Origin of the sequence: Paenibacillus sp. CECT 9249 (assembly GCF_918697855.1) — a bacterium.
Taxonomy (GTDB): Bacteria; Bacillota; Bacilli; order Paenibacillales; family Paenibacillaceae; genus MSJ-34.
In genome coordinates this window covers 115,343-346,028 of sequence record NZ_CAKKLI010000002.1, presented here as the reverse complement: position 1 = coordinate 346,028, position 230,686 = coordinate 115,343, and the positions used below count along the sequence as shown (strand labels likewise).

General features: G+C 52.9%; 183 protein-coding genes, 1 pseudogene and 2 riboswitches (1 of these 186 only partly in view). Of the genes and pseudogenes, 136 read left to right on the top strand and 48 right to left on the bottom strand.

Translation table 11 applies throughout. The features are described 5' to 3' along the window. The 9 genes from LQ229_RS03410 to LQ229_RS03370 all read left to right on the top strand — a co-directional run. A protein-coding gene (locus LQ229_RS03410) for an AAA family ATPase (protein WP_230190969.1) crosses the window boundary here: on the top strand, positions 1-2,739 show its 3' portion. It extends 2,202 nt beyond the left edge of the window; 2,739 of the gene's 4,941 nt are visible here — the last part of the coding sequence; the start codon falls outside the window, past its left edge; the stop codon is at positions 2,737-2,739. Positions 2,740-2,809: 70 nt separating this feature from the next. Then, positions 2,810-4,618 carry an RNA polymerase sigma factor gene (locus tag LQ229_RS03405; protein ID WP_230190968.1) on the top strand — a complete coding sequence of 603 codons (1,809 nt, stop codon included), beginning with the start codon at positions 2,810-2,812 and terminating at the stop codon, positions 4,616-4,618. Between the two features lie 333 nt (positions 4,619-4,951). Then, positions 4,952-6,706, top strand: a complete 1,755-nt coding sequence (locus LQ229_RS03400) for an ABC transporter ATP-binding protein (protein ID WP_230190967.1) — start codon at positions 4,952-4,954, stop codon at positions 6,704-6,706. 23 nt (positions 6,707-6,729) lie between these two features. Continuing rightward, positions 6,730-7,404 (top strand): response regulator transcription factor, encoded by a 675-nt coding sequence (locus LQ229_RS03395; RefSeq protein WP_230190966.1) that lies wholly within the window; start codon positions 6,730-6,732, stop codon positions 7,402-7,404. After that, positions 7,401-8,432, top strand: a complete 1,032-nt coding sequence (locus LQ229_RS03390) for a HAMP domain-containing sensor histidine kinase (protein ID WP_230190965.1) — start codon at positions 7,401-7,403, stop codon at positions 8,430-8,432. The genes LQ229_RS03395 and LQ229_RS03390 overlap by 4 nt, the downstream gene beginning before the upstream one ends. Positions 8,433-8,541: 109 nt before the next feature. Further along, positions 8,542-9,159 carry a C40 family peptidase gene (locus tag LQ229_RS03385; RefSeq protein WP_230190964.1) on the top strand — a complete coding sequence of 206 codons (618 nt, stop codon included), beginning with the start codon at positions 8,542-8,544 and terminating at the stop codon, positions 9,157-9,159. Between the two features lie 178 nt (positions 9,160-9,337). Continuing rightward, a complete protein-coding gene (gene hrpB, locus LQ229_RS03380; protein ID WP_230190963.1) occupies positions 9,338-11,860 on the top strand; it encodes an ATP-dependent helicase HrpB in 2,523 nt (840 codons plus the stop codon). A gap of 789 nt (positions 11,861-12,649) precedes the next feature. After that, the gene (locus LQ229_RS03375) at positions 12,650-14,185 is read left to right on the top strand and encodes a BCCT family transporter (RefSeq protein ID WP_230190986.1); all 1,536 of its coding nucleotides are present in this window, start codon (positions 12,650-12,652) and stop codon (positions 14,183-14,185) included. Between the two features lie 798 nt (positions 14,186-14,983). Further along, entirely contained in the window at positions 14,984-16,198 is a 1,215-nt protein-coding gene (locus LQ229_RS03370) for a glycosyltransferase (RefSeq protein WP_230190962.1), read from the top strand. Positions 16,199-16,259: 61 nt separating this feature from the next. Here LQ229_RS03370 and LQ229_RS03365 read toward each other — a convergent pair whose 3' ends face one another. Both LQ229_RS03365 and LQ229_RS03360 read right to left on the bottom strand, forming a co-directional pair. Further along, positions 16,260-17,243: a YpdA family putative bacillithiol disulfide reductase gene (locus LQ229_RS03365; RefSeq protein WP_216537745.1), complete on the bottom strand. Its 984-nt coding sequence runs from the start codon at positions 17,241-17,243 to the stop codon at positions 16,260-16,262. Between the two features lie 17 nt (positions 17,244-17,260). Then, a complete protein-coding gene (locus LQ229_RS03360) occupies positions 17,261-18,601 on the bottom strand; it encodes a TrkH family potassium uptake protein (protein ID WP_230190961.1) in 1,341 nt (446 codons plus the stop codon). 482 nt (positions 18,602-19,083) lie between these two features. On the opposite strand from LQ229_RS03360, the gene LQ229_RS03355 reads away from it, so the two are divergent. Continuing rightward, a complete protein-coding gene (locus LQ229_RS03355; protein WP_230190960.1) occupies positions 19,084-20,412 on the top strand; it encodes an FAD-dependent oxidoreductase in 1,329 nt (442 codons plus the stop codon). 85 nt (positions 20,413-20,497) lie between these two features. On the opposite strand, the gene LQ229_RS03350 is transcribed toward LQ229_RS03355, so the two are convergent. From LQ229_RS03350 to LQ229_RS03340, 3 genes are all read right to left on the bottom strand, one after another. After that, positions 20,498-21,442 (bottom strand): alpha/beta hydrolase, encoded by a 945-nt coding sequence (locus tag LQ229_RS03350; RefSeq protein WP_230190959.1) that lies wholly within the window; start codon positions 21,440-21,442, stop codon positions 20,498-20,500. A gap of 86 nt (positions 21,443-21,528) precedes the next feature. Further along, positions 21,529-22,362 (bottom strand): patatin-like phospholipase family protein, encoded by an 834-nt coding sequence (locus LQ229_RS03345; protein ID WP_230190958.1) that lies wholly within the window; start codon positions 22,360-22,362, stop codon positions 21,529-21,531. A gap of 127 nt (positions 22,363-22,489) precedes the next feature. Beyond that, positions 22,490-23,113, bottom strand: a complete 624-nt coding sequence (locus LQ229_RS03340) for a DUF3298 and DUF4163 domain-containing protein (RefSeq protein ID WP_230190957.1) — start codon at positions 23,111-23,113, stop codon at positions 22,490-22,492. Positions 23,114-23,393: 280 nt separating this feature from the next. On the opposite strand from LQ229_RS03340, the gene LQ229_RS03335 reads away from it, so the two are divergent. Next, positions 23,394-24,311: a DMT family transporter gene (locus tag LQ229_RS03335; RefSeq protein ID WP_230190956.1), complete on the top strand. Its 918-nt coding sequence runs from the start codon at positions 23,394-23,396 to the stop codon at positions 24,309-24,311. 753 nt (positions 24,312-25,064) lie between these two features. Here the strand turns inward: LQ229_RS03335 and LQ229_RS03330 are convergent. Then, positions 25,065-26,054: an acryloyl-CoA reductase gene (locus LQ229_RS03330; protein ID WP_230190955.1), complete on the bottom strand. Its 990-nt coding sequence runs from the start codon at positions 26,052-26,054 to the stop codon at positions 25,065-25,067. 482 nt (positions 26,055-26,536) lie between these two features. Continuing rightward, a riboswitch (cobalamin riboswitch) is annotated at positions 26,537-26,726 on the top strand. Between the two features lie 133 nt (positions 26,727-26,859). Between LQ229_RS03330 and metE the strand changes: the two genes are divergently transcribed. Continuing rightward, positions 26,860-29,166 (top strand): 5-methyltetrahydropteroyltriglutamate--homocysteine S-methyltransferase, encoded by a 2,307-nt coding sequence (gene metE / locus LQ229_RS03325; protein ID WP_290370011.1) that lies wholly within the window; start codon positions 26,860-26,862, stop codon positions 29,164-29,166. A 36-nt stretch (positions 29,167-29,202) separates the two neighbouring features. Then, positions 29,203-29,382, top strand: a complete 180-nt coding sequence (locus LQ229_RS03320; protein WP_216537737.1) for a hypothetical protein — start codon at positions 29,203-29,205, stop codon at positions 29,380-29,382. A 46-nt stretch (positions 29,383-29,428) separates the two neighbouring features. On the opposite strand, the gene LQ229_RS03315 is transcribed toward LQ229_RS03320, so the two are convergent. The 4 genes from LQ229_RS03315 to LQ229_RS03300 form a co-directional block, all read right to left on the bottom strand. After that, positions 29,429-30,166 (bottom strand): exonuclease domain-containing protein, encoded by a 738-nt coding sequence (locus tag LQ229_RS03315; protein ID WP_216537736.1) that lies wholly within the window; start codon positions 30,164-30,166, stop codon positions 29,429-29,431. Continuing rightward, a complete protein-coding gene (locus tag LQ229_RS03310) occupies positions 30,163-31,254 on the bottom strand; it encodes a DUF294 nucleotidyltransferase-like domain-containing protein (RefSeq protein WP_230190954.1) in 1,092 nt (363 codons plus the stop codon). Before LQ229_RS03310 ends, LQ229_RS03315 begins: the two co-directional genes overlap by 4 nt. A gap of 13 nt (positions 31,255-31,267) precedes the next feature. Then, positions 31,268-32,641 carry an ammonium transporter gene (locus LQ229_RS03305; RefSeq protein WP_216537734.1) on the bottom strand — a complete coding sequence of 458 codons (1,374 nt, stop codon included), beginning with the start codon at positions 32,639-32,641 and terminating at the stop codon, positions 31,268-31,270. A 216-nt stretch (positions 32,642-32,857) separates the two neighbouring features. Then, entirely contained in the window at positions 32,858-33,754 is an 897-nt protein-coding gene (locus LQ229_RS03300) for a TetR/AcrR family transcriptional regulator (RefSeq protein WP_216537733.1), read from the bottom strand. A 377-nt stretch (positions 33,755-34,131) separates the two neighbouring features. Between LQ229_RS03300 and LQ229_RS03295 the strand changes: the two genes are divergently transcribed. Both LQ229_RS03295 and LQ229_RS03290 read left to right on the top strand, forming a co-directional pair. Beyond that, positions 34,132-35,253, top strand: a complete 1,122-nt coding sequence (locus tag LQ229_RS03295; protein WP_230190953.1) for a glycosyltransferase — start codon at positions 34,132-34,134, stop codon at positions 35,251-35,253. Positions 35,254-35,347: 94 nt separating this feature from the next. Next, on the top strand, positions 35,348-36,454 hold the full coding sequence (locus LQ229_RS03290) for a VanZ family protein (RefSeq protein ID WP_230190952.1): 1,107 nt from the start codon (positions 35,348-35,350) through the stop codon (positions 36,452-36,454). A gap of 720 nt (positions 36,455-37,174) precedes the next feature. Here LQ229_RS03290 and LQ229_RS03285 read toward each other — a convergent pair. Then, positions 37,175-38,512, bottom strand: coding sequence for a D-alanyl-D-alanine carboxypeptidase family protein (locus tag LQ229_RS03285; protein WP_216537730.1), 1,338 nt, complete (start codon positions 38,510-38,512; stop codon positions 37,175-37,177). 201 nt (positions 38,513-38,713) lie between these two features. Between LQ229_RS03285 and LQ229_RS03280 the strand changes: the two genes are divergently transcribed. The 7 genes from LQ229_RS03280 (at position 38,714) to LQ229_RS03250 (ending at position 47,373) form a co-directional block, all read left to right on the top strand. After that, positions 38,714-39,454 carry a (Fe-S)-binding protein gene (locus tag LQ229_RS03280; RefSeq protein WP_230190951.1) on the top strand — a complete coding sequence of 247 codons (741 nt, stop codon included), beginning with the start codon at positions 38,714-38,716 and terminating at the stop codon, positions 39,452-39,454. Further along, positions 39,441-40,928: a LutB/LldF family L-lactate oxidation iron-sulfur protein gene (locus tag LQ229_RS03275; protein WP_230190950.1), complete on the top strand. Its 1,488-nt coding sequence runs from the start codon at positions 39,441-39,443 to the stop codon at positions 40,926-40,928. Before LQ229_RS03280 ends, LQ229_RS03275 begins: the two co-directional genes overlap by 14 nt. After that, positions 40,925-41,638, top strand: coding sequence for a lactate utilization protein C (locus LQ229_RS03270; RefSeq protein WP_230190949.1), 714 nt, complete (start codon positions 40,925-40,927; stop codon positions 41,636-41,638). Before LQ229_RS03275 ends, LQ229_RS03270 begins: the two co-directional genes overlap by 4 nt. Before the next feature lie 103 nt (positions 41,639-41,741). Continuing rightward, complete coding sequence (locus LQ229_RS03265) at positions 41,742-43,811, top strand: bifunctional aldolase/short-chain dehydrogenase (RefSeq protein WP_230190948.1); 2,070 nt, start codon at positions 41,742-41,744, stop codon at positions 43,809-43,811. 58 nt (positions 43,812-43,869) lie between these two features. After that, complete coding sequence (rhaI, locus tag LQ229_RS03260; RefSeq protein ID WP_230190947.1) at positions 43,870-45,090, top strand: L-rhamnose isomerase; 1,221 nt, start codon at positions 43,870-43,872, stop codon at positions 45,088-45,090. Further along, on the top strand, positions 45,087-46,568 hold the full coding sequence (locus LQ229_RS03255) for a rhamnulokinase family protein (protein WP_230190946.1): 1,482 nt from the start codon (positions 45,087-45,089) through the stop codon (positions 46,566-46,568). The genes rhaI and LQ229_RS03255 overlap by 4 nt, the downstream gene beginning before the upstream one ends. A 46-nt stretch (positions 46,569-46,614) precedes the next feature. Continuing rightward, complete coding sequence (locus LQ229_RS03250; protein ID WP_216537723.1) at positions 46,615-47,373, top strand: DeoR/GlpR family DNA-binding transcription regulator; 759 nt, start codon at positions 46,615-46,617, stop codon at positions 47,371-47,373. 48 nt (positions 47,374-47,421) lie between these two features. Here the strand turns inward: LQ229_RS03250 and LQ229_RS03245 are convergent, their stop codons facing one another. Next, complete coding sequence (locus tag LQ229_RS03245; RefSeq protein ID WP_230190945.1) at positions 47,422-48,825, bottom strand: extracellular solute-binding protein; 1,404 nt, start codon at positions 48,823-48,825, stop codon at positions 47,422-47,424. Positions 48,826-50,225: 1,400 nt separating this feature from the next. Between LQ229_RS03245 and LQ229_RS03240 the strand changes: the two genes are divergently transcribed. The 14 genes from LQ229_RS03240 (at position 50,226) to LQ229_RS03175 (ending at position 71,248) form a co-directional block, all read left to right on the top strand. Further along, the gene (locus LQ229_RS03240; RefSeq protein ID WP_216537721.1) at positions 50,226-51,431 is read left to right on the top strand and encodes an alpha amylase family protein; all 1,206 of its coding nucleotides are present in this window, start codon (positions 50,226-50,228) and stop codon (positions 51,429-51,431) included. Positions 51,432-51,828: 397 nt separating this feature from the next. Beyond that, entirely contained in the window at positions 51,829-56,469 is a 4,641-nt protein-coding gene (locus LQ229_RS03235; RefSeq protein ID WP_230190944.1) for an S-layer homology domain-containing protein, read from the top strand. A 32-nt stretch (positions 56,470-56,501) separates the two neighbouring features. Beyond that, on the top strand, positions 56,502-57,809 hold the full coding sequence (locus LQ229_RS03230; RefSeq protein ID WP_216537719.1) for a sugar ABC transporter substrate-binding protein: 1,308 nt from the start codon (positions 56,502-56,504) through the stop codon (positions 57,807-57,809). A gap of 82 nt (positions 57,810-57,891) precedes the next feature. Beyond that, a complete protein-coding gene (locus LQ229_RS03225; RefSeq protein ID WP_230190943.1) occupies positions 57,892-58,797 on the top strand; it encodes a sugar ABC transporter permease in 906 nt (301 codons plus the stop codon). Further along, positions 58,790-59,674 carry a carbohydrate ABC transporter permease gene (locus tag LQ229_RS03220; RefSeq protein ID WP_230190942.1) on the top strand — a complete coding sequence of 295 codons (885 nt, stop codon included), beginning with the start codon at positions 58,790-58,792 and terminating at the stop codon, positions 59,672-59,674. Before LQ229_RS03225 ends, LQ229_RS03220 begins: the two co-directional genes overlap by 8 nt. A gap of 19 nt (positions 59,675-59,693) precedes the next feature. After that, positions 59,694-60,515 carry an MBL fold metallo-hydrolase gene (locus LQ229_RS03215; protein WP_216537718.1) on the top strand — a complete coding sequence of 274 codons (822 nt, stop codon included), beginning with the start codon at positions 59,694-59,696 and terminating at the stop codon, positions 60,513-60,515. Positions 60,516-60,654: 139 nt separating this feature from the next. Continuing rightward, entirely contained in the window at positions 60,655-61,497 is an 843-nt protein-coding gene (locus tag LQ229_RS03210; RefSeq protein ID WP_216537795.1) for a MurR/RpiR family transcriptional regulator, read from the top strand. A gap of 884 nt (positions 61,498-62,381) precedes the next feature. Next, entirely contained in the window at positions 62,382-63,629 is a 1,248-nt protein-coding gene (locus tag LQ229_RS03205) for a sugar ABC transporter substrate-binding protein (RefSeq protein WP_230190941.1), read from the top strand. 59 nt (positions 63,630-63,688) lie between these two features. Beyond that, positions 63,689-64,588 carry a sugar ABC transporter permease gene (locus LQ229_RS03200; RefSeq protein ID WP_216537375.1) on the top strand — a complete coding sequence of 300 codons (900 nt, stop codon included), beginning with the start codon at positions 63,689-63,691 and terminating at the stop codon, positions 64,586-64,588. 57 nt (positions 64,589-64,645) lie between these two features. After that, entirely contained in the window at positions 64,646-65,476 is an 831-nt protein-coding gene (locus LQ229_RS03195) for a carbohydrate ABC transporter permease (RefSeq protein ID WP_230190940.1), read from the top strand. A gap of 53 nt (positions 65,477-65,529) precedes the next feature. Continuing rightward, positions 65,530-67,206 (top strand): protein O-GlcNAcase, encoded by a 1,677-nt coding sequence (locus tag LQ229_RS03190; RefSeq protein ID WP_230190983.1) that lies wholly within the window; start codon positions 65,530-65,532, stop codon positions 67,204-67,206. Positions 67,207-67,219: 13 nt separating this feature from the next. Further along, positions 67,220-68,773, top strand: a complete 1,554-nt coding sequence (locus LQ229_RS03185) for a DUF4127 family protein (RefSeq protein ID WP_216537378.1) — start codon at positions 67,220-67,222, stop codon at positions 68,771-68,773. 97 nt (positions 68,774-68,870) lie between these two features. Next, positions 68,871-69,572 carry an N-acetylmannosamine-6-phosphate 2-epimerase gene (locus LQ229_RS03180; protein WP_216537379.1) on the top strand — a complete coding sequence of 234 codons (702 nt, stop codon included), beginning with the start codon at positions 68,871-68,873 and terminating at the stop codon, positions 69,570-69,572. Positions 69,573-69,652: 80 nt separating this feature from the next. Next, a complete protein-coding gene (locus LQ229_RS03175) occupies positions 69,653-71,248 on the top strand; it encodes an FAD-dependent oxidoreductase (RefSeq protein WP_230190939.1) in 1,596 nt (531 codons plus the stop codon). A 43-nt stretch (positions 71,249-71,291) separates the two neighbouring features. On the opposite strand, the gene LQ229_RS03170 is transcribed toward LQ229_RS03175, so the two are convergent. The 3 genes from LQ229_RS03170 to LQ229_RS03160 form a co-directional block, all read right to left on the bottom strand. Next, positions 71,292-71,999: a queuosine precursor transporter gene (locus tag LQ229_RS03170; RefSeq protein ID WP_216537381.1), complete on the bottom strand. Its 708-nt coding sequence runs from the start codon at positions 71,997-71,999 to the stop codon at positions 71,292-71,294. 153 nt (positions 72,000-72,152) lie between these two features. Continuing rightward, positions 72,153-73,538 (bottom strand): HAMP domain-containing sensor histidine kinase, encoded by a 1,386-nt coding sequence (locus LQ229_RS03165; protein ID WP_230190938.1) that lies wholly within the window; start codon positions 73,536-73,538, stop codon positions 72,153-72,155. Further along, positions 73,535-74,251 carry a response regulator transcription factor gene (locus LQ229_RS03160; RefSeq protein ID WP_230190937.1) on the bottom strand — a complete coding sequence of 239 codons (717 nt, stop codon included), beginning with the start codon at positions 74,249-74,251 and terminating at the stop codon, positions 73,535-73,537. The genes LQ229_RS03165 and LQ229_RS03160 overlap by 4 nt, the downstream gene beginning before the upstream one ends. Positions 74,252-74,586: 335 nt before the next feature. Here LQ229_RS03160 and LQ229_RS03155 point away from each other — a divergent pair, with 335 nt between their 5' ends. From LQ229_RS03155 to LQ229_RS03145, 3 genes are all read left to right on the top strand, one after another. Further along, entirely contained in the window at positions 74,587-76,056 is a 1,470-nt protein-coding gene (locus LQ229_RS03155; protein ID WP_230190936.1) for an extracellular solute-binding protein, read from the top strand. A 156-nt stretch (positions 76,057-76,212) separates the two neighbouring features. Next, complete coding sequence (locus tag LQ229_RS03150) at positions 76,213-77,490, top strand: hypothetical protein (protein WP_216537385.1); 1,278 nt, start codon at positions 76,213-76,215, stop codon at positions 77,488-77,490. Between the two features lie 159 nt (positions 77,491-77,649). Continuing rightward, positions 77,650-77,916 carry a sulfatase/phosphatase domain-containing protein gene (locus LQ229_RS03145; RefSeq protein ID WP_216537386.1) on the top strand — a complete coding sequence of 89 codons (267 nt, stop codon included), beginning with the start codon at positions 77,650-77,652 and terminating at the stop codon, positions 77,914-77,916. A gap of 684 nt (positions 77,917-78,600) precedes the next feature. Here the strand turns inward: LQ229_RS03145 and LQ229_RS27080 are convergent. Together LQ229_RS27080 and LQ229_RS03140 are read right to left on the bottom strand one after the other, a co-directional pair. Next, positions 78,601-78,732 (bottom strand): hypothetical protein, encoded by a 132-nt coding sequence (locus LQ229_RS27080; RefSeq protein WP_290370010.1) that lies wholly within the window; start codon positions 78,730-78,732, stop codon positions 78,601-78,603. 115 nt (positions 78,733-78,847) lie between these two features. Beyond that, the gene (locus tag LQ229_RS03140) at positions 78,848-79,768 is read right to left on the bottom strand and encodes a polysaccharide deacetylase family protein (protein ID WP_230190935.1); all 921 of its coding nucleotides are present in this window, start codon (positions 79,766-79,768) and stop codon (positions 78,848-78,850) included. A 248-nt stretch (positions 79,769-80,016) separates the two neighbouring features. Between LQ229_RS03140 and LQ229_RS03135 the strand changes: the two genes are divergently transcribed. The 9 genes from LQ229_RS03135 to LQ229_RS03095 all read left to right on the top strand — a co-directional run bounded on the left by LQ229_RS03135 (position 80,017) and on the right by LQ229_RS03095 (position 91,399). After that, positions 80,017-80,940, top strand: a complete 924-nt coding sequence (locus LQ229_RS03135) for an ABC transporter permease subunit (RefSeq protein WP_230190982.1) — start codon at positions 80,017-80,019, stop codon at positions 80,938-80,940. 13 nt (positions 80,941-80,953) lie between these two features. Continuing rightward, entirely contained in the window at positions 80,954-81,835 is an 882-nt protein-coding gene (locus LQ229_RS03130) for a carbohydrate ABC transporter permease (protein ID WP_216537389.1), read from the top strand. A gap of 111 nt (positions 81,836-81,946) precedes the next feature. Beyond that, entirely contained in the window at positions 81,947-83,536 is a 1,590-nt protein-coding gene (locus LQ229_RS03125; protein WP_216537390.1) for an extracellular solute-binding protein, read from the top strand. Between the two features lie 33 nt (positions 83,537-83,569). Next, on the top strand, positions 83,570-84,610 hold the full coding sequence (locus LQ229_RS03120) for a response regulator (protein WP_230190934.1): 1,041 nt from the start codon (positions 83,570-83,572) through the stop codon (positions 84,608-84,610). Next, positions 84,610-86,475: a histidine kinase gene (locus LQ229_RS03115; protein ID WP_230190933.1), complete on the top strand. Its 1,866-nt coding sequence runs from the start codon at positions 84,610-84,612 to the stop codon at positions 86,473-86,475. Before LQ229_RS03120 ends, LQ229_RS03115 begins: the two co-directional genes overlap by 1 nt. After that, positions 86,462-87,232, top strand: a complete 771-nt coding sequence (locus LQ229_RS03110) for a glucose 1-dehydrogenase (protein ID WP_216537393.1) — start codon at positions 86,462-86,464, stop codon at positions 87,230-87,232. The genes LQ229_RS03115 and LQ229_RS03110 overlap by 14 nt, the downstream gene beginning before the upstream one ends. Positions 87,233-87,258: 26 nt before the next feature. Continuing rightward, entirely contained in the window at positions 87,259-89,562 is a 2,304-nt protein-coding gene (locus tag LQ229_RS03105) for a DUF4962 domain-containing protein (RefSeq protein WP_230190932.1), read from the top strand. Between the two features lie 196 nt (positions 89,563-89,758). After that, positions 89,759-90,727 carry a sugar kinase gene (locus LQ229_RS03100; RefSeq protein WP_230190931.1) on the top strand — a complete coding sequence of 323 codons (969 nt, stop codon included), beginning with the start codon at positions 89,759-89,761 and terminating at the stop codon, positions 90,725-90,727. 9 nt (positions 90,728-90,736) lie between these two features. Continuing rightward, entirely contained in the window at positions 90,737-91,399 is a 663-nt protein-coding gene (locus LQ229_RS03095) for a bifunctional 2-keto-4-hydroxyglutarate aldolase/2-keto-3-deoxy-6-phosphogluconate aldolase (protein WP_216537396.1), read from the top strand. Positions 91,400-91,854: 455 nt separating this feature from the next. Here the strand turns inward: LQ229_RS03095 and LQ229_RS03090 are convergent, their stop codons facing one another. Together LQ229_RS03090 and LQ229_RS03085 are read right to left on the bottom strand one after the other, a co-directional pair. Next, on the bottom strand, positions 91,855-92,541 hold the full coding sequence (locus LQ229_RS03090) for a metal-dependent hydrolase (RefSeq protein WP_230190930.1): 687 nt from the start codon (positions 92,539-92,541) through the stop codon (positions 91,855-91,857). Positions 92,542-92,604: 63 nt separating this feature from the next. After that, entirely contained in the window at positions 92,605-93,492 is an 888-nt protein-coding gene (locus LQ229_RS03085; RefSeq protein WP_216537398.1) for an AraC family transcriptional regulator, read from the bottom strand. 141 nt (positions 93,493-93,633) lie between these two features. Between LQ229_RS03085 and LQ229_RS03080 the strand changes: the two genes are divergently transcribed. The 3 genes from LQ229_RS03080 to glpK all read left to right on the top strand — a co-directional run bounded on the left by LQ229_RS03080 (position 93,634) and on the right by glpK (position 97,574). Next, the gene (locus LQ229_RS03080) at positions 93,634-95,169 is read left to right on the top strand and encodes a sulfatase-like hydrolase/transferase (RefSeq protein WP_216537399.1); all 1,536 of its coding nucleotides are present in this window, start codon (positions 93,634-93,636) and stop codon (positions 95,167-95,169) included. 136 nt (positions 95,170-95,305) lie between these two features. After that, entirely contained in the window at positions 95,306-96,070 is a 765-nt protein-coding gene (gene fadH, locus LQ229_RS03075; protein ID WP_216537400.1) for a 2,4-dienoyl-CoA reductase, read from the top strand. Positions 96,071-96,080: 10 nt separating this feature from the next. Further along, on the top strand, positions 96,081-97,574 hold the full coding sequence (gene glpK / locus LQ229_RS03070; RefSeq protein ID WP_216537401.1) for a glycerol kinase GlpK: 1,494 nt from the start codon (positions 96,081-96,083) through the stop codon (positions 97,572-97,574). Positions 97,575-97,840: 266 nt separating this feature from the next. On the opposite strand, the gene LQ229_RS03065 is transcribed toward glpK, so the two are convergent. After that, positions 97,841-100,222, bottom strand: coding sequence for an Ig-like domain-containing protein (locus LQ229_RS03065; protein ID WP_230190929.1), 2,382 nt, complete (start codon positions 100,220-100,222; stop codon positions 97,841-97,843). Between the two features lie 163 nt (positions 100,223-100,385). On the opposite strand from LQ229_RS03065, the gene LQ229_RS03060 reads away from it, so the two are divergent. Then, complete coding sequence (locus tag LQ229_RS03060) at positions 100,386-102,047, top strand: glutamine--tRNA ligase/YqeY domain fusion protein (RefSeq protein WP_230190928.1); 1,662 nt, start codon at positions 100,386-100,388, stop codon at positions 102,045-102,047. A 997-nt stretch (positions 102,048-103,044) separates the two neighbouring features. Further along, complete coding sequence (locus tag LQ229_RS03055; RefSeq protein ID WP_216537405.1) at positions 103,045-103,431, top strand: FlxA-like family protein; 387 nt, start codon at positions 103,045-103,047, stop codon at positions 103,429-103,431. 86 nt (positions 103,432-103,517) lie between these two features. Here the strand turns inward: LQ229_RS03055 and LQ229_RS03050 are convergent, their stop codons facing one another. Together LQ229_RS03050 and LQ229_RS03045 are read right to left on the bottom strand one after the other, a co-directional pair. Continuing rightward, positions 103,518-105,194 carry a response regulator transcription factor gene (locus LQ229_RS03050; RefSeq protein ID WP_230190927.1) on the bottom strand — a complete coding sequence of 559 codons (1,677 nt, stop codon included), beginning with the start codon at positions 105,192-105,194 and terminating at the stop codon, positions 103,518-103,520. A gap of 13 nt (positions 105,195-105,207) precedes the next feature. Continuing rightward, positions 105,208-107,058 (bottom strand): histidine kinase, encoded by a 1,851-nt coding sequence (locus LQ229_RS03045; protein ID WP_230190926.1) that lies wholly within the window; start codon positions 107,056-107,058, stop codon positions 105,208-105,210. A gap of 235 nt (positions 107,059-107,293) precedes the next feature. Between LQ229_RS03045 and LQ229_RS03040 the strand changes: the two genes are divergently transcribed. The 7 genes from LQ229_RS03040 (at position 107,294) to LQ229_RS03010 (ending at position 115,530) form a co-directional block, all read left to right on the top strand. Beyond that, positions 107,294-108,232, top strand: a complete 939-nt coding sequence (locus tag LQ229_RS03040; protein WP_230190925.1) for an ABC transporter permease subunit — start codon at positions 107,294-107,296, stop codon at positions 108,230-108,232. A gap of 60 nt (positions 108,233-108,292) precedes the next feature. Next, a complete protein-coding gene (locus LQ229_RS03035) occupies positions 108,293-109,189 on the top strand; it encodes a carbohydrate ABC transporter permease (protein WP_230190981.1) in 897 nt (298 codons plus the stop codon). Between the two features lie 24 nt (positions 109,190-109,213). Then, positions 109,214-110,746: an ABC transporter substrate-binding protein gene (locus LQ229_RS03030; RefSeq protein ID WP_230190924.1), complete on the top strand. Its 1,533-nt coding sequence runs from the start codon at positions 109,214-109,216 to the stop codon at positions 110,744-110,746. Between the two features lie 93 nt (positions 110,747-110,839). Continuing rightward, on the top strand, positions 110,840-111,289 hold the full coding sequence (locus LQ229_RS03025) for a DUF3905 domain-containing protein (RefSeq protein ID WP_216537410.1): 450 nt from the start codon (positions 110,840-110,842) through the stop codon (positions 111,287-111,289). Positions 111,290-112,312: 1,023 nt separating this feature from the next. Then, positions 112,313-112,876: a DNA-3-methyladenine glycosylase I gene (locus LQ229_RS03020; RefSeq protein WP_230190923.1), complete on the top strand. Its 564-nt coding sequence runs from the start codon at positions 112,313-112,315 to the stop codon at positions 112,874-112,876. Between the two features lie 132 nt (positions 112,877-113,008). Continuing rightward, positions 113,009-114,196: an amino acid deaminase/aldolase gene (locus tag LQ229_RS03015; protein WP_230190922.1), complete on the top strand. Its 1,188-nt coding sequence runs from the start codon at positions 113,009-113,011 to the stop codon at positions 114,194-114,196. Further along, positions 114,184-115,530: a D-arabinono-1,4-lactone oxidase gene (locus tag LQ229_RS03010; protein ID WP_230190921.1), complete on the top strand. Its 1,347-nt coding sequence runs from the start codon at positions 114,184-114,186 to the stop codon at positions 115,528-115,530. The genes LQ229_RS03015 and LQ229_RS03010 overlap by 13 nt, the downstream gene beginning before the upstream one ends. 63 nt (positions 115,531-115,593) lie before the next feature. Here LQ229_RS03010 and ytxJ read toward each other — a convergent pair whose 3' ends face one another. The 4 genes from ytxJ to LQ229_RS02990 form a co-directional block, all read right to left on the bottom strand. Further along, complete coding sequence (gene ytxJ, locus LQ229_RS03005; protein ID WP_216537414.1) at positions 115,594-115,932, bottom strand: bacillithiol system redox-active protein YtxJ; 339 nt, start codon at positions 115,930-115,932, stop codon at positions 115,594-115,596. A gap of 105 nt (positions 115,933-116,037) precedes the next feature. Continuing rightward, on the bottom strand, positions 116,038-116,352 hold the full coding sequence (locus LQ229_RS03000) for a multidrug efflux SMR transporter (RefSeq protein ID WP_216537415.1): 315 nt from the start codon (positions 116,350-116,352) through the stop codon (positions 116,038-116,040). Next, positions 116,352-116,699 (bottom strand): multidrug efflux SMR transporter, encoded by a 348-nt coding sequence (locus LQ229_RS02995; protein WP_216537416.1) that lies wholly within the window; start codon positions 116,697-116,699, stop codon positions 116,352-116,354. The genes LQ229_RS03000 and LQ229_RS02995 overlap by 1 nt, the downstream gene beginning before the upstream one ends. Before the next feature lie 21 nt (positions 116,700-116,720). After that, the gene (locus tag LQ229_RS02990; protein WP_230190920.1) at positions 116,721-117,296 is read right to left on the bottom strand and encodes a TetR/AcrR family transcriptional regulator; all 576 of its coding nucleotides are present in this window, start codon (positions 117,294-117,296) and stop codon (positions 116,721-116,723) included. Between the two features lie 220 nt (positions 117,297-117,516). Here LQ229_RS02990 and cls point away from each other — a divergent pair, with 220 nt between their 5' ends. Continuing rightward, positions 117,517-118,977 carry a cardiolipin synthase gene (gene cls, locus LQ229_RS02985; RefSeq protein WP_230190978.1) on the top strand — a complete coding sequence of 487 codons (1,461 nt, stop codon included), beginning with the start codon at positions 117,517-117,519 and terminating at the stop codon, positions 118,975-118,977. 41 nt (positions 118,978-119,018) lie between these two features. Here the strand turns inward: cls and LQ229_RS02980 are convergent, their stop codons facing one another. The 3 genes from LQ229_RS02980 to istA all read right to left on the bottom strand — a co-directional run bounded on the left by LQ229_RS02980 (position 119,019) and on the right by istA (position 122,198). Then, the gene (locus tag LQ229_RS02980; RefSeq protein WP_230190919.1) at positions 119,019-119,855 is read right to left on the bottom strand and encodes an AraC family transcriptional regulator; all 837 of its coding nucleotides are present in this window, start codon (positions 119,853-119,855) and stop codon (positions 119,019-119,021) included. Between the two features lie 128 nt (positions 119,856-119,983). Beyond that, a complete protein-coding gene (istB, locus tag LQ229_RS02975; protein WP_216541451.1) occupies positions 119,984-120,709 on the bottom strand; it encodes an IS21-like element helper ATPase IstB in 726 nt (241 codons plus the stop codon). Between the two features lies 1 nt (position 120,710). Beyond that, positions 120,711-122,198 carry an IS21 family transposase gene (istA, locus tag LQ229_RS02970; protein WP_216541450.1) on the bottom strand — a complete coding sequence of 496 codons (1,488 nt, stop codon included), beginning with the start codon at positions 122,196-122,198 and terminating at the stop codon, positions 120,711-120,713. A gap of 439 nt (positions 122,199-122,637) precedes the next feature. Between istA and LQ229_RS02965 the strand changes: the two genes are divergently transcribed. Then, the gene (locus tag LQ229_RS02965; RefSeq protein ID WP_230190918.1) at positions 122,638-128,670 is read left to right on the top strand and encodes a glycosyl hydrolase family 8; all 6,033 of its coding nucleotides are present in this window, start codon (positions 122,638-122,640) and stop codon (positions 128,668-128,670) included. 537 nt (positions 128,671-129,207) lie between these two features. Here LQ229_RS02965 and LQ229_RS02960 read toward each other — a convergent pair. Then, positions 129,208-130,587: a DEAD/DEAH box helicase gene (locus LQ229_RS02960; protein WP_356709414.1), complete on the bottom strand. Its 1,380-nt coding sequence runs from the start codon at positions 130,585-130,587 to the stop codon at positions 129,208-129,210. A 198-nt stretch (positions 130,588-130,785) separates the two neighbouring features. Between LQ229_RS02960 and LQ229_RS02955 the strand changes: the two genes are divergently transcribed. The 4 genes from LQ229_RS02955 to LQ229_RS02940 all read left to right on the top strand — a co-directional run bounded on the left by LQ229_RS02955 (position 130,786) and on the right by LQ229_RS02940 (position 134,904). Next, positions 130,786-132,153, top strand: a complete 1,368-nt coding sequence (locus LQ229_RS02955; protein ID WP_230190917.1) for a sodium-dependent transporter — start codon at positions 130,786-130,788, stop codon at positions 132,151-132,153. Between the two features lie 3 nt (positions 132,154-132,156). Continuing rightward, positions 132,157-133,500, top strand: coding sequence for a sodium-dependent transporter (locus tag LQ229_RS02950; RefSeq protein ID WP_230190916.1), 1,344 nt, complete (start codon positions 132,157-132,159; stop codon positions 133,498-133,500). 157 nt (positions 133,501-133,657) lie between these two features. After that, positions 133,658-134,617 (top strand): hypothetical protein, encoded by a 960-nt coding sequence (locus LQ229_RS02945; protein ID WP_216537421.1) that lies wholly within the window; start codon positions 133,658-133,660, stop codon positions 134,615-134,617. A 107-nt stretch (positions 134,618-134,724) separates the two neighbouring features. Continuing rightward, positions 134,725-134,904 (top strand): helix-turn-helix domain-containing protein, encoded by a 180-nt coding sequence (locus LQ229_RS02940; RefSeq protein ID WP_290370012.1) that lies wholly within the window; start codon positions 134,725-134,727, stop codon positions 134,902-134,904. Between the two features lie 78 nt (positions 134,905-134,982). On the opposite strand, the gene LQ229_RS02935 is transcribed toward LQ229_RS02940, so the two are convergent. Then, entirely contained in the window at positions 134,983-135,723 is a 741-nt protein-coding gene (locus LQ229_RS02935) for a YheC/YheD family protein (RefSeq protein WP_230190977.1), read from the bottom strand. 209 nt (positions 135,724-135,932) lie between these two features. On the opposite strand from LQ229_RS02935, the gene LQ229_RS02930 reads away from it, so the two are divergent. From LQ229_RS02930 to LQ229_RS02915, 4 genes are all read left to right on the top strand, one after another. Then, positions 135,933-136,991, top strand: a complete 1,059-nt coding sequence (locus LQ229_RS02930; RefSeq protein WP_216537423.1) for an SIS domain-containing protein — start codon at positions 135,933-135,935, stop codon at positions 136,989-136,991. A gap of 23 nt (positions 136,992-137,014) precedes the next feature. Continuing rightward, a complete protein-coding gene (locus LQ229_RS02925) occupies positions 137,015-137,983 on the top strand; it encodes an ROK family protein (protein WP_216537424.1) in 969 nt (322 codons plus the stop codon). A 488-nt stretch (positions 137,984-138,471) separates the two neighbouring features. After that, positions 138,472-139,869: a HAMP domain-containing sensor histidine kinase gene (locus LQ229_RS02920; RefSeq protein WP_230190914.1), complete on the top strand. Its 1,398-nt coding sequence runs from the start codon at positions 138,472-138,474 to the stop codon at positions 139,867-139,869. Continuing rightward, positions 139,832-140,485 carry a response regulator transcription factor gene (locus LQ229_RS02915; RefSeq protein WP_216537426.1) on the top strand — a complete coding sequence of 218 codons (654 nt, stop codon included), beginning with the start codon at positions 139,832-139,834 and terminating at the stop codon, positions 140,483-140,485. Before LQ229_RS02920 ends, LQ229_RS02915 begins: the two co-directional genes overlap by 38 nt. A 6-nt stretch (positions 140,486-140,491) precedes the next feature. On the opposite strand, the gene LQ229_RS02910 is transcribed toward LQ229_RS02915, so the two are convergent. Then, entirely contained in the window at positions 140,492-141,394 is a 903-nt protein-coding gene (locus LQ229_RS02910) for an MBL fold metallo-hydrolase (protein ID WP_230190913.1), read from the bottom strand. Positions 141,395-141,572: 178 nt separating this feature from the next. On the opposite strand from LQ229_RS02910, the gene LQ229_RS02905 reads away from it, so the two are divergent. After that, entirely contained in the window at positions 141,573-143,846 is a 2,274-nt protein-coding gene (locus LQ229_RS02905; protein ID WP_230190912.1) for a YcdB/YcdC domain-containing protein, read from the top strand. A 37-nt stretch (positions 143,847-143,883) separates the two neighbouring features. Here LQ229_RS02905 and LQ229_RS02900 read toward each other — a convergent pair. The 3 genes and pseudogenes from LQ229_RS02900 to LQ229_RS02890 form a co-directional block, all read right to left on the bottom strand. Beyond that, a pseudogene (locus LQ229_RS02900) lies at positions 143,884-144,027 on the bottom strand (IS110 family transposase); the annotation flags it as partial. Positions 144,028-144,558: 531 nt separating this feature from the next. Then, the gene (locus LQ229_RS02895) at positions 144,559-145,029 is read right to left on the bottom strand and encodes a hypothetical protein (RefSeq protein WP_230190911.1); all 471 of its coding nucleotides are present in this window, start codon (positions 145,027-145,029) and stop codon (positions 144,559-144,561) included. Between the two features lie 153 nt (positions 145,030-145,182). Further along, the gene (locus LQ229_RS02890) at positions 145,183-145,935 is read right to left on the bottom strand and encodes a MerR family transcriptional regulator (RefSeq protein ID WP_230190976.1); all 753 of its coding nucleotides are present in this window, start codon (positions 145,933-145,935) and stop codon (positions 145,183-145,185) included. 318 nt (positions 145,936-146,253) lie between these two features. On the opposite strand from LQ229_RS02890, the gene LQ229_RS02885 reads away from it, so the two are divergent. Further along, positions 146,254-147,801, top strand: a complete 1,548-nt coding sequence (locus LQ229_RS02885) for a glycoside hydrolase family 76 protein (protein WP_230190910.1) — start codon at positions 146,254-146,256, stop codon at positions 147,799-147,801. 30 nt (positions 147,802-147,831) lie between these two features. Beyond that, positions 147,832-148,881, top strand: a complete 1,050-nt coding sequence (locus LQ229_RS02880) for a glycoside hydrolase family 76 protein (protein WP_230190909.1) — start codon at positions 147,832-147,834, stop codon at positions 148,879-148,881. 456 nt (positions 148,882-149,337) lie between these two features. Here the strand turns inward: LQ229_RS02880 and LQ229_RS02875 are convergent, their stop codons facing one another. Genes LQ229_RS02875 through LQ229_RS02865 form a run of 3 tightly spaced genes read right to left on the bottom strand, consistent with a single transcriptional unit; the run spans position 149,338 to position 153,157 of the window. After that, on the bottom strand, positions 149,338-150,351 hold the full coding sequence (locus LQ229_RS02875) for an ABC transporter substrate-binding protein (protein ID WP_230190908.1): 1,014 nt from the start codon (positions 150,349-150,351) through the stop codon (positions 149,338-149,340). Positions 150,352-150,379: 28 nt separating this feature from the next. Then, a complete protein-coding gene (locus LQ229_RS02870) occupies positions 150,380-151,447 on the bottom strand; it encodes an ABC transporter ATP-binding protein (RefSeq protein WP_230190907.1) in 1,068 nt (355 codons plus the stop codon). 51 nt (positions 151,448-151,498) lie between these two features. Beyond that, a complete protein-coding gene (locus LQ229_RS02865; RefSeq protein ID WP_216537432.1) occupies positions 151,499-153,157 on the bottom strand; it encodes an iron ABC transporter permease in 1,659 nt (552 codons plus the stop codon). A gap of 205 nt (positions 153,158-153,362) precedes the next feature. On the opposite strand from LQ229_RS02865, the gene LQ229_RS02860 reads away from it, so the two are divergent. Genes LQ229_RS02860 through LQ229_RS02850 form a run of 3 tightly spaced genes read left to right on the top strand, consistent with a single transcriptional unit; the run spans position 153,363 to position 157,011 of the window. Further along, positions 153,363-155,441 carry a BglG family transcription antiterminator gene (locus tag LQ229_RS02860; protein ID WP_230190906.1) on the top strand — a complete coding sequence of 693 codons (2,079 nt, stop codon included), beginning with the start codon at positions 153,363-153,365 and terminating at the stop codon, positions 155,439-155,441. Continuing rightward, entirely contained in the window at positions 155,438-155,746 is a 309-nt protein-coding gene (locus tag LQ229_RS02855; RefSeq protein WP_216537434.1) for a PTS sugar transporter subunit IIB, read from the top strand. Before LQ229_RS02860 ends, LQ229_RS02855 begins: the two co-directional genes overlap by 4 nt. After that, a complete protein-coding gene (locus LQ229_RS02850) occupies positions 155,743-157,011 on the top strand; it encodes a PTS ascorbate transporter subunit IIC (protein WP_216537435.1) in 1,269 nt (422 codons plus the stop codon). The genes LQ229_RS02855 and LQ229_RS02850 overlap by 4 nt, the downstream gene beginning before the upstream one ends. A gap of 61 nt (positions 157,012-157,072) precedes the next feature. On the opposite strand, the gene LQ229_RS02845 is transcribed toward LQ229_RS02850, so the two are convergent. Beyond that, entirely contained in the window at positions 157,073-158,158 is a 1,086-nt protein-coding gene (locus LQ229_RS02845) for an ABC transporter substrate-binding protein (protein ID WP_230190905.1), read from the bottom strand. A gap of 268 nt (positions 158,159-158,426) precedes the next feature. On the opposite strand from LQ229_RS02845, the gene LQ229_RS02840 reads away from it, so the two are divergent. The 10 genes from LQ229_RS02840 to prmC all read left to right on the top strand — a co-directional run bounded on the left by LQ229_RS02840 (position 158,427) and on the right by prmC (position 172,094). Beyond that, on the top strand, positions 158,427-160,190 hold the full coding sequence (locus LQ229_RS02840) for a sensor histidine kinase (RefSeq protein ID WP_216537436.1): 1,764 nt from the start codon (positions 158,427-158,429) through the stop codon (positions 160,188-160,190). Continuing rightward, positions 160,187-161,752: a response regulator gene (locus tag LQ229_RS02835; RefSeq protein ID WP_230190904.1), complete on the top strand. Its 1,566-nt coding sequence runs from the start codon at positions 160,187-160,189 to the stop codon at positions 161,750-161,752. Before LQ229_RS02840 ends, LQ229_RS02835 begins: the two co-directional genes overlap by 4 nt. A gap of 140 nt (positions 161,753-161,892) precedes the next feature. Further along, complete coding sequence (locus tag LQ229_RS02830) at positions 161,893-163,170, top strand: ABC transporter substrate-binding protein (RefSeq protein ID WP_230190903.1); 1,278 nt, start codon at positions 161,893-161,895, stop codon at positions 163,168-163,170. Positions 163,171-163,235: 65 nt separating this feature from the next. After that, entirely contained in the window at positions 163,236-164,129 is an 894-nt protein-coding gene (locus LQ229_RS02825) for a sugar ABC transporter permease (RefSeq protein ID WP_216537439.1), read from the top strand. After that, positions 164,126-164,959 (top strand): carbohydrate ABC transporter permease, encoded by an 834-nt coding sequence (locus LQ229_RS02820; RefSeq protein WP_356709398.1) that lies wholly within the window; start codon positions 164,126-164,128, stop codon positions 164,957-164,959. Before LQ229_RS02825 ends, LQ229_RS02820 begins: the two co-directional genes overlap by 4 nt. Positions 164,960-164,987: 28 nt before the next feature. Continuing rightward, on the top strand, positions 164,988-166,796 hold the full coding sequence (locus tag LQ229_RS02815) for a metallophosphoesterase (protein WP_216537440.1): 1,809 nt from the start codon (positions 164,988-164,990) through the stop codon (positions 166,794-166,796). A 364-nt stretch (positions 166,797-167,160) separates the two neighbouring features. Beyond that, a complete protein-coding gene (locus LQ229_RS02810) occupies positions 167,161-167,880 on the top strand; it encodes an MgtC/SapB family protein (RefSeq protein WP_216537441.1) in 720 nt (239 codons plus the stop codon). A gap of 1,022 nt (positions 167,881-168,902) precedes the next feature. Beyond that, entirely contained in the window at positions 168,903-170,003 is a 1,101-nt protein-coding gene (ychF, locus tag LQ229_RS02805) for a redox-regulated ATPase YchF (protein ID WP_230190902.1), read from the top strand. Positions 170,004-170,089: 86 nt separating this feature from the next. Beyond that, positions 170,090-171,157, top strand: a complete 1,068-nt coding sequence (gene prfA / locus LQ229_RS02800) for a peptide chain release factor 1 (protein ID WP_230190901.1) — start codon at positions 170,090-170,092, stop codon at positions 171,155-171,157. A gap of 52 nt (positions 171,158-171,209) precedes the next feature. Beyond that, the gene (prmC, locus tag LQ229_RS02795; RefSeq protein WP_230190900.1) at positions 171,210-172,094 is read left to right on the top strand and encodes a peptide chain release factor N(5)-glutamine methyltransferase; all 885 of its coding nucleotides are present in this window, start codon (positions 171,210-171,212) and stop codon (positions 172,092-172,094) included. A 160-nt stretch (positions 172,095-172,254) separates the two neighbouring features. Here prmC and LQ229_RS02790 read toward each other — a convergent pair whose 3' ends face one another. Beyond that, positions 172,255-173,190: a dihydroorotate dehydrogenase gene (locus tag LQ229_RS02790; protein ID WP_216537444.1), complete on the bottom strand. Its 936-nt coding sequence runs from the start codon at positions 173,188-173,190 to the stop codon at positions 172,255-172,257. Continuing rightward, positions 173,171-173,872, bottom strand: a complete 702-nt coding sequence (locus LQ229_RS02785; protein WP_216537445.1) for a dihydroorotate dehydrogenase electron transfer subunit — start codon at positions 173,870-173,872, stop codon at positions 173,171-173,173. Before LQ229_RS02785 ends, LQ229_RS02790 begins: the two co-directional genes overlap by 20 nt. A 259-nt stretch (positions 173,873-174,131) precedes the next feature. On the opposite strand from LQ229_RS02785, the gene LQ229_RS02780 reads away from it, so the two are divergent. The 22 genes from LQ229_RS02780 (at position 174,132) to LQ229_RS02680 (ending at position 192,976) form a co-directional block, all read left to right on the top strand. Continuing rightward, positions 174,132-174,653: a hemerythrin domain-containing protein gene (locus LQ229_RS02780; protein ID WP_230190899.1), complete on the top strand. Its 522-nt coding sequence runs from the start codon at positions 174,132-174,134 to the stop codon at positions 174,651-174,653. A 242-nt stretch (positions 174,654-174,895) separates the two neighbouring features. Beyond that, positions 174,896-175,624, top strand: a complete 729-nt coding sequence (gene spoIIR / locus LQ229_RS02775) for a stage II sporulation protein R (RefSeq protein WP_216537446.1) — start codon at positions 174,896-174,898, stop codon at positions 175,622-175,624. A gap of 217 nt (positions 175,625-175,841) precedes the next feature. After that, on the top strand, positions 175,842-177,047 hold the full coding sequence (locus tag LQ229_RS02770; protein ID WP_290370008.1) for an L-threonylcarbamoyladenylate synthase: 1,206 nt from the start codon (positions 175,842-175,844) through the stop codon (positions 177,045-177,047). 102 nt (positions 177,048-177,149) lie between these two features. Further along, positions 177,150-177,710, top strand: coding sequence for a manganese efflux pump (locus LQ229_RS02765; protein WP_216537448.1), 561 nt, complete (start codon positions 177,150-177,152; stop codon positions 177,708-177,710). A gap of 37 nt (positions 177,711-177,747) precedes the next feature. After that, the gene (locus LQ229_RS02760; protein ID WP_216537449.1) at positions 177,748-178,332 is read left to right on the top strand and encodes a low molecular weight protein arginine phosphatase; all 585 of its coding nucleotides are present in this window, start codon (positions 177,748-177,750) and stop codon (positions 178,330-178,332) included. A gap of 85 nt (positions 178,333-178,417) precedes the next feature. Then, positions 178,418-178,500: riboswitch (ZMP/ZTP riboswitch) on the top strand. A 169-nt stretch (positions 178,501-178,669) separates the two neighbouring features. Beyond that, on the top strand, positions 178,670-179,128 hold the full coding sequence (rpiB, locus tag LQ229_RS02755) for a ribose 5-phosphate isomerase B (RefSeq protein ID WP_230190898.1): 459 nt from the start codon (positions 178,670-178,672) through the stop codon (positions 179,126-179,128). 36 nt (positions 179,129-179,164) lie between these two features. Further along, positions 179,165-179,734: a TIGR01440 family protein gene (locus LQ229_RS02750; protein ID WP_230190897.1), complete on the top strand. Its 570-nt coding sequence runs from the start codon at positions 179,165-179,167 to the stop codon at positions 179,732-179,734. Between the two features lie 366 nt (positions 179,735-180,100). Continuing rightward, entirely contained in the window at positions 180,101-181,351 is a 1,251-nt protein-coding gene (glyA, locus tag LQ229_RS02745; RefSeq protein ID WP_216537452.1) for a serine hydroxymethyltransferase, read from the top strand. 733 nt (positions 181,352-182,084) lie between these two features. Next, a complete protein-coding gene (upp, locus tag LQ229_RS02740; protein WP_216537453.1) occupies positions 182,085-182,714 on the top strand; it encodes a uracil phosphoribosyltransferase in 630 nt (209 codons plus the stop codon). A gap of 108 nt (positions 182,715-182,822) precedes the next feature. Continuing rightward, entirely contained in the window at positions 182,823-183,977 is a 1,155-nt protein-coding gene (gene wecB, locus LQ229_RS02735; RefSeq protein ID WP_216537454.1) for a UDP-N-acetylglucosamine 2-epimerase (non-hydrolyzing), read from the top strand. Positions 183,978-184,164: 187 nt separating this feature from the next. Beyond that, positions 184,165-184,398, top strand: a complete 234-nt coding sequence (locus tag LQ229_RS02730) for an AtpZ/AtpI family protein (RefSeq protein WP_216537455.1) — start codon at positions 184,165-184,167, stop codon at positions 184,396-184,398. Continuing rightward, positions 184,391-184,759: an ATP synthase subunit I gene (locus LQ229_RS02725; RefSeq protein WP_216537456.1), complete on the top strand. Its 369-nt coding sequence runs from the start codon at positions 184,391-184,393 to the stop codon at positions 184,757-184,759. Before LQ229_RS02730 ends, LQ229_RS02725 begins: the two co-directional genes overlap by 8 nt. Before the next feature lie 28 nt (positions 184,760-184,787). Further along, on the top strand, positions 184,788-185,576 hold the full coding sequence (atpB, locus tag LQ229_RS02720) for a F0F1 ATP synthase subunit A (protein WP_230190974.1): 789 nt from the start codon (positions 184,788-184,790) through the stop codon (positions 185,574-185,576). A gap of 86 nt (positions 185,577-185,662) precedes the next feature. After that, positions 185,663-185,878: a F0F1 ATP synthase subunit C gene (gene atpE / locus LQ229_RS02715; protein ID WP_216537458.1), complete on the top strand. Its 216-nt coding sequence runs from the start codon at positions 185,663-185,665 to the stop codon at positions 185,876-185,878. Positions 185,879-186,027: 149 nt separating this feature from the next. Beyond that, a complete protein-coding gene (atpF, locus tag LQ229_RS02710; protein WP_216537459.1) occupies positions 186,028-186,513 on the top strand; it encodes a F0F1 ATP synthase subunit B in 486 nt (161 codons plus the stop codon). Beyond that, the gene (locus LQ229_RS02705; RefSeq protein WP_216537460.1) at positions 186,510-187,058 is read left to right on the top strand and encodes a F0F1 ATP synthase subunit delta; all 549 of its coding nucleotides are present in this window, start codon (positions 186,510-186,512) and stop codon (positions 187,056-187,058) included. Before atpF ends, LQ229_RS02705 begins: the two co-directional genes overlap by 4 nt. A 13-nt stretch (positions 187,059-187,071) precedes the next feature. Continuing rightward, on the top strand, positions 187,072-188,586 hold the full coding sequence (atpA, locus tag LQ229_RS02700; protein WP_216537461.1) for a F0F1 ATP synthase subunit alpha: 1,515 nt from the start codon (positions 187,072-187,074) through the stop codon (positions 188,584-188,586). Positions 188,587-188,716: 130 nt separating this feature from the next. Continuing rightward, entirely contained in the window at positions 188,717-189,592 is an 876-nt protein-coding gene (gene atpG / locus LQ229_RS02695) for an ATP synthase F1 subunit gamma (protein WP_216537462.1), read from the top strand. Positions 189,593-189,688: 96 nt separating this feature from the next. Further along, on the top strand, positions 189,689-191,095 hold the full coding sequence (atpD, locus tag LQ229_RS02690; RefSeq protein ID WP_216537463.1) for a F0F1 ATP synthase subunit beta: 1,407 nt from the start codon (positions 189,689-189,691) through the stop codon (positions 191,093-191,095). A gap of 64 nt (positions 191,096-191,159) precedes the next feature. Continuing rightward, positions 191,160-191,291 carry a hypothetical protein gene (locus tag LQ229_RS27075; protein WP_290370007.1) on the top strand — a complete coding sequence of 44 codons (132 nt, stop codon included), beginning with the start codon at positions 191,160-191,162 and terminating at the stop codon, positions 191,289-191,291. Positions 191,292-191,302: 11 nt separating this feature from the next. Then, positions 191,303-191,710, top strand: coding sequence for a F0F1 ATP synthase subunit epsilon (locus tag LQ229_RS02685; RefSeq protein WP_216537464.1), 408 nt, complete (start codon positions 191,303-191,305; stop codon positions 191,708-191,710). 366 nt (positions 191,711-192,076) lie between these two features. Continuing rightward, positions 192,077-192,976: a transposase gene (locus LQ229_RS02680; protein WP_230190896.1), complete on the top strand. Its 900-nt coding sequence runs from the start codon at positions 192,077-192,079 to the stop codon at positions 192,974-192,976. Between the two features lie 442 nt (positions 192,977-193,418). On the opposite strand, the gene LQ229_RS02675 is transcribed toward LQ229_RS02680, so the two are convergent. The 5 genes from LQ229_RS02675 to LQ229_RS02655 all read right to left on the bottom strand — a co-directional run bounded on the left by LQ229_RS02675 (position 193,419) and on the right by LQ229_RS02655 (position 199,220). Next, a complete protein-coding gene (locus tag LQ229_RS02675) occupies positions 193,419-194,879 on the bottom strand; it encodes a glycoside hydrolase family 32 protein (protein WP_230190895.1) in 1,461 nt (486 codons plus the stop codon). A 24-nt stretch (positions 194,880-194,903) separates the two neighbouring features. Beyond that, positions 194,904-195,746 (bottom strand): carbohydrate ABC transporter permease, encoded by an 843-nt coding sequence (locus LQ229_RS02670; protein WP_216536670.1) that lies wholly within the window; start codon positions 195,744-195,746, stop codon positions 194,904-194,906. Then, complete coding sequence (locus tag LQ229_RS02665; protein WP_230190894.1) at positions 195,746-196,630, bottom strand: sugar ABC transporter permease; 885 nt, start codon at positions 196,628-196,630, stop codon at positions 195,746-195,748. The genes LQ229_RS02670 and LQ229_RS02665 overlap by 1 nt, the downstream gene beginning before the upstream one ends. 92 nt (positions 196,631-196,722) lie before the next feature. Further along, positions 196,723-198,048, bottom strand: a complete 1,326-nt coding sequence (locus LQ229_RS02660; RefSeq protein ID WP_230190893.1) for an ABC transporter substrate-binding protein — start codon at positions 198,046-198,048, stop codon at positions 196,723-196,725. Between the two features lie 197 nt (positions 198,049-198,245). Beyond that, on the bottom strand, positions 198,246-199,220 hold the full coding sequence (locus LQ229_RS02655) for a LacI family DNA-binding transcriptional regulator (protein WP_230190892.1): 975 nt from the start codon (positions 199,218-199,220) through the stop codon (positions 198,246-198,248). A 260-nt stretch (positions 199,221-199,480) separates the two neighbouring features. Here LQ229_RS02655 and LQ229_RS02650 point away from each other — a divergent pair, with 260 nt between their 5' ends. The 11 genes from LQ229_RS02650 to LQ229_RS02600 are packed head-to-tail and all read left to right on the top strand — an operon-like array spanning position 199,481 to position 209,673. Continuing rightward, a complete protein-coding gene (locus LQ229_RS02650; RefSeq protein ID WP_216536674.1) occupies positions 199,481-199,849 on the top strand; it encodes an NADH-quinone oxidoreductase subunit A in 369 nt (122 codons plus the stop codon). Beyond that, positions 199,834-200,352 (top strand): NADH-quinone oxidoreductase subunit B, encoded by a 519-nt coding sequence (locus LQ229_RS02645; RefSeq protein WP_216536675.1) that lies wholly within the window; start codon positions 199,834-199,836, stop codon positions 200,350-200,352. Before LQ229_RS02650 ends, LQ229_RS02645 begins: the two co-directional genes overlap by 16 nt. Next, positions 200,349-201,194, top strand: a complete 846-nt coding sequence (locus tag LQ229_RS02640; RefSeq protein ID WP_230190891.1) for an NADH-quinone oxidoreductase subunit C — start codon at positions 200,349-200,351, stop codon at positions 201,192-201,194. Before LQ229_RS02645 ends, LQ229_RS02640 begins: the two co-directional genes overlap by 4 nt. A gap of 6 nt (positions 201,195-201,200) precedes the next feature. Then, a complete protein-coding gene (locus LQ229_RS02635) occupies positions 201,201-202,301 on the top strand; it encodes an NADH-quinone oxidoreductase subunit D (RefSeq protein ID WP_216536677.1) in 1,101 nt (366 codons plus the stop codon). Beyond that, on the top strand, positions 202,301-203,311 hold the full coding sequence (nuoH, locus tag LQ229_RS02630) for an NADH-quinone oxidoreductase subunit NuoH (RefSeq protein WP_216536678.1): 1,011 nt from the start codon (positions 202,301-202,303) through the stop codon (positions 203,309-203,311). Before LQ229_RS02635 ends, nuoH begins: the two co-directional genes overlap by 1 nt. Positions 203,312-203,326: 15 nt before the next feature. Next, positions 203,327-203,782 carry an NADH-quinone oxidoreductase subunit NuoI gene (nuoI, locus tag LQ229_RS02625; RefSeq protein WP_216536679.1) on the top strand — a complete coding sequence of 152 codons (456 nt, stop codon included), beginning with the start codon at positions 203,327-203,329 and terminating at the stop codon, positions 203,780-203,782. Further along, positions 203,775-204,293 carry an NADH-quinone oxidoreductase subunit J gene (locus LQ229_RS02620; protein ID WP_216536680.1) on the top strand — a complete coding sequence of 173 codons (519 nt, stop codon included), beginning with the start codon at positions 203,775-203,777 and terminating at the stop codon, positions 204,291-204,293. The genes nuoI and LQ229_RS02620 overlap by 8 nt, the downstream gene beginning before the upstream one ends. Before the next feature lies 1 nt (position 204,294). Then, positions 204,295-204,603 carry an NADH-quinone oxidoreductase subunit NuoK gene (gene nuoK / locus LQ229_RS02615; protein ID WP_290370006.1) on the top strand — a complete coding sequence of 103 codons (309 nt, stop codon included), beginning with the start codon at positions 204,295-204,297 and terminating at the stop codon, positions 204,601-204,603. Between the two features lie 12 nt (positions 204,604-204,615). After that, entirely contained in the window at positions 204,616-206,496 is a 1,881-nt protein-coding gene (gene nuoL / locus LQ229_RS02610; protein WP_230190890.1) for an NADH-quinone oxidoreductase subunit L, read from the top strand. Next, positions 206,497-208,113 carry an NADH-quinone oxidoreductase subunit M gene (locus tag LQ229_RS02605; protein ID WP_216536682.1) on the top strand — a complete coding sequence of 539 codons (1,617 nt, stop codon included), beginning with the start codon at positions 206,497-206,499 and terminating at the stop codon, positions 208,111-208,113. It begins immediately after the preceding gene. 3 nt (positions 208,114-208,116) lie between these two features. Then, a complete protein-coding gene (locus LQ229_RS02600) occupies positions 208,117-209,673 on the top strand; it encodes an NADH-quinone oxidoreductase subunit N (RefSeq protein ID WP_230190889.1) in 1,557 nt (518 codons plus the stop codon). Between the two features lie 240 nt (positions 209,674-209,913). Here the strand turns inward: LQ229_RS02600 and LQ229_RS02595 are convergent, their stop codons facing one another. Both LQ229_RS02595 and LQ229_RS02590 read right to left on the bottom strand, forming a co-directional pair. Beyond that, positions 209,914-210,225: a hypothetical protein gene (locus LQ229_RS02595; RefSeq protein ID WP_230190888.1), complete on the bottom strand. Its 312-nt coding sequence runs from the start codon at positions 210,223-210,225 to the stop codon at positions 209,914-209,916. A gap of 207 nt (positions 210,226-210,432) precedes the next feature. Beyond that, complete coding sequence (locus LQ229_RS02590; protein ID WP_230190887.1) at positions 210,433-210,933, bottom strand: hypothetical protein; 501 nt, start codon at positions 210,931-210,933, stop codon at positions 210,433-210,435. 163 nt (positions 210,934-211,096) lie between these two features. On the opposite strand from LQ229_RS02590, the gene LQ229_RS02585 reads away from it, so the two are divergent. From LQ229_RS02585 to LQ229_RS02505, 17 genes are all read left to right on the top strand, one after another. Next, positions 211,097-213,961: a S8 family serine peptidase gene (locus LQ229_RS02585; protein ID WP_230190886.1), complete on the top strand. Its 2,865-nt coding sequence runs from the start codon at positions 211,097-211,099 to the stop codon at positions 213,959-213,961. A 95-nt stretch (positions 213,962-214,056) separates the two neighbouring features. Beyond that, complete coding sequence (locus tag LQ229_RS02580; protein WP_216536686.1) at positions 214,057-214,305, top strand: DUF1146 family protein; 249 nt, start codon at positions 214,057-214,059, stop codon at positions 214,303-214,305. A gap of 260 nt (positions 214,306-214,565) precedes the next feature. Next, positions 214,566-215,906, top strand: coding sequence for a UDP-N-acetylglucosamine 1-carboxyvinyltransferase (gene murA, locus LQ229_RS02575; RefSeq protein ID WP_230190885.1), 1,341 nt, complete (start codon positions 214,566-214,568; stop codon positions 215,904-215,906). 145 nt (positions 215,907-216,051) lie between these two features. Next, on the top strand, positions 216,052-217,164 hold the full coding sequence (spoIID, locus tag LQ229_RS02570) for a stage II sporulation protein D (RefSeq protein ID WP_230190884.1): 1,113 nt from the start codon (positions 216,052-216,054) through the stop codon (positions 217,162-217,164). Positions 217,165-217,309: 145 nt separating this feature from the next. Then, the gene (locus LQ229_RS02565; protein ID WP_216536689.1) at positions 217,310-218,050 is read left to right on the top strand and encodes a M23 family metallopeptidase; all 741 of its coding nucleotides are present in this window, start codon (positions 217,310-217,312) and stop codon (positions 218,048-218,050) included. A 232-nt stretch (positions 218,051-218,282) separates the two neighbouring features. Beyond that, on the top strand, positions 218,283-218,570 hold the full coding sequence (gene spoIIID / locus LQ229_RS02560; RefSeq protein WP_216536690.1) for a sporulation transcriptional regulator SpoIIID: 288 nt from the start codon (positions 218,283-218,285) through the stop codon (positions 218,568-218,570). 156 nt (positions 218,571-218,726) lie between these two features. Next, positions 218,727-219,725, top strand: a complete 999-nt coding sequence (locus tag LQ229_RS02555) for a rod shape-determining protein (protein ID WP_216536691.1) — start codon at positions 218,727-218,729, stop codon at positions 219,723-219,725. 461 nt (positions 219,726-220,186) lie between these two features. Then, positions 220,187-221,071, top strand: coding sequence for a flagellar hook-basal body protein (locus LQ229_RS02550; RefSeq protein ID WP_216536692.1), 885 nt, complete (start codon positions 220,187-220,189; stop codon positions 221,069-221,071). A 53-nt stretch (positions 221,072-221,124) separates the two neighbouring features. After that, entirely contained in the window at positions 221,125-221,958 is an 834-nt protein-coding gene (locus tag LQ229_RS02545; protein ID WP_230190883.1) for a flagellar hook-basal body protein, read from the top strand. Positions 221,959-222,059: 101 nt separating this feature from the next. Beyond that, positions 222,060-222,275 carry a DNA-directed RNA polymerase subunit beta gene (locus tag LQ229_RS02540; protein ID WP_230190882.1) on the top strand — a complete coding sequence of 72 codons (216 nt, stop codon included), beginning with the start codon at positions 222,060-222,062 and terminating at the stop codon, positions 222,273-222,275. A gap of 80 nt (positions 222,276-222,355) precedes the next feature. Next, positions 222,356-222,895, top strand: coding sequence for a CDP-alcohol phosphatidyltransferase family protein (locus LQ229_RS02535; protein ID WP_216536694.1), 540 nt, complete (start codon positions 222,356-222,358; stop codon positions 222,893-222,895). 130 nt (positions 222,896-223,025) lie between these two features. Next, positions 223,026-223,457: a 3-hydroxyacyl-ACP dehydratase FabZ gene (gene fabZ / locus LQ229_RS02530; protein WP_216536695.1), complete on the top strand. Its 432-nt coding sequence runs from the start codon at positions 223,026-223,028 to the stop codon at positions 223,455-223,457. Positions 223,458-223,508: 51 nt separating this feature from the next. Beyond that, complete coding sequence (locus tag LQ229_RS02525; protein WP_230190881.1) at positions 223,509-225,224, top strand: phospho-sugar mutase; 1,716 nt, start codon at positions 223,509-223,511, stop codon at positions 225,222-225,224. A 105-nt stretch (positions 225,225-225,329) separates the two neighbouring features. After that, complete coding sequence (locus LQ229_RS02520) at positions 225,330-227,354, top strand: DUF5693 family protein (RefSeq protein ID WP_230190880.1); 2,025 nt, start codon at positions 225,330-225,332, stop codon at positions 227,352-227,354. Next, a complete protein-coding gene (csaB, locus tag LQ229_RS02515; RefSeq protein WP_230190879.1) occupies positions 227,321-228,511 on the top strand; it encodes a polysaccharide pyruvyl transferase CsaB in 1,191 nt (396 codons plus the stop codon). Before LQ229_RS02520 ends, csaB begins: the two co-directional genes overlap by 34 nt. A 105-nt stretch (positions 228,512-228,616) precedes the next feature. Further along, on the top strand, positions 228,617-229,315 hold the full coding sequence (locus LQ229_RS02510) for a WecB/TagA/CpsF family glycosyltransferase (RefSeq protein WP_216536806.1): 699 nt from the start codon (positions 228,617-228,619) through the stop codon (positions 229,313-229,315). A 117-nt stretch (positions 229,316-229,432) separates the two neighbouring features. Then, positions 229,433-230,563: an MraY family glycosyltransferase gene (locus LQ229_RS02505; protein ID WP_216536699.1), complete on the top strand. Its 1,131-nt coding sequence runs from the start codon at positions 229,433-229,435 to the stop codon at positions 230,561-230,563. Positions 230,564-230,686 lie beyond the last annotated feature (123 nt).

The window sequence follows — 230,686 nt, the reverse complement described above, 5'->3', positions numbered from 1 at the left end:
CCGGCTCTCCTGTTCGACCAGGCGAAGCATCTCAACTTAGGCGCTTCGCACATGAAGGATGATTGCGACAGGCTGCGACTTATGGAATTGAATCTCGCTGCGGGCCGCAAAGCGAAATCGTCGTCGGCCTACGACGCGGCCGTTGAATGGTTCCGCGCCGGGACCGAACGGGTGCGGGAAAAGGACTGGGCCGAACGGTTTGAGATCTGTTTCGCGCTTTATCTGGAACAGATGGAATGCGAATATTTATGCGGCGAATTTGGCCGGGCCGAGTATTTAGGAGAACAGTTGAACCGGCGTTCGCGCAATCCGCTGGACCGGGGCGCCATCTGCAAGGTGATCGCCACGCAACGCGTCAACCTCGGCCAATATGCGGAAGCGATATCCGCGGGGCTGCAAACGCTCAAGGAATTCGGCATTGTCGTCTCGCCCAAGCCGGCAAGATATGCGGTCGTCAAAGAAATGACGCTTGCAAGAATGCAGCTTGGCAAACGAATCGAGCGGCTGGCCGATTTGCCCGCGATGGAGAACGAGCATGTCAAGATGGCGATGGACATTATGTTCACGTTGGCCGCGCCGACGTTCTTTTCCAATAAAGAAGTATTTACCGTCATGATGTCCCGATCGGTTCGCTTATCGTTGGAGTACGGTTTATGCGCCGCCTCGTCCGCCGCATTCGCGGCATTCGGGCTGATGAACAGCTTTGGGCTGGGCGATTACAAGACCGGATACCGCTTGGGGGAAGCCGGCTTGGCATTGGCGGACAACGGGCGGATCGCTTCCATCCGCAGCAAAACGTACGTTATTTTCGGCTTGCTGACGCAATGGCTTGCTCATGTGAGCGAAGGGGAGGCGTATTTGGAGAAAGCGTTGCAATTCGGGCTTGAATCGGGCGATTACGTTTTCGCCAGCTACGCGATGGGTGCGCATGTCAATTCGCTGTATACGACGCAGAAATTAGAAGACTTGAACCGGAAAATTACGCATTATCTGCAAATTCTCGAAGAGACGAAAGATGAATTCGTTATCGATAACTTTCATTTGTTTCAACAATGGATTATGGCGTTGCAAGGGAAAACGGAACATTCGTTATCCTTCGATACGGCCGATTTTCGCGAATCGGAGTTTCTGAACCGGATGAAAGGCAAGCAATTCGCAGCCACCACGCTGTTCCAATACTATACATATCGGGTGCAGCTTCATTATTTATACGGAGATTATGCGAAAGCGCGGGAATTTGCGGAAGCCGCGAGGCCTTATTCGGCTTACGCGACGCATTTGCCGCATGTGGCGGAATGTTGTTACTATGAGGCGCTGGCCGTTGCGGCGCAATATGACGACGCCGGAACCTCCGACCGGAAAAGGATGATGCGGCGCTTAAAGCGAAACTGCAAGCAAATGCGCAAATGGGCCGAATTCGCCCCGGACAATCATATGCATCGATTGCGTTTGGCGGAGGCGGAAATGGCCCGGATTGCGGGCGACAGCCGTATGGCGATGCAATTGTATGAGCAGGCGATCCAAGCGGCGACGGCAAACGAATATGTCCCGGCCATCGCGGTCGCCTTGGAGAGAGCGGCTTGCTTCTACCGGGATGCCGGCGTGGAGCGAAGCGCCGCCATGTACGCTTCCGGCGCTTACGATGCCTATATGGCATGGGGGGCGAGCGTGAAGGCGAACCGAATGATCGGACAGTTCCCGGGCATAGGGCTCTTCGATGTTCCCGGAAATGCCGGGAAGTTCGGTCCGTCCGTCCCGCTGGCGGCAACCCCGGCAGATCATGAAGCGGCCGCGGGAAAAGCGCCGCCCGTCGCGGCTTCCGCTGTTGGAACGTCGCCGGTCGCAAGCTCAGTCGTCTATCGTTCGTCTCGCCCCGCGCTTCCGGAAGGCGAAACATTGGATTTGGCAACGATTGTGAAAGCTTCGCAGAGCGTGTCCGAAGCGATGGACCTGAGCGAGCTGCTGCATCGTTTCATGGCGTTGATTATCGAGAACGCGGGCGCCCAACGGGGGTATCTGGTCGTCGAAAACGGCGGACGGCTGGAAATCTCGGCGGCTTTGGACGTGAAGGAACAGTGCGGAACAGTCGCCGGGGACGTTTCCTTGGAAACGAACGGCGGGATTTCCGAAGCGATCGTACGCTACGTGTTCCGGACAGGCGAAGAGATTGTCCTTGCAAATGCCGTGCAAGAAGAAATGTTCGCGCATGAGGAAGCGATACTTCGTCACGCCACGCGTTCGATTCTATGCGTACCGGTTCCCGTACAAGGCGAGATTGGCGGCATTCTCTATTTGGCCAACGACGATATGGCAGGCGCATTTGCAGCCGCGCGCCGGGGAGTGCCGCATATGCTTGCCGTCCAAGCCGTTTACGTGACAAAACTGCTGCGGTCTTTCGGCGAGACGAGCATTGCCGTCGAATCGGCGAATCGGCCCGAAACATTAAACACAGCGTACACGGAACAGCGGGAACGGACGGACGGGGCGGAACGGGAGCCTTCAAGCCAAGAGCAAGCCCCGGCGATGACGGATCCGCTGACCGAGCGCGAACTCGACGTGCTAAACTTAATGGCCGCGGGATTATCGAATCAGGAGATTGCGGACCGGCTTGTCATCGCCGTCGGTACGGTCAAATATCATGTCAAAAATATTTTCGCCAAACTTCATGTCAAACGACGGACGATGGCGGTAGCCGAGGCGAAGAAATACAATTTGATTCAAGGAGAAACGCGGGATTAGCCTTTTTGTCAGAAAATCGATCCTTTCGCAGTCTATATAACAGGTCGATGCATTGCGGGGTGTGAAATCATTGGATGACAAATTGAGACAGAGGCTGGACTCGTTGGCGGACAAAGAACGGGAAATAAGGGTGCGGGAGGCGTCCGCTCCGGAAGACTTGTCCGAAGCGGACGACGGATATCTGGTGCGGCAAGCCCAGAGCGGAAACCGCCAAGCCTTCGGAGAGTTGGTGCGGCGTCATCGAAGCCGGATTTACGGTTACGCGCAGACGATCACGCATGAGCCCTTCATGGCGGAAGATATTGTGCAGGATGCGCTAACGAAAGCATTTCTGCATTTGGGGAGGCTGTCTTCGATCGATCGATTCCTGCCTTGGCTGCACCGGATCGTCCGCAATCAGGCGTACACGAAGCTGAGGAGCGGAGCGGCCGCGAAAGAGCGGGCGTTTACCGCGCTGCGGCTGCCGGCGTCCGAGGAGCCGGCCCGGGAAGAGGGTTGGCGGGATATGGATTTCGTTCTGCGCCGGTTGTCCCGCTCCCTTGCCGAGCGCAAGGCGCAGGAGACCGATCCCGAAGCGAGGCTGATGCGAAGCGAATTGCTGGAGACGATCATAGGAATGCTGCGTTGTCTGAACAAGCGGGAGAGACGCATATTCGAGGCACATTTCTTCGAACAGCTGTCGCCGCAGGAAATATCGAAGCTGTTCCAGCTTTCGTCCGCCAATGTGTATCAATTGATTTCCCGTTCTAGGAAAAAAGTCGTTCAGGAGAACATCCGGATTGTCGTTGACCAATACGTTCAGAATAGAAAGGAATTCGGTCAAATGAAAAAAACAATTCTACCGAAACACCGGACGCTCGCTGAAATGCAATCATGGCTTACGGCGCCGGAAGCGCTGTACGCCGCCGTCCAATATACGGATCGGGCTTGCTCGCTTCCGCTCGCGATGGGCTTGACGGGGCAAGCGTTCCGGATCGGCATTTTCCAGGACGATGTGCATATCGCGGGTCCGACGGCGTTCGATTTTGCCGGGCTGCTTACCTCGGGGCTGCGCAACCTCGGATTTGATTCGCGCTATGTATCCGGAATGAAGCCCACGATCGGACAAAACTCCAATCTTGCCGATCCGGCGGAAATGTCGGAGCAAGCGAGGGAACGCAGAAAGCTTCCCGACGCGTTGCCCGAGGCGCTGGAGCTCATTCATCGCTCCATTGACCGGGGCTATCCGGTCGTGGCTTGGGATTTGTTTATCCCCGAGTTCGGCGTGATCTACGGTTACGACGACGAGCAGCGCCGCCTGTTGGCCGTCGAATGCGCGCGGGAAGACGTTCTTCCTTACGAACATTTGGGACGCGGCATGTTGGAAGATCTGTTCGTGATCGCGATTGAAGGTCCGGTCGAGATCGACAAGCGGACCGCTCTCCGCAATGCTTTGCAAACGATTATGCGGCATTATGACGGCGAGGAGGAGCGGATCGACCGCTGCGTCACCGGTTTGGCCGCCTATGAGACGTGGCGGGAAGCCTGCCGCGGCGGACGAATCGAACCGAACGGCAATTCGTACAATATTAGCGTATTGCGGGATGCCCGCCGGTATGCGGCGGCGTTTCTGGAGGAAGCGAGCGCGGAATGGCTGGAGGGCGAAGCGGGCATGGACCGCATTCGCGAAGCAAGCCGCGAAGCGGCCGCGCTGTACCGCGAGATGAGCGTACCGCTCGACGAACTGCAGCGCATGTTCCCGTTCCCCGAAGGCGGCCGGCCGAACGATCCGGCGCAGGCGGAGCGCGCTGCACATTTGCTCCAATCGGTCGAATCGCTCGAACGGCAAGCGGTCGCTTTGCTCCGGCATATGTACGCCGAGCTCGACGGATCGTCTTAATCTCTCTCTAACAACATAACTCTCACCACTGCCGGGACGCTCTTAATGGGGCGTCCTTGTATTTTTCCCCGGGTTAGTTCATATTGAATTCATAATTGTATCGTATAGTCTTCCCATAGAGGAAGTTCAAAAAGTCCCCTTTTGATCACGAAGCATGTCTGAGAGCGGATTCGACATCGAATCTTGCGTTCACCCTCGAAGTCCGGTGCTCATGTAGGTTTTGCCTACACTCCGCTCCTCCTTCTTCGGGTTCTCGCAACCTTCTCGGTGCTGAAAAGTTTGCTTTTTGAACTTGTATCATAAAGAAAGATTCAGATGAGGAGTGGGAACCATATGAGCAAAGAAAAAACGCCGGGCGGTTGGCGCCCTTTTATCGATTTGATCAGACAAACGAATCCGTCCAAGCTCATGCTCGGCATCGCGATTTGCATGAGCGTGGCGGCAACGGTGGTCAGTTTGACGATCCCGCTGTTTACGAAAAATTTCGTCGACAGTTTCTCGCTCGCTTCCATCAGCGGGAGCCAAATCGCCATATTGGCCGTCGTCTTTGTCGCGCAAGCGATCACCGGAGGCGTGTCGGTATATTTGTTAAACCATGTCGGCCAGAAAGTCGTTGCCGGGCTCAGGGACCGGTTGTGGAGCAAGCTGCTCGTTCTGCCGGTTCCCTATTACGACGAGCATCAGACGGGTGAAACGATCAGCCGGATGACGAACGATACGGGCGTCGTCAAAGGGCTGATTACCGAGCATGTAACGGGTTTTTTCACCGGGATCATATCCGTGATCGGGTCGATTGCGATTTTGCTCGTGCTTGATTGGCGAATGACGCTGTTAATGCTCGTTGCCGTTCCGCTTGTCGCCGCCGTTCTCGTGCCGCTCGGGCGGCAAATGTTCAAGATTTCCAAAGGGCTGCAGGACGAGACGGCCCGATTCACGGTGATTTTGAATCAGGTGCTGTCGGAGATCCGCTTGGTCAAGTCCTCCAACGCCGAGCCGCTAGAGTATGAGAACGGGAAGAAGGGCATCGTGAATTTGTTCCAATTCGGGCTGAAGGAGGGAAAAGTGCAGGCGTTGATCTCGCCGTTAATGTCTTTCGTACTTATGGTGGTGCTTGTTGTCATTATCGGGTACGGCGGAGTGCGGGTTTCATCAGGCGCCTTGACGGCCGGCGACTTGGTTGCTTTCATCCTGTACCTTTTTCAAATCGTCATGCCGCTTGGCCAAATTACCGCTTTTTTCACTCAGCTTCAGAAGGCGAAAGGGGCTACCGAACGCATTATCGCGACGCTGGACGCGGATGAGGAAGACTTTGCCGCCGGACGGGAACTGCAAGACGCGGGCCTGCCGATATCGGTGGAACATGTTTCCTTCGCGTATCCGACAGGGGAAGAAGTGTTGAAGGATGTCAGCTTCTCGGTGCAGCCCGGCGAGGTTACCGCCATTGTCGGGCCGAGCGGCGGCGGGAAAACGACGCTGTTCTCGCTGCTCGAACGATATTACCGGCCGCAAAGCGGGGAGATCAAGCTCGGAGACGAACCGATCGATCGTTATACCCTCCGGTCTTGGCGCAGCCGTATCGGTTACGTTTCGCAAGAAAGCCCGCTGATTGCCGGAACGATCCGCGACAATATTTGTTACGGATTGGGCCGGGACGTTAGCGATGTGGAATTGAGACGCGCCGCTCAAATGGCGTACGCCGATCAATTCATCCAAGAATTCCCCGATGGATACGACACGGAAGTCGGGGAACGGGGCATGAAGCTGTCGGGCGGCCAACGGCAAAGAATCGGCATTGCGCGGGCGTTGTTGCGGGATCCGGAAATCCTTATGCTGGACGAGGCTACTTCCAGCCTGGACAGCAAATCGGAAATCGTCGTGCAGCAAGCGTTGCAAAATTTGATGAAAGGCCGGACGACGCTCGTTATCGCCCATCGCTTGTCGACCGTGGTGGAGGCGGATCAAATCTTGTTTGTGGAAAAAGGACGCATTACCGGCAGCGGAACGCATGACGAATTGCTGCAATCCCATGCCATGTACCGCGAATTTGCCGTGCAGCAGCTTCGCATTAAAGAAATGGGGGTAACGTAAGCGAAAGGAAGGTGGGCAAGGCGATGATCAAAATATTGATTGTAGACGACGATCCGCATATCCGGGAACTGGTCGGCTTGTTTTTGCGCAACGAAGGATTTGATGTCTACGAAGCTTCCGACGGGTTGGAGGCGCTCGAACTATTGGAGTCGGTGAAAGCCGATATGATCATACTCGATGTCATGATGCCGAATATGGACGGTTGGAAGCTTTGCGCGGAATTGAGAAAATCGTATGATCTCCCCGTGCTCATGTTGACGGCGAAAGGCCAGACGGCGGATAAGGTGAAAGGGTTCGAGCTCGGCACGGACGACTATCTCGTCAAGCCGTTCGAACCGGTCGAACTGGTCGTTCGAGTCAAGGCGTTGCTGAAACGGTACCGGATCGCGGTATCCCAGACGGTGCAAATCGGCGAGCTGACGTTGAACCGCAAGACGTTTGAAGTATCGGTCGGCGATCAAAGCATGACATTGCCCTTGAAAGAATTCGAACTGCTGTTTATGCTGGCCAGCTATTCGGGCAAGACGCTGTCGCGGGAGCAATTGATCGAACAAATATGGGGGTACGATTACGAAGGCGACGAGCGGACGGTCGACGTTCATATTAAACGGCTTCGCGAACGCTTTCCCGAAGAAGAGCATTCCTTCCGCATCGCTACCGTGCGCGGCCTGGGATATCGGCTGGAGACGCAGGCATGAAGCGTTTTGTTAAGCACCTTTTCGGTATTTTGGTGTTTCTTGCCGGTACGGGCGCCTGTTCGGCGCTCGCCTATTACTTGACCGCTTTGCTCTATTTCGGCATCGATAAAGAACCGCATGATCTGATCAAATATTTGATCAATTTTTTCCTGAGCTTTCTGCTCATATTCGGCTGTTTCTATATCATTGGAAAATTGGCGCGCGCCAAGCATGTCGATCAGTTCAAATTGCTCATTGATGCGATCAAAAAGATCGCCAAAGGCGATTTTAACGTCGATCTGAAGGAGGTCTCCAAAGACAAGGGACCTTGGACGGTGCTGGCCGACAGCATCAGCGATATGGCCGTTGAATTGAACCAAATGGAACAGATGAGGCAAGAATTCATTTCGAACGTATCCCATGAAATTCAGTCTCCGCTCACCTCGATCAGCGGCTTTACGAAAGTGCTGCGGCAGGAGCATCTCACACATGAGGAACGCATGCATTACCTTGGCATTATCGAGACGGAAAGCGTGAGGCTGTCCCGGCTCAGCGAAAATTTGCTCAAGCTGACCTCGCTGGAATCCGAACATCCTCCGTTCGACCCGAAGCCTTACCGCCTCGACAGGCAGCTGCGCGATATCGTATTGGCGTGCGAGCCGCAATGGTTGGAGAAGGGGATTGAGATGGAGATCGATTTGCAGGAAGCGAGCATCGTCGCCGACCGCGACTTAATGAGCCAAGTATGGATCAATTTGATTCACAACAGCATTAAATTTACGCCTAGCGGCGGTACGATCGCCATTGAAATGCTCCGCCAGGAAGATAAAACGCTTGTCCGCATTTCGGATACCGGGATCGGGATCGCGGAAGAGGACCAGTTGCATATGTTCGAGCGGTTCTACAAAGCCGACAAATCGCGCAATCGTTCGGAAGGGGGAAGCGGTCTAGGGCTGTCGATCGTCAAAAAGATCGTGGAAATGCATCGGGGCGATCTTTCCGTCCAAAGCGAGCTTGGCGCAGGCACGACCATTACCGTCTCCATATAAACAAGGGACAGGAAAACAGAAACAGGAAACTTTTTGCCGTTTTGGAAACAGAACGCTATATCATTCCCGTTACAAAATTGTCATAATGAGTTGGAAAGGGGATGGTATAGTGCGCAAATCCGTCATTTTGGCGACTAGTATCGCATGTATCGTATCTGCCGCTTTGATGATCGAATCTACCGGCAAAGCTTCCGCTCCTTCCTATGCTCCGGCCGAGGCGCAAACCGCGTCCGCGGCGGCACAGACTGTTGCGGCGGCTATGCCCGTCCCTGCCGTCGCGTCCGTTCAAACGGCGCAGGCGCAATGGGAGAAGACGGCGGATCGTATTATAGATATGGGCAAAACTTATTATGGCACACCGTATGTATTCGGAGCCGAGCGTTTTCAGGACAGCACGTTCGACTGCTCTTCTTTCGTACAATTTCTATACGATAAAGAAGGCATTTCCTTAGGATGGAATTCGCGAGAGCAAGCGGTGCAAGGAGAGACGATTCCGTTCGACCAAATGCGCAAAGGCGACTTGATGTATTTCTCCGATGAAGATTACCCGAACGAACAGGGGATCAATAAAGTGAGACATGTCGGAATCTATATGGGCGACGGCAAAATATTGCATACGTATGAGGAAGGAATCGGCGTCATCGTTAGCGATATTCACGGCGACAAGCTCGAAGGCGAATATTGGTACGAACATTTTCTATGGGCGAAACGGGTTATTCCCGAATGAATATAAAGAGTAGTTTGGTATAAAAATAGGGAACGGAAGTGTCATCCGATGATAGATGGCATTGCCGTTCCTTTTTCATTGGTCCGCGTTCCTTCCTCCTCTCGCGAGTTTGCTATAATAGATGGAAGGATAGACAGAGCCGTTTAGGAGGAACATATGTAATGGAGTTGATACGCCAATGGCCAGTTTGCCTATTGAATCGATATTGCCGGCGCTGAAGGAAAGTCTTCGCGCCCGCTCGAACGCAGTTGTTATTGCGTCTCCCGGCGCCGGGAAGACGACGCGGATTCCGCTCGCTCTTCTGGACGAACCGTGGCTGCAAGGCCGCCGGATCGTGATGCTGGAGCCCCGCCGTCTCGCCGCCCGTTCCGCCGCCCGTTATATGGCGCGTTCGTTAGGCGAAGATGTCGGGGAGACGGTAGGGTACCGCGTCCGAATGGACAGCCGCGTCGGGAAGTCGACACGCATCGAAGTGATCACCGAAGGCGTTCTTACCCGGCTGTTGCAGGCGGATCAAGCATTGGAAGAGGTGGGGATCGTCATCTTCGACGAATTCCATGAGCGCAGCCTGCATGCGGACTTGGGGCTGGCGCTATGCCTGCAATCGCAAGCCGTGCTGCGGGACGACTTGCGAATTCTCGTCATGTCGGCGACGTTGGAAGCGGAGCCCGTCTCCGCCTTATTGGGCGATGCGCCGGTATTGGTTAGCGAAGGCCGGAGCTTCCCGGTAGAGACGCGCTATTTGCCGCGGCGAGGCGAGGAGCGGATGGAGGATCGCGTTGCGCGAACGGTGCTGGACGCTCTCGCCGAACAGGAGGGCGATATACTGGCGTTCCTGCCGGGGGCGGGGGAAATTCGCAGAGTGGAATCGTGGCTTGCGGAGCGCATCCGCGATCCGCGCATCCGCATTTCGCCGCTCCACGGCAGCTTGCCGCAGGAAGGGCAAGACGCGGCGATCGCGCCTTGTCCGCCGGGCGAACGGAAAGTGGTGCTGGCGACGTCGATTGCCGAGACAAGCTTGACGGTCGAGGGGGTTCGCGTCGTGATCGACAGCGGACTCATGCGCGTGCCGCGCTTCTCTCCGCGCACCGCTATGACGCGGCTTGAGACCGTCAACGTGTCGCGGGCGTCGGCCGATCAGCGGCGCGGCCGCGCAGGCCGTTTGGGGCCGGGGATATGCTACCGGCTATGGACCGAGCAAGAAGAGCGCCGGTTGGAGGCGCGCAGCACGCCGGAACTGCTCGCGGCCGATCTTGCGCCGCTGACGCTGGAGCTTGCCGCGTGGGGCGTATCCGATCCGGCGGAGCTTAGCTGGCTCGACCCGGTGCCGGAGGCGGCTTATGCGCAAGCGCGCGATTTGCTGCGGCAGTTGGGAGCGCTCGGACCGGAAGGAAACGTCACGCCGCACGGCAGACGCATGGCGGAATTGGGCTTGCATCCCCGCCTGGCGCATATGCTGCTGCGGGCGGAGACTTTGCGGCTCGGCGGGCTGGCTTGCGAATTGGCGGCTTTACTGAGCGAGCGGGATATGTTCCGCGGCGCCGGCGCGGCGCCGGACGCGGATATCCGGCTGCGGATCGAGGCTTTGCGCAGCCAATCGGCGGGGAAGGCGGATACATATAGCTCCGGCGCCGGCGCAGGGAGGGCTTACTCGATCGATTGGGCCGCTTCGCGGCGCATCCTGTCCGAGGCGAACCATTGGAAGCGAATGCTGGGAATCGCGCCGGATGCCGGGGGAAGCGCAGACGCTTGCGGTTTGCTGCTTGCCTTCGCCTACCCTGATCGCATCGCCAAGCGCAGGGAGAATGGCCGCTATTTGCTCAGCAACGGGCGCGGCGCGGCCTTCGCCGAGCTTCAGCCGCTCGCAAGCGCGCCGTACCTGGTAGCGGCGGAGCTCGACGATCAAGGGGCGGAAAGCCGCATTTATCTGGCGGCGCCCGTGGCGGAGAGCGAGCTGGAACGGCATTTCGGCGTCCATATAATGGAAAGTTCCATCATCGCATGGGACCGGGAAGCGCAGGCGGTGCGCGCCCGAACGCGCAAACTTCTCGGCGCGCTGGTAATCAGGGAGGCCCCGCAGCCGGAACCGGATCCGGAAGGAACGTCGGCCGCCCTCATGCAAGGCATACGCGAGGAAGGATTGGCGATCCTTCCCTGGACGCGGGCGGCGCGGCAGATGCAAGCGCGTCTGCGATTCATGCACAAGCACGAACCCGGCTGGCCGGATGCTTCCGACGAAGCGCTGGCCGCCTCGCTGGAAGAGTGGTTAGCTCCATACGCGGGCGGAATGAGAAGCCGCGGCGATCTCCAGCGATTGAATCTCGTCTCGGCGCTGGAGGCGGCGCTCTCATGGGACAAGCGCCGGGAACTGGACGATTGCGCTCCTACGCATATTACCGTTCCCAGCGGCTCGCGCATCCCGATCGATTACAGCGACCCGGACGGCCCGGTATTGGCCGTCCGTTTGCAAGAAATGTTCGGGCTGACGGAAACGCCGCGGCTCGCGCGGGGCAAAGTGCCGCTCATACTGCATCTGCTCTCGCCGGCGCAGCGGCCGGTGCAGGTGACGCGCGATCTGGCCGGATTTTGGAGCAAAACTTACTTTGATGTGCGCAAAGATTTGAAGGGGCGATATCCGAAGCATTATTGGCCGGACGACCCGCTAAGCGCGCCGCCGACGAACCGCGTTCGCCCGCGGTAATTTGACGGCAGCGATCGCGGTAACCGTAAGAAACTACGGTAACCGTAAGAAACTACGGTAACGGTGAAAACCTACCACATAGGATGGTGCCGAATTTCTAAATCGCTGTCGAAGTTCAAATTTGTAACGGATCTCAGAGACCTTAATGTGGAAAATGACAGGCTATTCGGATTCTAACGGATGTGAGCGCACTTATTCCTTGTTTTTCTTGCGAGAAACAAGCAAAGGACCGCAATTAAGGTTTCTCAGTTCCGTTACATTTCAAAACGTCTCATTTTTGCGAAAATAGAGTCTCCTGCTTCACTAGCGTTGCACCGAATGTTTTACTGCGTTTCAAGCAGATGATTGCGATAGGGATGAACAAGGTTAACGGATTTTGGAGGCCTTATTTGATCCAATAACGCAATTTTGGCGGAGTTAGCGGATTTTGAGGGCTCTATTTTTGTCGAAACTTCACAAAACCAAGGATTCTCACCCGATCGCGACATGTTAACGGTTCGAAAATCCGTTAATCCCAATATTCGACTGGAATTCAAAAAATAAGACCTCGGAAATCCGTTATATTTCCATGGTACCGCGATCCCAGCCAGAAGATTTAATGCAACGTTTGCGCGGATTGTAGTAGATCGTTCGTCCGTGCTCCTGCTTCCGTTAACCGCGAAATTGGCGAGACGACCGCCGGAACGGTTTCTTCCAGCGGTTTTTTTTGTTGACTATAAACCGGGAAAAATGAAGAAGCTATAGGAAAGGAAGGCAAGTTTGAGAAATGCTGCACGGGAGTTGAACGATATGGTATTAGCCGTTTCGATCGTCGTTATATCGCTTTTTGTCATTTGGGGGTTGATCGCTCCCGCACATTTGGCTTCGTCGGCGGACCGGGCCTTATCTTTTTTGACGGTAAATTTCGGGTGGTTTTATTTGATTACGGCATTGATCGTGCTCGTGTTTTGCTTCTATTTGGCGTTCAGCAAATACGGGAAAATTCTCCTTGGCACGGATGACGACGAACCGGAGTACTCCAACTTATCGTGGTTCTCCATGCTGTTTAGCGCGGGAATGGGGATCGGACTCGTATTTTGGGGCGTGTCGGAGCCGGTCAGCCACTATATGAATCCGCCGAGCGGAGAGGGCTTCACGGTGGAAGCGGCGCGGCAGGCGATGAGATATTCCTTTTTTCATTGGGGCCTGCATCCTTGGGGCATTTACTCGCTCGTTTCGCTGGGACTTGCATACTTCACGTTCCGTAAAGGGTATAAAGGATTGATCAGTTGGACTTTCTATCCTTTGATCGGCGATCGGGTGAACGGCGCATTAGGCAAAGGGATTGACATTCTGGCTATTATCGCGACCGCATTCGGGGTGGCCACTTCGCTCGGCTTGGGCGTCATGCAAATCAACGGAGGGTTATCCTTCCTGTTCGGCCTGCCGAACAATATTACGGTACAATTAATCGTCATCGCCGTGTTGACGGCGCTGTTCATCACTTCCTCGGTAACCGGACTCGATAAAGGCATCCGGATTTTAAGCAATACCAATTTGGCGATCGCCGTTTGCCTGATGCTCTTCATTCTGTTTCTGGGACCGACCTCGTTTATTTTCGACACCTTTACCAGTACGCTCGGCCTGTATTTGCAAAATATTATTCAAATGAGCTTGCGCCTCACTCCTTTTACGCAAAGCTCGTGGACGGCCAGTTGGACGCTGTTCTACTGGGCATGGTGGATCGCTTGGTCCCCTTTCGTCGGATCGTTCATCGCCCGCGTGTCCCGGGGACGCACGATCAAGGAGTTTATATTGGGGACGCTGCTCGTCCCGAGCGGCTTCGGCTTTGTATGGTTTGCCGTCTTCGGTTCGACGGCGCTTCGCTTTGAAATGTTCGACCGCTATCCGATTGCGGAAACGGTCAAGCAAGATATGACGGCCGCTCTATTCGCCACCCTCGAATATTTGCCTCTCGGCACGATCTTGGCCGTGTTGGCGTTGGTGCTGATTATCGTTTTTTTCGTCACTTCCGCCGATTCGGCCACTTTCGTCCTTGGCATGATGTCGTCGGACGGCAATCCGGACCCTTCGATTAAGATTCGGGTTTCTTGGGGGATTATTCAAGCCTTGATTGCGGTTGTGCTGCTGCTGAGCGGCGGGCTCGAGGCGTTGCAGACCGCTTCCATCGTAACGGCGCTGCCCTTTGCCGTCATACTGCTGCTCATGACCTTCTCGATTGTCAAAGCGTTGCGGGAGGAGGAGCGGGAACACCGGCGAGCGGAACGGGCCAAGCGCAAGAAGCTCAATCTGCTGCTGGAGAAATTGCAGAACGAAGGCGGCTAGCTGCCGTCTTCGCGATCGTTTGGAGATACGCGCCCCTTATCGCATACTGACGGACATAGATCCCTTATTTCCTGATAAAGCCCCCTTTTGGGCATATTGGAGGACAGAGAATCCGTTATATGTGACAAATCGCCTGATTCAGGCCTGTTTCAGGGAAATAGAGGAACATGTGTCCGGCAATCGCAGCAAATGGCAAAATAAAGGAACGTAAGTCCGCCAATCTCCGAAAATACGCCCATTTGGCCAAAATAGCGAATCGTGTGTCCGTCCACCACTACAAATCAGGTCATTTACCCAACGAAACCGGCGACCGCCCTAGCGTCCACGATAATCAATCGCCGAATGTACCCTCATTTCATCCAACCAACCAAGAAATCTATTAGTTTCCCCCTTGTCCTACAAATAGTAAAAGGTTTATGATTAATCTTACAATATATTCCACGCTAATTTTGCGCGGGGCTGATTCTTTCTTCGCCGATGTTCATGAGAGCGGGCATGATCGCGGAAGGAGCTGCGGCAGTTTCTATCGTCAATTGAACTCTGCCCCAAGGAGAACTTTTTCCAATATAGCAACAAATCGCTTTATTCTTCGTCAAATTATTTGTATCATGTACTAATATCAGGTGCTAAACTTAAGGTGGAATGGTTCCTCGACCTTAGTCCAGTGAAAAAAACCTCTTCAAGTCGGTTTTGAAATAAAGTAAAACGTCCTACAATACTAATATAAAGACGAACAAGATCTGACCATAGATTCGGTATATATATAATTGGTTGATTGGAAAGAAAGGAGAGCGGCATATGAATATGTCGTTGCGGGGACAGAAAAAGAAAATACTCGTATTGTCCGGTCCGCTCGGTCATGGGCATATACAGACGGCAAAGTCGATTTTGGAAGCATCGCAATATTTGCGCGGAGAAGTGGAAGTGCATGTGATGGACTATATGGAACTGACTTCGCCGCATCTCTATCAGGTGGGAGCATTTTGTTACATGCAGTGCATCAAGACTTTCCCCGGCGTTTACGGTTACTTCTATCACAAAACGAGAAGGCAAAACGTCATCTCCAAAGCGATCAAGGCAGTGAGCGGCATGAGCCTGCGGGCTTTGGAGGATGCGGTATGGGAAGTCAATCCTTCGATCATCGTCAGCACGTTTCCGCCGGCCGCGGCCGCGGTATCGAAGCTGAAAGCGAGCGGCAGCGTCGATTGTCCGACCGTTACGGTCATTACCGACCATACGGATCATAGTTATTGGCTGAACCCGTATACGGACCGCTATCTGGTCAGTTCCGCCAAGGTCGCGCAAGCGCTGATGGCGCAAGGCGTCGGGAAGAGCCGGATCGAAGTGACGGGAATTCCGGTTAGACCGATCTTTTACAAGAAATACGATAAAATCGAACTGCGGAAAAAACACGGGCTGGACGTATCCAAGCTGACGGTATTGGTGATGGGCGGCGGCTGGGGCATGATTCATCCTTCCTTCGTACGCTTCCTGCAGCAGGAACAATGGAAAGATCGGGTCCAATTCGTCATCGTGTGCGGGCAAAACGAGAAATTGAGAGAAAAGCTGGAACGGATTGCCGAACAGTCGGAAGTGACGACGATCGTTCACGGATATGTGGAGCAAATTCACGAATGGATGGCATGCGCGGATTTAATGATTACGAAGCCCGGCGGCATTTCCACGACGGAGGCGACGATTCAACAGCTGCCTTTGCTGCTCTATAAAGCGCTCCCCGGTCAAGAAGAAGATAATGTTCACTACTTGGTCGAATCCGGGGTGGCCATCTATGCGCCGTCGGAAGATGAATTGAAAGAGAAGTTTACTTACTTGCTGAGCCATCCGGAGGTGCTCTCCGGGATGAAGAAAAGGGCGGAGGCGACGGAATTTCAACATTCCCCGTACAGCGCTTTGTCTGCCATATTGAATGTTTCCAATCAGACGGCGTCGATGGAGACAACGCGGAAAAGCTGGAAATCATGGTATCGAAGCAAAGCGAGAGAGAGCGTATAAATCAATGAACCGTAATCGTACTCCGATTGAGAGTTGCGATTACGGTTCTTTTTCATCCCGATTATACGGATTCATTGCGAGCCATAATGTGGGCGGCGATCGTCTTGCCGTGCATTCGGCCCGATTCGATAAATATTTCGTTCGCATTGCGGCCCGATGTAATGACACCGGCGACATACAAGCCCGGTACGTTCGTTTCCATCGTGTCCGGATTGAACAGCGGCTTCTCGCGGTCGTCGGCCAATTCGACTCCGGTTTCGATCAGCATTTTCCGGTCGGGGCGGAAACCGGTCAGCGCGAGGACGAAATCGTTGGCGATTGCCGTTTCTTGCCCGTCTGCGGATGCGGCCCAAACCGTATCTTCCTCGATCCGCGTCACGGTCGATTCGAACAGCATGCGGATAAGCCCTTTCTGAATCATGCTCTCGAAGATCGGCCGCACCCACGGTTTGATGCTTGGCGACAATTCCGCGCCGCGGTAAACGACGGTCACTTCGGCTCCGACGCGCAGCAGTTCCAGTGCCGCGTCCACCGCCGAATTATTGCCCCCGATAATCGTTACCTTCGAGCCGGCGTACGGATGCGCCTCGCGGAAATAATGCGTCGTTTTGCTTAGATCTTCGCCGGGAATCCCGAGCATATTCGGATGATCGAAATAACCGGTAGCGATCACGACATATCGGGCTTTATAGCGAGATTCTTTTCCGCTGCGGTGTTTCGTTTCCAGGTCAAATCCTTCTTCCGACTTGCGGAGCGACACGACTTCCTCGTAGGTGCGAATACGAAGATTGTAATGCTCCGCCGCTCTGCGGTAATAGACGAGAGCTTCATGGCGATACGGCTTCTCGTTCGGGGTCGCGAACGGCAGCTCGCCGATTTCGAGCAGCTCCGGCGTACTGAAGAATTGCAAATGCGTCGGATAGGAATAAATCGAATGAACGATACAGTTTTTTTCAATAATGAGCGGAGACAGGCCGATACGCTGCAGTTCGATGGCTGCCGACAAGCCGCACGGTCCCGCGCCGATGATAATTGCTTGTTCCATGGAAATCCCCCCCAATGTCAACCGATTATGATTTTGCCCTCCGGATGGCGGTACAATTCCTTCTCTTTCTTCGGGCCTAGCGCATAGGCCAACGTAAGCGGCCCGAGCCGTCCGACGAACATGGCGACGCATAGCACGATTTTGGCGAATGCCGACAGTTCGGGCGTAAGCCCCATCGACAAGCCGACCGTTCCAACGGCCGAGGCCGTCTCGAACAGAATCATCAGGAAAGAACGGTCCTCCGTCATCGATAATAGCATCGCGACCGCCACCACCATGAAAAGCGCGAATAAAATAATGGTCAACGCTTTGATAATTAAATCTTTCGCGATGCGGTTCCGGAACAGAACGACATCATCCCTTCCGCGCAGCATGGAGACGACGCCGGCTACCAGCAGCGCAAACGTCGTAATTTTAATGCCGCCTCCGGTCGAACCGGGCGCAGCGCCGATAAACATAAGGATGATCATAAAAAATTGCGTGCCTTGATGCAGATCCCCGATATTGACCGTACTCGTTCCGGAGGAGCGGGTCGAAACCGACTGGAAGAAAGACGCCAATATTTTACCGGGCAAATCCATCGTCCCGATTGTCTTGGCGTTCGCATATTCGAATGCGAAGAAAACGAGCGTTCCGACGCAGATTAATATTCCCGTCATCGATAATACGACTTTGGATTGCAAAGACAATTTCTTCCTTCTGGGACATTCGTAAAGATCAGCCAATACGATAAACCCGAGTCCGCCCGAAACGACTAATGTCATTGCGATAATATGGAAATAAGGGTCTGCGGCATATTTTTGAAAGCTTGTGAACTCGCCGAACAGATCGAACCCCCCGTTGTTGAACAAGGAAACGGCGTGAAAGATGCCGTAATAAACCGCTTTGCCAGGCGGCATATCGAACGCCCACCGAATCGAGAACAATACCGCGGCAATCGACTCAATCGTTAGCGCGAATATAATGACTCTGCGGATGAGGCGGACGATCCCCTCCATGCTGGTCGCTCGCATCGATTCCTGCAAAATGAGCCGTTCCCGCAGCGATATCCTCTTCTTCAACACCAACGCGAACAAGGTGGCCATTGTCATGAAGCCGAGCCCGCCGATTTGCACCAGGATCATAATGACGATTTGTCCGAATATGGAAAATGTGCTCCAAGTATCGACAACGACGAGCCCTGTCACGCAAGTGGCCGACGTAGAAGTGAATAGAGCGTCTATAAAGCTGAGCGGCTGGTCTCCCCTGGTCGAGATCGGCAGCATAAGCAGGAAGGCTCCGATCGTAATAATAGCGGCAAAGCCGAGGACTAAAATTTGGGGCGGGGATAACCGCAGCTCTTTACGATTCGTTCTCAATGGAAAATACACCTCTTCGCGTCAAGAAAAAAAGCACTGGAAAACCCAATGCGCATTTGGTTCGAGCATGTATCAAATTATAAGCTTTATTGGCAAAGGACACAAATCCTCATTTCTCCTCTTTTCTCAAAGAATATACCAAATTTGCGGATTATGATCAACTTCGCGGCGACTGCGCCTTTTTTCTCCGTTAGGGTAGTTTTTCCAGCTTAATAGAGTATTGCGATCCGAACGGAAATGGATTATAATGTGATCAACGATAACGGTCATTGTCAACGACATAAGTCACTTGAATAATGATTTTTTATTCGCCATAATAGTGAATTATTTCACAACCAATAGGTATTGTTTCTTCCGGTACGTCGGACCGTTCTCACAGGCTTGGTATGCGGGTCGTTGGATGTCGGATATCGGAAGTCGAAAGGGAAACAACTATTTTCACTTATAAAGTGAAAAAAATCACAAACTAAGGAGTGTTTCAGATGAAAGTAGCGGTTATCGGTTGTACGCATGCAGGGACGGCGGCGATTCTCAATACGGCCAAACTTTATCCGGAGGCGGAAATTACCGTCTACGAGCGGAACGACAACATTTCGTTTTTATCGTGCGGGATCGCGTTGTACGTGGGCGGAGTGGTGAAGGACGCGCAAGGCTTATTCTATTCCTCGCCCGATCAACTGGCCGAGCTTGGCGTCAAGACTAAGATGCGCCACGAGGTCGTTTCCGTCGATACGGCGAGCAAGACGCTTCGCGCGCGGAATTTGCAGACCGGCGAAGAGTTCGGCGATACGTTCGACAAGCTGATCGTGACGACCGGATCGTGGCCTATCGTTCCGAATATGGAAGGCATCGATTTGGGCGGCATTATGCTATGCAAAAATTACAATCATTCCAACGCCATCGTTGAGAAAGCGCAAGACGCGCAGCGCATTATCGTAATCGGGGCCGGGTATATCGGAATCGAGCTGGTGGAGGCGTTCCAAACGAACGGCAAGGAAGTGACGCTCATCGATACATGCGACCGCGTGTTAGCCAAATATTTGGATGCGGAGTTTACCGATCGGGTGGAGGCAACGCTCGCGGAACGTTCGATTCGGCTCGCATTGGGCGAGACGGTTACGAAATTCGAGGGCACACGCGGCAAAGTAACCAAAGTAGTTACCGATAAAGGCGAATATGCGGCAGATTTGGTTATTCTATGCATCGGATTTCGCCCGAATACCGAATTGTTGCGCGGTCAAGTGGAATTGCTGGACAACGGCGCGATCGTCGTCGACGAATATATGCGCACCAGCAACCCCGACGTCTTCGCGGCCGGAGACAACTGCGCGGTTATGTACAATCCGACCGGGAATCATATGTACATTCCGCTTGCAACCAACGCGGTGCGGATGGGTACGCTTGCGGCTCATAATTTAATGAGGCCTGTCCTGCGCTATATGGGAACTCAGGGTACGTCGGGCATTAAAATTTACGAGCAAAACATCGCTTCGACAGGTTTGACCGAGCATGCGGCTATTGGCATTGGCATGAATGTGAAATCTGTCACAATAATGGATCACGATCGTCCGGAGTTTATGCCTACCTTCGAGCCTGTGACGCTGAAAGTCGTGTTCGAAGAGGAAACCCGGCGCATTGTGGGAGCGCAATTGATGTCGAAGGCGGATTTGACGCAATCGGTCAATACCCTTTCGGTTTGCATTCAAAACCGGATGACGATCGACGAGCTCGCTTTTGTCGATTTCTTCTTCCAACCGCATTTCAACAAGCCGTGGAACATTCTGAATACGGCGGGACTGCAAGCCATTTAAATAAGCCGCTGCCATAAAAAAACAAACGCCGCTTCCGCAGATTGGAATGCCGATCTAGCCGCAGCGGCGTTATTGTCATGCATTGTTACGATGACGACGAATATTCCAACCGCTGATTCAGCCATTGGATAATGTCGCCCGTCACCTCGTCGCGAATCGTTTCGTTCAGCAGTTCGTGCCGTGCGCCGGGATACAGCTTCGATTGAACTTCCGTCAATTGCAAATCCCGATACATCGCAAGCAACTGCATAATGCCTTTGCCGTGATGACCGACCGGATCGTCTTCGCCGGAAATGACGAAAATCGGCAAATCCCTGGGAATCCGGCTCATCCGATCCGGGAGATGAATTTCTTGCAAGAGCCTGAAAAAATCGTAATAAAAGCCGATCGTGCATACCATGCCGCATTCGGGGTCGGCGATATAACGGTCGACCTCCGCCTCGTCTCTGCTCAGCCAATCGAGCGGGGTTCGGCTCGGCTTGAATTTGCGGTTGAAGCTGCCGAAAGCCATTGAATCGATCCATCGGCTGCGATGCCGGTCGCCGCGGACCCGCGTCAGCAAGCCTGCGGCCCAAATGCCGAAGGAAAGCTCGATGCCCCGTTTCCCGTCGCTGCCGGATAGAATGATGCCGTCGATGCTGTCCGGATATGTATACATATATTTCTGTCCCAGAAAAGAGCCCATGCTATGAGTGAACAAGAAGAGAGGCAAACCCGGGTGCTCCCGGCGAATATGCTCGTTAAGCTGGGCCATATTTTTGACCATCCATTCGAATCCGTCCTTGCCGACGTAACCCAATTCGTCCGGATGGCCTGCCGTTTTGCCGTGTCCGCGATGGTCGTTGGCGTACACGATATATCCTTCTTGCGTCAAAGCCTGGGCAAAGCGCTTATAGCGGCAGGCTTTTTCCGTCATGCCATGCGCAATTTGCACGATGCCCTTCGGCGGCGTTCCGTTGTCGGGAAGCCAACGATACACGTGAATGTTAACCTGCTGCGGGTCTGTCATGATGAATTGTCCTTCTTGCATCGCATTCCCCTCCTTGCGCCATACCTGTTTTCTCCATTATATGACGAAGGCGAATCGATGGAAAGATGCGCGAAGCGACGCGGCTTCTATTGGGACAATACGTTTTTGATCTCGTCCAGCTTTTCTTTAGCATGCCGGTAGCCTGCCGTAATACATTGCTGCACTTTGCGGAAATCGAACGAACTGACCGGGCCGACCATCGGAAACAGCGTTAGATCGGCATACGAATGTTCTTGCTGCATTTGATATTGCAAATTCAAGTTGATCGCATAATTAAAGATCGATAAGGCGGAAGTTAGCGGGTTTTTCTGCTTGACGAACGGGGTAACCGGATCCACGGAGATGACCCGCTCGGCTCCCATTGCGCGCACGACTTGAACGGGACAGTTCATCGTAACGCCCCCGTCGACCAGTACGTAGTCTTTCCATCGCATCGGTTGAAAAAGAACGGGAATGGAAATGCTTGCGCGCACCGCTTCGGCGATGCTGATCTCCGATTCCGTCGTATATCCGTCAATCGGTTGTTTCGCGAAAATAATCGGCCGGCCGCTGCTCAGATCGGTTGCAATAATGCCGCAAGGAATTTTCATCTCGGACAAAAAAGAACTTTCCGTCAGTTCCGCCACTAAATCGAATAATCTTTTACCCTTCAGCCATCCGTCGAGATAAGGCCGGTACAGCACAAGCTTCAGAAAAATCGATCTCCAATCAATGTCCAAATAACGCCTGTTCAACCGCGGGACAACTGCGAGCAGCTTATCGGTCGCCATTCCGTACGCATATAAGGCGGCTACAATGGAGCCGGAACTCGTCCCCGCGACATGAGTTATCTTGATGTCCGCTTCTTCCAAAGCTTGAATGACTCCGAGCGCGGTTGTTCCGGGTACGCCTCCGCCTGCCAAAGCCAATCCGGTTCGCATGGAATCACCTCCGAGGATGGGTTCGTTTGCCGCAATCGGGCGTAATCGCCCGGATGATGTTATTTTTATAAACGGATTATGTTTTTATCCTCGTTGCGTTATGGTAATTCATGAGCGGTAACGGCAACTATAGCGGGATAGAAGACAGCATTTTGCCAAGCGGACCTTCTTCGTTTACGATCGGCTCAATGGAATACACCGAAATCGGAAAATACGGAAAACCGTATACATAAGGCAACAATTCATACAATTGAAAATAAATGACCAGCGATTTATCGGCGATATAGAAATCTTGATCGGGCCGAATGGAGGTGAAAGGTTCCAGCGTCGGCAATTTGCGTGCTTGAATCTGCACGGCCACGATGTCGGAGAGAATCTTGACGTAATCGGCTCCCGGTTTAAATAAATCCTGCAAGCGATAGAGCCGACCTGTATTCGTGTCGAAGGTCAGGGACCGATTAATCGTGTTTCCGTGAGCTCCTCCGGAATAGGCATAGTTATACAGGGATAAGCTTAGAACGCCTCGCTCATTCGTCTTGATTTCATACGTGCCGGTTATTTCGGTCAACGGATTTTGCGGATATCCTTGCTGCCGATTCAATTCATGCACCGTTCTCGCGATTTCCGCATTTATCTTTTGTTGCGCGGCCGGATTGCGCAAGCCGGAGACGGCCGGATACAGAACGTCCAGTTTTGGCCTTTTCAACCGGTATGTGACGATCGTCGCCGGCAATGTTTGATTTTCGTTCATCGGATCACCGCCCACTGGTTTTGTTGCTTTAGCCTATTCAAACGAATGTCGGTTGTTGCCTTGTACCGAAGTGGGGAATTTTTAGCGATTGACAGTTTTTCGCGTTGTATACTATGATAAAGAAAGTGTAAATGGATATCGTTGTTGTACATCAAACTCCATTCCCGTTAACGGGAAGGAGTGGCGGAACTTTACAAAGCCGAATTAACGTATTGCTTTGGTTTCATTCGCCCCTTGTCTTCGGACAAGGGGTTTTTCATATGTTAGGGGGTCTTTAGAGATGAAAATGTTGAAGTACTCATTGCTTGTTTTCTTGGGCGCCTGCAGTTACGGAACGCTCTCGACGATAATGAAGGTAGGATTCGCCGACGGATTTACCGTGAACGAATTGCTTGGAGGCCAATTTTTCTTCGGCTTATTGATGCTGTTGATTCTCGTTCTGCTGTTTTCCCGGCGCAAAGTGAAGGCGCGCCAAGCGTTGCTGTTAATGGCGACAGGGTTAAGCCTCAGCACGACATCGGTATTTTACGGCGTGGCGGTGGAAGAGCTTCCGGCATCGATCGCGGTCGTGTTGCTGTTTCAATTTACGTGGATCGGCATCATCCTGGAGGCGATCGCCGATCGCAAGTTCCCGGGGATGACGAAACTGCTGTCCGTTGCCGTGCTGCTGGCGGGTACCGTATTCGCCAGCGGAATTCTCGAACCGGGCGGCGGAACGTTAACCGCCAAGGGTACCGTATTCGGCTTGCTGGCCGCCGTTTCCTTCGCCTTTTATATTTTTGCAAGCGGCAGAGTCGGCACGGATGTGCCTGTTTTGTCCAAAAGCCTGTTCATGGTGTCAGGAGCGATCGTCATGATTATAATCGTATTCTCGCCATCGTTCCTAACGAACGGCGCGATCGCGAACGGCTTATGGAAATACGCCATTCCGCTCGCACTGCTGGGCATTATTATCCCGGTCATCTTCTTCGCGATCGGTGTGCCCAAAGTCGGCTCAGGCCTAGGCACGATTCTCGGCGCGGCAGAGCTTCCGGCGGCAGCCGTTGCCGCTTCGCTCGTATTGAGAGAGGAAGTTACCGCCCTGCGCTGGATCGGAATCGCGATCATTATCGTGGGCATCGCACTGCCGCAATATTATGCTTTACGCAAGCCGAAGCGGCCGAAACCGTCCGCTCCGCAGATGACTCAGGCGGGATGATGAGCCAAAAAATAACGGATTTCGAAGGTTTTTTCGATCCGTTATTTTTTCGCCCTTTGTGGAAATCCCCCTTACTCAGAAACGGCTTGCTCTGTGGCAATCCCCTTCACTCAGAGCGATTTACCTTTTGTCAAAATCCCTATCGCTCAGAACGATTTACCTTCTGTCAAAATCCCCCTCGCTCAGAACGGAAGGCTGCCTTTTGTTATGAAGATGATAAAGAAACAATCGTCATCTAGGTCGACGTGCCCGGGACAAGCGGAGGGGAGGATTTGACCGCTCAGACATGTTTGCGAACCGGCTCTCTGAACGAAGGGGATATCGACAAAAGGAAAAAAATCAATCATACGAAAGGGCCAGGTCGTTGAATCTCCCATGGTAACGATAGGAACAAGAGTTACGGCCCAGCACCATCATTCAACCGTTCCACTCCCAACTTCGCGGACACAGGAGACGCTAATTGTGACAAACAGCCCTATTTGGGACAGTTTGCTGACATGCAATCCTTTATTTGCAGCAAAAGCGTAAAAATAAGCCCTCCGGCGAAGGAATAACGGAGCCAATGTCCGCCTAAACAGCGAATATGCAATTTTGACGCCAAATAAGGGCCGTACGGTTCGCATAGCAATGTCTCGATGAAACGCTAGCGCCTCAAAATGAGTTAACACCGCAAGAGGCATCGTTTTTTAGCGAAACCCGCCATTGTTCTACCTGCTGCCTATACCCGTAAAGAGCAAGTGCAACAAAACCCAGCTACAGCTTGACGATCGTCCGGCCCCGGACCTTCCCTTGCAAGATATCGTTCAGTATAGCCGGCAATTCGTCCAACGACGTTTCCCGGCCGATATCGGACAGCAGATGATCCGGCTTCAACTCGCCAGCCATGCGCTCCCATAGGTTCAACCGCTTCTCCATCGGACAATAGACGGAGTCGATGCCGAGCAAATTCACGCCGCGCAGAATAAACGGAAAGACGGTTGCGTTCCATTCGGTTCCGCCCGTTAGCCCGCTAACGGCGACCGACCCGCCGTACTTAACCGTACTGAGTATATAAGCAAGGCCTCGTCCCCCGACCGGATCGACCGCCCCGGCCCATCGCTGCGCGTCCAACGCGCGGATCTTCTCGGGGACAAGATCGCTGCGGTCTATAATTTCTTGCGCGCCCAGCTTGCGCAAATATTGATGTTCGGACGCCTTGCCCGTGCTGGCGGCGACCTCGTAACCCGATTTGGCGAGCATCGCCACCGCCATGCTCCCGACGCCTCCCGTCGCGCCGGTAACTAATACCGGACCTCCGTCGGGCGTCAGGCCGTTCTCCTCCAGCCGCTGAATGGACAGCGCCGCGGTAAAGCCGGCCGTTCCGTACGCCATCGCTTCTTTCATGCTTAGCCCTTGCGGAAGGGGCACGATCCAATCCGCGGGAACCCGCGCCACTTCGCTGAAACCTCCGTCATGCGACACGCCAAGGCCGTACCCGGTTGCGAGCACTTCGTCCCCGGCAGCATAGCGCGGATCGCTCGAATGCAACACGGTTCCGGCCAGATCGATGCCGGGTACGAGCGGATAATGCTTGGCGACATTGCCTCGCGGGCTGGCGGCGAGCCCGTCTTTGTAGTTGACGCTCGAATAGGCAACCCGTATCGTTACTTCGCCTTGCGGCAAATCATTCACCGACCGCTCCGCGACTGCCGCATGTAAGCCGTCCTCCGCTTGATGCACGACGAACGCGCGAAATTGATTCATCATTTATCATCCTTTCCAAGTGGGATAGGGCGGGATCAACCCGCCGACCGATTCGTTTGCAACTTAATGCTATTATAGACCGAATCTTGCCGTTTCCCAAATGATTTCATTCACAGTGAAAAGCTAACGGAACCAGCGGCCCTTATTTCATGGAAATGGGCGGCTTGCAAAATGTAACGGAACTCATGGACCTTATTTTGCGCCACGGACCTCTTTTTCGCCCGATTTTAGTGGAATAAGCGCACTGGCTTCCGTTAGAAATGAAAATGCGTTAAAAAACATAAAATAACGTCCGCAGCATCCGTTACAATTCGGAAGGCCGCATGTGGCCGACCGACCGTCGACATGCAGCCAAACACCGCGCGCCGGGAGCTGCGCGCGGTGCGAAGGTCCCCCGAAAGGCAAGAACGCCGCAACACTCCTAAAGCATACGAATTGCTCTTGACACATCCTATATATTGATATATAGTCGTCATACACAACAATATATTGTGGGGATAGGTGCCTTGAAGCGCGATTTCAAGGCTTAAAAGGGAAGTTCGGTGCAATGCCGACGCGGTCCCGCCACTGTAACAGAGGAGTCATTGCCAGGAAGCCACTGGATTCGTCCGGGAAGGCAGCAATGACGATGAGACTGGAGCCAGGAGACCTGCCTGTTCTGACAGCACTGTTTTGTACCTACGGGAGATAGGGAGGTGTTAACGACGTCAGTTGCGCAAACTGGGGTGTTTTTGCCTATGTTCATTTCCATTGGTAAAAACACCCTTTTTTATTTGGGATTGGAAAACAAGGAGACGGAGGAAAGATGAACATGACGGAATCGGTAAAAAACGTAAGAAACAGCAATCTCGGCTATCCGCGAATCGGGGCGAACAGGGAATGGAAAAAGGCGCTGGAGCGGTTTTGGTCGAATCAAATCGACGAAGATCAACTGACGCAAGAATTAAAGACGATCCGGCTCGCGCATTTGGCCAAACAGAAAGAGAAGGGGATCGAACTGATTCCGGTCGGAGACTTTACACTTTACGACCACATGCTCGATACGGCCGCGATGTTCGGACTCGTTCCCGAACGGTTTGAATACGAAGGGGGAGAAGTGTCGTTTGCGACTTATTTCGCCATGGCTAGAGGCAGCAAACAGGCGCCAGCTTGCGAAATGACCAAATGGTTCAATACGAACTACCATTACATTGTGCCTGAAATCGGCGAAGACGATCCGGTCTTGACGGTGAACCGCCCGCTTCAGGCTTATCTGGAGGCGAAGCGTGAGCTGCAAATCGAAGGGAAGCCGGTCTTGATCGGTCCCTATACGTTTGTGAAGCTTTCCAAAGGGTATGCGGCATCCGACTTCGAAAGCGTTCTGAACCGGTTCATCCCCGTATATGCCGTGTTGCTGCAGCAATTGGAGCAGGCGGGAGCGCAATGGGTGCAGATCGACGAGCCTTCTTTGGCGACTTCGGTATCCCGCGCGGAGATGAAGCTTGTTGCCGGCCTGTACGAACGGCTTGCGCAAGCAGCGCCAGGCTTGAACGTCATGCTGCAGACGTATTTCGACGCGGTTGACTTGTACAGCGAGTTGATCCGTTTGCCGGTTTGCGGCATCGGGCTCGATTTCGTGCATGGCGGGGAGGAGAATCTGAAGTCCTTGCAAGAATTCGGCTTCCCTGCGGATAAAGTGCTCGGCGCCGGAGTAATCAACGGCAGAAATATATGGCGATCGGATCTGCAAGACAAATTGGCGTTGCTGCAGACGATTGCCGCCATCGTTCCTTATGGCAGGCTCATTGTCCAACCTTCTTGCAGCTTGCTGCACGTTCCGGTCAGCGTTCGGCAGGAGGAGCGGTTGGATGAGACGTTGCGGGATGCGTTGGCTTTTGCGGACGAGAAGCTGGACGAATTGTCCGTGTTGAAGCAAGCCGTCAACGAAGGCGCCGAAAGCGTAACGGCCGCGTTGCAGAGCAGCCGGGCTGCGCTCGATCGCTTGGCTCAATCGCCTTGGCGCAAGGAGCGCCAAGACCTCACCGCTCGGCTCGCCGAGCAGCCAAGCAGCCGGCACTTGCCGTTCCACGAGCGCGAAGCGATTCAACGGGACAAATGGCAGCTTCCGCCATTGCCGACGACGACGATCGGAAGTTTCCCGCAGACGAAGGAAATTCGCCGGGCGCGGCAATTGTGGAGAAAGGGAGAATGGTCCGCCGAGCAATACGATCTTTTCATGAAAGAGCAAATTCGGGAGTGGATTCGCCTGCAGGAGGAGATCGGCCTGGACGTTCTCGTGCATGGGGAATTCGAGCGGACGGATATGGTCGAATTTTTCGGGGAGAAGCTTGCGGGATTCGCTTTTACGCAGAACGGATGGGTCCAATCTTACGGTTCCCGCTGCGTCAAGCCGCCTATTATATTCGGGGATGTGCGCTTCGTACGGCCGATGACGGTAGGCGAAACGCTGTTCGCCCAATCCTTGACGAACAAGCCGGTGAAAGGGATGCTGACCGGACCTGTGACGATATTGCAATGGTCTTTCGTCCGCGACGATATATCGAACCGCGAGGTCGCTTATCAGATCGCGCTCGCCTTGGGCAAGGAAATCAAGGCGCTCGAACAGGCGGGCATCGAGATGATCCAGGTGGACGAACCGGCGCTGCGCGAAGGATTGCCGCTTAAGAAAGAGCATTGGGACGAATACTTGACCTGGGCGGTGGAGTCGTTCCGGCTCGCAACCTCTAATGTGAAGGATACGACGCAAATTCATACGCATATGTGCTACTGCGAGTTCCACGACATTATCGACGCGATCAAAGCGCTCGACGCCGATGTCATCTCTATTGAAACGTCCCGCAGCCACGGCGAATTGGTCGCTTCCTTCGAGACGAATGTCTATGACAAAGGAATCGGTCTCGGGGTATACGACATCCATAGTCCGCGGGTTCCGGCGAAGGAAGAGATGGTGAGGATGATCGAGCGGGCGCTTCGGGTTCTTCCTGCCGGCCTGTTCTGGATTAACCCCGATTGCGGATTGAAGACGAGAGGGATCGAGGAAACGGTCGCTTCGTTGAAAGTGATGGTCGAAGCTACGGCCGAGATCAGATCCAGGCTGGAACAATACGCTTAACATTCCATATAAGAGAATGTCGGGGAGGGGCAACCAATGAGACCGGAAATCGTTCATTTTTTGCAACATGTTCATGACGAGAAATCGATGGCGTTTGTGCTGGGCAATATGAAGCGGGACGGATTGATGACCTTATTCGACTATTTAGCTTTAACGGAAGAAGAAACCGAAGCAAGATGGCATCATGCATACGACCGATTGTTGAACGGAAAATAAAGCTGCGAGTAAAGCGAAGGGACCCGCTTAGGCGAGTCCCTTCATTTTATTCTTGTCCCAGAAAAGCGTACAGTTCGCCTAGCGTCTTCACGTCTTGACGGCTGCGGACATCGTCCATCAACGCGAGCCATAACTTGGCCGTCATGAGCGAATCTTGCAGAGAGTGATGACGCCCGGCGTTGTCCAATCCGTAATAATGAAGCCAATCGTCCAACGTCGAGCCTTGGCGTTCGGGATACAGTTTGGAGGCAACGATCATCGTGTCGAGCACCCGATGCTGCGACATGACCCGGGACGTCTTCCATAGGGCGGCGTTAATAAAACGTTTGTCGTGGCCGCTGCCGTGCGCGATGAGCACCCGGTTTCGCACGAAATCGAGAAATTTGCCGAGCGCTTCGATCAGGCCGGGCGCTTGACTTGCCAACTCGTTCGTTATCGATGTCAATTGCTCGACATGCGGAGGAATGACTCGATTCGGATTCACCAAACTGTAAAATAGCTCGTTCTCGGCGCACCTATCGCCGTATAGCGCCACTGCACCGATCGAAATAATCTCGTCGCCTTGCTGCGGCGCAAAGCCCGTCGTCTCCAGATCGAAAACGACGGCCTGCAGTTCCGAAAGAGATACATGATCCATATTGTACCGCGCCTGGTCTTTCATAAGCGACCGGATATATGCAATCTGCTGCGCGCTTTCCAGATCGAAGATCGAGGCGAAGGCCGGGGTTAGCCCGCCTTTGCGGTACAGCTTCCATATTTCCGAGGCCGATCCCCACGTCCTCATGTCGATCCGGCTCCTTTTTCCCGACTTTTATACTCGGCAAGAACGCGCTGCTGCAGCCATTTCGCTTCATGCACGCATGTTCTGATGTGATGCCGCACTTCCTTGGACAGACGGTCGGCGGCGATAATGCCGCTCGATTGCCAGCAGCCTTCCGGCGTGTGCGCCTTTGACGTCATGTTTCTTAAATGCAGGCAAACGGCGAAGATTTCCCGGAGCTTCTCGGCCTCATGCCCGGCGAATACGCCGGCTTGATGCAATAGGCCGATTCGTTCCATCGTCGATGCGGCGGCCATTCCGTGCATCATGCTTAGAAAGCGGATGCCGTTAATAAACGGAATATAAATGGCGTATTTGATTTCGATTCCGCCCGCATTCTCGCCGTAAGGAACTTTGACGAGATTGCCGAACAGGCCGAGAACCGGCTGGTGCCGCATCGAATTGCGAAGCATGGCGGCGATAACCGGCTTATGATCTTTCAGCGTGTCGTGAAAACGCCGCATTGCCTTGCCGGCCAATTCCGTATGTCCCGCTATCGGGCGCATATCCGCGCAAATCAACAAGTAGCGCACATGTTCCCAAGCGGGATTCGCGAACCAAACCTGCCATTTATGAAGCAACTCCGATATCGGTAAGCTCCATTCCCGATTGCCGCAGACGACATGGCCGGGGCATGGCGGGTAACCGATCGATTGCAATGCAAACTGGATTTCCGTCCCTAACCTCCGGAAGTAGTCGGCGGCTTCCTCCTCCCGGCCCGGCTGCGGATCGTCGTACAGGATGCCGTTATCTTGATCGCTCGCATAGCATTGTTCCCCGCGTCCGCCGCTTCCGAACAGAACAAACGTATAAGCGCATGGAGCAATTCGTCCTTGAAGCTCCAACTCCGTCTCGGCGAGCCGAACCGCCCGGCTGATGAGACGATCTTGAATTTCGTTCCATTGCGCATGAAATGCATAACCTTCCGGCCCGTTGCGATTGACGCTTACCGTAAGCATGGCCGTTAGCGATTTTCTTAACTGGCTAAGCTGCTCAAGATCGGGAGCCGCATCGATAATTGGGTTAAGAAGTTGTAGCGGCGGCAATGGCATGACACCCCTCCTGCTACATGTTTTGCTGAGCATGTTTCATCTGTTCCGGGTATCCGTATTCGCCGTGCTCGCTCAAATCGAGGCCGACAATTTCTTGTTCCTCATGAACGCGAAGGCCGGATATGTTCTTGATTGCGAATAAAATAAGGAACGAAACGGCAAACGCAAAACCGCCGGCGGCAATGACGCCGTATATTTGCACCCATAGTTGGTCGAAGCTTCCCGTCGCGATCAAGCCGCCTTTGCCGACGCCGACCTTTTCCGCCAATTCGCTCGTTGCGAAAATACCGTTGGCCAGCGTCCCCCAAATTCCTGCCATCCCGTGGACGGATAAAGCGAAGATCGGATCGTCGATTCTCCATTTCTCGAACATTTTGGCGCTGAAGAAGACGATCGCGCCTGCGATAAGGCCGATCACGATCGCCGCCCAAGGATCGACAAACGCGCAAGACGCGGTGATCGCGACCAATCCGGCCAAAGTACCGTTTAACAGTGTGGGGATATCCGCTTTCCCGTTCCACATCCAACTGACGGCGAGTGCGGCAACGGCGCCGGCGCCGGTTGCAAGCTGGGTGTTCATTGCCACGAATCCGAAGAATCCGTCGCCGACGGAGAGTGTGCTTCCCGCATTAAACCCGAACCAGCCGACCCACAGAATGAGAACGCCCAAAGTCGTATATACTTGGTTATGCCCTTTGATCTCATTGGGCGAACCGTCTTTGTTGAATTTTCCGATACGAGGCCTTAATAAAATCGTGCCTGCGAGCGCGGCCATCGCTCCCGTCAAATGGACGACTGTCGAACCGGCGAAATCTTGTTTGCCGTGTTCCGCAAGCCAGCCCCCGCCCCAGATCCAATGCGCAATAACCGGGTAGACGATAGCTGTGAACAATACGGTAAAGATGAGATACACGGAAAGCTTCGCCCGCTCGGCAAATCCGCCCCATGCGATCGACAGGGAGATGGCCGCGAAGGCCAGTTGGAACGTAAAGAAAACGGTTGGCGGAAGTCCGTCCGCCGCTTGCGAGTTGAAGAAGAAGTCTCCCCAACCGATGAAGAGGTTGCCGCTTTCTCCGAAGATCAAGCCGTAACCGACGGCCCAGTATATCAAGCTGCAAAGCCCAACCGTGAAAATCGTTTTCCCTGCTACATGGCCCGCGTTCTTCATCCGCGTCGAGCCCGATTCAAGAAGAATGAATCCCCCTTGCATAAAAAGGACCAGAATCGCCGATATCATGACCCAAAGGGCATCCAGCCCGATGCTGACCGCTTGCACGCTCGTTTCTTCCGCCGCGGACGCGCGTCCCGAACCAATTGGAAACAACCCGATGAAACCGAGAGCCGTTCCGACGGCGAGTGCATGTTTTGCTAAAAATCGTTTTTTCATTCTCTTCATCTCCCTGTCAGACAATCTAACATTAAATTTATAATTTAGAGAGATTATAAAGGTGATTAAAACGAATTTCACTTAAAATGTTAGATAATTTGACAAAATTATGACGTAACAAGATGGGGTCAAACCTCTATAGTAGATGAAAAGAGAGCGGGAGGGACTGAGAAGTGCGGGGAAAAAAACCGGCCGCATCAACATGCGATGCAGCCGTCATTCCATATGATGCGCATAGATCGAATCGTTCAACTTGTTCGTGAGAGGCTCTAACTGCTTCAATTCCTTTAAATTGCCGAGCATGCCCCGCAATATCGCTTTGCGCGGTTTAAGCTCCATTAGTTCTTGTTCCAGAATATGCAGCGTTTGATACGCTAATTCAAATTGCTCCAGCTCAAGCGGCAAACTTTCCAAATTGTCTTTCATATACTTGACGATGACGAGCGGATGGGGTTTATCCGTTTTTTGCAAATATTGTTGATAAGCGTTCCATACGTTGGTCGAGACAAGCGGAGCCGGCGTCTCCCGCAGCAATCCGACCACGATGTAATCCATTTGCCGCACGATGAACCGGGCTGTCTTGGTTAGATCGAGAGGGATTTGTTCCTTATAGATAAGCCGCAGATAAGGCATCATCAAACCGTTTAAGAGGAGGGCGCAATCGGTTGCGTACGGTTTCAATTCTTCCCCGTATACGGCGCACAACGTTTTCTCCGCCCATTCCAGCGTCTCGAATTTGATTTCGCGCATGTAAGCATGAACCGCTTTGTTGGCGATATGGGATTTGTCTTGATCCTGCATCGCGTAGAAGTCGTGGAAATCGATAAATTGATGAAGCATCGCTTCCAATTGCGCGATAAATTTATCTTTTGCGCTAATGTGGGCGTCCCGTTCGATCAGAAGGATGCGTTCTTTGATTTGTTGAAAATAAAACTTGAAGATGCTGAGAAGCAGCTCATCTTTCGACCGGAAGTGCAAATACATGCTGCCCTTGGATATTCCGGTTATTTCCGCGATTTCCTGCATGGAAGTGAGATGAAAGCCTTTTGTCGAAAACAGTTTCGCGGCCGTCGTCAAAATTTGTTTTTTCTGATCCGTTATTTTATCGCTCAAACGCATTCACCCGCCTTTCAACGATTTGTCGATACACTGTCCGAATTGGTTGACAAAGATTATATAACAAACCGCCCTATAAGAAAAGATTTTTTGCCGGATTTACGGGGATTTTAGCCAAGCGCTCCGCTTTGTGAATAACCGTATTGCCGATTCCCCACACTATAACCGATCGCAACAATAAACCGCCAAACGCCCGGAAGCGGTAAAAGGCATAAAATTACCAGCCGTTCTTTACCGTAACAACTTGTATTGCAGTACCATCCGTTTTAGAATATTTTTGTAAGGATATTGCTGCTTTAAGCGCGTTCCTTTGTTTCATTCTAAGGGGGGGTCACTGATTTATGGACACTGACCTATATGGAAAGTGTAAAATTATGATTTTAACGGCGAGTTACGGAGAAGGGCACAATCAAGCCGCGGGCGCGTTGCGGCAACAATTCGTGCGACAAGGCGTCCGCTCGGTGCAGGTGTTGGATTTGCTTGCCGAAGCCCACCCTTTCTTAAATTCAGCCATCAAGTACGTATACTTGAAGAGCAGCATGCTGTCAACGACGGGACTGGATTATTACGGTTGGAGTTATTATGCGACAAGAAATATGACGTCGGAAAATCGTTTGATTAAGCCCGTTTTTTCGCTCGGGGCGAGGAAATTGAAGGAATTGATCTCGACGGAACGTCCCGACGCCATTATTAGCACGTTCCCGCATTTGGACGTATCGGAAATTTGCCGTTATGTCGGCGCGGTCGTGCCGACATTTACCGTTCTAACCGATTTCGCTTTGCATAACCGCTGGATTTTGTCCAAGAACGATAAGTTTTACGTTGCGACGGACGAATTGCGCGACAAGATGATCGAGCAGGGCATACCGGCCGATCAAGTGAAGACGAGCGGGATTCCGATCCGGCATTCTTTTTACGAAACGCAAAATATAGAAGAAATTAGACGAAAATACGATTTGAATCCGAATATGCGTACGACGCTTGTTCTGGCCGGGGCTTACGGCGTCATGCAGTTCACGGAACGGATCGTACGGAAGCTGGCAGCGATCCCGGGCAATCAAGTCGTTGTCGTTTGCGGGAAAAACGAACGGCTGAAAACCAATTTGACGGCTTCTCTTCAAGGAGAACCGCGGATAAAGCTGCTGGGCTATGTGGAAAATATGCATGAGTTAATGGCGGTCGCGGATTGCGCCGTAACGAAAGCGGGCGGAATCACGTTGTCGGAAGCGATCCAAATGAATATGCCTCCGCTTATTTTCAAGCCGTTCCCCGGCCAGGAAAGGGAGAATGCCAAATATTTGGCGGGGAAAGGAGCGGCCATCGTCTCCAACGATTTTGAACGGTTCACGTTGCAAGCGACGGCGCTGCTGTCCGATCCGGAACAAATGCGGCGAATGAAGCAGCGGCTTGCCGAATTGGCATCGGATCGCGCTTCCGAATGCATTGTGACCGACGTATTGCATACGATTCGCTCGAAGATGACGTTGCAGCACTAAGCGCGGGCAGGCGTTCAATCCATCAGGCGGTGACATCTTGGAAACGTATTTGATTCCGATAAGAACGGCATTTCTTTTCTTTCCCATCGTTGCAATGATGTTGTTAATCCCGTTTTTGATTTTTCAATACCGGAAATACGGTTATGTGAACTATATCAGATCATTTATTTTATATTCGCTTTTATTGTACGGAATGACCGCGTTTTTTCTTGTCGTGCTTCCGCTGCCGCAAACGTCCGATACGTGCCGGGCTTACGGCCCGGACGCTTCGTTTGCGCAACTGGTTCCGTTCGAGTTCGTCCGCGATTTTCTGCGGGAAACGAACGTTTCATGGGCCAGGCCTGACACGTACTTATCCGTTTTGAGGGAACGGGCCTTTCTGCAAGCGGCGTATAATTTTATTTTGCTGCTGCCTTTGGGCGTCTATTTGCGCTATTATTTCCGCCGGCAATGGATCTCGACCGTCCTCATTACGTTTGGCGTGTCGCTCTTCTTCGAAGTAACGCAGCGGACGGGAATTTACGGAATATATCCGTGCCCCTACCGAATATTCGACGTCGACGATCTCATGTTGAATACGGCCGGAGGCGCCGTCGGATATTGGGTCGCGCCGATGTTTACCTTTTTTATGCCCCGCTCGGACAAGCTGGATGCGCACGTGGATTTATCCGCAATGAAAGTCGGTTTGATCCGCCGATTTATCGCCTTTGGGGTCGATTGGTTTCTCATTGCGGCCGTGATGCGGCTGTTGGATCCGGCCTATCGCCGTTCTCCCGGCGTTAGATCGTACTTGTTGTGGAATTTCTACGATCATCCGGGCGGAATCGTGCTGGCCGTCTTGTTGTATTTTATCGTCCTTCCGTATGTCACGAAAGGGATGACGTTTGGCAAATGGCTGCTGCGCATCCGTCTGGTCGGCCGGAGCGCGCGCGTCGGCATCGGCGAGCTGGCTGTGCGATACGGGATCTTGTATTACGGGGTTGGCGGAATCTTCTACTTGCTGGCCGTCGGGTTCGATTACAACCGGGGGAACCCGATCGTATCCTTGATGTTTGCAGGATTGTCGTTTGTTCTGTTCTTCATCGCGGCGATTCATGCGGCGCTGCACTTTTTCGGGAAAGATAAAAGGCTGTTTTACGAAAAAATAAGCAAAACGGGCCATATTATCGAGCAGAAATCGGCGGCAGACGGCGATCGATAGAGGGAGAGTCCCGCAAACGCAGAGGCGTCGTTGCGGGACTTTTTGGCGATCCGCTGAGCTTCCGTCTCGTGAACACAACCTTGCAACGCTAATGTCGGAATGCGGACAGAGGAACCCTTATTTGGCAAAAATGCGCCCTTTTCGGCAAGCCGGAGGACAGAAGGATTACTGCGTTTCAAGCCGATGATTGCCGATAGGGATAAGCGAAAGTGAACGGACTTTGGAGGTCCTATTCTACCCAATAACGCTGTTTTGGCGAAGTTAGCGGATTTTGAGGGCTCTATTTTGTCGAAACTTCACAAAAATGAGGATTCTCAGGCCAATCGCGCCTTGTTAACGGTTCGAAAATCCGTTACCTTCAAAAAATCGACTTGATTTTGAGAAATAAGACCTTGGAAATCCGTTATATTTTCGTGGCACACATCCCGGAAGATGGTGATTGCAACGCTAATGTCGCAACCGCGGACAGAGGAACCCTTATTTGGAAAAAACGCGCCCTTTTCGGTAAGTTGGAGGACAGAGAAGCCGTTATCTGTGACAAATCGTCTTTTTTGGGCATGTTCTGGGGCGAATAACGGAACGTGTGTCCATCAATCACTGAAAAAACGCTCATTTAGCCAATTTAACGGATTCTGGGTCCGCCAAATCGCATGAAGACGCAGCTTTACGCATGAACCGTTTGCAACGCGGACAGGGGGGCCCTGGCGTTGCATTCGCTTTTCAAACAAACCCGAGCGAATGCGTCCATGAGAGCAGCCGTCCCAGCACGCCGCGCAGCGAACGCTCGAGCCAGGTGAGCGCCGGCACGTCTTCGGCGGCGACGAGGTCGATCGTTTGCGTCTGGCCGCGGTATGAGAACGTCGCAACCCCGATCCGGTCCCCTTTCGCTACCGGAGCCATTAAGGGCGCGTCTGCCGTTGCTTGAACTTCCAGATGATAGGAAGGTTCAGAGGCATAAAGATTGCCGATAAAGGCGGCATCCGATGCGGCTGCAATGCGAACTTCGCCTTTCTTGCCTAAACGAACGGGGAAATCGCGCATTTCCGTTACCCCGGCCCCCGCCTCCGCCAGCTTGACGACGCCGAATTGGCTGAACCCGTAGTCGAGCAGTTCCTTCGTCTTTTCAAATCTGAGCCGCATGGAATCGGTGCCCATCACGACGCTGACCAGGCGAATGCCGTCGCGCACGGCCGTCCCCGTAAAACAATGCCCCGCCGCCTGGATGTAGCCGGTCTTCAAGCCGTCCATCCCGCGATAGGCAAATTCAAGATGAGACAGATTCGCCGCCTCCCCGCCCGCCGCGCCGCCGATGGCGGAGCCGGACAGATAATCTTCAAGCATCCAGTTCGAATTCGTCAAAGGCTTCTCGTCCGTATCGCGCAGCTTCCAGTTGGTCATTCTCGTCGTTTCCAGCACTTCCGGATAATCCTGAATGAGGTGAAGCGCGAGCAGCGCCGTATCGCGTGCGGTCAGCATCGTTTCGCCTGCGAGCGTTAACGGAGCGTTGGCGCCAAGGTCGTAGCGCTGCAAGCCGGTGGCATTAATGAAATAAGCCGACTCGGACAATCCGAGCTCCTTCGCTTTCGCGTTCATCATATAGGCGAAATTTTCCTCCGAGCCTCCGACATGTTCCGCGAGCATGACGGCGGCGTCGTTGGCCGACGCCAGCATAAGCGCTTTGGCCAAATCCCGCACCGAATAACTCTCCCCTTCCCGAATATGCGCCTGCGAGCCGATCACATCCGCGGCATATTTGCTGGCGGTCACCATGTCGTCCCAACCGATCCATCCTTGCTTGATCGCGTCCAGCACGACGTAATACGTCATCATTTTGGCCATGCTGGCCGGCGGGCGCGGTTCGTCGGCTTGATACTCGTACAGCGTTTCGCCCGTCCCGGCGTCGAAGAGAATAGCGGCCTTTACCCCGTCCAACGCAAAGCTGGGGGCTTCCGCTGCGCGGGCCTGCGCGCCAAGGGAGAATGTCGGCAAGGTAAGAATGATTAAGATCAATAGACGAATCGGAAAAAGACGTGTTTTACTCCGTGAAGCCAACTTCATTGCATCCGTACACCCCTGACCGTGAATTGGACTTTATTTCACATGAAACCTCTATATATTTACTATACAGGAAAACGCTTAAAAAATGTATTCAAAAGAAAACAAACATGTGTTAGTATAAAATAAACATAAACAAAAGCAAAGGAATATTTTCAAACATTTTCAGATTGTTTCATTTTATTTGGGAGAAGAGGGTGTGCAATGCGGGTTTCCTTATTTATTACATGTTTGGCGGATCAGATGTACCCTCATGTCGGGGAGAGCGTCGTCCGCGTGCTGCACCGGTTCGGATGCGAGGTCGATTTTCCCGAAACGCAAACCTGCTGCGGCCAGCCGGCGTTTAACAGCGGCTATCAGAACGAGGCGCGGGAAGTGGCGCGCAATTTGATTCGCGCGTTCGAACATAGCGATTATGTCGTTTCCCCATCGGGCTCATGCACGGGGATGATTGCCCATTACTATCCGGACCTGTTTCGGCGAGAGCCGGAGTGGGCGGAGAAGGCGCGGCGGCTTGTAGAGAAGACGTATGAATTTACGCAATTTCTGGTTCATGTGCTTGGCGTGAAGGACGTAGGGGCGGAGTTCGGCCATAAAGTCACCTATCATCCGTCTTGCCACGCTTCGCGGCTGCTCGGCGTGAAGGAGGAACCGATAGAGCTGCTCGGGCGCGTGCGGGGGCTGGAACTGGCGGATCTCCCCCGCAAGGAAGATTGCTGCGGGTTCGGAGGTACGTTCGCGGTCAAGATGGCCGATATGTCGGAAGCGATGGTATGCGAGAAAGCGGCCAATATATGCGAAACGGGCGCGGAAGTGCTGGTCGGGACGGATATGGGCTGCCTAATGAATATAGAAGGACGGCTGAACAAAGAAGGGAAGCCGATCCGGGTCATGCATTTGGCCCAATTGCTGGAGGAAGGGATGGATCGCCATGGCAAACAATAACGCGGATCCGATCGGGACCGGTCTGAAGGAGCGAACCGAGCGGGCGTTGTCGGACGAGTTCCTGCGCAAGGCGGTCGCCTATACGACCGATAAATTGCGGAACGGCCGGATGAGTGCGAAAGAGGAGCTTGGCCAATGGGAAGTTTGGCGGGAACGGGGAAAGGCGATCCGGAAGCACACGATCGAGCATCTCGACTATTATTTGGGCCAATTCGCCGCGAATGTGGCGAAGGCGGGCGGACATGTTCACTTTTGCCAAACGGGAAACGAAGCGGTCCGCACCGTGCTGGATATCGCCGGCCGGCATGAAGCGAAGCTGATCGCCAAGGGGAAATCGATGGTCTCGGAAGAAATCCATCTGAACCATCGTCTGGAGGAGATCGGGATCGAAGCGGTTGAAACCGATCTCGGCGAATATATATTGCAGTTGGCCAAGGAAACGCCCTCCCACTTGATTATTCCGGCCATTCACAAAAACAAGCGGCAAATTGCCGACTTGTTCTCCGAGCACGCGGGAGAACGGTTGGAGCCGGAAACGAAGCAATTGGCCGCTTATGCGAAACGGAAGCTGAGGGATATATTTCTGAAGGCGGATATCGGGATGACCGGCTGCAATTTCGGCATCGCCGAATCGGGGACGGTAACGCTCGTCGAGAACGAAGGCAACGGGCGCATGGTGACGACGCTGCCGAAGGTGCATATCGTCGTTATGGGCATGGAACGGCTCGTTCCGACGTTCGAAGACGTGGAAGCGATGCTGAATTTGCTCGCCCGCAGCGCCAACGGGCAGAAGCTGACGGTGTACAATTCGTTTATTACCGGTCCGCGCCGGGAAGAAGACCTGGACGGTCCGGAGGAGCTGCATGTCATCGTGCTGGATAACGGGCGTTCCGCGCAGTTGGGGGAACCGTTGTACCAGGAAGTGCTGCATTGCATCCGCTGCGCCGCCTGCCTTAACGTGTGCCCGGTATACCGCCATGTCGGCGGGCATGCGTACGGCTCGGTGTACAGCGGGCCGATCGGCGCGGTGTTGACGCCGTTAATTCAGCAGGATATGGAGGAAGCGGGACAGCTCGCTTACGCCTCCAGCCTATGCGGGGCATGCTATGAAGCTTGTCCGGTCAAAATTCCGCTGCACGACATGCTCGTGCATTTGCGGCACGAACGGGTAAAGCGGAAGCTGACGCCGCTGGGCGAACGGCTCGCATTCAAGGGATTCCGCCGGATGTTCGGCAGCTCCAAGGCATACCGGGTGGCGACGCGTTCCGCCTATTGGCTGCAGCAGCCCTTTGTCCATAACGGGCAGATTCGGAAAGGGCCGGGGCCGCTTGCCGGCTGGACGCAGTCGCGCTATTTGCCGATGAAGCCGAAGCGCTCGTTCCGCGAGCGGTGGGCGGACCTGCAGCGGGAATTGCGGCAAACGCCGCAGACGGAAAACGGCGGGGGAAGTGCCGAAGGAGGCGAGGCGAAATGACGAGACAAGGGACGATTACGGGGCAAGAGGCGTTTCTGCGCAACATTGCGTCCCGGCTTGGCCGGGCGAAACCGGCGGATCGGGCGCCGGAACGGACGGAGATCGGCGTGCCCGATCATTATCGGCAGATCGAACGGAGCAGGCCGGAGCAGGTCGGGTTGTTCGTCGACCAATGGACCGCGCTCGGCGGCAGAGTATGGATTGTTCCAAGGGAGCAGGCGCAGACGGGAATCGAGGCGATACTGCGCGACTTAAAGGAGGAATTCGGGTGGCAACGGGCGATCCGTTTCGACGATGAGAAGCTGGATGCGCTGCGAATCGACGGCTGCTTGGCCGCGCAGCAGGTTCGAGTGATTCCCTGGAAGGCCGGCGAGACGCTCATTCAGGATGCGGAGCGATGCGACGTCGGCATCGTATGGGCCGATTATGCGATTGCCAATACGGGCACGCTGGCGGTGCTGGCCCGCGGAGGGAGGGGCAGATCGGTAAGCTTGCTGCCGGATTGCATGCTCGCCGTATTTCGCGCCGATCAGTTGGTGACGCGCATGGGTGAAATGTTCGCGGGCATTAGAGCCGGGCATCCGGGAATGGAAGATTTGCCGTCCTCGATCAATTTGATTACCGGGCCGAGCCGGAGCGCGGACATCGAGAACGATTTGACGATCGGCGTGCATGGGCCGGGCAAGGTGTTTGCCGTTATCATCGATTAGCAGTTTATCGAAACAAAAACAAATAAATATATTCAAAAATAAACAAAGATGATATAATGCGAAACAAACGGATAAATAACCACATTATTTGGAGGATGAAACGATGGTACACAGTTTATGGGAGAAGGAAAAAGCGCAAGGGCTGCCGCAAGGCTTGGAAGAGCTCGTATACCGCTCGAATCTCATCGGAACGGACCGCCGCGTATGCAACTGGGGAGGCGGCAATACGTCGATGAAGACGATCGAGAAAGATTTCCGCGGCCGCGACGTGGAAGTGATGTGGGTGAAGGGAAGCGGCTCGGACCTGGCTACGATGAAAGCGGGAAATTTTACCGGGCTTCGAATGGAAGACATTCGTCCGTTGATCGAACGCGAGGAAATGTCCGACGAGGATATGGTCGCTTACCTCGCGAATTGCATGATCGACAGCAAGCATCCGCGCGCCTCGATCGAGACGCTGCTGCACGCCTTCCTGCCGTTCAAGCACGTGGATCATACGCATCCGGACGCAATCATCAGCTTATGCTGCGCCGATAACGGGAAGGAAATCGCCAAGGAAATATACGGCGACCGTTTCGTATGGGTGCCGTACGTTCGCCCTGGCTTTGCTTTATCGAAAATGATCGCCGAAGGCGTGCGGAACAATCCGAAGGCCGAGCTTGTGCTGATGGAGAAACATGGATTGGTCGCTTGGGGCGACACGGCGGAGGCTTGCTATCTGAAGACGATCGCCATTATTAATGAAGCGGAGGCCTATATTGAAGCGCGCGTGAACGAAAGGGCGATGTTCGGCGGCGCGAAATACGCATCGCTTCCGGCGGAAGAGCGCCGGGCGGCGCTTGCGCAAGTGATGCCTATCATTCGCGGCGCGGTAAGCGACGGCAAGAAAATGATTCTAACCTACGACGATGCGGACGATGTTCTGGCTTTCGTCAATAGCCGGGATGCGCGCGAGTTGTCCCAAGTCGGCGCGGCTTGCCCGGATCATCTCGTTCATACGAAAATGGTGCCGCTCTATATTGACTGGAACCCGCAAGATGAAGATGCTGCCGCCCTGGCCGAGAAAATCAAAACGGGCATCGCGGATTTTAAAGAGGAGTATCAACAATATTTCGAACGCAACAAGCAGGAAGGGGATGTCATGTTCGAAGCGGCGCCGCGCGTCATCCTCATTCCGGGGATCGGCATGGTGAACACCGGCAAAAGCTGGGCGATGTCGCGAGTGAGCGGCGCGTTGTATCACCGGGCGATTGCCGTGATGCGCGGCGCGACGGCGCTCGGCAAGTTCGTGTCGCTAAGCGAGAACGAATCGTATAATGTAGAATACTGGCCGCTGGAGCTGTATAAATTGACGCTTGTGCCGGCGGAAGCGGAGTTTTCCCGTCAAGTCGCCTTCATTACCGGCGGAGCGGGCGGCATCGGCAGCGCCACGGCAAGACAGCTCGTCAAGGAAGGCGCGCATGTCGTGCTCGCGGACTTGAATTTGGAGGGAGCCGAGAACGTAGCGGCCGATATTAACGCACAGTATGGCGACAATCGGGCCATCGCCGTGAAGATGGACGTTACGAACGAAGAAATGGTCGTCGCGGCATTGAACGAAACGGCTTTGGCCTACGGCGGCGTCGACATTCTCGTGAATAACGCCGGACTGGCGACTTCCAGCCCGTTCGAGGAAACGTCGCTGAAGGAATGGAATTTGAACATGAACGTGCTCGGTACGGGATATTTCCTCGTGGCGCGCGAAGCGTTCAAGCAAATGAAGGCGCAAGCGATCGGCGGCAATATGGTGTTCATCGGGTCCAAGAACTCGATCTACGCCGGCAAGAACGCGAGCGCATACAGCGCCGCCAAAGCGCTTGAGGCTCATCTGGCGCGCTGCATCGCGGCCGAAGGAGGACCGATCGGCATTCGCGTCAATACGGTGCTGCCGGATGCGATTCTGCAAGGCTCGGCCATCTGGAATTCGAATTGGCGCAACGAACGAGCGGCCGCCTACGGGATCGAGCCGGATCAACTGGAGGAATATTATCGCAAGCGTACGACACTCCTCGTTAACGTATACCCGCAGGATATCGCCGAAGCGGTAGCCTTCTTCGCTTCCTCCAAATCGGCGAAGACGACAGGATGCATGCTGACGGTAGACGGCGGCGTTCCGGCCGCATTTACAAGATAGATTAGGTTCCAAGATTTACGGCTTTTCCATAAATGACGGGTTGGGAGGATGATGGGAAATGGCTGACCGCGATTATATTTTGTTTGAGGAACGGCAGAAGGATCGGGGGATCGATCTTGAAGTTGTGAAGGCGAAGCTCAAGGCGTTGAACGTGGAAACGCCGTCTTGGGGTTATGCGCATCAAGGAACCAGATTTAAAGTGTTTCAACCGGCCGGGGTGCCGCGCGACACGTACGAGAAGTTCGAAGACGCGGCGCAGGTTCACCGATTTACCGGCGTTTGTCCGAAGGTTGCGGTTCATATTCCGTGGGACAAAGTGGACGATTACGGGAAATTGAAGCGGCATGCCGCCGATTTGGGGATCGGCATCGGCGCGGTCAACCCGAATTTGTTCCAAGACGAAGAATATATGCTCGGCAGCGTCTGCCATTCCGATCCGAGAATCAGGCGCAAGGCGACAGATCATTTGCTGGAATGCGTCGAGATTGCAAGAACGGTCGGTTCCAAAGACTTGAGCTTGTGGATTGCGGACGGCACCAACTACCCGGGGCAAGCGGACATCCGCAAACGGAAGCGCTGGATGTACGAATGCTTGCAAGAGATGTACAACGCGCTCGACCCGGACATGCGCATGCTGATCGAATATAAATTTTACGAACCGGCATTTTACCATACCGATTTGGCCGACTGGGGCATGTCGTTCAACTTGGCGAACCGGTTGGGTCCGCAAGCGGAGGTGCTCGTCGATACGGGCCATCATCCGCAAGGAACGAATATCGAGCATATCGTCGCTTATTTGCTGGACGAGCGGAAGCTTGGCGGTTTCCACTTCAACAGCCGGAAGTACGGCGACGACGACCTGATTGTCGGTTCCGTCAATCCGTATGAGTTGTTCCTGATTTTCTATCAAATATTGGATGCGGCGGCGGACGCCGATGCCGGCGTACGGCGCAATGCGGCGGGGATCGCTTATATGATCGACCAAAGCCATAACATCGAGCCGAAAATACCGGCTATGATCCGGTCGGTTATGAATGTGCAAACGAATTATGCCAAGGCGCTTCTGATCGATTTGGACGAGGTAAGGAGAGCGCAGGAAGCGCAAGATGTGCTCGCAGCCGAGCATGCGGTTCGCCAAGCTTTCGAAATGGACGTCACGCCGCTCTTGCAAGTCGTTCGCGAAGAGATGGGCATACCGGCCGATCCGATGCAAGCTTACTTGCAAAGCGGCTATGCCGATCGCATTCGTGCGCGCGGCCAAGGCGGTGGGGGCTCGTGAGCGTCCTTGCCTTTGATTTGGGCGCGGGAAGCGGAAGGGCGCTGCTCGGCGAGATCGAGAGCGGGAACATTCGCGTCACGGAAGTGCATCGCTTCGCCAATGAACCGGTGCGGGTGGGAGGCCGCCTTCATTGGGACGTGCTGCGCTTGTTTCATGAGATCAAGCAAGGCATATTGAAAGCGAAGCATGCAGGACATCGTCCGCAAAGCATCGGCATCGATTCTTGGGCCGTCGATTTCGGGCTGTTGGACCGGAACGGCGAACTGCTCGGCAATCCGTATCACTACCGCGATCCCCACACGGACCATGTCATGGAGGAAGCGTACCGCATCATGCCTGCGGGCGAGATCTTCGCGCGAACGGGCATTCAATTGATGCAGTTCAATACGCTATTCCAGCTGTATGCGATGAAACGGGCCGATTCTGTCGCACTGGAACACGCGGCTGCGCTGCTGATGATTCCGGATTTGCTGCGCTATTTCTTAACGGGGGAGAAGGTTTCGGAGTTTACGAACGCCTCGACGACGCAAATGCTCGATCCGGGCGCAAAGTCGTGGGATAAGGACATGATGGGGCGGTTCGGCATTCCGACCGGGTTATTCGTTCCGATCGTAGAACCGGGCACGAAGGTCGGGAGATTGACAGCGGCTGTCAGCGAGGAACTGGGCGTCGGCAGAATACCGGTGATCGCCGTAGCGGAACACGATACGGCTTCCGCCGTGGCCGGGGTGCCGGCCGATCGGCAAGATTTCGCGTATTTAATATGCGGCACGTGGTCGTTGCTCGGAACGGAGCTTGAAGCGCCTGTCGTTCATGAACAAGCATACGCCTGGAATTTCACGAACGAAGGCGGAGTCGGCGGCACGTTTCGTTTGCTGAAAAATATGGCGGGCACTTGGCTGATCCAGGAATGCAGGCGAATATGGGCGGTGGAAGGCAAGCATTACGAGCATGGCGAGCTCGTCCGTTTGGCGGAAGAAGCGCCGCCTTTCCAGGCATGGATCGATCCGGACGACGCGATGTTCTTGAGTCCGCGGCATATGCCTGCCCAAATTCAGCATTATTGCCGTTCGACCGGCCAGGCGGTGCCGCAAACGGCAGGCGAAATGATGCGTACCGTGCTGGAAAGCCTGGCATTCCAATGCCGCTTCGTGCTTGAACGTACGCAGCGGTTAAGCGGCCGCGAATTCCCCGGCTTGCATATGGTCGGCGGTGGCATTCGCAACGAGCTGCTGGCGCAATTGACGGCGAATGCGATCGGCAAGCCGGTCTGGGCCGGTCCCGCCGAGGCGAGCGCGCTCGGCAATATGGCGGTGCAGTGGATCGCATTGGGGGAGATCGGCACTTTGGAAGAAGCGCGCGCGATGATTCGCGCCTCCTTTCCGCCCGTCGCGTATGAACCTGAGCGGAACGATGATTGGGAGCGCGCTTATCGCAAGTTTTTGCAGGTTGCGGAGGCTGGGAGGCAAGCGAACTAGTGCCGTGCCCGCCCGCTGTTCCGCAATGAATTATGAGGTGTAAACGATGCTTGCAGCAGAAAGACACGAGAAAATCGTTCGGGTCGTCCTTGAGCGAGGAAGCGCCAGAGTAGCCGAGTTAAGCCGCCTATGCGGGGTGACGGAGGAAACGATCCGCAGAGATTTGGACCGGCTGGAGGCAAGCGGGCGATTGCGCCGCAGCCATGGCGGGGCGGTCGGCGTCCAAACGCCGCCCGAAACGCCCTACTTCGAACGGGAAATGTTATCCGTAGAAGAGAAGCGCAACATAGCGAGATTGGCCTTGGAGTTTATCGAGCCGGGCGAACGCATTATATTGGATGCGAGTACGACCGCATGGCATATGGCTTCGATGATGCCGGACATTACGTTGACCGTGCTGACAAACTCGATCAACGTAGCCAAGGAACTGAGCGTGAAGGAGAAGATGGAAGTCATCTGCACCGGCGGCGTGCTGTCGCCGCTGTCGCTGTCTTTCGTAGGCCCGCTCGCCGAACGGTCGCTGGAGCGGTACTATGTGAACAAGGCCTTCTTGTCTTGCAAAGGGCTGCATCCGGAGAAGGGCGTCAGCGAATCGAACGAAGATCAGGCGCGCGTGAAAAGCAAGATGATCGAGCAGGCCGACGAGGTGTTCCTGCTGGCCGATTCGAGCAAAATCGGCGTGCAGGCGTTCACGCGCGTAGCGTCATGGGAGGCGATCCGCAAAGTCGTCACCGATGCCGAAGCCCCGGCCGATTTCGTCGCGCAGTTAAGCGGGTTAGGCATTGAAGTTATACAAATCGAATAATGGCTGTATCTAATAACGCCCCGGCTTATCTTCGGTCCAGGGGCGTTTTTATTTTCTTTGTTCCTGTTGCTCTTTTTCTGCTTGTTCCTGTTTCTTTCGGTATTCCTCTTCCACCTCTCTGCGCTTAAGATTCATTTCGTCCACCAGATGTTGTCCTTCCGTTTGAATCCGGCTCAACGCTTCTTCAACCGACTGCTCTCCGTTTAGCGCTTTATCCGATTCTTTCGTGACCAAATCCCGGAGCTCGGTATAGAGTTGAAAATCGAGATCGTCTCGCATCCATCCTTTGACGGACACGGGCTTCAAAGCGTAAAAAGGCGATAGGTCGTGGCCGTCTTTATCGATGTTAAAGGCAGTCCGCATCATTAACGCGTCCGTATTTACGATTCGCGAGCGCAGTTTGGCATACTCTTCTCCGTGTATATATTTGATAACTTCCCAGGCGGCCCGCTTATGCGGCGAATGAGCATAAATGCTGAACATCTCCGCAGGCCGGGCATGCGTCGTTTCGTCGGGATGCAGGGGATCGATCGGCGCCGTGACAACCCCCCAACGGAACGGTTTCCAATCTTTCAAGTCTTGTTGTACAAGGTGAAAGTCTACCAGCATACCATAGCTATGAAACGACATCGCGGCGCGGCCCATGATAAAATCGTGAGTCTCCCACTTCAAACCGGAAGAGCCGTCCGGTTTTACCGCTCCGGATTGAACCGCGCGCATGACTTTATCGTATAGATTCGTCCAGGAAGCGGTATCCATTAGAAGCTGCTTCACATCGGCGCTTACCATTTGCAGCCTTTCCGTTTCGCTGATCAACTCGAGCATGATCCATATTTTATCTTTGGAATAATAATTTCCTCGCGCAAATCCGTAGACGGGCTCCCCGCCATCGTTCGCAGGAAAACGCTGCGCCAATGTTAACACCTCGTCCCACGTCATCCCGTTTCGTGGCGGCTCAATCCCATATTTCTCGAATAAATCGATGTTGTAAAATAAGGCATGATTACGAAATTGGGGCGTTAATCCGCACAACGACCCGTCTCCTCTTGCTTTCAGCAGGTCAATCATGCCGGGATACATGCCGTTCAAATCGAATCCGTCTTGCCGGATGTACGGATCGAGCCTGTCGATCAGGTTATATTTCATTAGTAATGGCGTATCCCCCGCGATAATAAGGTCCGGCTGCTTCGCTTGGACCAACCGGATGTATTCCTTCTCGTATTGTTCCTGCAGTTCGATTTTGTACAGATCTCCTTCGCTAATCAGTTCAAATTCCAGATTAGGAAATTTGGACGCCAAATAGGATCCGTATTCGTAGTCGAAACTGCGCGGATTCCCGCCATACAACACAGTTAACTTCAAGGGCCGATTAGGGTCGAAAGGTTCGTCCTTCGCTGTGCAGGCAGCAAGTGTCAATATAATCGCAAGAGCGATCGCAACGATCTTTTTCATGGCAACCCCCTGTAAATCGTCTTCTCTTTTAATAACGTAATAATCAACCATAAATTCATTTATAAATGATCTTTTTCTATAACATGGAATATACCTGCTTGCATTCATCATGAAATTATGAGAAACCGATTGGAAGGGGGAATTTCCATTATGAAGGGGTGAAATCCGATTATTGGCTTCTGAGGAGAATTGGTTTTTCCTTTATTTTCCCCATATTACACTGGCGTTGCCTCGAAAAAGGCTGCAGATTCGAGTCATGGAGGTTGTCATGCGTGATTGGCCGGCAACTCGCCGTGACGGATACCGATTCCTGCAAAAAGAGTCAATATCTTAATTCACCAACGTTGATGTAACCGGCTTTATTGAGCATATCAAAGGGGATACCTCCCTATTTCGAAGGTGATCCGCGCGGACCTAGGCTTCTTAGTTTGGCGCTAACGAAACTAACAATCCTTATTAAGCTCAAAATGAAGACGTTCCCATTATAACGAAAGTACGCATCGCTATTCATTGAAAATCGTTCGTTCTACCGCCTTTTTCTCTTCATTAGCGTGTTTAAGATTCGTAAAACCGGTGCATCCGGAGCGAATAAGGAACGGTTATGAAAAACCCCGGAAATTCCAACTTCACAAGGACTTTCTGATTCCAAAGAAGGTAATTTCGTTCCTTATCGCGACTATTCGGCGAGACCAACCATGCCCCGGACACCTCTCGTGCAACCATTCGGACTCCCGCCTTTCATTGCTTCCCTTGTAACGCCAATGGCGTTGCATTAACTTTTCTCAGCAATAGTAGAATAGCTGCGTGGATTGCCGTGCTATTCCTTCACATTTATTCTACCGCCCTGCTCCTCAAATTCGCGGACATAGGATACGTTAATTGTGACAAACGGCCCGATTTCGGACCGTTCGCGGACAGACGATCCTTTATTCTCGGCAAAAGTGCAAAAACAAGCCCTCCGACGAACGGATAACGGAACCAATGTCCGCCTAAACAGCGAATAAGCGATTTGGACGCATAATAACGACCGTACGGTCCGGATAGCATTTGTCGATGTAACGCCATCACCCAAAACGAGCGGCACACGAGTTGAGTCCGCCGATTTCGTTTGAAATTTTATACACAAAGTCGCGATTTGTGACTTGTAAACCCGAAACACCAATCACCGCCGCTAAGCTGAACTGCATCCAATGGTTAGACACCATCTAACATACGAAGAAAGCGGCGACGCGAATCAGGTCTTTGTGCCGAAACCGAGGCTCTTCTTTAGATTTAAGGCAGTGTCCTATCTAAAAAAATATTTCCTCCAAAAATAAATATTATGATGGCTAAAACCTCCCGTAAAATGATATAGTTATATCGTAACCTAAAATCATGAACCAAAAGAGAGGGACCGAGCGATGAATCCAAAGATTGAGCAAGGCGCGAACATTTTATGGGTCGACTTCCTGGCAAATGGCCTGCGCCTGGCCGACCCGGAACAACAGCGAAAACTGGCGGACAACGCCAAGCGAGCGGGCATAACCCATATCGTCGTCGACGCGAAAATACCCTACGGTCACACGACCTTTCCAAGCCAATTCGGCTATCATGTCAGCCGTTGGTCCGACGGACGCTACGATATGTGGAAGGGACGCGACTTTCTGCGGGAAATGATCGATGCGCTGAAACCGGCCGGGCTGAAGGTGTTGGCGAACGTTGACGTTTTTGCCGAAGGGACGGCCGAATCGCGTGACGGGATCGCCTATGACCGAAAAGAGTGGCAGGTTATGTTTTACAATCCCGATATGTCGTCCGCCCCGGTGGCGGCGGAAAATGCTTCGGATGCGACGATTTTCGTCAATCCGATCCACCCGGAAGTAAAACGCCACGAATTATCGATTATCGAAGAAATTGCCAAGAACTACGAGCTGGACGGAATCGTGCTCGACCGTTGCCGCTATCCGAACATATACGGCGATTTCAGCGAGTTGAGCAGACAGCGGTTCGAACAGTATATCGGCCAGCAAGTAGAACAGTGGCCGCAGCATATTTTTACCGTACAGGAAAGTGCGGACGGAAAGAAACAGATCGAATTCGGACGTTGGTTCGGGAAATGGACGGAATGGCGTGCCTTAAACATTAAAAATTTCGTGAAAGAAGCCAAGCAGCTCGTGAAATCGCTGAAGCCCGAATTATTGTTCAGCATTTACGTCGGTTCGTGGTATCCTCTGTACTATAACGAAGGCGTCAACTGGGCCAGCGAAACGTATCGTTCCGACTTGCCATGGGTTTCGGAGGACTATCATCGCTCCGCCTATGCCGATGAACTCGATTTCCTCATGACAGGCTGCTACTATCCGGAAGTGCGGATCGAAGAAGCGGAACGAAACGGCCGTCCCGCCTCTTGGTACAGCGTCGAAGGGGCGATCGACATCAGTTTGCAAGCGGTTAACGGACAAATACCGGTCGTTGCGAGTCTTTACCTGAGGGATTATGCCGGCGATGCGGAACAGTTCAAAAAAGCCGTTCGCATGTGCAAAGAAAAATCTCATGGCGTCATGCTGTTCGATGTGGTTTATTTGGAAGAGTATCATTGGTGGGGAGAATGGGAATCCGTTCGATAGCCGAAGACCTTTGAGCAGTCATTTCCGATTCCCAAGCTGAAGACCTCCCGAGAGTGAGATATCGGGAGGTTTTTCTATCTACATTCCGTACCGCGGACAATTAGAGGAGTAATTTTCCGAAATTAATAAAAATAGTGGAAAAAATCATCTAAGCGTGATAAAGTAAAGAAAGCGTTATCAATGGAAGGATATATTTTCCAATACGCTGATTTGGAATCCGATATGGAGATTAAATCCTCCCTCAAGTCTTCAATAAAAGGAATATTCATTCACAATAATAATATTCTACTAAAAGGAGGTGATGCCAATGCTTGACGATAGCTTTACGGGCCTTAAGATCGGACGGTTGTCCGGACAATTGCGTGATGCAAAATAAAGACGGGGGTAACGTTCTAACATGAAAAAATTTGCAGCCATCATAATTTGTTTTGCGATGATGATCGTTCAGGCGATCTCCTTCCCGACAGCGAAGGCCAGCGGAAGCGAGCCGCCGGTAGGAACAAACGGGATTGTTACGGATCGAAACGCCGGAGAGGGGCCGGTTGCGGGAGGGGACGCGCCGGACAACGAGTCGGTTACGGAAGCGGTATATGAGGATGGGGAGACGGCCGTTGACGAGAGCAAGCTTTCCGGAGATCCCGCAGATGCGGACATTCCGACGGTTACGGCATCCAACGGACAATCTATTTCGATCAATGATGTAAACGCTGACATTTTGGAAGCCGACAAGCTTTTCCTATTTACGCGCGACTATCATGAGAAACAAGTTACAATACTGCCTTGGTGGGTGGCGGCGGTTGTCGACGTCGAAGACGGCAGCGGCAATTACCTTATCCGCACAATCGTATCCAAAGTCGACGGCAGTCCGGCAGAGGCGCTCGATATTCCCGTAAACGGCTTTATTCTGCTCGGCCACGGGGCGGCAGCGGCATTTATGAACGCGAATTTACGCGTAAACGACGAGATCGTCATGAGCGGAGTCGCGTTGCCCGAGCCGATTACAGGGTCGAAGATTCTGTTGGAAAACGGGACCGAGCATGCCATTGACGGGGTGAATCCGGCTGAGTCGCTCGATAACGGAATCGCCATTTACTCGCTTGAATACGGGAAAGCGACGCCTTCCTTTACGGCCGACACGGTCGAATATATCGTTGTCAACGACGTTGTTGTGTTCAAGAATACGCAAGGCGATAAAGGAACCCGCATTCCGACAACAGGGTATGTGCTTTCTTTGGCGGGCGGCGCGGCGGAAACGGTGGGCGATCTCAACGTAGGGGATTCCATCGCAACCGTCAATGTCGAGATTCTAACGCTGCCTTCCAATTACGTCGCGATTGACAGCGCGGCGGCGGGCAAAGTTTATCTCGGGATTACCAAGTTCAACTCCGAACGGGGCTCCGGCGACGTTGTGCTGTTCGATCCTACGTTTGGCGCATCGACGAAACGCAACGCCTGGGGTATGGAGTTCGCTTATGCAGACGGTATTGTGACTCAGGTAACGAATTTCAACGGCCAACCCAACGATACGCCTATTCCCGCCAACGGATATGTCGTGTCGATCCATCAAGGGCACCCGATTTACAATCAATTAAACGGAAAATTGGAAGCCGGCGACAAAGTGGAATTAGTGAGAGAGCAATTCACCTATCAAGCGAGCAAAGCAACGTATGACGCCTACAATCCGAAGGTAAAGGAAGATAATCCGGCAGGTTGGGACGAGGAGAACGACAAACCGTACGGCGGATTCCGCGGCGCCGACCAGTTGATTATTTACGATGAAGGATACGGCCGGGAGACGACGGGGACGAACGGTTACGGCAATGAAGTTGTCGTGAACGACAAAGGCTATGTCGTTAAAAACGGAGGCAATGACAGCGTTATTCCGCCCGGCGGCATGGTGTTGTCCGGACACGGCAAATACAACACCTGGCTTGTTCAGCATGCGGCCATCGGGTCGAAGGTGACGATTCGCCCGGAGAAAAAACAAGCGATCGTCATCTTAACGCCGGAGTCTTACCTGGAACGGGCCGAAATCGATATAGAAACCGTGAGCCAAAAAGCGGCTGCGGCAAAATTGCAGTTTTTGGACGTGCCTTACGAACGAATCGAGCGCGCCATCTCCGAAGCGCAAACCCTGCTGCGGCAAATTAAAGAAGCGGCTGCGGAAGAAGGGTTGGAGGGTGAGCGGGCGCGATTGGACGAACTGAACCGGTTGACGACCGAAGCCTATTACTTAACGTTCGAATCGCGCAAGGTCGATCATCGTGCGCTATGGCTCCGTCCGAAGGAGACCAATCTCCAACAGGTAATCGATCATTTGGACCGGATTCAAGCCGTGAACATTAACGCGATCTATTTGGAAACATGGTGGAACGGATACGCTTCCTTTGCCACCGAACATCCGCTTACGGCGATGAATCCGATCAACAAAGGGTTCGACGTCTTGGATGCCTACATAACGGAAGGGCATAAACGCGGCATTGAAATCCATGCGTGGGTGCATAACTTCTTTATATTACCGGGCGCGCCCGTATTGGAGAAGCATCCGGAATGGCTGATGTACACGCGGGAAATCAAACCGGGGGGAGAAGCGGTCATTCAACCGTCACCGGATCAAACGGGGCTTTCTCTGAATCCGGTCGATCCCGGGGCCAGACAATTTATTTCGGAAGTCTATCAAGAATTGCTAAGCAAATACGATATTGACGGGCTTCATCATGATTACGGACGTTATCCCGGTTCGCCGGCCGACTATTCCAAGGATTACGGCTATGAGGATTATACGCGGCAAGCGTTTAAACAAGAGCATGGCGTCGATCCCGCCGAGGTTTTCCCGGGCGACGAGAAATGGGATGCGTGGGTCCGCTTTCGAATCGATGCGATCAATTCCTTTATCGAACGCACGGTGCATGAAGCGAAAGCGTTGAAACCGGATATTACAATTACTGCGGCCGTATGGCCTAATTATCACGAAGCGCCGTACACGCATTATCAAGAAGTAGAGAATTGGCTTGACAACAATTTGCTCGATAACACGTTCCATATGTCGTATATGCCGGATTGGAGCGTTGTTGTCGACGATTTGGAAAAAACGCTGGACTTGGCTAAAAATAAAAGCTTCAGCACTTCGGCGGTAGGAACCTTTATCAACTTGACGCATACGGCCTTGATGGATCAGTTGGACCAAGTGAATCGACACGGTTCGGCCGGAACGGGAATTTTCGAGTTTGAATCGCTTTTCTACGGAGGCTACGGCGATATCGTCAAATTGGGGTCGCATCGCGAACCGGCGATCTCGCCGGATCATCGCAAGACCGAACCTGTATCGCTTATGTTTAAGGAATTGGCGCGTAAAACGGATGAAATCTATGTTCCTTACCAAGGCATGAGTCCGGAAGCCGCCAAATCTGTCGCCGATATTGCGAGCACCCTTGCGGCCGGGTTGAAGCAAACGAATGAAATGAAACTGGAGAACGCGATCGGCGCGAAATCCGGCGTGACCAAGATCCGCAGCCTGATCGCCGATAACCATGCGGTCCATGCCGAAGTGAAGAAACGCATCGAGCACGATTTGGACTTTATCGAGTATATGTTAGATGTATACGCTGCCAAAACAGGGCAGTCATTGGAACCGGTCGATCCCGGAACGCCGTCCGAGCCGAAGCCGGGCACGGGTTCAGGATCCGGAGGGTCGGTATCTTACGGAACGCCGACAACTTCGCCGTCGGCTCCCGCAGCCGGCTCTAAAGCGGAATATACCGTTTCCCATACGGACGGCGTGCTGATGAAAGACAGCGCGCTCACCGTATCCAGGACCGATGCGAACGGCAAGACGGAGACATCCTATCTGCTGCATGCCGATGCGCTGCGCGAAGGGCTGGATAAGCTCGACGGCGGGAACGGGAAGCGGATCGTAACGGAGTTGGACGATGAGGCCGACACGATCAGACTCGGCATTCCGCTGGCATCTTTCCTCGCGGGAGCGAACCGGAACAAAGAGGCGTTGATTTCGCTAAGGACGACGGATGCCGTATTTGAATTCCCGCTGGGCTTGAAGGGGATCGACGGCAAAGTCAAACAATGGGGCGAACAAGAGCAAGAGAAGGACGCGGCGCTTTATGTTGTCATCCATAAGAGCAAACAACGGCCCGCGGTGAACGGAGGCGGATTTGCGAGCGAAATCTATGAATTTGCGCTCGTTATTGAGAGCGACGGTGCGGAGATCGCCGCAATCGACGATCTGCGCGATCCGCTGATCGGGCATACGATCATTGTACATCGTCCGCTCGATACCGACACCGCGACAGCGGTTGCCGTCGATCCAAGCGGGAAACTTTCGTTCGTTCCATCGTTCCTGCGAGTGAAAGACGGGAAGACGATCGTCGAGATCATGCGCAATACGAGCGGCCGTTACGCTGTCATCCAAAGCGCCGAAACGTTCCCCGACACTGCGGGACACTGGGCGCAATCGGAAATCGAGCGGCTGGCTTCCAAACGGATCGTGCAAGGCGTTGACGACCGTTCCTTCGCCCCGAACGCCAAGGTGACGCGAGCGGAATTGGCCGCCCTTCTCGTCCGCGCGCTGGGCCTAACGGATGGGACGGGAGCGGCCGCGGCCAGCGGTGCGGACGCCGCTGGGCAACTGTCGGCGTACAGCGACGTGCAGCGGACGGACTGGTTTGCGGGAGCGGTTGACTCCGCCGCGAAAGCGGGAATCGTCAACGGCTTTGCGGACGGCTCTTTCCGGCCGGATGAAGTTGTCACCAGGGAGCAGATGGCGGCGATGATGGCAAGAGCGTTCGACTTCGCAGGGACATCGCCCGCTCGAGCGGCTTCGGCCAATCCGATTCCATTGGAAACATTCGCGGACAGCCAGGCGATTGCAGCCTGGGCTCAAGCTGCCGTTGCCGTGATGGTTGAGGCCGGCGTTTATCAGGGAAGGGATGACGGTACGATCGCGCCGCAATCGCACGTATCCCGTGGGGAAGCCGTCGTCGCTCTACAGCGATTCCTTCGAACCGTTCATTACATTAATTAATACCATTGAGAGTGAAAGAGGGGAGAAATGAAATGAGTAAAACATTGCGTATAACCGCTTTGCTGCTTGCCGTTTCGCTGATGCTTTCCATGCTTGCCGCCTGCGGCGGCTCCAAAACGAACGAAAATGGGCAGGAGGCCGAGAGCGGCCCGGTAGCGATCAATTTTTGGACGATTTCATTAAGCCCTACCTTCGACGATTACATCAAAGGCAGAATTAAAAAATTCGAAGACGCCAACCCCGGCATTACCGTAAACTGGACCGATCTCCCCTACGGCTCGATGGAGAATAAATTGCTTGCCTCGATCGCCGGGAATCAATCGCCGGATGTCGTCAATTTAAACACGGGCATGGCGCTCAAGTTAGCCGATAAGAACGCTCTGGTCGATTTGAAAAAGGAAGCCACCGAAGAGCAATTATCGATCTATTTCGAATCGCTGCTTCACTCGGCCAAAATCGGCGAAAGCATCTATGCTTTCCCGTGGTACTACGGCCTTGGCGTCTTATCGTTAAACAAGGAGATCTACGAGGCCGCCGGCCTGGATCCGAACAGGCCGCCCTCCACCTGGGAGGAGATGAAAGAACATGCCATTGTCATTAAAGAAAAGACAGGCAAATACGGCTTCGTACCTATTTATAATCCGCCGATCGATATGTTCTTGCGCGGGGTGCCGATTATTAACGAAGATAAAACCAAAATCGTCGTCAATACGCCCGAAGCGCTGGAATGGGCCAAGTGGAATAAAGATCTGTACGATCAAGGCATCGTGCCCAAAGAGAGCATAACGGCCGATGCGGGGTACGCGACCGACAAATATCAAGGCGGGCAAATCGCCTCCTTTGTGACCGGTTCGCAATTTTTGAATCGGATCAAGACCAATGCCAAGGATGTGTACGATAAAACGGTGGTCGCTCCCATCCCGACCGTTTCGGCGGACGGCAAAGTTCACGGCGGCTTAATGAATGTCGTCGTTCCGACGATGAGCAAGCATCATCAAGAAGCCATTCTGTTCGCTCATTTTATAACCAACGACGAGTCGCAATTGGAATTCGCCAAGATCGTCAACATTTTGCCTTCTACCAAGGAAGCGGCCAAAGATCCGTTCTTTACGGAGGGAGACAGCAACGAACCGGAGGACGTGGCGAGAAGAATTACCGCTACGCAAACCGATAAAGCCATCGACTTTACGCTTGGCGTCAATAAAGAAAGCGAAATCCTCGAATTCCTGTGGAAATATTGGAAGGAAATGCTCCTTGGAAAGTTAACGCCGGAGGAAATGCTGCAAAAAGCCGAAACGGATATGCAGGCCAAGTTGGATGAAGTGTTGGCCGAGGAATAGGTGAATCGAATCTTCGATAACGCGCAAAGGGTGAGCCTGTACTCACCCTTTGTCAACCAAAATAAGCAAGGGGTGATGCATTGTGGCGAAAGCTACAATTACGAATTTAAGAAAAAAACGCTTAATTTTTTCCTATGCCATGCTTGCCCCGGGGATCGTCGTGCTGCTTGTCTTTACCTTTTATCCGATCATTTACGGATTGCCGCTTGCGTTCACCAATTATTCCGTCATTGAAGACACGAAATGGGTTGGTGCGGCCAACTTCAACCGGATGTTTGGCGACCCGGATTTCTGGAAGGCCCTCACAAACTCGCTGCTCTATGTTATCTGTGTGCCCGTCATCCAGATTTTAGCCATACTCATGGCAGTGCTCGTCAATAACAAGCTGCGCGGGGTTCATTTCTTTCGCGTCGCTTACTTTATTCCGGTCGTAACTTCGATGGTTGCAGCGGCGATCGCCTGGAAATGGGTTTACGAGGAAAAAGGGGTTCTAAACTATATTTTGCAATCATTGGGCGTGATCCATGAACCCATTTCGTGGATGGCGCTGCCGAGCGTCGCCTTGTTCGCCGCCATGGGCGTTACCGTCTGGAAAGGGCTTGGCTACTATATGATGATCTATCTCGCCGGACTGCAATCGGTTCCTGCCGAATTGCAGGAAGCTGCGCGGATCGACGGCGCCAGTCGCTGGCGCGTCGTTTGGAGCATTACCATTCCGTTGTTGCAGCCGTTCATTTTGGTTTGTACCATTATGTCGGTCATGGGCGCCGTGCGCGTCTTTGACGAAATCTTCGTCATGTTCGGGCCGAAAGGAGACCCGGCCGGCGCGACATTGGTCACCGGAGTGTATACCTATAAACTCGCCTTTATCGACTTTAACTTCGGTTACGCGGCCGCAGTCGGTTTGATCGTTTCGCTGATTATTATGATTTTTACGATCCTGTCGTTCAGATTCAATCGAAAGGGAGGCATGTCGTACTATGAGTAATATGTCCCCGTCCTCCGCAGTTAGAGCGAACCGGATGCCGCGCCGCCGTCCGATCTCCGCGAGAAAAGCAATCGGTGCGTTCATTCTTTATATTTTAATGATCATTGCGGCGTTGATTTGCTTAGGGCCTTTCCTGTGGCTCTTGTCCACGTCCCTCAAAACGGGAGAAAACTTATACGCGTTTCCGCCTCAATTCATACCTAATCCGATTACATTCGAGAACTATATTAAAGTTTTCGATATTATGCCGCTCTGGAATTACATGTGGAATACGGTCGTGATGACCGCGGCGGGAGTCGGTTTGAACATCGCATTTTGCCTCATTACCGCCTATCCGCTTGCGCGCATGAGTTTCCGCGGACGCAATTTTATTTTTTATGCGATTATCAGCACCATGATCTTGCCTAACGCGGCGGGAATGATCGTCAACTTTCTAACCATCAACAAGCTGGGCTTGTACAATACGATGACGGGCGTTGTCCTTCCGTCGGCCATTAGCGTCTTTAATATTTTTTTGCTGCGTCAAGCGTTTATTACCATTCCGCGTGAAATGGAGGACTCGGCGCGAGTGGACGGAGCGGGCGAGTTCCGCATTTTTTGGAACATTATGATTCCGATGATTAAACCGACGATTTCCACCGTCCTCATTTTTGATTTTATGGCTTTTTGGAATTCGTTCCTATGGCCGATTATCGTGCTTGACGATCCGAAGAAGTACCCGCTTGCTCCCGCGCTTTCGTATTTGCAGGGCTCGCTTTCCTTTAATTTCGCTTATATCGCCGTCGGAACCATTATTTCCATCATTCCGATCATTGTCATTTTCTTGATTTTGCAAAAACAATTTATTAACGGAATGGTCGGCGCCGTCAAAGGGTAAGACAGGAGGAATTTTATTCATGAAAATTCATTTTCACGGAACGGCGGCCGCCGAGGGCTTTCCCGGCTTGTTTTGCCGCTGCGAACACTGTATGAAGGCCATTGAATTGGGCGGAAAAAACATCCGAACGCGCACTTCCGTCACGATTGACGATGTATTAAAAATCGATTTTCCGCCGGATACGTATTACCATGTTCTGCGCGACCGTTACCATTTGGCCCGGGTGGAAGACCTTTTTATTACCCACACGCACCACGATCATTTATATGCAGACGATATCCGAATGCGCATGCCTGTATTCGCCAGCGAACCCGCTCACCCGCTCAACATTTACGGCCACGATATGCCGATGCGGCTCTTGACCGAACATCTGGAGCGTAACGAAACCTGCTTTCGCTTTCAGCGCATCGTCCCGTTTGCGGCGGTAGAAGCGAAGACGGCGCGCGTGACGCCGCTTCCGGCCGATCACAATCCGATGGAGACTTGCCTTCTTCTCTATATCGAACGAAACGGCAAACGCATATTGTACGGCCACGATACCGGCTGGTTTCCCGACGAAACCTGGTCCTTCCTCCAAGGGCGGACCATCGACCTGGCGATTATGGACTGCACGAACGGACTCCTGCCTGAACGCCGCAATCATTTGAACATCGAGGCTGTCGTGGAGATCCAAGACATTTTCCGGCGCGAGGGCATATTTCATCCGGGGAGTCAAATGATCGCGACTCACTTTTCGCATAACATCGGCTTGATGCATGACGATTTAAGCAATATTTTCGAACCGCACGGGATTATTACAGCTTACGACGGCATGATCCATCATGTATCGGAACTCGCATAAGTCTTGTCCTTGCCTATTTCGCATGATATCGATAAAATAAAATAGAAGGAATCAACCTTCTAAATCATTTAAAAAGAAGATTACATTCTATCGATCGGGAGATGGAAAGGGGATTTTGCGCTTGTCGACCATACAAGGGATGGGGAAAACTTTACTGAACATACAAAGTCATCTGAACGGACTAACCAAAGCGGAACAAAAAGTGGCGCAATATATTTTGGATAACGCCTCCGACATTATTTATCACTCGGTAACCGAACTGGCGGAAAAAGCCGACGTCGGCGAAACGACGGTGCTGCGCTTATGCCGGAAGCTCAAATTTCAAGGATTTCAAGATTTCAAATTATCCTTGGCGCAAGATTTGGTGAAACCGATCGATCATTTGCATCAGGAAGTTACGGAAGAAGACGATTCTACCGCGTTGAATGAAAAAATTATCGCCAACCATATCCGCACTTTGGAGCAGACGAGAGAACTGGCCGTTTCGGAACAGTTAGGCAAGGCGATCGATGCGTTGCATCGGGCCCGATGCATTTGTTTTTTCGGCGTCGGTTCGTCCGGGCTGACGGCAATGCAGGCGGCGCACAGTTTCTCCCGAATAGGCAAGCAAAGCAGCGCCAAGACGGACACGCACTTTCAAGCGATGGAAGCGGCTCTGATGACCAAAGACGACGTGGCTGTCGGCATATCGATCTCCGGCAGCACCAAGGACACGATCGAAAACTTGACCCTGGCCAAAAAAGCGGGAGCCACCGTCGTCGCCATTACAAGCAACGCCCGTTCGCCGATCACGAAAGTGGCGGATATCGTCCTGTTAATGATCGCCAGGGAAAACCCGCTGCAAGGCAGCTCGCTTTCCGCCAAAATATCGCAGCTGGCCGTCATCGACATTTTGAATGTCGCCGTCTCGTTGCAAATGAAAGACGAAGCTTTGAAGTTTAGAGAAGTAACGGCCAAGGCCATTTCCGAGAAACTGTTCTAAATAAAATAGGTGAACTACGCACAGATTAACACTGCGTAGGGGGACTCCGCATAAACTAGCGCAAAATGGGAGTTTTCTTCTGCCAAAGAGCCTTTCGTAGGCTCTTTTTTTTGTGGAGAATGCGGGGTTAGCATCAAAGGTCCTTGCGGATGAATCGCTTTTCTTGAAGTCTTCCTAGATCATATTGGCGTAGTAACGAAGTCCGATATGACGTCGACGGAAAATCCTTCTCAACACACTGGTCCTTTACAGACGGAACCAGTCTCCTTTTCCAACTGCCGTTCGCCGTTCTTTTGGAGCTTTGGCGCTAACGAAACTGACAATCCTTATTTGGCTCAAAATAAGGGTCCTCTAACTATAACGAAACTACCAATCGTTATTCACCGAAAATCAGCGGCTTTCTCTCCTTTTTCCCCGGAATAACGTGTTTCAGTTTCGCTACACGCTGAGCAAGCCGATTTATTGGCCAATAGCGTTTCTGTGTTTCGTTAGCGCCCCCCCCACGCCCCGCGTCCGTTCCATCGCGCTCTCGCCGCGATCCCGCTCGGCTCAACGCACGGAGCTCGCCACCTCGGAAATATTGGATAAATCTTTCATTATGAAAAAAATAGTGGAGATTTTCTCCCGATCATGCTACAATGAACGTGCAAGAGAGAAAAGCGTTGCAGGCATAATTCATAACCGTTTTTTTCGCAGAAATCTTTACAGATGCTGCACAACGAATTACGACCCTTTTGTAAGCGCTTATCAAAGAGTCGACCTGCAAGATTTACGGCCATTTCTTCTCTCGGCTTGAGAACAAACAACACATTACAAACAAGAAAGGGTGCAGGGGCATGTATTTCAAAGGAAGACGAATGATTTCACTACTCTTGGCGTCAATCATGATGGTGGGTCTATTGGCGGCGTGCGGTTCGAATTCGTCGGGAAACGGAGGGGCCGCTCCGAACGGGGACGGAAAGAAGGCGGAACAAGTCACGGTAGAGTTTTGGACGATTTCGTTGCAGCCTACCTTTAACGATTATTTTCACAATTTGATCGCGGAGTACGAAGCGCAAAATCCGAACGTCAAGATTGATTGGAAGGATTATCCTTACGATGCCGTACTTAATAAATTGATGACGAATATCGCGGGCGGCGAAGCGCCGGACGTGGTGAACCTTAACACGGAATTGGCGAACCAGATGGGAACCAAAGACGCGCTGGTCGACTTTAATCAGGAGCTGACGCCGGAGCAGAAAGCGGCTTATTTCCCGGGCATCTACTCTTCGACGGAGATGGACGGCAAAGCGTTCGCGCTCCCGTGGTATACCGCTCTTCCGGTCTTATTCCTGAATAAAGACTTGGTGGAAAAAGCGGGGCTCGATCCGAACAATCCGCCCGCGACGAAAGAGGAATTAAACGAGTGGGGCCGCCAAATCAAAGAAAAAACCGGTTCCTACGGCTATATCTTCACGATGGAAGCGCGCACGCTATTGGAAGAAAACTTGCCGTTCCTGACCGAAGATTATAAAAAAGCCGCTTTTAATACGCCGGAGGTAGAAGAATACGTTAAAGAAAATTTGCAGTTGTTGCAAGACGGCGTGATTCCGAAGGATATCATCAACTACGACAAACAAGTGCAATACTTTGCAAGCGAACAAGTGGCCATGTCCTTGTCCAGTTCCCCGTTTATTAACAAAATCAAAACGGCGGCGCCGGACGTGTACGAGAAAATGGTCGCCGTCCCGAGTCCGGTCGGCAAAGCGGGCATCCGCTATTCCAACACGATGAACATCGTCGTGCCTGTAGCGACATCGCATAAGAAAGAAGCGGTCGACTTCGCCGTATTCGTTACCAATGCGGCCAATCAGCTTGAGTTCTCCAAGGTCGCCAATACGTTGCCTTCGACCGTGGAAAGCGCCAAAGATCCGTTCTTCTCGGAAAACGACGGATCCGTGGAAGGCGTAGCCAAGACCGTATCCGCGGTCAGCTTGGATAAAGCCGAAGATTTCTACCTCGGGATCGAAAGCGCAAACGATGTGAACCATGCCGTCACCAAGGCACTGGAGAACATCTACTTAAACGGCGCGGATGTGAAAAAAACATTGGCGGACGCGGAGAAAGAAGTCAATGGCATTTTGGGCAATTAATACGTCAGGTTGGGCAGGCTCGTCCTGCCCGATCTTATTAAAGGCGGTGGATTACATTCATGAATAAAACATCAATCTTTTCCAAGCTCGGCAAGTCCGAAGCTTCTATCGCTTGGTTTTTCATGGCGCCCGGTTTGATTTTGCTGGTCCTGTTCGTTTTTTGGCCGATTATTTACAGCGTCCCGCTGGCGCTAACGAATTACTCTGTCATTGGCAAAACCGATTTTGTCGGATTCGATAATTTCGTGAAAGCATTCCAGGATAAAAACTTTATCACGTCGCTGGTCAACTCGCTGCTATATGTGATCGTCGTACCGTTTATCCAGATTATCTCCATTCTTATGGCGATTTTGGTCAACAGCAATGTGAGAGGAATTAAATTGTTCCGTACCGCCTATTACATTCCCGTCGTCACTTCCATGGTCGCGGTAGCGCTCATTTGGGGATGGCTGCTGAACCAGAACGGAGTCGTGAACTACGTGCTGACGAGCGTAGGATTGATGCAAGAGCGCATTACCTGGTTGTCCGACAAACATACGGCGCTGTGGACGCTGATGTTCATCACGATGTGGAAGGGCCTCGGATACTATATGATGATTTATTTGGCCGGACTGCAATCCATTCCGAAGGATATGACGGAGGCCGCGATGATCGACGGCGCGAACCGGTGGCAATCGATCCGTAAAGTGACGATTCCGTTATTAAAACCGTATGTCTTTTTCTGCTCGCTCATTTCGTTAATGGCCGCGATTCGCGTCTTCGACGAAGTATTCGTCCTGACGCAAGGAGGACCGGGGACCGCCACCTTAACGTCCAGTCTATATATTTATCAGCAAGGTTTCCAAAAATTCAATTTCGGCTACTCTTCGGCACTCGGCTTGGTCGTCAGCGTGATTATTGGCGCGCTCAGCATCATCATCTTCAGATTCAACCGGAAAGGCGGTGTCAATCCATATTAATACGTGTTCAAAAAAGTTGGCGACTTTTTGAACAACCTCTATTAATGGATGAGTGATATGAAAAGAAAATCATTTAATTTCGCGAAATTAACGCTGCTGTACGGATGTTTGATTCTGTTCGCCATTTTTATGATGGGGCCGTTTCTATGGCTGTTTAGCGTATCGCTCATGCCCGGCAAGAACGTGTTCAGCTTTCCGCCGGCGATTTTCCCGACATTCGTCGATTTCGACAATTACGTTCAAGTATGGAAATACATGGACTTCCCTCAATATTTATGGAATACGCTCGTGATTGCCGTGATGGGCGTCGTCATGAACATCTTTTTCTCCTGCTTGACGGCCTATCCGCTCGCCGTATTCCGTTTTAAAGGCCGGGATCTGATCTTTACCTTATTGGTAGCGACGATGATTATCCCCGCAGCGGCCGGGATGGTCGTCAACTACTTGACGGTGAAGGCGCTCGGACTGATGGGCGGTTTTCTCGCGGTTGTGCTTCCTTCGGCGATTACCGTATTCAACGTATTTCTAATGAGGCAGGCGTTTATGGGCATGCCGCACGAATTGCGCGATTCCGGCAAAGTGGACGGCGCCAGCGAGTTCCGCATTTGGTTTCAATTGGCGTTGCCGATCGTCAAACCGGCGATTGCCGTCATCGGTTTATTGGAGTTTATGGGAATGTGGAACAACTTCCTCTGGCCGATGATCGTGCTGAACGATACGAAAAAATATCCGATCGCGTCTGCGCTCAGCTTTCTGAACGGCCAATTCGCTTACAACTTCGGTTGGATCGCCGCAGGAACCGTCATTTCGGTCGTGCCGATCATTATCGTGTTCCTGTTTACGCAGCGGTACTACATGGAAGGCATTTCCGGCGCGGTCAAAGGATAGGCGCGGGTTAAAGGATGAATAAGCTCGAGGACGGTCAGGAGGTTGCAAGCGTGATGAGAGATTTCCATTATTATTTTCGCGATTACTATCATTGCGGCGAGTATATAGAGGTTCAAGGCGACAAACTCATTTGCGAACTGTCGTCGAAATATGCCTTGAATCAGCAATTCGAAGGGGTCATTCATTCCGATCGGATCGAAATTGTCAGCAAACACAAAGAATTTGTAGAGCGGCGGTTCGGCTTGGGCAATATCAATCTCGATTTCGAATACGATCCCGAATTGGCGGAAGACGGTTACGTCCTCAAGGTGGAGAAGGAACGGATTCTCATCGCCGCCCGCAACAAACGGGGAATCCAGTATGCCGTCGACGCGCTGGACGTCATCGCCGAATCGCGCGGCGGAAGCATAAGGCTGCCGCTTGTCGCGATCCACGACGAACCTTCCTTTCGCATAAGAGGCATCATCGAAGGATTTTACGGCGAACCGTGGACCTTTGCGGATCGGCTCGATTCGATTGAATTTATGGCACGGCATCGCATGAATACGTTTCTGTACGCTCCGAAGGACGATAGATACCATCGGGAGCTTTGGCGAGAGCCGTATCCGGAGGCGGAATTTGCTAACATTCGCACTTTGAAGCAGCATTGCGACGAGCGGCATATCGACTTTTACTATTGCATCAGTCCCGGCAACGATATGAAATTCGCTTCCCCGGCGGACTTCGAATGTATTTTCCGCAAGCTGCGCGCGATGATGGATATCGGCGTCAAGCATTTTGCCGTACTAATGGACGATATCGATTACGTGCCGAAAGAAGAGAACGCGCATTTTCTGGAACGGCCCGGGTTGGCGCATGCTTATTTGGTGAACGAAATAAACCGATTTTTACAAGAGTCGCTGCCGCATTATCGTCTGGTGATGTGCCCGTCCGAATATTGGTCGTATTGGGACACCGAGTACAAAAAGGATATCCGGGAGACGATGGATGCGAGCGTACTGGTATTTTGGACGGGATATTTCGTGTTCGCCCCCGTCATCGACCGCAAGCATGCGAGCGACAACCGTCGTTTCTACGGGCATGATCTCATTCTATGGGACAACATTCCCGTTAACGACGCGGATCGCGGCCGCATCTTTATGGGACCGGTGCGCAACCGGTATTCGCGCTTGGCGCAGCACGGGCACGTCGGCTTTGTTTCCAATCCGATGAACCAGTGGGAATTGTCCAAAATTCCGCTGATCACCTTGTCGCACTACATGTGGAACAGCGAGCGATACGAGCCCGACGTTTCCTGGAACCTGGCCGTCAACGAGTTTGCGCCGGAACTTGTCGACGCCATGACGTTTTTCTGCGCGAACAACGATAACGGCAGACTCTGGTTCGGCCGGGACGAAGCGCTGGAGCGGGCGATCGAAACGAGGGATGTGGCGGTTGTGGACCGGCATTATCAACAATGGGCATCCGTCCTCGAGCAATTGCAAGCGTGGAACAATGAGAAATTTCTGGCGGAGGCAGGGCCGTGGTTGGAGCGGGCGCAGCACGATATAAGGCTGTGGCGGGCCATTCGAGAAGCGTTAGCGAGCGGAACGGAACAAGCGAAAGCCGCCGCGGCGGAACAAATCGCTCGAAGCAAAGAACAACAAACGCGGATTGGCAGCGATATCGCGCTGCGCGCGGCGGAACGGTGGGGACTGTGCCCGCAGCCGGAGCCGACGACCGAAGGATAGGGGATGATATAGCGTGAAAAAAATCATATACATTCCGTTGGACGAACGTCCGTGCAACTACGAATTTCCGGCGCTGCTTGCCGCGGGAACCGAGTATACCGTCGTACGTCCGGACTTGAGCATGATGGGACTCAAGAAACGCCCGGGAGACGTCGAGAAGCTGTGGGCGTGGTTATTCGAGCAGGCGCGCGATGCGGACGGGGCTATTGTGGCCTTGGACACATTGTTGTATGGCGGGATTATCCCTTCGCGGCTGCACGGGATGACGGCGGAACAATGCGATGAGCGGCTGGAGAACGTTCGCAAGCTGAAACGAATTAATCCGTCCATGCAACTGTTCGCGTTTCAACTTATTATGCGTTGCCCGCGGTATTCCAGCAGCGACGAAGAACCCGATTATTACGAAGATTGGGGCAAGGAAATTTTTAAACGGGGCTATATTCGCCATCGAATCGAGCTTGGCATCGCGACGGAGGAAGAACAACACGAACTGCGGCAGATCGAGGCGGTTTTGCCCGAAGACGTATGGCAGGATTATACCGAACGCCGCGCCGTCAACTTGGCTGCGAACAAGCGGGCGATCGAATTGGTGAAAGATCGTGCCGTTGATTTTATGGTCATTCCGCAGGACGATTCGGCTCCTTACGGCCTAACCGCGGTCGATCAGCAGGAGATCCGGGAACGCGTCAAGGAATGCCGGCAGCAATTATCCGTTTATATGTATCCGGGAGCCGACGAAGTGGGCTGCACGTTGCTTGCGCGCATGATCAATCATTTCGAGCGCCGCAAGCCGCGGGTGCACGTTCATTTTTCCAGCGTGCAGGGGCCGTTTGTTACGCCTTTATATGAAGACCGTGTGTTGTACGAATCGGTTAAATATCAAATTATGGCGGCCGGCGGGCTGATGACGCCTTCCTTCGCCGAAGCGGATATGGCGCTTTGCATCAACACGCCCGGCGAGAGCATGATGGAAGCCAATAACCAAGGTCAGCCTCATTTGGGATATCAAGTATATCGGAACATTGTCGAACTGGTCGAGATCGCCGACGATATCGTTCGTCGGCTTGGCAAGCCTTGCGTCATCGCGGATGTCGCCTATTCCAACGGAGCGGATCTGGAACTGCTGCAGTTGCTTCGCGATAAGAAACTGCTATTCGAACTGGCAGGCTACGCAGGCTGGAATACGAGCTCGAATACGCTCGGGACCTGCATCGCGCAAGGCATGATCTATGCGGTTTACGGCGATACGCCGCAGCACCGCGATTTTCTGTCGCTGCGATATGTCGAAGACGGCGGCTATTGCGCCTTTGTGCGCAGGGACGTATGCGATCGCGTATTGCCTGGTATGGGGTACGATTATTTCGCCGTCGACGGCCAGCGGGGACAAGTCGCCGAACGGGTTAAAGCGGAACTGAACCGTTTTATCGAAACCCGGTTGCGAGACGACGAGGACGAATACGAGATCGTTATAGACGATTGCTATATGCCTTGGAGCCGGATGTTCGAGGTCGGTTTGAAGACGCATGTGCGCAATAAAAAGAAAGGCAATGGGCAGGAGAAGAAATGAATAAGAGGAAGCATCTTTTCAGACATCAATGGTTTTGCGGGAATGAAATAAACGAAAAGTATGGGAATAAAACGTTAGCCGAAAGAGGTGAATATCTATGAACCAGCAGCCGCTGTTCGACCGCATTCGCAAAGGGTTGATCGTATCGTGTCAGGCACTTGAGAATGAGCCTCTCTACGGAGCGGAGACGATGGCCAAAATGGCGAAATCGGCCGCCGTCGGAGGCGCCGTCGCCATTCGCGCCAACGGTTCGCAGGATATCGCCGCCATCAAGAGCGTTACGAACTTGCCGATTATCGGTATCATCAAAAGAGATTATCAGGATAGCGACGTTTATATTACGCCAACGCTGGAAGAGATTCGGCAACTTATGGAAGTGGGGGTCGATCTGATTGCGCTGGATGCGACCCGGCGTCCCCGGCCGAACGGGGAGACGCTCGAATCGCTCATCGCTTATATGAAAGAACGGGGCCAGAAAGTGATGGCCGATATATCGACGTTGGAGGAAGGGCTCTATGCCGCTTCGCTGGGCGTGGACTGCGTCTCGACGACATTATCCGGCTATACGCCGTATTCGCCGCAGCAGCCCGATCCCGATTACGCCTTAGTCAAGGAGGCGGCCGAGCGATTAACGATTCCGGTCTTTGCGGAAGGGAAAATTCATACGCCGTCGCAAGCGGCGCAAATGCTCATGATCGGAGCCCATGCCGTCGTCGTCGGTTCTGCCATTACACGTCCCCAATTGATTACCGAAAGGTATGCGGCCGAAATCAGGAAAGCGATGAAACAATGGATTTGAAGACGTTGAACTTGTAAAAAAATAGATGCGGCGTTCGGCGGCGGCAGCAACGCCGAGACGCCGGTAAAGGAGCTTGCGACATGAAGAACGAACGATTGACGGACGTCGTCGTCCTCGGAGGCGGCCTGGGCGGATGTATGGCCGCATTGGCCGCAGCCAAAATGGGCGTGCGCGTGATCATGACGGAAGAGACGGATTGGCTGGGCGGCCAACTGACAAGCCAGGCGGTTCCGCCGGATGAACATCAATGGATCGAAAAATTCGGCTGCACGCAAACGTATCGCGAGTTTCGCAACCGAGTGCGTGCGTATTATAAACAAAACTACCCGATGACGGAGGAAGCGAGAAACAACGAGCTTCTTAATCCGGGCAACGGCTGGGTAAGCCGGCTATGCCATGAGCCGAAGGTGGCGTTGCGCGTAATCGAGGATATGTTGGCCCCTTACGTGAATAGCGGCCGTATCACGGTATTCTATCATTTCAGGCCGACTGCAGCCGCCGCGAACGGAGACCGGGTGGAAAGCGTCACGATTACGCATACAAGCACAGGCGAAGAAATTGTGTTAAGAGGAGAGTATTTCCTCGATGCGACCGAATGCGGGGACGTGCTGCCGCTAGCGGGCGTGGAATATGTAACGGGAGCGGAATCCAAGCGCGACACGGGCGAACCGCATGCGCTGGAAGAGGCGAATCCGCTCGACATGCAATCGATCACGCATGTGTTTGCGCTCGATTACGTGGAAGGCGGTGATTTCACGATCGAGAAGCCGGAGCAATATGATTTCTGGCGCCAATACGTGCCGAAGCACACCCATTTTCCGCTATTAAGCTGGTATGCGAACGACACGGACGATACGACGCAGATGAAGGAATACGGCCTCTTTCCCGACGGGCGCAAAGACGCCGCCGGACGCGAGGTGCTGCCGCTGTGGACGTATCGCCGCATCGTCGACCCGGCCTTATTCGAGCCCGGGTTATATGAGGGCGATATCACATTGATCAACTGGCCGCAGAACGATTATTTTCTCGGCCCGATTATCGGCGTCCCCGAAGCGGAGCGGCAGGAGCATTTGGCCAATGCCAAGCAGTTGAGCCTTTCGCTCGTCTACTGGCTCCAGACCGAAACGCCCCGCCCGGACGGGGGGCGAGGGTACCCGGGCATCCGGCTGCGCACAGACGTGCTTGGCACCGAGGACGGGCTGGCGAAATACCCGTATATTCGCGAATCGCGGCGGATCAAGGCCGTTTATACGATCACGGAGCGGGATGTCAGCAAAGAAATACGCGGGGCGCAAGGGATATGCCGTTACGACGACAGCGTCGGGGTCGGCAGCTATCATCTGGACGTCCATTTGACGACCGTCACGAACCGGACGTTCTATATTCCGAACTATCCGTACGAAATTCCGCTCGGGGCGCTCCTGCCGATTCGGATGAAAAATTTGCTGCCGGCTTGTAAAAATATCGGCACCACTCAAATTACGAACGGCTGCTATCGTCTCCACCCCACGGAATGGAATATCGGGGAGTCGGTCGGTTATTTGGCGGCCTATGCGTTGCGGAATAAAGTGACGCCGCACGAAGTGCGCGCCGATCGGGAGCATCTTCGCGCTTATCAGGCGCTGCTGCAACGGCAAGGGGTCCAAATTCATTGGCCGGACGATCTCGAACTTTAATGCAACGAAAAACCGCCGCTGGCATCGCGGCGGTTTCGTTATATTAATTGCCTGCCAAATTGCGCTCCTGCTTCTTGGCGCCGAATGTAAAACTGCGCGCGATGTAGAGCGCCGGCGTCGAAGCGATGGAGACAACCGATTTGGCGACATAGGTTGTGATCAAAATTTCCAGCCATACGTCGAGCGTGTAAAGGCCCGCGAAGGCGATCGCGCAGAAGATCAGCGAGTCGACCAGTTGGCTGATCAAAGTGCTGCCGTTGTTGCGAATCCATAATTGATTGCGTTTCGGCGTCACCTTTTTCAAGAATGAGTAAATGCGAACGTCAAGGAATTGGCTGCAGAAGTACGCTGCCAGGCTGCCGATTGCAAGCCGCGGCATGAGGCCGAAGATCGTTTGCAGCGAAGATTGGGCAATGTCCGTTTCCTGCGGCACGAACACCAAAGCCATTTGCATAATAATCGTCGTAGCGATCAGCGTGAAGAAGCCGAACCATACCGCCTTCTTCGCATCCTTCTCGCCGTATTTCTCGTTCAGCAAGTCGCTCGTCATATAAATCGTCCCGTACATCGTATTGCCGAGCGTCATGACGATGCCGAACATTTCAATGGTTTTCGCTACTTGAATGTTGGCGATCACCGTTGCGAAGCCGACCCAGGCGTACAAGCCTTGCTTGCCGAACAAGCGGTAGCAGGCGAGGAACAATGCGAAGTTGACGACGACAAACCCCACACCCCAAATAAAATTGAACATGACGAATAAAGCCTCCTTAGTTTTGATAACGCGGGATGGTTACGAACCGCGGCGCTTGGCACGAATCCAAGCGCATTTCATTAATGTATCACAGGCGGGCGCAAATGAAAAGAATTACCTTGCTGTAAACAGAAATTTCCGGTCTAGAACCTGTCAAGCGGAACGGTATTTCAAGGGGAAACCCGCCTTCTTGAGCGGCATATGGCCAGGCGGGAACGTCATCGTGATGACAGCCCCGCCGCCGGTATTGTTGCGCGCGGCAATCTCGCCGTTGGACCGTTCGACGATCGCCCGCGAAATAGCCAATCCGAGCCCGGACTCGCCGTCTTTCCCTTTCACGAAGCGATGGAACAGATAAGGCAATATCGTTTCGTCGAAGCCTTGGCCGTCATCGGCGACAGCAAGCCTGACCCATCCCTCCTGATCGCGGCTTAATCGGATATAGATATTTTTGGCGGCATAACGCGCGGCGTTGGATACGACATTCAGCAGCGCCTGCAGCAGCTTATCCCGGTCAGCGGCGACATAGACTGGCCCGTCTTCCTCCGTCTGAGGGTGCATCACAAGACCTTTTTGCACAAGCAGCGGATTCATTCGCTCCATCGTTTCCCGGATCAAATCTTTCAAATCCACACGTTCCGTCCGATATACGTCCTCTTCGCTATCGAGCTTGGCAAGCAGCGTCATTTCCGTGACGATCTTGGTCAATCGGGCGCTCTCGTCCATGATGATATCAAGCCCTTTGCGCATGCTCTCGCCTTCAAATACGCCGTCGCGTATGCCTTCCGCATATCCCGCAATGGACATGAGAGGGGTCTTTAGCTCATGCGACGCATTTTGCACAAATTGCTTCTGCACCCGATTGAAGCGGTGCAATTCCGCGGCCATATCGAACACGGTTCGCGCCACCGATCCGATCTCGCCTCCGGCACGTATGAATTTGACATCGGAGAATCGCCGTTGCTTCACTTTTTTCAATTCTTCATTCAAATCCATTAGAGGACGCATCAACTTCTTCGTAATGAGCAGGCTTAATAGAAACATCAATGCCGCGCCGAACCCAAAGACGATCAACAATCGCCCGAGTAATACTTGTTCGATTTCCCGAATCTTGCTTAGAGGCGTTCGCAATGTCAGCGTTCCTTCGGGGACGGCGACGATCTCGGTGATGTACGCTTGGTTCCATTCGTTCTGCGGGCGTTGCAGGATCTTGACCGTGTCGCTTGTCATTACTTCGATAGGCTTGGTTTTATATGCGAAGGTTTGCTCCACGATGTTGCCGTTCCGATCGGTTAAGATCGCTTCCGTCGGTATGGTCGTTGCGGGAACGAAGACATGCGCATCTCCGCTTTGGATCGGAGCGACATCGGAAAATTTGGCGATGGAAACCGCCATGGACTGGCTGACCGTTTTCATTTCTTCCTTCTGCGTTTCAATAAAGTGATTCATCAACACATAATGAATCATCACGGCGGCAATCGATAAGACGAGCACTAATGAGACGCCAAAGGCGATATTCATCTGATGGATTAATTTCATATCTTTTCACGCTCCTCTTGCCGCATCCGATAGCCATGTCCCCATACCGCTTCGATCGGGAAATGGGGCAGCTTTTTGCGCGTGCGCTTGATCAAATGATCCACGGCCCGGTCGCTGCCGAAGTAGTCGTTCCCCCATACGAAAGTCAGCAGCTCGTTTCTTGAGAACGCCCGATTCGGATGCTCGGCGAATACCGTCACCAATGCGAATTCCTTGCTCGTTAAATCGACTTCTTCCCCCGACCAGAACGCGCGCCGTTCGTCTAACAGCAATTGAAGCGGTCCGATCTCTACCTTGCGGGACGCTTGTTCTCCGGAGAGCGCATCGCTCATCGCGCGCATTTTATACCAGCGCTGAAGCTGGCGCTTCACTCGGGCCACAAGCTCCCTCGGACTGAAAGGCTTGACCATATAATCGTCGCCGCCTAACTCAATGCCTAATATTTTATCCACTTCATTATCCCGCGCCGAGATCATAATAATAGGAACTTCGGCCTCGCTTCGGATTTTTCGGCAAAACTCATACCCGTCCATCCCCGGAAGCATGACATCCAGCACCCACAGGTCCGGAGGATTCGTCCTCCATAAAGCCCATGCTTCTTCGGCCGTCTCCAGTCCAACGGTTTGATAGTTTTCCTTCTGTAAAAACGCCTCTACCAAATGGCGTATATTCGAATCATCGTCGACAACGGCGATCACAAAGGGTTGATTCATGCTCCGACCTCCTGATCATTATCAGCTTTAGTATAACAGTCCGCAAGCGGGACGTGGGATTTTGCCATCGTTTTTCCACAAATGGGCCAATGTTCTGCCATCGGCGTTTCGTACACTAGCTAGTAGAGGTTGTTCAAAAAGCCCCCTTTTGATCACGAAGATGAGCTGGGAGCGAACTCGACATCGAATCTTGCGTTCACCCTCGAAGTCCGGTGCTCATGTAGGTTTTGCCTACACTCCGCTCCTCCTTCTTCGGGTTCTCGCAACCTTCTCGGTGCTGAAAAGTCGACTTTTTGAACACGCACTAGTAATAGATTCTCTATAACCGAAAAGGAGTGTTCGAGATAAAAAAAATCGCTGTGGGGGCAGGAATGAAAGGGAAGTTTGTAAACAAGGCAGTATTGACGGTTCTATGTTGTTTGCTTGCGGCGGGATGCGCGGGCGGCGCCGGCCGGAAGCCGGTTGAAGAGGCCCAATCGACGCTTAAAGTTCTTTATTTCAACGAAAGCGCATTTTATCAGCAATATGGCGACTTATTCAGCATGGAGAACAAGAATGTCGAACTCGAGGTGGTAAGCACTCAAGGCTTGAACAACAATTTGGAAGACAAAACATACGAAGAAGCGTTTAACGAACTCGTGGAAAAAGAGAAGCCGGATGTGTTGTTGTTAGACCCGGGCACTTTTGCGGAATATATTAACGATGGCAAGCTTCTGGAATTGGATCCGCTCCTTAAGAAGGATCAATATTCTGTAGAAGGAATTTATCCGGGGTTGCTCGATATGTTAAAGGAATTGGGCGGAAGCAAGCTGTACGGACTTGCCCCCACCTTTTACGGGAACGCGGTTTTCTACAATCGGGAGTTGTTCCGGAAGTATGGGGTAGAACCGCCGCATGACCAAATGACCTGGCAGGAAATATTGGACTTGGCGCGCCGGTTTCCGGCGGATGGGGACGAGGAGTCGCGGGTATACGGGTTCGGCAATGACTATTCGGCATCCGTGGACTATTTGATTAATAAAATTGCGAGCTCCGAAGATCTGATGTACGTCAATCCGGCAACGATGAAAGTGACGGTCGACACCGATTCCTGGAAAAGGGTCTATGAACTTGCTATTCAAGCCAGCAGCGCGGGAGTGGTCTATAGCCCGAAGGATGGCGGTTTTATGGGCGGAACGATCGAGCAATTCTATCGAAGCCAACCTTTCCTTATGGGACGGGCGGCGATGATGGTAGGCGATCCGTTTACGCTGCAAATGTTGAAGCAAGCGAAAACCGCAATCAAAGATTACAAACCGTTTGAGCTTGGAATGGTGTCCGGGCCTGTAGATCCGGCCGATCCTTCGACGACCCGAAATGCCGGCATCAACGAAATTTTTGCCATTCACGCCCAATCGGCGAATCAAGATATCGCGTGGGAATTTCTGAAATTCGTGAACGGCGAAGATTACGCCCGAGTGAAATCGAGATCGATGAACGGCGATTTGATGTCAAGGATGGGGTTTATGAAAGACGATAACGGGCAGAGCCTGGATGTGTTCTACGCTTTGAAACCGAAGCTGAACCGGAACGATATGAATTCGCGTAAAGTTCCGACGGAATTCCGCGGGCAGTTCCAATCCTTGATGAGCGAAGAGATTGCTCTGGTTCAAGAGAACAAGAAGTCGCTCGACGAAGCGCTTAAGACGATTCAGGAGAAAGGGCAAGCGGCTTTGGATCAAGCATTGAAAGTGCAAAAGGACAATAAGGGGAACCAAGGCGGCGACGCGAATGAGGTGTTTATTATGCCGCGGCCGGCAAACTAAAGATTTGTGTAAATCCCTGGCTTTGAATAGGCGGCTTCGTGCAACCTATTTTATAGCCTGGGATTTTTTGCGTATCATGTTACTTAAAAACGGAATTCGCGTTATACTAAGGAAATTGAGTAGCCAGATTTACTTAGACAGGAGGAAATTTGTTCCATGATACCGATCGCTAAACGCGCTTTGCCATTCTTGTTAACCGCATTCCTCGCAATTTCCTTGACCTGTAAAACTGTGTCCGCCACCGAATTTACAACCCTCCCTGAACCGGTGTGGACAGCCGCCGTACCGGCCAATACGACAACGGACGAATATTATAAGAACCTTTATTTCACGGGACAAAGGCCTCTTCCCGTCGTAAACTCCGATTCCCGAACTGCATTTACATTCCTGTACCAGTCGGGTCTATCAACAGGCAAGTACAAATTACTTGCTTTGGACGACGACAATGGGCGGCAGAAATGGGTGCATGCTTCCCCTTTTAAGTACAATCCGTTTGATATGGATCGATTCGGCAACGTTTACTACCAAGATGAAGAAAAGTCCGGAAACCGGATGATCTACAAGTTGGTCGCCCTGGATGCAAATAATAAGCAACGCTGGGTGAAGACGTTTGACAACTCATTCAATTACAACGTGCTTGACGACGGACGCATCGCGGTCGTTACTTTTTCCAGGGAGAACGTCACGGTTACCCTATACTCGAAGGAAGGCAAACTGCTCGTTGCAAGGAAGTTTGACGGGGAAATTCGACATATTCAGGGAAATTACATAGGAGTACGAAACTTAAAAGCGCCGAACAGTACAACAACGATCGATATCTATTCCATATCTTCCGGCAAGAAAATCGTGACGGTTGCACAACCGCAGGATTATATCAGTAACGTATATGCCGACTTCGACGTGCTAAGCGGCGGAACTCTTCTCGTTCCCATATACAATGCGAAGACCGGCGTAGAGACCCTGAACGGCTACGCACCCGACGGGCAGAAAAAATGGAGCAGGACCTTGCCAAAACCGTCGCAAGTGACTGAAACCGGAACGATGTACGCGAGAACCATTTACGACTCCTTGTTCGTGTCTGTCGGCAACAACTTTGTGATTCAGGAAAAAAATAAACTTAGCTTGTATGACACAAACAACAAACTGATCGCGGAGAAGACGTTTTCGGAATTGCCGGGACAGGGCAAATTGCAAAGGTTAGACGATCAGACCTTCGTCTTTGGAGCAGTAGAGGAAAAAGAACCGTGGTATTTCGCATCCGAACCCGAACCTAAGAAGGCGATCTATTATGTCCTGGACTCTCGTACACTGGGGATCATGAATTCGCTCGTGATTGATGACGCCCTTTTTAACCAGGCGGATGTACGCTTTCATGATGCGAATACGTTTTATATTGACACGAAGGATCGCCTTGCCAAGTATGTTCTGAAATAGTCTGTCATTGTTGTGTTAGTTCCTAATGCTCGGTTTATAGGTAGTTGACCGCGCGGCCGAAGCTCTCCGAAGTACATTTCCAGTTGACACCGGCATCGTCTAAGCCTACATTTTTAGAGTATATTGGTCATCCGTTGCCGGGGAGTGACTGCCTTGTTCATGAGCGGAATATACCGGAAGCGCATCGGCAGCAATTTGTTCGTTCGAATGGTCTTCATATTCTCTGTCATTGCGATTATAACGATCGTGACGCTTTCTCGCTGCAGACCGCCGGAGTGGGAACTGTTCGATCTGGAGAAGGACCCGTACGAAGTGAACAATGTATACTCGCACCCCGACTATGCGGACACCGTCCGCCAGTTGAAACAGAAGCTTGCGCGGCTGCAGCGGGAAGTTCTCGACGAGCCTGTGGAGCAAATCGATTAATCGTTCTTGACAGAGAGGGCTGTCCCATTAGTCATCGAAGATGCCAATGGGCGGCCCCTGTTTTTGTAACCGGAAAATCCGGGTAAGCATGAAGTGTCTTCACGACAAGCGGCAAGCGCGGAAGAAACCGCTTAATGAAGCAGTATAACGCGCTGTCGGTTCGACGCATGACGGAGCCGGAGTGTGTATTCGGATAAAGCAGTCTTCTGCCTAGAAGGGGATGTCTCACATAGTTTCCAAGGCGATTCGCGCAGCGCTTTGTTTGGCGGTAGCGAAACTGGTTATCCTTATTAGGCTCAAAATGAGGACGTTCCTATCCTAACGAAAGTACGTATCGCTATTTATTAGAAATCGGCGGTTTTACCGCCTTTTTCCCCTCATTAACGTGTTCTAGTTTCTTTACACGCGCAACAAGGTAATTTACAGGCTAATAGCGTGTATATGTTTCGTTAGCCCGCCTGAGGTCGCCACCCGCTGCGGTATTTTATGAAATGATTCTATCCTGCAAAAAATACAACATTAGGAGCGGTAAAACTGCAAATTTTGCAGTGATGTTGTAAAAAATACAGCATACTGGCGCCTAATATGCAAAATCGGCGACGATGACGTGTTTATGTTGTACATTCTACAACCATTCGGTCCGTGAAGCTCATTTCGGTTCAGTAATGTTGTACAGAATACAACTTACATGTTGCCTTCGGATTGGGAAGCGCCCAAGTCGCTCGATCCGCGTAACCGCTCGTTCCGCTTAGCCGCTCGATCCGCTCGACTGCCGCCGGTTTCTTTCGAAGCGGCTCGGCGCCGCCTTCTGTTCAACGATAACTTGGGCGAAATCCGTTTCCAGCTAGGGCGTTTCCTTACTCGGGGAAGTCGATGCTGCGGATCGTTATCCTATAGCCCAGATACGGTTTCCCACCTCGGAGAGCGTCCTTTATCTTTTCTCCCGAATTCCCAGCAGCTCGGGCACCGTAACAAACGTATACCCTTCCTGCTGCAGCCGGGGGATGAGCGCGTCAAGCGCCTGCACCATGCCGGAGAGGTCCTGGTCCCAGTTGCCGGCGCTATGCATGAGCACGATCGAGCCGGGCCGAAGCTGGCTAAGCACAATGTCCTGTATCGTCGCGGAATCGATTTGCTTCCAATCGAGGGAGTCGACGTTCCAGCCGATGACTTTATACTTCATTTTGACCAGTTCCGTCATTAATTCTTCCGTTAAAGCCCCATAAGGCGGGCGAAACATTCGCGGCTTCATCCCCGCCGTCCGCTTGAGCGCCTTATCGGTCTCGGCCAATTCCCACTTCATCCGTTCCACGCCTTCTTTGACCAGCTTCGGGTGCCAATACGTATGGCTTCCGATCGCATGGCCTTCTCGGTGAATGCGCTGCGTTATTTCCGGCAATCCGTCCGCTCTCGAACCTAACAGAAAAAACGTGGCTTTCGTATCGTATTTTTGTAGAATGTCCAGAACCTGCGGAGTAAAGCGGATATCCGGTCCGTCGTCGAAGGTGAGCGCAATTCGGTTTCCTTTCTCCGGGCCGTGCAAGAAAAATGTCTCCGGGAACTTGCGCTGCAGTTCGGCGTTGTCGGCTGGTCGAACGACGCGCTCCGTCGTCTCCGAGCCGCCGGCGAGTTCGTTCGCCGGGTCGGCGGGATCGGGGAGGGGAACGGCTTGGTCGATTTGCGTTCCGCGCGCGGCGGTTCCGCCGTTTGCCAGCGAACTCTCGTTCGTTTCCGCGGCGTTTTCGCTATGTATGGACCGGTCCGGTTGTTCCGCCTGAGGAGCCCGGGCCGTGCAGGAAACGATGACGAGCGCGGCGATCGTCAGTTGAATATAGGGTGCAATCCGTTTCAAATGATATAACCTCCATCGAACTTCGTATGTTCGTAATGTGAACTGGAAGGGTCGGGAATATACATCGGTTGGGCGATATTCCCGGTTTCAGCAACTTCCCGGCTCGGCGAACATTAAAAAAACACGATTCCACAAAAAGCTACGACATGGAGGAAGCCGAAGAAAGCGTTTACGATGTAGATAGGAATTCACATCTTATGGCGTAAAGGAGGTCTGTTATGAAAGCTTCTGTTCAGGCCGCGGCGGGAATGAAGCGGAAGGGCGGCGAGTACAGCGTGCTTCGATTTATGTGGAAGTACAGGGCGCTCTATTTTATCGCGATTCCGGGCATTTTGTATTTTCTTGTCTTCAAGTACGTCCCGCTGCTCGGATCGGTGATCGCTTTCCAGGACTTTAACATTTTCAAAGGGTTTTTCGGCAGCGAATGGGTAGGGTTGAAGCATTTCCGGACGATGTTCGAACATTACGATTTTTTGCGCATTTTGAAAAACACCCTCCTGATCGGCATATACGATCTGTTGATCGCGTTCCCGGCTCCGATCGTGCTGGCGCTTCTTCTCAACGAACTGCGGCTTGTCGTATATAAACGCATCCTGCAAACGATCGTATATATGCCCCATTTCTTGTCATGGGTCGTGATCGCGGGGATGTCGGTCGCCATCTTATCGCCTTCCACCGGTATTTTGAACCAATTTCTCGCCTGGTTCGGCATCGAACCGATATATTTTCTCGGGGAAGAATCTTATATCCGCGGCGTATTGATCGGATCGGGCATATGGCGCGACGCCGGATACGGCACGATCATATACTTGGCCGCCCTTGCCGGAATTAATCCCGATCTGTACGAGGCGGCGGAGATGGACGGGGCGAGCAGGTGGAAGCAGACCTGGTCCATTACCGTGCCGTCGTTGTTGCCGACGATCATGATCTTGTTTTTGCTGCATATCGGCAAATTTCTCGACTTCGGATTCGAACGGGTATGGGTGTTCTTGAACGCGCTCAACATGAACAACGGGGAAATTCTCGACACTTACATTTACCGTGCCGGTTTGCTGTCGCAGCAATACAGCTACACGACCGCCGTCGGCATATTCAAATCGCTCGTCGGCCTTGCGCTTGTCATGATCGGCAATTTTCTCAGTAAGAAAACAACCGGAGAGAGCTTGTATTAGAGGGGGAAATCCTATGAATCGCAAAGTGAGCGTGGGCCGGCGAACGTTTCATGTTTTTAATCTGGTTCTGTTGACCCTGATCGGCCTTACGATGTTCCTGCCGTTTCTAAATGTCATCGCGCAGTCGTTAAGCTCCTCCGACGCGATCATACGCGGAGAAGTCAGCTTCTGGCCGAAACAGTTTACATGGATCAACTATCAATACGTCTTCAGCGATGCGTCGATTTGGCGGGCGTTCGGCGTATCCGTGTTCGTTACCGTCGTCGGTACGTTCGTCAATTTGGTGGCTACCGCGTCGCTCGCGTACCCGATATCGCGCCAGGAATTCGTCGGACGCAATGCCGTCGCGATGATGGTGCTTATTACGATGATTTTCAGCGCCCCGTTAATACCGAATTTTATTTTGATCAAAGAGCTGAATTTAATGAACTCGCCGTGGGCGTTAATATTGCCCGGCGCGATCAGCGCATTCAATTTTTTCGTGATGCGGTCGTTCTTCGCGCAGCTTCCCGCCGAATTGATCGATTCGTCGCGCATCGACGGATGCGGCGAAATGCGGATCATCTCCAGCATCGTCGTGCCGTTGTCCAAACCTGTCATGGCGTCGCTCGGGATTTTCTATGCCGTAAGCCATTGGAACGCATACATGAATGCCCTATACTATATAAACAAGCCTCAATGGTGGCCGCTGCAGGTCAAATTGAAAAAAATGTTCGAAACGGACGATATCAGCATCGACCCGTCGGCATCGCAATTCAGCGATTTGGTGCATACTTCGCCGGAAGGGATCAAGATGGCGGCGATTATTGTCGCAACGCTCCCGATCGTGCTCATCTATCCGTTTTTACAGCGGCATTTCGTCAAAGGAATGATGATCGGCTCGATCAAATCTTAACAAAACACCAGCGCACATTAATTCATTCCATTTTGTAACGGCTGAAAGCGCTTTATAATCAAATCACCTTTAAAGGTATATTTTTTCTAATTTGGGAAAAGGGGGACTACGATGAAAAAATGGATTGGCATCGCGTTAGTAACGATTTTGACGCTTGGCATGCTGCTTGGCTGCGGCTCGGATAAGGCGGGCGAGACTCGGAATGAAACCGGGGGAGGGGAACCCGCCCCGCAGGAGACGGACAATAAACCTGCCGAACCGACGAAGTTTTCGATTTCCATGCGTACGTTAGCCTTTGGACATGTGGAGAACTCGCCGAATATTAACGAAGACAAATGGGTCAAGAGACTGGAAGAACTGACGAATGTGGATTTGGACATTCAATTGGTGCCGCATAAAGAATACGAGCAAAAAATGGTGCAAATGTTCGCGACGAACGATATTCCCGATGTCGTGCAAGGGCAAGGCGGCGTGACCGGCAAAGAAATGGCCGGTTCGGTCGAAGCGGGCGTATTCATGCCGTTGGACGATTTGCTGAAAGAGCATGGGCAAAATTTGTTGAAGGTCATTCCGCAAGACGCCTGGAACCAGATGACGTATGACGGTAAAATCTACGGCATTCCGGAATGGTTGTCCAACCCTTCGCGCCGCGCGACATGGATTCGCAAAGATTTGCTGGATCAAACGGGACTTCCGGTGCCGAAAACAGTGGATGAGTACTTGAATGTGCTTCGCGAATTTAAGAAAATAGGGGTAGAGAATCCGTATATGGGACGTCAAGATTTCAAATATGCGGATACGTTCTTCGGCGCTTTCGACGCGTTCCCGTATTTAAGCCAATTCGAGCTGGTAGACGGCCAAATCTTGCCGAAATTCGCCGATAGCGACAAAATGATGAAAGCGCTTGAAGTTTACAAAACGATGTATGACGAGGGCTTGATCAATAAAGAATTCGCCACGATTAATCCGACGACGTTCAAGAATACCATTCTATCCGGCAAAGCCGGCATATGGTCGATGAACGCCAACGAACTGCTGCAGTGGGAAGCGCAGCTCAAGCAGAACGCGCCGGAAGCGGAACTGGAAATCATCTCTTCCCCCGTCGGGCCTGACGGCAAAGGCGGATATTACTTGTACGGCAGCGTCAACCGCTCCTATTTTATTAACAAAAATTACAAGGAACCGGAAAAAATCATTCAATTTTTCGACTGGATGGTTTCCGAAGAAGCGGAGAAGTTTTTCACGTTTGGCGTAGAAGGCGAGACGTACACGGTCGACAACGGGGAAATCAAATATACCGCCCCGACGGAAACGCAAGCGGTAGACGAAGAACGTTACAGACAGGCGTTTTTATGGATGGTTCAAGATACGACCTACAACAAAGGCGCGCTCAGTTTGACGGAAGAAGGCCGCAAGCTGATCGACGTATACGACAACATCTTGGCGAATGAAGGGCGCGACGGCATCGATTTCGAGCCGCGGCTGGAAGCGCTCAAGAAAAATCCGGATATTACGCCGAATTCCGATACCGCGGCGCCTCTGATCGTTCAGCATATGGTCAAGATGGTGTACGGCCAAGAGAAGATCAGCGACTGGCCGAAAGTGGTCGAGGAATGGAAGTCGAAGGGCGGAAACGACGTGATTAAAGAAGCGACCGAAAAATACAACAACAAGCAAGGCGTTAAGATGCCGCGCCGATAATTATTGTTAATCCATCGGGAAGGAGCTCCTCCTATGTATCGAATCCTTATTGTTGACGACGAACCGATCATCTTGAAAGGCTTGCAAGTGTTGATTCAACAATCCGAGCTTCCGATTTCGTCCATACGTATGGCAGCGAACGGACAGGAAGCGTTGGAGAGGATGGAGGAGGAGCTGCCCGATTTTATATTCTCGGATGTGCGGATGCCGGTCATGGACGGACTGGAATTGTGCAAGCGCATCCAGGAGATGGACGCGGATGTGCAGACGGTGGTCATTTCCGGCTACGGCGATTTCGAATATGCCCGCCAATGCGTCGGTTACGGCGTCAAGGAATATTTGCTCAAGCCGGTATCCAAAGGGCAATTGCACGAACTGCTGGCCAAACTGGCCAAAGGCAAGTCCAAGCGCCGCCAGTCGGGCTACTTGTCGATCGCGAAAATGGATCGGTGGCTCGAGCAGTTCGAGCAGGCCGTTTATTTCTTGGAGAAAGATACGTTGGAGCGGTTGCTGGACGAATGGGAGCAAGAAATTGAAGGCTACCAGTTGCAGCGAGCGCAATATGTGGAACTGGTCGAACAGTTCGATCATCTGCTCATGAAGAAGTTGAAAGCCAGAAGCGTCAATATCGCTGTCGTCCCGTTGCAGCTGCGGCAGGATTGTTCGGCGGAAGCCGCCTGCAAGAGGTTTCGCGATCATATTAGCGAAACCTTCCGCAATTTGGAGAAGATGCGCAAAGGGAAAGTGAAGGATCCGGTCGAAGAAGCGAAGCTATATATCGAGCAAAATTTGCGCAGCGAGGTTTCGCTGGAAGAAGTCGCGGATATGCTCGGGATTCATCCGAATTATTTCAGTTTGCTGTTCAAGCAGATGACGGGAGAGACGTTCATCCAATATCGGATTCGCTGCCGGATGAACCAGGCGAAGAAAATGCTTGGCATGCAGCATATCCGAATTACGGACATTTCGTATGAAGTCGGATACGCCGATCATTCGCATTTCACGAAGATGTTCAAAAAAATGGAGGGGCTCTCCCCGTCCGAATACCGCTTGAAAAAGTTAGGAATTCAATAATGAGGGGCAGCATTTCGCGCAAGCTGTACGTCTACTTTCTAATCGTCATTCTGCTGTCGCTGTCGATTATCGGCGCCGTTACGTTCACGCAATCGACCGCCCAGTTGGAGCGCCAATCGGAACGGTATATGTCCCAAATGATTAACAGCGCCGTATATCATACGGACCTGTATTTGCAAACGTACGAGAAGGCGAGCAAATCGATCTTGTCCGATTCCGATGTCATGAAATTCGTCGATATGGAGCCGGACAATAGTTACGACTATTATTTTTTTAAGAATCAGATCGAGAAAAGAGTGTTCGACCGGACGTTCACGCTTTATCCGCAAGTGAACTTGATCGCCTTGATCGGCGATAAGGGGAGGGCGCTCATCACCCATCATGTGCGCCAAATCGATGCGAACGAATACGATCCGATGGAATGGTACGCGCTGCTCGACGAGAAGCTGCCGGCCAGCGGCGGGTACGAAATTATGAACACGAAATTATCCCACGAGGAAGGCGACCATTGGATTACGTTGGCCAGAAGGGTGAGAGGCTTGCTATCGCATGATCCGCACGGCATATTGGCCTTGGAATTGAACACCGACGAAATCTCGAAGCTGTGGGGCAATATGGATCTCGGGAGCGGCGGATATTCGTTCATTATCGACGATTCCGGCGCGTTTATCGATAAGCCGAAGGAGGTCCCGGAAGCGGATTTATTGGATGAGCGTTTGAAACAAAAGCTGCTCGGCGGCAATAAACTTTCATTCATGAGCTCGGTCGGCGACGGCGAAAAACGGATGTATGTGGCGCAGAAGCTGGAGTCCGCGAATTGGCGGCTGGTCATTTCGGTGCCTGTCCGCGAATTGCGGGAGCCGATCCATCATATTCAAAGGACGATCGTCATTGTGGCGGCATTGACGTTTTTACTTGCATTGTGGATTTCCATCCGTTTCGGCCGTTCGATCGTCAGGCCGATTCAATTGTTGACGAAAGCGATGCGCGAGACGGAAAAGGGCAATTGGATGCAAATTCAGGAAATTCGCAATCAGGACGAGACCGGATATATGATCCGCAGCTATAACTTGATGGTGACGCGCTTGTCCGAAATGATCGAACGGGTATACGAAGCGGAACTCGATTCGAAACGGTCGCAGCTCGAAGTGCAGCGAATCGAACTGGAACGGCATAAAGCGGAATTCCAAGCGCTGCAGTTGCAGATCAATCCGCATTTTCTGTACAACACGCTCGAGGCGATCAAATGTTATGCGGTGGTGCAGGACTCGGAAGAAATTATGGAAATGGTGGAAGCGATGGCCTTCATGCTGCGCTATGCCATCCAAACGAATTTGCAGGATATATCCGTCGTCAATGAATTGAAGCATGTCTTGAACTATATGACGATTTTGCAGTACCGAAGCCAGAAGCCGTTCGAGCTGGACGTTCGCGTACCGTCGGAATTGCTGCTGTACCGTATGGTTCGGCTGACGCTGCAGCCGCTCGTCGAGAATGCGTTTCTGCACGCTTTTCCGCAAGGGCTTCAGGAGCATCACTACATCCGCATTCAAGCGGAGATTGCCGGCGACCGTTTTCAAGTGATCGTGGAAGACAACGGGGAAGGAATGCCGGAGGAGAAGCTGAAGCAAATCCGCCGCAAGCTGGAGTTGAACCAGCTCGCGGAGACGGATTCGCATTCCATTTATCATCAAGGCGGCATCGGATTAATGAACGTGCATCGGCGCATTCAGATGGTGTATGGGGAGCAGTACGGTTTAACCGTCGAAAGCGCGCTTTCGCAAGGGACGAGAATGATCATGTCGATGCCGTTTGAACAGAGCATGATTTGCACATACGGAGGGGAAGAACATGACGAACATTGATTTAACGGGGCGGATCGCCTTGGTTACCGGATCGAGCAGCGGGATCGGGTTGGAGATTGCGCGGACGCTCGCCGCGGCGGGCGCGAAAGTAGCCGTCAATTACTTGCAGGACCGCGAGGGAGCCGAGCAAGCGGTCGCGGACATTCGCGCGGCGGGCGGCGAAGCGGCGTCGTTTCAAGCCGACGCGGCGCAGCCCGGACAATTGGAAGCGACGGTCGCGGCGATCGGGCAGACGTTCGGTCGATCGGTCGATATATTGGTGAACAACGCCGGCCATCTCGTGCGCCGGGTGCCGAACGGAGAGATGACGGAAGAGCATTACGGGAAAGTGATGGACGTCAATTTCAAATCTTGCGTGTTTGCCTGCAAGGCGGTATTGCCGGGGATGATCGCGAGCGGCGGGGGGCGGATCGTCAATATCGCTTCGGTCGCCGCCCACGACGGAGGCGGACCGGGAGCGACGATATACGCCGCGGGCAAAAGCGCAATGATCGCTTATACGAAAGGGCTGGCCAAGGAAGCGGGGCCGCACGGGATCAACGTGAATGCCGTATCTCCGGGTTTTATCGGGCAGACGAGATTCCATGCCGCGTTTACGCCCGATGCGGCCAGAGCGGCGACGATCGGCAAAATTCCGCTCGGACGGGAAGGAACGCCGCAAGACGTGGCCCATGCCGTACTGTTCTTCGTTTCGCCGCTGGCAGCCTATATTACCGGCGAGACGCTGGAAGTGAACGGCGGCTTATTGATGAGATAATCAGACTTGCGAGGGGAAGGGATAAGATGGGTACAGCATTATATCAACCGCAGAGCGGTCTGTTGACCGTTCAGTATCAACCGGACGAAACGACCCGGCTTGTCGAAAATCCGCCGCGATTTACGTGGATTCCCGCACAGCTCGAGGAAGACTGCTATGTGCTGCAAATTAGCGAAGACGGGCAATTTCAGGCGGAGCGGACGCTTACGTTCGCTCCGATTCCATATAATTTTTACACGCCGGACCGGGTATTGGCGCCTGGGACGTATTATTGGCGCTACGCTTTATGGGACGGGGGCAAGCAGCAATCCGAATGGAGCGTCGCGAGGCGCTTCGTCGTCCCGGAGGGCTTGCCTGCAACGGCGCTGCCCGCAAGGGAGAACCGTTATGCGCAAGCGCAGGAGGAGCATCCCCGCTTATGGCTGCAAGGAGCCGAGGAGGTGGCGCGCTTCCGGGCCAAAGTGAAGGCGGATCCGATTGGCTCCGGCTGGCAGCCGTTCTACGAGAAATCGGTGCTGCCTTGGACGGCGCGCGAACCGATCCCCGCGCCGCAGCCTTATCCGAACAATCAGCGGACGGCGCCGTTATGGAGAAGCATGTATATTGCCTGCCAGGAAGCGCTCTATGCGATTCGCCATCTCAGTATGGCGGGCGTCATTCTGGAAGACGAGGCGCTGCTCGGCAAAGCGAAAGCGTGGCTGCTGCACGTCGCGGCATGGGATGCCGACGGGGCGACGAGCCGGGATTACAACGACGAAGCCGCCTTTCGGATCGCCGGCGCGCTCGCATGGGGATACGATTGGTTGTACGGCGAATTGTCGGAGGAAGAGCGCGATGCGGTTCGGGGCCAATTGCTGCGCCGCACGCAGCAGGTCGCCGTCCACGTAATCGAGCGCTCCAAAATCCATCAAGTGCCTTATGACAGCCACGCGGTTCGATCGCTGTCCTCCGTGCTTGTGCCATGCAGCATCGCCATGCTGCATGAAGAACCGCAAGCGCGGGAGTGGCTGGATTATACGATGGAATATTACTGGACATTGTATACGCCATGGGGCGGCGCGGACGGCGGATGGGCCGAAGGGCCGCATTACTGGACGACAGGCATGGCGGCGCTGCTCGAAGCGATCGAGTTGATGAAGAAGTATACCGGACTTTCGCTGTACGACCGGCCTTTCTTCCGGAAGACAGGCGACTTTCCGCTATATTGCTACAATCCGAATACGTCGACGCGCACGTCGTTCGGCGACAATTCTACGCTCGGCGAAGCGATCAGCACGAAAGTCGGATATAATATCCGCCAATATGCGGGCGTCACGGGCAACGGCTGGTATCAATGGTATTACGAGAAGGTCAAGGATCTCGATACGGATGCGGATTCGAAATTTTATAATTACGGCTGGTGGGACTTCCGGTTTGACGATTTGCTGTATTTGCACGATTATCCGGCTGTCGAGGCCGTGGAACCGAAGGATGCCGAACCGGTCAAATGGTTCCGCGATGTCGGCTGGGTCGCTATGCATCATCGGATGGAAGATCCGGACGAGCAAATCATGCTGTTGACGAAAGCGAGCGAATACGGCTCCGTAAGCCATAGCCATGCGGACCAGGGGGCCTTTCATATTCACGCCTACGGCGAACCGCTTGCGGTCGAAACCGGTTATTATGTCGCTTTCAACAGCTCGATGCATTTGCGCTGGCGCAGACAGACGGTTTCCAAGAACAGCATTCTGATCGATGGGAAAGGACAGTTCGGCGATATCGACAAGGCGCTTAATATGGCGGCCTCGGGCCGGGTTGAAGAGGTAAGGCGCGAGAAAACGTACAGCTATGTGCGGATGAACGCAACGAACGCGTATATGGAAAACGTGCCGTATATGAAACGTTATGTGCGTGAAATTTATTTCGTGCGGAACAGTTATTTCGTCGTCGTCGATTCCGTCGATTTATCGGAGCCCGGAAGGGTGAACTGGTTGTTCCATACGCTGTACGAAATGAACGTCAAAGGGCAGACGTTTCAAGTTAACGGCCGCAAGGCGTCGATGGAGGGGCGGTTCGTATTCAGCTCGTCGGGCGATTTGACGCTGTCGCAAACGGATGAATTCGTCGGGGTGGATCCGCGGGAAATCGAGGGGCTTACGCGCCACTGGCATCTGACCGCCACGACGCCGCAGGCGGGGTCGCACCGCATCGCGGCATTGCTCGTGCCGAAGCGGAAGGCGGAGAGCGGCAAATATGTGTCTTATTTTGTGGACGATCAAGGGTTCGGCTACAATTTATATTGCACGGATAACGGAGCGACGCAGAAGATCGAGATCGCGAAGGCGTTTTGAACGGCGGGTAATTAAAAAAATACGTATTATATCATTTTTTTGTCATACCTATTGACGGCATTATGTTGTAAAATAGTTGGTAATGAGTTGAAAAGCGCCTCCTCAGGCGCTTTTTCCAACATCTTAGAAAAAGCGTCGCAGCTGCGGGTTCGAAAAGCGGATCGCAAGCGGCGGCGCGCGTGGGATGGTGAAGCCTATGAACGAACAATATGGCAGGCAATCGCCGGAGATCGTGACATTCGGCGAATCGATGGGGTTGTTCATGCCGGCAAGCTCGAAAGGGATCGCTTACTCGTCGCAGTTCGAGAAATCGTTCGGCGGGGCGGAAAGCAATGTGGCGATCGGCGTCTCCCGTTTGGGACATACGGCCGGATGGTTTAGCCAATTGGGCAGGGATCCGTTCGGCACAATGATTATGAAAGCTCTGCGCAGCGAAGGTGTCGACGTATCGCGCGTCAAATATACGTCCGAAGCGCCGACGGGACTCATGTTCCGCGAAGTCGTCGCCGGCAAGTCTTCGGTCTATTATTACCGCCGCCATTCCGCTGCCAGCATGATGGGTCCTTCCGATCTCGACGAGTCGTATATCGCCGGGGCGAAGCTGCTGCATATTACGGGAATTACGCCCGCGCTCAGCCCGACATGCCGGGAAACGGTGCTCGAAGCGGTTCGCATCGCGAAGAAGAACGGCGTCAAAGTTTGTTTCGACCCGAATTTGCGTTTGAAGCTGTGGACGCTGGAAGAGGCGCGGCCGGTTTTGTTGGAACTCGCCAACGAGGCGGATTATTTTCTGCCGGGATTGGACGAGCTTGCTTTGTTGTATGAAACGGAGAAATTCGACGAAATACTAGTAAAGTTGAAACAATTGTCGGCCGTGTGCGTCATCAAGGGCGGGGGAGACCGCACTTATTTGCTGGATGCGGGCGAATTGAGCGAAGTGCCTTATTTCAAAGCGAAGCAGGTTGTTGACACGGTCGGCGCCGGGGACGGCTTCTGCGCCGGATTTCTGGTCGGATTGTTGAAGGGGATGAGCCATGCCGAAGCGGTTCGGCTCGGCAACTTGATCGGCTCGATGGTCGTCCAAATGGAGGGCGACTGGGAAGCGATTCCGACATGGGAAGAAGCGAAGGCGGTCCTGGACAATATCAATCATATAGAACGGTAGGATAACGATATGAAAAAAATCAAATTGGTGCAACAAATTGTAGATGCAGGGGTTGTCGCCGTACTGCGCGGCAATTCCCCGGAGGAAGTTGTGAAGATGGCGGAGCAGGCAATTGCCGGCGGCATTAAAATCATCGAAGTGACGATGACCGTGCCTTATGCGCTGCAAGCGATCGAGACGCTGGCGAAGCGTTATTCCAGCGCCGATCCGGCAGCGGACAACTACGCCGTTATCGGTTCCGGAACGGTGCTCGATCCGGAAACGGCCCGTGCTACCATCTTGGCCGGAGCGGAATTTGTCGTCGGTCCGTGCCTGAATGCGGACACGGTCAAGCTGTGCAATCGGTACCGCGTGCCGGTTATGCCCGGCGTGATGACGATTCAAGAAATCCAAACGGCGCTTGAGCTCGGTGCGGATATCGTGAAGCTGTTCCCGGGCAATCTGTACTCGCCGTCGATGATCAAGGCGATCAAAGGCCCGCTGCCGCAGGCCAATATTATGCCGACAGGCGGCGTATCGCTCGACAACTTGGGCGAATGGATCAAGGCGGGCGCCATAGCGGTCGGCATCGGCTCGGATTTGACGAACGAAGCCGTCAAAACCGGCGACTACTCGCTCGTGGCGAAGAAAGCCGCACAATATATCGAAGCGTACCGCGAGAGCCGGCGCTAATGATAAGGAAGGGCTGTTCCCCTGAGTTGGGGCGGCCCTTTCCTGTTGTTGTGCCTTTGGAGCACGTTTCGTAACTGCAAAAATCCATTTATTTTTCCCGGAATGGGCTCATTTGCATGAACTAAATGCAAAAATCCAGTTGTTGCGCGCCCCAAAGGCCCAAAACGGCCTATTTTTCGTTTTGTAAATGGAAAATTGCAGTTACATGAAGCGAACAGCGGCAAATGTTAGATGGATTTTTGCAGTTGCTCGCTGCACGTTACCCTGCACGAACATGCCGGACGATTCCGTACTCAACCCGACACTCACCCCGCACGATCATGCGATTCCGTACCCATCCCGGACGCAGGTCCCACTGCATGATCCGCAGCACGATCCCATTGCACGACCCCGATGCAGATCCGGTTGCACGGTCCCGCAGCATAATCGCCTCCGTCTTGCGGGCGATCGCCGCCCTAGATCGATACCGATTCCCCCGGGCGCAATGCCGTGCCGCTTAACCCTTTCTCTTTCAACTGCTTCACCCATGCTTCCGCGTCCTGCACGATCGGCGGGAAGGTGCTGTGATGGATCGGGATGTAAGTCTTCGCCTTCAGCCACTCGGCCGCAATGGCGGCTTCGTCCGGCCCCATCGTGAAGACGTCGCCGATCGGAAGCGCCGCCGCATCGATGCGATGCAGTTCGCCGATCAGCTTCATGTCGCCGAACAGGCATGTATCGCCGGCGTGATAGAGCGTTTGGCCGTCCATCGTCAGCAAAATGCCGGCAGGCTGGCCGCCGTGAAGGAACTTCCCGCCTTCCAACTCGAGCCCCGACGAATGAAACGCCAGCGTCAGCTTTACGGTGCCCCAATCGAACGTATGCTTTCCGCCCAAGTTCAAACCGAACGTCTTCAAGCCTACGCCCGCAAAATAAGCGGCGATTTCATGAATGCCGACGATAACGCAGTCGTTCCGGCGGGCGATTTCTTCCGCATCGGCTACATGATCGTAATGCCCGTGCGTCAGCAGCACCGCGTCGACTTCAACTTCCTCCGGCTTGACGGCCGCGAGCGGATTGTTGCGGAGATACGGGTCGATTACGACCTTTTTCCCGCCCGATTCAACGATGAAGCAAGAGTGTCCCAAATATGTAAGTTTCAAGAGTACCCTCTCCTTTCATTTTCATTGATCATTGCTTCTGAATTCAATATAACATATTCGCAATCAGGTCTGAAAATCCTTGCCGCTCTCCCCATGCTGACGGATTCGGTATATGCCCGGCGGCACGGAGCAGTAATGTTTGAACGCCCGCGTGAACGAGTACAAGTTCGGATATCCGAGCGTAAGCGCGATTTCGGTAATCGGCAGAGGCGTTTCCCGCAACAGCCGTTTCGCCTTCTCCATGCGAATCTTGATCATGTATCCGACCGGAGAGACGCCTACTTGTTTCGTAAATACTGTGGAGAAGTAAGTGCGGCTGACGCCCGCCAACGCGGCGACCTGTTGAACCGAAATGCCTTCGGTCGCGTGAAGCTCCATATATGCCATGCATTCCCGGATCCAATCATGCGGCTCGGCTCCGCGCGGATGTCCGGCATCGTCGGCGAGCATGGAGAACAGCCTGTACAACAAGCTTCGCAGCCCAAGCGAAACGGAAGGCGCGGGAGCGGGCGATACGGCGCTTCTTATTAAACGCAATAGGGAATCAAGAGTCTCCCTGACCCCGCGATCGATCGCTTGTTCCACGTATGGCGCCTGTTGCCGGAATCCGGCCAGTTCCAGCAAACGATCCGCTTCATCCCCGTCGATCGCCAGCCAGCACATCCGCAGCGTCTCGGTTCCCGGAATTTCACGGTACGTATAGGTTTGTTCCGGATAGAGGCAGAATATATCCCCCTTCCGCAGCGTCTTCTGCATGCCGCCATGTTCCAGCAGCACTTCGCCGTCGTAAACAAAATGCATACTGTAGCACTCAATGCTCTTAGGCCCGACGCAATAGCCGGGCTTCGCGGCATTTCGGCCTGCGCGCACCGGCCAAACCGGCCCGTCGGTATCGATTTTGCCTGGCGTATAGTATAGAAATTCGGCAAACTCATTCCCGTATTCCTTCAAGGATTTTCCCTCCCGCCGATTCGAGTCTTTCTACTTCTCAAGATACCAGATACCTGACAAAATGACAAACGATTCGTACATCATGCCATTTTCGGATATAGGGCGGTCATGTATGATGAACGTAAAGGAGGCGAATCGCTCATGAAGAAACCTAACATTTTGCTTATTACGAGCGACCAACAGCATTGGAATACGATCGGCGCGTTCAACAGCGAAATTTCCACGCCGAATTTGGATCGATTAGTCCGCGAAGGTACGACGTTCACCCGCGCGTATTGCCCGAATCCGACGTGCACGCCCAGCCGCGCGTCCATCATTACCGGCATGTACCCGAGCCAGCACGGAGCCTGGACGCTCGGCACCAAGCTGCTCGAAGACCGTCATTGCGTCGGGGAAGATTTTCAACAGAACGGCTACAAGACCGCGTTGATCGGGAAGGCGCATTTTCAACCGCTGCGGTCTACCGAACAATATCCTTCGCTGGAGTCCTATCCGATCTTGCAGGACTTGGATTTCTGGAAAACATTCAACGGCCCGTTCTACGGCTTCGATCATGTGGAACTGGCCCGAAACCATACGAACGAAGCCCATGTCGGCCAGCATTACGCTCTATGGATGGAGGAAAAGGGTTGCGCCAATTGGCGGGACTATTTTTTGCCCCCGACGGGAACGTTGGACCCGGGCAAGACGTACCATTGGGACATCCCCGAACAATATCATTACAACACCTGGATTGCGGAGCGGACGAATGCGCTGCTTGAACAATATAAGGAAGGGGGAGAGAGCTTCTTTTTATGGTCGAGCTTCTTCGATCCTCATCCCGAATATTTGGCGCCCGAACCTTGGGATTCCATGTACGATCCGGACAAGCTCACCATCCCGTCGGCGGTGCCGGGAGAACATGACAAGAATCCGCCCCATTTCGCGATGACGCAGGAAGAGCATCCCGACTTCTCGCATCTTATGGAGAGCGGTTACGGCATTCATGGGTACCGGTCCCATCATTATTACGAGTACGGCAATAAATTCAGGCTCACGGATTACGATAAGAAAAAGCTGGTGGCCGTCTATTACGGGATGATCAGCATGATGGACAAATATATCGGCCAAATTCTCGCTAAGCTGGACGCGCTCGGACTGGCTGACAATACGATCGTCGTCTTTACGACGGACCACGGGCACTTCTTCGGCCAGCACGGTTTGCAAGCCAAAGGAGGCTTCCATTACGAAGATTTGATCAAGCTGCCGTTCATCGTGCGTTATCCGGGACATGTCCCCGCGGGGCGCGTATCCGGAGCCATTCAATCTTTGGTCGATCTGGCCCCTACCTTCTTGTCCGTATGCGGCATTGACGCGCCTTGCGGGATGACGGGAATCGACCAACGGGAAGTTTGGTTCGGAACGAAAGAGAAAGCGAGAGACCATGCGATCTGCGAATTCCGCCACGAAGCGACGACCATCCATCAGAAAACGTATGTGGACGAAAGGTACAAAATAACGGTATATTACAATCAAACGTACGGCGAACTGTTCGACCTTCAGGAAGATCCGCAGGAAATGAACAACTTGTGGGGCGACCCGGCGCATGCGGAGTTAAAGTCGGCCTTGCTGTTGAAATACGTCTGGGCGGAACTGGGCAAAGAGCCTGTGCCGATGCCGAGAATTTGGCACGCGTAAATTTGCGCATCGGACGGCAAAAGTGTTACATTTGGCAATAAGAAAGAAAGAAGATCCACCCGCATATATTGTTCATAAAGCGTTATTTCCGGCATTGCGCTTTTGTTAGCGCATGACGGCGACTGGGGGGATGCGGGTGAAAGGGAAGGCGATTATCGTTACAGGCGGTTCCAGCGGTATGGGCAAGGCGATGGCGGCGTGTTTCGCGCAAGCGGGAGCGCTCGTCGCCATTACCGGCAGAACCGCTTCGAAGCTGGAAGAGGCGAAGCGGGAAATGGAAGCGTTTCCGGGGCAGGTGCTTGCCGTTCCGATGGACGTGCGCCGCCCGGATCAAGTGCAGCATATGGTGGATGCCGCCGCGGCCGCGTTCGGGCGCATCGATGCGCTGGTGAACAATGCCGCCGGCAATTTCATATGCGCGGCGGAGGATTTGTCGGTGAACGGATGGAATGCGGTCGTCGACATCGTCTTGAACGGTACGTTCTATTGCAGTTCGGCGGTGGGGAAATATTGGATCGCGAACGGCATTCGCGGCAGCATCCTCAATATGGTAGCCACTTATGCATGGGATGCCGGCCCCGGAGTCGTTCACTCGGCCAGCGCCAAAGCGGGCGTTCTCGCTATGACGCGTACGCTCGCGGTCGAATGGGGGCGCAAATACGGCATCCGCGTTAACGCGATCGCGCCGGGGTTGATCGAGCGCACCGGCGGCGCCGAGAAGCTGGTGCTGTCGGAAGCGTCGGCGCGGCGCGCGGTAGAGAGCGTACCCCTCGGGCGTCTCGGCACGCCGGAGGAAATCGCCGGTTTGGCGGCGTATTTATTATCAGACGAGGCCTCTTATATTAACGGCGCATGCGTGACGATGGACGGAGGACAGTCGCTGCATCAAACATTTTTGTAGAGGTGATAGGATGAAGGCGGGATATATTCTAGCGATCGACCAAGGCACCACCAGTTCGCGCGCCCTGCTGTTCGACCGGCGGGGCGACATTGTCGGCATGGCTCAGCAGGAATTTAAGCAGCATTTTCCGAAGCCGGGTTGGGTCGAGCATGATGCCAATGAAATATGGGTTACCGTGTTGGGCGTGATTACGGCTGTGCTTGCGAAGACGAACGTCGGTGCGGACGAGGTGGCCGCGATCGGCATCGCGAATCAGCGCGAAACGGCGGTCGTATGGGACCGCAGTACGGGAACGCCGATCTATCATGCGATCGTCTGGCAATCGCGCCAAACGGCGGATATATGCGATCGGTTAAGGGCGGACGGCTATGAGCCGCTTTTTCGCGAACGGACGGGCTTGCTGATCGACCCGTATTTTTCCGGAACGAAGGTCAAGTGGATATTGGATCATGTGGACGGCGCGCGCGCCCGGGCGGAACGGGGCGAGCTCTGCTTCGGCACGATCGATACGTGGCTCATCTGGAAGCTTACCGGCGGAGAAGCGCATGTGACCGATTATTCCAACGCCTCGCGCACGCTCATGTACAATATTCACGATTTGCAATGGGACGACGAACTGCTGCGGATTTTGGACGTGCCGAAATCGATGCTCCCGGATGTGCGCTCTTCGTCGGAAATATACGGCATGACGCAGTCCTATCATTTCTTCGGCCGCTCGGTCCCGATTGCGGGAGCGGCGGGAGACCAGCAAGCGGCTTTGTTCGGGCAAGCGTGCTTTGAACCCGGAATGGCCAAGAACACATACGGCACAGGCTGCTTTATGCTGCTTAACACCGGTACGCAAGCGATCGCGTCGAAGCACGGCCTGCTCACGACGATTGCCTGGGGGTTCGGCGGCAAGGTGGAATACGCGCTGGAAGGCAGCGTGTTCGTGGCCGGATCGGCCGTGCAATGGCTGCGGGACGGGATGAGAATGTTCAAGTCGGCCAAGGACAGCGAAGCGTATGCGGCAAGAGTCGATTCGACCGAAGGCGTATATGTCGTCCCCGCTTTCGTCGGGCTCGGCACGCCGTATTGGGACAGCGAAGTCCGGGGAGCGGTGTTCGGTTTGACCCGCGGCACGACGAAGGAGCATTTTATTCGCGCTACGCTGGAATCGCTGGCCTATCAGACGAAGGATGTGATTATGGCGATGGAGGAAGATTCGGGGATTACGCTTAGCGCGCTGCGCGTTGACGGCGGCGCGGTGGCGAACGACTTCCTCATGCAGTTCCAAAGCGATTTGCTCGGGGTCAATGTGGAGCGGCCTGTCATGAACGAAACGACGGCGCTCGGCGCCGCTTATTTGGCCGGACTTGCCGTCGGCTTCTGGGAAAACCGCGACGTGATCGCCCAGCAATGCCAGATCGAGCGTACGTTCTCCAGGGCCATGGATGGAGAGCGAAGCGCTGCGTTGTACAGAGGATGGAAGAAGGCGGTGCGCGCGGCGATGGCGTTTAAATGACAAGACGTGGGCTAATCCCCAAAGTTCTCTGATTTTGCGTTCATTTGGACAGAAATAAATGGATTTCTGCAGTTGCGCGGGCGAAACTAGCCCAAATCTCCATTTGTAAATGGATTTTTGCAGTTACATATGTGCGGAACAACAAAACCGACTGGGTGCAGCGGGATAAGCATACGCTCCCCCGTGTCCCGGCAAGTTGAAAAAAGCCAAGCAGTATTTTTACCTGCATGGCTTTTTTTCGTCCGGGTCTTGCGGCGGTATAGCGCTTATTCCACCGTCACGAGCACTTTCGTTTTCTTGCCTCCGAAGCTGACCGTGATCGTCGCTTTGCCTTTGCCTGTCGCTTTAATGATGCCGTCCTTCACGTCGGCTACCGTAATTTTGCTCGAGGTCCAAAGCGCCGGCTTCGAGACGTCGATATCGGTGCCGTCCATATAAGTAGCCGTTGCCGTTACTTGTACGGTCGTGCCCTTCTTCATCGTAAGGGCGACTTCATCGGTTTTTAAATATTTCAACGTGTCCACATCGACCGGAATCGTAATCGATTTATTGCCGTATTTGGCGGTTACGTTCGTTTTGCCGTAGCCTTTCGCGGTAATCGCTCCATTGTTGACATCGACGATTTTGTAGTTGCTTGCTTTCCAGTCCGCGTCGGCGGTGACGTCTTTCACGCTTCCGTCGCTAAACGTGACGGTGATTTTCACTTGCGCCTTTTCCCCTGATTTGAGGGAAAGAATGCGGTGGCTCGTTTCCAGCTTTTGAAGAATATCGACCTCTACCGGAATCGACACCGATTTGCCGCCGTACTTGGCGGTAATCGTCGCTTTCCCGCTGTCGTAGGCCGTGACGAGGCCTTTATTGACATCTGCCACTTTCGGGGAGCTCGACTTCCATTCCGCTTCGCCCGTCACGTCGATCGGCTTGCCGGAAGAGTCCGTCGCGGTTAATGTAATAGTTTTCGTGCCGCCTGTATTTAAATTGATAAAGCGCACGTCCGCTTCCAGCTTGTCGGCCAAGCCGATTTCCACCTTCACGGTAACCGATTTGCCGCCGAATTTGGCGGTAACGGTAGCCGTTCCGTTATCCAAAGCGGTAACCAGCCCTTTATCGACCGAAAGCACCTTGTCCGAGCTGACGCTCCACTCGGCTTTTTCCGCTACCGCTTCCTCATATTCGTCATATACGGCGATCAGATTGATTCGGTACTCTTCGTTTTTCTGCAAAGCGAGCGATTTCGGATCGGCCGTCAATTTGCTCGGAATATCGACCGATACCTTTACCGAAGCCGTTTTGCCGCCATAGCTGGCCGTAATTGTCGCTTCGCCCGATTTATATGCGGACGCCCGTCCGCCGTTCACATAGACGATATCTTCCTTGTTCGAAGTCCATTGGGCTTTGCCGGCAATCATTTCCGTCGAACCGTTGGCGTAAGTGGCCTGCAAGGCGAGATCGACGTCTTGATTCACTTTCATGGAGATCGACTCTACCGCAACGCTGCTTCCGCCGTTATCCTTGAGTATTTCCAGACGGCGGGGAATCTCGACATCGACGTTGACGGTAATCGATTTATCGCCGTATTTGGCCGTAATGACCGCAGCGCCCGAAGAGTATGCGCTAATCTCTCCTTTGGAAACGTAGGCGATGCTTTCGTTGCTGGAGCTCCATTCGGCCTGCGCCGTAATATCATCTTCTCTTCCATCCGGATAAGTTGCCGTTAACGTAACCTTCTCCGGCGTTTGGTTTACACGCATGAATATGTTTTGCTTATCGACATCCAGCTTGCGGGTGTTGTCGACATCGACTTTGATCGTTGCCGTCTTGGTGCCGTATTTGGCGGTGATCGTCGCCTTTCCGGGACCGTATGCCGTAATTTCGCCTTTAATGATGTCCGCTACTTTCTCGTTGTCCGAGGACCATTCCGCTTCAGCCGCTACGTTCTTCGTATCGCCGTCGGGATAAATCGCCGTCAGCTCCACCGTTTCCGACTTCGCGGGACCTGCCATCAGCAAGGAAACTTGCGATTTGCTCGGCTCCAGTCTCTTGACGATTTCAACGGTGATAGGAACGGTAACGGTTTGCTTGCCGTACTTCGCCGTAATCGTTGCGGATCCGGGGCTGAGCGCCGTGACCGATCCGTTGACGACGGTAGCGATCGAAGCGTTGTCGATCGACCATTCCGCTTTGTCCGAGACAAGCTCCGTCGAATTATCGGTATATGTGGCCGTCAGCGCAATATCCGCTTTGCTCTGCGTTCCTCCAAGCCGAAGATCGAGGCTTTGCTTGTCTTTGGTTAACGATTTGACCTTCTTGGTAACGGTAACTTTCACGGTCTGCGGCATTTCCTTGTAAGTGGCGATAATGATCGCCGTTCCTTCGCTCTTGGCCGTGATCGTACCCGCGTATACGCTCGCTATTTGTTTGGAATCCTCGTCGCTTGTCCAATCGGCTTTGATCGTGACGTCTTCCGTTTTGCCGTTCGCGTAAACAGCCGTCGCCGAGAGGGATTGCGTGTCTCCGATCTCCAATGACACTTCATTTTTCGATAAAACCAGTTTAGATAGATCCGAATCGGCCGCGAAAGCCATTCCGGAATTGCCAGCACATAAAAAGACTGCTAAAATAATGGCAATAATTTTTGGGAACTTCAACTTTACGATTCCTCCTTCTGCAATTCTGGCGCCTTCTTCAATAGTTGAACTCTATAATGGTTATCGGTATGATTGTAATAAAAATGAATAGGACTTTAGAGATAAAAGTTGTCCGCCCAAGCGGTCGGGTACACGGATAACTTCTACAGAAAGGTTGATATCGGTGGAGAATAAACCTGCAGCATCCAATTTTATTAAAAATATCGTCATCGACGATTTGAAATCCGGCAAAGTCGATCAAATCGTCACCCGGTTTCCGCCCGAACCTAACGGCTATTTGCATATCGGGCACGCGAAATCAATCTGGCTCAATTTCGAACTCGCCGATGAATTTCGAGGAAAGACGAATTTGCGTTTCGACGATACGAATCCGCTGAAGGAAGATACGGAATTCGTACAAGCGATCAAGGAAGACGTCCGTTGGCTCGGGTTCGAGTGGGACGGGCTGTTCTTCGCTTCGGATTATTTTGAGGAAATGTATAACAGAGCGATTCTGCTGATCAAAAAAGGAAAGGCATACGTGGACGATTCGACGGCCGATCAAATTCGGGAAATGCGCGGCACGCTGACGGAGCCGGGACAGAACAGCCCGTACCGCGATCGTTCGCCTGAGGAGAATCTGGACCTGTTCGCGCGCATGCGCGCGGGAGAATTCCCGGACGGTTCCAAGGTGCTCCGCGCCAAAATCGACATGTCCTCGCCGAACATTAATATGCGCGATCCGGTGCTGTACCGCATCGTGCATGCGACGCATCACAATACGGGCGACCAATGGTGCATTTATCCGATGTACGCCTATGCGCATCCTCTGGAAGACGCGATCGAGGGAGTAACGCATTCGATCTGCACGCTGGAGTTCGAGGACCAACGTCCATTGTACGACTGGGTCGTAGCGGAATGCGAAATGGAACATGTGCCGCATCAATACGAGTTCGGGCGGTTAAGTTTATTGAACACGGTCACGAGCAAAAGAAAGCTGAAGCTGTTGGTGGACGAAGGATTCGTGGACGGTTGGGACGACCCGCGCATGCCGACGATTTCTGGCTTGCGCCGCCGCGGATTTACGCCGAAGTCGATTCGCGATTTCTGCCGCGAGACGGGGGTATCGCGCGGTACCGGGGCGGTCGACCCGAAGATGCTCGATCACTATATCCGCGAAGATTTGAAGCTGGCCGCGCCGCGCACGATGGCGGTGCTTAGACCGCTCAAGGTGGTCATTACGAACTATCCGGAAGGCCAAACGGAAATGCTGGAAGCGGAGAACAATACGGAAAACCCGGAAATGGGCGTGCGCCAAATCCCTTTCTCGCGCGAAATCTATATCGAGCAGGACGATTTCATGGAAAACCCGCCGAGCAAATATTTCCGCTTGTTCCCCGGCAACGAGGTGAGATTGAAGAACGCCTACTTCATTCGCTGCAACGATGTGATCAAGGACGCGGACGGCAATGTAGTCGAGCTTCATTGCACGTACGATCCGGAGACGAAGAGCGGCAGCGGCTTTACGGGACGCAAAGTGAAGGGCACGATACATTGGGTCGACGCATCGCAGGCGATTCCGGCGGAATTCCGCTTATACGAGCCTTTGATCTTGGATGAGGAAGAAGAGGAAGAGGGCGGATCTTTCCTGGATCGCGTCAATCCGAATTCGCTCGAGATCGTACAAGGATTCGTCGAGCCGAACATGAAAGACGCCGAGCCGCACGATAAATTTCAATTTTTCCGCCACGGCTATTTCAATGTCGATCCGAAGTACAGCTCTCCCGGCAAGCCGGTATTCAATCTGATCGTTTCGCTGAAAAGCTCGTTCGAAGTGAAAAAATAAGCAAAACAGGCCGTGAGGCCTGTTTTTTTACGCATGGCGCGCGTTGTGCCGGTCATTTACCGATCGGCCGGCGCAGCGGTGAAACGATGAAGCCGCGGGCCGGCTCCGGCGGGCGGGGCAAGTACGGTTCACCGCTGCGCGGAGACCGGGATTTATCATGTACAAAATACAACATTTCGTTCTCTCTGCATATAACCATGATGCCGATGTTGCAGGTTTTACAACATGCCGGGGTTAGAACGGGCCATCTCGCCATTTTCCTGGCGATATTGTTGTACAAAGTGCAACATAACGGTCCATTTTACCCCCTCGCCCCCTAAAATGTTGTATTCTTTACAACTTGTGCAGCAGCCCTATGCCGGGAAAACGATCTGTTAGACCTGATTGATTCCGGGTTAGCCGCCGGAAGTATGTTTCCACCCTCCGCTAGCATGCTTCCACCCGCCGGAAGTATGCTTCCATCCATCGGACGTATGCTTCCATCCTCCGGGGTTGCCATGCCATCCAACTGAACCGGGATGCCACCCGCAAGAACCTCCATGCCACCCTCCATGCCATCCGCCATGATGATGGGCGCCTCCCCCCATATGATGCGGATGGTGATGCATGCAATGAGAATGGTGATAGTGATGAACCACATGATGATGGTGATGATGATAGTGTTTGCCCGGATGATCTTGATGACTCGACAATGCGAATCGCTCCTTTCGATTTGTTATGACTAGCGTATTCGCCGACGCATTCCGATGATGCTTGCCCATGCCCGTTTGGGTGCGAATTTGGGCGTTGGCCGAGTCGGCGAGGCGGATGGCGGGAGACCTCCTTGGTCGTCGCAAGCTGCTCAATTCGCACGGAGAGATGCCGAAACGGTTGAACCAGGGGTAAACTATTTCCTTCCAAATTCCGATATCTGTATATAAGAATGGAAATTTCGCCTGCTCGATACCTGCTCCTGCTACAAGACAAGGCGCGGTTTCCCTAGGAAGGAGGTTCTACAATGGATATGATCATGTCGTCGTTGCAAAGCCTTGCCCGTTCGGCAAGTTTGCCCGATACCGGCGGAGGCGGAGAACTCGCGCAAATCGACAGACAAATCAGACAATTGCAAAAGCGGAGAATGACAGTTTCCAAAGAAATGGCGGAAGTCGCAACCAGCGATGCCTCGCCGGACGAAAAAAAAGAGAGACTCGCAATGCTCAGCAAAGAAATGGCGATGATCGACGCCCAAATCAACATGCTGATGAACAGAAAGAAGCAGATTCTGGAGGATAAGCAAAGACCGAAGGAGAACTCGCCGGATCGTGCATCCGACAATCTTATGGAAACGCTTGAGCCGCAGCAGTCGCTTCACGATGCCAAAGTAACGATCGACATAAGAATATAACAGAGAAACGGACGCTTCATAGGCCGGCGAACAATGCCCCGCGCATGCTCTCCCGGCCTTTTCCCATTGCCTTCTCTTCCCGCCGATCACCGCATGCTTCTTAACTCGGAAGGCGAGATGCCGAAATGCTTCTTGAATTGCCGGTAAAAATAACTCGCATCGACATACCCGACCCGCTGCGCGATGTCGCTTGTCGTAAGTCTCGTATTCATGAGCAGCTTTTTGGCCGTTTCCATCCGGAACTTGTTTAAGTAATCCGAGAAAGCGACATTCGTTTCTTTTTTGAACAATTGGCCCAGGTAGCCCGGAGATATGCGGAAGGCTTGTCCCAGCGTCTTTAAGGAAAGCTCCTCCGCGTAATGATCGCTTATATGCTGGAGCACTTGCCTGACGACAGGGCTCAGCTTTCCGTCCTCTTCGGCCATGCAATCGACAGCCGCCCCGGCGATATATTTGACATGTTCGTTCAATTGCTCGAGCGTCCGCACTTTGAACAATTTGGAGAATAGCTGCTTGTAATCGTTAGAAATCAATTCATTGCTCATGTTCATATCTTTGGCGAAATGTTTCGCGCGAATCATCATCTCGATCGCCGCGTTATGGATTTGCGACGGCGTTGCCGTGCCGGGGACCGATAGCCGACGGAACAGCGCATCGATCCATGCCAGGACGGCGTCTTTGTCCTTGGCCAGGAGCAGCTTCTCGTAAGTCTGCAAATCGATCCGGGCGGCGGCCGAATCGGCGGCGCCATGCAGAAGACCGTAATCGAGCCATTCTTCGTCGTGGTTGACCAAATCGTATTCCTGCATGTTCTTGGCACTGTCATAACTGCGGCTTACGTTGGCGAAGGAAGGCTCCGTGCTTCCTGTCGTGGCAATGATCCGCACCTTCCACAACCGTTCCATATCGGTTCGAAGTTGCCGAATCAACCGGTAGCGCGGCGCTTGCTCCGGATGGGGAGACTGCGAAGCGGCTATGATGACGATATCTCCGTCGGCGTCGCAAAAACAGACGCATTCCCCGCCGTCCCCGATCGTTTCCCGGCAATATTGATACATGGCCGCGATGACCCGGTCTTTGCGGAACAGGTAAGGCGGCAAGGCGGAGGGATCGGGAACGCCGGCCCATCCCGGCTTGTCGTTGGAGCCTGTTTCGTAATCGCCGGTTCCGGCGTTAATTCCGGCTGTCGTGCTCGGCTCCGCGAACATGTCTGCAAAGACGGGCTTCATCGTGAAGACGGTGTAGTAAGGAGCGGCGATCGGAAAGCCGAGCAATTTCGAACGGTCTTTGAGCTCCGGCGCGCCGATGCCGCCCGTTACCCAGCGGTACAAAATATTGTCGCGCAGCACGTCGAAACGGCTTTGGCCGATCCATTCCTTGCGCAGCGCGTCGTCGAGCTTGCGAACGGTATTTTTGACCGTTTCCTTCAGTTCTTCCACATTGATCGGTTTCAACAAATAGTTTTCGATGCCGAGCGTAATTCCTTGTTTCACATAATCGAACTCATGATAGCCGCTTAATATTATAAATTTCATTTGCGGGTTCAGCTTCTTCATTTCGCGGATCAATTCCAATCCGTTCATGACGGGCATCGTAATATCCGTAATGAGAATGTCGGCAGGCTTCGATTTCAGCGCTTCCAAAGCTTGCCGTCCGTCCTCGGCCTGGCCGGCGATCTCCAAATGGAACTGTTCCCACTCGATCGCATAAGGCAAGCCTTCCAAAATAAAAGGTTCGTCGTCAACGATAAATACTTTGTACATGCAGGGAACCTCCTCAATGTTTATAGGCTGCTGCGGCAATCTCGGTTTCGGGAGCTTTCATCGCCGGCAATATCATCGTTACGGACGTGCCGGACCCGAGCCGGCTATCGATCCGCAAGCCGTACCGTTCGCCGAACATCGTCTTTAGTCTTTCGTGAACGTTCGTCAACCCGATCGACTTGGACGAATGCGGATCCCGCCGCTCCAGCATGCGCCGAATCTGTTCCAGCTTCTCCGGCGCGATTCCGTTTCCGTTATCCCGAACCGTAATGCATAGATCTTGTCCCGCCAATTCCGCCGCGATCGAGATCAGATTATCGTCGCGCTTTAACCGGATGCCATGCATAATGTAGTTCTCGACGATAGGCTGCAGCGTCAGCTTGACGATCGGCCGCTCGGCCAGTTCCGGTTCGATCTCGACGTGATAAGAAAATTTATACTTATGGCGAATGCGGAACAAATCGAGATACCGCTTGCAGTATTCGATTTCGTCCGACAAGGAGATCACCGTGCCGCTCTTAATCGAATATTGGAGCAATGTGCCCAGAATATAGATCATATCGCTGACATCGTGGGCTTTCTTGGCAATGGCCCGCATTCGTATCGCTTCGAGCGTGTTGTACAGAAAATGCGGCTTGATCTGCGCCTGAAAGGCGACCAGTTCCGCCTGCTTCTTCGTAATTTCCGAGGCGTAAACCCGGTCGATATATTCGGACAAATCCGCGCACATTTGATTGAAACGGGTGGAAATTTCGAATAGCTCGTCTTCTTTTTCCATCGGAATGCGAACCGTCAAATCGCCGTTTTGCAGCTTCTTCATCGCTTGAATAATCGTTTTGGTCCGTCTGGAGAAATGTTTGATCGTAAAAAAAGTAATCGAAAGCGCGGCCAGGGTGCAGAGCGAGGTCGTCAGGATGAGCGTGTTTTTCAGCCCGTTGTCCGCGCCGCGGACTTCCGATTCGGGCATAATGCCTGCAATGAGAAACCCGGAATTGTTGGAGGCGTTCACGTTGACATAGGAAGGCTCCTCCATCGGCTTTTTGCCGTCGGCCGTATGAAGCTCGGACCAGTAGGGGTATTTCCCCCCGTAATACCGGTTCGACGAATCGAACAACACTTGTCCGTCTTTCGTTAATACGACGATATATCCTTTGATTTCCCGGCCCATATTGCGGAACGACTTGAACATGCCGTTGATATCGTAATTGATCACCAGATTGCCTACGTTTTGCTGGGTGGACGGATCGTTAATGGCGCTGACGGTCGTCAAGACATGATTGTTTTGCACGATGGCTTGCAGGCCTTGCATTTCTTCGGTTTGCATAAACCGCGGCGGCCCCGCGGCGCTGCCGGGCGGTGCGAACACGCCGGCTCCTTGCTCGAACGGATAGTATCTTTGGTATTCGTTCGGTTTCATAATGTACGCGAACTTTTTGGAGTTGCTGTACAGCAAGATGCTGTGAATATCGGGATCGTCGTCCATGCGGAAGCGGAAAAACGTGTTCATGTTCCGCGCTTTCGTATCCGCGCTTTTGGCGTAGCGGTCCAAACGGTAGCTGATATACGGGCCGAAGTCGTGCTCAAGAAAATAGAGGACGTCGTCCAGCATCGTTTTTTCCAGGTAAAGCTGCTGCATCACCTGCAACGAGTCCACATATTTCGCATCCAGATATCCCCCGACATGCTCCAGAACTTGTTTGTTGAAATCCAGGTCGTTGCGTATGGAGGTATCGGCGAAATATTTGAATACGAACACGGATAAGGACGCTAAGGAAAGAATTGTAATGCCGGAGTAAATAATTAAAATTTTGTTGAACAGTTTTCGTTTCCAATGCGTTCGGTACAATTCGGCGATGTTGAACATGCAACCAACTCCTGTCCCAATTCGCTTCAAGAGACGATGCCTGCCAGCGGGCAAGCTCATTTTCTACATGCATGTTACGAGGTTAGTAATAGAATAACATGAAGAACCTAAACTTTTCCAAAAATATTTAATTAGTGCAGCAAATCATTAATTTCGCAACTTTTCCGCCGCGAAAATATCCGTTACCGTCGAAGTAGAAGCGAAATCGCATACTTTGCGCTCGGGGAGGGGAAATATGAAAGCGCTTCGAAATGTTGCCCGCGGTTTCTATCGCAATAAAGCTTTTCTGTTGATGGTGCTGCCCGGTGCGGTCTGGTTTTTGCTCTTTTCCTATTTGCCAATGGTCGGCACGGTCGTCGCATTTAAACAATATCGTTTTCACCGCGACGGTTTCTGGGCGAGTATCGTGAACAGCAAATGGCTCGGCTTGAACAATTTCGAGTTTCTATTCACGACGAACGACGCGTTCGTGATTACGCGGAACACCATTCTGTACAATGCGGTATTTATCGTCAGCGGATTGGTCGTCTCGGTCATGATGGCCGTTATACTAAGCGAAATCGCGAATAAAAAGTTGGCGAAGCTGTATCAGACCGGCATGTTTCTGCCCCATTTCCTGTCATGGATTATCGTCAGCTATTTTGCGTTCAGCTTTCTCAGCGTCGATAAAGGCGTGCTGAATCGGATCATTGCCTTCTTCGGAGGAGAAGCGGTTCCCTGGTATTCGGATACGACGTATTGGCCGTATTTTCTCGTCGCGATGAATCTATGGAAAACGGTCGGATATTCGAGCGTCATCTATTTGGCGGCGATCGTCGGCATCGACCGGTCGTATTACGAGGCGGCGATGATCGACGGGGCGAACAAGTGGCAGCAAGTCCGCAACATTACGCTCCCGATGATCAGGCCGTTGATCGTTGTTTTGACGCTGCTGGCGATCGGGCGGATTTTCTATGCGGACTTCGGGCTGTTCTACCAAGTGCCGCGAAATTCGGGATCGCTGTATCCCGTCACCAACGTCATCGACACGTACGTCTTCCGCGGGCTGAAAGTGAGCGGCGAGATCGGCATGACGACCGCGGCCGGGCTGTATCAATCGCTTGTCGGATTCGTACTCGTCCTGACTTCCAACTATGTCGTTCGCAAAATCGATAAAGACCAGGCGCTGTTCTAAGCGCCCGGATAGGCGAAAGGAGGGGGAACGTTGGATAACGCCGCGACGAGAAGAAGGGATATTCATAGGCTGCCGCCGCTATGGAATGCGGCTTGTCATGCGATTGCGGGGCTGTTCGCTTTTGCGTGCGTGTTTCCTTTTTTGTTCGTATTCATCATCTCTTTGACGGACGAAGAGACGTTGTCGCTTAACGGGTACAGCATTTTTCCCGCCAAATGGAGCGCGGCCGCTTATCAATATTTGTTCAAAACGGGAGACCAACTATTGCGGTCGTATGGAATAACGATTTTCATCACGATCGTCGGCACGGCGATCAGTTTGGCCGTCATCTCGCTGTACGCCTATGCGCTGTCGCGAAAAGCTTTTAAGTATCGGGGACTGTTCTCGTTCATTGCGTTCTTCACCTTGCTGTTCAACGGCGGCCTCGTACCGTTCTACATCGTGGCAACGCAACTGATGCATTTGAAGGACTCCGTCTGGGCGTTGATTCTGCCGTTGACCGTCAACGCGTTCTATATTTTGATCATGCGAACGTTCTTTGCGACGATGGTTCCCGATGCGATTATCGAATCCGGAAAGATGGACGGAGCCGGCGAATTCACAATTTTCGCCAGACTTGTGCTCCCGCTGTCTCTGCCGGGGCTCGCGACGATCGGGCTGTTCAGCACGCTCGGGTATTGGAACGATTGGTTCAACGCGCTGTTGTTCATCGACGAGCCGAAGCTGGTTCCGCTGCAGTCCATGCTGATGCGCATCGAGAACAATATGCAGTTTATTTTGCAAAATTCCAATTTGCTGAACAGCGGGGGACAAGGTTTGGAAGTGATCCGGTCGATGCCGGCGGACACGGCGCGCATGGCGATGGTCGTTTTGGCGACAGGCCCGATAGTGCTCGCTTACCCGTTCTTCCAGCGATATTTCATCCAGGGCTTGACGATCGGCGCCTTGAAGGAATAACCGAATCAAAGGGAGGAAAAAAGAATGGTTCAAAAGGCAAGAAAAAGTTGGTTGATGTCGCTCGCGTTGGTCCTTCTTATCGGCTTGACGCTCGCGGGATGCGGCAGCGGCGGCGCGGGAGGCGGCGATCCGGTTGCGCAGCCGCCGCAAGCGGAAGAGAGCAAGCCGTCCGAGGCTGCCGCGCCGCAGGAGAAATCGGGGAAAGGGGAGCCGGTAGAACTGATCTGGTATATGATCGGCACGCCGCAGAAAGACACTGACAAAGTGTTTGAGGAACTGAGCAAGTACACGAAAGAGAAAATCAACGTGACTGTGAAAATGAAGCTGCTCGACTGGGGCGATTACGATACGAAAATGCCGGTGATCGCCGCGTCGGGCGAGCCGTTCGATATCGCCTTTACCTGCTCCTGGGCATTCAATTATGTCAATAACTCGCGCAAAGGCGCATTTCTGGAATTGAACGAATTGCTCGACCAATACGGGCAAGGCATTAAAGATGCGCTGCATCCGGCGTTTTTGGAAGGCGCGAAAGTAGACGGCAAAATCTATGCCGTCCCGACGAACAAAGAGCTCCCGGCGCAAAATGTATGGCGTTTCAATCAGCAACTGCTCGAAAAATACGATTTGGATATTTCCGGCGTCAAATCGCTCGAAAGCTTGGAACCGCTGCTGAAGACGATCAAGGAGAAAGAGAAAGGCATCGTCGTCTATGCGGGCGACAAGAACATTAAGCCGATCATTCCGTTCGACCTGGTGGACGAATCGTTGCCGGTCGGCATGCCGCTCGGCGGCGGAGAGAAACTGGTGAACATTCTGGAAACGCCGGAAATGATGCAAGCGTTCGAAACGATGCACAAATATTATAATGCCGGATACATGGCCAAAGACATTGCGACGCTTACTTCGTCCGATCACGACAAAACGGGCAAATGGTTCGCCGACAAGGCGAATACGGCTCCGCTCGCGGATAACCTATGGTCCGCTTCATACGGGTACAAGGTCGTATCGACTCCCGCCGACGATCCGCTCGTCTACAACTGGTCCGTTACGGGAAGCATGAACGCCATATCCGCCACGTCCGAGCATCCGGTCGAAGCGATGAAATTTTTGAACTTGCTGAACACGGATCCTTATGTAAGAAATATGGTTGGCTACGGGATCGAGGGCGTTCATTACAAGAAAATCGGCGAGAACCGCATCGAATTGCTGCCCGCCTCCACGGAAAGCTATGCCGTTCCGGGCTTCGCGCTTGGCAACGTTATGATTACGTACTTGCAGAAGGACGATCCGGATAATAAATGGGAAGAGTACGAGAAATTCAACAATTCCGCCCAAAATGCGCCGCTGCTCGGCTTCAACTTCGATCCGACGCCGGTGCAGAATGAGATCGCCGCGCTGCGGAACGTGAAGGAGGAATTTTATCCGCCGATCATGACCGGCACGGTCGATCCGACGAAGGCGGTTCCGCAAGCGATCGAGAAATTCAATGCGAACGGTTTGGCGAAAGTGATGGAAGAAATGCAGCGCCAGTACGACGAATGGAAAGCGAAGCAATAAGGCGGGGTATGGCAAGGATTGGGGCGGAACATACTAAAAATGCATGTTTCAAAAAGTCAGCAGGCTAATACCGACGAGAAAGGAAGATGACTTATGGACCAATCCCCTCAAGACGGCCGGAAGAAGATGTCCCCGGCCGAAGCGGAGCGATCGAACGCGGAAGTTCTCGACGACGATCCGAAGCTGGACCCGTTCGAGATCGAGTTTCTGCCGGAGTTCCGCGAAGGGAGAGGGCCGGAGGGCCCGTTCGTCAACGAATTCGGCGTTGTGATCGGAGACCATGAGTACGAATCGCCGCAATCGCCGCTGCAGCAATGGTCGGAGGAAACCGAGCCCGAAGTGATGTCCGGGGACCAGTGGGTTCATCCGTTTAAAGATATCGGCTTCCGAACTTCCGCCAACCGCGCCATATTCGAGAAAGGCGAAGATCCGCGGCAGGGATCGTTTATGCACCCGCCGCTGCAAACATCCAATTTGGCCGGTCCGCCGCGCAGGCCGAGGGAAGATTCCGATCCGAGCGGGCCGGAGCGGGAGAACGGCTAAGCGATGACGGCTGCCGCGCGTTGCGCGCTTGGATGCTGTGCGACGCAGACAGGCATCGCAACGTTGGTAGCCGCCGCTCGCCCGGCCGGAACGAGGCTTGCCCCCTAGAGGCGGCCTCTTCTTTTTTTATTCGTCCCGAAAGGAATTATGAGATTGGCTTATAATGCAGGAATTCCGCCCTAACCATCCCATTTTCCATCGAAGCGAGTAAAAAGATGCATGTTGCCGCACGCCGCGCTCGGGCTGCACGGGCGAGAGGCGCTACGCGGTATGGCGCTATGCGCCGTGGTCGCGGGGGGCTGCGAGCCCATGCCTCGCGGTGCGGGCTGCTTGGCCGCGTATGGTGCCTATGCGCCCTGCTGCGAGCCTGGAATCGCCGGTCGAGCAACTGTAACGAAAGTGAGCGCTCTTATTTTCGATTTTTTAGCATAATTGAAAATGTAACGGATCCGGACGACGCTATTTGCTCGTAAATGTTCGGAAAGACGTTCTACTGGCACAATAACGTCCCCTACATCCGTTACATTTTGCAAAACCGCCTATTGAGCCGCAATAACGGCTGTGAGATCCGTTACAAGTATACAACGGCATCGAACAGACGCGTCGGAAAGCGAAACGGGCCTCATGCGCCGGAATTTTCCGGCATATTGATTGAGGCAGGCGTCAATTTCCATCATACCGCGCAGCGGCTGACGACCCGTCGGGCCGTCGGGCGGACTAAACGAAACATATACACGCTATTAGCCCGTAAATCACCTTGTTGCCGGCGTAACGAAACTCGAACACGCTAATGAGGGGGAAAAAGGCGGTAAAACGGCCGATTTCCAATGAATAGCGATACGTACTTTCGTTAGGATGGGAAAGTCCTCATTTTGAGCCCAATAAGGATTACCAGTTTCGCTAGCGCCCAAACAGAGCGCCGCCGCGCGAACCCGCGTGTCCTCCTTTCAAAAAACAAGTTGAACAGGAACGTTTGTTTGGTATAATAGAGACAAACCATAACAGACGGGAAGTGAGAATGGAATGACGACGAGATGCGGCTGGGTGAATGAAGATCCGTTATATGTCGAGTACCATGACCGCGAATGGGGCGTGCCTGTGCACGACGACGGCAAGCTGTTCGAAATGCTGATTCTTGAAGGAGCGCAGGCGGGACTCAGTTGGTATACGATTTTGAAAAAAAGGGAAGCGTACCGCGAAGCGTTCGATCGTTTCGATCCGCATAAGGTGGCGCGGTATGACGGGGAGAAAATCGAGGAATTGATGAACAACGCCGGAATTGTGCGCAACCGGTTGAAGATCAACGCGGCCGTCACCAACGCGCAGGCGTTTTTGCGCATCGCCCAGGAGTTCGGCTCGTTCGACCGTTATATTTGGCAGTTCGTCGGCGGCAAGCCGATACGCAACGCGTGGACGGAGCTGAAGGAAGTCCCCGCCAAGACGGCGGAGTCCGACGCGATGAGCAAAGACTTGCGGAAAAGGGGCTTCAAGTTCGTCGGATCTACGATCTGCTATGCCTATATGCAGGCCGTCGGCATGGTGAACGATCATCTTACAAGCTGTATTTGTTACGAACGGAATCGCTGACGGGGAGCAGCGATTTTTTTCATGTCCGCCGATTTTTTTATTCGCGAAGGGGGATTCCGGCGCGAATTTCGAATAGTATGAAAGAGACATGAAATTGGTTCGTTAGACTGCCGGAAAAGGTGGGACGTGAAGATGCGCCAGTACCGGGATTATAAAGCGGTCTTTGCCGGGATTCCGAAGCCGTTCGCATACGTCGATCTCGATCTGCTCGCCGAGAATATTCGGCAAATCGCGGCGCGCGCGGGGGGAAAGCGAATCCGGATCGCGAGCAAGTCGCTGCGCTGCGTAGACTTGATGAAACGGATTATGAATGCGGACAACTTATTTCAAGGCGTCATGTGTTATAGCCCATTGGAAGCGCTTTACTTGGCGGATCGGGGCTTTGACGATTTGTTGATCGGTTACCCGGCATGCGAGCCGGAACAACTCGCGCGGATCGGGCGATACGCGAAGGAAGGGAAGCAAATGACGCTTATGGTCGATTCGGCCGCCCATGTCGAATTGATCGAAGCGGCTGCGGAGCGGGAGGGCGTCTGCATCCCGGTCTGTATCGATATCGATATGTCGCTGGACGTTCCGGGCCTGCATTTCGGCGTATGGCGTTCGCCGCTGCGCTCGCGCGAAGCCGTCGCCGATTTGATGCGGCTGATCGCCGCTTCCAAACGGGTCCGCCTCGAAGGGATCATGGGCTATGAGGCGCAAATTGCCGGAGTTGGCGACCGGATGCCCGGACAAAGGCTGAAAAATACGGTCGTCCATTGGTTGAAACGGCGTTCGGCCCGCGAAGTTCGAGAACGGAGAGCGCACGCGGTACAATTGGCGGGCGAATTAGGCCAGCCGCTCCGCTTCGTCAACGGGGGCGGAACGGGCAGCTTGCAGACGACGGCGCTCGAACCGGCGGTGACGGAAGTGACGGCGGGCTCCGGCTTTTACGCTCCCGCACTATTCGATTATTACCGCGATTTCCGGTTGCTGCCGGCGGCGGGTTATGCCGTGGAAATCGTGCGCCGGCCGCGCTACGATCTGTACACATGCGCCGGCGGCGGCTATACCGCGTCGGGATCCGCGGGACGTGAGAAACTGCCGGCGCCCTACTTGCCCGCGGGAGCCGAACTGCTGCCGCTCGAAGGCGCGGGCGAAGTGCAGACGCCGGTTCGGTATCGCGGGGACGAACCGCTGGAGCTCGGCGATCCGATTTTTATGCGTCATGCCAAGGCGGGAGAGTTATGCGAGCGGTTCGATCGGCTGCTTCTCGTTTCGCAGGGCCGGATCGTCGGCGAAGCTCGCACATATCGGGGGGACGGACAATGTTTTCTGTAGAAGAGGTGCGCCTGAACAAGAACGGATGGCAAAATTGGTCGGGCAGCGTGAGCAGTACGCCAAGCGGCGTTGCATATCCGCGCAGCGTCGAGGAAGTCGTCTCGCTCGTGAAGCAATGCGCGGCCAAGGGTACACGGTTGCGCGTCGTCGGATCGGGCCACTCGTTCACCGGGTTGGTTCAAACCGACGAACTGATGGTTTCGCTCGACTTGCTGCAAGGAGTCGAATCCGTCGACATGGACGAAGGCACGGCAATCGTGTGGGCCGGCACCAAATTGAAGCGGCTCGGGGAAGAACTGTTCGAACACGGCGTTGCGCAGGAGAATTTGGGGGACATCAATGCCCAGTCGATTGCCGGCGCCGTCAGTACGGGGACGCATGGAACCGGCATCGGATTCGGGAGCCTATCCACCCAACTTGCCGGCATAACGGCGGTAACGGCGGCGGGGGAAGTGGTGGAATGCTCGGCGGACCGGCAGCCCGAGCTGTTCCGGGCGATGAGAGTGTCGCTCGGCATGCTCGGCATTATCGTGCAAGTGAAGCTGCGCGTCGTGCCGGCATTGCCGTTACGCTACGAAAGCCGGCGAATGCCGTTCGACGAATGCTTGCGGCAACTGGAACGGTTGAAGACGGAGAACCGCCATTTTGAATTTTACTGGTTCCCTTATACGAATATCGCCCAAGTCAAGACGATGAACGAGACGGAAGAAAAGCCGGGGAAACCGAGCCGATGGAACGAATGGAAAGTGATGGCGATGGAGAACGGCGTCTTCTGGCTGTTGTCCGAAGCGTGCCGGCTCTTTCCGGGATTATGCCGACCGGTAAGCCTGTTATCCGCCAAAGGCGTGCCGAACGTGCGGGAAGTCGGGTACGGCCATCGGCTGTTCGCGACGCCGAGACTCGTGCGGTTTCAAGAAATGGAGTATAACGTCCCTGCGGATGCGATGAAGCCGGTGCTTGCGGAGATTCGGTCATGCGTGGAACGGAACCGGTTCGCGGTACATTTTCCGATCGAATGCAGGTACGTCAAGGGAGACGATATTTGGCTCAGTCCCGCATACCGGCGCGACTCCGCCTATATTGCGGTGCATATGTACCGGGGAATGCCGTACGAGCGGTATTTCGCTTGTTTGGAGGAAATATTCCAGCATCATGGCGGACGTCCGCATTGGGGGAAAATGCATACGATGCGAGCGGAGCGGCTGGCGGCCGCCTATCCGATGTGGAACGAATTTCTGCGCATCCGCGAAGGGCTCGACCCGCAGGGCATGTTCGTGAATTCGTATTTAAGCGAACTGATAGGCATAGAGCGGAAGCGGCTTAGTCCCGTCTAATCTTGCGAAGTGAGACAAGAGGGCGGCAGCCGCTATGGGGCCCCGCCCGCTCTCTTGCGCCGATTAATCCAGAACGGCCTTGATATGTTCCTTCGTCACGGCCCAATGGGTCGCGCTCCAATATTTCGCCTTATCCTTAATATAAATGATTTGCGGGGACTCGTGCTTCAAGGCGAGATCTTCCGCGATTTGGTTCGAAACCGGGCGGCTCTCGATCACTTTGACGAGAACGTAGTCGAGGCCTTCGTTCGGCTGATCTTGCAAATATTGTTCGTATTCGCGCAGCGCGTTGGCGCTGACCGGGCAAGTCGTACTATGTTTCAACACGACCTGGCCGCGATTCGCGGACGCTTCCAGCATATGATTCCATTCGTCGATGGACGTAATTTCTTTCCATTGCATACCGACATGGCTCCTTTCTATAGTTACTTCATATAAGTTCTATTCTACTATACCATAAGGACGGCGAGTCCTACATAGATGCAGGAAGCTCTCCATGCGGAGAGCTTACGTAAACAGCTTCAGGCCGATCGCGCCGGCGAGCACTAAAGCGATAAAAAAGACGCGCCGCCAATCCTTGGATTCGTTATACAGAAACATGCCGACGAGCGCGCCGCCGACCGTTCCGATCCCGGTCCAAATCGCATAGGCGGTTCCCATCGGAATCGAATTCATCGCGACCGACAGCAAGGAGAAGCTTGCCGCAAAGGATATGATTAACAAGAGATAAGATTGCAATTTACCGTTTGTCGCCACCTTTTTAATCCCGATGACTCCCGTTACTTCGCAGAGGCCTGCCAATACCAGACATAACCAAGCCATTATGCGTCCGCCTCCTTTTCCTTTTCTCCCGTAACCAGTTTCAATCCGATTACGCCGGAGAGCAGAACGAGAACAAGCAATATTTTGACCATGTTAAACGGTTCCCCGAATAAGAGCATTTCCGTCAGGACCGTACCGGCGGTGCCGATCCCGGCGAAGACGGCGTACACCGTGCCGACCGGCAAAATTTTCGCCGCGCGAATGACGACGACAAACGAGATGGCGATCGCGATCACGGTCAGCGCCCATTCCCACCATACGGCGGAGTGCTTGAGTCCGGAAACCCATAAAATTTCGATGATGCCGGCAATCAATACATATACCCAGCCTTTATTGGCTTGTTTCATGATTCTCTCCCCCAATGATGACTACTTGCAAATTCCGCGCCAAAACAATGTCCAGGAAGCGTCCAGCCTTTTGCGGAAACGGTCGGCGCCTCCGTACAGCATTTCCACCAGGTTGCCGTCCAACAGGCACATGAAGGCCGCCGCCGCTTGATTGGCGTCGATGCTGTCGATTTCCCCTGTTGCGGAAGCCTCGGTAAAAATACGGGCAAGCAGCAGTTCCAATTGATCCAAGTAGGCATACACTTGCTCCATGATTTCATCGTATAGCGCCGGCGGGGGAAAATAAGACATCCGCAGCCAAAACTTCATTTTATCGTTGCGCTCGTACCGCTCTTGATATTGGGCCAGCATTTCATACAGCCGCGCGTGCAGCGGCGAATGGCTGTTCAAGGCGAAATAATCGCGTACAAACGCCAATTCTTCGTGGAACACTTCTTGCACGACATGGAGGAACAAATCCTCTTTTCCTTTAAAGTGTGCGTAAATCGAAGGTTTTTTAATGCCGACCTCTTCAGCAATATTTGCTAGCGAACTGCCGTCATATCCGTACTTGGCGAAATGGGCCAGGGCCACCTCCTGAATTCGCTTTGCGGTCATGGATGATGCACCTCCTTTTCCTACCTAACGATCGTTAGTTAATAATATCTCACATTATATGCCCGGTGTAAAGGGGATCATTTGAAATAAATGAAAAGAGCGTCCTTCCTTTCAATCCGCTTTTTGGGTATCATAATAGTCATAAAACAATCGGTTCAAGAGGGGAATACAGGTGAGGCGTTCAGTCATTGTTATCGTATTTATCATTATCCTCGGCGGATTGGCCTATTATAGCGGAGGTTATATCAACAATCTGATTCCGAAAATGTTCAGCGTGCTCCTTTCGTTGTCCGTGCTTTCCATCGGGGTCGTTATCTTTTTGGAAAATCGTCATCCATCCAACACCGTTGCCTGGATTCTTCTGCTTGCGCTCATTCCCGTCGTCGGTTTCGTATTTTATTTATTGTTCGGGCAAAACTACCGGAAACGGCGGCGGTTCGACCGGAAAGCGATTCAGGATAAGGAAGTCCATCGCAGCATCGACCAATTGACGACAAGGCAGCGGGCGGAATTGGAGGAATTGACGCAAAACCAGCAGAAGCTGCTGCATTTATCCCATAAAATCTCCGATAGCGTCATCTCGTTTTCGACCAATACGAAAATTTTAACGAACGGGGAAGAAACGTTTGCCGCGATTTTGCAGGAATTGGAGAAAGCGGTCCATCATATTCATATGGAATATTACATATACCGCGACGACGCAATCGGGACGCAAATTAAAGACATTCTCGTCGAGAAGGCCCGCGCAGGCGTTGAAGTCCGGTTTCTATACGATGCGGTGGGCAGCTACAAACTGCCCTTCTCCTTCCTGGAAGAGATGCGCAGGGCGGGCATCGAGGTCGTTCCGTTCGAACCGGTCCGGTTTCCGTTTCTGTCGAGCTCGGTCAATTACCGCAACCACCGCAAAATTGTCGTCATTGACGGGAACGTCGGCTTTATGGGCGGATTGAACGTCGGCGACGAATATTTGAGCCGCAACAAAACGTACGGATTTTGGCGCGATACGCATATGTTCGTCAAGGGCGAAGCCGTTCATTCGCTGCAAGCGATATTCGTGCAGGATTGGTTCTATATGACCGGCAAGGCGCATGTCAGCGCGGAATATTTCAGACCCGAGCCGGAGCCGGAAGCCGACGGGGCGGTGCAGATTATCGCCAGCGGTCCGGACAATAAGCGCAAATCGATGAAGCACTTGTTCTTCTCCATGATTACGTCGGCGCGCAAATCGATTTGGATCGCCACTCCGTATTTTATCCCGGACGAAGATATTTTAACGGCGCTGCGGGTGGCCGCCTTATCCGGCATTGAGGTGAAAATATTGTTTCCGGCCAAGCCGGACCGCTGGATGCCGTTTCTGGCGTCGCATTCCTACTTCTCGGGATTGATCGAATCGGGCGTGGACATTTACGAGTACGAAAAAGGATTTCTGCATTCGAAAATATTAATTATCGACGGGGAGACCGCTTCGATCGGCACGGCCAATATGGATATGAGAAGCTTTCATTTGAACTTCGAGGTGAACGCCTTATTGTTTGGGACGGACAGCGTGCAAACGATGGTGAGCGATTTCAAACGGGATTTGAAATATACGAATTTGATCAATCCGGAGAAGTTTGCCCGCCGCAAGGTGATCGTCCGCTTTCTCGAATCGGCGGCGAGATTGTTCTCGCCGTTGTTATAGCGGAACGGTATGTGCCGGGCCCGAAGCAGCGGGTCCGGTTTTTATCGGCATTGATTCAATTTGCGGTATTTCAAAGGGGAAGAGCCGGTCGTTCCTTTGAATATTCTGCCGAAATGGGTTAAATTATCGAAGCCGACGCGCTCGGCAATTTCCGATACCGTTAAGTTGGAGTCTTTCAGCAGCGTACAAGCTTCTTTCACCCGAACATTGTTAACGTATTCAATAAACGTAAAGCCGGTCGAATCTTTGAAAGTTCGGCTTACATGAGAAGGGCTCATATAGAAGTTCTTCGATATATCGTCCAAGGTGAGCCGCTTTGCGTAATGATGGTTGATGTAATTGACGATGCGGGAAATTTGTTTATGGGTGCGGTTCGATTCGATGTAGAGGCCGCGATGCCCGCTATGTTGTTTGCGCCCGATGAAAATGAGCAGCTCGATGAGCAGCAATTTCAGGTAAAGATCGGACTGCGGCGATTGGTTCGTATGTTCGGCAATCATTTTATGAAACAGCCCTTCGACAAAACCTTGCTCTTGAGCCCGCAGCTTGATCGCACTCGATCCGGATTGGAAGCAGGAACAAGGATCGAAAGCTTCCCCCGCCGCCAAAAAGCCTTCGAGAAACTCCTTCTTGAACTGCAGCGTCACTCTCTCGTACATTGAACCGTTCGAATTGATTAGTTTATGGATATCGTTCATATTAATCAGCAGGAGAACGCCGCCAACGACCTGGTACGTTCGATCCCCGATAAAATAATAGAGCTCGCCGGAAATGATATATAGAATTTCGTAAGCGTCATGATAATGATCGGAAGGGATGCTGGAATGCGTTTTCCGTTCGCGGCTAATGCCAAAAAGATCCGATTTGTAAAATTTCATTGCCCAAACAACCCCCTGTAATACAAGAATGCGCTTTCATTGATCATATCACGCGGCATTGTGTTTTGCAAGTAGAAAATGCTTAGATTTGCAGCCAAAAGTGCCAAGCCCACTTGCCAGCATCGAGGCTACATCGGAATTCGTTCCATAGCTTGCTTGAAACGGAAACTCTCGCCTGTGAAGGAGAGAATATGAGCATGGTGCACAAGACGATCAACAAGTGCTGAAGTAAGCTTCGTATCGCCGAATATCGACGTCCATTGACCAAACTCCAAGTTGGACGTAACGATCACACTCTGTTGCTCATAGCAGTCCGCTATCACGTTAAATAATAACTCAGATCCGGTTTGGCTGAACGGGACGTAACCAACCTCATCGAGAATGAGTAATTCAACCTTCCTCAACTTATCTTGAAACCGGCTAAGCGTACCCGACGCAAATTTCTCCTGCAGCACGGCGACTAAATCAGAGGCTCGGTAGAACTGCACGGCTTTACCTCGGCGACAAGCCTCCACACCCAGCGCTGTTGCCATATGTGTCTTGCCCGTGCCTACGGCTCCCATTAAGAGCAAATTCTCCTTGCGTTCTACCCATTCCAATCCCTGAATGATCTCTGGACTGCTGCCGTTCGGAAAAGAGATATGGTCATAGACATATCCCTCAAAAGTCTTAATATGCGGAAATCCTGCCTGCTGGACGAGCTTCCCCAGCTTGGCACGGCGGCGACCGTCCAATTCCGCACTAAGAATTTGTTCCACAATGCTGCGAATCTCCTCATTCTGTTGAAGCGATATATAGTCCATGACATGCGCCAATCGCAGCTGCCGACATAAATCCACTAGTTCTGTCGCCATCTTAACTTACCCCCACAAGTTGATCATAGCGCCCAAGAGAGCCATCTGAACGAGTCCCCGGTGGCGACAGCGTCTCCTCCCACGTAACCGGCAAGTCTCGGCTTCCATGTTTCATGCCAAGGACGGCCGTGACGCGGGTAACCACCGTATTCTGGCCTAGCAAGGCGACTGCCTCTTGGATCTGTTCTATGGTGTACACATCGCTCCAGTGCGACAGTGCCTGAAGGCGTTCTTTTCGCTCATCCAGATCTTTCACCGTCACATACGCTTGCAATGTCTCTGGCAGCATGCGTAGGAACTGTGAATGTGTAACGCTGCGCGGCTTTCTAAGCCAACCGGTAAATACTTTCGACCACGGAACGTCCGCAGTACGTCCCGTATAAGGTCGGGGTACCTCCCGAAGCTTTTGATGGTGGCCGTTTAAAATGATCAGACGATCCCAGAACGTTTGGATCAGTACCTCGCTACCTGGCGCAACCATTCCCAGTAACGGAATTGTCGTATCTTCAATCCGAATCTCCCCGTACTTGTTGACCACCGCAGTCGCCAACCGAAAGGCCTCAAATCCGTGTTCCGGCAATGTAAGTAGCTTACGGCGGTCATCCTCCCATAGATCAGCGATCCGGCGGTTTTGAGCATAATGCTGGCGTTCACGATCTAGCATGGCCTGCTCAGCGAAATACGCAGCAAGCTGTTCATGGCTTTCATAAATTGGAATGGGGACGGCCCAGTTTCGCTTGGAGTACCCGCATTTGTTCTCCACATGACCTTTTTCATGGCCACTGTACGGATTGCAGAATACGGCTTCGAACCGGTAATGGGCGCAAAATCGCTGAAAGCCTTCTGTTAATTGCCGTTCGCCTTGCTTCTCAATATGAACGACGGCAGCAGACAGGTTGTCAAACCAGATACGCTGGGGAACACCACCCGCTTGCTCAAAGATTTGCTTCATTGCTTCCAGGAAGCATTCTAGGTTCTCAGCAGGAGTTGGATAGACGAAAGCGGCGTTGCTATACGGGAAGGACATCACCAGTAACTTGTATGTAAGCAATTGATGTCCTCGACTCACCTCGAGAGTAGTAAAATCCACTTGTGCCTCTCCAGGCGGATGTTCGAGTCGTTCATACGTTTTAGCGCGTTCCAGTTCCAATTCGCTCTTTCGTTTCTGCACATAGGCTAGTACCGTACGTTGTCCGCCTGTAAATTGATGTTCGTCTCGCAATCGTTGGAATATGCGTACACCTGAATGACGTTGCTTTCGGGGGAGCAAGCGATCCTCCTCCAACCACGTGTCGACGATCTCCATAAACGGTCCCATTACGGGACTCCTGTTTTTCCGTTTGGTCACCGATGTATTCCAATCCGTTTGATCGGCATATTTTTTTGCAGTTCGCCAATGAACCCCCACACGCTGTGCAATCTCATTTACCGAACAGCCTTCTACTTCACGCAAAAACCTGATATATTGTTGTTGAGGCATTTTCAACATCCTTTCTTTCTCCTCTCGCTACGTTGTCGACAAACATAACGATAGGATGATAGTGGGATGCTGACAAGTGTCTCTTTTTTGCATCTTAATTCGGCATTTTTACGCTGCAATATTAGGCATTTCTATTATGCAATAAACAGGCATGATGGATTGAATACTGTTTTACAATCTTTTACTTGGCGTTTATATCTAGCTAACATTCGCAACGGATAAAAGAGGGCATCATTTTCGCAATAAACGTTGAAAATCGAAGTTTTTGAGAAAATATGTAGAGAATGTTTGCGAATGATTGCGCTATAGTAAACTCAGATTCGGCTGGTTGATGGACCGAATACTTCGGCAAAGGGGGAGATCAGCGTTAGGCTATTGAAATGAGCGTTTTTTGCACTACAAAAGTTTAAGCGCTTTAATTAATGAGAAAGCGAGGTACGAAGTTCAAATGAAAAGCAAAGTAACGAAGAAATGGCAGCGAACGATATCTCTATTGCTCATCCTGATGTTGTTGCCGTTCCAAACGGCGGGAATCGTATCCGCCAACGAGCCCGACGGCGGGGGGGAGGCATCCGGTCCGGAAGTCATTGCGGAATGGGGCTTCGGCCGGGACTACGCTTACGATGAAGGGGTCGTGTCCGCTACATACGGAGCTTACCGAACAGCCTCGACGATTCGGGCGATAGGCGGTCCGCAGAAAGAATATGTGAGCGGCGACGGACTTCAATATCAAGGTTGGGACAAAGGAACAGGCGCCAAATATTGGCTGGCGGCAATCTCGACCAAAGGCTTCAAGCATATTACGTTATCGTCCCAGCAGAAATCTTCGGGATCGGGACCGCGCGATTTCAAACTCGAAATCAGCAGCGACGGACAGAATTGGGTAACGGTCGAAAATCTAGTGCTGGAAAAAGGAAGCTATACCTGTAATGAATGCAAGCTAGACGAAACGCCGCTTCCAGAGGCTGCCGATAATCAGGATTTGCTGTTTATCCGCTGGATCGTCGCTTCCACGACTGCAACCGACTCCAACGCGAACGCCGAAGTGGGACCGTACGGTTCCAGCTATTTGAAGGACATTCGCGTGCAAGGCGAGAGACAGGCCGGCGCGATCATCGAAGCTCCGACGGCGGCAATTTCGACAACGCCGCGGGACGGGGAAGAAGTAGCCGTCCATACGGCAATCCATGTAGAGTTCAATAAAGCGATCAAGACGGTTCCGGGCTACAAAGCGAAGATCGTCGATAGCGGCGGTCGCGAGGTGGAGGGTGTTACGGTTGCGCCGAACCGTAGGACGCTCCAAATCGGCCATCCCGGCTTGGAAAGCGAGGAAACCTATACCGTAACCGTACCGCGAGGGCTTGCGGCCGGCGAAGACGATGTTGCGCTCGCCCATGATATCGTCTGGAGTTTTAAGACGAAGAAGCAAGATCAATCCGTCATTGCGGAATGGGTATTTCAGAACGAGGGGGACAACGGAACGTTTGTCGCTACGGGCGGACAATATCAAGCGGCGTCGATCTTGAGCAATGTAGGCGGCGTATTCGAAAGCTATAACAGCGGCAAGAAAGAAATCAGCTATCAAGGTTGGGACGAAGGCGAAGGCAAGAAATATTGGCTCGCAGCGGTCTCCACGGCCGGTTACCGGAACATCGCGTTATCTTCCGAGCAAAATTCGTCGGGATCGGGCCCGAACGATTTCAAGGTGCAGATCAGCACCGATTATCGGCAAACGTGGTCCGATGTCGAGGGCGGCATCGTGCACATGAACGTAACATCCAGTTACGACTGCCCGGACAATAGCTGCAAGCTGATCAATGTGCCGCTGGCGGGTGCGGACGATAAAGATTTGATATACATTCGCTGGGTCGTAAATTCCAATAAGGCGACGAACACAAAGGATAATCCGTCCGGCATCGGCGGGGGAGGCTCCAGCAGAATACGGGACATTCGCGTAACAGGGGACCGCATCGCCGGGACCAATCCCGTAATGCCTACGATTGACCTCGTCCGGCTGCCTAAGGACGGCGCGGAAGAAGTATCGGTCGCCGCGCCTGTGACGGTGAAATTCAACAAGCCGATCTCGGTTGCCGAAGAACAAGTCATCGCCATTATCGATAACGAGAATCGTAAGTTGGACAATGTAACAACAAAAATCGTTAACGGCAATACGTTGCAATTGGACCATCCGGCATTCGCCTACGGCAAGACGTATACGGTCACGATTCCGAAAACGGCGATTCAAGGCGACGATAACGTTGCGCTCGTGCGTGATATTTCCTGGAACTTTACCGTTCAGGACTCGCCTTACACGCCGAAATTAATCAACATGAGCTTTAACGCCGATCCTAGAACGGGCATTGCGTTTGCTTGGTATACGGATGCGATGACCGATACGAAAGTGCAAGTTGCCCAAGCTGCCAAGGCCGCCGGAGCGGCATTCCCGGAGCAAGAAGCGTTGGAGTTCGCAGGTACCGGGGAAGAGATCGAGACATTTATGGCGAAAGCCGACCGCTCGAGCGGGAAGAAGGCGAAGTTCATCAGCCATAAAGCGATAGCAGATCGGTTGAAGCCAGGCACGAAATATCTATTCCGCGTCGGCAACGGTCAGGAGTGGAGCAACATCGGTTCCTTCACCACCGATGCGGCGGAACATCAGCCTTATCGTTTTATTGTCGGATCGGATTCGCAAGCGTCGAGCAAGGCGAATTTCGAGCCTTGGGCGGATACGTTCAAGAAAGCGCGCGATTATATCGGCGATCCGAAGTTTCTGATCAGCGCCGGGGACTTGGTCGATAACGGCGATTTGGAGGAACAATGGCAATGGATGCTGGGCCTGGCGCAGAATGAGCTTCTGCACGTTCCGTTCGTGCCTGTGCTCGGAGGACATGAAGTTCAAGATTACGACGGGGACGAAACGACCCCTAACAACAATTTCTACAATCATTTCAACTTGCCGAAGCAAGTCGTGGAGAACACCCATGAAGGATCCGTCTATTCTTTCGAATACGGCGACGCGCTTTATATGGTATTCAATTCGCAATATGAGGGCGGCCTTGCCGAGAACGGAACGGATGTCGAATGGGCGGACAAACAATTTTGGGATCAAGTGGCCTGGATGAAGAACACCGTTGCGAAAAGCGACAAGAAGTGGAAGTTCGTTATCTTTCACAAAGCTCCGTATGCGGCGGGCGACAATTCGGCGCAATGGGAAGACGAACGAGTTCAATTTTACAAAAAATATTTAATTCCCGCCTTCGACGAAATGGGCATCGATATGGTGTTCGAGGCGCATGATCATATGTACATGAGATCGTTCCAAATGTACGGGGACGAAATCGTACCCGCGGATCGGTTGTCGAAGGACGAGGACGGCAACGTTCTCAATCCGAAAGGTACAGTCTACCTGATGTCCAATGCGTTCGGAAATAAATTTTATACAAAAAACAATCAATACTACTTGGATGAAAACTGGGAGCCGCATGAAGTATTGGACAAAAACGGAAATCTGATTCCGTACGACGATTATTTCGCCGCGGTGGACGAACAGCCGTTCAAAAAAATGTTTACCGATATGTACGTCTCGGATCAAGTGATGAAGTTTACCGCTTATACGGCGGCGGTTGAAGACGAAGGCAAACAAGAAGCGGTCGGCAACGGATTAATCGCTTACGATCGCTACGGCATTAAGAGAACGGATACCAAACCGGCCAAGGTGGAGCAAGCGAAGGTGGAACTGAACGGCAATCAGGCGGTTCTCGCCTGGAAAGCTCCCGCCGATAGCGAGGAACCGGTCAGAGGTTTCCGGATCTATGAGAAAAACGACAAAGTAAAAACGCACTGGAGCGAATATATCCCGGTTGTCGAAGGGGCGCAGGAGTATCGTTATATTGTTGAAGGCATCAATCCCGGCAAAAATTATGACTTTATTATTAAGGCCGTAGGAAGAAGAGATAATTCCGCGCCGATCGAAGTCAGTACGCTGGGAGGACCTGTCGAGCATGAACCGCCTTCCGCGCCGACGGATTTGCAAGGAACGGGAGTATCGGCTTTCCAAATTAATTTGACCTGGACTGCGTCGCCGGGCGCGATCGCGCCTTCGGGATACCATGTCTACCGCAACGGCGACAGAATCGGAACGACAACCGGGACATCCTATAACGATCTCGGCTTGCAGCCGGATACGTCGTACCGGTATGTCGTGAAAGCCTTTAATGCCGAGGACATCGAATCGCTGGCAAGCAATGAAGCCGTCGTGAGGACGAAACAGGCGCCGGCGGGCGAAGGCCCTCATAAAGCGTTCCCGCAGCATGCCGCCTATGCCGGAGGTTCGATTAAACCGAACCATGTGACGCAGGAACAAATGGATCGGACCGTCGCCCGGTTGTACGACGAGTGGAAAGCGAAATATTTGAAAAAGCACCCGTATCTTCCGGAGTCGGAACCCGATCAATATTATGTATGGTATGCCGACGGAGATTGGTTTGAAGAAGAATATGACGAAGACTTGGGCGTCAACTATTGGGCCACCACCGTATCCGAAGCGCATGGCTACGGAATGCTCATCACCGCCTTGATGGCCGGGCACGACCCGGACGCGAAGCAATATTTTGACGGCATGTTCCGTTATTTCAAAGCGCATCCGAGCGAGATCAACCCGAATTTGATGGCATGGAGACAAGGCGATACGGGCGCGGCCATCGTCGATGTTTCCGGCGTCGATTCGGCTACCGACGGGGACATGGATATCGCTTATGCGTTATTGCTGGCCGACAGCCAATGGGGCAGCGGCGGGGAGATTGATTATTTGGCTGAAGCCAAAAAAGTAATTCATGCGATCATGGAAAGCGAAGTGAACCGCAGCGATTGGATGCTCAGAATCGCCGATTGGGCTTCGAGCGGGAAATGGGCTTCCGCAACCCGCCCTTCCGACTTCATGCTGCAGCATATGAAGGACTACCGCAATGTGACGGGCGACAGCAATTGGGATCGGGTCGTCGATACGACGTATACGATCATTAACGATTTGTATCGTAATTACAGCCCGAATGCGGGCTTGCTGCCCGATTTCGTCTTGAAGAGCGGCGGCAAGTTCGTTCCTGCGGAACCGTATTTCCTGGAATCGGAATATGACGGGGATTATAACTACAACTCTTCCCGCACGCCTTGGCGAATCGGCACCGATTATCTCGTGACGGGAGATGCGCGGGCGAAGGAACAGCTTCGTACGCTGAACGGCTGGATTCGCGGCATCACGGGGGGCGAACCGAATCGGATTCGGGCCGGATATAAGCTGGACGGTTCGGAAGCGATTGCGGATTACGAGGATATTACCTTCTCCGCTCCGCTCATGGTGAGCGCGATGATCGATTCGTCCAATCAGGAATGGCTGAACAAATTATGGGATTACAATGCGGCGGTGCCGACGGAAGAAGACGTCTATTTCGGCAACAACCTGCGTTTGCTCAGCATGATTGTCGTATCCGGCAACTGGTGGTCGCCGACGGTTGTGGATACCGAGGCGCCTACGGAACCGACCATCGAAAGAGCGGAGGCGGTATCCGGTACGGCGGTCGATTTGAAGTGGACCCCGGCCACCGACAATTTGGGCGTCGCGGGCTACAAGATCTACCGCAACGACGTTGAGATCGCATCGACGTCGAAGACGGAATATCGAGACACGGGACTGACCCCTGGCACAACGTATAGATATTTTGTCGTCGCGTACGATGCGGCGGGCAACATGTCGAAAATAAGCAATGTGAGAATCGTGACGACATGGAAGTCTTCTAGCGGTGGAGGCGGAGGCAGCGGAAGCAGCGGCGGAACCGGCGGAAGCGGGTCGGCGCCGAAGCCGTCCGATCCCGGGAAGGAACCGGAAGTAACGCCGGAGCCGGGTACGAAACCGGAAACGCCGAACCCGGCGAAGAAAAGCTTCCATGATGTAGGCGATCGATACGCATGGGCGAAAGAAGCGATCGAAGAACTGGCTGCCGCAGGGATTATCAAAGGAACGTCGGACACCACCTTCGAGCCCGGCAAACGCATTACGAGAGCCGACTTTATTTTGCTGCTGGTGCGACTTTTCGGTCTCGAGGCCGATTTCGACAGCAATTTCGATGATGTCGGTTCGGACTCATATTATTACGATGCATTAGGCATCGCCAAGAAACTGGGCATTGCCAAAGGAGTCGGCGGCAACAATTTCAATCCGAACGCGGAAATTTCCAGGCAGGATATGATGGTGCTGACCGCAAGATTGTTGAAGCAAGCCGGGGAATTGACCGGCAGCGGAGCCGCCGCCGACTTGGGCCAATTTGCGGATGCCGCCAAGGTGGCGGAATATGCCGCGGATAGTGTGGCGGCTCTAGTCAAGGAAGGCATCGTCGAGGGCGACGTCAACGCCATTCGTCCGAAAGAAACGGCAACGAGAGCGGAAGTGGCGGTCTTCATTTATAGAATCTATAAAAAATATCTTTAAATCCAAAGGACCCGGGACTTGATCTCGGGTCCTCAGTCTGTTGATATACGCGGACGGGCTAAACGTATGATGTACCAAATACAACATTTCCTCCTCTTTTCGCTCAGTGAATGCGCCTATGTTGTACCAAATACAACATTTTGGAGAAAAACAAAGGGAAAGGGGCCTCCCTGTTGCGATTATGTTGTATAAAATGCAGGATACTCCCCTGTTCCGGCTGTTCAACCCCATTAATGTTGCACTTTATACAACTTAGCCATCCGGATTCAGGTTGTTCGGAGAACGGAAAGCGTCTTATAGTCGGGTTTTAGGCTTTTTTGTAACTTGGTCTTCCTTCCGCTAAAGGTTCGCTTTTGATCTTATCCCCTGTCCCTTTTATTGTTGTTGCTTTCCTTCCCTTCTGTCGATATCCCTCTCGTTCAGATCATCCTGATTGACCGGGATATCGACAGAAGGGGGGAGAAAGAAGATGCCGGGAACGTCAAAAAGAGCCCCGAGAGGCTCTTTCCTTGTCCGGGCTGCACGGCATGCGCGTGCCTAGCGCCGTCCGCCGCGCTCGCCGCCTCGGCTGCGGCTGCGGCGCTCGCTTGCGCGCGGCATTCCGCCGCCGCGCGCATCCCCGCGGGCAGCGCCGCGCTTGCCCGCGCCCCGGCCCGGCGCGGCGCCTGCGGCATCCCGCGCCCGCGCCGTTTGCGTCAGCGCCTGCGGCCGCTGACGCACCGTCTTGCGCCCGGCCGCAGGCCCGGGCGCATTCGCGCGCCCCGCCTTCGGCGCAGGGGCGCCGTCCCGCTCGGCCGCGTCCGGGCCGAGCTTGCGCCGCGGCAGCGTCATGCGGATGCCGCGCTCGATCGTCTCGAGCGCTCCCCGGTCTTTCGCTGCCGCGAACGTTACCGCCATGCCGGTTTGCCCGGCACGGCCCGTGCGCCCGATGCGGTGTATGTAGCTTTCCGCATCCGGCGGAATATCGTAGTTGAAGACATGCGTTACGCCTTCAACGTCAAGTCCCCGTGCCGCCACATCGGTGGCGACCAATAATTGCAGTTTCGCTTCGCGAAACCGCTTCATCACCTGTTCGCGCTTCGCCTGCGACAGATCGCCGTGCAATTCGTCCGCGGCGTAGCCCCGCTCCTGCAGCGCCTGATTCAGCGTGCTCGCGCGCCGCTTCGTCCGGCAAAACACGACCGCCAGATACGGCCGGTACTGGTCGATCAGCTTGCACAAATCGTCTTGCTTCGCACGATCCGTTGTCTGGACGACGATTTGTTTAATTTCCGAGAGCGTCACCTGCTTCGCGCGGATTCGCACCTCCTGCGGGTTTCGCAGCACTTGCTGCGCCAATTGGCGCACCTGCTGCGGCATCGTCGCCGAGAACAGCAGCGTCTGCCGCCTGGCGGGCGTCTGGGCGAGAATCGCCTCCACTTCGGGGAGGAAGCCCATATGCAGCATCTGATCCGCTTCATCGAGCACCAGCACCTTCAGCTTGCCGAGTGAGATCGATCCGCGGCGCAGATGGTCGAGCAGACGGCCCGGCGTCGCCACGACAAGATGGACTGCGCCTTCAAGCTTGCGCAGCTGCCGCTCCACATCTTGGCCGCCGTATGCGGCCAGAACGCGCGCGCCAACGGCCGGGGCAAGCTTCTTCAGTTCTGCCGTAATCTGAATGGCCAATTCCCGCGTCGGCGTCAGAATAAGGCCTTGCACCGCATCGCTTCCCGGATTGATTCGCTCCAGCATCGGCAGCGCGAAGGCAAGCGTTTTCCCCGTTCCGGTCTGCGCTTCCGCGATCAAATCGGTGCCGGCAGCGGCGTAAGGTATGGCCTCCCGCTGAATCGGCGTCGGCTGCACGATGCCGTTCGCGCGCAGAACCTCCGCCAATTCATCGCGGACTCCCAAAGATTGAAAAGTTGTACTACTCATGAATTAGCTCCCTCATTAGGTTATTTGTTCGTTGTTCATCAAGAAGTCCTTTCGCATCGCAAGCACATTCTATTTTATCATTGTACCATGAAGGGGCGAAAAACATGACGGCAAGTCAATGTGAAGTGATTCACAGACTATTTTTAGCCGGAAAGGGCACAATGAAACAAAAACCGAACGCAAAGGGAAGAATACAACGTGGCGACCGACTCTACGAATCAAGCCAGGAAGAAACAGGCTCAAGGTGCGGACACCTTCAGTTCATTCGGATTTATTATGGCGGCCATCGGCAGTGCCGTCGGGTTGGGCAATATGTGGAAATTCCCCTATATTACCGGCATGTACGGAGGGGGCGCTTTTCTCGTTTTATTTATCGTTTGCCTGCTGCTGATCGGCCTTCCGATTTTGCTGGCGGAAATGGCGCTCGGCCGCGCAGGGCGAGGAGATGCCGTCACCTCATATCATGCGCTTGCCAAGAAAGGACAGAAGATTTGGGGAGTGTTCGGACTTCTCTCCGTCATCGCTTCCTTCCTCATTCTTTGCTATTATTCCGTCGTAACCGGGTGGACGATGCATTATGCGGTCGCTTCGCTTACAGGCAATTTATTTCGGGGCGGCCAGCAGTATGCCGAGCATTTCGCCTCGTTCACCGCGGGAACGAGTCCCCTGTTGTATCAGCTCCTTGCCGTTGCGGGAACCGGATGGGTCATCGCCAGAGGGGTCACGAGCGGGATCGAGAAATTCAATAAAATTATGATACCGAGCCTGGGCATCATTTTACTATTATTAATGCTTCGAGCGTTATGGCTGCCGAATGCCGGCGCAGGCGCATCCTTCTTCCTGCAGCCCGATTTCTCGAAATTATCGGTAATATCGGCGCTTGTTGCGCTCGGACAAGCTTTCTATTCGTTATCGCTCGGCATGGGAGCGATGGTGACGTACGGCAGCTATGTCGATGCGAAGCAATCGCTCGGCAGAGCGGCGATTGCGGTCGGAGCCGGGAATATCGTCTATGCGCTGATCGCGGGCCTAATCATATTTCCGACAACGTATGCGTTTGGCCTGCAAGCGGCCCAAGGGCCCGGGCTTGTTTTCATCGTTTTGCCTTCCGCCTTTTCCGGCATGCCCTTCGGCTATCTATTCGGCGGATTGTTTTTCATATTACTTGCCACCGCAGCTTTCACTTCGCTCGTATCGCTGCTTGAGGTCCCCGTCGCCTTTACGATCAAGCATTGGGGCTGGAGCAGGAAGACGTCCGTACTCGTGCTATGCGTCACGATTTATGCGATCAGCGTTCCAACTTCCTTATCGGTCGGCGGGGCGCTCTCGAACTGGATGCTTGCAGGCAAGCCGCTGTTCGATTTCCTCGATTTCTTCGCCTCCAATTTGCTGCTGCCGATTGCCGGCTTGGCGGTCACTTTATTTATCGGCTATGCCGCCCGCAAAGGCGCGGAGGAGCCAAGGCTCGGGCCCGGAACGTTCCGGCTGTGGATGTTTCTCCTCCGGTATATCGTTCCGGTCTTCGTGACACTCATTTTCCTTTATTCGATGGGAGTGTTTGGGTAACCCGTGGGACATTCGAAGAAGCAACATAAAGGATCGGCCGGCGAGCGTTTCAGCTCGGCCGGATTTATATTGGCGGCGATCGGAAGCGCGGTCGGCCTCGGCAACATGTGGAAATTCCCTTATATTACCGGGCAGAACGGAGGAGCCGCCTTTTTCCTCATTTTTCTTGCGTTCCTTGCCATCATCGGGCTTCCGGTCTTGCTCGCGGAGCTGACGATCGGCCGCGGAGGCCGCGGGGATGCCGCCGCATCGTTCCGCAATTTGAGCAACCGTCCCTTTTGGCATTCCATCGGCCTTTTGCTTGTGCTCGGGTCGTTTTTCATTTTGACGTTTTATAGCGTCGTCGCAGGCTGGACCATTCATTACGCCGTACAATCGCTCGGCGGCGAGCTGTACCGCAGCGCGGATTACGGCGCCGTATTCGAACGGTTTACAGGCGGAGCGATGCCTGTCGTCTGGCTTGTCGTCGTCCTTGCAGGAACATGCTGGATCGTCATGCGCGGCGTGTCGGGCGGGATCGAAAAATTCAACAATGTCGTCATCCCCGGCCTATTCATACTTTTGCTGCTGTTAATGGGGTACGCGCTGACGCTTCCCGGGGCGGGCGCGGGGATCCGTTTTTTTCTAAAGCCGGAATTTTCCGAATTGACAGTTCAATCCGTTCTGATGGCGCTCGGGCAAGCGTTCTTCTCGCTCTCCGTCGGATCGGGGGCGATGATGACCTACGGATCCTATACGGACCAGAGGCAGTCATTGGGCGGGGCGGCGATCGCTATCGGAAGCGGGAATGCGCTGTACGCTCTCATGGCGGGGCTCATTATTTTTCCGACGACGTTCTCCTTCGGCATCGAGCCGGCTTCCGGACCGGGGCTCGTCTTTATAGCGCTGCCGGCCGCGTTCTCGTCGATGCCCTTCGGCAGCTTGTTCGGCGGTTTATTTTTTGTTTTGCTCGCGATCGCAGCGCTGACATCTGCCGTTTCGCTGTTGGAAGTGCCGGTCGCATATGCGATGAACCGGTGGGGCCGGACCCGCGGCAAAACGGCGGTGGCCGTTACCGCCGCTTGCTTTGCCGTTGCGCTGCCTTGCGCTTTGTCGGCCGGGGGAGTCTGGAGCGGGGTCAAGGCGGGAGGAAGAACGATATTCGAGTGGGTCGATTTTATTACCTCGAATATAATGCTGCCGGCAGGAGGCCTCATCATTACCGTGTTCGCCGGCTACGTCTGGGACCAAGCGGGCAAAGAGGCGGGATTGACCGCCGTATGGTACCGGCTTTGGATTGTTACGCTTCGTTATATCGCGCCGGTGCTGATCCTTCTTATTTTTTTATATTCCACCGGAATCATATAATCGTCGCTTCTTCTCCTTTGGTTCACTTCCGGATTCGTATAAGCTGCAACTTTTCCCGAAACGATTTCGTTTAATAGATTGGGTAAGGACAGAACAACATAGAGAGGCCGTTTCCTTGGCGGAAGCGGGCATAGCAAACAACGAAGGAGGTTTCATCATGAAGAAAGTGAACAAAGTACTTACGTTAGGCGCGCTGCTGGCGATGACAGCGATTCCTATGGCCGCGCAAGCTCAAGGGCCGGTTCAAGCGCCGGCCAATCAGGCGGCGAGCCAGGCGATTGTGGATACGAAGCTATCCGGAACCGAAGGGAAGATTTCGGACGTTAACTTTACGAAAGACGGCAAACGCATCACGGTCAAAGGCCAAGGCTTAACGCCGCAGGATCCGGGCGAAATTATACTTAACATTACGAAAGACACCGTGATTGTAGACGAGAACGGGAAGAAAATATCTTTGCAGAAAATCGTGAAAAAAGATATGAAAGTGAAAGCATACTATGGGCCGAAAATGACGAGAAGCCTTCCGCCGATCGGTACGGCGGACAAAATCGTAGCGGTCAAGGATAAGAAGGAAGAAGATAAAGACTTGGGAACGAAAGGCGTCATCGTGAACGCGAACAACGGCCGTTTGACGGTGATGGGTTCCGGTTTGACGGAGTCGAGTCAGGAGGTCATCATCCTGGGCGTTACGGACCAAACGAAAATCGTCGACCGCGACGGCAAAGAATTGCCGAAAGAAGCTTTGAAAGAAAATACGAAAATCAAAGCGTACTACGGTCCGATGCTGGCGCTGAGCATGCCGCCGATGGGAACGGCCGAGAAAATCGTCGTGCTGGACGAAACGGATAAAGTCGAAGGAAACGTCGTTTTCGCCGCGCAAAACGAGAAACACGCCATCGTGCATGTCGATGCCAAAGCGGACGGCAAAATCGACAACGACGTTGTGTTGAACGTAACCGGCAAAACGAATATTTTCAAAGTGAACGGCGAAAAAGTGGAATTGTCCGACTTGAAGCCCGGAACGAAAGTCGTCGGCTACTACGCTCCTGTTTCCGACAAAGCGACGAAACCAGCGCTAAGCAAGGCCGAAGTGATCATCGTGCAAGAGAACAATTAACTCGTATGCGCAAACTGCCTCAGGTCCGAACAGGACTTGGGGCTGTTTTTTTACCTGCTTGCAGCATCGCAATCGGGTGAAGAGCGAAAGACGGAAGTGCTTGAGGAATTTTACCAGAGCGGGTGACAACGGCTGAAAAAATGAAAATCGTCTGGGACCTTGCTAATCAGGGGATTCCTCGTATGAAAGGGGCCATTGCGGAAATTGCAGAGCGGCTGAAGTTGTCAGATTCCACGGTATACCGCTATATTAGCCTGTGGGAAAAAGCCTCTGATAAGAAATCATAATCTTAATGCGATGCGTAATACACAAACAAAAACCCGCTCCATAAGCGAGTTTTCTTTATTGTCTTTTTTAATATCAGTTTAAATGGGATATTGTACGGCCATCTTTCGTTTGTTTTCTATAATGGTTGAGTACATTGTCTGATCGGCGAGTTGAGTGAACAATCTATGGCCGGGATGCGAATTCGCTTCAAGGATCCAAATATATCCGTTCTTGTCCAAGGCAAGATCAATCCCTAGTTCACGAGTTGAACTCCATTTACTAACCGTTTCGGCAATTGTCATTGATAGCTGTTCAATTTTACGATGACATGCGTCCACTTTGGCTTGGTTATTCTTGAACTGATTTAAAAGAACCTTCTGCAAGGGTTCTGCATGCCCTCCTTGATGATAGTTGGTTAGAAATTTATGAGGCGCAGCCACACGGGCGACCATACCGGCAATCACCCATTTGTGCTCCGGCTTCTGCATGTATACTCGGATATCAAAAATTTTCCCTTGGTACCTTGCGATTTGCAGTCCCTTTTGCATTAAATACCGATTGTTTGATCTTCTAGATGAACGGACTGTTCTCAAGACAGACCCGGCTCCAACAATCTTCCGGCTTGGGCCGCTGCGAACCTCATATCCCCTGCTTAATTTCCTGACACGGATAATTCCGTTACCTCCGCTTCCGAGATCAGGTTTTATAAAGACAGATGAATGGGCTCCTAGCATCCGCAATGTTCCCGCATCTGTCATCCAACGAGTTTCAGGTAAATGCGGACGCAAGTTACGGTTCTGCAACATTACCCTATAATTCCCCATTTTCCCCATAGTCACTGAACCCTCTTCTCTTGTTTTTGTTCCAGTTACAAAGAGCATATTCATCAAGCAACTCTGCTGTATAGACTGAACTCTAAATCAAGAAAAACAGATTGATTACCCATGATATCTCCTTATGACGGATAATGCGTACAATTTTGATTGAAAAAATCATTAAAATGATTTAAACTATCATTATCATGAATATTAAGGAGGATTTACAACTCATGTCAAACAACTTCGGACAATTGACGTATCCGGAAATCAGTGCGCAGCCGGAAGCGCTCGCGGCCGCATGGGAGCGGTTGCAGGCACAAAACGATTGGGTTGAACGTTATATAGGAAACAAGCAATACGATGAAGTGATCTTTATCGGTTCAGGCTCTTCATATTATCAAGCTCTTACGATGGCAACGACATACCGGAAGTGGCTCGGCCGCCCGGCATCGGCCTATCCGTCCTCGGAGATCTACTTGTTCCGCGACCAGAGCGTCGTTCCGGGCCGCAAAGTGCTGCTCGTCGGCGTATCGCGTTCCGGCGAATCGACGGAAGTCGTGCTTGCGCTCCAATCGGTCGCAGACCTTGCGAACTGGGATATTTGCGGCATTACATGCTATGAAGATTGCACGATGGCGAAGCTTGCGCCTTGCCTCGTATCCCCGTTAGGCGGCGAGAAGAGCACCGTCATGACGAAATCGCTCAGCAGCATGACGTTTATGATGCAGGCGGCGATCGCGGTCGCGTCCGGCAATCAAGCCTTGCAAGACGAGATGAAAGCGGTGCTCGATGCGGATAGCGAAGTCGTGAAGCGGGCCGACGCATTCATGAAAGAATGGCTGCCGAAACAGACGGTCGGCAAAACGATCTATTTAGGCATGGGCGCATACAACGGATTGGCGATGGAAGCTTGCTTGAAGTTGAAGGAAATGACCTACACATGGACGGAAAACTTCGGCACGTTGGAATTCCGCCACGGACCGAAGAGCATCGTCGAGCCGGGAACGCTCATTTGCCTGCTGTTGTCGGAAACCGCACGCAGCTATGAGCTGAAAGTAGCGGAGGAGATGAAGGCGTACGGGGCAACCGTCCTGATCATCGCCGCGGAGAAGGGCGAAGATACTTCGTTTGCGGACGCCGTGTTCGAGATCGGCGGCAAAGGGATCAGCGACGAGGCGAGAAGCGCGCTATACTTGCCTTTGCTGCAATATTTAGGATTGTACATGGCGCTTCATATCGGCGTCGATCCGGATCAACCGCGCAATTTGACGCAAGTGGTGAAAATCTAATCCTTGTTGAAGGGGCAGCGAATATGAGCTTAACGATCGGATTCGATATCGGCGGAACGAACATCGTCTGCGGGCTGTTGGACGAAAACGGCCAATTTCTCGCAAAGGTGAAGCAAGGAACGGAGAGGGAGCGCGGCAGCGATTATATTATCGGCAAGCTGGCGGCCATGATCGACGAAGTGCTCGCCGAGGCGGGCGAAGACCGGAGCCGCGTGGCGGCGGTCGGCGTCGGGACGCCGGGCTTTGTCGACCCGATTCGGGGCGTCTCCGTCTTTGCCGGCAATTTGCAATGGCGGAACGTGCCGCTGGCCCGGCTGCTGGAAGAACGGATCGGCATTCCGGTATTTATCGACAATGACGTGCGCATGTACGTCTACGGCGAATCCATTCGCGGAGCCGGACGCGGGTTCGACTGCGTGTTCGGCATTACGCTCGGCACCGGTCTGGCCGCGGCGCTGGTGGACCGGGGCGAATTGTATTATGGCGGGGCGTTTATGGCCGGCGAGCTCGGACATATCCGCATCGAGGGCGAAGACGCGCAGTGCGGATGCGGAATGAGAGGCTGCCTGGAAACGGTCGCTTCGGCGACGGGAATCGCCCGGCTGGCCAAAGAAGCGATTCGGGAAGGCAGGAAGAGCGTTCTCCAGCAATGGTGCGCCGATCCCGACATGCAATCGCTCACGGCCCATCAAGTATCGCAAGCTTACGATGCGGGCGACGACGTGGCGGTCGAAGTGATGAATTATGTCGGCAAACAATTGGCCAAGGGGCTGTCTTATGCCGTTTCCTTGCTCAGTCCCGACGTTATCGTCATCGGCGGAGGCGCGGCGCTGGCGGGCGAGCGATTGTTCAAGCCGATGCGGCAGGAGCTCTCAAAGCATGTGTATCACGGCTATTGGGAACGGCTGCAAATCCGGCAAGGCCAACTGATCGACGACGGAGGCGTCATCGGCAGCGCTGCCTTTGCGCGCAAGCGGCTTGCGGAGAGATAAATCATCGCATGAATTCATGATAAACTTTTCAAACTGTAGCGGATTAGTTCCTCTGCAGTTTTTTCGTTTGCGGTATGGCTGTCGATTATACAACGCGCAGGAACTGCGTACGGCGAAGCTTTATCGCGAGGTGATCTAAGCGCTTTCGAACGAATGAGGCTCGCCGGTCCGATCGCATGAACGGTAAAGACCGGCGTTAATTGGACCCTGAATGCTCTTATGTTACAATTAGAGGGAATTTCTGCCGCTCATTTTGCCAAGCATCGCTCCTAAATCGGTTATGCGTAAAATTTGAGGTAGAAATTGCAGGTAATACGGATACAGGCATTGAATCAAGCAAATTAGAGGCAGTTTTTACCGTTACTTGCTTCAAAGCATCCCGTTTCACCCTTACGGTGGGGCGGGATGTTGACGTTTTGACGTTCCATATCCGCCTTTCCGCGATATAATAGGAATATCACATTAACGAACGGATAGGAGATGCACCGTTGATTTTTGTACTGATTGTGCTATGGCTCGCCGCGATCATATTGCTTGCGACCAACTTCGGCGATCCCGCCGTGCGCTGGCTTGCGGCGGTGGCGTTTTGCGGCGGTTCCGGCGCGATGGCGTCGGTGATCGAAGATTTCGTGCGTCCGTTTGCGGCGCGGCACGAGTTGGGACTAACGGCGGACTGGGCGCTATATATTGCGCTCACCATATTTTCGTTACTAAGCTATTACGGCTTGCCCTATTGCTATGTACGGTTTGCCGGACATTACCATCCCGGCAGGCTGAAGCCGCGCGTTTGGCGGATGTTGCGCTACGCGTTATTGCTGCCGCCCGTACTCATGCTGTTGTTCACGCAATATTACCCGCCCAATTATACCGTATTGACGCTTTGGGCCGCGCCTTATATCTTATTCGGAACGGTTCTTCTGTTAAGCAAGCGGGAATGGGAGCCTTGGCGCAAGCAGGCGCATTGGATGGTTACGCTCGTCGTCGTGCCGGCCGTCGTCTTCGCGCTCGTAATGAACTATATGTTGCCAGGGATATTCGGCATTTACGATATGTGGCGCTATAATATATGGACGATACTGCTTGCATTCAGCCTGTTTGTCGTCGCTTTGTTCAAATACGGCTTTCTCGGAGTGCAACTGCTGATCGAACGGCGGAAATTGGATATGACGATGCGCGCGATTACGTCGGGAACGGCGATTTTGAACCATGCGATCAAGAACGATTTGGCCAAAGTCCGGTTGTTTTGCGATAAAATACAGACGTCCGCGCTGCAGAGCGGCCAGGGCGAGTTGGCAAGCGACGTCGCGGTCATCGAGAGAGCGGCCGATCACGTTCAGGAATTGCTGGACCGCGTCCATCACCGGACGCAGGACATTGCGCTGAAGAAAGAGCGGCATTCGCTGATAGAGCTTGTGGAAGAGGCGCTGCGCATGCTTGAGCCGATGATGGCGCAAATTCGTATTCTATGGAAGGAAGACGATGGCGCCGCGGCTGAAGTATATTGTGACCGCGCGCAAACGCTGGAAGTTCTGAACAATATTATAACGAATGCGGTCGAGGCGATGCCGCGGGGCGGTACGCTAACCGTTGCCGTTACGCAAACGAAAAAAACATGGACCGTCGAAATTCGGGATACCGGGACCGGCATCGAAAAAGACAAGCTAAGAAAAGTTCTGGAGCCGTTCTATACGACTAAAACGGGAAGCAAGCGGAACTTCGGCCTCGGCCTCGCTTACTGCTACCAAGTGATGAAAAAACACGGAGGGACGCTTGAGATCGACAGCGTGCCGAAACAAGGAACGGGCGTATATTTGCATTTTCCGAAAGGGAAAGGAGGAGCGAAGCCGCATGAACGAGATTCGAGTCATGATCGTAGAAGACGATGACGATTGGCGCCGGGGATTGAAAGCCTATTTGGAACAGCAGCCCGATCTTGCCGTCGTAGCCCAAGCCGCCGCGGCCGAAGAAGCGCGCACGGCAGCCAGGGAAGCGCAGCCGGACATTGTGCTGATGGATATTATGCTGGTTGACAGCCTGGAAGGAATCGCCTTGACGGCGGACATTAGCCAATCCTGCAATGCGCGGGTCATTATGCTGTCCTCGCTCGAGGAGAAGGAAGTTATCTTCGAAGCGTTTCAGGCCGGGGCCGTCAATTATATCGTGAAATCCGATTTCACGAACATTCCCGAGGCGATTCGCCAAGCCTATGCCGACAGCTCGCCGATTGACGCGGGGGTCGCCGAGCGGATTCGGGAAGAGTTCCGCCGATTGCAGCAGGTGGAGCGGGAATATGAAATCCGGAAAGCGCGGGAACTCATTACGCCGACGGAACGCGAGGTGCTCGCCATGATCCATGAAGGGTATACGCAGCCGCAAATTGCGGACAAATTCGTCGTATCCCTCCGCACCGTCAAAAACCATGTCAACAGCATATTGAAAAAACTGAACGGCAAAAGCAGCAAGGAAGCCGCGCAAAAGGCGAAAGATATGGGGATTTTGTAAGAGGCTTTATCGCTCCCTCTTCGATGCGGAAGCAGCCTCGCTCGGCGCCGGGCTTTTCACGAATTGTTCGTAAGCCTCGGGGTCGTGCGACGGGATCAACGCCATATTCGGGTTCGCCTGTTCCAACGCATGCAGCATCGAAAACCATCCCTCGTATCGGCGGACATCGTAATGCGCGATTCTGCCGATGAAGCTCCCGCCTTTTCCTTCCCGATAATTTCTGCGGAAATAGGCGGCATCCGCCATAAGGAAATACTTTTCCTCATTCGATACATTCACAATCATGCCGAATTGGCCGATGGAATGGCCAGGCAGCGGAACCAAAACCATCGAACCGTCGCGAAACAGATCGATCGATTTCGGGAACGGGCCGTAAGGGACCCCGTCGCCGTCGAAGTCCAATAAGCGCAAGGCGGAACGATCGATGCGTCGGTATAGATCTTTCAAGTATCCGTTCGTTAACAGCTTGAATTTCGATTGCTGTCCGAACTCCCATTCCTGCCGATCGACGTAAATACGGGAATGGGGAAAGTCGTGAATCCCGCCGGCATGATCGGCATGCAAATGGGATAGAATCACGGTTTTGATATCCTCCGGATGGATCCCCAGCTTGCGCAATTGGGAAACCGCATTGTCTTCCGGCGCAATGCGCGCCGGCGTCGCCAACCGCATGAGCGAATAGGGCAGCTTGGACGTCGAATCGTAATAACGGGTAGAATACCCGGTATCGAACAGAATCAAGCCGTATTCGGGATGTTCGATCAGCGCGAACAAGGCCGGTCCCCAAAATTTCCCTTGCTTGTCCCCTTTCAACATCGCCGATTTGGGCGCACGGTAGAAGCCTGCATTCATGATTGTAACGCGGCATGCCGGCATATGCTGCGGCACATCGGGCAGTTTGTAGTCCATCGCGAATCTCCTCCCTATTCTTCTGCCATTATATCCGTATGCCGCAACAAATGCGAGGCTGCCGGGGAAGCGGGATCTTTTTTTTCAGGCCGGTCCGAATATCAGCAACTTTATGGAAGCCATCTCCGTTTAAAAACATGAAATACCATTTTTCAATGTTGAGGGGGATGATAGCGATATGAAATGGATTCGAACAAGCGGAATTGCCGCGCTGGCGGCTACATTGCTCGTTTCCGTAACCGTTCCTGCGGCGGCGAAGGAGGCTGTGACCGTGGTCGAAAAAACGATGCCGGCATTTGACGATTCCACTCCGGTTCAAGCGAAAATATCGAAGGAGCAGGCCATCGAAATCGCCAAGAAAAATTTGCGGATTCCAAGCGATTATAAGCTATCGAACGTGAATCTGCGCAGCAGAAACACGAACGGCGTTGCCAAAGGGATTTGGTACCTGAATTTCCAGAAAACCGACAAAGACCGTTATGACGCCAGCATTTCCGCCGGCATCGACGCGGATAGCGGACAGATCATACAATTTTATTCCTATGTGTACGACCCGAACAAAAAGCCGAGCTACCCGCCGAAGGTCGATCGGGCCGCGGCCAAAACAATCGCAGTCGATTTTATGAACAAAATCGATCCCGGCCTTGCGGCGAAGGTGAAATACAACGACAAATACGACGTCTCGGAGAAAACCCCGTTGGGCGGGGAAGTGCAGTACGTTTTGCAATTCGACCGCATGGAACAAGGTTTGCCGGTATATGAGAACGAAGTGCGGATCTCTGTGGACGGCGAGGGGCATGTGCTAAGCTACGACAACAATTGGAACGATGCGCTGAAGTTCGAACCGAACAAACCTGCTGTCGATATGAAAGGAGCGGAAGCGGCTTACCGGGAATTGCTGAAGCTTGTGCCCCATTATGTCATTCCTTACCAAGCGGAACAGAAGAAGGGGCCGTATGTCAGCTATGAAATGATCCCTTATATGATCGACGCCGCAAGCGGAAAGATATGGAGCCCGACTCCGCAGCCCGCGATCAACCATACGGTGCCGATCAGCGACAAGCCGCTTGGCGATAAACCGCAAGCCGTGCTCAATATAACGAAGGAGCAGGCGGTGAAGACAGCGACCGAACAGCTCCCGATTCCGCAAGAAGCCAAGCTGACGGGCGCCGATTACAACGAGTATGCCGATGAAATGAGCGGCACGATGTCCTCCCAATGGAGCTTGGAATGGCGGATTGGCGACAATGAGCGGAAATCGCCTTATATCGCGGCAGGAGTCAATACGAAGACGGGAGAAATTTTATATTATTCGTACAGCACCGCCGGCGAAGCAAGCCGTTCGGAGGGGGCGAAGCTGTCGGACGAACAAGCGAAAGCGAAAGCCGTCGATTTCGTGAAAAGATTGATTCCGTATGCGGCGCATGAACTGTATTTGCAGGACGGACGCTCGGGATGGGTTGACGAAGACCGCGGAACCTACTCCTTTACTCGCGTCATTAACGGCATTTACGCCGACAATGAACGGGTGGAGGTCAGCATTAACAAACAAACCGGCAATGTGGACAATTACTATAACCATTTGTCCGACATGAACTACGGTTCGGCGAAACCGCAGCTGATCGGCGAACAGGAAGCGCTCGAGAAGCTCCTTGCGACGTATTCGATTGAACTCGGGTACGTCTCGGGCAACGCGAATCAAGCTTGGGATCCGCGCCCGCTTGCCGCGTCGGGGAAACCGGCCGGAGACGCGAACCAAGCGAAGCTTGTGTACCAATTGATCAAGAAGGCGCAAACCGACGAGGCCGTATTCCTGGATGCGACTTCAGGGAAGTGGCGGAACCGCGGAACGGGAGAAGAGACGTCGCTGGAACCGATCAAAGCGACCGACATCGACAATCATCCGGCCAAACGCGAATTGGAGCTGATGATCGAATATAGAGCCATTGACGTCAAGGACGGCAAAGTGAATCCGGATGCGATCGTAACCCGCGGCGAATTGATCAAGATGCTTGTCATGGCGATGAGCGGCGGCGTGCGGCCGTTTGCGGCCGAATCGAAGGCGAAGGCGTCGTTCAGCGATGTCGGCGTCAAATCGGAATATTTCGCATATGTCGAATCGGCGCTCGACCAGAAGCTGATCGATCCGGGCGACGGCAAATTCAATCCGGAAGGCAAAATAACCCGCGAAGAAATGGCCGAACTGATTACGCGCGCGTTAGGGTACAATTCGTTAGCCGAGCGCGGCAATCTGTTCCAGACCGCTTTCCAGGATGCGGATGCGGTGGCCAAGAAAGGACAGGCGGCGATCGTCGTCGCTCTGGGCATCATGGATTTGCAGGGCGGCAAGTTTGAACCGAAGCGTGAAGTGACGCGGGCCGAAGGGGCGACAGCCTTCTACCGCTACTTGCAAGAACGCGCCCAATTGAAAGAAGCGCCGCTGCGGTACTGATTGATTGCAATTTCATATCAATACCAGTTAGTATAAGGTCAATTTGCGAACCTTTTTCGGAAATGATTGTTGCCGGAATCTTATCTCCGATTCCGGGAATCGATCGAATGAACTCATATTCTTCAAAAGTCTCGGCCAGGGCATCTATCTCCTCTTCTAGTTTAGATAGGTGCCTTTGGTATGCTCGAAATGCCCGTGTGGACAACAGCACGGATACAATCCCAAAAACGAGGACAAGTGTTGCATCGAGAAGTTGATAGCTTCGAAAACCCGCAATTGGAGTCTGCTTCACCATTCGCCACCGTTGATGGTACTGGCTTCATTGCGCATATACAAGGGGATACCTCTTTGCATATCGAGTGCGATCGGGGACCTACGCTCCCTTGTTTGGCGCAAACGAAACTGGCAATTCTTATTAGGCTCAAAATGAAGACGTCCCCATTCTAGCGAAAGTACGCATCGTTATTCATTGGAAATCGGCGATTGTACCGCCTTTTTCCCCACATTAGCGTGTTTGAGTTTCGTTAGACATTGCAACATGATGATTTACAGGCGATTAGCGTGTATCAGTTTCGTTAGCCCGCTCGGGCGAATCGTCAGCCGCCAGCGGTATGATGAAGTGGACTCTGATCGCAGGTTTTACCTTTTTACCCCACGGGACTTGCTTACCAGCACGCTATACATTTTCATAACCTCTGCGGCAAATGATCGTTCAGGACTGCATGCAGCAATCCAATCCCGCTCCGTAGGTAATAAACCCTGGCTTTCTAGCACCTGAACGAGGGGGATTTTCACAGAAGAGGGCCGACAAAACGCTTCCTCGGGCTTGAAGAGCAGCAATACGCTCGATGCAACGCCAGTGAAAAACGAGGACAAGAATCCCGTTCAGGAGCACAACTCCCCAGTCGGCATCGGTACTGAAAGCGTTCCGTCCTGTTAGCACAGCCCAATTAATTAAGGCGACACCCAACAAAACAGCACTTGCAATGACGATGAGAATACCAGATATCGGACCGGAGAATTTGGCACCGATCGCGAGTGAAAGCACAATAAGAATCAATGACTGAATCATAAAAAGCACGGCTTGTTGAATCTTACCAAGAATGAATGAGACTCGCTTTACCGGTGCGATCAGAAAACGGTCAATGACACCGTTGTTCAAATCTATCATAGCCATCGTCATACCGCTCCCTTCTGAGTTTCTTTGAGTGATTGTCCGGTGTATCGTAAATAAACGTCGTCAAGCGACGGACGGGCCAACACTGCGGAGGCTGCCTTGATCCCTGCGGCTTTCAGTCTGGTCAAAGCGGTTGGCAAGGTCGATGAACCGTCCAGGTTATTTCTTTGTAGATTCAAATGTCTCGGCGGCGATACATAAATAATAGGAAAGACCTGGTTGTTGACTTTCAAGCATTTTAAGATGAAAATCGTCATTCAAAAAGAATCTTGTTTGCTTTGCAAAGTCCGCAGCCGTTGTTTCATGTCCATGTTCATTCAAGAAATCAAGATGCTGATGAATCAACTGTTGTACTTTTTTATCATCAACTCTTAATCCGTCCTTCAGTGACTGAGCCATCCCACCCATAAAACGTTTTGCTTCCAAAGCGGATTCGTTCATGGATTGTACGTCAATTGGAGTTTCCGCATGTAAATCGTAGCCGTATTTTTCGTTCAGATACTCATATTGTTCGGACAATGCCTCCTTCCATTCCTTTTCGCTTTCAAATCCTTTAAACAGTGCCGATTTGTCCATAACTGTTCCTTTCCTGGTGTGCTCGATCGATACATCCAATGTCTGAACAAGCTGTTCCAGCCTTTGCTTACGTGCAAGAATCAGCTTTCTCTGCTCATACAAAACCGACAGCCGGTCGGGCTTCCCATCAAGAATTTGTTTGATTTTTTGAAGGGGGAAATCCAGTTCACGATAGAACAGAATTTCTTGCAGACGTTCAAGCTCTTTCATTCCATAAAGGCGATAGCCGGTTTCACTCACCTTGCATGGCAACAAAAGGCCGATCTTGTGATAGTGATGCAACGTCTTGATCGTCACATTCGCCAATTGCGACATTTCCTTTACCGTGTACCGTATTTTCAACCACCTCATTCATCACTTTAAAGGCTCCTCCAAGAGGAGAGTCAATAGTTAACTCTAACTTTTTTATTTCATCATACCTTATAATACGAAGGGCCTGGTGCAGATCATTCTACGACCAGGCCCTTTTTGGATTCCGCACATCATGGATATTACTTTAACGCAGATATCCAGCTCTATATGGCATATTGTTATTATACTATTTATTTATATATATATATTGACATATCAATAATATGACATTATATTTGGCGTAAGCGCTTTTATGTAAGAGTGAAAAGGAAAAAACAAGTAAAGAGAGGAGAATGAATACGAATGATAGGTTGGCGCAAGGGGAAGCGGTGGTTGGTCGCGACGCTGATGTCGGCGATGTTGTCGGTGTCGCTGTTCGATCCGATCGGAGGCGGTAAGGCGGAAGCGTTCACAGAAGCGAACGCGGTGCAGGCGATGGATGACTTTTTGAACACGTTTTACGATCCTGCGAAGAAATATTTCTATACCAACAGCGACCGACAGATCCACTCGCATGCTTCCGGTCCGGAGAACGGGCTGTACACCGATTATTGGTGGGAAGCCCAGCTGTGGGAGACGGTCATGGACGCTTACGAGCGGACGGCAAACGCGGAATACTACAATTTGATCGGCGATATTTACGACGGGTTTAGGGCCGCTTATCCCGATTGGGAGAGCAATCCCTTCAATGACGATATCGGCTGGTGGGCGCTAGGGGCGCTGCGGGCGTACGACCTTACGGGAGAGTCGCGCTATAAGGACATGGCCAAAGACATGTTCGATTTCATCTGGCAGTCGTGGAGCAGCGATTTCGGCGGCGGCATCTGGTGGAACAGGATCGGTTTCCTGCCTCAGAAGAATGTGGCCACGAACGCCACGGCTGCCGTGATCGCCATGAAACTTTACCGCGTCCTGAATGATAACGATTATTTGGAGAAAGCGAATCAATTGTACGATTGGGTAGAGACAACGCTGTATGCGGGCGATGGGTATATTTACGATCAATACCGTCAGGGCGAAGGAGTGAAGGATTGGGAATTCACTTACGATTTCGGGTTGTTCGCCGGGGCTTCGGTTGAAATGTATAAGGAAACCCTGGACACTTCCTATCTGGCCCATGCTACGGATTCCGTCGATTGGGTCTGCCGCAATATGACGACGGACGGCAAGACGCTGTTGTATGAAGGGCCTGACGACGCGCCCCTCTTCAAAATGATTTTTGCGCGCAACGTGCGAAAGCTCATCAATGAAGCGGGGCAGACGCAATACAAAGATTTTCTCGCTTTCAACGCTTCTCAGGCCTGGAACCATCGCCGCGACGCTGACGGCATTATCGGTCCCGACTGGTCGATCGCCCCGGACGACGGTTACATTCAGAGCGGTGCGGCGGCGGCGGGCGTCTCGATCCTGTTCCTTGCCGTTCCGGATAACACGACGGGAACGGTCGTCGCACCCGGACCTTACGAAGCCGAGAACGCGTTCAAAAGCGGCGTGAACAACGAACCGAATTCATTGGAAAGAGCGGGCTACAGCGGACGCGGGTATGTCGCCGGGTGGAACGCCGACAACACATATGTAACGTTCGCCGTAAATGCGCTCGCGGCGGGCAATTACGATTTGACGTTCCGTTACAGCGCAGGGGCTGGCCATGCGGTCCGGGAACTTCAGGTGAACGGCGCAGCGGTCCGTCCGGCGCTTAGCTTCGGCGGTACCGGCAATTGGTCGGCCTGGGACACGGTGACGGTCAATACCGCTCTTTCCGCAGGAACGAACTTGATTCGTTTGGCTTTCAACTCCGGCACCGGCAGTTCCAACTATTTGAATCTGGATTATTTGCAAGTAACACAATAATACGTTGGCGGATAGAGAGGGGTTTTATTTTTGGCACAGCAAATGATATGGGGGATCCGAGCGGAAACGGCGCAGGAGGAATGGATCTACAACTTTTGGAACGAACAGCTTGGCATCATGAATCAGATGGAGCCTTGCGAAGGAACATGCAACGATCATTTTGTCTACTGGTGGCATGCCCATGTCATCGATGCGTTGGCGGACGGCTTCGAACGGTCGCGCAATCCGCGTTATCTCGCGCGAATCGACCGGGTGATCGAGGGGGTAAAGCGCTTGAGCGGAGATACGCTGCTGCATAACTACTATGACGACATGGAATGGATGGCTCTGGCGCTGCTGCGGGTATACGACGCGACGAAGCTGGCCGTGTACAAGGATCATGTGATGAATCTGTGGGAAAGCATCAAAACCGCCTGGAACGGCCATTGCGGGGGAGGCATGGCGTGGAAGAAGGATCAGTTGGACTATAAAAATACGCCGGCCAATGCGCCTGCCTCTATTTTGGCAGCCCGGCTGTACCAGCGTTTTGGGGATACCGAAGATTTCGAGTGGGCCGTTCGCATCTATCGGTGGACGAAGGAGAATCTGGTCGATCCGCAAACCGGTTTCGTCTGGGACGGCATGAACCGGCTCGGCGACGGGAAGATCGATTACGATTGGGAGTATACGTACTGCCAAGGCGTCTGGATCGGCGCGGGACTCGAATTGTTCGCCATTACCGGAGACACTGCGTACTTGTCCGATGCCGTAAGGACGGCCGAGACGGCGACTGCGCGGTTTGCGCCCGATCCGGGGGGCATTATGGCGGACGAGGGCGAAGACGATTGCGGTCTCTTCAAGGGCATTTTCGTGCGATATTTGCGGGACTTGCTCCGTATCCGGCCGGATCTGCATCCTATTCGCCGCATGTTGTTCCGCAATGCCGAAGCGCTCTGGAACCGATCCCGCAACGAGCGCGGATTAATCGGCCGCTCCTGGCAAGGACCGGTGGAGCCGAAGGTCCAATTGAGCGCGCAGCTAAGCGGGCTGATGCTGCTGGAGATGGTCGCCTCGCTTCCGAATGCGGCGCCTTCGGATTGAGGGGTTCCAAACCGAACCGTTCGCGTCATTAGCGGGAAAATCTACCGTTAAAATGCAAGATTGGCTGCGGATATAGAGACTAGCGGTAATTGTTGGAGCTAATTTCGGAGAGATTGGGCAAAATGCCGATTTCGGATAAATTAGAGCCAGGTTTTACCTTTAATTTAGGAAAAGAGGGGACAACGGGGAAATTAACGGTATGAATTGGCGTTAAGCTGTCGGCGGGGCATTCCCGCTTGTCTGCGGCGGGGCGTTCCCGCTTATTCTGGCGGCATGGCGTCCCCGGTATTACGATGGCAAGGCATTCCCGCTTGTCTGCAGCATGGCATTTCCGCCTTCCCGGCGGTATCGCGAGCGACGGGCCGCGACAGGAGGGCGACAGCTGCGGGCAGCGAGCGGAAGATGTCAGGACAAGCGGACGGAGGGACGCACTCTGTCCGCCGTCTCCGCTCGGGCCTACGGGTTCAACACTTCCTGTGCCCATTTCTCCAGCAGCCGCTCCCGGTTCGTGCCCGCCCAATCGTGATCGTACGGGACCGTGTTCAAATCGTCCAGCGGAAACGCCTCTTCCGGCGAGACGGCATCGCGGTTTGTCAGCAATTGGAAGTTGCCCGCAAACTTGCCCAATTCCTGGGCTTCTTTCGTCAGCGCCCAATCGACGAACAATCGCGCTTCCCGCATATTCGGGGCGCCGTCTACGATGCCGACGGCTCCGATCTCGTACCCGGTTCCTTCGCTCGGAAAACCGATGACGATGTTGCGAAAGCCTTCTTTATAGAATTTCACGGCGTCATGGGAGAACATGATGGCCGTGCCGACTTCGCCCATGCCGACGTTCCGGCCGAGGACGCTGCCTGTAGAGGTGTAAGCGCCGGTCTGCTGGTTAAGCTGCTTGAAATACGCAAACGCACGGTCCTCGCCCCACAATTGCACCAATGTGGCGAGGACCGTATATCCCGTTCCGGACGAACGGGGGTCGGGCATCGCGATCATCCCTTTATATTTCGGATTCAGCAGGTCATCCCACGATTGAGGCGGATTGAGGCCGACTTCCTGCAGCCATGCCTTGTTCGACACAAACGCGACCGAGCCGGCGTAAATGCCTGTCCAGTAGCCTTCGCTGTCTTTGTACTTGTCGTCGATCAGTTGGGCGTTGTCCGACACATACGGGGCGAGCAGCCCTTCGTTCTTCGCTTGTACGAACGTGTCCGCAGGGCCGCCGAACCAGACGCTCGTGCGGGGGTGATCCCGCTCGGCGCGGATTCTCGCCAGAATTTCCCCGTTCGACATGCGGACGTATGAAACTTTAATGCCCGTTTCTTTCTGGAACGTTTCAATCGCTTTAATCGCGTGATCCTCGTACAGACCCGCATAGATGGTCAATTCGCCTGTGCGTTCGGGCGAGCATGCGGTCAGGAAGAGCAAACACGCGGAGAGTAGCGGCAGCGCCCGTCGATATCCTCGTCTCATCTTCCATCCCCGCTTTCCCGCTATCTTTTTATATTACATGCAACGAATGTTCGGAAAACTGCAACGATACGAATTCGCCCACCCGGTGAACGCTTTCCTCCGACGGATTGTTTTCCGTAATTTGCAACGTTGTGCCTTCAAACTCCACTTCATATTCTTGCGTTTGGCCCATAAAGACGCTTTTCGTCACGACGGCGACATTCTCTGTGCCTTTCGTCAGCCGAACGGCTTCCGGACGGACCACGACCGACACTTCGTCGTTTACCCGGTGAACGCCGGTATTTCTCGCCATCATTATACCAGTTTGGGTGCGGATATGCAGTCGATCCTCCGTTGCCTCGATTACGCGGCCGTCGATGAAGTTGGCGGTTCCGATAAAATCGGCGACGAATTTCGTGGCCGGCCGCTGATATACTTGTTGCGGCGTGCCGATCTGCTCGATTTGCCCTTTATTCATGACGATGACCCGATCGCTCATGCTCATCGCCTCGCTCTGATCATGGGTGACATATATGGCGGTAATGCCGATCTGCTGCTGGATGCGGCGGATTTCGTCCCGCATGACGAGGCGCAGCTTGGCGTCCAGATTGGATAACGGCTCGTCGAACAGCAGTACGCCCGGCTCCATCACCAGCGCCCGCGCCAAAGCGACGCGCTGCTGCTGGCCGCCCGAAAGCTGCGAAGGCATACGGTCTTTATACTCCGTTAAGTTCATGATGTCCAGCACGCCATGAACTTTCTTCATAATCTCGGTTTTGGACAGTTTCTTAATTTTCAGGCCGTAAGCAATATTATCGAATACGCTCAGATGCGGGAAGAGCGCGTACGATTGGAATACCATCGTGCAATCCCGTTTATTCGGAGGAATCGTATTGACTTTCTCCTCTCCGAAGTAAATATCTCCCGCTGTAATATCTTCAAAACCGGCGATCATGCGCAGCGTTGTCGTTTTGCCGCAGCCGGAAGGGCCGAGCAGCGTCACGAACTCCCCCGCCTCGATTTGGACGTTCACATCGGATACGGCGTATACGGTTTGATTTTTTTCGTCTTTAAAAGCTTTGGCAACATTGCGCAAAGAAACAGATTTCGCATTCATGGGAATACCCTCCTTGACTTGCTTTGGAAGTTGTACGTCTTGGCATTGTCTTTACATGAGGGAAGAATCGTTCGTTCCGCCCCCTACAAATTTGAGCGCCGTATTCAGCAGCAGCAGGGCCACGATCATAATCACGATCAGGATCGTACAGTAAGCGCTGGCTACGCCGATTCGGCCCGTCTCCACCTGGCTTAGAATCGATGCCGTGATCAGGTTGAATTTGGCCGAGATGAGGAAGATGACAGCGCTCATCGCGGTCATGCTTTTCACAAATCCGTAGACCAGCCCGCTGAAAAAGGCCGGCTTAATGAGCGGCAGCACGACGCTCGTAAACGTCTTGGACTGGCTGGCGCCAAGGTCGGTCGCCGCTTCCTCGATCGACGGGTCGATCTGCTGGAGCGAGGCGATACCCGACCGGATCCCGACCGGAATCGCCCGGACGACGAACGCGGCGATAATGATGGCGGCCGTGCCTGTGAGCGCAAGCGGCGCCTTGTTGAAAGACAGAACATATGAAATACCGATAACCGTTCCCGGAACGGCGAGCAAGAGCATGCTGACCATTTCCAACACTCTTTTGCCGAAAAATTGCTTGCGTACGATCAGGAACGCGATGATCATGCCTAGCAATCCGGCGATCGGCGTAGCGATGATCGACAGAGTCAGCGTGTCGCGCATCGCTTTCTGTCCGATCGAGAATACATATTTATAGTGATCGAGCGTAAAGCTGTTGTTGATGCCCCATAATTTGATGAACGAGCCGATCGGCACCAGCACGTAGAAAGCGATAACCGCAAGGGACAAGATGAAGCAAGCGCCGAACAGAATATTTTTGCCGACTCCTTTTTCGATCATCTTGCGTCCGTGCGTCGGTTTCCCCGTCACGGTAACGTAGCTTTTCTTGCCGACCCAAAACTTCTGCAGGACGTATACGATAAAGGTGATCATCAGCAGCATCATGGCGAGCGAGGCGCCGGCTTGCATATCGTAGCTGCCGACCGCTTGCAAATAGATCTCGCGCGCGACGGTCGTATAGTTGCCGCCGATCGTCATCGGGTTGCCGAAATCGGCCAGCGATTGCACGAACACGAGCAAGAAAGCGTTGGCGATGCCGGGAACCGACAACGGAAGCGTGACCGTCAGAAACGTTTTTAATTTGCCCGCTCCCATGTTGGAGCTGGCTTCTTCCAGCGAAGGGCTGATCGAACGGAGCAAGCCGGCCAAGGTGAGAAACGCGACCGGAAAGTATGTCAGCGTCTGAACGAGCACCAATCCGTGCAGTCCGTAGATGTCGGCATTCGTCATTCCCAGCAGATGCTTGGTAATAAAACCTTGCTTGCCGAACAATAAAATGGCCGATAACGAGATGACGAACGGCGGCGATATGACCGGCAAGATAGCGATTCCGTTAAACAGCTTTTTGAAGGGAACCTTTACGTAAGCGAACGTATAGGCGAACAGGTATGCGATAACGGTCGACAGCGTCCCAACGATGAAGGCGAGAAGCAGCGAGTTGCGCAGCGCTTCGAACAGCCGGCCTCCCGAGAACACTCTGCGGTAGCCGCCGAGATCCAATTGTCCGTTTGTTGTGATAAAGCTCGTCTTTAAAATTTGGAATAATGGATAGACGATAAAAACACACAAACTAAGCATAACGAGCACGATACAAAGCATAAGCAGCGGATCGCGCGATATTTTGGAGCGTTTCATTCCGTATCTCCTTTCAAGTGATGTATCGATTTCCTCCATTCTCATCGTAGCGGATACGCTTACAAAGGGACAGTCCAACGTTTTGCCGCTTCTGGCGGCAGAAAAACGTGCGCAATTGGCGAGTTTGGGCGTTGCCTCTTTACAGGATGACGCAAAAGGTTTACCATTTATGAAAGCGGTTTACTTACGGAAGGGTGAGACAACAATGCTGACAAGCCGCCAACAACAAATGCTGTTGCAACTGATTGAAGAAGATTCCTATATATCCGCTAACAGATTTGGGCAGGAATACGGCATTTCTCCGCGAACCGTTCGCCACGATCTGCTCATGCTGGAAGAATGGCTGCGCGATTACGGCGTCAGCCTGGAACGCGACCGCAAGCTGGGCGTCAGAATTGAACTCGAACCGGAGCAATGGGAACATATCGATAAGGAACTGGCGCGCAGACCCGAATATGTGGACGGAAAGCTGCGCGTCCTCTTAATGCTGAAACGGCTGCTTGCGGAAACGAAGCTGCGGACCGAAGACGTGCTTGATGAGTTCAAGATTAGCCGCAACACGTTGCTGCTTGACATTGCGGAAGCGAAGGCATGGCTGGCGGAACGGGGGCTTGAGCTGGTGCGGGAACGCGGCTGGATGAAAATCGGCGGCAGCGAGCGCTGCCAAAGGAATGCTTATCTGGAACTGCTCCGGACGGAAATGACGGATGAGAAAATATTGCAGTTCGTGCTGGACGGCGCGGCGCCGCTTGGCAACCAGCCCTGGAATTCATGGTTTCGCACCGAGGACGCGCATTTTCTGTTCGATGCCGTCAAACGGCTGGAACGGCGCTTGTCCATCGAATTTTCCGATGCAGGCTGCTCGGCTCTGATCTTGCATTTGCTAATGGCGATGGAGCGTCTCAAGGGAAATCATGCGATTCTAATGGACCGCGAACTGCTGCTGGAACTGCAGGACACAGAGGAGTTCGGCGTCGTGCGCGATACGCTGGCCGGACAAGTCGGGCGTTACTTTGGCGTCGAGATGCCGCTGGAGGAGATCGGGTATATTACGCAGCATGTGCTTGGGGCGCAGAAGAAGAGCGGGCAGTCGGCCGGCGATTCGCAATATGTGCAACTGGCCAAGCGCATCGTCATCGGCGTCGAGCGCGAGCTCGGACATCCGTTGCAGCGAATGGAGCAAATCGTGCAGGGGCTTGCCGTCCATTTGAAGCCGGCGATTTATCGTTCGAAGTTCGGGCTGCATACCAAGAATCCGCTCATAGAACAACTGGAGCAAGAATACGGCGCGCTGCTCGGCATTCTCGAGCGGGTAGCGGCCGAAGAGATGAAGCCGTTTGACGTTTCGCTCGACCGGGATGAAATCGGCTATATTGTCATGCATATCGGCAGCGGCCTGAACCAACGGACCGTCGCCCGGAAGAAGCGGGTGGCGATCGTCTGCAGCTCCGGTCTCGGCACGTCTTCGATTCTCCACAGACGGATGGACGCGCTCTTCCCCCATGTAGATGTTGTGGGAGAATATTCGTACCAGGATGCGAAGCATATTACCGTATTCGACGCGGACGCGATTCTGACGATGATCGACATCGGCCATGCCGTACCGGTGCCTTGGCTGAAAGTGTCGCCGCTGCTGCCGGAAGAAGACCGGGAGCGGGTGGCGGCTTTTCTCGGCGTCGCGCCTCCGGCGCGGCAGGTCGAGGCCGAAACGATTCAGACGGTGAACCGTATTCTGCGTATTACGGAGAAGTACGCCCAAATTACCGATCGCGGCAAATTGCTGGAAGAATTGCTGCAAATGTTCCAAGGCAGCCCGAAGTTTCTGCAGGGGCGGGAACTGACCGCGCTGCTGCCCGTTCATTCCATTCGGCTCCAACTGCGCGAAACGGATTGGGAGACGGCTGTTCGTCTGGGAAACAGGCTGCTGTGCGAACGGGGATTGACCGGATTGCAATATGAGGAGAAACTCGTCGACATGGTACGGTCGCAGCAGCATCATTTCATTATCCACGAAGGCATCGCTTTCCCGCACGCCTCGATGCTGGACGGCGTCTGGGATACCGGCTTCAGCCTGCTGACGTTCCGCGAACCGCTGCCGTTCGGGCCTGCGCGGCAGCCGGTCTGGCTCATCGTCACCCTGGCCGCGGCCGACAAGGAGCAGCATGTCAAGGCGTTGTCCACGCTGCTCGCTGCGTTGAACGACGAGGCGTTCATGATGCGGCTGAAAGAGACGGCGAGCGCGGAAGAAGTATGGAACGGATTGAGACAGAGGGAGGGCCTATGAACACGATTGTTGTCGTATGCTCGAGCGGCCTTGGGACGAGCTTGATGATTCGTATGAACCTAGTTTCCCTGTTGCAGGAATACGGCATTGCGGCGCATATCGAGCAATGCGACTCTTCATCCGTCAATATGTACGACGCCGAGCTGGTCATCGGCGCAAGACAAGTCGTCGAAGCTTTACCGCTTCGTCCGGGCCTTCGAACGATTGCGCTCGACAGCATTACGGATAAGGAACATTTAAGGCAGCGGCTCGCGTCGAGCGGTTGGTTTGACAGGCGGGCAGGGGAAGACGTGATCGAAGAATGAATTTGACGCAAACGATCAACAAAGGACTGTTCGGGGAACCGGCGTTTCTGCTGGGGATGATCGCCCTGATCGGCTTGCTGCTTCAGCGGCAAAAGCCCGTACGGGTCGTCGGGGGAACGGTAAAAACGATGCTCGGCTACACGTTGCTGCAAATCGGCGCCTCGGCGGCCGGTTCCTCGCTGTCGAACCTGTCGGCGATTATTCAGAACGGGTTTCAGATTATCGGTATTATTCCGCATAACGAGACGATTACGGCCCTGGCTCAGATCAACTACGGACAGGAAATCGCCTTTATTATGCTGATCGGCATGGCGATGCATCTCGCCATCGCGAGATGGACGAGCTGCAAATATATATTTTTGACGGGCCATCATATTTTGTTCATGGCTTCGATGCTGGCGAGCATACTATCGGCCTTCCCTTTGCGCCATTGGGAACAATACGCGATCGGCGGCTGTGTGCTGGCTTTAACCATGTCGTTCGGTCCGGCCCTCGCCCAGCCGTTCGTGCGCCGAACAGTGGGCAGCGGCGACTTTGCGATCGGCCATTTCAACAGCGTCGGATTCGCGGTGACGGGATTGATCGCCTTCCTGTTCAAGTCCAAGACGGAAAAACCGGTCCCGGAGACGTTCAAGAAGATGCAGCCTTTCTTCCAAGACAATATGATCGTCATCGCCGTGTTCACGTTTATTCTGTTCCTGTCCTCCAGCTTGTTCGCAACTTCCAGATCGATCAGCGAAATATTCGCAGGCCGCAATTTATTGATCGTATCCGTCATCCAATCGATATGGTTTGCCGGGGGCGTATATATAATTTTGCACGGGGTGCGCATGATGCTGTCGGAGATTATTCCCGCATTCCAGGGGATCGCGCAGCGGCTCGTACCCGGTTCCATTCCGGCGCTCGATTGCCCGGTGCTGTTTACGTATGCGCCTGTGGCGGCAATACTGGGGTTTTTGCTGAGTTTTGCCGGGGGCCTTGCGGCCATGCTGCTGACGTTGAACGTACAATATACCGTCATTATTCCCGGCATCATCCCGCATTTTTTCTCCGGAGGAGCTTCGGGCGTCATCGCGTATAAAATCGGGGGCAGGAGAGGGCTTGTCGTCGCGACGTTGTGCCACGGGTTTCTGATTACGATGCTGCCTCTCTTTCTGACGCCGTTGCTATCGGGGCTCGGCTTTATACGCGCTACGTTCGCCGACAGCGATTATTCGGTAGTCGGCATTATCGTTCACGATATTATCGAGGTTTTGTTGCGTTAAGAGTTCCATCTATACATGAAACCTGCCGGACGCATGCCGCCGGCAGGTTTTTGCGTGAGCCTTACTTTTTCACTTCGTTGTTCCATTTGTCGATCAGGCTTTGCCGCATCTTGCCGGCCTCGGCCAGATCGTAATCGATCAGGTTGAGTTTGGAGAAATCGATGCCTTTCTCCGGCTGTTTCGCATCCGGATTCGTCAACGTTTGGTAGCTGCCCGTACGTTGTCCCACTTCCTGAGCGTCTTTGTCGAGCGCCCAATCGATGAATTTTTTGGCCAATTCCTGATTTTTGCTGTTCTTGATCATGGCAATGGCGCCCGTTTCATAACCTGTTCCGTCTTCCGGGAAAGACAGCTCGAGCGAATCGAAGCCTTCCTCTTGGTATTTCACGATATCATGCGCGAATAGGACGCTGACGGCCGCTTCGCCCATGCCGACCATTCTGCCCGTAGCCGTTCCGCTCGTCGTATATTGCGAAACTTGGCTGTGCAGCTGCTTGAGATAATCGAATCCTTGCTCTTCGCCTCCCATTACTTTCAGAATCGTGTACATAATCGTATAGGCGGTGCTGGAGGAGCTTGGATCTCCCATAACGACATTTCCTTTGTAAACCGGGTTCAACAAGTCTTCCCATTTCGTCGGCGGCTGCAAATTATGCTCTTTCAGAAAGTCCTTGTTGGACGCGAATCCGACCGCTCCGACGTAGATGCCGGTCCAGTATCCGTCCGGATCCTTATACTTGGCGTCGATTTTATCCGCTACCGGCGATGTGTAAGGCTCCAGCAGGCCGTCCCCCTGCGCCGTCAGGAACGTATCGGCCGCACCGCCGTACCAAATGTCGGCTTGCGGATTGTCTTTCTCCGCCCGGATTTTGGCGAGAATTTCGCCGCCGGACATCCGGATCATCTCCGCCTCGATGCCGGTATCTTGCGTAAATTGCTTCATCGCTTCAATCGCATGGTCTTCTTGGAAACCGACATACACCGTCAATTTGCCTTTCGGCTTATCGTCCGTTTGGCCCGAAGATTCGTTCTGCGTTCCCGAAGACGAATCCCCCGTTCCGCCCGCCGACTGCGACCCGCCGCCGCATGCGGTAAGCAGAGCCGTAACCATGGCGAAGATCGTAAGTGCGCTGAACCATTTTTTCATCGTTCGTAACTTCCCCCTTCTGGTGACTTCTTAATTCGTTTCAGTACCATCTTAATGGTTGCGCTTTCAGTTCACCAGTCCAACTTCCTGCCGTTTCATGCGGCAAAAAATAGAGCATCTTTGTCCGTACATCGCTATGCCGCCGGCAAGGGAGCCGCCATTCCAGAAAGCTTTCCTTGAATTTGAGCCGCCGCAAACTTACAATAATCAACGAAGCGCGGCCTTGCCGCCGAGACTTGATATCGTAATCAACCAGAGGAGAATACAAATGTGGATCAAGCGCAGTTTATTTGCGAAATTGCTTGTCGGAATGCTGCTGGCCTCTATCATTCCTTTTTCTTTATCCAACATCGTTTCGCATCGGACGACATCGAAATGGGTCGAACAGGAAGTCATTTCCCTTAATCGGCAATCGATGGATTTAAGCATGGAAAATATTAAACGTTACTTGCAAGAGTTACGAGTCGTTTCCGCGTCCTATTATCAGGACAACGAGCTTATGAACAATTTGCGCAGAACGGAAGCGACGCCTCTCCTGCTCATTCAAATTACCGACCAGTTGAACAAGCTGTATGCGAGCCGTTCCGAGATGCGCGCCGTTCGCTATATCAGCGCCATGAACCATCACACATACACCCGTCTTGGCGACGGAAGATTCGGGGCGGACCGAGGCAATGCCGACATCGATTTGCCGGCATCCCCGGAAGCATGGGATGAAGCGAACGAATTCGAAGCGACGGAGCTTGGCAACGAGCGGGTGTTGGCCCTGCATCGGTTGCTTGTCGATTATCCCGAATCTACCGTGTTGGGATTGACATCGCTTTATGTCGGGATGGACGAGCTGGCGAGATTGATGGAGTCTTTATCCAAGCCGGATAAAGGAGAGGCAACCTTTTTATACATCCAGGACGATTTGAGGCTGTTATGGGCTTCGGAAGAGGAAGATGCCGGCACGGTTGCGATGACCGAGCCGGATTTCGGGCAGAAGGGCGGATTTGCGACCGGAGAGTTCAAGGACAAGCCCGGGATCTTTATTTATACGAGAGACCAATTTAAAGAGATCCCGCTCACGATGGTGAAATTCGTCCCGAAGGATACGATTAACGAATCGGCAGACAAGACGTTGAATCGGATGCTGATCGTTCAATTGGTCGCCATCGCGTTCGTTATCTTGTTCGCCTCGATTTTATCTTTCATGACCATTGCCCCGATCAAGCGGCTTTTGCGATCGATCAGCAAGGTTCAGTCCGGCAACTTCGACGTGGAGCCGGCAGGGGGAAACAAAGATGAATTGGGCGTGTTGGAGCAGCGGTTTCAGACGATGGTCCGCAATTTGGACGATTTTGTCGACCGGGAATACCGCAGCCAATTGGAATTGTCCACAGCTCGTTTGAAAATGCTTCAAGCCCAAATCAATCCGCATTTTTTATACAATACGCTGCAATCGATCGGCACGTTGGCTTTGCGTCACGGAGTCGAGGAAATAAGCGATAAAATCGCCGAATTGGGCTCCATTCTTCGTTACAGTATGGATTTGAAGACGGAAAACGTGCCTTTATACAAGGAAATTCAGCATGTGGAGCATTATTTGTCATTGCAGATCGGCAGATTCAAAAATAAACTATCTTACACGCTATCCTGTCCGGACGAAGCGCTCGGCTTGATCGTACCGAAGATGATTCTGCAGCCGTTGGTGGAGAACAGCATCATTCACGGGATCGAGAAGGGGAGCGGGAAAGGCGATTTGCATATCGGAATCGAGTTGAACGGAAGCGAGCTTTGCCTGCGTATTATCGACAACGGCAAAGGCTTCGAACCGGCGACGATCGCGCGAATCGAACAGGAATACGCGAGCCGCCAAGCGCCCGGCCGGCGAAAAGGCGGGATCGGGCTGGCGAATGTGCTGCAGCGATTGCGCATTTGTTACGGTTCGGCTTTTGTATGGGGAATACAAAGCCGTCCCTATGAATCAACGATCATTACTCTTCAGTTTCCGGTGCATGATCAACAACAGGGAGGAGACCAATCGTGAAAGTATTGTTGGTAGACGACGAAGAGCATGTAAGAGAAGGAATTACCTTGGCGGTCGATTGGCGGAAATTCGGCGTTACTGAAGTATTGGAAGCGGAAGACGGGCGGCAGGCGTTGGCGCTTGCCCGCGAGCATAAACCTGCGGTAATGTTCTGCGACATGAACATGCCCGGCATGGATGGGGTAGCGCTGCTCCGATCGCTGCGCCGGGAAAGCTTGAAGACGCAAGTGATCGTCGTAAGCGGGTACGATCATTTTGCTTATACGCATGCGGCGCTGATGGCCAAAGGGGTCGATTATTTGCTGAAGCCTTTTCGCAAAAAGGATTTGGAGCAAGCTTTGACAAGGGCGGTCACCGCCTGGAGGGAGCAGGAAAGCAGCGAAGAGGAAGAGATCCATGCAGGTTACCGGATACGTCAAGCGGAAGACTTGTTGGACGAGCATAAGCTGGCCGGCTATTTGAAAGGGGAATTCGCTTTTCATGAAGGGATACGCCATATTTTCGCGAGGAGGGGGCTTCCCGCAGGTTCCGTAACGGCGGCGATGCTGCTGCCATCCAACCGTTCGGATATTCAATACCGGCGTTTTCAAGGCGATGTCGAACTGTTTGCGTTCGCCTTGCATAATATCGCCCATGAGGTTTTGGAGCCGTACAACCCTTATTACTTATGCAGACTGGACGATGAGCAGTGGGTACTTTTAACCTTTTGGGGCTCGTCCGGCATGATGCCGTCCAAACAAAAATTTTATATCGAGAAATTAGCCCAATGCTGGTTGGATACGTTGGGACTGAAGATGCTGATCGGGATTCACGAGGGGGAGGCCGGCGCGGAGACGCTGCCGCAGGCGATCGCCGGCGCGCGCGCGGCGCTCTTGATGTGCGACGTCATATCGGGCGTCCCGCAACATAAAGACGATGCGACGAAATTGCCGAGCTTGGCGGAACGCCGGATTTTCCTGGAGACCGCATTGCAGAGAAAGGATAAGGCGTACGTCGCCGAGATTGTCCGGTCCTTTGCGCAGGAGCTGAAGGATCGGGGAACATTGCGGTTGAAAGATCTGCAGGGCTATACCTATGAAGCGAATCTGCTTTTGGAAAAGGCGTACCGCGATCGGCCGTCGGACAACAATGCCGCCGTTTCGTTTATGCCGTTATGGATCGCGGATATCGACGAATGGCAGCGGCTGTTCGCCGAAGCATGGTGCTCGCTGATCGACCGCAGCGGCGGCGGGTTCCCGATCCGCAGCATCGAAGCGATCCATGAATATATAACCCTCCATTTTCAGGAGGATATATCCTTGGCGATGCTATCCCGGAAATTCAATTTCAATCCGTGGTATATCGCGCGCAAGTTCAAGGAGACGTACGGCACGACCATCATTACCTATTTGACGGAGCTTAGGGTAGAACGCGCCAAATCGCTCCTCGTCGGCACGAATATTTCCGTGTCGGAGATGGCCGGGCTGCTCGGTTATACGGATGAAAATTATTTCGGCAAAGTATTCAAGAAACAGACAGGCCTATCTCCGCTTCAATTCCGGAAAGAAAACAGGCATGTCTAAGCCGCTCCTCGCCTTTGAACCGAAGAAGTCCCGATATTCCCTTTTTGGGTCAATATATTCTCTGCCGTCAACCTCTGGCAGTCTATTAGAATAAAGAGCATAGGAAACATAATCAACGAAAACTACAGGGGGAACGAGTTGTGAAGAAAAAGTTATTCGCGATGCTCACGGTTTTCACGATGCTTGGCGCGCTTGTAGCGGGCTGCGGCGGCGGCACCGAGAAAAACGCCGACGTTAAGGAAGCCGCGGGGGACAACGGCGGGGAGAAAGTAACGATCAAGCTGCTCCAAAACAAAATCGAAATTACGGATAAAGTAAAGGCGATGGTCGAGGACTATATGGCCGAGAACCCGAATGTGATCATCGAAGCGCAAGTCGTCAAAGATTATAATACGATTCTGAAAACGCGCTTCGCTTCCGGGGACGAGCCCGATATTTTTTATTCGAACGGATACAGCATCATGGAATCCTGGTCGGAAAATTTGCTTGACCTGTCCAATGAACCGTGGATGGAGAAAGCCTCTCCGTTATCGATCGAGGGCATGACGGTAGACGGCAAAAAGCTGGGCTTCCCGCTTGCTTTCGAAGGTTTCGGCGTCATCTATAACAAGGATTTGTTCGCGCAGGCGGGCATTGAGCAATTGCCTGCCACGTTTACGGAACTGAAAGAAACGGCCGAGAAGCTGAAAGCGGCCGGCATCGAGCCTTACACGGAAGCTTATCAGGAATCCTTCCCGTTATACCATTTGTTCAATTTGCCGTTCGCCTATGAGAGCGACCCGGCCGCATCCTTGGACAAATTGAAAAACGGCGAGATGAAAATCGGCGACCTGAAATATATCGACAATTTCTTCGACGTACTGGGACTTGGAGCCGATTACGGAAAAGGTCTCGAATCGTTAGGCGTCAACTACGATAACCAAATTTCCAACTTCGCCACGGGCAAAACGGCGATGATGCATCAAGGCGTTTGGACGATCGATCCGATCCAGAAAGTCAATCCCGATTTGAATATGGGGATGTTCGCTCTTCCGCTTACCGACAATCCGGAAGAAACGAGAATGCCGGTTTCGGTACCCGGATACTATGTTGTGAACAAAAATTCCAAACATGTCGACGAAGTGTTGAAGTTTTTGGAATGGCTTCATCAGAACGGGCAGAAATATATTGTAGATTCCTTTAAATTTATTCCTGCTTTCACCGATTTGCAAACGACTCCGGAACTTGGTCCGCTCGCAATGGATATGTCCGCTTATGTCGAGAACGGAAAAACCGTTCCTTGGGCGTTTAGCGCATGGCCGGTCGGCATCAAGGAAGATTCGCCTAAAATTTTGCAGGCATATATCGGAGGCCAAACGAACAAAGAACAGACGCTTCAAGAATTGCAAAACGCTTGGGACCTTCGGGTAAAAAAATAAAGTCATTGGCAGGTTCCTGGTTGACAATTAACGGCCAGGAACCTTTTACATTCCTATAACTGTAAATGAAAGGAGAGAATGACGTGAAGTCGAAAACAAGACAATATTTGGTCTATTCCGTTTTCGTAGCTCCGGCCGTGCTGTTTTTCTGCTTGATTATTCTGCTTCCGTTCGTACGAGGCGTCATTTATTCGTTTCAAGATTGGAACGGGATCAGCAGCAACGTTGGCTGGGCGGGTCTGGACAACTATCGCATGTTGTTCGAAGACCGCTACTTCTGGAAATCATTCGGATTTACCATTAAGTATGTCGCCGTCACGGCGATCCTGTTTAACATTTTCGGGTTCCTCATCGCTTTGGCTTTAAACGTAGCGCTCAAAACGAAAAACTTGCTGCGCACCGGCTTTTTCTTGCCGCATGTCATCGGAGGCGTCATCATCGGGTTTATTTGGCAATTTATCATTGTCCAGCTCTTCGGGGAAATCGGCCAAATGACCGGCTGGGCCTTATTTCAGAAAAACTGGCTCAGCTTGCCCGGTCCGGCGTTCTGGTCCATCGTCATCGTCGCGGTATGGCATTCGGCCGGTTACTACATGATCATTTACTTGGCGGCGCTGCAAGGGGTGCCGAAGGATTTGCTGGAAGCGGCGGAAATCGACGGCGCCGGACGGCTGCGCCGATTGTGGAATGTTGTCGTGCCGATGATCCGCCCGGCCATGACCGTATGCGTATTTTTGGCGATTTCCAGCAGCTTTAAAGCGTTCGATCTGAACTTTTCTTTGACGAAAGGCGGTCCGTTCGGGTCGACGGAGTCGCTCGCTTTGCAAATTTATACCGATGCGTTCATGAAAAACCTGTTTACTTACGCATCGACGAAAGCCGTTTTCTTCTTCGTCATTCTGGCGTCGATTACATTGATTCAAACGGCGGTTATGAAACGCAAGGAGGTGGAAATGTGAAGCAGCATCGTTACGGCGCGGGGAAATTCCTGCTGGAACTAATCATGATCGTATTGGCGCTTCTCTTTCTTTTTCCGATCTACATTACCTTTATAAGCGGATTTAAATCGTTTAGCGAAATTATCGAATCGGCATTGGCGCTCCCGAGCAAGTTTCAATTCGATAACTTTATCACCGTATGGAAACAGCTCGATTTCTTGAAGGTGTTCACCAACTCATTGCTCGTTACGGTCGTGTCCGTCATTCTGATCTTGCTGATCAGTTCGGCTGCCGCTTATCAATTGGTAAGGCGTCCGGGCGTTGTAAGCCAAATTATTTTTTTCGCTATCCTGTCTTCGCTGGTCATTCCGTTTCAAACGCTGATGATTCCGCTCGTCAAGGTGGCGAAAGATATGAGCCTGATCGATTCCTTGTACGGCTTGATTCTTATGTATTGCGGGTTCGGCTTGCCTTTGGCCGTCTTTTTATACCACGGCTTTATCAAATCGGTGCCGCATGAGCTCGAAGAGGCGGCCCATATCGACGGAAGCGGGCCATTCGGCGTCTATTTCCGCATTCTGCTCCCGCTCTTGAAGCCGATCACGACGACGATCGCCATCCTGCATACATTATGGATTTGGAACGACTTCTTGTTGCCGTTGATCACTTTGACCTCGGAGAAGAATAAAACGATTCCGCTGGCGTCGTCGGTATATTTCGGCGAGTACAATAACGAATATCATCTGGCTATGGCTGCGATGACGCTGGCCATTATTCCGATGGTCATCTTCTTTCTGCTCATGCAGAAGCATATTATCGCAGGGATTACATCCGGTGCGGTAAAGGGTTAGGAAGAAACGGACGAAAGGACGAATCACGATGAGAGTTGTCATTTTGGGAGATTTCCATTTGCATTCCGACCAATACGACGCGACGCGATCGGCAATGGAGGATATCGCAAATTGCAATCCGGATTTGGTTATACCGCTGGGAGACTTCGGCAGTCAGGGGATGATCGGGCGGATCGAAGGCCTTGAAGAAGCGTTCGAATTTTTGAAGCAAACGGGAGCGCCGTTAAGGCCGATCCTCGGCAATCACGATTTGGAACTGGAATCGGGCAACGGCGTTCAGGCAAAAGGCACGGTTCAGCGGCGTTTTATGGAGATGTTCGATCTGGACAAGCCTTACGGGGTGCTGGAATACGACGATTTCCGCTTCTTCTTCGCTTCCACCGAACCGCAAATGCCGAATTCTTGTTACGACGTGCAGGAATGCTTCGTATCCGACGAACAATTCGATTGGTTGGCGCGGAAATTGAAGGAGCGTCCGAACGTGCCGGTCGTCTTCTTTACGCATGCTCCGCCGATCGGATGCGGGCTGCGTACGGTGCCGAAAGTGCATGTGCGTTCGACGAACGCTTATTTGGATCAAAATCACCAACCGCATCGCTGGCATGAATTAGTTAAAAATACGCCGGAAATCGTCATGTGGTTCTCGGCCCATTATCATCTGAGCCATATTCATACGGATTCGCATACGTACCGGCACGGCACTCATTTCTTTATTACCGGAGTGCACGGGCCGACGTTCACGCGCGACGGAGGACGGCAATCGAGAATTTTGGATATCGATGCCAATGCGGTGCGAGTGCTAACCTTGGATCATACGAAGCGCGCGATCACGGACGAAGGCGGGTGGGAGCATGCCGGCAATGCGAAAGAGCTGATTGCTCCGACCGAAGTTTCGCTCGCTCCCGTTCATTCCTGTTCGGTAGGCGAGGAGCCGGCCATTCGGAACGGTATCGTGCCGCTGTCTTCCAAACGGTATTTGGTTTCGACAGAGGACGGTTTTACGTGGGAGGCGGAGCCGGAAACCGAGTCCGTACTCGGTACGCTTCATATCGGCGCGCCTTTGAAAGGGATTGCCGTGACGCCGGGCCATGTATGGATGGCTTGGGACCGTTTCGTCGGCCGGACGGATCTCCGCAGCCCATGGCGGTTCGTCCGCGATGCGGATGGAGCATGGCCGTTCGAGAAAGTGCGGTTCGAGAGCGAAGCGACCGCGATGGCGGAACGCGATTCCGGGGGAATCTGGGCGGCGGTCGGCACGGAGCTTTGGAGCATTGACGATTCGTCCGGTCCCGGCAAGCTGACGATCGAGCGGACTGCGGCATTGCCGGAATCATGTTTGCAACTGTACGCGGAAGGAACGAAATTATGGATGCTTGCCCATTCGGGCACATTGTACCGTTACGACGACGAGACGCGCGGATTCGTATCGGAGCATACAGGCGTTGCGGCATGGGATGCCTGGCGGGATCAGGAAGCGGCGATCGTGAAAGAGAACGGAGATTTGTCTATCGTTTCGACGGACGGATGCAATCGTTATGTCCTTCCTTTGATGGGTTTGCACCCGGAAGGGGACGAGGGGAACATGCAGATCGTCTGTCTCGGCAATCACCGCATCGCGTTTCTGATTGGCGGGCAAGCTTACTTTGCCGCAGTAAACGAACGAATATTGCGCAAGTTCGATACGGCGGAAGGACGGGCGGTCGCCATTACGCGTTCGTATCCTGACGGAGACGCCTGGATTTGCTCTTCGATCGCCATCGCTATGAACGCGGTCAATGAGGCAAAGCGCCCGAAGCTTCAAGTATGGCGCATCGAGACGAACCGGGAGCGCCTGTAGCTACGTTCTTGGCGATGACGAACCGGTATAGACCAAGCCGGTTAACAGGGACGGATTCGAGGACATCATGTCAGACAATACCGCTCCAGCGGAAAATGGATAGGCAGCCGTTGAAGGACCTTTAAATCAGCAAGCCTGCAAAAATACATCTTTTTTCTCGCGACAATGGAGTATGGGGTGATTTGGTAGGGAATTCCTGTATAATCGCAGGCTTTTTTACCTACCCTCCTGTTTCGATGAGAAATACCTGGATGATTGCAGGAATTTGTAATCGTCACGGGAAATCTTCATGGCGCAACCGGCTGGATACGCGGGAAATCGCTTAGCGCAACGTTATCGTGGGAAGGGGGAGTCGTTTGGAACAATGGGACAAAGCGTTTGGCATATTACCCAGTGGGAATTGGTTCTCAGGCTGATCATGGCCGCCGCCGTGGGCGGTCTCATCGGCATCGAGCGGGAGAGGAACAATCATGCGGCCGGTTTCCGTACGCATATTCTCGTCTGCTTGGGATCCGCGATGATTATGTTATTGTCGATTTACGGTTTTGCCGAATTTGCCGCCGAGCCGAACGTACGGATGGATCCCGCCCGCCTGGCCGCGCAAGTCGTCAGCGGCATCGGGTTTCTCGGCGCAGGCGCCATTTTGCGGAACGGCAATGTCATTAAAGGCTTGACGACGGCCGCATCGGTATGGGTTGTCGCCGCCCTCGGTTTATGCGTGGGAGCAGGCTTCTATACCGGCGCGCTCGTTTGTACGCTATTGGCGCTAATCAGCTTGCATTTATTGAACAAATGGGAAAAAACATGGGGAAAAGAACGTAGAAATCGGGAATTGGACATTGAATTGATCGATTACGCGGGCGTACTCGCCGAGCTCCATGCCGCCTTGCGCGAGAAAGGCATCCATATTGTCAATATGCGGATCGTTCCGGGCAAAGCGGCATCCCGTCCCGCAGGGGAAGCGCCGGCAATCGCCGTCAAACTGGTGCTGCGGGTCAAGTCGCCGGACAAATTGCTGGCGGCGATCGAAGAAATATCGAAATGGGAGCATGTCGTTTCCGTGCAATCGGAACAGCTGCCATAAATGCGCAAGAAGCAGCGGTGCAGAGAGAGGGGCCCGCTGCTTTTTTGTTTGCCGGCGTCTCGGCGACCCGCCTTATATCGGAATATGTGGGGTTCGTTATGATAGATTAGTGTGCCGGTGTTAGTTTATCCCGCGTGTTTCGGTTATACCGTTTCTGGCTCTCGCCTCGTTCCTCTTGATTTTTTCTCCCTTTTGTCGATATCCCGTTTGGTCAGTAGGTTGTTTATCTTCCCTTTGTCGATATCCCGTTTGGTCAGAAGGTTGGTTTATCTTCCCTTTTGCCGATATCCCGCTTGGTCAGAAGGTTGGTTTATCTTCCCTTTTGTCGATATCCCGTTTGGTCAGAAGGTTGGTTTGTCTTCCTTTTGTCGATATCCCGTTTGGTCAGAAGGTTGGTTTATCTTCCCTTTGTCGATATCCCGTTTGGTCAGAAGGTTGGTTTATCTTCCCTTTTGTCGATATCCCGTTTGGTCAGAAGGTTGTGTTTATCTCCCTTTTGTCGGTATCCCGTTTGGTCAGAAGGTTGTGTTTATCTTCCCTTTTGTCGGTATTCCTTTCGATCAGAAGTGGGGCTCCGCTATTCCGGCCGTTCAGAGAGCCGAATTGATTACGAAATTTAGGCAGGAACGGGAATGGCTCGTTCGTATCGAAGGCATAGGCGGCAAACATTTGCATAATGATCTTGTTTTATTCTCGTCTCCAAATAAAAGTTGTACACCGTTTAGTACCACTGTGTACTACGTTCGTTCACCTTGACCCCAAGGAATTTGCATCATGAGCAAAGGGGATTTCGACAGAAGGCGAAATAAGAGACAGAAGGACAGGCCCGACAGACACGGGATACCTAGCAGGCACATGGTACCTAGCAGACACGGAATACCTGGCAGACGCGGATTCAGAGAGGCGAACCGGCCCCACGATTGCGCCGATGCTTGCGGTACAGCGGGGGCTTTCAGTTTTGCGGATTTTACTATATAATATATTAGTTAAGTTGTTATGATAATTAAGGAGTGTATTGATATATGGCTTTGAAAGCGGGCATCGTAGGTTTGCCGAATGTAGGGAAGTCGACATTGTTCAATGCGATTACGCAAGCGGGGGCGGAATCGGCCAACTATCCGTTTTGCACGATCGACCCGAATGTCGGTGTGGTGGAAGTGCCGGACGAGCGTTTGACCAAGTTGACCGAATTGGTCGTTCCGAATAAGACCGTTCCGACGGCCTTTGAATTTGTCGATATCGCCGGTCTTGTGCGCGGCGCAAGCAAAGGCGAGGGGCTTGGCAATAAGTTCTTGGCCCACATTCGCGAAGTGGATGCGATCGTGCATGTGGTGCGCTGCTTCGAAGACGAGAACATTACGCATGTAGACGGAAAGGTCGATCCGATCAGCGATATCCAGACGATTAATCTGGAATTGATTCTCGCGGATCTGGAAAGCGTGGAGAAACGGATCGAACGTTCCCGTAAAAATATGAAGAGCGGCGACAAAAAATATGCCGCCGAAGTCGAGGTGCTGGAGCGCGTGAAGGAAGCGCTGTATGCCGACAAACCTGCGCGCAGCGTCGAGCTCTCGGAGGAAGAGAAGCTGATTATTCGCGACTTGCATTTGCTGACGATCAAGCCGGTGCTGTACGCAGCCAACGTAAGCGAAGAAGAAGCGGGCGATGCGGACAACAACCCGTATGTGCAGAAGGTGCGTGAGTTTGCGGCGGAAGAGGGCGCGGAAGTCGTACCGATCAGCGCAAAGGTTGAATCGGAGATCGCGGAACTGGAAGGCGAAGATAAAGCGATGTTTCTGGAAGAGCTCGGCTTGGAAGAGTCGGGGCTTGACCGGTTAATTCGGGCGGCGTATCGCTTGCTGGGCTTATATACGTATTTTACGGCAGGGGTGCAGGAAGTTCGCGCCTGGACGATTCGCAAAGGCACGAAAGCGCCGCAGGCGGCCGGCGTTATCCACAGCGATTTCGAGCGCGGGTTCATCCGTGCGGAAGTGGTGTCTTACGACGATCTGATCGCTGCCGGCTCGATGAACGCAGTCAAGGAGCGGGGCCAGCTTCGTTTGGAAGGCAAGGAATATGTCGTGCAGGACGGCGACGTAATGCATTTCCGTTTCAACGTTTAGCGCGTGCCGAAGCGGAATGAGGGCCAAGCGGTCGATGCGGCCTGCATAAAATACATTATTATTGAAACAGATTGAGGTGAACGAACATGTTGGACAAATTGCAATCCATTGCGGATCGTTATGAGAAATTAAGCGAATTGTTGTGCGATCCGGACGTGGCGAACGATTCCAAAAAATTGCGCGATTATTCGAAAGAACAATCCGATATTCAACCGACGTATGAGGCGTACGTCGAATATAAGAATGTGATAGAAGAACTTGAAGCGGCCAAACAAATGCTGGGCGAAAAGCTGGACGATGAAATGCGCGAAATGGTCAAAATGGAGATTGAAGAGCTGAGCTCCAAGCAGAAGGAATTGGAAGAAAAAATCCGGATCTTGCTTCTTCCGAAAGATCCGAACGACGACAAGAACGTCATTGTGGAAATTCGCGGCGCGGCGGGAGGGGACGAGGCGGCATTGTTCGCGGCGGACCTGTACCGCATGTATACGCGTTATGCGGATGCGCAAGGCTGGCGCGTGGAATTGATGGACGCCAATATTAACGATCTCGGCGGCTTTAAGGAAGTGATCTTCATGATTAACGGCCGGGGCGCTTACAGCAAGTTGAAATACGAGAGCGGCGCACATCGCGTGCAGCGCATTCCGGTAACGGAATCGGGCGGACGCATTCATACGTCCACGTCGACGGTTGCGGTGATGCCGGAAGTCGAGGAAGTCGAAGTGGAAATTCTCGACAAGGACATTCGGGTCGATACGTTCTGTTCCAGCGGAGCGGGCGGGCAATCGGTCAATACGACGAAGTCGGCCGTACGGGTAACGCATATCCCGACCGGAATCGTAGCGACGTGTCAGGACGGAAAGTCGCAAAACGACAATAAAGTCAAAGCGCTGCAAGTGCTGCGCGCGCGCATTTACGATATTATGCGCCAAGAAGAAGAAGCGAAGTACGCCGGCGAGCGGAAGAGCAAAGTCGGTACGGGCGACCGCAGCGAGCGGATTCGCACGTATAATTTTCCGCAAAGCCGTGTGACCGACCATCGGATCGGTTTGACGCTGCATAAGCTTGACGCGGTCATGAACGGCGATATGGAGGAAATTATTGCCGCCTTGACGTTGACCGAACAAGCTGAGCTCATGGAAAAAGCGGAATAATCGGCGGTTGGCGCCGATCATCCGAAGCCTCTGCGGGAAGAGAGTGTGTTCGATGCAAAATAAGACGATACGCGAAGCCTTTGTGGAGGCTTCTTCTTTTTTAAGCGAGCGGGGCGTGGCGGAAGCGCCGCATGTGGCGGAGCTGCTGCTGCGGCATCTGCTCGGCCTGGACCGCGCGGCGTATTTGCTGCGTTGGCACGAGGCTTTTCCGCCGGAGCGGGAGGCGCAGTGGCGGCAAATCGTGGCGCGCAAAGCGGCCGGGGAGCCGGCGCAGTATATTATCGGGGCGCAGGAGTTCTACGGTCTCCCGTTCGAGGTGACGCCGGCGGTGCTGATCCCGAGGCCGGAGACGGAGTTGCTCGTCGAGGCCGTCGTGCGGGAAGGGCGGCGGTTGTGGCCGGACGGCGCGGATGCGTCTGCGGCCGCGCCGTCCGTGGCCGACATCGGCACCGGGAGCGGAGCGATTGCGGTGACGCTCGCGGTGCAATGTCCGACATGGCGCGTATGCGCGTCGGACATTTCCGCCGCTGCGCTCGAAGTGGCGCAGCGCAATGCGGCGCGTAACGGCGCAGCCGCGCGCATCGCGTGGGCGAACGGCGACCTGCTGGCGCCGTTCGCGGGGGAGCGGTTGGACATCGTCGTGTCCAACCCGCCGTACATCCCCGCGGGAGACATCGCGGGGCTGCAGCCGGAGGTGCGCGACTATGAGCCGCGCACCGCGCTGGACGGCGGTACGGACGGGCTCGACCCGTACCGCCGCATGCTCGCGCAGCTGCCGCTGCTCGCTGGCGCGCCGCGCGTCATGGGCTTCGAGCTTGGCATGGGCCAAGCTCGCGAAGTCGCCGCCATGATGGAGGCGGCGGGACATTGGGACACGGTATACATCGTGCCCGACTTGGCGGGGATCGAACGGCATGTCATCGCCGTCCGCACATAAAACAACGATAATCGCCCGGTTCGCGCTTCGAACCGGGCTTTATTATCGGCAATTTTGCGGTATAGGGAGCTGTTTCGCACCTGTTCTGAGCGAACGGGATTTCGGCAAAAGGAGCGCAGCAGAAGTAATCCGCAATCCCCGAGTGCGTAAATTCAAATCGCTAAATGATGCCGCGGATTTCGTCCAGACTCTCGATGTTCTCCCGTTCCATAAACGCCTCGATGCCGGCAACGATGTCCTCGCCTGCACGGAGATTCGTGAAGTTGGCAGTGCCGATCTGGACGACGGCGGCCCCGGCCATAATGAATTCGATCGCGTCGCTTGCATTGGCGATGCCGCCTATTCCCATGATCGGAATTCGCACTTGTCCGGCGACCTGGTGCACCATGCGCAGCGCGATCGGTTTAATCGCAGGGCCGGACAATCCGGCATAGCCTTGCTCGAAAACGCTTTTTCTGCGGTTAATATCTATCGCCATAGCGGAGAATGTGTTGACAAGCGACAGCGCCTCGGCCCCTTCTTCCTCGCACATTGCCGCCATTTGGACGATATTCTCGGCGTTCGGCGACAGCTTGACCGCAAGCGGAAGCGATGTTGCCGCCCTGACCTCGCGCACGACCGTTCGGGCCATGTCTGTCCTGATTCCGTAAGCCAACCCGCCATCTTTCACATTCGGGCACGAAATGTTTAGTTCGATCATCATATCGACGCCTTGACCCCCTTGCAATCTCCGTTTCATCGTATACTCCGTGATTGCGCGTGCGCCAAGCACATATTCATCGACATCGCTGCCGCCAAGATTAATAATTTTTACCGGCTTGATCGTCTCCATAAATTTCATCTCTCGCTCCAGGAAAGCGGGAATGCCCGGATTTTCCAGCCCGACGCTGTTCATCATTCCCGACGCGGTTTCCCATGCTCGAAAGCCGACGTTCCCGGTTCTCGGACGGAACGTCAATCCTTTGCCGGCAATGCCGCCAAGCTTATTAATATCGTATATTCGGGCATATTCCATGCCGAAGCCGAACGTTCCCGAAGCCATCACGACCGGATTGGCAAACGGAATGCCCGCCACATTACAAACCATATTCCGCATCAAAGTTCACTTCCCTCGCTAGAAATACCGGACCGTCCGCGCAAGCTTTCCTGTTTCCCTCTTTACAAACTACGCTGCAAACGAGACAAGCCCCGATGCCGCAAGCCATATGCTTCTCCAACGATACATAGACGGCCGTTCCCGTATGCTCCGCTTTTTGCGCGAGCGCTCGCATCATGGCGTTCGGGCCGCAAGCGAAGATCGCATCATATAATCCGATCTCCAGATCATTCACCAGACTTAGCCCGAATTTCGGTATAACGCGTCTTGCTGCCCGGCGAAATTCATCGACCAGATACGGTTCGTGGCTAAAGCCTAAATAAACGTCGGCCGCGGGCAATTGTTTGGCGGCATAATAGAACGGGGCGATCCCCACGCCTCCGCCAACAAGCGCGATTTTTCCTTTCAAATTCGGAAAGCCGTTCCCGAACGGTCCTTCCAGTCCGATCGAATCTCCAGGTTTCAGCCGCGCCAATCTCATTGTGCCTTTCCCGCGCACCTTGTACAAAAATTGAATCATGCCCGGCTTGATATTAAAAATACTAAGAGGACGTGACAGCAGCGGATCATTCTTCCATGCGCGGAGCATATAAAATTGGCCCATCCCGCCTGAAAATTCGCCTTCGACCGTCAGAAGCCATATATTCCCGGCAACTTCGGTGTTTGAAATAACGGTTGGCATACGCAACTCCTTTCAGGCAAAATATCTTCATTCCCTATTGCTAGCATAGCCGAATGCAAGCCCAAATCGAATGATAAGAGTCACAGTGCTGCCAACTCCGGATCGTGCCGAGGGCATAGGCGTCGCGCAATGTGAAAGAAATGTCACAGAAGTGTACCGGGTAATGCGATTGATAAGTGAATTAATTCACATACGATTTTTCCGTATTTCTATACTCTTAATGTAAGGAAGCGACGAAAGCATATTTATGGAGGGATGCATGATGAAAACTTATGCCGGACTGACCATTGGAGAAGAGATATTGAATCACCCGTTGTATCTTTTGGAAGAGGCGGTTGACCGATTGAAGGAAGAGCATGCGGCCCTTCGGAAAGGGCTGATGGAACTGCGCGAGGCTGCACAGACCATCGTGCGGGAGCGGCATGACGAGCAACTGATTCACATCATCACCGGTCTGAAAAAGAAGGTTGTATCCTATATGAGCGAACTGGCCGCCCATGCCAGATGGGAAGATGAAACGCTATTTCCGATGATCGCTTGGTATTTCGGCGAAGAGCCCGAGCAGTTTTGCGCGATGGAGCATGGCCACGAGTTGGCCGAGCAGTACGTATTGGCTTTTCTGGGGGCGCTGGACCGTGCAGTGCTGCCGATTCGGCCGGAAGCTGCGACGGAGATGGCTTCTTATTTGGCACAGGCTTATCTAGTACTGATGAATCACTTTCAGGAAGAGGAAGAAATGATTGTTACGCTTGCCGACCGTTCGAATGCATACGGTTACTAGGCAAAAGCGTTAACAGACGACAATGAGACTGGGAAAATGATGACAAGGGGCGCTGCGGAGTCAGCGGCCCTTTTTTTGATAGAAAATTTAATAGATTGATAGGTTTAAGTTTTCCGCATACGGGCATACTGATCAATAGAACTCATGAGTCTCTTATAGTTTCAGCACTTATACATAGCCGCTCGAACCATCGATAATCGAACGGCGATCCTATGATAGCGCTGCTAGGGAGGCGTTTTGGTATGTTGCGTAAATCGGGACTTTTTGCCGCTTTTATTATATTCGCTTTGGTTACTATGATGATGAGTTGGGAGTTGAACCGCACGGATGCGGCGGTTGTGCAAGGCGCGATTCCGCAAGAATCGATTCGCCTGCGCATTTTGGCGAACTCGGATAGCGCTGCCGATCAGGCAGTGAAAAGGCAAATCCGCGACAAGATTGTCGCGCAAATGAATACATGGGTCGAACAGCTTGAAGAACCGCAAAGTTTGGAAGAAGCGCGCCGGATCGTAACGACGCATTTGTCCGAAATTGAGGCGATTGTGGCGGAGGAATTGGAAGCAAAACAAATCGATTACGGCTATCAGGTCGATTTCGGCAACGTGCCGTTTCCGACAAAAATGTACGGCGATCAAGTATATCCCGCCGGGGATTACGAGGCGGTACGGGTGACTTTGGGCAAAGGCGAGGGACAGAATTGGTGGTGCGTCTTGTTTCCTCCGCTCTGCTTTATCGATGCGGGAACGGGCGAAGCGGTCGCTAAATCCCGCGACGGCCAGGAGCAAGCGGCACAAGGGAATGCCGATGCCAAAACGGATGCGAAGAGCGTCAAAGCGAACGGAAAAGCGGAGCAGGGCGCGGAGAGAATCAATGTCGGCGCGGCCGCTGCGGCGGGCGAGACGGAAGTGCGTTTCTTCTTATGGGATTGGCTCATGCGCTTGTTCGACTTTATCGCCGGCCTGTTCGCATAAAGGCGGCAGGCGCGTCGCCCAGGATGCGATGTTGGGCGATGCGGGACGGTTCATTGCTCGATCCGTTTGCAGCGCGTCCCTTGCCTTGCCGGGAACGTTGTACGTAGAATGCCGGGCAGCTAAAACGGCGGTGGCGATTGTGTTATAATGTACATAATGAGAAGCGGCAACATTCATTAGTACGCACTAGCGAGCGAAGTAAGGAATTGAGAAACGGATGAATAACCATAATACGACTGAAGCGTTTGGAACAGAAAATAGGAAGAAAGATACCCGCTTATGGAGCGTTGCAAGCGGAGCTTCCGCCGACAGCGAATCGGCGATTCGGGAAGCGGCGGCCATGATCGAGGCGGGCGGGACGGTCGCTTTTCCGACCGAGACGGTGTACGGTTTAGGAGCCGACGCCCGCAATACGCAGGCGGTGGATCGGATTTTCCAGGCCAAAGGAAGGCCTTCGGACAATCCGCTTATCGTTCATATCGCTGGCAGAGAGCAGCTGGACGAATTGGTGCTGCCGTACGGCGAGACGGCGCGCCGATTGATGGCGCGCTTCTGGCCGGGCCCGCTAACGCTTGTCTTGCCGGCGCGCCCCGGCGCCGTCTCGCCTCGCGTCACCGCGGGGCTGCCGACCGTCGCCGTGCGGATGCCGGCGCATGACGTCGCGCTGCGGCTGATTGCGGCCGCGGGATGTCCCGTAGCGGCGCCGAGCGCGAACCGCTCCGGACGCCCGAGCCCGACGCTCGCCGCGCATGTGCGCGAAGACCTCGCCGGCCGCATTGACGGCATCGTCGACGGCGGGCCGACCGGCGTCGGCCTCGAATCGACCGTCGTCGAGCTGATCGGCGAGCGCGTCAATGTGCTGCGCCCGGGCGGCGTGACGCCGGCCGAGCTGCGGGAAGTCGCGGGCGAGGTCACGCTCGAGCCCGCGCTGGACGCCGCGTCCGATACGCGCCCGGAAGAGGCGGTCGCCCGGGAACGCACAGGCCGGGACGGCGACGCCGTCCAAAGCCGGAACGCGCCGCGGGCGGACAACCAAACGGCGGAGCCCGCACCGCGCTCCCCCGGTATGAAATATGCGCATTACGCGCCTCGCGGCGCCATGCGCATCGTGAAAGGGGCCGCGCCCGAGCGCGTATCGGCTTGGATCCAAGCCGAACTGGACGCGGCCCGGCGGCGCGGGGAACGCACCGGCGTACTCGCCTTCGACGAGCACGCGGGCGCCTATCGCGCCGACCTGGTCGTCTCCTGCGGCAGCTTGCGCGCCTTGGAGACGGCCGCGCAGCGGCTATACGCCGCGCTGCGCAGCTTCGACGAGCATGGCATCGGCTTCATCCTCGCCGAAGCGTGCCCCGAAGAGGGGATCGGACTTGCCGTCATGAATCGGCTCGTCAAAGCGGCGGGGCACCGAATCGTCGAAGTATAGGACTTTAATGAACTCGCCTTCTTATATTTTTCTCACGCCGAGTAATCTTTCCACACTTGTCCGCATATGGTGTACAAGACGCTATGGACAAGGGGAGAGATTATGTTGGACGGACCGGCTCAATGGGGTGAATTGTTTACCATCTTTATTATGGCGGTGGCGCTGGGATTGGACGCGTTCTCGCTGGGCATCGGCATCGGATTGAAGGGCATCCGCCTGCGCGATATCGCCACCATCGGCTCCGTTGTAGCGTTGTTCCATATGATGATGCCTTTGATGGGCTTGTTTACGGGACAGTATGTCGGCTATTTGCTCGGCCACGTGGCAACCGCCGCAGCCGGGGTGCTGCTGCTTTTGCTTGGAGGACATATGATTTACAGTTCCATGCGGGGCGAGGAGAAACGCTCTTTCGATCACCGCAGCGCCGTCGGCGTGCTGCTTTTTTCGTTAAGCGTGAGCATCGATTCCTTCTCCGTGGGCGTGTCTTTGGGCATGTTCAAAGTCGATCCGATTGTCGCCGTTCTCTCGTTCGGCATTTGCGGGGGCATCATGTCGATGATCGGCCTGTTCCTCGGCAGACAAGCCAGCCGCCGGCTCAGCGAATACGGGGAGACGGTCGGAGGCGCTATTTTATTCACTTTCGGACTTCTTTTTTTATTTTGATAAGGTACAAATCTGTTGGACATAAAGGAGAACGCACGTGAAAAACATTTTATTCGTATGCACCGGCAACACATGCCGCAGCCCGATCGCGGAAGTTATATTGCGCCACAAGGCGGCTGAGCGCGGATTGGAGCTGGACGTTCGTTCCGCCGGCGTCTCCGCCCTCAAAGGGGCGAAGATGTCGCCGAATACGGCGGAGACGTTGCGAAGCTATGAGATTGCCGAAGACTGGGCTTCTACGCCGCTCACGAAAGAGGAAGTCGGCTGGGCCGAATTGATCTTGACGATGACGAACGGCCATAAGCGGTATGTGGTGCAAAGCTATCCCGAAGCGGTCGATAAGACCTTCACTTTGAAAGAATATATCGAATCGGACGAACGCGTTCTATCCGGCTTGAAAGAGTTTGAGGAACTCGTCGCCGAGTATCATTTGAAAAAAATGATCGGAGAATCGGTCTCGGAGCAAGATCACGCCCGAATGGCCGAACTGCAGCGGAACATCCCGAATTTCGACATTTCCGATCCGTTCGGCGGCTCGCTCGAGACGTATCGCGCCTGCGCGGCGGAGATCGAGGAGGCGCTTCACAAGCTGCTGGACAAGCTGGCACAGGAGGAGGCGTGACGGCCGCCGGCCTTCTGTTTGCTTCGCGGTCGATTAGCGGATTGCTTTTCGATAGGAAATGCGTTATGATACCTATATCAAAAAGGAATTCCGATGTAACTGGCGACAAATGTGGGGGAAACCACGGTGGAGCATCGGAACATACGGCCGGTCGCCTGGGCAAAGAGCAATGCGTGTTTTCGACACGTCGTGCTCTTTTTTTCGTTTTTCTCCGCACATTTAGGTATAATAATGACTAGACGTATTGCTTACAAAACAAGCGTATGCTTCCGAAGCAAGTTTTAGTACGAAGTCGGTTCGAGAAGCAGCGCTCACAAAACTTTTAGGAGGAACTGCTATGAAAATTGCAATTGGTGCGGATCATGCGGGGGTCCGTTTGAAAGACGGTATTATTGCGGTTATTCATTCGTTAGGTCATGAAGTGGAGGATTTCGGCTGCCATTGCTCCGATTCGGTAGATTATCCGGATTACGCGCTGCCGGTATGCGAGAAAGTGGCTTCCGGCGAAGCCGATCGCGGCGTACTTATATGCGGGACGGGAATCGGGATGAGCATCGCGGCCAACAAAATTCCCGGCATCCGCTGCGCGTTGGTCCATGATTTGTTCTCCGCCAAAGCGACGCGCGAACATAACGATTCGAACGTGCTCGCGATGGGAGAGCGCGTCATCGGCCCCGGCGTTGCCGAGGACATTGTGCGCATCTGGCTTGAAACCGAATTTAGCGGTGGCGAGAGACATGTCGGCCGGGTAAGCAAAGTACAGGCGCTTGAAGAAAAATACAGCCTGCATCCATAATCGGGAACGATAAGATTCGAAAAAGGGGTGTTCGGTGTGAGTGAATTCGATGCGTATGCCGGTCAAGCGGAAACGGTGGCAAGGGAACTTGCGTCGGCCGGCAACTTGCGGGCAGGGCAGCTGGTCGTGATCGGCGTAAGCACGAGCGAAGTGCTGGGCCGGCATATCGGCACGTCCGGGACGGAGGAGGTTGCCGCCGCGCTTTATACGGGGCTTGCGCGGGCGCAAGCCGACATCGGCTTTCATCTGGCGTTTCAATGCTGCGAGCATTTGAACCGCGCTTTGGTGGTGGAACGCGCCGTACTGGACGCTTACGGGCTTGACGAAGTGTCCGCCGTGCCGGTGGCGAAAGCGGGCGGGTCGATGGCCGCCTACGCTTTCCGTCGGATGGCCGATCCGTGTTTGGCCGAGACGATTCAGGCCCATGCCGGCATCGATATCGGCGAGACGCTGATCGGCATGCACTTGCGGCGCGTTGCCGTTCCGCTGCGGCCTTCCGTTCGCCAGATCGGCGCGGCGCGCGTCACGGCCGCTTATACGCGGCCCAAATTGATCGGCGGAGAGCGGGCCGTGTACGGGCGCCCCGATGCGGACGCTTGCGTGTAAACGGCGCGATCGATGGCGCAATGATCGTTATCGTCTGTCATTTGTTTATAGAGGTTGTTCAAAAAGTCCCCTTTTGATCACGAAGATGAACTGGGAGCAGACTCGACATCGAATCTTGCGTTCACCCTCGAAGAGCTTATGCTTACGAAGTATGTTTCCTCCGGAAACATTTCAGGTGCTCATGTAGGTTTTGCCTACACTCCGCTCCTCCTGAAAGTTTTGCGCAGCAAAACTCGCTTCGGAAGCATGGCCCAAGGGTTCTCGCAACCTTCTCGGTGCTGAAAAGTCGACTTTTTGAACTCGCACTGATACATTCCTTTTCGAAGGACAGTTTTTATAAATTAATCATTTCAAGGAGGATTTACCATGACGGAACATTTGAAACAAGCGGATCCGGAAGTGCTGAAAGCGATGGATCTGGAACTCCAGCGCCAGCGCAACAATATCGAACTGATCGCGTCCGAGAATATCGTGAGCGAAGCGGTCATGGAAGCGATGGGTACCGTATTGACGAATAAATACGCGGAAGGCTATCCGGGCAAGCGCTACTACGGCGGCTGCGAGCATGTCGACATTGTGGAAAATATCGCGCGCGACCGCGCGAAGCAGTTGTTCGGCGCGGATCATGCCAACGTGCAGCCTCATTCCGGCGCGCAGGCGAATATGGCCGTTTACTTGGCAGCGCTGAAACCGGGAGATACGGTGCTCGGCATGAATTTGGCGCATGGCGGCCATTTGACGCACGGCAGTCCGGTCAACGCTTCCGGCTTGCTGTACAATTTCGCGGCGTACGGCGTGAACGAGAATACGTTCCGCATCGATTACGACGAAGTGCGCAAAGCGGCCTTCAAGCATCGCCCTCGCCTGATCGTGGCCGGCGCGAGCGCGTATCCGCGCATCATCGATTTCGAGGCGCTCGGATCGATTGCCCGGGACGTAGGCGCCTTGTTTATGGTGGACATGGCGCATATCGCAGGCTTGGTAGCGGCAGATTTGCATCCGAATCCGGTGCCTCACGCCCAATTCGTAACGACAACGACGCACAAGACGTTGCGCGGGCCGCGCGGCGGCATGATTTTATGCACGTCGGCATGGGCGCAAGCGATCGATAAAGCGGTATTCCCGGGCACGCAAGGCGGACCGCTGATGCATGTCATCGCTTCGAAAGCCGTTGCGTTCGGCGAAGCGCTGCAGCCGTCTTTCAAAACGTACGCGCAAAACGTAGTCAACAACGCCAAAGCTTTGGCGGAAGGCCTTCTTGCGGAAGGGCTGACGCTCGTATCAGGCGGTACGGACAACCATTTGATGCTGATCGATACGCGCAGCGTGAACATTACGGGGAAGGACGCCGAGCATGTGCTCGATTCCGTTGGCATCACGGCCAATAAGAACGCGATTCCGTTCGATCCGACAAGCCCGTTCGTTACGAGCGGCATCCGCGTCGGTACTCCTGCGGCGACGTCGCGCGGCATGGACGAAGCCGCGATGAAGACGATCGCGAAAGTGATCGGTATGACGCTCAAAAATCCGAAGGACGAAGCGACGCTCGACAAGGCGCGCTCCATCGTGCGCGATCTTACGGCACAATACCCGCTTTATCCGAACTTGAAATATTAAGATGCGAATCGAACCGTTCCTCATGTTGGGGAACGGTTTTTTTTGCTGCGATTCTTCGTCGCCGTATAAAGTCGCAGAAGGCACATATCGGGTAATCGTATGTTGTACAAAATACAATATTGTGACGCCAAATACGGTGGGGAGAGCCTGGATGTTGTACAATGTGCAGCATATTCCGAGGATAACCCGCCATTTTTGCTCATTTCGGCTCGATATGCTGCATTTTATGCAATATAGCCTATGGAAACCGGAGAAGGGAGCGGAAAATGTTGTACTTTGTGCAGTATTGTGCCGGTTGGATAGCCTATGGGGAGGGGAAAACGGGGGAAGGCCACAGGTACGCCGCAGGTACGCGCCTCGCACATAGAGCAGGCCGCAATCTGATTAAATATCGGCGGTAAGACCGATGCTGGCTAATGGAGCGACAAGCGGGGAATAGCGGAGCTTTCCTGGAGGAGATAAGGCGCTGCCGGCTATCTATCGTGCCATATGATCTGCTACGCGGCCGCCAAACCTATCGCGCCATGCGGCTCGTTGCATAACTGACGCCATCGCGTCGAATTTTACAAAAAAATGCCGCATCGCGTGCAGTCGAACTTATGGAGTGATATAATAGAAAAAGCTATGCAAAATTTCAACTAGAATCTGCAGCAGCATGAGATTTTGCTTCGTCCCACTGTTCGAGGGCGGCGCGAAATCGAAGTGAGCATTCGACAAGCGAAGGAGACATAGTATGAGTAAATTAGTGATCTGCGATCACCCTTTGATTCAACACAAGATGACCTTTATACGCGACACGCGGACGAACACGAAAGAATTCCGCGAACTGGTGGATGAAGTAGCGACATTGATGGCATATGAGATTACGAGAAACATTCCGCTCGAGACGATCACCGTCGAAACGCCGGTGACGACGACGGAGAGCAAAGTGATTTCCGGCCGCATGCTCGGCTTGATTCCGATCTTGCGGGCCGGGCTTGGCATGGTGGACGGCGTGCTGAAATTGATACCCGCCGCGAAAGTGGGACATATCGGATTGTTTCGCGATCCGGAGACGCTGACGCCGGTCGAATATTATGTGAAGCTGCCGACGGACGTCCAGGAGCGCGAACTGATCGTGATCGATCCGATGCTGGCGACGGGCGGTTCCGCGATCGCGGCGATCGACGTTCTGAAAAACCGGAACTGCACGCAAATCAAGCTCATGTGTTTAATCGCTGCGCCTGAAGGAGTCGAGGCCGTGCAGAAGGCCCATCCGGACGTGGATATTTACATCGCCGCGTTGGACGAGCGTCTTAACGATCACGGCTATATCGTTCCCGGTTTAGGCGACGCGGGAGACAGATTGTTCGGCACGAAGTAGCGCGTTAGAAATCGTTCATAACGTCCTGTTCCGGGGCGCCGCTCTCGCGCTATCCTCGGAACAGCGGCTTTTTGAACCCGTATTATGGATTGGAAACGAGGGGAAACGATGAGCAAAATTAAGGTGATGACGATTTTCGGCGTTCGTCCGGAAGCGATCAAGATGGCGCCTTTAGTATTGGAATTGCAGAAGCATCCGGAGCGGATCGAATCGCTCGTGTGCGTCACGGCGCAGCATCGGCAGATGCTCGACCAGGTGCTGGACGTTTTCCGCATAAGGCCGGACTACGATCTTGACGTCATGAAAGAAAAGCAAACGCTTAACGAAATTTCGATTCGCGTGTTGCGAGGCTTGGAGCCTGTTTTGCAAGAAGCCAAGCCCGATGTCGTGCTGGTGCACGGCGATACGCTTACGACGTTCTTGGCCAGCTATGCCGCCTTCCTGCAGCAGATCAAGGTGGGGCATGTCGAAGCGGGATTGCGCACGTGGAATAAATTGTCTCCTTATCCGGAGGAAATGAACCGCCAGCTAACGGGCGTGCTTGCCGACATGCATTTTGCGCCAACCGATCTGGCCGCAGACAACTTATATAAGGAAAATAAAAATAAATCAACGGTGTATGTCACAGGCAACACGGTCACCGACGTGTTTCAATATACTGTACAGCACAATTACAACCATCCGGTGCTGGAATGGGCGAAGGGCAAAAGATTGGTTCTCATGACGGCTCATCGGCGCGAAGCGCAGGGAGAGCCGCACCGCAATATTTTCCGCGCGGTGAAACGGATCGCCGACGAATTCGCAGATATCGCGATCGTATATCCGGTTCATCCTAGTCCGGCGGTGAAACAGCCGGCCTATGAAATTTTGGGAGATCATCCCCGAATAAGACTGATCGACCCGCTCGACGTTGTCGAACTGCATAATTTTTATCCGCATACGCATCTCATCTTGACGGATTCCGGCGGCTTGCAGGAAGAAGCTCCTTCGTTCGGGGTGCCGGTGCTGGTATTGCGGGATACGACGGAACGTCCCGAAGGCATCGATGCGGGTACGCTGGAATTGGTCGGTACGGACGAGGAGCGCGTCTACGAACGGACGAAGGCGCTGTTGACGGACGCGGCGTTATACGGGCGAATGAGCGAAGCTTCCAATCCTTTTGGCGACGGACAAGCGTCCAAAAGGATCGTTCAGGCGATATTGCATCATTTTGGAAAAAGCGACGAACGGCCGGATTCGTTTTCACAAAAAGTTCACAGTTAGGAAATTATCGGCTGTCTATGACATAAGTCACTAGCATACAGTTGTACTGTACGGTTTCTAAGGCTGTGGAGGCTTGATTTGACGCTGTTTCCGGTGTTATTTGGCATGCATAAATAAAGTTAATTTGAATTGACAAAGTATGTTTTTTATAAGTACAATGAATTGGGATTGTAAGGATTGGTGTCGAATGAGCGAACCTACGAACCATGCCAAGATTTGGAAGGCCGCCGGCCTGGTAAGCGCTATCGGAGCCGATATTGCGGTATGTACCGTTCTCGGTTTTTACGGAGGGCGTCTGCTCGGCGGATGGCTTGGCAACGAAGCCCTTTGGACGGCGGTTGGCGTGTTGTTCGGGATTTTGCTCGGTTTTACGACAGTATTCCTCATAATAAGGAAAGTATTGGAGGAGCAGGATGGATGAATTGGCTCTCCATACAAAAGCGCTGATCAGGATCACCTGCTTTTTTCTAGCCTTTTGTTTGTTGCTCTGGATTGTTTTGCCGGAATATCGCAGCTTGATTTTAGGAGTTATTGCAGGGACAAGCGTCAGTGCTTTCAATTCGATCCATTTGGCGATCCGGACAAGAATGTTCACGGAAGCCGCCCTTGAAGGCAAGCGCAAGCATACCGGTTTCGCGGTCCGTGCGGCGATGTCCGTGCTCGTCGTACTTGCCGCTTATAAACTGGAGCAAATCGACGTGATTTCTACTATTGTCAGTTTGTTTGCTGTTCATCTCATATTTACTGGCATTGGTATTGTTCTTTTACACAAAAGGAAATGAAAACTATTCCATGGAAAGGGGTGAGAACATGCATGACGCTCCGATTATTAATGTAGCCGGAATCGATATCGATCTCTCGATTGTTATTATGCTGATTGTTACTTGTACAATCGTTTTTGTCTTTGCCAAACTGGCTACGCGCAATCTGTCGGTCGATAATCCGAGCAAACTGCAAAGCTTTTTAGAATGGGGCGCCGATTTCATTAAAGATATGGTATCCAGTACCATGGATTTCAAAAAAGGAAAAGTATTCGTATCGTTAGGAATGACGATTATACTGTTCGTTTTTGTCGGCAATCTGTTGGGTATACCGTTTTCGATCGTTACGGAAGGCCATGATCCCCAAACGATATTGGGCCAGGAAATCAAGGCGACAAGCCAAGAACGTATGGACGAATTGGCTGCAAAAGGCAAAGAGCCTCATTACGAGCTTGTATGGTGGAAGTCGCCGACGGCGGATATGTCCGTTACGATGGGGTTGGCGTTTATGGTTTTCGTACTAGTGCATTTCCTGGGTATGACGCGGAATACGAAAGCGTACTTTAAGCACTATTTGGAACCGTCTCCCTTATTTTTCCCTATTCACCTCGTCGAAGTATTTACGAAGCTGGTAACGCATGGAATGCGGCTATTCGGTAACGTATTCGCAAAAGAGGTATTGATGACCGTTCTGGTCAGCGCGGGAATTGCAGCGATTCCCGGTATTATTATCTGGCAAGCGTTTGGTTTATTCATTTCGGGAATTCAAGCTTTCGTATTCACGATTTTGACGATGGTATATTTATCGCAAGCGTTGGAAAGCCACGACGACCATTAAGCGATGTTGAATTCATCTGTAATTCAGACCGATTCATCGGTTTGACTACAATATAAAATATTGAAAACATAGGAGGATATAATAAGATGGCATTTTTAGCAGCAGCAATTGCAATTGGTTTGGCCGCAGTCGGCGCAGGTTTCGGTATCGGTATGATTGGCAGCAAAACGGTTGAAGGTATCGCTCGTCAACCTGAAGCCGCCGGCGCGCTTCGTACGACGATGTTTATCGCGATGGGTATGGTTGAGGCCGTTCCGATTATCGCGGTCGTACTTGCTTTCTTGTTCTATATTGGAGCTTAATATCCGATCGAAGGTTTGGCGGGGAAGGCCATTGCCCTCCACGCCTTCCTTTTAGTTGGATGGCATTGCCCGAATAAATGTAAGATCATAAATGACTTAACGATATGATAGACATGGGGTTGAACACACTCAGAAAGGAGTGACAGGGATTGAATTTCGTACCATCTTCCACCGTATTTACGATCATCGCGTTTTTAATACTTTATTTTTTGCTTAACAAATATGCATTCGGCCCGCTGTTCAGCATTATGGAAAAACGCAAAGAACGCGTACTAGGCGAACTTCAAGAAGCGGAACAAAGCCGTAAGCAAGCGGAAGCTTTGATCGCCGAGCAGAAAGAAGCTTTGCAGCAAGCCCGCAAAGACGCTTACGAAATTATCGAACAATCTAAAACGACTAGCACGAAGCAAGCCGAGGAAATTATCGCTCAGGCGAAAGAAGAGGCGAATCGTCTGAAAGACGAAGCCGTTCGCGAAATCGAAAGCGAGAAGAACAAGGCGGTTACCGCTCTTCGCAGTCAAGTCAGCGGTATGTCCGTCATGATCGCTTCCAAAATTATCGAGAAGCAAATCGATGAGAAATCGCAAGAGGAATTGGTTGACCATTACCTGAAAGAGGTAGGGGAGAAGCAATGAGCCGTGATATTGTCGTAGCGAAACGATACGCAAAAGCGCTTTTTCAAGTGGCGCAAGAGAAGAACAGCATCTCCCAAACCGAGCAGGAATTGAAGTTGATCGTGGATGTTGTTAACGAGAGCGTGGACTTGCAAAAGTTTCTAAAGGCACCGAATATCGACCTCTCGGCCAAGCTGGACGTCCTGAACAATGCGCTCTCCGGCAAATTGAGCGAGACGGTTTTGAATACAGTGAATCTATTGATTCAAAGAGGCAGACATGATCTTCTTAACGCGATGTTGGAAGCTTATGTCAAAATTTCCGGCGAAGCCCTCGGTCAGGCGGACGCGAGCGTCGTATCCGCTTATCCGCTCAGCCAGCCCGAATCGGAATTGATCGCGCAGCAATTCGGGAAACTCGTCGGCAAAAAAATTCGCGTTCAAAATGTAGTCGATAAAAGCATTATCGGCGGCATTCAAGTGCGGATCGGAGACAGGCTGTATGACGGAAGCATATCCGGCAAGCTTGCTCATATGGAAAAATCATTGAAAACTCAAGCACTGTAAGGGGTGAAGCGAATTGAGTATCAAACCTGATGAAATCAGCACGCTGATTAAAAGTCAAATTGAAAAATATAAATCGGAAATTCAAGTTGTAGACGTAGGTACGGTCATCCATGTCGGTGACGGAATCGCTCGCGTCCACGGGCTTGAGAATGCGATGGCGGGGGAACTGCTCGAGTTTTCCAACGGCGTCGTAGGTATGGCATTGAACCTGGAAGAGGATAACGTAGGTGTCGTTATTTTCGGACCGTATACGGACATTCGCGAAGGAGATCAAGTGAAGCGGACGGGCCGCATTATGGAAGTGCCTGTCGGCGAAGCGCTGCTCGGACGCGTCGTTAACCCGTTAGGTATCCCGGTTGACGGCAAAGGCCCGGTTGCAACGACGGAATTCCGTCCGGTCGAGAGCAACGCTCCCGGCGTTATTGAACGGAAATCGGTTCACGAACCGATGCAAACGGGTATTAAAGCGATCGACTCCATGGTTCCGATCGGCCGCGGACAACGCGAATTGATCATCGGGGACCGCCAAACCGGTAAAACGACGATCGCCATCGATACGATCATCAACCAAAAAGGCAACGGCGTGAAATGTATTTACGTTGCGATCGGCCAGAAGCAATCCACGGTTGCGCAAGTGGTTGAAACGCTTCGCCGCAACGGCGCGCTGGATTACACGATCGTCGTGACGGCATCCGCATCCGAGCCTGCGCCGCTTCTGTTCATGGCGCCTTATGCGGGTTGCGCGATGGCCGAATACTTCATGTACAAAGGCGAGCATGCCTTGATCATTTACGACGACTTGTCCAAACAAGCGGCCGCTTACCGCGAGCTGTCCTTGCTTCTGAAACGTCCTCCGGGCCGGGAAGCTTATCCTGGAGACGTATTCTATCTTCACTCCCGTTTGCTTGAGCGCGCGGCGAAATTAAGCGACGAACTCGGCGGCGGATCGATCACGGCTCTTCCGTTTATCGAGACGCAGGCGTCCGACGTATCCGCTTATATTCCGACGAACGTTATTTCGATTACGGACGGACAGATCTTCCTGGAATCCGACTTGTTCTATTCCGGCCAACGTCCTGCCGTTAACGTCGGTATTTCCGTATCCCGCGTAGGGGGCTCGGCGCAAATCAAGGCGATGAAGAAGGTCGCCGGTACGCTGCGTCTGGACCTTGCCGCGTTCCGCGAATTGCAAGCTTTTGCCCAATTCGGTTCCGACCTGGATAAAGCGACGCTAGCCCGCTTGAACCGCGGTCAACGGATGATGGAAGTGCTGAAACAAGGCGTCAACCAGCCGATGCCGGTTGAGAAACAGGTCGTGAGCCTGTATACGGCGACGAAAGGGTATTTGGACGAAATTCCGGTTGCCGACGTGCTTCGTTTCGAGAAAGAGTTCCTGTCCTTCCTGGATTCGAACCATCCGGAAATTTTGCAATCGATCCGCGATACGAAAGACCTGGTTGCCGATAACGAGAACGCTTTGAAAGAAGCGATTGAGAAATTCAAAAAAGGATTTAGCGTTTCGGCGTAACGATAGATTGTAGCCGAGCTTTTAGTCGGCTCGGTATCCCGTATTAACTTTGCGGTCGGCAGGGCTTAACGATAAGGCGCATGCGCTGAAGACGAACGCTTTGCCCGCAAAGTTCGAAAGAGGTGAAATCATGGCAAAAGGAATGCGCGACATTAAACGCCAAATCAAGAGCGTTCAAAATATGAAGCAAATTACGAAAGCGATGGAGATGGTGGCGGCTTCCAAGCTGAGAAAGGCGCAAGAGAAAGCGGAAGCGTCCCGTCCGTACGCGGATAAGCTGAAAGAGGTCGTAAACAGCATTGCATCCGGGACCCAAGGGATTACACATCCGATGCTGCAAAAACGCGAGATCAAGAAAACGGGTTACTTGATCATCACCTCCGACCGCGGGCTTTGCGGCGGTTACAACGCGAACATCCTTCGCAAGCTGCAGCAAACCATTTCCCAGAATCACCGCTCTTCCGACGAATATGCATTGTTTGTGATTGGACGCAAAGGAAGAGATTATTTCCGCCGTAGAGGCTTGCCTGTCGTCGAAGCGGTCACGGAATTGCCCGACTCCCCGACGTATGCGGATATTAAGTCGATCTCTTACAAAGCCGTCAAATATTTTGAGGAAGAACAGTATGACGTACTGTACTTGTTCTATAACCAGTTCGTGAACGCGATTACGCAAATTCCGGTGCAAAAGCAGCTGTTGCCGCTGGAAGACATGAAAGAAGAATCGAAGTCGGATGCGGGCGCGAAGGCTTCGTACGAATACGAGCCGTCTCCGGAAGCCGTGCTTGAGACGTTGCTGCCGAAATATGCGGAAACGTTGATCTACAGCGCGCTGTTGGACGGAAAGGCGAGCGAGTTCGGCGCGAAGATGACCGCCATGGGCAGCGCGACGAAGAACGCCTCGAAGATGATCAACGAATTGACTCTGACATACAACCGTGCGCGCCAAGCCGCGATTACACAAGAGATTTCGGAAATTGTGGCCGGTGCGAACGCGCAAGGATAACCCGCGCGGGTGGCTTGCAGGCAAGTTTTGCTGTGCAGAACTTAAGCGGATGCTTAAGAAGTCAGCTTCCTCGCGGAAGCTTTAGGAGGGAAAAAAATGAACAAAGGACGCGTTATTTCCATTATGGGTCCGGTTGTCGATATTGAATTCGAACGTGATCAACTGCCGGAAATTTTCAACGCGATTAAAATTGAGAAAAAAGCCGAGTCCGCAGGCGAGCCCGACATTAACCTGACCGTGGAAGCCGCTCTGCACTTGGGCGACAATATTGTTCGTTGTATTGCGATGTCGTCGACGGACGGGCTTGTTCGCGGCATGGAAGCGGTCGATTTGGGCGCTGCGATTTCGGTACCGGTCGGCGCTCCTACGTTGGGCCGCATTTTTAACGTATTGGGCGAACCGATTGACAACGCGGGCGACGTGGCGGAAGGCGTAAAATTGCCGATTCACCGCGAAGCGCCGAAGTTTGACGAGCTTTCCACGCAAGCGGAAATGTTGGAAACCGGAATTAAAGTAATCGACTTGCTGGCTCCGTACGCGAAAGGCGGTAAGATCGGCCTGTTCGGCGGCGCGGGTGTCGGCAAAACGGTAACGATTCAAGAATTGATCAACAACATCGCGCAAGAGCACGGCGGGATTTCCGTATTCTCCGGTGTCGGCGAGCGTACGCGCGAAGGGAACGACCTTTACCACGAGATGTCCGATACGGGCGTTATCTCCAAAACGGCGATGGTGTTCGGGCAAATGAACGAGCCGCCGGGCGCGCGTCTGCGCGTTGCGTTGACGGGTCTGACGATGGCCGAATATTTCCGCGATGAAGAAGGTAAAGACGTACTTCTGTTTATCGATAATATTTTCCGTTTCACGCAAGCGGGCTCGGAAGTATCCGCCTTGCTCGGACGCATGCCGTCCGCGGTAGGTTACCAGCCTACGCTGGCAACGGAAATGGGCCAATTGCAAGAACGGATCACTTCGACGAAGAAAGGTTCGGTTACTTCCATTCAGGCGATCTACGTGCCTGCGGACGACTATACGGACCCTGCTCCGGCAACGACGTTTGCGCATTTGGACGCGACGACTAACTTGGACCGCAAAATTTCCGAGATGGGGATTTTCCCGGCGGTTGACCCGCTCGCTTCCAGCTCGCGCATTCTTTCGCCGGACGTTGTCGGGGAAGAACATTATCAAACTGCGCAAGGCGTGAAGAAAATTCTTCAACGCTACAAAGAACTGCAAGATATTATCGCGATCCTCGGGATGGACGAATTATCCGAAGAAGATAAAATCACCGTTTCGCGCGCGCGCAGAATTCAATTGTTCTTGTCGCAGCCGTTCCATGTCGCAGAACCGTTTACGGGCTTGAAAGGGAAGTACGTTCCGATTAAAGAAACGGTGCGTAGCTTCAAAGAAATTTTGGACGGCAAGCACGACGAGCTCCCTGAGGAAGCTTTCCGTTATGTAGGAACGATTGAAGAAGCTGTAGAGAAAGCAAAAACGCTGTAAGCCGGCCGCAACGTTAAGCGTTTCGTGATGGAACGCACATCGGCCGCACTCGAAGTAAGACGCTATGCTTGGCATGGTGGCTGCTTACGAAGTTAGCTTTGCTTCGCAAGGCTTGGCGGATGCTTACGAAGCTAGTTTTCCTGCGGAAAACGAAGTCGTTGCTTACGAAGATAGCTTTGCTGCGCAAAGCTTTTAGGAGGACTCCAAATGAGCACCTTTTTATTAGAAATTGTCACTCCGGAGCGCATCGTATACACCAAAGAGGTTGATATGGTAAGTGTAAAAGGGGTCGAAGGCGAACTGGGGATCATGGCAGGACATGTACCTTTAGTAACCCCGCTCAAAGTTGCTCCGATTCGAGTAAAAAAAGACGGTAACGTGGAAGAACTGGCCGTTCACGGCGGTTTTATTCAAGTTGGCAAAGATAAGGTCGTTATTTTGGCGGAAAGTGCGGAATTATCCAACGAAATCGATCTCAGCCGGGCAAAGGCTGCGAGAGAACGTGCGGAACGCCGCCTTGCCAGCAAAAAGGACGAGTTCGACCATCGTCGTGCCGAACTGGCGCTGCAAAGAGCGATGGCGCGGATCGAAGTTGGGGAACATCGTTCGTCATAGCGTTAACGGGAAAGTCGGGACCGGGGGTCCCGGCTTTTTTAATATTATAGCTCCCCCTTGCTCAGGCTTATTGTCAAGATCCCATTCGTTTGGCCTTCTGTCGGAATCCCCTTCGCTCAGCACTTTTTGCGAATATCTCCTCCTACCAGACCTTCTGTCGGAATCCCCCTTGTTCAGAAGCCCGATTTCGTTACGTAGGTGTACCCAAAAATTCACTCCTCAATCATGGATGATAGCTCCTCTCACCAGAAAAAGCTCTTTATTTCTTTTTCCATAAAATAAAAATAGAAGTTGAAATGGGAACGTATGTTTGTTAAAATAAATACAAACATAAGTTCGAATTTGGTTGGTTCGGGAGGTATTGCCGTGTCCGAGTTGTTATCCTTTGAAGCGTTCTCCACTTTCTATGAAAAGGAAGAGACCTGTGTACAAGCATGGTTCGATATGAGATGGCCGGACGGCTTTCGCTGCCCCCGGTGTCAGCATCCTAGCGCTTATGTTATCAAGACCCGCAGGCTCCCTTTATATGAGTGTCAAAGCTGCAGGGCGCAGACCTCGCTCATTGCGGGGACGGTCATGGAAGGCAGCCGCACTTCGCTGCGCAAATGGTTTCAGGCGATCTATCTTCATTCCCGGCCGGAGAGCGTCAACGCGGTCCAATTAGCCCGGATCATTGGGGTCACCTACAAAACGGCGTGGCTGATCTGCCACAAGCTTCGGCATGCCATGTCTCAAACCGATTCGGCGGAGCTGTTGTCCGGGCTGGTTCGCATTTCGGAGGCCATCTATGCAAGACGGATTACGCCACCCTTTTGGTCATGGCACGTGCCGGAACAACCTCTCTTAGTCGGTGCCTCGGTGGACGACAACGGAACCATCCTCAAATTGAAAATAGAGAAGCAAGAGAAAGAAACAATCAAAGATCCCTATACGCCTTTTGCGGTTGAAGGTTTTATCGATCGTCATGTGGAACGGGAAGCCGCAGCCCATGCCGTTGTCACGCGCTGTACGGGGCGCCGGCGCAATCTCAGGTTGATTTCACTTGCATGGGAAGCGGAAAAATGGTTGGCTGCTGTGTTTGGCGGCATTGGCAGCAAACATTTGCAAGCTTATCTAAATCAATTTTGCTATATGTTTAATCATTTCCGAGAGTCTCTGCTCAAACCGCTGTTTGATAGCTGTGTGAAGTCTCGAACGATTACTTATCGGGAGCTTGTCGGCAGTGCTGCCGAATCGGGTATGGTTCATTATAAAATCGCATCCTAGTGCATTGTTCAAGCTACGATTGTGTTAGGGCGGTGCTCGGTTTTTCGTTTAAATTATGCAGTAACATTCGTTTGGCACCACTTCCCGGATGGATATCCATTTTTCTTTTCAGCTTCCCAAGGGACTCGTGAAAGTACTTTTCATTTTAACTTTACTGGAGATTCATGAAAGATATTTTTGTTTAACTGTACTAGAGATTCATGAAAGATATTTCTGTCCTGAGCGAGCGGGATTTCGACAGAAGGGGAAAGATGAGATAATACCGGGAGCAGAGCATAAACATAACGTTGAAAAGGAAGTCGACGCCAAAAAGGAAAACGAACGAGTGCGAGGCTATGCAAAAAAAGGGGGATGGCGCTCACGGCTTCTAAAAGCACGTCGCTCATCCCCGAAGCGCTCCGGTCGGTGGCTTACAAGAAGCGAGAACAAGAAGAATTGCTGCTTAGACTCGGATATCCCATTTGCGCAACGAAACGAGGCGGCACATGCCGCGTGCAAACACGCCAATGCCAACGGATTGCGCTCCCGGATAGATGCGCCCGGTCATCACTTTCTCTCCTTCCTGAACAAACACCTCTACGGAGGAACGGTCTACAAATATTCGAAGAGCCAGCCTGCCGTTTTGTAACGCAACGTTCGTCCGGCGCTCCCCTTGGGGTCCGATCCCCGAACGATCGCGGTTAAACCGGACGAGTTGTTCGCTTGGCCGGTATGCGACGACGGTTTCCTCCTGCCCATGTTTCCGCAGCAGCAAACCGAATTCCTCCGCATCGAGCGCTTCGAACACCGCCTCGAGTTCATAGCAATCGCCCGAACATTCCAGCATTCGTTCCCCGTCTAGCTCAACATCGGTTACTTCATAGGGAGATTGCCGATATCGCTTAATCTCCTCGATGGGCAAGAAATGAAGCTTGTCCCCCGCAACGACCACTTCGCGCGGAAGCGTCATCGCTCCGGCCCAATGATGGTCTTGCTGCGTCGGAATTTCCGTCGTCCAGTTTTCCATCCAGCCGACAATAATACGTCTACCCGTGGAATCCTCGCATGTTTGGGGCGCATAAAAGTCAAACCCGCAGTCAACAGGTTCGTACGAATCGTAGCGGAATTTCCCTTCTTCCGTGTCGAGCCGGCCCAACATATAAACGGTGGAATTCCCGTTATGATAATCATTGCCTTGAGCGGGCATCCGCTCCGGAGATATGATGAGAACATCCTGGTCTTCCAGCGGAAACAAATCGGGGCATTCCCAGTTCGCTCCCAACCGGCTATCGCCTTGGGCGATAATATTGACAAAATCCCATTGCTTCAAATCCGTGGAACGGTATAACAGAACGATGCCGCGTTCCTTCCCGTCATTCGACCCGATGACGGTATAATAGCAGCCGTTTCGTTCAAACACTTTTGGGTCGCGGAAATCTTTCAAGCTGGCGCCTTCCGGAATTTGGGATACCGGAATGACCGGATTCCCCGCGAACTTCTCAAAGTGCACGCCGTCGTCCGATAGGGCCAAACATTGGGATTGCATGTAGTCATTTTTATTGTCCGGGCCGGTAACGATATGTCCCGTATAGAGCAGGGCCAATTTTCCATCCCGTTCCACAGCGCTGCCCGAGAAGCATCCGTCGCTGTCGTAATCCCGGTCCGGCGCCAAAGCGACAGGGAGGTACTCCCACGCGACCAAATCCCGGCTGACGGCATGGCCCCAATGCATCGGTCCCCAATAAGGCCGGTACGGATAATGCTGATAAAATAAGTGGTATTTTCCTTTATAATAAATAAAGCCATTCGGATCGTTCATCCAGCCGTATTCGCTCATTAAATGAAACCGCAGCCGGTAATCGTCCCGAAGCAATGCTTTGTTTTGCCTGATGAATAAATCGGCCTTTTCTTTGGTGTAATTCATAATGCACCTTTCTTACTAAGTAATTTATTTGATAGAGCCTTGCGTAACCCCTTGAATAATGAACCGTTGGGCAAACAGATATAAAATGAGAATGGGCAGGATGATCATTACGACCGCGGGCAGAAATTTCTCGTAATCGGACGAATAGGTTCCGTTAAATACTTGCACCGCGAGCGGCAAGGTCAATTTGTCTTTGCCTGCATTCTGCAATATGAGCACAGGCAACAGGAAATCGTTCCAAATCCACAATACATGCAGTATCCCGATCGTCACAGACGTCGGTTTCAGAATGGGGACGACCACCTTGAAGAACGTCTGCCGCAAGTTGCAGCCGTCGATACGCGCCGCCTCTTCCAATTCGGCGGGTACGCTTTTGATGAAACCGTGATAAATGAAAACCGCCAACGAACTGCCGAAGCCGATATACATAAAAATTAAGGTAAGCTGAGGCTGTGCCGATATCCAACCTAACTTCTGCCCGTAAATCGACACGAGCGGAATCATGATCGCCTGGAAAGGAATAATCATCGCGGCAATCATCGTGAAGAAGAGCAATTGATTCGTTTTCGTGCGGTTGCGGACAAAATAGTGGGCCGTCATCGAAGAAAAGAGCAAAATGGCGGCCACGCTTACGCATGTAATAAGCAACGAGTTCATAAAACTGCCCAAATAGTTCATTTCATGATACGCAATTGTAAAATTATCGAACATGATGGAAGTCGGCAGAGAGATCGGCGACTCGATAATTTGCGCATTCGTTTTAAACGAGTTGAACAGCAGCAACAAAAAAGGAAACACGAATAGCGCCAATGCGATGAGCAATACAAAGTATGTGATCGTTTGCCGCAGGTAAAGGCTCGTCTTCATTAGGCTTCAACCTCCATTTTTTTGCCGAGATAGACTTGCAGGAGCGTTGCGCCCGCAACGAGGAAGAAGAGAACGAATGCTTCAGCCTGTCCCATTCCGTAATCGTATCGAATGAACGCTTTGTCGTAGACATGCATGGAAGCGAGCACGGTGCTTCCGAACGGCCCCCCGTTTGTTAACGCGTAGTTTACGTCGTACACCATAAATCCCCGCTGCAAAGAAAGGAAAACGGTCACGATAAAAGAAGGCACCATCAAAGGAAGCACCATGCGCGTAAGCTTCTTCCACGCGCCTGCGCCGTCAATCGTGGCCGCCTCGATCACATCTTTGGGCACGCTCATTAAACCGGCAATGAAAATGACCATCATATATCCCGCGTATTGCCATACGGTGACGATGACGAGCGCCCAAAACGCTTTATGTTCGTCGCCGAGCCACGATTTATCGAATAGAGGAAGGCCATACTTCTGGCCGAGAAGCACGAGGAAATGGTTAAACACGAATTGCCAAATGAAACCGAGCACCAAACCCCCGATCAGATTCGGCGTAAAAAATGCCGTACGGAAAAAATTTTGTCCCCGGATGCCTGACGTTACCAATAAAGCCAGCAAGAAGGCGATCGCGTTAATTAGCAGAACCGTTGCCAGCACATACTTGACGGTCAGCCAAATCGAAGTCCAAAATTTATCGTCATGCCATACGCCAGCATAGTTGGAGAAGCCTACAAAAGGCATACTGGATGAGATGCCGTCCCATTGAAAAAAGGTCATATAGATTCCGTAAAGAAAAGGGACGATAATGACGGCGAAAAACGCCAACATGGTCGGTCCCGTGAAAAAAAGCCGATGGTAAAGGCGCTTGGCTCGATTTTTGTCTGCGATCATATGGATCTACTCCGCTTCTCATAGTTTGTTAAGGCTGGAGGCCGATGAACAAGGCCTTGAAGTCTCGTTCATCGACGTCCAAATTGCTAGACTTACTTTACGTTTTTCCAGTAATCGTGAATTTCGGCAGCCAGTCCGGCGCGGTCCACTTTGTCGACCAGATACTTCTGCATGGAGGCGCCCAATACTTTCCAGTGGTCGCCGGGTACGTAGTTGCCTGCAAACGGAATGGACTTGCCGGCGTTATTATAGGCTTTAATCGCTTTCGCCAACGAGTTGTCCGGTTCAAGGTCGATGTTCTTGAATGCCGGAACGACGTTCGCCTTATTCACCAAAAAATCTTGGCCGACCGGATCGTAAACGAGCCAATCGAGAAATTGCTTGGCGGCGGCCTGCTGCTCTTCCGTACTTTGGGCTTTATCGATAATCACTTGCTTCGTCGCGCCGATCGCGATCGAAGAATTCGCTTTATCGCCGGAATTGTCGCTGACAGGCACCGGTATGAATCCGAACTGTCCGTCAGGGTTCGATTTCTGAATTTCGGTAATGAGCCAGTTGCCGTTAAACGTAATGCCGGCCTCGCCTTTGGCCACCGCGGCCGCGGTTTGCTCCAACACGACGGCGAGCGGGTCGTTTTTGCCTTTGTTAAATTTCTTCATGACGTCGAACGTATCCAACAAGCCTATGAACGAAGCGTTCTCCGCCAAGTTCTCGTTGCCGGCTTTCAAGCTGTCAAGGAATTTGTTCACATCGCCGTCCGGCTGGGTGGCATAAGCGATTGCCAAGTAATGGTTGCCCAAGGACCAATCCATGCTGCCGATGATCAATGGCGCGGTGCCGGAAGCTTCGATTTTGCCAAACAACTGTTCCAAATCGGAAACGGTTTGAATCGAGGCTGGATCGAAGGTTCCGCCAACCGCCTTGTCGAGAACGGCTTGATTGTAGATCAATCCGTATCCTTCCACGGCGAACGGGAACGCCAGCGTTTTCCCGTCGATCTCGTTAGGCTGCGACAGTTCGCTTACCCATTTCTCGCCCGAGAGATCCGCGGCTTTATCTTGAAATTTGCTGATGTCGCCGGCATCAAGCATGGCGAGCGTCGCCGGCGTCCCCGCTGCGTAAAGCGACGAAGCTCTTTCGACCGGGGATTGGCTTTCCGGCGTAGTGATCACTTCCAACGAAATATTCGGATTCGCTTCGGTAAAAGCTTTCGCCGCTTCTTCCATTTGTTTCTGGATTTCCGCTTTTGAATTTAAAAATGTGATTTTTACCTGCTTGGCGGAGTCGGCGCCATTTGTTGCCGTCTCGCTGCCCGCTGGATTCGAACCGCCGCCGTTTTTTCCGCCGCCGCATGCCGTCAAGACCATAGAAAACGCAAGAAACAGGATGAGTAAAGATGCAAGACCAGTCTTTTTCATTTTTCTTTTTCCTCCCCTTAAAAATGAATCGTAGCCAATCGTTTCGAACCGGATCGGAAATGCCGCCTGCAAATGAATCATTGTATCCAATTGAAGCGATTGCATGACCCATTATACATGCCGATTATTTTGTATGTCAATCGTTTGACATACAGTGCGATAAAAAAAGCCGTATTAACATGAATAGGCTTTTTCAACTAGGTTGAACTGCGTTCAATTAGCGTTACGGGGAGAATATGCTCCATCCGAACCTGCTCTCCGGATACGAGTTTGTCGATGAGATCGACGGCCAAAATCCCCATCTCCTCCAAAGGCTGGCTTATTGTCGTTAATGCGGGATTGGTCAAAGCCGAGAACTGGATATTGTCGTAACCGATCAATTTCAAGCTTTCGGGGACGGCGATGCCTAGCGAAGCGCATACTTTGATGACATTGGCGGCGATCATGTCGCTGCTCGCGAACAAACCGTCGAGATCCGGATGATCCTCGAACAATCGGGTGATCATGTTCTCGTAATCCTCGCTCTCGAATACATCGGTTCCCAATTCGATGACAACGGTTTCGATATCGTTTTTTTGCAACAGGTCTAGAAACGATTCCGAGCGGAGGTTGCCGAGCAAATCGAGCGAGAGATTTCCGCAGATATGGGCGATTTTCCTGCACCCTTTTCGGATTAGCAATTCGGCCGCCAGCACGCCGCCGCGATAATTGTCCGACGAAACGTAAGGAATGTCCGCAATGCGCCTGTCTAATGTGACGATAGGCTGCTGAAGCTGAATGTATTCGCTGACATCCAGCGTATGGCTCCCCATAATAATGCCGTCGACCCGGTTGCTTTTGAGCATGTCGATATACTCTTTTTCCTTGCGCTGATTCATTCTGGAGTTGCATATAAGCATCTTATAGCCTAGAGACGAAGCGTAATTTTCGATATGATAGGCAAGCTCTCCGAAGAAGGGATGCGCTATGGTCGGTATAATCATGCCAAGCATCATCGATCTCTTCCGCATGAGCGATCTTGCGATTTCATTCGGCTGGTAATTCATTTCTTTCATGATGCGGAACACTTTCTCCCTGGTTGCCTGACTGATGTAACCCCGATTGTTGAGAACGCGGGATACCGTTGTGACGGAGACTTGCGCTTTTTCCGCTACATCCTTGATCGTCGCCATTCGTAACCTTCCTTTGCATAATTAGGATCAGTCTAAAATTATAGCAGTAATTCACTAAATAGTCATTTCTCATTTACATGTTCGAGGAGGAAATAACGTAAATTTATATGAGCCCTTCACAATAAGTGACAGTTGAAGAAGAATCCAGGAATTGCATAGACTCCAATGGTAGGTTTTGTTATAATTGTTACGGGTTTATTACAGTTTATGTTATTTGTTATTAGAAAGACTTATATCAACGAACGGAGGCGATTTGGGGTATGGAGTACTGGAACAATTACATCATCGTCGCGATCTTCATCTCACTCGGCATTTTGCTGCCTGTCGTAGCTTTGTCGGTGGGACGCCTGCTGAGACCAAGCAAACCGACGGAGATGAAACGGACAACTTATGAAAGCGGTAACGAACCGGTCGGGGCCGGGCAAATTCGGTTTAACGTCCGATATTATTTATTCGCTTTGATGTTTGTTATTTTCGATGTTGAAACGGTTTTCTTATACCCTTGGGCGGTAGCGTATAATCAGCTGGGATTGTTCGTATTGGTGGAAATGTTAATATTCGTAGGGTTGTTGCTTATCGGATTATTATATGCGTGGAAGAAGAAGGTGCTCAAATGGAACTCAATCTAGAATCGATTAGCCCTGAAGAACGCAAAGAGCTGGAACGCAACGTCTTTATGGGGACATTGGAGCAATTAAAGGCTTGGGCCCGCAGCAATTCCTTGTGGCCGCTTACGTTCGGCTTGGCATGCTGCGCGATCGAAATGATGGGTACGGGGGCGTCGCATTACGACCTGGACCGGTTCGGCGTTATGTTCCGCACCTCGCCGCGCCAATCGGACGTCATGATTGTGGCGGGAACGGTAACGAAGAAGATGGGGCCGTTGCTGCGCAGATTGTACGATCAGATGCCCGAGCCGAAATGGGTCATCGCGATGGGCTCGTGCGCGACAGCGGGCGGACCGTACGTGAAATCGTACGCCGTCATGAAAGGGGTCGACCAGGTCGTGCCGGTCGACGTATATATTCCGGGCTGCCCGCCGAATCCGGCGGCGCTAATCTACGGAATTAACAAGCTGCAGGAGAAGATCCGTTACGAGGCGAAAACCGGAAAGCGGGTGACGAATCGATGAGCGAGGAAAAGAAAGAGCAGTCCGATCAATCGGTTGAACCGTCCGCCAATGGCGAGGCGAATATAGAGACGGCGCAACGGGAAGCGGGCGCCGGGGCGAAAGAACCGGCCGAGCCGCAACAGGCAAGCGCAGAGGCAGCGAAGGAAGCGGCGCCGCCGCAGCCGGTGGAGAAGGCGGAAGCCGCTGAGCCCGCGGCAGCGAAGCCGGAGCGGAAGCCGCTGACGGAGGAAGAGCGGGAAGCGCGACGCAAAGCGGCAGCCGAAGCGCGAGCCGCGCGGGCGGCCGACGGGCCGAAAGCGGCGAAAGAAGGGGAAGCGGGCAAAGCCGAGAAGACGGCGCAGCCGGAAGCGCCGAAGGAGCCTTCGCCGAACCAGCCGAGACTTGACCGGGCGGTGCAAATTTTGCAATCCGAGGTGGCGGAGGATGCGGTCGAGGAAAGCTCGATCAATGAAAACAACAACCATCTGCCGACGCTGACCATCAAAAACGAGCATTGGCTCAAATGCGCGGAGAAGCTGCTGCGCCATCCCGAATTCGGGTGCAACTACTTGCGCAACGTTGCGGGAGCGGACCATGAGACGCATATGGAAGTCGTCTATCATATGGTCAACCTCACGACAAAGCACGAATACTGCGTCAAGGTCAAAACGGACCGCGATCAGCCGTCTGTCGATTCCGTCACCGGACTTTGGCAAACGGCAAATTGGAACGAACGAGAAATATACGATTTGCTAGGCATCGCATTCCCGGGCCATCCCGATTTGCGCCGTATTATGATGCCGGACGACTGGGTCGGCCATCCGCTGCGCAAAGACTATGTACCACTAGATTCGGAGGTGTAATCACAAGTGATTCGGACGGAAGAATTGCTGTTAAATGTAGGACCTCAACATCCAAGTACACATGGCGTTTTTCGGATCATTGTGAAGTTGGACGGTGAAGTGATTACGGAAGCGACTCCGGTCATGGGATATTTGCATCGCGGGACGGAGAAGCTGGCCGAAAATTTAAACTATACGCAAATTATTCCGTATACGGACCGGATGGACTACGTGTCTGCCATGACGAACAACTATGTGCTGGTGCACGCGGTTGAGAAAATGATGCAGATCGAAGTGCCGGAAAGAGCGGAATTTTTGCGTTTGATTGTTATGGAATTGCAGCGGGTGGCCAGCCATCTCGTCTGGTGGGGCACATACTTGCTTGATATCGGGGCGCTCAGCCCCTTCCTGTATGCTTTCCGCGACCGCGAAATCATTATCGATTTATTCAACGAAATCTGCGGAGCCCGCCTGACTTATAACTATATGCGGGTAGGCGGAGTGAAATGGGACGCGCCGCCGGGATGGATCGACAAAGTGCGCGATTTTATTCCATACATGCGCGGCAGAATCAAAGAATACGACAATTTGGTAAGCGGAAACGAAATTTTCCTCGCGCGAATTAAAGGCGTCGGCAAGTACGACGCCGAGACGGCGATCAACTACGGATTGAGCGGAGCGAATCTCCGCTGCACCGGCGTCAAATGGGATTTGCGCAAAGATGAGCCGTACAGCCTGTACGACAGATTCGATTTCGACGTGCCGATAAGCTTCAACGGAGATTGCTACGACCGGTATTTACTCCGGATCGAAGAGATGCGCCAAAGTTTGCGGATTCTCGAGCAAGCTGTCGAACAGTTCCCGAGCGGCGGGGACATTATGGGCAGGGTGCCGCGGGCCGTCAGGCCGCCGGCCGGGGAAGTCTACGCGCGCATCGAATCGCCGCGGGGCGAGATCGGCTGCTATATCGTTTCGAGAGGCAAAGCGGAGCCTTACCGCTTGAAATTTAGAAGGCCATCGTTCGTTAACCTGCAAATATTACCGAAACTGCTCGTCGGAGAGACGATGACGAACCTGATCACCATTTTGGGCGGGGTCGACATTGTCGTAGGGGAGGTAGACTGCTAATGGGCAATTGGCTGCAAGAAACGTTAACCTGGACCAACTTTGCGATCGCTTTCGCTTGGGCCGTCGTTTTTTTGATCATTGTGCTCGGATTTGTCACCTATGCGATTTATTTCGAACGGAAAGTCATCGGTTGGATGCAATTTCGTCACGGTCCGACGCATGTCGGGCCGCTCGGGTTATTGCAAACGGTGGCGGATATTTTTAAACTGCTGATTAAAGAAGATACGATTCCGAAAAAAGCGGATCGCGCGCTGTTCATTCTCGCACCCGCGCTGGCCTACGTTCCCGCGTTCGCGGTATTGGCCACGATACCGTATACGGAACAGCTTTATTTTGCCGATCTGAACGTTGGAATCTTATACTACGGCGCATTGACGGGCATTTCCACGCTGGCGATCATCATCGGCGGCTGGGCGTCGAACAACAAATATTCGCTGCTCGGCGGCATGCGCTCGGCGGCGCAAATGATCAGCTATGAAATCCCGCTCATCATATCCGTTGTCGGCGTCATTATGCTTAGCGGCAGCCTGAATTTGCGCACGATCGTAAGCAGCCAAGGCAACTATTTCTGGGAGTGGAACTTCCTTCCCCAAATTATCGGATTCGTCGTCTTCATTATTGCGGCCGTATCCGAGTTGAACCGTTCGCCGTTCGACCTGCCGGAGGCGGAATCCGAACTGGTTGCCGGGTATCACGTCGAGTACAGCGGATTCCGGTTTGCGTTCTTCATGCTGGCAGAGTACGTATATATTTTCGCCATCGCTTCGCTTACGACAATCTTGTTCCTGGGAGGCTGGCATCCGCCGTTTCCGTTCCTGGATTTTATCCCGGGCTTGATTTGGTTTATCGTCAAATTTTCGTTCTGCGTCTTTTTCCTGTTCTGGCTGCGTGCGACGATGCCGCGGATTCGTGTCGATCAATTGATGGGGCTCGGCTGGAAGGTGCTGCTCCCGCTCGCCTTGCTAAACGTATTCGTCACGGCCGTTTATATGGAATTATTTATTAAATAGATAGGGGTGAGGACTGTGAAGGGGTTAATCAAAGGGCTTGGCGTCACGCTCAAAGCGCTTGGCACCAAGAAAGCCACCTATAAATATCCTGACGAGCCGCTTGTCATGCCTGATCGTTTTCGCGGAATACAGTATCTCGATACCGAAAAATGTATTGTGTGCAACCAATGCGCGCGCATTTGTCCGACGGAGTGCATTACTTTGACCGGTAAGCCGAACCCCGATCCGGAGAAAAAAGCAAAGGTGCTCGATACGTTCGATATTAATTTTGAAATTTGCATTTTATGCGATTTATGTACGGAAGTATGCCCGACCGAGGCCATCGTCATGACGAACAATTTCGAGCTTTCGACATACAGCCGCGACGAGTTGTTCAAAGATATCAAATGGCTGAACGAAAATACGGAAAACATTCGCAAAGAAAATAATCTGTCGGCGGTCAATAGAGGAGGGGCTAAAAAAGATGTTTAGTTTCAACCTCGAATTAACCGGCGAATATATTGCGTTTTTTATTTTGGCGGTATGCATCATTTCGGGCGCGGTGCTCATGATCAGCTTCAACAAAGTCGTCCATATGGTCGTTTCGCTTGCATTCACGTTCATTTGCCTCGCAGGCATGTATGTGCTGCTGAACGCCGAATTTGTCGCGTTCGTGCAAGTATTGATCTATGCCGGGGCGATTTCGATTCTAATGATATTCGGGATTATGATGACGCGCCACGACAAAACGGACGAAGAAATGACAAGGCCGTGGCATGAAGCGTTAGTGGCGGTCGGCTGCCTGGCGTTGTTCGGAATTTTGTTCTATGCGATCCGCATGGCCGAATTCCCCGCGGCGAACTGGGATGCGCCGAAGGAGAATACGCTTGAGATCGGCAAACTGATTTTTACCGAACATGTCATTCCGTTCGAACTGCTGTCGGTATTGCTTACGGTCGCCTTTATCGGCGCGATCGTCCTCGCGAAGAAGGAGGCGGATTGAGATGGGCATGCTTGCTTCGTATTTAACGCTTGCCGCCATATTGTTCTGTCTCGGACTGTATGGCGCTTTGACCAAAAGAAACGCGGTGATCGTCCTCTTGTCCATTGAGTTGATGCTGAACGCGGTCAACTTGAATCTGATCGCCTTCTCCAAGTACGGGATGGTGCCCGGTTTGAAGGGGCAGATCTTTTCGCTCTTTAACATATCGATCGCCGCGGCGGAGGCGGCAATCGGCATCGCGATCTTAATCGCGTTGTACCGCAACAAAGGTACGGCAAACGTCGATGAATTCGATGAAATGAAGCGGTAGGGAGGATTAGCAATGGAATCAATCTATTCGCAATACGTCTGGGTCATTCCGCTGTTCCCGCTGCTCGCGTTCTTGATTTTGACGGCACTTGGCCGCCAGATGAAAGAAGTCGGCTCTTGGATCGGAATTTTATGCACACTCGCGTCATTTGGAATGGCCATTCTCGTTTTTGTGGAACGCTTGGGCGGCAACGCTTCGGATTACAGCCAAAGCGTCGACTGGATTCGTTTCGGCGACGTTCGTCTCACGCTCGGCTTTGAAGTTACCAATCTGAATGCGATCATGCTGCTTGTCGTCACGCTCGTCAGTCTGCTCGTTAACATTTATTCCAGAGGTTATATGAAAGACGACGAGCGAATCACGGTGTTTTACTCTTATGTGGCGTTGTTTACGTTCTCGATGCTCGGCCTCGTCATTTCCGAAAATATGCTGCAGCTTTATATTTTTTGGGAATTGGTCGGCGTTTGCTCGTTTTTGCTGGTCGGATTCTGGTTTCACAAACCGGCTGCGAAAGCGGCGGCGAAGAAGGCGTTTATCGTCACCCGGATCGGGGATGTCGCGTTGTTCATCGCCATCCTGCTCCTCTTCTGGTATATGCCCGGGCATGAACTCGACTTCTCTTCCATCCAGAACGTGTTCGGCAATCAGGAGACGATGCTTGCGGCCGGAATTACAGGCGGAATTACGACTTTGATTGCGATTCTGATCTTCGTCGGGGCCGTCGGCAAGTCGGGACAATTCCCGCTGCATACATGGCTGCCCGATGCGATGGAAGGGCCGACGCCGATCAGCGCCTTGATTCACGCGGCTACGATGGTAGCTGCGGGCGTGTTTCTGGTGGCGCGCACTTTCGACATCTTTCACCAATCGGCGGCAGCGATGGAAGTCGTCGCTTATGTCGGCGGGTTTACGGCCATATTCGCGGCAACGATCGGGATTGCCCAGAACGACATCAAGCGCATCCTGGCGTACTCCACCGTCAGTCAGCTCGGCTACATGATGCTTGCGCTCGGTCTTGGCTCGGTGACGGCCGGCATATTCCATCTGTTCACGCACGCTTTCTTCAAGGCGTTACTGTTCTTGGGAGCGGGCAGCGTCATCCATGCCGTACATACGCAAAACATTCATAAGATGGGCGGACTCGGTTCGAAAATGAAAATAACGGCTTGGACGTTCGGCATCGGGGCGTTAGCCTTGTCCGGCATTCCGCCGTTCTCCGGGTTCTGGTCCAAGGACGCGATTCTGACCGCAGCATGGGACAGCAATAAAGGCTTGTTTATCGTAGGCATTGTAGCCGCGTTCTTTACCGCATTCTATATGGCAAGGCTGTTCTTCCTCGTCTTCGCCGGAACGTCCGCCGAAACGAAGGGAGCGCAAGAATCGCCGGGATCGATGACGATGCCTCTTGTTATCCTTGCCGTGCTGGCCGTGGTCGCCGGATTTGTCTATACGCCGTTCAACGGTTGGTTCGGGTCGTGGTTAACGGGCGGCGAGGCGGAGGAGCATGCCAACGCGATGGTCATGATCGTCTCGACGCTGATCGGATTGATCGGTATCGGACTCGGCTGGCTGATGTACGGCAAACGCTCGATTCCGGGCGATGCGGTTTCGTCCCGCGTTCCTTGGCTGACGACATTGCTGGAGCGTAAATATTATATCGACGAACTGCAGCATGCGATCTTTGTCGTACCGCTGAAAGCGATCGGCAAAGCGGCCGATTGGTTCGACAACCGGATTGTCGACGGCATCGTGCGTCTCGTGTCGGGCGCCACGGTATTCGTCGGCCGTGCGTCGGTAAGGCTGCAAAACGGACAATTGCAAACGTACGGCGCGGTTGCGTTGATCGGATGCGTCATTCTTATCGTGGCCATTGCGGGAAGGAGGTTGTGGTAGATGCTGGAGAACATCCCTATTTTGTCACTGATCGCTTTCTCCCCGCTGATCGGAATTCTCGTCATTATGTTTATGCCTAAGGAAAATAGCCGCGGCATCAAAATGGTTGGCGTAGCGGCGACAATCATCCCGCTGATCCTAAGCGTATGGTTGTACGTTTCCTTTAATTCGATCAATGGAAAAGCGTTTGAAGAAAACGTCACTTGGATCAATATCCCATTGAACGGCGAATTTTTGCGAGGAGCCGCCAGCTCGTTCCAACTGAACTATCATATGTCCATCGACGGCATTTCGCTGTTGCTCGTCGTATTGACGGCGATCGTCGCAGTTGCGGCGGCATTGGCATCCTATCATATCAAAAAGCGCTGGAAAACGTATTTTATCTTGTTCCTGTTGCTTGAGATCGGTATGTTCGGCGTCTTTATGGCACGGGACTTGTTCTTATTTTTCTTCTTCTTCGAAGCGACATTGGTAACAACCTTCTTCCTGATCGGAATATGGGGGTACTTGAAGCGGGAAAAAGCGGCCAACAAGTTTTTATTGTACAATGGCTTCGGATCCGCGGTCATGCTCATTGCCTTCATCCTGCTGGTGGCGACCGCCGGATTCCGCATGGACGATCAAACGGTCCCCGGCCAGGTGAACTATATATTCAGCGGCGATTTGACGACATTGACGGCAAATATGCAGGACGATCAAGCGATGATGAACATCGCTCCGGAGTTGGCCCCGGGCAATCCGTTCTACATGTCGGAAGGCATGAGCTTGACGTTGTTCATCCTGCTGCTCGTGGCATTCGGCATCAAGCTGCCGATCTTCCCGTTTCACACTTGGATGCTGCGCGTTCATAACGAAGCGCCTCCTTCGATCGTCATGATTCACTCCGGCATTTTGCTGAAGATGGGGGCATACGGATTGATACGCTTCGCGGTATTCCTGTTCCCGCAGCATGTCCATTCATGGGCGGTGGCTCTGGCGATTCTCGGCGTAATCAATATTTTGTACGGCGCGGTGCTCGCATTCGTGCAAAAAGAATTCAAGCTTGTGCTGGCTTATTCCAGCATCAGCCATATGGGGATCGTGCTGCTCGGCATCGCGTCTTTGAATGAGGCCGGATTGCAAGGCGCATTGTTCCAAATGGTATCGCACGGTTTCATCTCGGCGCTGTTCTTCCTGATCGTCGGCAGCTTGTACGAGCGAACGGAAACGACGCGAATCGACGAGCTTGGCGGCTTGGCGAAGAGCGTTCCGTTCATGAGCGGGATACTGCTAATCGCGGGGTTAGCCTCGCTCGGCTTGCCCGGCTTATCCGGATTTATCGGCGAGTTTCTGTCGTTCCTCGGCTTGTTCGGCTCGATGAAGATCATTACGGCCGTAGGAGCGCTCGGCATTATTCTCGGAGCGGTCTATGTATTGCGCGGGGTGCTCGCCATTACTTACGGTCCGATGAGCGAACGGTACACCGGCATCAAAGATGCGAGACTGGTCGAGGCGATCCCGATGGTCGCGCTCGTCGCTTTCATTATTTTGCTCGGCGTATATCCCGCTACCGTCGTCGAACCGCTGCAGCATAGCTTTGATCAATTTTTACAATCCATTCTCAAGGTAGGAGGGTAGCCCATGAGTCCGTTAGAAACGATACAACCGCTGCAATGGGCCGATCTTGCAACCTTGGCGCCGGAGTTAACATTGGTCATTGCCGCAATTTTGATTTCTGTGTTGGATCTGCTTCTGCCGAACAAAGTAAACCGCAATTTTACGGGGGTTCTTTCGCTTGCGGCTATCGCCGTATCGCTCTTTTTCGTCATATGGAAAATGACCGGCATGAGCGCAGTCGCGGACGCGCCGCATGCGGCGCAGGTCGTTCAACTGCTCGGACAAAGCTATCGGATCGACGATTTCGCCAATCTTATGAAAATTTTGTTCTTGAGCGGAACGGGACTGATCGTCTTTATGAGCCTCGGTTCCATCCGGGAAGACGAAATTCAGCATAAAGGCGAGTACTATTATTTACTGCTTCCGGCTGTGCTCGGCGCGATGATCATGGCTTCCTCGGGCGAGCTGATCACGATGTATGTCGGGCTGGAGCTGCTGAGCATTACTTCGTACGTGTTGGCCGGATTAAAGAAAAACGATTTGAAATCGAACGAGAGTGCGTTTAAATATTTGGTGCTGGGAAGCATATCTTCCGCCTTCATTCTATACGGCATGTCGTTCTTGTACGGCATGACCGGTATGACGAACGTAGGGGAAATCGGAGCGGTTCTCGCCGGCAATGCGGCAAACTTCGAAATATTGCTGTACGTCAGCTTTTTCCTGATGCTTGCCGGTTTCGGCTTCAAAATCGCGGTCGCGCCGTTTCATGTATGGGCTCCCGACGTGTACGAAGGCGCGCCGACGCCGGTTACCGCATTCCTCGCCGTCGTGTCCAAAGCGGCGGGTTTTGCGATCTTGTTCCGCATCATGTACAACGTGTACTTTCAACTGTTGGGCGGACCGCAGAACAATTTCGGGGAGGATGCGTTCCTTGCCGTACTGATTGTGGCCGCGATCGCGATGATCGTCGGGAACGCCGCGGCACTGCGGCAGCGGAACGTCAAGCGGCTGCTTGCCTTGTCCGGCGTGGCCAATGCCGGGTATATGCTTGTACCGATCGGCGTGTCGATGATCAGTATTCACGCGTCGAATTTCTCGGAATTGATATTTTACCTGTTCGCCTACTTATTGATGAATATCGGAGCTTTCGCCGTCGTCATGGCGGTAAGCCGGGCAGCCGGGCACAACGATGTGAAAGGCTTCGCCGGATTGTATTATCGCGCGCCTTATACGGCCGTTGCGATGACGATATTGCTGCTGTCGTTTGCGGGCATTCCGCTTACCGGCGGATTTATCGGGAAGGTGTTCATCGTGCTCGGCGCGGTGCAAATGCATGCGTACTGGATTGCAACGATCATGATCGTTACCGCGGTTATCTCGTTGTATTACTATTTCGGCATCATTCGTCAAATGTATATGCGTTCGGACGGCGAAGAAAGAGAAATCAAATTGACCGCCCCGCTCGGAATTACGATTTGGGTATGTGCGGTCGCCACGGTCGCGATCGGTATTTTCCCGAATTTCGTGTTCCAATTTATCAATCATTTCTTCTCCGTTTCGTTTGATTTGTTCATTCAGTAAGGCAAAGCTTTGAAAATCCCGTACGGCCGTTTGGTTGTACGGGATTTGTATTTTCGCGGGGTTGCTTGCACGGGTATGGTTTTCCCGCGCCTTCTGTCGATATCCCTCTCGTTCAGAAGGGAAACTGCTGGTTCAAATGCGCGTACGGAGGTGCACGCACGCATGCCGTTAACCCGTTTTCTCAGTGCAAAGCAGATTCCGACTTTTCGTGCATGAGTGCGCTTGATGGTGCTTGAACAGTTATCTACTACGCCGATATTTTTCGAATACCGGGGCAGTGCCATGTGCTTTTTTTGCACGTTCGACCTTCGTCTGATGTCCATTGGATTTTGTCCAATGGATTTTTCTTTTTAAGGCCATATTGCTATTCTTCATTGGATTTCGTCCAATGAAATCTTCATGAATGTGCCCGAAAGACGGTAAAAGGTGAGAATCCGTTGCATGTTTTCCAATAGAGGCGCGTGTCCAGCCATAAATCGGCGAATTGGATTGGATATTTTCCAATGGGGGCTGAGGAAGAGGCGATAAACGCCGAAACGATTCGGCAATCAATGAACGATGTGCACTGGACCCGGCTTTTCCGCAACTTCCTCACGTCGTGCCTACACGCTGGGCTGATCGAAACGCGCGAGGGCCCGTATGGCGGCGATTACCGGCGATTTTTAGCAGCCGTATTAAGTTCTGAGCGACGGGGATTTCGACAGAAGGCGAAAAAAAAGGGGGGTGCAGGGAGTTCAATACCCCGAGCCTCTCCTGCACTCATTCCAACAACGCACCAAACCAATCGGCAGCATTGAAATTATCGTAGTCGACTTTCCAAGCTCCTCCTTCCTTCACAAGCGTAATTCTGCCTTCCATCTTCAAAGCTTTTGCATCGCCAACGTTCTCATTTTGAAATGTTACGTTCACGCCATAGTCAAGCTCAACCCTTCCCTCCTCTTTAGAAAATACGGAAAATGTCAAATCGTCCAAAGCCGGCGCTGCCTTCAACTTGTTAGATAGCTGTACGGGCAATATTAATGTGCGGTTTCTGGTCTGGTAATCCAAATACTTATCCGTTAGGAACGGCGCCATCACTTCCCTGGCTTGGCCGACGACTTCGGGCGTCGCGTTGCCGGCGTAATCGTAATGGCTTACGTCAAATTGGGCTCGCTTATATTCGGTCGCTAATCGAATCGCGTCGTCCGTTTTGTTCGCGCATGAAATGAGCAACGAAACAACAAGACATAAAAGCGTCAAATCAACAACAGGCTTTCTCATCCGTATCGCCCCTCCCTTTTTCCACTATTATACAGTACTGGTTACGAAAATTTAACCGTGCAAAATATTGCGCTTTTTAGAGGGATTGCTCGAGCCGATATCGAAATAGTTAAGGCTGAGTGAAAAATACCGTATATCTTCACGGAGTTAGATGGAGAACGTAATGAAAACAATGGTAAGGCAACTGGCAATCATCGGACTGGCGCTTATGCTGCTCGTTACTCTCTGCTTCGAACCGGTTTCGAACGCAATGGGAGGCGGGGAATCCAAGCCTTATAACGAAGAACGAATCCACGCCGAGCCGGACGCCAATCCGGACGCGGATCCGAGCATGGATGAAGATGAAATTGATTCGGACTCATGGATTCTGAAATGGAACGATAAAGGGCCCGATGCTCAGTTATTGAAGTCGACCGACATCGTCCGCACCCATGACGAAATGAACGTGATTGTGGCGAAACCGAACGAAGGGACGGACGAGAAGGAGTGGCTGGAGCAGGCCGAACGATCGGCGCATGTCGAATATGTGCAGAAAAACCAGAAAGTTCGCATCTCCGCGCTTCCGAGCGATCCTTATTTCAACAGCCAAGAGTATTTGCGGGAAATCCGGGCGGGAACCGCTTGGGATTTCTATCATGACAATACCGATGTGACGATCGCGCTGGTAGATACGGGCGTAGATTTGGATCACCCCGATTTGAAGGACAATCTGGTCGAAGGAATCAATCTGCTTAACGAAAGCCGTCCTCCGCAAGACGATAACGGGCACGGAACGAATGTGGCGGGGGTCGTCGCCGCTGTCGGCAATAACGAGAAAGGAACGACGGGCATTTTATGGTCCGCCCGGATGATGCCCATTAAGGCGCTCGACCGGCAAGGAGCGGGAGACGAGGACAAGCTGGGGGAAGGAATTAAATATGCGGTCGATCATGGGGCGAAAATTGTCATATTGTCCGTAGGATTGTACCGCTATTCGCATTATTTGGAGGAGATCGTCAACTATGCGGAGCAGAAAGGGGTGCTGCTCGTTGCGGCAACCGGAAACGATGCCAACGTTCTAGGGGATAAAGTGGCGATCAAATATCCCGCGGCGTACCCGTTCGTTCTCGCCGTTGGCGGCAGTGACGGGAACAAAGCGGAGCCCCGCTCGAATTACGGACCGGAAATGGACGTCGTCGCCCCATGGAGAGTATATACGACGGCGCTGGACGGCGCGTATACGGCTCAAGAGGGAACGTCGATGGCGGCCCCGCAGGTTGCAGCCGTCGCCGCGCTCATATGGGCGAAATATCCCGATTACGAGCCATATCAAATTCGCAACTTGATAAGGCAAACGGCCCAAGATATCGGGGAGAAGGGCTGGGATCCCCGCACGGGATACGGGTTGCTTCGGGCGGACCGCGCGCTGACGTCGACGCCAAAAAGCGACATTTACGGCGATAACGGCAGCAGGGACAAGGCTGCGCCCTTTCCGATCGACACGGCGCTTTACGCCGCGTTAAGCGGCGGCAATGATACGGACTGGTTTCGCGTCGACGCCCCATATGACGGAACGTTGCAATTGCAATTCGGCATGCTGGAAGGAGATGAGCCGGTCGAGCTTACCTATTTCCAAGGAAATAAAGCGGAAGGACGACTCCTTAGCGATTTTTCCGATCAAAGAAAGGGCACGATCCCTTTGAAGAAAGGGGAAAATTATATTCAATTGCGACTCAAGAACCGAGATGCGGCACATGGAGTCCAATACAGGTTAGTGTCGAAATTTGCCGTTTATGAAGATGCGTACGGCAAGAACGATACGCAGCAGCGTGCGTTTAAGCTGCCGACCCGCAGCCAGGAAGTGGTGGGCACGTTCAGCCGCGAAGGGCATGTCTCCTGGTTCGCCTTCGAGGTGACGAAGCGGGGAACGCTCCGGTTGGAGCTGGAAACGGATTCGGTTCGCGTCGACCCGGCCATGACGTTTCGAGGGCCGAACACGGATACGATTACCGTCGACGCGCATGGGGAAGATAAGGGAGAGGGGGAATATATCACTTTGCCTAATCTTGCCCCCGGCACGTACTATATCTCGGTCTATAACGCCATCTCGGCCAAGCCGAGGCCGGTAGCGGCGGAATTCAAGCTGTCGATTGAGTATATTACCAAATTTACGGATCCGAACGAACCGAACGACAAAAGCTATCAAGCGGTGACGATGGCGTTCGATACCGATTACTTGGGCGTGTTCTCAAGCGATGACGATGTCGACTGGTTTAAATTTCAAGTCGATGCCCGCAGCTATGTCACGTTGGAAGTGAGCCGCATCTCGGCGAATCGAATCGTCAAAATGAATGTTTACGACCGGCGGCAGAAATTGATTAATTCTTACGCCAACAAAGCGGGGAACAGCTCGCTAAGAGCGTCGGGGACGTTTGGGCCGGGAACGTACTTGGTTAAATTGACGGCAGACAGCATGTTCGACCAGCAATATTATCAATTGAAAGCGAAAGCCGAAACGTTGGTTTCCGGATACCGCGACATTGAAGGCCATTGGGCGGAAAAAGCGATCTCCGCGCTAACCGCCAAAAATTGGATCAACGGTTACGAGCAGCTGCGGTTCGAGCCGGATCGAGTCATTACACGAGCCGAAGCCGTTGCGGTGTTGTCGAAAGCTTTCCAACTTAAGGAGAGCAGGCCGCAACGATTCACCGACGTGCCGAAGAACCATTGGGCGTACGACGCGATTGCGCGGGCGACAGCATCCGGCATCGTGTCCGGGTACTCAGACATGTCCTTCCGGCCGAACCGCTACGTCACCCGCGCCGAGATGACGGTGATGATCGGAAATGCGTTAGGAATTAAGCCGGGCTCGATTACCGCGCAACCTTACACAGACGTTTCCCGTACTTATTGGGCCGCGCCGATGCTGGCCGCGATGAAGGGGCGAGGCTTGATTCGCGGATACGGAGACGAAACGTTTAAACCGGACAGCGCGGCGAGCCGGGCGGAATTTACATCGATGCTGTACGATATATTAATACGGAAATAAGCGGAGGCCTTCTGCCGGAGCGGCCCCAATAAGGCGGCATGCCGGCATGAGGTAAAATCCGCTGTAAACAAAAGGATAGGAGGCGAAAACGCATCATGGACGACCGGGGAATTTCCGCGGCGATGGGCTTGAACGGATTGGTCTCGATTATCGTTACCCTTGCATGCATAGCTTTAGCTTGGTGGGCGCTGCAGACGTTAAAATTGGACTTGTTGATCCGCCGTCCGAAAAGTCCGCAGGCGAAGCTGCTCTATTTATTTCTGGCCGTCATTGTCGGGCGCTGGGTTGCCGAGTTTATTTTGCAGTATTGGCAATGGACGCAGCAGCTTCGCTGGATGTTTTGAGAGGTTGGCGCGGAAAAGCCGACTTTTTGAACGCGCAATGAAACGAGAAATGACGCGAGTGAAACGAAAATGTCGAATAACATCGAACTTTTGTGTTAACAATGGTTAATACAACGGTAAATCGAGAAAATAACGCTTGTTACCTTATATGCTGGGATGGTATTATGTATCTTGGGTAAAACACAGGAAACGCAACAAATGTCATATTCTGCTGTATTTTGAAAACGTAAAGGTAAAAAACTCGCGCGGAGGGAAACAGAATGAGCAAATTTATCGTCCGCGGCGGCAAACGGTTATCCGGAAGCGTACGCGTTAATGGAGCGAAAAACTCCGTGCTTCCGATTATCGCTGCCTCTCTCTTGGGGGAAGTAGGAGAAAGCGTAATTTGCGACGCTCCTCCACTCGACGATGTTATGACGATTAGCAAAGTGCTCGAAACACTCGGAGCCGATATTACATATCAAAACGAAATCATTCGCGTCAATGCGGAACGCTTATCCTCCTGCGAAGCGCCATATGAATTTGTCCGAAAAATGCGCGCATCCTTTCTTGTGATGGGCCCGCTCTTGGCCCGCGAAGGATATGCGCGAATTTCGCTGCCCGGCGGCTGCGCAATCGGTACAAGACCGATCGATCAGCATCTGAAAGGGTTTGAAGCGATGGGGGCGGAGATCGGCCTCGGACAAGGATATATTGAAGCGAAAGTCAAAGGGCGATTGAAAGGCGCGAAAATTTATTTGGATGTAGCAAGCGTCGGCGCAACCGAAAACATTATGATGGCCGCCACCTTGGCAGAAGGAACGACGACGATTGAAAATGCGGCGAAAGAGCCGGAAATCGTCGATTTGGCCAACTATTTGAATGCGATGGGCGCCAAAGTGCGCGGAGCCGGAACCGGCGTCGTTCGGATTGAAGGCGTTGACAAGCTCCGCGGCGCGAAGCATTCGGTCATTCCGGATCGCGTGGAGGCGGGAACGTATATGATCGCGGCTGCCATAACCGGCGGTGACGTCTATGTTGAAGGGGCGATCGCCGATCATTTGGGCCCGGTCATTTCGAAAATGCAGGAGATGGGCGTGACGATCGAACCGGACGAGAACGGAATTCGCGTGCGCGCGGATCGGCCGCTTAAATCGGTAGACGTCAAGACGTTGCCTTATCCGGGATTCCCGACCGATATGCAATCGCAAATGATGGCCTTATTGATGGTTTCGGAAGGCACGAGCGTCGTGACGGAAACGGTATTCGAGAATCGTTTCATGCATGTGGACGAATTCATTAATCTGAACGGGCAAATTAAAGTCGAAGGCCGTACCGCCGTTGTCAGCGGCGGCATGAAATTGGTGGGCGCCAAAGTATGCGCGACCGATTTGCGGGCCGGAGCCGCGCTCATCTGCGCGGGGCTGGCTGCCGAAGGCACGACGGAAATTACCGGCACGCATCATATCGATCGCGGATACGTCAATATTGCGGAGAAGCTCTCGCAATTGGGCGCCGACATTTGGCGAATTACGGCGGAAGAACCGGTATTCGAACCGGAAGTCGAGAAAACGAAGGAACAAGACGTCAAACTGTTTAAAGTACAACCTACATGGGCATAATACACAAATAAGAAGATCGAAACGGCTATCGTTTCGGTCTTTTATTTTAGTTCTAGCTTGTCTGTAAAGCTCATATCTATTTAATGAGAAATTCATATAACTATGGATCGGGCAAATCGCTAGAAACAGCTCACGGAGGATGACAATGAGACGTATTGAATTCAACTTTCGCGGCGGCGGAAGAGCGTTCCGGCGCGCCTGCGGCAAAATCCCCCCGGGAGGGTGGATCGCGATGTGGGCCGCGGGATTAATAGGAACGGCTCTCTGCATTCCGCTGCTATTGGTCGACGACGTTCCGGTCCGGCAATACCATTCGGCGGGGCAACTGGCACAGACTGCGCCGAAGGAGAAGACGGAAATTGGTAGAGAGACGGAGATGGAAATCGAAGTGCGCGTCTATGTAACGAAGGAGAATGCGATTGAAACGGTAGCATTGAACGATTATGTCCGCGGCGTCGTCGCGGCCGAGATGCCGGCCGATTTCGAGCTAGAAGCGTTAAAGGCGCAAGCGATCGCGGCCCGCACTTATATCGTCCGCCGGTTAGCCGCCGGCGACAGGAGCGGCGTCCCTGTCGAGGGGGCGGATATTACCGACACCGTTGCGCATCAAGCGTACATTTCCCAGAAGGGGGCCGCGCGGGGAACGGCCGACAGCGCCGGACAAGACCGGATCGGCCGGGCGGTGGCGGAAACGGGCGATACGATTATGACATACCGGAACGAACCGATCGAGGCGGTCTTTTTCTCTACCAGCAACGGATATACGGAAAATTCGGAAGACTACTGGCAGCAAAAGATTCCGTATCTTCGCAGCGTTTCCAGCCCGTGGGACAAGTCGCTGGCTCCGAATTACGAGGAAACGGTGACGATGCCGGTTTCCGATTTTTTGCAAAAGCTGAATCTCGATTCGGCGGCCGTCCCGGCGTTCGGAAATAAGGCCGGGGGAAAGGGGGCCATTCGCGTCTTGGAAAGGACGAAAGGGCGCCGCATCAAGCAAATCCAAATCGGAGGGCAATCGTTCAGCGGGAGAGAGGTTCGCGAAAAGCTAGGTTTGAGATCCTCCCATTTCACTTGGTCTATCGACGGCGCGAATATACGGATTACGACTTACGGCAACGGCCACGGCGTCGGCATGAGCCAATGGGGGGCCAACGGGATGGCGAAGGAAGGGAAAACGGCGCAGCAAATTTTGCAACATTATTATACGGGAATTCAATTCGAGAAAGCTTCGAATATATTACGGAACGGTTCCAAGTAGGGTCGGATGCGTTGCTCCATCCCGCACGGGAAGCGGCTTTAGGAAAGCGCGGATACTCTATTGGAATAGCAATCTTAAAAATTAGTTTGATAACAGGTATAAAAGTGTTCGCCGCGGTAACAATGGTTACTGAGGTGATATGCAAATGAATGAACAAAACAAATCGAAGCAAGTCCACGAAGACGCTTCTAAATCGATCTCGGGAGCGGCGGCTGTAAAGCCTTCTTCATGGAAAAGGATGTTGTCGAAAAAATGGGTCTTTCCTGCAGTGTACATGGCAGCTATCGCAATCTTAGTAACCGTATTTTTCGTCTACCAGGGTGCTAGAACGAAGGACAACCCTGAGCTCAGCTTGAATACCATCAATGAAAACGTAGACGCGGTTACGACGGGGAACGAAGCGGCGACAGATCCGGAGCATACCGAAACGGCGGCAAATGTGGAACCGTTAGGCTGGCCGGTGAAAAACCGGGACGAAGTCAAGGTCGTCATGCCATTCTATGATACGGACGCTTCGGCGGAAGTACATAAAGAGGCGATGGTTCAGTACAACGATACGTTCACGCCGAACGTAGGGATCGACTTGGGCCGCGAAGACGGCAAGACGTTCCAAGTAACGGCCGCACTGGACGGAACGGTTACGCAAGTGCAGAACCATCCGATTCTCGGCAACGTCGTTGAAATTACGCACGCGAACAATGTGAAGACGGTATACCAAAGCTTGGCCGACGACGTGGCGGTCAAAGAAGGCGATGAAGTGAAAAAAGGCGATCCGATCGCTTCCGCGGGACGCAACGAGCTTGAAAAAGACTTGGGCGCGCATCTTCACTTCGAAGTGTATCAAAACGGCAAAGTGGTCAATCCGGAACCGTTGCTTCAAAAATAAGCAGTCTTTCCGGACAGGATCCGGGTTTCGGGAAATTCCCGGGGAATTTCTTGAACAAACATAGGAAAATGCAGCGTTTCAGCCGTCGGGGCAGGGGGGAAACCCCTCTGTCCTTTTGGCATGTCCCGAAAAAATTTGTACAGATTTGAGCTTGTCAGGCTTGGAAACAAAGAATATATAGGCACGCCCCTCATATAATGTACCAAACTATCTCGAGTAGGGAGGCGGGAGCGTGCACGATTACATCAAAGAGCGAACCATTAAAATTGGGCGTTGTATCGTTGAAACCAAACATACGGTTCGTACCATTGCGAAAGAGTTTGGAGTATCGAAAAGCACGGTGCACAAAGATTTAACCGAGCGTTTACCGGAGATTAATCCGGATTTGGCGGATCAGGTTAAGCACATTCTCGAATACCACAAATCGATTCGACATTTGCGGGGAGGAGAGGCAACGAAAATTAAGTATAAAAAGTCGAGCGGCAAAAAACGCGAAGTCATCACCGCTGGAAAATCTTAAGAAGAATATGGAGAAGTGCGAGAGCAAGCAATAGTCATTGTGTAACCCGCCCAAAGTATGATATGTTTAGAAAATAGTAAATAATGTGCAGGAATTTCCCGGTAAATGTCGAAGTTTATGACTTACTAATATTTTACTTTGGAGGCCAATGTAATCATGATAAGCAAGGATATCGGAATCGACCTCGGCACAGCGAACGTGCTGATCCACGTGAAAGGGAGGGGGGTAGTATTAGACGAACCTTCCGTAGTCGCGATCGAAAACGAATCAAAACGCGTGCTCGCCGTCGGGGAAGAAGCGCGCCGCATGGTCGGCCGCACGCCCGGTAATATCATTGCAATTCGTCCCTTGCGGGACGGGGTTATTGCGGACTTCGAAATAACGGAAGCGATGTTGAAGTATTTCATCGATCGTGTGGGCGGTCGGAAATGGTACAGTCATCCCCGCATTCTCATTTGCGCCCCGACGAACATTACGTCCGTCGAGCAGAAAGCGATACGCGAAGCGGCGGAACGTTGCGGAGCGAAGGAAGTATTCTTGGAAGAGGAGCCGAAGGCTGCTGCCATTGGGGCTGGAATGGACATATTCCAGCCCAGCGGAAATATGGTCGTCGATATCGGCGGCGGAACGACAGATGTAGCCGTGCTTTCCATGGGCGATGTCGTAACCGCCTCTTCTATTAAAATCGCAGGCGACAAGTTCGACTCCGCTATCATGAAATACATAAAAAATAAATATAAGCTGTTGATCGGCGAACGCACGTCGGAAGATATTAAAGTGAATATCGGGACGGTATATCCGTACGGACGGGAAGAGGAGATGGATATACGCGGCCGCGATATGGTAAGCGGGCTGCCGCTCACGGTGACGATTAATTCGACCGAGATCCGGGAAGCGTTATGGGAACCCGTATCGTCGATCGTCGCCGCCGCCAAATCGGTGCTGGAACGGACGCCGCCGGAGCTGTCGGCGGATATTATCGATCGCGGCGTTATTTTGACGGGCGGGGGCGCCATGCTGAACGGATTGGACGAACTGATGGCCGAGGAGCTGAAGGTCCCGGTCTTGATCGCCGACGATCCGATGCATTGCGTTGTGAAAGGCACGGGCATTATGTTGGACAACCTCGACAAAGTCGCTAAGAAAAAACTGTAGCGCTGCCGATAACTATATTATAGGTAAAGATTGATTCGGCGGCGGGCATTGGTTTCCCCGATCGTCTGAGGCGAACGGATAAGGCTAGTTCGGGACGATACGTTCATATAGCGGTATAAACTACCGTTAATTCGCCTATTATCGTTTAAAGTATGAGATTAAATGTAATTTGTACCGTTAATTTAGGCGTGAATATAGTTCTATGGGCAATTTGCCAAAATTAACGGTAGAGAATGGCGCTAAATTCGGGACAAGCCTAGCTATAAGCAAAATAAAGGCAGTTTTTACCGCTAATTAGTTTGTCTCGTTCATTGAGGCGAGGTTTCGGCAAACTCATAAGTGACAGCTTTGCTCCGCAAAACTTAAGTTGATGCTTACGAAGTCAGCTTTGCTCCGCAAAGCTTAAGTTGATGCTTACGAAGTCAGTTTTGCTCCGCAAAACTTTAAGGAGGTTCCCTTACATGCTCAGAGGTTTATATTCGGCCGCGTCGGGAATGATGACGCAGCAACGCAGGCACGATACGGTAACGAACAATATCGCGAATCTTAATACGCCCGGCTATAAGCAGGTGAATGCGGCGGCGCGCGCGTTCCCGGAGATGCTGATCGCTTTGGTCGGCGCGGACAATCCCGGCGCCAAGTCGATCGGCCAGTTGAACATGGGTGTATTCTCGGAAGAAAGCATTCCGCTATTTATGCAAGGAGATTTGAGACAGACCCAGAGCGCGTCGGATTTTGCGCTTGTAGCGGATTTAACGGGCGCGGACCCGAACTTGGTCTTTGACGCATCCGGCAAAGCCGTCACGCAGGACGGCGAAGTTGTGTTCAAGCCGCAGGCGTTTTTCACGGTGCGAGACGGCAACGGGGAAACCCGCTATACTCGCGACGGCAAATTTACCGTCAATGCGAACGGCAATTTGCAAGCCGGCGACGGCTCTCTGGTGCTTGGCGTGGATGGACAGCCGATCGATATTGGCGATCGGGCCATTGGCGAACTGTCGGTCAACGGGCGCGGAGAATGGTTTAACGCAACGACGGGAGAGCTTGTATTCGATATTGAACAGTTATTAATTACGAGGATCGAGAATCCGAATCTGCTTATTAAGGAAGGAAACGGGAATTTCCGTTTCGCGAATGAAGAAGATGCGGCTGCTGCGCGGCCTGTCAACGATACCGACGACGTAGAGGTTCGTCAAGGCTATCTGGAACGCTCCAATGTCGATCCTTCTCAGGCGATGGTCGATATGATGGCTGCGGCGCGCGCTTATGAGGCGAATCAGAAAGTCATTCAATTTTACGATAAAAGCTTGGAAAAAACGGTAAACGAGGTCGGACGAGTACAGTAAGAGAATGATTGAAGCAAGGCATGAATATACCTAAGTGGGAAGGGGCTTCGCTAATGAACAATTCCATGATTTCCGCCATGGTGTCGATGGGCGGCATTCAGAAGAAATTGGACATCATCGCCGATAATATCGCGAATATGGATACGAACGGATATAAGCGCAAGCAATCTACGTTCGAAGATGTGTTGACCACGGCAGTGCAGCATGAGGAAGCAATGAAGCTGCCCGGACGGATGACGCCCTCCGGATTTACGGCAGGTTGGGGGGCCAGGCTGAACACGATGTCGTGGGACTTGTCCCAAGGCGCGATGCTCAATACGGGCAATCCGACCGACTTGGCCATTGAAGGCGACGCTTTGTTTGAAGTCAATGCGGACGGTCTCACCGGCTGGACGCGCGGTGGCGCTTTGCAGTTGAATCCGGTGGAAGGCGACGAAGAGAACGTATACTTGACGACCAGCCAAGGTTATCTTATTGTAGATACGGAAGACCAACCGATCGCCGTTCCGAACGGATATCATATTCAAGTAGACGAGAAAGGCAATGTGACGGCGCAGCAGCCCGGCAGCACCGAAAGCGAAGAGATCGCCCGAATGAAGCTGGTACAGCCGCGGCGGCCTGATTTGCTGACGCAGACGGACGATAATTTGTTTGTCGTTGCGGGGAATGCCGATCCTACGGTCGTTCTGGCGGCTATCGATATGGACGAACCGCTTGACGAACAGAAAAGCGTGGCGGTACGCCAAGGTTTCCTGGAACAATCCAACGTGAGCCTGACGGACGAGATTGCCGACATGATGCAAGTGCAGCGGGCTTACCAATTGACGGCCAGAGCGTTAACGTCAAGCGACAATATGATGGGTCTGGTAAACACCTTACGCGCATAATGCGTGTACGGACAGTGAATCAATCCCCTTTTTGATCACGAGAATGACCGGCTTTGCACCAAGAAAGGGGATGCTTATTCAAAGTGAGGAACAATGTGAGTATGGAAATGGAAACGAAAAACGGCGGTGGTTCTATGCCGAAATGGGCGCGCATCACGTTTTTGATTTTACGCAAATTAATCGTGCCGGTACTGTTTATCATTGCTCTATATGCGGGACTGGTCGTCGGGTATGTGGTTTTCGGCAAACAACCGGCTTCCGATGTGATGCAATGGAGCACGTGGAGACATGTGTTTGATTTAATATTTGCGAAATAATATACTCCTCGCATGGGGAGTTTTATTTTTTTAAGCAGAGTTGTATAATATTTGGGAGACTGAGTACGGAGGGGACAACCTTGAATTTGCCGAATATGTTGACGCTGGCGCGTTTCGTTTTGATTCCGGTCTATATCCTGGTTTTCGCAGGCGGACATCGGTATGCGGCTTTTTCCGTCATTTTATTGGCAGGGCTTACCGATATTTTGGACGGATACATCGCACGCAAACGCAATCAGGTGACAACGGTCGGCAGCATGCTTGATCCTCTTGCCGACAAAACGATGATGCTTGCGGTGATGATCTCGCTCCTCGTATCGGGCGACTTGCCCTGGAGCGCGGCGCTGGCGATGTTCGTCCGCGACGCAGGCATGATTATCGGCTCGGCCTTTTTTCATTTTAAAGGTTTTCTTACCGTGCCGGCGAATTGGATGGGGAAATTGACGACGATTCTTTATTATGTGGCGATTCTGTGGATTTTCTTCACCTTGCCTTATGCGCGGGAACTTTTGTGGGCGGTCATCGTATTTTCTTTTGTCACGACGATCATCTATATTTTTCAATTCAAACATTTAAACCGAAAAGAGCCTATTCATAAAAGCGGGACGCTCGCTGAATAAGGCTCCTTATCTCAACCTTCACGACTGCAGTTCATGAAGGATACTCCTATGTTGCTCAATAAAGCGTTTTTTTATTCGTGATGCAAGGTTCATCTTCAATACGAGTTTATGTCCGAAAGGAGCTTTTCAATTGCTGAACATTCAACAAATTCAAGAAATTATTCCGCATCGCTATCCGTTTCTGCTTGTCGATCGGATCGTTGAAATCGAGGAGGGCAAACGCGTCGTCGGTTTGAAGAACGTGACGATGAATGAGCCGTATTTTGCCGGCCATTTCCCCGAATACCCGGTGATGCCGGGCGTGCTGATCGTAGAGGCGCTCGCGCAAGTTGGCGCCGTGGCAATGCTCAGCATAGAGGCGAACCGCGGCAAAATCGGTTTTCTGGCCGGTATCGACGGATTCCGGTTCCGCGACCAAGTGAAACCTGGCGATACGCTGACTTTGGAAGTGGAAATCATTCGCCTGAAAGGCTCGATCGGCAAAGGAAAAGGAACGGCGAAAGTCGGAGACCGCGTCGTGGCCGAGGGCGAAATTATGTTTGCGCTGTCCGACCCATCCTAATACGCAGCAGGTGCAAGAAAGAAAAACTTACGGAGGGAGACTGAAACGAGCATGGACCAGTCCAACACCAAGCATGGGAAAGCTTATGAATTATGGTTGAACGATCCGCATATTGACGAGGCGACGAAGGCGGAGCTGCGCGCGATCGCCGATCAGCCCGCCGAAATCGAAGAGCGGTTCTATAAAGATCTGGAATTCGGCACCGGCGGTTTGCGCGGCATTATGGGAGCGGGAACGAACCGGATGAACCGTTATACCGTCGCCCGCGCGACGCAAGGATTTGCGCAATACATATTGGCGAACCGGAAGGAAGGAGAGAATCCATCCGTCGTCATTGCGTACGACTCGCGGCAGAATTCTCCCGAATTCGCCTTGACGTCGGCGCTCGTGCTTGCCGCGAGCGGCATTCAGGCGAAGGTGTTTCCGGAGCTTCGGCCGACGCCGCAATTGTCGTTCGCGGTGCGCGCGCTGAAAGCAAGCGGCGGTATTGTCATTACGGCCAGCCACAATCCGCCGGAATATAACGGATACAAAGTATATAACGCGGAGGGCGGACAGCTTGTGCCGCATGAGGCGGAGCAAGTCATCGAGCAGATCAGGGGGATCGATTCCTTCGATCAAGTGCGCATGGCTGCGCGTGAAGAAGCGGAAGCGCAAGGCCTTCTGCAATGGCTTGGGGAAGCGGAGGATTTGTCATACATAACGACGGTGGCGGCTCAAAGCCGAAATCGCAGCCGGATCGAAGGGGCGGGCGGCCTCGGAGAATCGTTCGCCATCGTTTATACGCCGCTGCACGGATCGGGCAATATGCCGGTGCGACGGGTGCTGGAGGAAATCGGCTTCCGGAATGTGCATGTCGTGCCGGAGCAGGAACGGCCTGACGGCCAGTTCCCTACGGTGAAGTCGCCGAATCCGGAAGAACGCGAAGCGTTCGCGATGGCCGTGCGGCTTGCGGAACGAATCGATGCCGATATTATTATCGGGACCGATCCGGATGCGGACCGCATGGGCGCGGTGGTGAGGAACAACCAAGGCGAGTATGAGGTATTAACGGGGAATCAGTCCGGCGCGATCATGGTGCATTATTTGTTGAGCCAAATGCAAGCCGCCGGCGAACTGCCCGCGAACGGCGCGGTCGTGAAAACGATCGTAACGAGCGAGATGGGGGCGGTCATCGCCGAACATTACGGCGCCAAAGTGCTGAATACGTTAACCGGATTCAAATATATCGGCGAGAAAATGACGCAATTCGCCGCCAGCGGCGAGCATACTTTCCTGTTCGGATACGAGGAAAGCTACGGTTACTTGGCGGGCGAGTACGCGCGCGACAAGGACGCCGTCATTGCCGCCATGCTCATCTGCGAAGCTGCGGCCTATTACAAAAGCCAAGGCAAAACGTTGTATGACGTATTGAACGAATTGTACGCATCGCACGGGTATTTTTTGGAAAAACTAGAGTCCCGCACCTTGAAAGGAAAAGACGGATTGGAGCAAATCCAATCGATCATGTCCGAATGGAGATCGAATCCTCCGGCTCAAGTGGCCGGCGTGAACGTCAAGCGGCGCCTCGATTATTCGGAAGGCATCGACGGGCTGCCGCGCGAGAACGTGCTCAAGTTTATTATGGAGGACGGCTCCTGGTTTTGCCTGCGCCCGTCCGGGACGGAGCCGAAGATTAAGTTATACTTTGCCGTGCGCGGCGAATCGTACGATCAGGCGTCCGCGGCGCTCGACCGTCTGGTTGAGGCGGTAACGGAAAAACTGTAATATTTTTAGAAAAGGATAAATGGATAGAATTGAGGGCATGACCTCTTTGGAGAATTGCATGTTTTCCGGGGAGGTCATCCGAATTTTGCCTGAGGAGGGAAACTTGTGCTTTCATTTTTGCAACGTTGGAACGCACGGACGAAGAAATGGCTGTGGGGACTCGTCATATTGGGAATTCTCGCGTCATTGCCGATCGCTTACCAACGGATACAAACCGAATCATCCGCGAATACGGTCGAATTTGTTTTCGATTATCGCGATTTATTGGACGTGGCCGCTTATCAACCGAATCCGCAGCAATATGTCGACGAACAGCTTGACCGGCTGAAAGAAGCGGGCGTGCAGTCGATGGCGATGTTCGAAAGCACGCTTGCCGAATATAAAACGAACCGCCGCGTCTTGGTATATAATGCTGCCGAGATGGCGACATTAACCGGACAAGCCTTTAATCCGAACGAAAATTATACGTATATTCTATTTACGAACGAAGAGAACGAGCGCAGAATCGCGCCGCTCGTTACGAATACGTTCTCCAGCCTGGAGATCGGCGTGAAGCCCTGGACGTGGAACGACAAGAACGGGCTCATCATTGAAACGCCGGTGGAGAATGCCGTGCTGAAACCGATGCCGCAAGATCCGATCGCGATGGAAATGCTGCACGGCAAAGGGTTTCATATTGTTCCGCGTTTAACGGACAGCTTGCCGTACGATCAACAAGCGATGGAGCAGTTGTTTGCGGAATACGCCGCGCTCGGGGTGAAACGAATCTTGTTCGAAGGGGAATCGGTCAAAGGTTATACCGATGATGCCGAGAAGAAGAGTATCGCCGCGTTTGCGGAGTTGTTGAACAAATACGATATCGGCATCGCCGCCATCGAAAATTTGAAATCGCCGCAAAAAGGAATGAACAAGCTGGCGTATCTTATCAATTACAATGTCGTGCGAATCTACTCGTTAAGCGAAGCGGACTCGTCGCTTAGCGAATCCGTCATAGCCGACCGCTTCGTGCTGGGGACGAAGGACCGCAATATCCGCATGATTTATTTGAACACGCAGGCGGCGACCAATCCGGCCAAGGCGTCGATTACGAATTCGGTGGACAATTTGATCCGCAGCTTGCAGAAGCCGGGCAACGCCATTGCAGGCATTGAGAGCAACGGATTCGAGCTTGGACAAGCTCAGGCGTTCAACGTCCACGACGCGTCATGGCAGCGTTACGCCAAGCTGTTCGTATTGATCGGCGGGGTGGCTTTGATCGCTTTGCTTATCTCGTATTTTATCCCTGTGTTGATGCTTCCTGCTTTTGTTATCGGATTAATCGGCGCGGCCGGGCTTTATAAATTGTCGCCGCCTCTGCTCGAACAAGCGATGGCGCTCGGCGTATCGATCAGTTCGCCTACGATCGCGCTCGTGCTGCTCGTTCGCAAGGTGATGGCGGTCGCGGATGCGAAGCCGGACATGACGGCGGGCCGCCGCGTCGGGTTGACCATCGCGTTGTACGCGAAAACGGCGGCGATCTCCTTGGCATCCGTACCGTTAATTATCGCGCTGCTGAACAATATTACTTACAGCCTTGTATTGGAGCAGTTCCGCGGCGTCAGCTTGCTTCATCTCGCTCCGATCGGTCTCGTGGCATTGTATGTGTTCTTGTACCGCGGCGATTCGGTCGTCGGCGAAGCGCGCAAACTGCTCAAAACGCCGATTACATTGCTATGGATCGTTGCGTTCTGCGTCCTCGGCGCGGCCGGGTATTATTATCTGACGCGGACGGGCAATGCGGGGAAAGTATCGGGAATCGAGATGGTCATTCGGACTTTGCTGGAAGATACGTTCGGCGTGCGTCCGCGGTTTAAAGAGTTTATGATGGCCCATCCGGCGTTTGTGCTCGGTCTCTTCCTCAGCTTCAAGTATCGGAACGCCGTTTATTTGTTCATTATCGCAGCGATGGGGCAATTGTCCTTGGTCGATACGTTTGCGCATATTCATACGCCGATCGTTATTTCGTTGATACGTGTCGTACTCGGTTTGGGATTAGGTCTCATCATCGGACTTATCGCCGCAGGGGTGTGGCAGATCCTTGAAAGGTGTTGGCAAACATGGGGTCGAAAGCTGGTACAAGCAAAAGAATAGTCATCTCCGGATACTACGGTTTTAACAATAGCGGCGACGAAGCGGTGTTGAAGTCGATTCTGGCCGCGTTGGAAGAGCAAGCCCAGGCGGAAGGGATCGCGGTCGAGCCGGTCGTTCTGTCCGCCGACCCGGCGCTGACGACCCGGCTTTACGGCGTGCAGGCGGTCCAGCGCATGAAGCTGGGCGATATCGTTCGCGCGCTGCGCGAAAGCGACGGCTTGATCAGCGGCGGCGGCAGTTTGCTGCAAGATGCGACGAGCGCCAAATCGATTCCGTATTATCTGGCGATTGTCAAAATCGCCCAATGGCTCGGAAAACCTTCCTTTATATATGCGCAAGGAATCGGTCCGGTCCGGCGCAAACTATTCTACGGGATGATTCGCCGCGCGTTTCGCAAATGCGCTTACGTGTCGGTGCGCGATCAGGAGTCGGCGGAACTGCTCGCTGCGATGGGCGTTGCGCGGGGGCGGATCGATGTCGTGCCCGATCCGGTAATGGGGTTGCCGCTGCCGGATGGGGGTGCGGATGCGGAAGCGAGGGTATCCGTATCCGGCGCCGAATCCGCCGAGGATGACTTGCCTTTGCCGCTAGTAGGCGTCTCTGTGCGCTATTGGAACGAAGACCGCTCCGACCTCGACCGCTGTGCGGAAGCGCTCGCCCTATTGTGCAAGCGGAGCGCCGTCCATTTGCGATTTCTGCCGTTTCATCTGCCAAGCGACGAGGAAGCGTCGCGCTACGTGATCGACCGGATCGGCCAGAACGGCGGCCCCGGCCTTGGCGTAGACGGGGGCGGCAGCCGCATAAGCATCTGTCCGCCGCTGCAAGATCCGCAAGCGATGCTTGCGGAAGTGAGCCGCTGCGATTTGCTGATCGGCATGCGGCTGCACTCGCTCATTTATGCGGCTTCGCAATCCGTGCCGCTGCTCGGCATTTCGTACGATCCGAAGATCGATCACTTCCTGCATCGATTGAATTCGGTCGCCGTCGGGACAACGGCGTACCTTGACCCGCAAGCCACCGCTTCCGAAGCGGCGCGTCTGCTTGCGCATGGCGCGGAATGGCGCCGCAGCCAGGCGGCGGGAATCGAACGGCTGAAGCAGGAATCTCAGCTGCCCGCGAAACAAATCGTTCGTTACTTACGTCTAAAAAAAGGGTGATGTTAGGTGAATTCACTGCAACACGAATCGCAGCCAGCACCGGAACCTGCCGGACGGCGCCAATCTGTGCCTACGGTTTCCATTTACGGCGTTCCTTTTTCCAAGATGGATATGAAACAGACGGTGGAATATTTGATCGACGCGGTAGAGCGCCGGGATTCGCATCAAGTCATTACCGCCAATCCGATTATGGTGATGACGGCCCTGGGAAGCCCTGAATATATGAGCGTCATGAAGCAAGCCGATTTGATCGTGCCCGACGGTACGGGGATCGTGTGGGCGGCAGGATATGTCGGCGAGCCGGTAGCGGAACGGGTAACCGGTTTCGATCTGGTGCACGAGCTGTTCCGTGCGGGCGAGAAGCGCCGGTGGAAGATGTTCCTTCTGGGGAGTTCTCCGGAAGTCATCGAGGCCGCCGCGGCGAAGCTTCAACTCGATTACCCCGCGGTCCGCATCGTCGGAATCCGGGACGGATATTTCCAAGACAGCGAAGACGACGAGGTCGTTGCGCAAATTCGCGCAGCCGATCCGGACATCCTCTTCGTCGCCCGCTCGGCCGACAAGCAGGAGCCGTGGATTGCGCGCTACCGTCAGCAGTTGAACGTGCCGATTATGATGGGAGTCGGGGGAAGCTTCGACGTTATTTCGGGCAAGCTGAAGCGTGCGCCCCAAGCGGTGCAAAAGCTTCGTCTCGAATGGTTGTATCGCTTGGCGAAGGAGCCGCGGCGCTTCAAAAGAATGCTTGCGCTTCCGAAATTCGCATGGAAAGTGGTCCGCGACAAAGAAAACGTGACAAAACCTTAACATTTTCATTGAAATATAGTAAAATAACGCGCAAACGGTTAAATTCAGGGATGGAGTTTATTTTTCGATCGGAGTATAATTCAATCCGGTAGAGAAATAGGGGGTCGAGAGTACCAAATGGAAATGATCTATGTATTCGGATTTGCCATCGCACTCGTGTTCGCTCTTGGATTGACGCCTCTTGTCAAAAAATTCGCGGTCAAAATCGGCGCGGTCGACGTGCCGAACGCGCGTAAAGTGCATACACGCACGATGCCCCGTCTTGGAGGATTGGGCATTTACGGTGCCGTTATTATCACTTTTTTGCTTATTTATCCATGGATTCCCGACAGCATCTTCGATACGGTGCGGGAAGCGAATTTAATGAAAGCTCTGCTCGTCGGCGGTTCGATTATCGTGCTGATCGGCGCGCTGGACGATAGATTTGAATTATCGGCGAAGGTGAAGCTGCTCGGCCAAATCGTCGCCGCTTGCGTTGTTGTGTTCGGATTCGACGTTACCGTTAATTTCGTCAACATTCCGTTCGGCAGCGGCCATATTTCCATGCCGGATTGGATTGCTATCCCGCTCACGATTATATGGATCGTCGGCGTGACGAACGCGATCAATCTGATCGACGGCTTGGACGGACTTGCGGCCGGCGTGTCGGGCATTGCGATCGGCACGATGTTGGTTATGGCGTTCGTGATGGGAAACTGGGAAGTTGTACTGATCAGCCTTGTTCTGCTCGGCAGCGTGGTCGGATTTCTATTTTTCAACTTTCATCCGGCCAAAATTTTCATGGGAGACTCAGGCTCCTTGTTTCTTGGTTTCAGCTTGGCGATGTTATCGTTGCTCGGCTTTAAACAGGTCGCGGTTGTGTCGTTCCTGACTCCGCTGTTAATTATCGGGGTGCCGCTGTCGGATACGTTCTTCGCGATCGTACGCCGCTGGCGCAACAAGAAACCGATCTTCGCGCCGGACAAAGGCCATCTGCATCATTGCCTGCGCGAGCTCGGCTTCAGCCATCGCAAATCGGTTTTGATCATCTACGGTATCGCCACGTTCTTCGGCGTGCTCGCGATTATCCAATCGATCGCCGCCGTGCATGAGGCGAACTGGGTGACGTTTATCGTCGTCTGCATCATGCTCTTCAGCCTGCAAATCGGCGCGGAAATTATCGGCATCGTAGACAAAACCAGGAGACCGCTGCTCGATTTCCTGCTGCGGCTACGCATGAAAACAGGCACCGACTCGCATTCGAAATAATTTTTTGTATGAATCAGCCCTTATCCGGCATACCGGATAGGGGCTTTTATGTTGGGCCGGCTTGCGAGAGCGGCGTTCAACATTTGTAACGGAACTCGAGGACCTTAAAGTGGGAAAAAGCCG

Coding starts and splice junctions, on each gene's coding strand:
- LQ229_RS03400 (WP_230190967.1), top strand. CDS start 4,952: ATGAGCAAAGAAAAAACGCCGGGCGGTTGGCGCCCTTTTATCGATTTG.
- LQ229_RS03395 (WP_230190966.1), top strand. CDS start 6,730: ATGATCAAAATATTGATTGTAGACGACGATCCGCATATCCGGGAACTG.
- LQ229_RS03390 (WP_230190965.1), top strand. CDS start 7,401: ATGAAGCGTTTTGTTAAGCACCTTTTCGGTATTTTGGTGTTTCTTGCC.
- hrpB (WP_230190963.1), top strand. CDS start 9,338: ATGGCCAGTTTGCCTATTGAATCGATATTGCCGGCGCTGAAGGAAAGT.
- LQ229_RS03375 (WP_230190986.1), top strand. CDS start 12,650: ATGGTATTAGCCGTTTCGATCGTCGTTATATCGCTTTTTGTCATTTGG.
- LQ229_RS03370 (WP_230190962.1), top strand. CDS start 14,984: ATGAATATGTCGTTGCGGGGACAGAAAAAGAAAATACTCGTATTGTCC.
- LQ229_RS03365 (WP_216537745.1), bottom strand. CDS start 17,243: ATGGAACAAGCAATTATCATCGGCGCGGGACCGTGCGGCTTGTCGGCA.
- LQ229_RS03355 (WP_230190960.1), top strand. CDS start 19,084: ATGAAAGTAGCGGTTATCGGTTGTACGCATGCAGGGACGGCGGCGATT.
- LQ229_RS03350 (WP_230190959.1), bottom strand. CDS start 21,442: ATGCAAGAAGGACAATTCATCATGACAGACCCGCAGCAGGTTAACATT.
- LQ229_RS03345 (WP_230190958.1), bottom strand. CDS start 22,362: ATGCGAACCGGATTGGCTTTGGCAGGCGGAGGCGTACCCGGAACAACC.
- LQ229_RS03340 (WP_230190957.1), bottom strand. CDS start 23,113: ATGAACGAAAATCAAACATTGCCGGCGACGATCGTCACATACCGGTTG.
- LQ229_RS03335 (WP_230190956.1), top strand. CDS start 23,394: ATGAAAATGTTGAAGTACTCATTGCTTGTTTTCTTGGGCGCCTGCAGT.
- LQ229_RS03330 (WP_230190955.1), bottom strand. CDS start 26,054: ATGAATCAATTTCGCGCGTTCGTCGTGCATCAAGCGGAGGACGGCTTA.
- metE (WP_290370011.1), top strand. CDS start 26,860: ATGAACATGACGGAATCGGTAAAAAACGTAAGAAACAGCAATCTCGGC.
- LQ229_RS03320 (WP_216537737.1), top strand. CDS start 29,203: ATGAGACCGGAAATCGTTCATTTTTTGCAACATGTTCATGACGAGAAA.
- LQ229_RS03315 (WP_216537736.1), bottom strand. CDS start 30,166: ATGAGGACGTGGGGATCGGCCTCGGAAATATGGAAGCTGTACCGCAAA.
- LQ229_RS03310 (WP_230190954.1), bottom strand. CDS start 31,254: ATGCCATTGCCGCCGCTACAACTTCTTAACCCAATTATCGATGCGGCT.
- LQ229_RS03305 (WP_216537734.1), bottom strand. CDS start 32,641: ATGAAAAAACGATTTTTAGCAAAACATGCACTCGCCGTCGGAACGGCT.
- LQ229_RS03295 (WP_230190953.1), top strand. CDS start 34,132: ATGATTTTAACGGCGAGTTACGGAGAAGGGCACAATCAAGCCGCGGGC.
- LQ229_RS03290 (WP_230190952.1), top strand. CDS start 35,348: ATGATGTTGTTAATCCCGTTTTTGATTTTTCAATACCGGAAATACGGT.
- LQ229_RS03285 (WP_216537730.1), bottom strand. CDS start 38,512: ATGAAGTTGGCTTCACGGAGTAAAACACGTCTTTTTCCGATTCGTCTA.
- LQ229_RS03280 (WP_230190951.1), top strand. CDS start 38,714: ATGCGGGTTTCCTTATTTATTACATGTTTGGCGGATCAGATGTACCCT.
- LQ229_RS03275 (WP_230190950.1), top strand. CDS start 39,441: ATGGCAAACAATAACGCGGATCCGATCGGGACCGGTCTGAAGGAGCGA.
- LQ229_RS03270 (WP_230190949.1), top strand. CDS start 40,925: ATGACGAGACAAGGGACGATTACGGGGCAAGAGGCGTTTCTGCGCAAC.
- LQ229_RS03265 (WP_230190948.1), top strand. CDS start 41,742: ATGGTACACAGTTTATGGGAGAAGGAAAAAGCGCAAGGGCTGCCGCAA.
- rhaI (WP_230190947.1), top strand. CDS start 43,870: ATGGCTGACCGCGATTATATTTTGTTTGAGGAACGGCAGAAGGATCGG.
- LQ229_RS03250 (WP_216537723.1), top strand. CDS start 46,615: ATGCTTGCAGCAGAAAGACACGAGAAAATCGTTCGGGTCGTCCTTGAG.
- LQ229_RS03245 (WP_230190945.1), bottom strand. CDS start 48,825: ATGAAAAAGATCGTTGCGATCGCTCTTGCGATTATATTGACACTTGCT.
- LQ229_RS03240 (WP_216537721.1), top strand. CDS start 50,226: ATGAATCCAAAGATTGAGCAAGGCGCGAACATTTTATGGGTCGACTTC.
- LQ229_RS03235 (WP_230190944.1), top strand. CDS start 51,829: ATGAAAAAATTTGCAGCCATCATAATTTGTTTTGCGATGATGATCGTT.
- LQ229_RS03230 (WP_216537719.1), top strand. CDS start 56,502: ATGAGTAAAACATTGCGTATAACCGCTTTGCTGCTTGCCGTTTCGCTG.
- LQ229_RS03220 (WP_230190942.1), top strand. CDS start 58,790: ATGAGTAATATGTCCCCGTCCTCCGCAGTTAGAGCGAACCGGATGCCG.
- LQ229_RS03215 (WP_216537718.1), top strand. CDS start 59,694: ATGAAAATTCATTTTCACGGAACGGCGGCCGCCGAGGGCTTTCCCGGC.
- LQ229_RS03210 (WP_216537795.1), top strand. CDS start 60,655: ATGGGGAAAACTTTACTGAACATACAAAGTCATCTGAACGGACTAACC.
- LQ229_RS03205 (WP_230190941.1), top strand. CDS start 62,382: ATGATGGTGGGTCTATTGGCGGCGTGCGGTTCGAATTCGTCGGGAAAC.
- LQ229_RS03200 (WP_216537375.1), top strand. CDS start 63,689: ATGAATAAAACATCAATCTTTTCCAAGCTCGGCAAGTCCGAAGCTTCT.
- LQ229_RS03195 (WP_230190940.1), top strand. CDS start 64,646: ATGAAAAGAAAATCATTTAATTTCGCGAAATTAACGCTGCTGTACGGA.
- LQ229_RS03190 (WP_230190983.1), top strand. CDS start 65,530: ATGAGAGATTTCCATTATTATTTTCGCGATTACTATCATTGCGGCGAG.
- LQ229_RS03180 (WP_216537379.1), top strand. CDS start 68,871: ATGAACCAGCAGCCGCTGTTCGACCGCATTCGCAAAGGGTTGATCGTA.
- LQ229_RS03175 (WP_230190939.1), top strand. CDS start 69,653: ATGAAGAACGAACGATTGACGGACGTCGTCGTCCTCGGAGGCGGCCTG.
- LQ229_RS03170 (WP_216537381.1), bottom strand. CDS start 71,999: ATGTTCAATTTTATTTGGGGTGTGGGGTTTGTCGTCGTCAACTTCGCA.
- LQ229_RS03165 (WP_230190938.1), bottom strand. CDS start 73,538: ATGAAATTAATCCATCAGATGAATATCGCCTTTGGCGTCTCATTAGTG.
- LQ229_RS03160 (WP_230190937.1), bottom strand. CDS start 74,251: ATGAATCAACCCTTTGTGATCGCCGTTGTCGACGATGATTCGAATATA.
- LQ229_RS03150 (WP_216537385.1), top strand. CDS start 76,213: ATGATACCGATCGCTAAACGCGCTTTGCCATTCTTGTTAACCGCATTC.
- LQ229_RS03145 (WP_216537386.1), top strand. CDS start 77,650: ATGAGCGGAATATACCGGAAGCGCATCGGCAGCAATTTGTTCGTTCGA.
- LQ229_RS03135 (WP_230190982.1), top strand. CDS start 80,017: ATGAAGCGGAAGGGCGGCGAGTACAGCGTGCTTCGATTTATGTGGAAG.
- LQ229_RS03130 (WP_216537389.1), top strand. CDS start 80,954: ATGAATCGCAAAGTGAGCGTGGGCCGGCGAACGTTTCATGTTTTTAAT.
- LQ229_RS03125 (WP_216537390.1), top strand. CDS start 81,947: ATGAAAAAATGGATTGGCATCGCGTTAGTAACGATTTTGACGCTTGGC.
- LQ229_RS03120 (WP_230190934.1), top strand. CDS start 83,570: ATGTATCGAATCCTTATTGTTGACGACGAACCGATCATCTTGAAAGGC.
- LQ229_RS03115 (WP_230190933.1), top strand. CDS start 84,610: ATGAGGGGCAGCATTTCGCGCAAGCTGTACGTCTACTTTCTAATCGTC.
- LQ229_RS03110 (WP_216537393.1), top strand. CDS start 86,462: ATGACGAACATTGATTTAACGGGGCGGATCGCCTTGGTTACCGGATCG.
- LQ229_RS03105 (WP_230190932.1), top strand. CDS start 87,259: ATGGGTACAGCATTATATCAACCGCAGAGCGGTCTGTTGACCGTTCAG.
- LQ229_RS03100 (WP_230190931.1), top strand. CDS start 89,759: ATGAACGAACAATATGGCAGGCAATCGCCGGAGATCGTGACATTCGGC.
- LQ229_RS03095 (WP_216537396.1), top strand. CDS start 90,737: ATGAAAAAAATCAAATTGGTGCAACAAATTGTAGATGCAGGGGTTGTC.
- LQ229_RS03080 (WP_216537399.1), top strand. CDS start 93,634: ATGAAGAAACCTAACATTTTGCTTATTACGAGCGACCAACAGCATTGG.
- glpK (WP_216537401.1), top strand. CDS start 96,081: ATGAAGGCGGGATATATTCTAGCGATCGACCAAGGCACCACCAGTTCG.
- LQ229_RS03055 (WP_216537405.1), top strand. CDS start 103,045: ATGGATATGATCATGTCGTCGTTGCAAAGCCTTGCCCGTTCGGCAAGT.
- LQ229_RS03050 (WP_230190927.1), bottom strand. CDS start 105,194: ATGTACAAAGTATTTATCGTTGACGACGAACCTTTTATTTTGGAAGGC.
- LQ229_RS03045 (WP_230190926.1), bottom strand. CDS start 107,058: ATGTTCAACATCGCCGAATTGTACCGAACGCATTGGAAACGAAAACTG.
- LQ229_RS03040 (WP_230190925.1), top strand. CDS start 107,294: ATGAAAGCGCTTCGAAATGTTGCCCGCGGTTTCTATCGCAATAAAGCT.
- LQ229_RS03030 (WP_230190924.1), top strand. CDS start 109,214: ATGGTTCAAAAGGCAAGAAAAAGTTGGTTGATGTCGCTCGCGTTGGTC.
- LQ229_RS03025 (WP_216537410.1), top strand. CDS start 110,840: ATGGACCAATCCCCTCAAGACGGCCGGAAGAAGATGTCCCCGGCCGAA.
- LQ229_RS03020 (WP_230190923.1), top strand. CDS start 112,313: ATGACGACGAGATGCGGCTGGGTGAATGAAGATCCGTTATATGTCGAG.
- LQ229_RS03015 (WP_230190922.1), top strand. CDS start 113,009: ATGCGCCAGTACCGGGATTATAAAGCGGTCTTTGCCGGGATTCCGAAG.
- LQ229_RS03010 (WP_230190921.1), top strand. CDS start 114,184: ATGTTTTCTGTAGAAGAGGTGCGCCTGAACAAGAACGGATGGCAAAAT.
- ytxJ (WP_216537414.1), bottom strand. CDS start 115,932: ATGCAATGGAAAGAAATTACGTCCATCGACGAATGGAATCATATGCTG.
- LQ229_RS03000 (WP_216537415.1), bottom strand. CDS start 116,352: ATGGCTTGGTTATGTCTGGTATTGGCAGGCCTCTGCGAAGTAACGGGA.
- LQ229_RS02995 (WP_216537416.1), bottom strand. CDS start 116,699: ATGAAACAAGCCAATAAAGGCTGGGTATATGTATTGATTGCCGGCATC.
- LQ229_RS02990 (WP_230190920.1), bottom strand. CDS start 117,296: ATGACCGCAAAGCGAATTCAGGAGGTGGCCCTGGCCCATTTCGCCAAG.
- LQ229_RS02980 (WP_230190919.1), bottom strand. CDS start 119,855: ATGAAATTTTACAAATCGGATCTTTTTGGCATTAGCCGCGAACGGAAA.
- istB (WP_216541451.1), bottom strand. CDS start 120,709: ATGGCGACAGAACTAGTGGATTTATGTCGGCAGCTGCGATTGGCGCAT.
- istA (WP_216541450.1), bottom strand. CDS start 122,198: ATGTTGAAAATGCCTCAACAACAATATATCAGGTTTTTGCGTGAAGTA.
- LQ229_RS02965 (WP_230190918.1), top strand. CDS start 122,638: ATGAAAAGCAAAGTAACGAAGAAATGGCAGCGAACGATATCTCTATTG.
- LQ229_RS02960 (WP_356709414.1), bottom strand. CDS start 130,587: ATGAGTAGTACAACTTTTCAATCTTTGGGAGTCCGCGATGAATTGGCG.
- LQ229_RS02945 (WP_216537421.1), top strand. CDS start 133,658: ATGAAGAAAGTGAACAAAGTACTTACGTTAGGCGCGCTGCTGGCGATG.
- LQ229_RS02930 (WP_216537423.1), top strand. CDS start 135,933: ATGTCAAACAACTTCGGACAATTGACGTATCCGGAAATCAGTGCGCAG.
- LQ229_RS02925 (WP_216537424.1), top strand. CDS start 137,015: ATGAGCTTAACGATCGGATTCGATATCGGCGGAACGAACATCGTCTGC.
- LQ229_RS02915 (WP_216537426.1), top strand. CDS start 139,832: ATGAACGAGATTCGAGTCATGATCGTAGAAGACGATGACGATTGGCGC.
- LQ229_RS02910 (WP_230190913.1), bottom strand. CDS start 141,394: ATGGACTACAAACTGCCCGATGTGCCGCAGCATATGCCGGCATGCCGC.
- LQ229_RS02905 (WP_230190912.1), top strand. CDS start 141,573: ATGAAATGGATTCGAACAAGCGGAATTGCCGCGCTGGCGGCTACATTG.
- LQ229_RS02895 (WP_230190911.1), bottom strand. CDS start 145,029: ATGACGATGGCTATGATAGATTTGAACAACGGTGTCATTGACCGTTTT.
- LQ229_RS02885 (WP_230190910.1), top strand. CDS start 146,254: ATGATAGGTTGGCGCAAGGGGAAGCGGTGGTTGGTCGCGACGCTGATG.
- LQ229_RS02875 (WP_230190908.1), bottom strand. CDS start 150,351: ATGAGACGAGGATATCGACGGGCGCTGCCGCTACTCTCCGCGTGTTTG.
- LQ229_RS02870 (WP_230190907.1), bottom strand. CDS start 151,447: ATGAATGCGAAATCTGTTTCTTTGCGCAATGTTGCCAAAGCTTTTAAA.
- LQ229_RS02865 (WP_216537432.1), bottom strand. CDS start 153,157: ATGAAACGCTCCAAAATATCGCGCGATCCGCTGCTTATGCTTTGTATC.
- LQ229_RS02860 (WP_230190906.1), top strand. CDS start 153,363: ATGCTGACAAGCCGCCAACAACAAATGCTGTTGCAACTGATTGAAGAA.
- LQ229_RS02855 (WP_216537434.1), top strand. CDS start 155,438: ATGAACACGATTGTTGTCGTATGCTCGAGCGGCCTTGGGACGAGCTTG.
- LQ229_RS02850 (WP_216537435.1), top strand. CDS start 155,743: ATGAATTTGACGCAAACGATCAACAAAGGACTGTTCGGGGAACCGGCG.
- LQ229_RS02845 (WP_230190905.1), bottom strand. CDS start 158,158: ATGAAAAAATGGTTCAGCGCACTTACGATCTTCGCCATGGTTACGGCT.
- LQ229_RS02840 (WP_216537436.1), top strand. CDS start 158,427: ATGTGGATCAAGCGCAGTTTATTTGCGAAATTGCTTGTCGGAATGCTG.
- LQ229_RS02825 (WP_216537439.1), top strand. CDS start 163,236: ATGAAAGGAGAGAATGACGTGAAGTCGAAAACAAGACAATATTTGGTC.
- LQ229_RS02815 (WP_216537440.1), top strand. CDS start 164,988: ATGAGAGTTGTCATTTTGGGAGATTTCCATTTGCATTCCGACCAATAC.
- LQ229_RS02810 (WP_216537441.1), top strand. CDS start 167,161: ATGGGACAAAGCGTTTGGCATATTACCCAGTGGGAATTGGTTCTCAGG.
- ychF (WP_230190902.1), top strand. CDS start 168,903: ATGGCTTTGAAAGCGGGCATCGTAGGTTTGCCGAATGTAGGGAAGTCG.
- prfA (WP_230190901.1), top strand. CDS start 170,090: ATGTTGGACAAATTGCAATCCATTGCGGATCGTTATGAGAAATTAAGC.
- prmC (WP_230190900.1), top strand. CDS start 171,210: ATGCAAAATAAGACGATACGCGAAGCCTTTGTGGAGGCTTCTTCTTTT.
- LQ229_RS02790 (WP_216537444.1), bottom strand. CDS start 173,190: ATGCGGAATATGGTTTGTAATGTGGCGGGCATTCCGTTTGCCAATCCG.
- LQ229_RS02785 (WP_216537445.1), bottom strand. CDS start 173,872: ATGCCAACCGTTATTTCAAACACCGAAGTTGCCGGGAATATATGGCTT.
- LQ229_RS02780 (WP_230190899.1), top strand. CDS start 174,132: ATGATGAAAACTTATGCCGGACTGACCATTGGAGAAGAGATATTGAAT.
- spoIIR (WP_216537446.1), top strand. CDS start 174,896: ATGTTGCGTAAATCGGGACTTTTTGCCGCTTTTATTATATTCGCTTTG.
- LQ229_RS02770 (WP_290370008.1), top strand. CDS start 175,842: ATGAATAACCATAATACGACTGAAGCGTTTGGAACAGAAAATAGGAAG.
- LQ229_RS02765 (WP_216537448.1), top strand. CDS start 177,150: ATGTTGGACGGACCGGCTCAATGGGGTGAATTGTTTACCATCTTTATT.
- rpiB (WP_230190898.1), top strand. CDS start 178,670: ATGAAAATTGCAATTGGTGCGGATCATGCGGGGGTCCGTTTGAAAGAC.
- glyA (WP_216537452.1), top strand. CDS start 180,101: ATGACGGAACATTTGAAACAAGCGGATCCGGAAGTGCTGAAAGCGATG.
- upp (WP_216537453.1), top strand. CDS start 182,085: ATGAGTAAATTAGTGATCTGCGATCACCCTTTGATTCAACACAAGATG.
- wecB (WP_216537454.1), top strand. CDS start 182,823: ATGAGCAAAATTAAGGTGATGACGATTTTCGGCGTTCGTCCGGAAGCG.
- LQ229_RS02730 (WP_216537455.1), top strand. CDS start 184,165: ATGAGCGAACCTACGAACCATGCCAAGATTTGGAAGGCCGCCGGCCTG.
- LQ229_RS02725 (WP_216537456.1), top strand. CDS start 184,391: ATGGATGAATTGGCTCTCCATACAAAAGCGCTGATCAGGATCACCTGC.
- atpB (WP_230190974.1), top strand. CDS start 184,788: ATGCATGACGCTCCGATTATTAATGTAGCCGGAATCGATATCGATCTC.
- atpE (WP_216537458.1), top strand. CDS start 185,663: ATGGCATTTTTAGCAGCAGCAATTGCAATTGGTTTGGCCGCAGTCGGC.
- LQ229_RS02705 (WP_216537460.1), top strand. CDS start 186,510: ATGAGCCGTGATATTGTCGTAGCGAAACGATACGCAAAAGCGCTTTTT.
- atpG (WP_216537462.1), top strand. CDS start 188,717: ATGGCAAAAGGAATGCGCGACATTAAACGCCAAATCAAGAGCGTTCAA.
- atpD (WP_216537463.1), top strand. CDS start 189,689: ATGAACAAAGGACGCGTTATTTCCATTATGGGTCCGGTTGTCGATATT.
- LQ229_RS27075 (WP_290370007.1), top strand. CDS start 191,160: ATGCTTGGCATGGTGGCTGCTTACGAAGTTAGCTTTGCTTCGCAAGGC.
- LQ229_RS02685 (WP_216537464.1), top strand. CDS start 191,303: ATGAGCACCTTTTTATTAGAAATTGTCACTCCGGAGCGCATCGTATAC.
- LQ229_RS02675 (WP_230190895.1), bottom strand. CDS start 194,879: ATGAATTACACCAAAGAAAAGGCCGATTTATTCATCAGGCAAAACAAA.
- LQ229_RS02670 (WP_216536670.1), bottom strand. CDS start 195,746: ATGAAGACGAGCCTTTACCTGCGGCAAACGATCACATACTTTGTATTG.
- LQ229_RS02665 (WP_230190894.1), bottom strand. CDS start 196,630: ATGATCGCAGACAAAAATCGAGCCAAGCGCCTTTACCATCGGCTTTTT.
- LQ229_RS02660 (WP_230190893.1), bottom strand. CDS start 198,048: ATGAAAAAGACTGGTCTTGCATCTTTACTCATCCTGTTTCTTGCGTTT.
- LQ229_RS02655 (WP_230190892.1), bottom strand. CDS start 199,220: ATGGCGACGATCAAGGATGTAGCGGAAAAAGCGCAAGTCTCCGTCACA.
- LQ229_RS02650 (WP_216536674.1), top strand. CDS start 199,481: ATGGAGTACTGGAACAATTACATCATCGTCGCGATCTTCATCTCACTC.
- LQ229_RS02645 (WP_216536675.1), top strand. CDS start 199,834: ATGGAACTCAATCTAGAATCGATTAGCCCTGAAGAACGCAAAGAGCTG.
- LQ229_RS02640 (WP_230190891.1), top strand. CDS start 200,349: ATGAGCGAGGAAAAGAAAGAGCAGTCCGATCAATCGGTTGAACCGTCC.
- nuoH (WP_216536678.1), top strand. CDS start 202,301: ATGGGCAATTGGCTGCAAGAAACGTTAACCTGGACCAACTTTGCGATC.
- LQ229_RS02620 (WP_216536680.1), top strand. CDS start 203,775: ATGTTTAGTTTCAACCTCGAATTAACCGGCGAATATATTGCGTTTTTT.
- nuoK (WP_290370006.1), top strand. CDS start 204,295: ATGGGCATGCTTGCTTCGTATTTAACGCTTGCCGCCATATTGTTCTGT.
- nuoL (WP_230190890.1), top strand. CDS start 204,616: ATGGAATCAATCTATTCGCAATACGTCTGGGTCATTCCGCTGTTCCCG.
- LQ229_RS02605 (WP_216536682.1), top strand. CDS start 206,497: ATGCTGGAGAACATCCCTATTTTGTCACTGATCGCTTTCTCCCCGCTG.
- LQ229_RS02600 (WP_230190889.1), top strand. CDS start 208,117: ATGAGTCCGTTAGAAACGATACAACCGCTGCAATGGGCCGATCTTGCA.
- LQ229_RS02590 (WP_230190887.1), bottom strand. CDS start 210,933: ATGAGAAAGCCTGTTGTTGATTTGACGCTTTTATGTCTTGTTGTTTCG.
- LQ229_RS02585 (WP_230190886.1), top strand. CDS start 211,097: ATGAAAACAATGGTAAGGCAACTGGCAATCATCGGACTGGCGCTTATG.
- LQ229_RS02580 (WP_216536686.1), top strand. CDS start 214,057: ATGGACGACCGGGGAATTTCCGCGGCGATGGGCTTGAACGGATTGGTC.
- murA (WP_230190885.1), top strand. CDS start 214,566: ATGAGCAAATTTATCGTCCGCGGCGGCAAACGGTTATCCGGAAGCGTA.
- spoIID (WP_230190884.1), top strand. CDS start 216,052: ATGAGACGTATTGAATTCAACTTTCGCGGCGGCGGAAGAGCGTTCCGG.
- LQ229_RS02565 (WP_216536689.1), top strand. CDS start 217,310: ATGAATGAACAAAACAAATCGAAGCAAGTCCACGAAGACGCTTCTAAA.
- LQ229_RS02555 (WP_216536691.1), top strand. CDS start 218,727: ATGATAAGCAAGGATATCGGAATCGACCTCGGCACAGCGAACGTGCTG.
- LQ229_RS02550 (WP_216536692.1), top strand. CDS start 220,187: ATGCTCAGAGGTTTATATTCGGCCGCGTCGGGAATGATGACGCAGCAA.
- LQ229_RS02545 (WP_230190883.1), top strand. CDS start 221,125: ATGAACAATTCCATGATTTCCGCCATGGTGTCGATGGGCGGCATTCAG.
- LQ229_RS02540 (WP_230190882.1), top strand. CDS start 222,060: ATGGAAATGGAAACGAAAAACGGCGGTGGTTCTATGCCGAAATGGGCG.
- LQ229_RS02525 (WP_230190881.1), top strand. CDS start 223,509: ATGGACCAGTCCAACACCAAGCATGGGAAAGCTTATGAATTATGGTTG.
- csaB (WP_230190879.1), top strand. CDS start 227,321: ATGGGGTCGAAAGCTGGTACAAGCAAAAGAATAGTCATCTCCGGATAC.
- LQ229_RS02510 (WP_216536806.1), top strand. CDS start 228,617: ATGGATATGAAACAGACGGTGGAATATTTGATCGACGCGGTAGAGCGC.
- LQ229_RS02505 (WP_216536699.1), top strand. CDS start 229,433: ATGGAAATGATCTATGTATTCGGATTTGCCATCGCACTCGTGTTCGCT.